Source organism: Geobacillus sp. G4 (assembly GCF_040327975.1).
GTDB lineage: Bacteria > Bacillota > Bacilli > Bacillales > Anoxybacillaceae > Geobacillus > Geobacillus thermoleovorans.
In genome coordinates this window covers 1-230,686 of sequence record NZ_JBEPJY010000001.1, presented here as the reverse complement: position 1 = coordinate 230,686, position 230,686 = coordinate 1, and the positions used below count along the sequence as shown (strand labels likewise).

The window sequence follows — 230,686 nt, the reverse complement described above, 5'->3', positions numbered from 1 at the left end:
CCGTGCCGTCGCTTGCGACGTAGCGGTCAAGCTCGGGTGCGGTTGGTTTGCGCTTTTTTGCTCCTTTCGCCGCGCGCGGGCGCAAATAGCCTTGTTCAATGAGCTCGTCGCGGATTTCCTCGACATCTTTCGGCGAGGCGGTTTCAAGCTGGCTTAAAATCGTGTCGCAATAGGCGATGTCTTCTTTCGTCCGCTCGATTTGTTCTTGAACGACGGCGAACGAGTTTTTCGCTTTTTGGTATTTTTGAAAGTACTGTTGCGCGTTCTCGGACGGCGATTTTTGCGGGTCGAGCGGAATGGTGATGGTGCCTCCGTTTTCGTCGTAGTAGTTTGCGACCTCGATTTCCGTCATGCCGCGCTTTATGGCGTACAAATGGGCGGTGAGCAGTTCGCCGTACAGTCGATAAACGTCGGCTTTCTTTGCTTCTTCGAGCGTCTGTTCGAGCTTTAGGAGCTTTTTCTCGTTTTTCGCCTTTTCGTTCGCCATGAGACGCTCGATGTCATGAGCTTGCTGCTTGACGCGGTCGCGCTCGGCCTTGCCGAAATAAAAGCGGTCCAATAGCTCGCTTGCACTCGCAAACGGTTGGCCTTCGATTTTTAAGTGCTTAAGCGGCAAAACGTAAAACCATTCTTTTTCCCCGTTCGTGTACATCATCGGGGCAAAGCGGCGGTGCCGAACGTCATCGATGAGCGCGAGGAAGCTTTTCGGCAGCGTCGTCCGGTTGGCGAGTCCAGCGCGGAACACCGCCTCATTGGCAAATAGCGGCGAAATGCCGCTGAAGGCGGAAACAAGCTGATGGGCGAGCTTGCCGGCGTGAAAGTCGATTTTTTTCAGCACCATTTCTTCCGTCGCCTCAAGCGGGTTCAGCTTGCCGTGCGTCGGTGGGGCGACGTACGGATGCCCGGGAAGCACCGTCCGGTAGCGGTTGACCGACGGCGGCAAATGTTTCAAGCTGTCGATGATCGTGTCGGTCGATGCATCAACGAGGATGATGTTGCTATGGCGGCCCATCACTTCAATGATGAGCCGCTTTGTCTGCACGTCGCCGAGTTCGTCGCGGCCTTTTGTGTCCATGACGATGATGCGGTCAAAATCGACTTGGCGGACCGCTTCGATGACGCTTCCTTCCAACTGTTTGCGCAGCCGCATGCAAAACATCGGCGGCTCGGATGGGTTGTTGTACGTTTCGTTTGTCAAATGGACGCGGGCGTACGTCGGATGCGCCGACAGCATCACTTTATGGTTATGGCCCCGGGCGCGCACAAGCAGCACGATCTCATACGCCGACGGCTGGTGGATTTTCGTGATCCGCCCGCCCGCAAGCGCCTCTTCGAGTTCACCGACAATGGCGTACGTAAACACTCCGTCAAAGGACATGGAAAACACCTTTCTATTTCGTTTGTTTGCTATTTCGATCTTACCATACGACCCGCCGTTTTGAACATTTCTTTGAATATTACCTGAAGACGGACGAAGATGCCCGACGAACATGTTGCATAAAATGGGGAGGCCCGCTTTTTTGACACGATTTTTTCCCTTATGGGGGAGATGGCGTGGCAAAGGGCCCCACGACTCCTTATGTTTGTGTCGCTAAACATCATGGCGGGGACTATCATTTTTTGGGACATGTATGAATAAGCATAGAGAAGCGGGAACGGCGTGCGAAAAAAATGGAAGGACGGAGGGAGACAGATGCAATGGCATACGCTCGCGGCAAGCGATGTCGCGCACGAGACGAAGACGAATGTCAAGACCGGGCTTACTGCGGCGGAGGCGGAAAAACGGCTGCGGCAGTTCGGGTACAACGAGCTGGCGGAAGGGAAGAAGGAGTCGGCCATCGTTGTCTTTTTTCGCCAGTTTCAAGATTTTATGGTGCTTGTGTTGCTTTTGGCGACGGTGATTTCCGCGTTTTTAGGCGAGTATGTGGATGCGGTGGCGATTGTCGTCATCGTGATCATGAACGCCATCCTGGGGTTTATCCAGGAGCGGCGGGCGGAAAAGTCGCTTGCCGCCTTAAAACGGTTGTCCGCTCCGCAAGCGGTTGTGTTGCGCGGCGGGGAGTGGGTGAAAGTCCCCACGCGCGAGCTTGTTGTCGGCGATGTGGTGAGACTTGCAAGCGGCGACCGGGTCGGGGCCGACATCCGCTTGATTGAGGCGGCCGGCCTGGAAATCGAGGAGTCGGCGCTGACGGGCGAATCAGTGCCGGTGGCCAAATCCGCCGCCCCGCTTCATACAGCACAGGCGTCGTTGGGCGATTTGCACAATATGGCGTTTATGGGGACGCTCGTGACAAGAGGGAATGGGGTCGGGATTGTCATCGCCACTGGGATGAAAACAGCGATGGGACAAATCGCAACGATGCTCGAAGAGGCGGATGCGGGGGCAACCCCGCTCCAGCGCCGGCTCGAGCAGCTTGGGAAAATTTTGCTTGTCGTCGCATTGGCGCTGACGGCAGCGGTCGTGGCCGTAGGTGTCATTCAAGGGCACGACCTGTATGAAATGTTTTTGGCTGGTGTGTCGCTCGCGGTCGCCGCCATTCCGGAGGGGTTGCCGGCCATTGTGACGGTCGTCTTGGCGCTTGGCGTGCAGCGGATGATCAAACGAAACGCCATCGTCCGCAAGCTTCCGGCGGTGGAAACGCTCGGCTGCGCTTCGGTCATTTGTTCCGACAAAACGGGGACGATGACGGAAAACATGATGACCGTCACGCAAGTATGGGCAGGCGGGCGGACATTTGCGGTAAGCGGCGTTGGTCTTGAAACGGATGGCGAGTTTTCTGAACGCGGCCGGACGGTTGATCCGAACCGCGTTCCCCAGCTCGCTCGCCTGTTGACAATGGGGGTGCTTTGCAATAGTTCGGAGTTGAAAGAGGAAAACGGCCGGCGTTACGTCGACGGCGATCCGACGGAAGGAGCGCTGCTGGTCGCGGCGGCCAAAGCTGGATTGGCGAAAGGAATGCTTTTGCGTGAGTACACGATCGAACAGGAGTTTCCGTTTGATTCCGAGCGGAAAATGATGACGGTGATCGTCCGCGACCGAAACGGCCGTCGGTTTGTCGTGACGAAAGGGGCGCCCGATGTGCTGCTTGAGCGGGCGGACCGCCTTGAATGGAACGGGCGCGAGCAGATGCTGACCCCGGCGTGGAAAGAAACGATCGAGAAGGCGATTCGCCAGATGGCGTCTTCCGCCTTGCGCACGATCGCCGTCGCGTATCGGCTGCTTGCGGAAACGGAACGGATCGAGTCGGAGAAGGATGCGGAGACAAAGCTTCGGTTCCTCGGCGTCGCCGGCATGATCGATCCGCCGCGGCCGGAGGTGAAGCAGGCGGTGGCGCGATGCAAAGAGGCGGGGATGAAAACGGTGATGATCACCGGGGATCATGTGTTGACCGCAACGGCCATCGCCAAACAGCTTGGCGTGCTGCCGCCTGGCGGAAAAGTGATGGATGGTGCGGCGTTGTCGAAGCTGTCGGTCGATGAGCTCGAACGCGTAGTTGATGAGATTTACGTGTTTGCCCGCGTCGCTCCGGAGCATAAGTTAAAAATTGTCAACGCCCTCAAGCGTCGCGGCCATATTGTTGCCATGACCGGCGACGGGGTGAACGATGCGCCCGCTCTGAAAGCAGCCGATATTGGCGTCGCCATGGGCCGGTCGGGGACAGAGGTGGCGAAAGAGGCGGCGTCGCTCGTTTTGTTGGATGACAACTTTGCGACGATTGAGGCCGCGATCGAAGAGGGGCGCAACATTTACGAAAACATTCGCAAGTTTATCCGCTACTTGCTTGCCTCGAACGTTGGGGAAATTCTCGTCATGTTGTTTGCGATGCTGCTTGCCTTGCCGCTGCCGCTCGTGCCGATTCAAATTTTATGGGTCAATCTTGTCACCGATGGTTTGCCAGCCATGGCGCTCGGGCTCGACCAACCAGAAGAAAACGTGATGAAGCGGCCGCCGCGCCGTCCCGATGAAGGGGTGTTCGCCCGCGGGCTCGGCTGGAAAATCGTAAGCCGCGGCTTTTTGATCGGCGTTGTTACGCTGGCTGCGTTTCTGACCGCCTATGAACGGAGCGGCGAGGATCTCGTTTACGCCCAGACGGCGGCGTTTGCGACGCTTGTGTTGGCCCAATTGATCCATGTGTTCGACTGCCGTTGCGACCATTCGGTTTTTGACCGCAGTCCGTTCGGGAACATATACCTTGTCGCGGCGGTGATCGTGTCGCTGCTTTTGCTCATTGTCGTCATCTATTACCCACCGCTTGCCGCAGTGTTCCATACGAAGCCGCTCGCAGCGGTCGATTGGCTGCTCGTCACGGGGTTGTCCGCCTTGCCGACATTTTTGTTTGCCGGCTCGCTTTTTTCGAGAAAATAGGATATGGTATAATCAAAAGGTGATAGAGAAGCGCTCTATGACCTTTTCTTTTTTGATCAGAAGACAGCAACGGATGTGATGATATGGTTTACAGCATGACCGGCTTCGGCGCGAGTGTGAAAAAAACGGATCGTTTGATGGTGGCGGTGGAAATGAAATCGGTCAACCACCGGTTTTGCGAAATTTCCATTCGCCTCCCTAGACAATGGCTCGTGTTTGAGGATAAAATAAAAAAAGCAATTTCACCGTACGTGCGGCGCGGAAAAGTGGAAGTGTTCGTCACGATCGCCGGCGGAGGGCTTGTGAAACGGAACGTACATATTGATTGGAATTTGCTCGGCCAATATTGGGCCGGAGTGCAGGAAGCGGCAAAGCGATTTGCCATTGACGGCGGCGTGACGGCGGCCGAGCTTCTTCGGCTTGATGGGGCGGTCGAGGTCGTCGAAGAAGAAGGCGCGAATGAAGAAGTAGAGCCGCTGCTTTTAGATGCCGTCGATGAGGCGGCAAAAGCGCTGGCCGCTATGCGCCGGCGCGAAGGAGAGGCGCTCGCTGAAGATTTGCGCGCCCGCCTTCGGGAGGTGGAGGCCGGCGCTGCCATCATTGAGCAGCGGGCGCCGCTCGTCGTCGAGCAATACCGTGAGCGGCTTGAACGCCGTCTGCGCGAATGGACGCCCGCTCCGGTCGATGAAGCGCGCCTGCTTACGGAAGTGGCGGTGTTTGCCGAAAAGGCGGACATTCACGAGGAATTGAAACGCATTCGCAGCCATTTGGCGCAAATGGCAGACGCCTTAGAAATGGACGAACCGGTTGGGCGGAAGCTCGACTTTTTGGTGCAAGAGTTGAACCGGGAAGTCAACACGATCGGCGCCAAGGCAAACGACAGCCTGATTGCCGCGCAAGTCGTGGAGATGAAAAGCGTGCTTGAGAAAATGCGCGAGCAAGTGCAAAACGTGGAATAAACGTTTAAAACGACTTGTTGGCGGCAACAATATCGAATATGGCAGGTGGGCGTGTCATGGTGAAATTCATCAATATCGGGTACGGAAACATGGTGTCGGCCGCCCGCATCATTACGATTGTCAGCCCCGATTCGGCGCCGATCAAACGAATCATCCAAGACGCGCGCGAAAGCGGCAAGCTCGTTGACGCGACGCACGGGCGGAGGACGCGTGCGGTCATTATCATGGACAGCGATCACGTCATTTTGTCGTCCGTGCAGCCGGAAACGGTGGTGAACCGCTTATATGGAAGCGACGATTTCTCCGAGGAAGGGCAGGGTTTGGGACGTTGAAGAACGAACGTGGGTTATTGATCGTCATGTCGGGTCCGTCTGGGGTTGGCAAAGGGACGGTGCGCAAGGCGCTGTTTTCGCAGCCGGACATCAATCTTCATTATTCGGTGTCGGTCACGACGCGCAAGCCGCGCGAAGGCGAAGTGGAAGGCGTCGACTACTTCTTCCGCACGCGCGAGCAGTTTGAACAAATGATTCGGGAAAACAAGCTGCTCGAGTGGGCGGAATACGTCGGCAACTACTATGGCACGCCGATCGACTACGTGGAGAAGACGCTTGCCGAAGGGAAAGATGTGTTTTTAGAGATCGAAGTGCAAGGAGCGATGAAAGTACGGCGGGCGTTTCCAGAGGCGCTCTTCATTTTCCTTGCTCCGCCAAGCCTCACGGAGCTTGAAAAGCGGATCATGGGACGCGGCACCGAGTCGAAAGAGCTGATTGAAAATCGGCTGCGGGCGGCGAAAGAGGAGCTTGAAATGATGGACGAGTACGACTATGTCGTGGAAAATGATGAAGTGGAGCTCGCCTGCGAGCGGATCAAGGCGATCGTCATCGCCGAACATTGCCGGCGCGAACGCGTCGCCGAGCGATATAAACGGATGTTGGGGGTGGAATGACGATGCTGTATCCTTCCATCGATTTGCTGATGCAAAAAGTCGATTCGAAATACAAGCTCGTCACGGTGGTGGCCAAACGGGCGCGCGAGCTGCAGGACGGTGCGGAGTTGATGGTGAAAAAGCCGGTGTCGAAAAAATTTGTCGGCCAGGCGCTCGAGGAAATCGCTGGTGACAAGGTCGAATTAGTGGAGGAGGAAAAATAACAACCTAGCTTTAGGTTGTTATTTTTTTCAATGTCGGGGGGGTGGCCAACATGATCAAGGGAAAACATATTTTGCTTTGTGTGACCGGGGGGGTGGCGGCGTACAAGGCGGCGGCGCTCACCAGCCAGCTCACCCAACGCGGCGCCGAGGTGAAAGTGATCATGACGGAAGGGGCGTGTCAATTCGTTACGCCGCTCACGTTCCAAGCATTGTCGCGTCAGGAAGTGTATGTCGACACGTTTGCGGAAAACAATCCAGCCGTCATCGCTCACATCGATTTAGCGGACTGGGCCGATCTTGTTCTCGTCGCCCCAGCGACGGCCAATACGATGGCAAAGCTGGCAGCCGGCATCGCTGACAACATGGTGACGACGACGATTTTAGCGACGAAAGCGCCCGTCTGGATTGCTCCGGCGATGAACGTCCATATGTATGAGCATCCGGCCGTCCAGGCGAACATTGAGCGGCTCTGCCAATTCGGCTACCGGTTCATCGAGCCGTCGGAAGGCTATTTGGCGTGCGGCTACATCGGCAAAGGGCGGCTGGAGGAGCCGGAGAACATCATCGCCCATATCGAGCGCTTTTTTGCCGGTGATCCGCCGCTGTTTCGCGGGAAGCGTGTGCTTGTCACCGCTGGGCCGACGCGGGAGAGGCTTGATCCAGTCCGCTATTTCTCCAACTATTCGAGCGGCAAAATGGGCTACGCCATCGCCGAAGCGGCGGCCCGCTTCGGCGCTTCGGTGACGCTTGTCTCCGGACCGACGGCGCTTTCTTCGCCCGATGGCGTCGAGACGGTGGCGGTTGAATCGGCGGAAGAGATGTATGAAGCGGTGATGGCTCGGTTTGCGGAAACGGACATCGTGATCAAGGCGGCGGCGGTCGCCGATTATCGGCCGAAATATGTGGCGGCGTCCAAAATCAAAAAGCAACCGGGTGATTATGTGGTGGAGATGGAGCGGACGGTGGACATCTTGAAAGCGCTTGGTGAGCGGAAAACGGGACAGATTTTAGTTGGATTTGCCGCTGAGACGGACAACCTTGAACAGTATGCGTTAAAAAAGCTTGAAGAAAAGCGGCTTGATATGGTCGTCGCCAACAATGTCACCGAAGAAGGGGCAGGGTTTGCCGGCGATACGAACATCGTCACCATCTTCCGCCGCGACGGCGTCGTTCGGCCGCTGCCGCTCATGACGAAACGCGAGGCGGCCGAGGAAATTTTAAAAGAAATTCACGCGTATATCGAGGCGATTCGATGAAAGTAGCATCCGTGATTGTCGATGTCCCGTCCCGGCAGACGGACCGCCCGTTTGATTATTTGATTCCGGAACGCTGGCAAGGCATCATCCAGCCGGGCATGCGGGTGACGGTGCCGTTTGGGGCGCGGCGTTTGCAAGGGTTTGTCGTTGATGTGAAAGACCATTCCGACATCAAACAACTGAAACCGATTGAGCATGTGCTTGATGTCGTGCCGGTGTTAAACGAAGAGCTGCTTGATCTTGGCCGCTATTTAACGGAAACGACGCTTTGTTTTGCCATTTCGGCGTACCAGGCGATGCTGCCGGCAGCGATGCGGGCGAAATATGAAAAAACGCTCCGTTTGACAGATGAAGAGAAGAGAGAGAGGTTGCCGGATGAGGTAAAGCCGCTGTTTGCCGGGCGGACGGAAGCCGCTTGGAAAGAGGTTGAGGCGGCCGGTTTATGGCGGGCGGCGCAAAAAGCGGTGCAGCAGGGCGTGCTCGAGGCGGTCTACAAGGTGAAAGAAAAAGCGGGCAAGAAAACGGTGAAGCACGCCGCTCTTGCCATTCCATCGGAACAGGCGAAACAGGAGCTCGGGTCGCTGCCGGCAAGACAAAAAGAGGTGCTTTCATTTTTGCTTGAAAAAGGGAAGGCGGCGTCGGTTGCCGAACTGCAAGCGGTGCTTGGCGTCTCCTCAGCGCCGCTGAAAGCGCTCGTCGACAAAGGATTTGTGGTGCTGAACGATGTCGAGGTGTACCGCGACCCGTACGAGCATCGCACGTTTCAGCCGAGCGAGCCGCCGGCGCTCACCCAGGCGCAAGAGGCGGCGTTGGCGAAGATCGCCGCTTCGGTGCGCGCTGGGGAGCATCGCACGTTTTTGCTGTATGGCGTCACCGGCAGCGGGAAGACGGAAGTGTATATGCAGGCGATTGATGAAGCGTTGCGCCAAGGAAAGGAAGCGATCGTTCTCGTGCCGGAAATTTCGCTGACGCCGCAAATGGTCGAGCGCTTCAAAAGCCGGTTCGGCTCGAAAGTAGCGGTGCTTCACAGCGGGCTGTCGGTCGGCGAAAAATATGACGAATGGCGGAAAATTCACCGGAAAGAAGTGCAGCTTGTCGTCGGTGCGCGTTCGGCGGTGTTTGCCCCATTTGAAAACTTAGGGATGATCATCATCGATGAGGAGCATGAGACGAGCTACAAGCAAGAAGAAATGCCGCGCTATCATGCGCGCGATGTCGCCATTTACCGCGCTCGCCGCCACAGCTGCCCGGTCGTGCTTGGCAGCGCCACCCCCTCGCTTGAGACGTTCGCCCGCGCCGCCAAAGGGGTGTACGAGCTGCTCGAGCTGCCGGAGCGCATCAGCGACCGCGGCCTGCCGGACGTTCATGTCGTCGATATGCGCGAGGAGCTGCGAAGCGGCAACCGTTCGATGTTTTCACGCCGGTTGCTTGACGAATTGCGCCGCCGGCTTGAGCGCGGCGAGCAGGCAGTGTTGCTGTTGAATCGACGCGGTTATTCGACGTTTGTCATGTGCCGCAGCTGCGGCTATGTCATCCGCTGTCCGCACTGCGACATTTCGTTGACGTACCATCGCGCCGGCGAGCGGATGAAATGCCATTATTGCGGGCATGAAGAGCCGCTTGTCCCTCGCTGTCCATCGTGCGGAAGCGAACACATCCGCTTTTTCGGGACCGGCACGCAAAAAGTGGAAGAAGAACTGACGAGGTTGCTGCCGAAAGCGCGCGTCATCCGCATGGATGTCGACACGACCGGCCGCAAAGGGGCGCATGAAGAGCTGCTTTCCCGTTTTGCCGCCAAGGAAGCCGATATTTTGCTCGGCACGCAAATGATCGCCAAAGGACTTGATTTTCCGAACGTCACGCTTGTTGGTGTGCTGGCGGCCGACACGATGCTTCATTTGCCCGATTTCCGCGCCGCGGAAAAAACGTTCCAGCTGTTGACGCAAGTGAGCGGGCGCGCCGGGCGGCACGAGCTGCCCGGCGAAGTCATCATTCAGACGTATACGCCTGACCACTACAGCATTGAACTGGCCGCCCGCCACGACTACCGCGCCTTTTACCAGCGGGAGATGGCGCTGCGCAAAGCGCACGGCTATCCGCCGTACTATTATTTGACGCTCATTACCGCCGCCCACGAAGAGGCGCCGGCTGCGGCCAAAGCGGCGGAAAAGATCGCCGCCTATTTGCGCAAGCATCTGTCGCACGAAGCGGTCGTTCTCGGCCCGGTTGCCTCGCCAATCGCCCGTCTTCACGATAGATATCGCTACCAATGCATGATAAAATACAAACGGGAGCCGAATTTGACCGCGGCGCTCAAGGCGGTCATCGACCGCTACCAAGCCGATGCCGCCCATGGCGGAGTGACGATTACGGTCGACACGAATCCGTATATGATGATGTGAAGATGGAGGAATGACATTGGCCGTTTTGTCGATTGTGATGCATCCAAATCCAATTTTGGAACAGCCGTGCGCGCCGGTGACGATATTTGACCGTCGGCTCGGGCGGCTGCTTGACGATATGTATGAAACGATGCTTGCCGCTGACGGGGTGGGCCTAGCTGCCCCGCAAATCGGCGTCGCGGAACAGGTTGCGGTCGTTGATGTCGGAGATGAGCACGGACGCATTGAGCTCATCAACCCGGTCGTGATCGAGGCGCGCGGCGAACAAGTGGATGTTGAAGGCTGTTTGAGCTTTCCTGGTTTGTTTGGCGAAGTGCCGCGCGCGAAATTTGTGAAAGTGCGGGCGCAAAACCGGCGCGGCCGCCCGTTTACGCTTTCCGCGACCGGTTTTTTGGCGCGCGCCCTGCAGCATGAAATCGACCATTTGCACGGCGTGCTGTTTACGTCGAAAGTGATTCGATATTGCGATCTTGAAGAATTGGAAGGATAGATGCCAATGACGAACATTGTGTTTATGGGAACACCTGACTTTGCCGTGCCGATTTTGCGCCAGCTGCTTGATGACGGTTATCATGTTGCAGCGGTCGTCACCCAGCCGGATAAGCCAAAAGGGCGGAAGCGCGAGCCCGTTCCGCCCCCGGTGAAAGTGGAAGCGGAGCGCCGCGGCATCCCGGTGCTGCAGCCGACAAAAATTCGCGAGCCGGAGCAATACGAACAAGTGCTGGCGTTTGCGCCCGATTTGATTGTCACGGCTGCGTTCGGGCAAATTTTGCCGAAAGCGCTGCTTGATGCACCAAAATACGGCTGCATCAACGTCCATGCCTCGCTTCTGCCCGAGCTGCGCGGCGGGGCGCCGATCCATTACGCCATTTGGCAAGGGAAAACGAAAACGGGCGTCACGATCATGTATATGGTGGAGCGGTTGGACGCCGGCGACATGTTAGCGCAAGTCGAAGTGCCGATTGCCGAAACGGATACGGTCGGCACGCTCCATGATAAATTGAGCGCCGCCGGGGCTAAACTACTATCAGAAACGCTTCCACTTTTATTGGAAGGAAACATTGCGCCCGTTCCGCAAGATGAGGAGAAAGCGACGTATGCGCCGAACATTCGCCGCGAGCAGGAGCGGATCGATTGGACGCAGCCCGGCGAAGCCATTTACAACCATATTCGCGCCTTCCATCCGTGGCCGGTCACGTATACAACGCAGGATGGGCACATTTGGAAGGTTTGGTGGGGTGAAAAAGTGCCGGCGCCCCGTTCGGCGCCGCCGGGCACGATTTTGGCGCTCGAGGAAAACGGCATTGTCGTGGCCACCGGCAATGAGACAGCCATTCGCATCACCGAATTGCAGCCGGCCGGAAAAAAACGGATGGCGGCGGGCGAATTTTTGCGCGGCGCCGGCAGCCGGCTGGCGGTCGGCATGAAGCTAGGAGAGGATCATGAACGTACGTGAACTTGCTTTAGATACGCTGTTAGCCATTGAACAAAAAGGAGCGTACAGTCATTTGCAATTAAACGAAGCCATTCAAAAAGGACGCCTTGACGGGCGCGATGCGGCGCTGTTGACCGAGATTGTCTACGGCACGGTGCAACGGCGCGACACGCTCGATTATTATTTGGCGCCGTTTTTGCGCAAGGCGCGCCGGCTTGAGCCGTGGGTGCGCGTGCTTCTTCGGTTGACGCTGTATCAAATGGTGTATTTGGATCGTGTTCCCGACCGCGCCGCCGTCTTTGAAGCGGTTGAAATCGCCAAACGGCGCGGCCATCGCGGCATTGCTTCACTTGTCAACGGCGTATTGCGGGCCATCGGCCGCGAGGGGCTGCCGTCGATCGAGGCGGTTGATGACGCGGGCAAGCGGCTCGCCCTTGCCACCAGCCATCCCGAGTGGCTCGTTCGGCGCTGGATCCAGCAATATGGTTATGAAGAAGCGGCGCGCATGTGCGAGACGAATTTGCGCCCGCCGCAATCAACGGCCCGCGTCAACCGGCTGCGTGCGACTGTCGAAGAAGCGCTTGAGCGGCTGCGCGCTGAAGGGATGCAGGCAATCCCTGGCCATGTCGCTCCGGAGGCCATCCGGGCGGAAAAAGGGAATTTGGCTCATACGGAGACGTTTCGCGCCGGTTGGCTGACGATTCAAGATGAAAGCTCAATGCTTGTCGCTCGAGCGCTCGACCCAGCCCCCGGCGAGCGGGTGCTTGACTGCTGCGCGGCGCCGGGCGGGAAAACGACCCATATCGCCGAGCGGATGGACGGGCGCGGCGAGGTCGTTGCTGTTGATATCCACGAACGTAAGGTAATGATGATCGAACAGCAGGCCAAGCGGCTCGGGCTTGACAACGTTGCGACGCTCGCCCTTGACAGCCGCCGGCTCGGCGAGCGGTTTGCCCCGGAATCGTTTGACCGCGTTTTGGTCGATGCGCCGTGCACTGGATTCGGCGTCATTCGCCGCAAACCGGAGATCAAATATACGAAAGGGAAAGACGCCATCGCCGCGCTTGTCGAGATTCAGCAAGCCATTTTGCGGGCGGCCGCCCCGCTTTTGAAAAAAGGCGGTACGCTTGTCTACAGCACATGCACGGTGGAGCGCGAGGAAAATGAAGAAGCCATCGCCCGCTTTTTAGCGGATCATCCGGACTTTTTCCTCGACGCCAGCCTTGCCGAACGGATGCCGGAACCGGTGCGGCCGCATGTGAAAGGCGGCATGTTGCAGCTTTTGCCGCATCATTTTGACTCTGACGGGTTTTTTATCGCCCGACTGCGAAAGAAGGTGTAAAAGCATGGAAATGGTTCGTCCGGCTGCCCGCCGCTCTGTCGGCGAAACGCAGCCTCCGTTGCCATCGATTTATTCGCTCACGCTAGACGAATTGAAGGAATGGCTTGTCGCTCAAGGCGAAAAGCCGTTTCGGGCCACGCAAATTTACGAGTGGCTGTATCAAAACCGTGTCACCGATTTTGCCGACATGACGAATTTGCCGAAGCGGCTGCGCGAACAGCTAGCGTCATCGTTTTCGATCACGACGTTGAAAACCGTGGTCAAACAAACGTCTAAAGACGGAACGATCAAATTTTTGTTTGAGCTCCATGACGGCTATTCGATCGAGACGGTGCTCATGCGTCATAACTACGGCAATTCGGTGTGCGTCACGACGCAAGTCGGCTGCCGCATCGGCTGCACGTTTTGCGCTTCGACGCTCGGCGGACTGAAGCGTCATTTAGAGGCGGGCGAGATCGTCGCCCAAGTCGTGCAAGTGCAAAAGGCGCTCGATGACACGAATGAACGCGTCAGCAGCATCGTCGTCATGGGCATCGGCGAGCCGTTCGACAACTACGATGCGCTCATCAAGTTTTTGCGCATCGTCAATCACCCAAAAGGGTTGAACATTGGCGCCCGCCATATCACCGTTTCCACCAGCGGCATCATCCCAAAAATTTACCAATTTGCCGATGAAGGAATGCAAGTCAACTTCGCCATTTCGTTGCATGCACCGACGAATGAGCTGCGGACGAAACTCATGCCGATCAATAAAGCGTACCCGCTGCCCAAGTTGATGGAGGCGGTTCGGTATTACATTGAAAAAACCGGCCGGCGCGTGACGTTTGAATACGGATTGTTCGGCGGGGTGAACGACCAGCTTGAGCACGCCGAGCAGTTGGCCGAGCTGATTAAAGGGCTGAAATGCCATGTGAATTTGATTCCGGTTAACTACGTGCCGGAGCGCAACTATGTGCGCACGCCGCGCAGCCAAATTTTCGCCTTTGAACGGGCGTTGAAAAAACATGGAATCAATGTCACCATTCGCCGCGAACATGGACACGACATCGATGCCGCCTGCGGACAGCTTCGCGCGAAGGAGCGAAAAGAGGAGACGAGGTGAATCGGATGCGAGCCGTTTTCCGAACTGACATCGGCCAAATTCGCGAACATAACGAAGACAGCGGCGGCGTATTTGTCAATCAAAGCGGCCAATATTTAGCGGTCGTCGCTGACGGGATGGGCGGCCATCGCGCCGGTGATGTGGCCAGTTCCATGGCGGTGGCGTATTTGCAGGAGCGATGGGAGAAAGAGAGTAGCCTTGCTTCGCCGGCTGAGGCGGAGCAATGGCTCAAGACGCAAATTGCGGCGGCGAACGAACAACTGTTTCGCCATGCCTGTTCCCACCCGGAATGTCAAGGAATGGGGACGACGGTCGTCGCCGCCGTTTGCGCTAATTCGTTTGCGACGGTTGCCCATATCGGCGACAGCCGCTGCTACGTGCTCAACAAAAGCGGAATTCAGCAGCTGACCGACGACCATTCGTTGGTCAATGAGCTCGTCAAAAGCGGGCAACTTTCGAAAGAAGCGGCTGAGCATCATCCGCGCAAAAACGTGCTGTTGCGGGCGCTTGGCACGGAACCGGCGGTGAAAATCGACGTGAAAACAGTGGCGCTCGACGAGGGCGACATGTTGTTGTTATGTTCGGACGGGTTGTCCAATAAAGTGCCGGAAGCGGACATGATACATATTTTGACGGGTGCCGGCACGCTGGAAGAGAAGGCGGAGGCGCTTATCCAGCTCGCCAACGGGCGGGGCGGAGAAGACAACATTTCGCTGGCGGTCATCGATGTTTCAGCGGAACGTGAAGGTGGGTGATCGGCGTGCTCATTGGAAAGCGATTGAATGACCGCTATAAAATCATCAGCCTCATCGGCGGCGGCGGCATGGCCAACGTGTATTTGGCCCGCGATATGATTTTGGAACGCGATGTTGCTGTCAAAGTGCTCCGCCTTGATTTTGCCAATGATGATCAGTTCATCAAACGGTTCCGCCGCGAGGCGCAAGCGGCGACGAGCTTAAACCATGAACATATCGTCTCCATTTATGACGTCGGCGAAGAGGAAGGCGTCTATTACATCGTCATGGAATATGTGCGCGGCGCGACGCTGAAGCAATACATCCAGCAGCACGCTCCGCTTCCGGTCGAACGGGCGCTTGGCATCATGGACCAGCTGACATCAGCGATCGCCCATGCCCATGAGAACGGCATCATCCATCGCGACATTAAACCGCAAAACATTTTGCTTGATGAGCACGGCAATGTGAAAGTGACCGACTTCGGCATCGCTGTGGCGATGAGCGGCACGACGATCACGCAGACCAACTCTGTGCTCGGTTCGGTTCATTATTTGTCGCCGGAGCAGGCGCGCGGGGGCATCGCTACTGAAAAATCGGACATTTATTCACTCGGCATTGTCATGTTTGAACTCGTCACCGGTCGGCTGCCGTTTTCCGGCGAATCAGCCGTTTCGATCGTGTTGAAGCACTTGCAGGCGGAAACGCCGTCGCCGAAGGCGTGGAATCCGGACATCCCGCAAAGTGTGGAAAACATTATTTTAAAAGCGACGGCGAAAGACCCGTTTTACCGCTACCAATCCGCGCGCGAAATGAACGAGGACATTCGGACAGCGCTGGATCCAAGGCGGCGCAATGAGCCGAAATTTACCATACCCGATGACGATGAGGAAGCGACGAAAGCCATTCCGATGATCAAACATGCGGAAAGCGCGGCGTTGGAGCAAGAGACGCTTGTGTACGAGGAAAAAACGAGCGAACCGGTTCATACGACGGGCGAACCGAAACCGAAGCGGAAACGGGTATGGATTGCCTGGCTTGTGGCTGCCTTGCTGTTCATTGGAGCTGCCGGCATCAGCGCGGTCACATGGATTCCGGACCTCATTTTTCCAAAAGAAGTGACGATGCCGAACGTGGTCAACAAAAACTATGATGACGCTGTTGAACAGCTGTCGTCGCTCGGTTTGGAAATCAAAGATACGATCGATGTAGAAGATGATCAAATCGAAGAAGGAAAAGTCGTGCGCACCGATCCAGAAGCCGGCATGACGGTGAAGAAAGGTGCCGGCGTCATTATTTATAAAAGCATTGGAAAAAAGAAAATCGAATTTCCAAGCTTCATTGGCGATGATATTGCTGCGGCGGAGGAGGAGCTGCGCGCCGAAGGATTTACCCGCATCACACGCAGCGGCCGCTACAGCGACAAGCCGGAAGGGACGATTTTGGATCAATACCCGTACGCCGGTGATGAAGTCGTGCCTGATGAAACGGAAGTGATGTTCACCGTCAGCCTCGGGCCGGAGAAGGTCACCGTTAAAGATTTGACTGGCTATACGGAAAAAAGCGTGCGCGACTACGGCGCGGATCAAGGGCTGCGCATTGACGTGAAGTACGAGTATTCGGACGAGGTGCCAGAAGGGCTTGTCATTTCGCAAACTCCAGCGGCGAACGAGCGGGTAAAAAAAGGGGAAACCATCACAGTCGTCATTTCCCGCGGGCCGGAGCCGAAGCCGTCCAAAACGGTAGTGAAAGAGATTATGATCCCATATGAACCGGCGATGCCGGGGCAAATGGTTGAAGCCCAGCTTTACATCCAAGATGCCACCCACAATATGTCAAAGCCATACAAAACATACCGGCTGACGGCGCCAGCGACCGAGATGGTCGAGTTTGAAATTCCATATGGGGAGACCGCTTATTACCGCGTCATTGTCAACAATGTCGTCAAAGAGGAAGGATCGATCCCGTACCCAGAAAATAACGGAAAAAAGGGGTGAGGCTATGGCGGAAGGGCAAATCATTAAGGCGTTAAGCGGATTTTATTACGTCCTGTCCGAAGGCCGCGTGTTCCAATGCCGCGGGCGCGGTGTGTTCCGCAAGAAAAAAGTGACGCCGCTCGTCGGCGACCGCGTCGTTTTTCAGGCGACGAGCGAAACGGAAGGCTATATTTTGGAGATTGGCGAGCGGCAAAATGAGCTTGTGCGGCCGCCGATTGCCAACGTCGAACAGGCGATTTTAGTCTTTTCGGCTGTAAGCCCGGACTTCAGCGCCAAGCTGCTCGACCGCTTTCTTGTCTTGGTTGAATCGAAACGCATCACGCCGATCATTGTCATCAGCAAAATCGATTTGTTGGATGGCGAATCAAAAGAAGAGATTGCCCGCTACGTGCATGATTACCGGCGCATCGGCTACGACGTGATTGAAACGTCAGCAGTGACCAAGGGCGGCCTCGATGAACTGGCGTTGCGCCTTCGCGGCCGCGTCTCAGTCGTCGCCGGGCAGTCCGGCGTCGGCAAATCGTCCCTATTAAACGCGCTCCGTCCGGATTTGCGGTTGAAAACGGGCGACATTTCCACCCATTTAGGGCGCGGCAAGCATACGACCCGCCATGTCGAACTGCTTGAGGTCGCCGGTGGGCTTGTCGCCGACACCCCAGGGTTTAGTGCACTTGAGTTCGACCAGATCGAGCTTGACGAATTGCCGCATTATTTTCCTGAATTCCGAACGTACGGGGAAGGGTGCAAGTTCCGCGGCTGCCTTCATATCGCCGAGCCGAAATGCGCTGTGCGTGAGGCGGTCGAGGCCGGGGAGATTCCGTCGTACCGCTATGACCACTACGTTAGTTTTGTTGCCGAAATGAAAGAACGAAAGCCGAGGTATTGAACATGATTCGAATTGCGCCATCGATTTTATCAGCCGATTTCGCCCGCCTGGCTGAGGAGATTCGTTCGGTCGAGGAAGGCGGGGCGGATTGGATTCACGTCGATATCATGGACGGGCATTTCGTGCCGAATTTAACGTTCGGGCCGCCGGTCGTGGCCGCCATTCGACCGGTGACGAAGCTGCCGCTTGACGTCCATTTGATGATCGCCGACCCGGACCGATACATTCCGGCGTTTGCGAAAGCGGGCGCGGATGTGATTTCCGTCCATGTTGAGGCGTGCGTGCATTTGCATCGGACGATTCATTTTATCAAAGAACAAGGCGTCAAAGCCGGGGTGGTGCTCAATCCGCATACACCGGTCGAGATGATCCGCCATGTGATCGGTGATGTCGATCTCGTCTTGTTGATGACGGTCAATCCAGGGTTTGGCGGACAGGCGTTCATTCCGGCGGTCGTGCCAAAAATCCGTGAGGTCGCCCGGATGGCCAGCGAACAAAATAAAGAGGTCGATATTGAGGTCGACGGCGGCATCAATGCGGAAACGGCGCCGCTTTGCGTGGAAGCCGGGGCGAACGTGCTTGTCGCCGGCTCGGCCATCTACAATGAACGGGATCGAGCCGCCGCCATTCGCACGCTTCGCGAAGTGTGCGCCAACTAGCCAAAAAGGCAGCGCCGCTTTTGCCATCTTATCGAGCCGCAGGGTGATGAGAGCAAAGAAAAGGACGGAAGATGGCCGCCTCGGCCCTTGCTGAAAGGGGGAAACGCATGTGTTGATCCATATTGTCGGCGGCGGTCCGCGCCACCTTCTTCCCGATTTGCGCTCGTATGATGGGAACGATGTGCAGTGGGTCGGCGTCGACCGCGGTACGAAAGCGCTGCTGGATTTCGGACTCCGTCCGGTGCGGGCGTTTGGCGATTTTGATTCGCTGCCGGCAGAGGAGGTCAAGCGGCTAAGGGAGATGCTGCCGGAGCTTGACATTTGGCCGGCGGAAAAAGATAAAACGGATATGGAGATCGCTCTTGACTGGGCGGTTAGGCAGACAGATGGGGCCATCCGTCTGTTTGGGGCGACCGGCGGGCGGCTTGACCATTTGTTTGGCAACGTTGAGCTGCTGTTAAAGTACGCCGGGCGGCCCATTGAACTCATCGACCGGCAAAACGTGCTCACCGTCCATCTGCCCGGCGTGCATACGGTTGCGCGCGACGATCGATACCGCTATGTGTCATACATCCCGATTTCCGAAACGGTGGCGGAGCTTACGCTTACCGGATTTAAATATCCGCTAACAAACTGTCATATTTCCCGCGGTTCGACATTATGTATTAGTAACGAACTTATCCAATCTTCCGGTACTTTTTCGTTTTCAGAAGGCATATTAATGATGATAAGGAGCAGCGATTTTGCCGGCTGCCCGTAGTCGCGCTTGGCTTATGACGGAATATAATGGATAAGGAAATGGCGGGAAGCTCGTTATGATCGGTGTGAGGAGGGAATCGGGATGAAGTTTTATACGATCAAGCTGCCGAGATTTTTAGGCGGAATCGTGCGGGCGGTGTTGAACGCATTTAAAAAAGGATAAGAAAAAAGCACCATTTTTGGTGCTTTTTTGTTGCCGCCGAACAAAAGGAGGGTTGCAACCTTTTGGGCGGCTTCTTTTCGTTAGGACGTTAGACGCGTTTCACTTTTCCAGATTTCAGCGCGCGCGCCGAAACCCAAACGCGTTTCGGTTTGCCGTCAACTAAAATGCGCACTTTCTGCAAGTTGGCTTTCCATGTGCGGCGGCTGGCGTTCATGGCATGCGAACGCGAATTGCCGAACGATTTCTTCTTGCCGGTAATGAAGCACTTCGCCATCGTTTTTCCCTCCTTGCTTTCACATCCCTCTAAAAACACTATTATAATTTACCATACAACTGTAGGGATTGCAATAGACGTGCGGTTTTCTTTCAAGAAACTGTCCTTGACATATATTTCAGTTTTCGGCTAAATAATACTAGTGGGCGGACGGGAAGCGCTTTGAAAACAGAAAGCGTTATAGTACAATAGGGGTAGCTGTGCGAGATACGCAAAGGGGGAACGAGCATGTCGATCGAATGGCAAACGAAATACGGGCGCATCGAAGTCGCCAATGAAGTCATTGCGATGATCGCGGGGGGAGCTGCCGTCGATTGCTACGGCATTGTCGGAATGGCGTCGAAAAACCAAATTCGCGATGGGCTGTCGGAAATTTTGCGCCGGGAGAATTTTTCCAAAGGGGTTATTGTCCGCGAAGAAAACGGCGAGGTACATATCGATATGTACATCATCGTCAGCTACGGAACGAAAATTTCCGAAGTCGCTCATAACGTGCAGTCGAAAGTGAAGTACACGCTCGATCAGACGCTCGGGCTGGCGGTTCAGTCGATCAATATTTACGTTCAAGGGGTTCGGGTGTCAAACCCGTAGTAAGGAGGAGTTAGCCGGTGACAATGAGGACGCTTGACGGAAGACGATTTGCCGATATGGTGCAGCAAGGGGCCGCACATTTGGCGAACAACGCCAAGACGGTCGATGCGCTGAACGTCTTTCCGGTTCCAGATGGCGATACAGGAACAAACATGAACTTGTCGATGACGTCCGGGGCGAAAGAAGTGAAGGCGAATGCCTCCGACCATATCGGCAACGTCGCCGCGGCGCTGGCAAAAGGGCTGTTGATGGGGGCGCGCGGCAATTCCGGCGTCATTTTGTCGCAGCTGTTCCGCGGATTTGCCAAGGCAGTCGAAGGCAAACAAGCGGTGAACAGCTTCGAATTCGCCGCCGCTTTGCAGGCGGGGGTGGACACAGCCTATAAGGCGGTGATGAAGCCGGTTGAGGGGACGATCCTCACCGTTGCCAAAGAAGCGGCGCGCAAGGCGGTGGAGGTGGCAAAAAAAGAACGCGACGTGATCGCCGTGATGGAAGCGGCGCTCGCCGAGGCGAAAGCGGCGCTGCAGCGCACACCCGAATTGCTCCCGATCTTAAAGGAAGTCGGTGTCGTCGACAGCGGCGGTCAAGGGCTCGTATACATCTATGAAGGGTTTCTTGCTGCTTTGAAAGGAGAAATCGTGAGCGCCGCACGCGCTGAGGCGCGGATGGACGATCTAGTGAAAATGGTGCACCATCAAAGCGCGCAAAGCCATATTCATGCCGATGAGATCGAGTTTGGCTACTGTACGGAATTTATGGTCCGTTTTGAGCCGGAAAAGCTGGCCGAGCACCCGTTTTCCGAAGAAACGTTCCGCCGCGAGTTAAGCCAGTTCGGCGACTCCTTGCTCGTTGTCGCGGATGAAGAGCTTGTTAAGGTGCACATCCATTCGGAAACGCCGGGTGAGGTGCTGACATACGGTCAACGCTACGGCAGCTTGATCAATATTAAAATTGAAAACATGCGCGAACAACATGCCAACATCGTCGGCAAGGAGGCAAAAACGCTTCCTGGCGTTGCCAAAGAGGAAGCAAAGCCGTACGGCATCGTCGCCGTCGCTATGGGCGCTGGCGTGGCTGAACTGTTTCGGAGCATCGGTGCACACGCCATCATTGAAGGTGGGCAAACGATGAACCCGAGCACGGAAGAAATCGCTGACGCCATCCGCCTCGCCAACGCGGAAACGGTGTTTGTGCTGCCAAACAACAAAAACATTGTGATGGCGGCAAAACAAGCGGCGGAGCTTTCCGAACAGCGGGTGATCGTCATCCCGTCGAAAACGGTTCCGCAAGGTCTGGCGGCGCTCTTGGCGTTCAATCCGGCGCAATCGGCCGAGCAAAATGAGCGGGCGATGACGGCGGCGCTGTCGCGAGTGAAAACGGGGCAAGTGACATTTTCCGTGCGCGATACGACGATTGACGGCATCGAGATTCAAAAGGGCGATTACATGGGGTTATGGGATGACCGCATTATTGCCGCTGACAAAGACAAACTCGCCGTAACGAAGCGGCTGCTTGATGCGCTCATTGATGAAGAAAGCGAAATCGTGACCATTTTGTACGGCGAAGACGCAACGGAGATCGATGTGGAAACAGTCGTTGCCTATTTGGAAACAAAACATGACGGGGTCGAAGTGGAAGTGCATAACGGAAAGCAGCCGCTGTATCCATTTATCATTTCCGTCGAATAATATGTTAGAATAATAGAAGGGAGCATTCCCTTCTATTTTTCTTATTTTTCTGTTTTGTGGAGGAATAGCGGAGATGAAATACAAAAGCGTCTTTGATATCATTGGCCCGGTGATGGTCGGGCCGTCAAGTTCACATACGGCCGGGGCGGTGCGCATCGGTTTGGTTGCGCGCAAGTTGTTTGGCCGAAAGCCGACGTGGGCGCGCATTTCGTTTTACGGCTCATTTGCCGAAACGTATCGGGGGCATGGCACCGACGTTGCCATTGTCGCCGGGCTGCTTGGGTTTGACACGTTCGATGAACGTCTTCCGAATGCGCTTGAGATCGCCCGAGCGGAAGGTGTAGATGTGTCGTTTTCCGCCGAGGAGGCGATTCCGCATCATCCGAATACGGCGCGCCTGCGGATTGGCGATGATGAAGGCGAGCTTGAGCTCGTCGGCATTTCGATCGGCGGCGGCAAAATCGAAATCGTCGAATTGAATGGGTTTGCCTTGAAGCTGTCTGGCCACCATCCGGCGCTGCTCATTATGCATAATGACCGGTATGGGACGATTGGGGCGGTGGCTTCGGTGTTGGCGAAACAGAAAATCAACATCGGCCATATGGAAGTGTCGCGCAAGGAGAAAGGGAAAGAGGCGCTCATGGCGATCGAAGTTGACCAGCCGTTGACCGATGATCTGATTCAAGAATTGGAGCAGCTGCCGAACATCATTCAAGTGGCGAAGCTTGCGGATTGAAAAGAAATCGGTTTCATGTTGATGTGCATCAAAGAAGATAAGCCATGATGGAGAGAGGACAGGTGGGAATCAAATGTTTCGCAATGTGGCTGAACTTGTGGCGTTGGCCGAAAAGGACAGCATCAAAATCGCTGAAGTGATGATTCGTCAGGAAGTGGAAGTGAGCGGGCGAAGCCGGGAAGAGGTGATCGCGCAAATGGATCACCATCTAGCCGTCATGGAGCGCGCCGTCGAGAGGGGACTCGAAGGGGTTGTGTCCCGCTCCGGATTGACGGGCGGAGATGCGGTGCGGATGCAGCGTTATATTGAGGGCGGCCGTTTTTTGTCCGGAGAGACGATTTTAGACGCCGTCAGCAAAGCCATGGCGACCAACGAAGTGAACGCAGCGATGGGCGTCATTTGCGCCACGCCGACGGCTGGGGCGGCCGGCGTCGTCCCGGGGACGCTGTTTGCCGTGAAAGAGAAGCTGCGGCCGACAAGAATGGAAATGATTGAGTTTTTGTTTACAGCCGGGGCGTTTGGCTACATTGTCGCCAACAACGCCTCGATTTCCGGCGCCGCCGGCGGCTGTCAAGCCGAAGTTGGGTCGGCGGCCGGCATGGCCGCCGCGGCGCTGGTTGAGCTGGCCGGTGGGACGCCTGCTCAAGCGGCCGAAGCGATGGCCATCGCCTTAAAAAATATGTTGGGATTAGTATGCGACCCGGTTGCTGGCCTGGTCGAAGTGCCGTGCGTCAAGCGGAACGCGATGGGGGCGGCGAACGCCATGATCGCTGCGGATATGGCGCTAGCCGGCATTAAAAGCCGCATCCCGTGCGATGAAGTGATTGAAGCGATGTATCGCATCGGTGCAGCCATGCCGGTGGCGCTCAAAGAAACGGCGCAAGGGGGGTTGGCCGCGACGCCGACTGGCCGCGCCATTGCGGCCCGCATTTTCGGCGCTTCTGCGGCATCGAAGTGAACGAAGCGATGCAGCAGCCGGTGACGGCGGTCAAAGGCATCGGTGAAGAGACGGCGGCGGCGCTTGCCGACATCGGCATCGCGACGGTCGGTGAGCTGCTTGCGTACGCCCCGTACCGCTATGATGATTACGAACAAAAAGATTTGGCCGCCGTCCGCCATGAAGAAAAAGTGACAGTGGAAGGAAAAGTATACAGCGCCCCGCTGTTGACGTATTACGGAAAGAAAAAATCGCGCCTTTCCTTCCGCATGCTGGCCGATCGCTACTTGATCACCGTCGTTTGTTTCAACCGTCCCTATTTGAAGGAAAAAATCGCCCTGAACGAGACGGTGACGGTGATCGGCAAATGGGACCGGCATCGGCAAACGATCAACGCCTACGAGCTTCGGTTCGGACCGGCTCCGGAGACCACCGGCATCGAGCCGGTTTACTCCGTGCGCAGCCCACTGACGGTGAAAACGATGCGCCGGTTGATGAAAGCGGCGTTCGAACAGTTTGGCGAGCACATTCCCGACCCGTTGCCGCCCGCTTTGCGCCGCGCTTATCGCCTTGTCGACAAACAAGAAGCGCTCCGCGCCCTTCATTTTCCGCGCACGCGCGAAGAATTGCATCAGGCGCGGCGCCGGCTCATCTATGAGGAGTTTTTGTTGTACCAGCTGAAAATGCAGGCGCTCCGTCGATTGATGCGCGATGAGCGGCGCGGCGTCGTTCATTCGTTTTCTGAAGAGCGGCTTTCGTCCTTTCTTTCCGGATTGCCGTTTGTCTTGACGAACGCCCAGCGCCGTGTCATCGGCGAAATTTTGGCGGACATGCGCTCGCCGCGGCAAATGAACCGGCTTTTGCAAGGCGACGTCGGTTCTGGCAAGACGGTCGTTGCCGCTGTCGCTCTTTACGCCGCCGCTTTGTCCGGATTTCAAGGAGCGCTGATGGTGCCGACGGAAATTCTGGCTGAACAGCACGCCCGCTCGCTCGCCGAGCTGTTTGCCGATACGGATGTGACGATCGCGCTCTTGACAAGCTCAGTGAAGGGAAAGCAGCGCAAAGCGGTGCTTGCCGAACTGGAAGAAGGAACAATTGATATCGTCGTAGGCACGCACGCCTTGATTCAAGAAGGAGTGCAGTTTCGCCGGCTCGGCCTCGTTATTACGGACGAGCAGCACCGGTTTGGCGTCGAACAGCGCCGCGTTTTGCGTGAGAAAGGGCATGCACCGGATGTATTGATGATGACGGCGACGCCGATTCCGCGCACACTCGCCATTACGGCGTTCGGCGACATGGACGTATCGGTGCTCGATGAAATGCCGGCCGGACGAAAAAAAGTCGAGACGTATTGGGTGAAGCATCATCAGTTCTCCCGCGTGCTCGATTTTATCGAAAAGGAATTGCGCCGTGGTCATCAGGCGTATGTCATCTGTCCGCTCATTGAGGAGTCGGACAAATTGGATGTGCAAAACGCCATCGATGTCCATAGCCAGCTTGTCCATTATTATCGCGGGAAATATGAGATCGGCTTGATGCACGGCCGGCTGTCGGCCGACGAAAAAGAACGCGTCATGAGGGCGTTCAGCGAAAACCGCATCCATGTGCTCGTCTCGACGACGGTCGTTGAAGTCGGCGTGAATGTACCGAATGCGACGGTGATGGTCATTTACGACGCCGAACGGTTTGGCCTCGCCCAGCTCCATCAGCTGCGCGGGCGGGTCGGGCGCGGCGACGCCCAGTCGTACTGCATTTTGATCGCCGACCCGAAATCGGAAGTCGGCAAAGAACGAATGCGCATCATGACGGAAACGGCCGATGGGTTTGTGTTGGCCGAAAAAGATTTGGAGCTGCGCGGTCCGGGCGATTTTTTCGGTACAAAACAAAGCGGGCTCCCGGAATTCCGCTACGGCGATCCAGTGCATGATTACCGCATTTTGGAAGTCGCCCGCCGCGATGCCGCCAAGCTCGTTTCCTCGGCCGCGTTTTGGCGCGATGAGGCGTACGCCGGGCTGCGCGCCGAGCTGGAAACGTCCGGCATACTCGATGGGGAAAAGCTAGATTAATAGACAGGGGAGGAGGCGCCGGCGCATTCGCGCCCCGCTGTTTTTTATGGTAATTGATTTTTTGGCCAGTGAAAGCCTATATTTTTATTGTTCGGACGGAGGAGGCAGGAGATGCCTGTCCCACTATTTCGTTTGTGAGCCTCGAGGATGGAGCAGAAAGCCGTTTGGCGAGGGGGGCGTCGGATCCACAGCGGCCGACAGCATGTGGCGCTGTTCATTTTTTGTGCTTGCATTTCGTTTTTTGATATTATATATTACTTTTAGTACCTAGTCATAAAATCGGACGGTGTCACGAATCGATGAGAAAAAGCAAACGCGAACGGCAACGGTTGTTGCAGGAGACGATCCGGGAAAACCCGTTTATCACCGATGAAGAGCTCGCCGAAAAATTTTCGGTCAGCGTGCAGACGATCCGCCTTGATCGGCTTGAGCTGTCGATTCCCGAACTGCGTGAGCGCATCAAGAATGTCGCCCGCCAGTCGTTCGCTGATAAAGTGCGGGCGTTGCCGCTTGAAGAAGTGATCGGCGACATTATTGACATCGAGCCGGATGCGAGCGCCATTTCGATTTTCGATGTGAAAGAGGAGCACGTCTTTCGGCGCACCCGCATCGCCCGCGGCCATCATTTGTTCGCTCAGGCCAACTCGCTTGCCGTCGCTGTCATCCATGATGAACTGGCGCTGACAGCGAAAGCGACCATTCGTTTTGTGCGCCAAGTGAAAGAAGGGGAGCGGGTCGTAGCCAAAGCGAAAGTGACCGGAAAAACGGCGCACGGGCGCACAATCGTCGAGGTGAACAGCTACGTCGGCCAGGAGCTCGTCTTTTCTGGTACGTTTGAAATGTATCGTTCAAACATAGAGAAAAAGGATGGGGACAGCAATGAATATCGCGGTTGATGCCATGGGTGGAGACCATGCCCCGGGCGAAATCGTGCGCGGGGCGCTTATGGCCGCCGCCCATTTCCCTGACATCGAGATTACGCTGATTGGCGATGAAGAGAAAATTCGCCCGCATGTGACGGGTGAAGAGCGCATTTCGATCATCCACACCGACGAAGTGATCGAAGCAGATGATGAGCCGGTGCGGGCAGTGCGGCGCAAAAAGAACTCGTCGATGGTGCGCATGGCGGAAGAAGTGAAAGAAGGGCGCGCCGCTGCCTGCATTTCCGCCGGCAATACCGGGGCGCTCATGGCAGCCGGACTGTTTGTCGTCGGGCGGGCAGCCGGCATCGACCGCCCGGCGCTCGCCCCGACGCTGCCGACGTTGGATGGGCGCGGCTTTGTCTTTCTGGATGTCGGCGCCAACGTCGATGCAAAGCCGGAACATTTGCAGCAATACGCTTTGATGGGACATGTGTACGCAAAGAACGTGCGCGGCGTCGAAAAACCGCGCATCGGCTTGCTGAACGTCGGAACGGAAGACCAAAAAGGAAACGAAACAACGAAACGGGCGTTTGCCTTGCTCAAGGAAACGAACCTTCATTTCATCGGCAATGTCGAAGCGCGCGATCTGCTACAAGGAGTGGCTGATGTTGTCGTCGCCGACGGCTTTGCCGGCAATGTTGCGTTAAAAACGATTGAAGGGACGGCGCTGGCGCTCTTTTCCTTGCTCAAGCAGACGCTGACAAGCGGCGTCGCGGCGAAGCTGGCCGCCGCCGTCCTCAAGCCAAAGCTCGCCGGGCTGAAAAAAATGATGGACTACTCGGAGTATGGCGGCGCGGCGCTGTTTGGCTTAAATGCTCCGGTCATTAAAGCGCACGGGTCGTCCGATGCGAACGCCATCTTCCACGCCATCCGCCAGGCGCGAGAGATGGTGGTTCATGATGTCATCGGCACGATCAGAGCGGAGCTGGAACGGGCATAATCGGTAAAGGAGGAATCAAAAATGGGGAAAATCGCCTTTTTATTTCCTGGCCAAGGATCGCAGACGGTCGGCATGGCGAAAGACGCTGCCGAGCATGACGACCGCGCCCGTGCCGTCATCGCGGAGGCTGACGAGCGGCTTGGATTCGCGCTTTCCAAGCTCATGTTCAACGGACCGCAAGAAGAGCTGACGTTGACATATAACGCCCAGCCGGCGCTCTTGACCGCCAGCATCGCCTTGCTCCAGCTTGTCGACGGCGCTGGGCTGAAAGCGGACTATGTTGCCGGCCACAGCTTAGGCGAATATACGGCGCTTGTCGCCGCCGGCGCCATGTCGTTTGCCGATGCCGTCTACGCGGTGCGCCGCCGCGGTGAGCTGATGGATGAAGCGGTGCCGGCCGGTGAAGGGACGATGGCGGCGGTGCTTGGGATGGACGCTGATGCGCTTGAAGCAGTGACAAATGAAATCGCCGCCCAAGGCGATCCGGTCGAGCCGGCCAACTTCAACTGCCCGGGGCAAATTGTCATCTCCGGCTCGAAAGCCGGAGTGGAAAAAGCGGCTCAGCTTTTGAAAGAACGCGGCGCCAAACGCGTCATTCCGCTTGAGGTGAGCGGTCCGTTCCACTCCGCTCTCATGAAGCCGGCGGCAGAAAAACTGAAAGCGGTTCTTGACAGTTTGGTGATTCGTGACGCCGTCATTCCGGTCGTCGCCAATGTGACTGCTGAGCCGGTGACGAAAAAAGAGGACATCGCCCGCCTTCTCATTGAACAACTGTATTCGCCGGTGCGTTGGGAGCAGTCGGTGCGCACGCTTCTTTCGCTTGGCGTCGACACGTTTGTCGAAATCGGTCCGGGAAAAGTGTTGTCCGGCCTTGTGAAAAAAATCGACCGCAACGCCCGCGTTTATGCGGTGAACGATCTTGCTTCCTTCGAAGCGACCGTTGCGGTGCTGAAAGGGGAATAAAGCGATGCTCGAAGGAAAAATTGCTCTTGTGACCGGGGCGTCGCGCGGCATTGGCCGGGCGGTCGCTCTGGAGCTTGCCCGCCAAGGGGCGAACGTTGCCGTCAATTACGCCGGCAGCGAGGCGAAAGCGAATGAAGTTGTCGAGGCCATCCGCTCGCTCGGCCGCGAAGCGATCGCCGTGCAGGCGGACGTCGCCCGCGCTGAAGATGTTGAGCGCATGGTGAAAACGACGATTGACCATTTTGGCCGCCTCGATATTTTGGTCAACAACGCCGGCATTACACGCGACAATTTATTGATGCGGATGAAAGAAGAAGAATGGGATGCCGTGATTAACACGAACTTAAAAGGAGTATTTCTTTGTACGAAGGCGGCAACGCGCCCGATGATGAAGCAGCGCTATGGGCGGATCGTCAACATTGCTTCGGTCGTCGGCGTGATCGGCAATCCGGGGCAGGCGAACTATGTCGCCGCCAAGGCCGGCGTCATCGGGCTGACGAAGACGGCGGCGCGCGAATTCGCCAGCCGCAACATCACCGTTAACGCCGTCGCACCAGGATTCATTACGACCGATATGACCGAAGCGCTCAGCCCGGAGCTGAAGGCGGAAATGTTAAAGCAAATTCCGCTCGCCCGCTTTGGCGAGCCGGATGATGTCGCCCGCGTCGTCGCTTTCCTCGCTTCCGACGCCGCGAGCTACATGACTGGACAGACGCTTCATGTTGACGGCGGCATGGTGATGCCGTAAGAAAAACAGCGCTAGTATTTTTTCTGCCAATCGACTATAATCATGAAGGGAGGTGAACGCAATGGCCGATGTATTGGAACGTGTAACGAAAATCATCGTTGACCGGCTGGGGGTTGACGAATCGCAAGTGACGCTCGAAGCGTCGTTTAAGGACGACCTGGGCGCTGACTCGCTCGACATCGTCGAACTCGTCATGGAACTTGAAGATGAATTCAACATGGAAATTTCCGATGAAGAGGCGGAAAAAATCGTCACAGTCGGAGACGCTGTGAACTACATAAAAAGTCGTCTGTAATGCTGCTTTTTTGCAAAGTCCCGTTGCTTCGAACGGGGCTTTCTCTGCTTTTTCAGGGATGCTCGGCGGGCCTTGCGGAAAAAAGCGCACGATTCCCGCTCGCGTAGCGGACCGGAGAACGGATATAATAGAAGAAGACACGGCCATTTTGTTCTGGAACGAAGTCGGAGGGCATTTTTATGTCAAAACAAAAAGATAAAGAGCGCATCCATGAAAAGAGGCGGGCGAAGTTTCAAGAGCTGCAAAACAAAATCGGCATCACCTTTCGAAACGAAAAGCTGTTGATTCAAGCGTTCACCCATTCATCGTATGTGAATGAGCATCGGCGGCGGCTTCACGAAGACAATGAACGGCTTGAGTTTTTAGGCGATGCCGTGCTGGAGCTGACCGTTTCTCAATATTTATTTCAAAAGTTCCCGCATATGAGCGAGGGGCAATTGACGAAGCTGAGGGCGGCCATCGTCTGCGAGCCGTCGCTTGTGAAATTTGCCAACGCCCTGTCGTTCGGCGAGCTCGTCTTGCTCGGCAAAGGCGAGGAGCTGACCGGCGGGCGGACGCGTCCGGCGCTCTTGGCAGACGTCTTTGAGGCGTTCATCGGCGCTTTGTATTTGGATCAAGGAATGGACGCGGTCATCCGCTTTTTGGAGAAAACGATGTTTCCGAAAATTGATGAAGGTGCTTTTTCTCATGTGATGGATTTTAAAAGCCAGCTGCAGGAATTGGTGCAGCGGGACGGCAGCGGAACGCTTGAATACGCCATTTTGGAGGAAAAAGGTCCGGCCCACAACAAGGAGTTTGTCGCCCGCGTAGCGTTAAACGGCCAAGAGCTTGGCATCGGCGTCGGCCGCTCGAAAAAGGAAGCCGAACAACATGCGGCGCAAATGGCGCTCGAAACGTTGCGGGCTGCCGATCAGCAGTGAAGGCTGGCGCTGTTACGTCAGTCTTTTTTCTGTGAACGTGCGAAGGGATGGAGAGCAAACGCTGCTCATGGGTGTTTCGATGAACATGCGCGCCTTGAGCGGGGGAAGAAAGGCGTTTTTTTCGATAGCTCATATGGTAGGATGAAAAGATCGAACGTCTCGGTTTCCAAAAAGGGCTCCGGGGTGTTTGTGGTGGATCACAGTGGAAAGATGGTGAGGCGTCATACCATGTTCCTGAAACGATTGGATGTGATCGGCTTTAAATCGTTCGCCGACCGTGTATCGATCGAGTTTGTCCCTGGTGTGACGGCGGTCGTCGGTCCGAACGGGAGCGGCAAAAGCAACATTACCGATGCGATCCGTTGGGTGCTCGGTGAGCAATCAGCAAAATCGTTGCGCGGGGCGAAAATGGAAGACGTCATCTTCGCCGGCAGCGAATCGCGCAAGCCGCTCAATGTGGCTGAAGTGACGATCACACTCGACAATGAAGACGGCTTTTTGCCGCTTGAGTACCAGGAAGTGAGCGTGACCCGGCGCGTCTATCGCTCGGGGGAGAGCGAGTTTTTCATCAACCGCCAGCCGTGCCGTTTGAAAGACATCGTCGATTTGTTTCTCGATTCCGGGCTCGGCAAGGAGGCGTTTTCCATCATCGGCCAAGGCCGGGTCGAAGAGATTTTAAGCAGCAAACCGGAAGAGCGGCGCACGATTTTTGAAGAAGCGGCCGGCGTGTTGAAGTACAAGCTGCGGAAAAAAAAGGCGGAGGCGAAGCTAGCGGAGACGCAAGACAACTTGCACCGCGTCAACGATATTTTGCACGAGCTCGAACAGCAGCTTGAGCCGCTCCGCATGCAGGCGTCGCTCGCCAAAGAGTTTTTGGAAAAACGCGAAGAGCTCGAGCGATTTGAAGTGGCGCTGATGGTTCACGACATCGAGCAGCTGCGCGGGCAATGGAATGAGTTGAAGGAAGCGCTTGATGGGCACCAGCGGGACGAAGTGGCGCTGGCGGCGGCGTTGCAGAAAATGGAAGCCCAAATCGAACAGCTCCGCGATCAAATGACCGCCATTGACGAATCGATCGACGGTTTGCAGCAAGTGCTTCTTTTAGCCAGCGAAGAGCTTGAGAAGCTCGAAGGGCGGAAAGAAGTATTGAAAGAGAGAAAAAAGCATGCCGCGAGGCGAAAAGCGCAGCTGGACGACATAACGGCTGCACTGGCTGCGAAACGGCGTCGCTTGACGGAGCAGCTGCATGCCGAGCGGGAGGAACTCGCCCGGCTTGAGGCGGGCGCCGCAGCGCTCGAGCGGGAGCTGAAAGAAAAACAGGCTTTGTTTTCGGCGCATGAAGCCGACATTGAAGAAGAAATCGAGCGGCGAAAAGGTGATTACATCGACCTTGTTCATGAACAGGCGGCGTTGAAAAACGAACGCGCACATGTGGAGCAGGCGCTTGGCAAGCTGCATGCCAAACGGACGGCGCTCGATGAAGCGAACCGCCGCCATCTCGCCGAACGTGAACAGCTCGAGCAGAAGCGGGCGGCTTTATGGGCCGAGCAGACCCGCCTCGAACAGGCGCTGACGGAAGCGCATAACAGACAAGCCGCTCTCGCCGCGGCGCTCGCAGCGCAAAAAACGGAGCTCGAGCAGCATGAAGCGTTGCTGCATCAGGCGCGCCAATACCGGCAGCAAACCAAAGCGCGCCAGCAATGGTTGGAAGAGATGCAACATGATTATTCCGGTTTTGTCCAAGGAGTAAAAGAAGTATTAAAGGCGCGCGACCTTCTGCCCGGCATTCATGGCGCCATTGTTGAGCTCATTCGCGTGCCGGACCGCTATGAGACGGCGATTGAAACGGCGCTCGGCGGGGCGATGCAGCATATCGTCGTTGACAGCGAACAGGCGGCGCGGCAAGCGATTCACTATTTGAAAACGAACGGCTACGGGCGCGCGACGTTTTTGCCGCTTGACGTCATCCAAGCGCGCGCGCTTTCCGAACGGGAGCGGGCGGCGATTGACCGCCATCCGGCGTTTGTCGGCATCGCAAGCGAGCTCGTCGAATACGACCGCGCCTATAGGGCGGCGATCGCCCATTTGCTCGGCCATGTCATCGTGACAGCCGATTTAAAAGGCGCGAATGAGCTGGCCAAGCTTCTTCACTATCGCTATCGCCTCGTGACATTGGACGGTGATGTCGTCAGCCCTGGCGGGGCGATGACCGGCGGCGGGGCGGCGAAAAAGACCGCGTCGTTGCTAAGTCGAAACCGCGAGCTTGAGACGCTTTCGGCCAAACTGCAGGAAATGGATGAAACGATCGCTCGGCTTGAGCGGGCTGTTGCCGCAAAACGACACGAGCTGGCGGAGCAGGAAGCGCAGGCGGACGCGCTGCAAGAAGAGGTTGCGGCGCTTCGGGAGGCCCTGCAAAGACAAAAGGACGAGCAACGCGAGCTCGAATGGCAGAAAAAACGGATCGACGAGCGGCTTGCACTGTATGATGAAGAAAAGGCGAACGACGAGCGCGAAATGGCAGAGCTCAACCGCCGCCTCGGCGCCATTGACAGGCAGCTTGAGCAGCTTGCCGAGAAACTGCAGGCGATCGATGACGACATCAGCCGGCTGCAGGCGCAAAAACAGACGGAGCAAACGACGAAAGAGGCGCTCCAGGCAGCGATCACGGAGCAAAAAATCGCCTTGGCGGAAACGAAAGAGCGCGTGAAACATGCACGCCGGAAAGTGGAAGAATGGGAAGCGGAGCTTGCCGAAACGATCCGTGGGCTCAAAGAAGCAGAGCGCGAACGAGCCGCTTTGGATGCGGAAATGGAGGCGCCGGAATGGAACGAGGAAGAGATTGAGCAGCTGCGAGAGCAAAAGCTTGAGGACAAGCAAAAGACATTGGAGCTGATCGCGAGCCGTCGCGAACAGCGGCTCGATTTCCAACGCCGTCTTGAACATTTGGAACAGGAATGGAAAGAGACGAAGCGGCAGCATAAACAGCTCGCCGATGTCGTGAAAGACGAAGAAGTAAAGTTGAACCGGCTTGATGTGGAGCTTGAGAATTTGCTTGTCCGTCTGCGCGAAGAGTATGGGCTGTCGTTTGAAGCGGCTCGCTCCGCGTACCCGCTTGAGATCGGCGCCGATGAGGCGCGCAAGCGGGTGAAGCTGATCAAGCGCGCCATGGAGGAGCTCGGCACCGTCAACTTGGGGGCGATCGATGAATACGAACGAGTTTCCGAACGGCACCGCTTTTTAAGCGAGCAAAAAACCGATTTGGAAGAGGCGAAGGCGACGCTCCACCAAGTCATTGATGAAATGGACGATGAAATGAAAAAACGATTTTTCGCGACGTTTGAACAAATCCGCGCCCATTTTGGCGAGGTATTTGGCGAGCTGTTCGGCGGCGGGCGCGCCGATTTGCGGCTGACCGATCCGAACGACTTGCTTGAGACTGGGATCGACATCGTCGCTCAGCCTCCGGGGAAAAAGCTGCAACATTTAAGCTTGCTTTCCGGCGGCGAACGGGCGCTGACGGCGATCGCCCTCTTGTTTTCGATTTTAAAGGTGCGCCCGGTGCCGTTTTGCGTCCTTGATGAAGTCGAAGCGGCGCTTGATGAAGCGAACGTGCAGCGGTATGCCCAATATTTAAAACGGTTCAGCCGCGACACGCAGTTTATCGTCATCACCCATCGAAAAGGGACGATGGAAGAAGCGGACGTGCTGTACGGCGTCACGATGCAAGAATCGGGCGTCTCAAAGCTTGTTTCTGTCCGTTTGGAAGATTCGAAGGAGCTCGTGCGGTCATAATGGAAAGGAGGCGCTTTGGATGGGTTTTTTTCAAAAATGGAAAGAAAAATGGACAAAGCAAGCGGATGCCGTAACCGAAAAGTTTAAAGAAGGGCTGTCAAAAACGCGAAATTCGCTCGCCGGGAAAGTGAACGACCTCATCGCCCGTTATCGGAAAGTGGATGAAGAGTTTTTTGAAGAGCTTGAGGAAATTTTGATCGCCGCGGATGTGGGCGTCACGACCGTCATGGAACTTGTCGATGAGCTGAAAATGGAAGTGAAGCGCCGCAACATTCAAGACCCGGCGCAAATGCGCGACGTCATCGCCGAAAAGCTCGTTGACATTTACCGCGCCGGCGCCGATGACAAAGAACTTTCCGCTTTGAATATACAAGAAGGCGGGCTGACGGTCATTTTGTTCGTCGGTGTCAACGGCGTCGGCAAAACGACAACGATCGGCAAGCTCGCCCATAAGCTGAAATCGGAAGGGAAATCCGTCTTGTTGGCAGCTGGCGACACGTTCCGCGCCGGGGCGATCGAGCAGCTCGAAGCGTGGGGCGAGCGCGTTGGGGTCGACGTCATTAAGCAGGCGGCCGGCTCCGATCCAGCGGCGGTCATGTATGATGCGATTCAAGCGGCGAAAGCGCGCGGCGTTGACGTATTGTTATGCGACACGGCCGGGCGGCTGCAAAACAAAGTGAATTTAATGAAAGAGCTCGAAAAAGTGAAACGCGTCATCAGCCGCGAAATTCCGGGCGCTCCGCATGAAGTACTGCTTGTGTTGGATGCGACGACCGGGCAAAACGCGATGAGCCAAGCCAAGCTGTTTAAAGAAGCGACCGATGTGACCGGCATCGTGTTGACGAAGCTTGACGGCACGGCGAAAGGCGGCATCGTGCTTGCCATTCGCAACGAGATGGCCATCCCGGTGAAACTCGTCGGCCTCGGCGAGAAGATGGACGATTTGCAAGTGTTCGATCCAGAACAGTACGTCTACGGATTGTTTGCTGATTTGCTGGAATCATAAACAAGCCAACAGAGGGTGCTCCCAAAACAATGGAGCGCCCTTTGTTGTTACGTCCACGGGAGTGTAACCGATAAGCCCTTTGTTCGTTCCATCCCTTGACACCTTGCCGAAAAGACGGTACACTACATTTTTGTAAAGGTATTTTACTTAACAATGAGGGAGGGAGAGTCCGGTGCTGGAAAAAACGATGCGCATGAACTATTTATACGATTTTTACCAAGCGCTGTTGACGCCGAAACAGCGCAACTATATGGCGCTTTACTACTTGGACGACTACTCCCTCGGGGAAATTGCCGAACAATATGAGGTGAGCCGCCAGGCGGTGTACGATAACATCCGGCGTACAGAAGCGATGCTGGAGCAGTATGAAGAGAAGCTCGGGCTGCTGCGAAAATATGAACGGCGGCGGCAGATCATCGAGCGGCTGAAAGACTACATCAGCCGGCACTACGGTGCTGACGCCGAATTGGCGGCGCTAGTCCGCGAGCTTGACGAACTTGATTAAAAAAGGGGGTGGCCGCCATGGCGTTTGAAGGACTGTCTGAACGTTTGCAGCAGGTGATGAACCGCATCCGCGGCAAAGGGAAAGTCACCGAAGCGGATGTCAAAGAGATGATGCGCGAAGTGCGCCTTGCGCTTTTGGAAGCTGACGTCAACTTTAAAGTCGTCAAAGATTTCATCAGACAGGTGAGCGAGCGGGCTGTCGGGCAGGAAGTGATGAAAAGCTTAACGCCGGGCCAGCAAGTGATCAAAATCGTCAAGGAAGAGCTGACGGCGTTAATGGGCGGTGAGCAAAGCCAAATCGCTGTCGCGAAGAAACCGCCGACCGTTGTGATGATGGTCGGGTTGCAAGGGGCCGGGAAAACGACGACCACCGGGAAGCTGGCCAACTTGCTGCGCAAACGGCATAACCGGAAGCCGCTTCTGGTGGCTGCCGACGTTTACCGCCCGGCGGCGATCAAACAGCTTGAGACGCTTGGCAAGCAGCTCGACATGCCTGTCTTTTCGTTAGGCGAGCACGCCAATCCGGTTGAAATCGCGAAACAGGCGCTCGAGCGGGCGAAAGAAGAGCATTATGATTACGTGCTCATCGACACAGCCGGCCGCCTCCACATTGATGAAGCGCTCATGGATGAACTGAAGCAAATGAAAGAAGCGGTCAAGCCGGATGAAATTTTCCTCGTCGTTGACGCCATGACCGGGCAAGATGCCGTCAATGTCGCACAAAGCTTCCATGAGCAGCTCGGCATCACCGGGGTGATTTTGACGAAGCTGGACGGCGACACGCGCGGCGGGGCGGCGCTGTCGATTCGCGCCGTCACCGGAGCGCCGATCAAGTTTGCTGGGATGGGCGAAAAACTTGACGCTTTGGAGCCGTTCCATCCGGAGCGAATGGCGTCGCGCATTTTAGGCATGGGCGATGTCCTGACGCTCATCGAAAAAGCGCAGGCGGCCGTCGACGAAGAGAAGGCGAAGGAGCTCGAACAAAAAATGCGCACGGCCACCTTCACGCTTGACGACTTTGTGGAGCAGCTCGGCCAAGTGCGCAAGCTCGGACCGCTTGACGAACTGATTAAAATGCTGCCGGGCGCCAACAAAATCAAAGGGCTCGCCAACATCCAAGTCGATGAAAAGCAAATCGCCCGCGTTGAGGCGATCATCCGCTCGATGACGAAAGAAGAGAAAACGCATCCGGAAATCATCAACGCTAGCCGCAAAAAGCGGATCGCCAAAGGAAGCGGCACGACGGTGCAGGAAGTAAACCGGCTTTTGAAGCAATTTGACGAGATGAAAAAAATGATGAAAATGATGACGAATATGCCAAAAGGGAAAAAGAAAGGATTCCGTTTTCCATTTATGTAAATGAAGATCTGTTAAGCGAAAAACCTTTACAAACGGAAAAAGAATTGTTAATATACTATCTTGTGTGAACTCTATACGGAGGTGCGTACTGACTATGGCAGTAAAAATTCGTTTAAAACGCATGGGGACAAAGAAAAAACCATTCTATCGCATCGTGGTAGCTGATTCGCGCTCGCCGCGCGACGGTCGTTTTATCGAAACGATCGGCACGTACGATCCGGTCGCTGAGCCGGCGCAAGTGAAAATCGATGAGGAATTGGCGCTCAAATGGCTGCAAAACGGCGCCAAACCATCGGATACGGTGCGCAGCTTGCTGTCGAAGCAAGGCATTTTAGAGAAGTTCCATAACTTGAAATACGGCAAATAAGCGAGATGCACATGAAGCCGCTCATTGAAACGATCGTCAAGGCGCTTGTCGATCATCCGGAGGCGGTGGCGGTTGAACGCCGCGAAGAAGAGACGGCCGTCATCTATGAGCTGTCCGTGCATGAAGACGACACTGGCAAAGTGATCGGCAAACAAGGGCGGACGATCCAGGCGATTCGCACGGTCGTTGCCGCCGCCGCGGCCGGATCGCCAAAGCGGGTTGTTGTGCAAGTGAAAGACAAAGGGTGAGGATGTTCCTCTCCCTTTTTTGATATGATGCCAAAGGGCGCAAAAATGGCCCGGGTGCCGTTCATTCCGTGTCAAAAGGGGGAAGAGGATGAAGCTCATTCAAACGGTTGAGGTGCGGCAAATCGTCACCGAACGGAGCAAACAAGAGCTTGCCGCCGCGTTTTTGGCGCGCAAGCAGCAGCTCGAGCGCGAGTGCGACCAGCTTCGTTTTGAACAGAAACGAATGGAGAAAAGCGGAAACTATCCGCCCGCTTTAGTGAAACAATATTTTGCCAAAGAGATCGACGAGCGGATGGAGAAAATGAAACTGCTTGAGTTTCAGCTCGAACAATTACATATGCTACCGTTAGGGAGCGAATTGAAAGAGCGGGAAGTCGAGGCGCTCGTTGAGGTGAACGTCGGCGACCGTTGGGAAGAGGTGACAAAAACGCGCGCCATCATCATTGAAGACGGCGTCGTCAAAGAGATTCGCTAAGAAGGGATGAAAGCGATGGAACGATGGTTTAATGTCGGAAAAATTGTCAATACGCACGGCATTCGCGGCGAAGTGCGCGTCATTTCGCGCACCGACTTTCCTGAAGAACGGTATAAAAAAGGAAACAAGCTGTACATTTTCCGCGAACGGGACACGGAACCGATTGAAGTCACGGTGAAAAGCCACCGCGTCCATAAATCGTTTGACTTGTTGTCGTTTGAAGGCTATGACAGCATCAACGATGTGGAACGGTTTAAGGGAGCGATGCTGAAGGTGCCGGAAAGCCAGCTCGGCGAACTCGCGGAAGGGGAATATTATTTCCATGAGATCATCGGCTGCACTGTCGTGACAGAAGGCGGGGAGACCATTGGCGCGGTAAAGGAAATTTTGACTCCAGGGGCGAACGACGTCTGGGTCGTCCGGCGCGAAGACGGATCGGAAGCGCTCATTCCGTACATTGACGAGGTCGTTTTGCACGTCGATCCGGAGCGGAAAACGATCATCATCCGGCCGATGGAAGGGCTGCTCGAGTGATGCGGATCGATATTTTAACGTTGTTTCCCGGCATGTTTTCCGGGGTGTTGAGCGAGTCGATTTTAAAGAAGGCGCAAGAAAAAGGGGCCGTCGACATCCGCCTTATTGATTTTCGCGAGTTTGCCGACAACAAGCATAAAACGGTCGACGATTATCCGTATGGCGGCGGCGCCGGCATGGTGCTCAAGCCGCAGCCGATTTTTGACGCGGTGGAACACGTGACGGCTGGATCGCCTGGCGCCCGCATCATTTTGCTTTGCCCGCAAGGCGAGCGCTACACGCAAAAAAAGGCGGAAGAGCTGGCGAAAGAAACGCATTTGGTGCTCATTTGCGGCCATTACGAAGGGTATGACGAACGCATTCGCCAATATTTAGCAACCGATGAAATTTCGATCGGCGACTATATTTTAACAGGCGGGGAACTCGGCGCCATGGTCATTGTCGACAGCGTCGTCCGTCTTCTCCCCGGGGTGCTCGGCAATGAGGCGTCGCCGGTCGATGACTCGTTCAGCTCCGGGCTGCTTGAGTATCCGCAATACACAAGACCGGCCGATTTCCGTGGCATGAAAGTGCCGGATATTCTGCTTTCTGGCAACCATCAGCTCATCGCCGAGTGGCGCGAGAAGGAATCGCTCCGGCGCACGTTTTTGCGCCGTCCGGACTTGCTCGATGAATATCCGCTTACAGACAAGCAAAAGCAATGGCTGAAAGAGTGGGAAAAGGAGCGCGAATAGCTATTGCCTGAGTCAACAGTTTATGCTATCATGTCTTTTGTGTGACCTTAAGCGATTGGCTTGAGGATGGAAAACGATGTTCCGCTGCAATGAAGAGATCATTGGCATGAACATCTGTGGAAGGAGTGGATCATGATGCATCATTTAATCCAAGAGATTACGAAAGAACAACTGCGGACGGATTTGCCGGATTTCCGCCCGGGCGACACGGTGCGCGTTCATGTGAAAGTCGTCGAAGGCAACCGCGAACGCATCCAAGTGTTTGAAGGTGTCGTCATTAAACGGCGCGGAGCGGGCATCAGCGAAACGTTCACGGTCCGCAAAGTGTCCTATGGCGTCGGCGTTGAGCGCACATTCCCGGTGCATACGCCGAAAATCGCCAAGCTGGAAGTCATCCGCCGCGGGAAAGTCCGCCGCGCGAAATTGTACTACTTGCGCGAACTTCGCGGCAAAGCGGCGCGCATCAAGGAAAATACGAACGCAGCGCAATAATGGACAACGGTGGATCACAGCGGAAAAGGAGCTTGCTTTCAAGCTCCTTTTTTCACTACCGCCAATGATGATTACGGTAGTGATCCACGACTGCAAACTTTGATTTAGGTGGGTGGACAATGGAACAGAAAAAAAGCGAATGGCGTGAATGGATGAAAGCGATCGTCGTTGCCGTCTTGCTCGCCGGGGGCATCCGCTACTTTATTTTCGCTCCGATCATCGTCGACGGTTATTCGATGATGCCGACATTACATAACCATGAGCGGATGATCGTCAATAAACTGGCGTATAAAATCGGCATGCCGCACCGTTTCGATATCATTGTTTTTCACGCCGAAGAAGGGAGAGACTATATTAAGCGAGTCATCGGCCTGCCGGGCGACCGAATTGAATACAAAAATGATACGCTCTATATCAATGGCAAGCCGTATGAAGAGCCGTATTTGGACGAGTATAAAAAGCAGTTGTCCGACGGCGGTCCACTGACGGAATCGTTCACTTTGGAGGAACTGACCGGGCGAAGCACGGTGCCGCCGGGGCATTTGTTTGTCATGGGCGACAATCGCCGTTTCAGCAAAGACAGCCGCCATATCGGCTTCATTCCGATGTCCAAAGTCGTTGGCAAGGCGAATCTTGTGTATTGGCCGTTGGCTGACGCCCGGATTGTGAAATAAACGAGGCAGGTGATGCCAATGACAGTGATTCAATGGTTCCCCGGCCATATGGCGAAGGCCAAGCGGGAAGTGCAAGAAAAATTAAAGTTGATCGATGTAGCGTTTGAGCTGCTTGACGCCCGTGTGCCGATGTCCTCGCGCAACCCGATGATCGACGAGATTCTCGGACAAAAGCCGCGCCTCATTTTGCTCAATAAGGCTGATATGGCCGATGAGGCGGTGACCGAACAGTGGATCCGCTATTTCCACGATCAAGGGCGGCTGGCTTTGCCCATCGATGCTCAAAGCGGAACAGGAGTCCGGCAAATCGCGGCGGCAGCGAAAGAGATGGTGAAAGACAAATTCGAGAAAATGCGGGCGAAAGGGATTAAAAACCCGCGCCCGGTTCGGGCGCTCATCGTCGGCATCCCGAACGTCGGCAAGTCGACGCTGATCAACCGGCTCGCCGGCCGCCATATCGCGAAAACCGGCGACAAGCCGGGGGTGACAAAAGCGCAGCAATGGATCAAAGTGGGCAAAGAAATGGAGCTGCTTGATACCCCAGGCATCCTATGGCCGAAATTTGAGGATGAGGACGTGGGCTACAAGTTGGCGGTGACCGGCGCCATTAAGGACGAAATTTTAAACTTGCAGGATGTCGCCGTCTATGCGCTCCGCTTTTTGTCGACTCACTATCCCAACCGGCTTGCGGAGCGCTACGGCCTTGATGACATTCCTGATGACATCGTCGCCTTGTTTGACACCATCGGAAGGCGGCGCGGCTGCTTGACGTCAGGCGGCGCTGTTGACTACGATAAAGTGGCTGACATCGTTTTGTATGACATCCGCACGGAAAAATTAGGCCGCTTAAGCTTTGAAACGCCCGCTTCACGGACGTAGCGCGTCCGGCGGGCGTTTTTTGCCGGCGGTGCTTTACGGTCGGCCAAACAGAGCCGATAGTAATAAGTAGAAGAGGGAGAGGAGCATGAAGCGGTATACGGTGAAAGACATTGAAGCGCTGCTTCCGAAGCTTGGCGCGGACGACCCGCGCTGGGAGATGCTGCGGCAGGATGAGCGAAAAAGCGTGCAGGCGCTTCTTGCCCGTTTTGAAAGGCAGAAAGCGCGCCGGCACGCCATCGAGCAGCGGTGGGAAGAACTAATGCGTTATGAGAGGGAACTATACGCCGCTGGCGTTAGACGGATCGCCGGCATTGATGAGGCCGGGCGCGGCCCGCTGGCCGGCCCGGTCGTCGCCGCCGCGGTCATCTTGCCGAAAGACGCCTATTTGCCGGGGCTTGACGACTCGAAGCGGCTGACGCCGGAAAAGCGCGAGGCATTGTTTGCGCAAATTGAAGCGTGCGCCGTCGCCATCGGCATCGGCATCGTCAGCGCGGCGGAGATCGATGAAAGGAATATTTACGAAGCGACAAGGCAAGCGATGGCGAAAGCGGTGAACGCCCTTTCCCCGCCGCCTGAACATTTGCTTGTTGATGCGATGGCGGTGCCGTGCCCACTGCCGCAACAGCGCCTCATAAAAGGAGACGCCAACAGCGCTTCAATCGCCGCTGCGTCGGTCATCGCCAAAGTGACGCGCGACCGGTGGATGAAAGAACTGGATCGCCGCTATCCACAATACGGGTTCGCGCGCCATATGGGCTACGGAACGCCGGAACATTTCGAGGCGATCCGCCGCTACGGCGTTACGCCTGAGCACCGTCGTTCGTTCGCACCGGTGAGGGAGGTGCTGAAGGCGAGCGAGCAGCTCTAGAAGAAGGGATGGGACGAAATGGTCGAGCGCATGGAGCGGACAATGCCAACGACCGCTGTCCGCGACGCGACATCCAGCCGGCGGTTTCAGCCGGGGCAGGCCGTCGTCGGCCGAGTGGAGCGGGTCGAGGAGATGGAAACCGGGGAGCGGGCGGCGCTCGTCCGCGCTGGCGGACAGCTTGTGCGCGCCCGTTTGGAGGCGCCGCTTGCCGTCGGACGTTTGTATTTGTTTGAAATTCACGAACGACAAGGAACAATTTATTGGAAAGCCATTCCCCTTTCCGAACCGGCGTCTGCTCCGTCAGGTGAAGAGGCGGTGCGCCGGTGGCAAAAAGCGTGGAAACTGCCGGATGCGGCGCTGCCGGTGCTCCGCCAAGCGCTGAAAGCTGGCGCGGCTGCAACGAAAGAGGAAATTGCCGCACTGACTGAAGCGGTGAAAGAGACCGGCCAGCCGGACGCGGCCGAAGACGTGCTCGCCCATTTGTTTCGCCGCCGGCTGCCGTTCTCTTCAGCCGTGTTTCGCGCGCTATGGGCAGCCAAAACCGGGGTGCCGCTCGCTGAGGGGTTGGGGAAACTGAAAGCGGCCATTGCCTCCCTTTCCGCCCATCCGGCGGCGCTTAAGCTCAGCCGGGCGATGGAGAAGTTTCTTTCACCGCCGCTGTCCGCTTACGAGGCGGCCGTGCGTTTGTTGCTGTCAGGGGAGGAAGAGGCCGAAACGGCCCGCGCGCTTCTTGCCCGCCTTGGGCTCGCCCCGTTGCCGGAGGACCGCCGCTTGGCGCTTCGGGAGGCGGTGCAATGCCGCCGGTTTGCCGATATCATTCGGCAGCTCGGCTTGACGGACGAGGAGGCGTTTTTGGAACGGTGGGCCGCTCTTGATGCTGCCTATCAAAGCGGAGCGCTGCCCGCCGCGGAAGCGAAGTTGTGGGCGGCCGCTCGAGCGACGAGAGATCCGGCGCTGTCGCTGTTTTGCTGGCTGAGGCGAGCGGCCGTGCGGCTTGGGCTTGAGGACGAGGCGGCGCTCGTCCGTGTTGGGAAAATCGAGGATTTGCCTTCCGCCCCGTCGTTGAAACGGCTGCTTCTTCGCTTTCTTCATGAATCGGGGAGCGAAGGGGCCAAGAGGGCGGCCGAAGCGATTCTCGACCAGCTCGATGGCATGGCCATCGCTGCTGGCGGCGATGGGCTCATTGAGCACGTATGGATTTCGTTTCCATTGCCGCTTGGCGGCCGCAGCAGCGATTTTGCTGTGTGCTGGCAAGGAAGGAGGAAACAAGGCGGGCCGCTTGATGCCGATTACAACCGCATTGTTTGTTGCCTGACGCTTGAAGAGCTGGGAGAGGTGATCGTTGATATGCGCGTGCAACGACGGATCGTCCACATCTCCATTTTTCACGATGATCCGCGGTTGGCGGTTGCTGCCGCTCGGATGGCTCCGCTTGTCAAAGAGCGGTTTCAGGCGCACGGCTATGCGCTTTCAGGCATTGATGTAAAGGCAACGCGTTCCGCCCCTCCTCCGCCTTCCGTTTTTCTGTTTGCCGACAGTTGCAGCGAGGTGGATTGCCAAGCATGAACGAGGAGCGGAAAAAAGCAGTCGCCTTGTCTTACGATGCGGCACTTGACGCAGCTCCGATCGTCAAGGCGAAAGGGGTTGGCAAGGTCGCCGAAGCGATCATCGCCGCCGCCCGGCAGCACGGCGTGCCGATTCGCCAAGATCCGACGCTTGTTGAGCTGCTGGGGAAAGTGGAGATCAACGAAATGATCCCGGAGGAGCTGTACGCCTTAGTGGCTGAATTGTTCGCGTTTTTGTATCAGCTTGATCAGGAAGCGAAAGGAGAAAGAGCGGGGAAGGGGTAATTTTCCTATTCCCCGCTTTCTTAATTTTGCGGCGAAACGGTGGACAAGCGCGAAATGTTAGGTATAAAATGAAAGCGCTAAGACTTTTTTGATTTTATACATAGGAGGTTGGCGCATGAACATTCATGAATACCAAGCAAAAGAAATTTTGCGAAGCTATGGTGTGAGCGTGCCGAACGGCCGCGTCGCGTTCACGGTGGATGAAGCGGTCGAAGCGGCGAAAGAGCTCGGCGCGCCGGTGTGTGTCGTCAAAGCGCAAATTCATGCCGGCGGGCGCGGCAAAGCGGGCGGGGTGAAAGTGGCAAAAAGCCTCGAGGAAGTCCGTACATACGCCAGCGAATTGCTCGGCAAAGTGCTCGTCACCCATCAAACCGGCCCGGAAGGAAAAGAAGTGAAACGGCTGTTGATTGAAGAAGGGTGCGACATCCAAAAAGAATACTACATCGGCCTTGTCGTCGACCGCGCCACCTCGCGCGTCGTGTTAATGGGGTCGGAAGAAGGCGGAACGGAAATCGAAGAAGTGGCGGCGAAAACGCCGGAGAAAATTTTTAAAGAATACATCGATCCAGCCGTCGGGCTCCAAGCGTTCCAAGCGCGCCGATTGGCTTTCAACATCAACATTCCGAAGCATCTCGTCAACCAAGCGGTCAAATTTATGATGGGCTTGTACCAAGTGTTTGTCGATAAAGACTGCTCGATCGCCGAAATCAACCCGCTTGTCGTCACCGGCGACGGCAAAGTGATGGCGCTTGATGCGAAGCTGAATTTCGATTCAAACGCCTTATACCGCCATCCGGACATCCTTGAATACCGCGACTTGGATGAAGAAGACCCGAAAGAAGTCGAAGCGTCGAAATACGACTTGAACTACATCGCTCTTGACGGCAACATCGGCTGCATGGTCAACGGCGCCGGCTTGGCGATGGCGACAATGGACATCATCAAATATTACGGAGGCGAGCCGGCCAACTTCCTCGATGTCGGCGGCGGCGCCAGCGAGGAAAAAGTAAGGGAAGCGTTCAAAATCATTTTGTCCGACCCGAACGTCAAAGGCATTTTCGTCAACATTTTCGGCGGCATTATGAAATGCGATGTCATCGCGAGCGGCATCGTCGCGGCGACGAAGCAAGTCGGTTTGACGCTTCCGCTTGTCGTCCGGCTTGAAGGAACGAACGTTGAGCTTGGGAAAAAGATTTTGCAAGAGTCAGGCTTAAACATTATTGCGGCCGAATCGATGGCGGACGGAGCACAAAAAATCGTCGAGCTAGTACGTTAAGAAAGCGAGGGAGACACGTGAGCGTTTTTGTCAATAAAGACACGAAAGTGATCGTGCAAGGGATTACCGGTTCGCAAGGGCTGTTCCATACAAAGCAGATGATCGAGTACGGGACGAACATCGTCGGCGGCGTCACGCCGGGCAAAGGCGGCACGGAAGTCGAAGGCGTGCCGGTGTTTGACACTGTTTCGGAAGCGGTCGAAAGAACGGGAGCGAACGCCTCGGTCATTTACGTTCCGCCGGCCTTCGCTGCGGATGCCATCATGGAAGCGGTCGACGCGGGACTCGACCTTGTCGTTTGCATCACCGAAGGCATTCCGGTGCTTGATATGGTGAAAGTGAAACGGTACATGGAGGGCAAAAAGACGCGCCTCATCGGCCCGAACTGCCCGGGCGTCATTACGCCGGAAGAGTGCAAAATCGGCATTATGCCGGGCTATATCCATAAAAAAGGACATGTCGGCATTGTTTCCCGTTCCGGCACGCTGACGTACGAAGCCGTTCACCAACTGACGCAAGCCGGCATCGGCCAGTCGACGGCGGTCGGCATCGGCGGCGACCCGGTCAACGGCACAAACTTCATCGATGTGTTGAAGGCGTTTAATGAAGACGAAGAAACGTACGCGGTCATTATGATCGGCGAAATCGGCGGCACGGCGGAAGAAGAAGCGGCCGAATGGGTGAAAGCGAACATGACGAAACCGGTCGTCGGCTTTATCGGCGGGCAAACGGCGCCTCCGGGCAAACGGATGGGCCATGCCGGCGCGATCATTTCCGGCGGCAAAGGCACGGCCGCAGAGAAAATCAAAAAAATGACCGAATGCGGCATTAAAGTGGCGGAAACGCCGGCCGTCATCGGCGAAACGCTCATTTCTGTGCTGAAAGAACGCGGCTTGTACGAAAAATGCAAAACGCACTAATGGTTTGGCCCCGCACGTCCTCGTGCGGGGTGTTGCATATCATGCTATAGATGCAATTTGAAGCTTTACCATTTGCCGCTTTTACAGAGCAATTGGATCGACTGTCGGGCGACCGAACAACGCTGCTTAAAGACCCATGTATGGGTCTGTGAAGCGGGTGGCTGTTCGATCTTCCGTCACGCCAAGGCGTGACGAGGAAGCCTGCGGCTTGCCTCCGACAGTCGAAAAAATAGACAGGCGGCTTTTCCGTCAAGGATATGTTAAACGTTTTCGTTGCACCTATAGATCCATGTTGAAGGTGAAAAAAGAAAGGGGAGCAGTATGTACGATACGGTCCGCGACCGACTTATCCATCTCCATCATTGCCGCGGGGCGGGATGGAAGACGATTCATTCCTTGCTTAAGGCTGATCCGACGCTCACCGCTCCATTTTCTCTGCCTCCTCATGATCTCCGCCCGCTCGTTCCGCTTTCCGACGCTCAATGGACCGCTTTTTTTCATGATTTGCATTCCATCGATGTGCAACGTGTGATAAAAACATATAAGGGCCGGTGCATTCGTGTGATCACTGTATTTGATTCCGACTATCCACCGCTGCTTAAATATATATACGCCCCGCCGTGGGTGCTGTATGCAAAGGGGGACTCCGCTTTGCTTCAGGAGCGGAAACTGATCAGCATCGTTGGCACGAGGCGGCCGACGAAGGAAGGAATCGAAGCGTTGAACAAATTGGTGCCGCCGCTTGTTGCCGCCGGCTTTACGATCGTCAGCGGGCTCGCGTTTGGGATTGACGTGTGCGCCCACCAACTCGCCGTCCAGCATGGCGGGTCGACGATCGCCGTCATCGCCGGTGGGCTGGACCACATTTATCCGAAAGAACATCGACCGTTCGCCACCCGGCTGATGAACGAACAGTTGGTCATCGCTGAGCATCCGCCGGCAACGCGCCCACAGGCATGGCAGTTTCCCGCGCGCAATCGCATCATCAGCGGGCTGTCGCTCGGCACGCTTGTCGTGCAGGCGAAGCGAAAAAGCGGTTCGCTCATTACCGCCGCGTATGCGCTTGAGCAAGGGCGGGAAGTGTTCGCCGTCCCCGGCCCGATCGGTTTGGCGGAATCCGCCGGGCCGAATACGCTCATTCAGCACGGGGCAAAACTAGTGCAAGAAGCGGCGGACATTTTGGATGAATTCCCGTACGTGTAATGCACATGTTTGACAAATGCGGCAATAATCATTAATAATAATGAAGATTTCAATTTACCTCCTAGGGGTGGAAGATGGATGTCAGACTACTTAGTTATCGTCGAATCGCCAACGAAAGCGAAGACGATCGAACGATACTTGGGAAAAAAATATACAGTCAAAGCGTCGATGGGCCACGTCCGCGATTTGCCAAAAAGCCAAATGGGCGTTGATATAGACCACGGCTACGAGCCGAAATACATTACGATCCGCGGCAAAGGCCAGGTGATCAAAGAGTTGAAAACGGCGGCGAAAAAAGCGAAAAAAGTGTTTCTTGCCGCCGACCCCGATCGCGAAGGAGAGGCGATCGCCTGGCATTTGGCCCACATGCTCGATCTGGACATTCACTCTGATTGCCGCGTTGTCTTTCATGAGATCACGAAGGATGCTATTCAGCAATCGTTTCAGCAGCCGCGCGCGATCAATATGAATCTTGTTGACGCCCAGCAGGCGCGGCGCGTGCTCGACCGCCTCGTCGGCTATAACATCAGCCCGCTCTTATGGAAAAAGGTGAAAAAAGGATTAAGCGCCGGCCGCGTCCAATCGGTGGCGCTGCGCCTCATCATCGATCGGGAACGAGAAATTCGCGAGTTTCAGCCGGAAGAATATTGGACGATTCAAGCGACGTTTCAAAAAGAAGGAGAGACGTTTGCCGCCTCGTTTTACAGTATTGACGGACAAAAGCGCGATTTAAAGACGGAGGCGGATGTGAAAGCCGTGCTGGCCCGCTTAAACGGAACGGCATTTGCGGTGAAAACGGTGACAAAACGAGAGCGCAAGCGCAGCCCCGTGCCGCCGTTTACGACGTCGTCGCTTCAGCAGGAAGCGGCGCGCAAACTGAATTTCCGGACGAAAAAGACGATGATGATCGCCCAGCAGCTGTACGAAGGAATCGATCTTGGCAGCGAAGGGACGGTCGGTTTGATCACGTATATGCGCACCGATTCAACGCGCGTCGCCGAGACGGCGCAGCAAGAGGCGGCGGCATATATCGAGGCGACGTTCGGCGCTATGTATGTCAACCAGGAAAAGCGGAAAGAGAAGAAAAGCACGAACGCCCAAGACGCCCACGAAGCGATCCGCCCGACATCGGCATTTCGCGATCCGGACAAAGTGAAACCGTATTTGACGCGCGACCAGTTTCGGTTGTATAAACTCATTTGGGAACGGTTCATCGCCAGTCAAATGGCGGCCGCCGTGCTTGACACCATGAGCGTCGAGTTGGAAAACAACGGTGTCGTGTTCCGCGCCAGCGGCTCGAAGGTGAAATTTCCAGGGTTTATGAAAGTGTATATTGAAGGAACGGACGATCAAACGGAAGAGCAGGACCGTATCCTCCCGAATTTGGAAGAAGAGGAAACGGTTGAGAGCGAAACGATCGAATCGAAGCAGCACTTTACTCAGCCGCCGCCGCGCTACACGGAAGCCCGCCTCGTCAAAACGTTGGAGGAACTCGGCATCGGCCGCCCGTCGACGTATGCCCCGACGCTTGATACGATCCAAAAACGCAACTATGTCGTCCTTGAGAACAAGCGGTTTGTCCCGACCGAGCTCGGCGAAATCGTTGTAGAGCTGATGCTCGAATTTTTCCCGGAAATTATCGATGTCGAGTTTACGGCGAAAATGGAAAAAGAATTGGACGAAATTGAAGAAGGGAAAGTGGAATGGATCAAAGTCGTCGACGAGTTTTACCGCGAATTTGAAAAACGGTTGAAAGTGGCGGAAAAAGAAATGCGCGCAGTTGAGATTAAGGATGAGCCGGCCGGCATTGACTGCGAGGTGTGCGGCAGTCCGATGGTGTACAAAATGGGCCGTTTCGGCAAGTTTATCGCCTGCTCGAATTTTCCGGAATGCCGCCATACGAAGCCGATTGTCAAAGAAATCGGCGTCAAGTGCCCGAAATGCCGCGAGGGCAACATCGTCGAGCGCAGCACGAAAAGAAAGCGGGTGTTTTACGGCTGCGACCGTTTCCCGGATTGCGACTTCGTCTCGTGGGATAAACCGCTCGCCCGCCCGTGTCCGAAATGCGCGGGGCTGCTTGTGGAGAAAGTGCTGAAAAAAGGTGTGCAAGTGCAATGCACGGCGTGCGACTATGAAGAGCGGCTAGAAGCTTGAATAGGCATCGGATACAATTCAGAATTTTATAAAAAAACAGTTGCATTCATGCGGATGAATATGGTACGATGTAGTAGCCGTTGCGGGGTGAGGCGATGGAGAATTCGAAACTTGCGTTACAATTATTCATGGAATATTTACAAATCGAGAAAAATTATTCACAATATACTATTGTGTGTTACCGGCGTGACATTGAGCAGTTTTTCCGGTTTATGGATGAGGAAGGAATCGGCGCGCTCAATGAAGTGTCCTACAGCGACGTTCGTTTATATTTGACGAAACTATACGAGCAACAGTTGGCCAGCCGTTCGGTCGCCCGCAAAATTTCGAGTCTGCGCAGCTTTTACAAGTTTTTGTTGCGCGAAGGGCGGGCGGCCGAAAACCCGTTTGCGCTCGCGACACTGCCGAAAAAAGAGCAAAAAATTCCTAATTTTTTATACCCAAAAGAATTAGAAGCATTGTTTCTTGTCAATGATGAAAATACGGCCCTAGGCCAGCGCAATGCGGCGCTGCTTGAGTTGTTGTACGCGACTGGCGCTCGGGTTAGTGAATGTTGTCACATACAGCTGTCTGATGTCGATTTTGTTGCGGAAACCGTGCTCATTCACGGCAAAGGAAACAAGCAGCGCTACGTTCCGTTCGGCCGTCCGGCCCGCGAAGCGCTTGAACGGTATATCCATAGGGGCCGACGCGAACTGACAAGAAAGCTGCCGGCGGACCACCGCTATTTATTTGTCAACGCCCGAGGCAATCCGCTCACGCCTCGGGGAGTGCGCCATATTTTGGATCGGATTGTCGAAGCCGCTGCGCTGACGCAAAACATCAGCCCGCACGTGCTTCGGCATACGTTTGCGACTCATTTGCTCAACGAAGGGGCCGATCTCCGTTCGGTGCAGGAACTGCTCGGTCATGCGCATTTGTCATCGACGCAAGTGTATACACATGTAACGAAAGACCGGCTGCGGCATATTTATTTGCAGGCGCATCCGCGGGCGTAACCCGCAGGCAAGGAGGGGAAATGATGGGAGCCTTTCATGCGACGACAATTTTTGCCATCCGCCATAACGGCGCATCCGCCATGGCTGGAGACGGCCAAGTGACGTTCGGCAATGCGGTCGTCATGAAGCATACAGCGAAAAAAGTGCGGCGGCTGTTCCAAGGAAACGTGCTCGCCGGTTTTGCCGGCTCCGTCGCTGACGCGTTTACGCTGTTTGAAATGTTTGAAGGCAAGCTCGAACAATGGAATGGCAACTTGCCGCGCGCGGCGGTTGAGCTGGCGAAAGAGTGGCGGAGCGATAAAGTGTTGCGCCGCCTCGAGGCGATGCTCATTGTTATGGACAAACAGCATTTGTTGCTTGTCTCCGGCACGGGCGAAGTGATTGAGCCGGATGATGGCATGCTTGCCATCGGCTCGGGCGGTCAGTATGCGTTGGCTGCTGGGCGTGCGTTGAAGAAGTACGCCGGCGGCTCGATGACCGCGAAAGAGATTGCCAAGGCGGCGCTCGAGATCGCTGCTGACATTTGCGTTTATACGAACGGCCATATTATTGTCGAAGAGCTGTAAAAAGGAGGAGGCCGATGATGGCGGAAACGTTGACTCCACGGCAGATTGTCGAAAAGCTCGATCAGTTCATCGTCGGGCAAAAAGAGGCAAAAAAGGCGGTGGCGATCGCGCTTCGCAACCGGTACCGCCGCAGTTTGCTCGATGAAAAATTGCGCGATGAAGTGATGCCGAAAAACATTTTAATGATCGGCCCGACCGGGGTCGGGAAGACCGAGATCGCCCGCCGGCTCGCCAAACTCGTCGGCGCCCCGTTCATCAAAGTCGAAGCGACGAAATTCACCGAAGTCGGTTATGTCGGGCGCGACGTCGAATCGATGGTGCGCGATTTGGTGGAAACGTCAGTTAGGCTCGTGAAAGAACGAAAAATGAACGAAGTGAAAGACAGGGCTGAACAGCAGGCGAACAAGCGGCTTGTTGAACTGCTTGTTCCGGGCAAGCCAAAGCAGACAATCAAAAATCCGCTTGAGCTGCTGTTTGGCGGCCAAGGAGCCCAAGCGGACAACAGCTACAGCCATGAGGATGAACAGGTGGAACAAAAGCGGCGCCAAGTTGCTTGGCAGTTGGCAAACGGGCAGTTGGAGAACGAGATGGTGACGATTGAAATCGAGGAACAGACGCCGTTATGGTTTGACTTTTTGCAAGGGGCAGGCATTGAGCAGATGGGGATGAACATGCAGGACGCCTTGAGCAGCCTCATGCCGAAGCGGCGCAAAAAGCGGCGTCTCAAAGTGAGTGAAGCGCGCAAAGTGCTCATCAACGAGGAAGCGCAAAAGCTGATCGACATGGATGAAGTGACGCAAGAGGCCGTCCGCCTGGCTGAACAGTCCGGCATCATTTTTATCGATGAAATCGACAAAATCGCCCGCAGCGGAGCGGTGTCCGGCTCGGCCGACGTCTCGCGCGAAGGGGTGCAGCGCGACATTTTGCCAATTGTCGAAGGGTCGACCGTCATGACGAAGTACGGACCGGTGAAAACAGACCATATTTTATTCATCGCCGCCGGCGCGTTCCATATGGCGAAACCGTCGGATTTGATCCCTGAGCTGCAAGGCCGTTTCCCGATCCGCGTCGAACTTGCGAAACTTTCGGTCGACGATTTCGTAAGAATATTAGTCGAGCCGAATAACGCGCTCATTAAACAATATCAAGCTCTTTTGGCAACAGAAGGTATAAGTCTTGAATTTTCTGACGATGCTATTCGTAAGATTGCCGAGGTGGCGTTTGAAGTAAACCAGACGACCGACAACATCGGTGCGCGCCGGTTGCACACGATTTTGGAAAAACTGCTGGAAGACTTGCTGTTTGAGGCGCCGGACATCGGAATCGACAAGGTCGTCATCACACCGCAATATGTCGAGCAAAAACTCGGCAGCATCGTCAAAAACAAAGATTTAAGCGAGTTTATTTTATGAGGAGGAGATGAAATCAATGAACTTGCTAGAGAAAACGCGGAAAATCAACGCCATGCTGCAGAAGGCAGCCGGGCGGCCGGTCAATTTCAAAGAGATGGCGGAAACGCTTTGCGATGTCATTGAAGCGAACGTGTTCGTCGTCAGCCGCCGCGGCAAACTGCTTGGCTTCGCCATTAAACAGTCGATTGAAAACGAACGGATGAAACGGATGCTTGAGGAGCGCCAGTTTCCGGAAGAATACACGAAAAACTTGTTCAACATTACGGAAACGTCCCCTAATATCGATATTAATAGCGAATATACGGCGTTTCCAGTGGAAAATCGTGACTTGTTCAAAACCGGTTTGACGACGATCGTTCCGATCAACGGCGGAGGCGAACGGCTCGGCACGCTTATTTTGTCGCGCCTTGATCGCGAGTTTGATAACGATGACCTGATTTTGGCCGAGTATGGCGCAACGGTCGTCGGCATGGAAATTTTGCGTGAAAAAGCGGAAGAAATCGAAGAGGAAGCGCGCAGCAAGGCGGTCGTGCAAATGGCGATCAGCTCGCTTTCTTACAGCGAACTTGAGGCGATTGAACATATTTTTGAAGAGCTTGACGGAACGGAAGGGCTGCTTGTCGCCAGCAAAATCGCCGACCGCGTCGGCATCACCCGTTCGGTGATCGTCAACGCCCTGCGCAAGCTTGAAAGCGCCGGCGTCATCGAATCGCGCTCGCTCGGCATGAAAGGAACGTACATTAAAGTATTGAATGACAAGTTTTTAAGCGAACTGGAAAAATTGAAATCAAGCTGAACGGCATAGCTGCCTAAGCCCGCTGGGTATTTTGGCCCGGCGGGTTTTTTGTTGTTGACAAACATCTTTGGCATCGTTTTTCTGTCATGGCATCTTCGAAAAATAGTACCAAGTTCCGTCTATACATTAGGTTTTCTTTCCCGTAAAATGAAAATTAGCAGAAATTGTCGAAAAATAGGAGGAAAGAGGGGATTCCATTGGCGCTCTTTTCAGCGACGATCGGTTGGCTTGAACAAGGGCTTCGCTACGCTGCGCTTCGCCAACAGGCGATCGCCGACAACATCGCCAACGCCGATACGCCGGGCTATAAGGCGAAAGATGTGCGCTTTCAGGCTGAATTGGAACGGGCGTTTCGGCTTGAGGCCAAACGGACGAATCCGAAGCATTTTTCGTTTCCAAACGAACAAAATGGAAAAATCATCGTGACGACGGACACAACGGTGAGTTACAATCATAATGGAAACAGTGTCGATATCGATCAAGAAATGTCAAAACTAGCAGAAAACCAAATTTATTACAATGCCTTAATCGAGCGGCTCAACGGCAAATTTACAACGTTGAAAACAGTGATTAAAGGAGGGAAATAACGGGTGTCTTTGTTTCAAAGTCTAAACATTTCGGCTTCGGCGTTGACCGCCCAACGGTTGCGCATGGACGTGATTGCCTCCAACATCGCTAACGTCGATACGACGCGCGCCCGCCTTGTCAACGGCGAATGGGAGCCGTACCGCCGCAAAATGGTCATCATCGAACCGCGCAGCGGGTCGTTTTCGGGCTATTTGCAGGCTGCGCTCGGCCGTGCCGACGCGGTGGACGGCGGAGTGCGGGTGCGCGAAATTGTCGATGATCCGGCGCCGTTTAAACTCGTCTACGACCCGAATCACCCGGATGCGGGCGCCGACGGCTATGTGCGTCTGCCAAACGTCGACCCGCTGAAAGAAATGGTGGACTTGATCGGGGCGACGCGTTCGTATGAGGCGAACGTTACGGTGTTGAATGCTTCAAAAGGAATGCTCATGAAGGCGCTCGAGATCGGGAAATAGCATGCGAGGGGGATAAACGATGATTGATGGAGCAAGCCGCATTGGGCTGACGATGTCTTCCGCCGTTTCGCCCCCAGCGAAGCCGGCTGAGGCGCAAAAGCAATTCGCCGCATTTTTCAAAGAGGCGCTCAACCGCGTGAACGAAGCGCAAATTCAAGCCGATGCGCTGACGGAAAAGCTCGTTCGCGGGGAGAACGTTCAGTTGCATGATGTGATGATCGCCGCGCAAAAAGCGAGCATCACGTTGCAGCTGACGCTGGAGATCCGCAACAAAGCGATCGAGGCGTATCAAGAAATGATGCGCATGCCATTGTAGCAGCAATGAATCGCAATACATACGGAAGCCGCCGCCATTGTTGCGCTATGGCGGCAGGTATTGGATCATCGGGGGAATTGTATGAGAAGGAAATGGAAAGAGTGGTGGAGCCGCGCTCGCGCGTTTTGGCAGGAACGGACAAAAAAACAGAAATGGCTCGTGCTCACTGCGGCAGCGGCCGTGCTTTTGGCCGTTGGCGTCGGCGTCTTTTTCGCCACAAGGACGGAAATGGTGCCCCTCTACAGCAATTTGTCGCCGCAAGAAGCGGGGCAAATTAAAGCAACGCTTGACCAGCGCGGCGTTCCGGCCGAAGTGGCGGACGGCGGGACGACGATTAAAGTGCCGAAAGAGCAAGTGGACGCGCTGAAAGTCGAGCTCGCTGCTGAAGGCATCCCGAACAGTGGAGTCATTGACTATTCATTTTTCGGCCAAAACGCGAGCTTCGGCATGACGGATAACGAGTTCAATATGGTGAAGCTGAAGGCGATGCAAACGGAGCTCGCCAACTTGATCAAGACGATCGACGGCGTCGAGGACGCCAAAGTCATGATCAACCTTCCGCAGCCGAGCGTATTCGTTTCCGATGAGAAAGGGGAAGCCTCGGCTTCGATCGTGCTGAAGACGAAGCCGGGCTATCAATTCAGCGACGAGCAAATCAAAGCGCTCTATCATCTCGTCGCCAAAAGTGTTCCGAATCTCTCTACAGATAATATCGTCATTATGAATCAGTTTTTTGAGTATTACGATTTAAAAAACGACGGCGAAAATTCGACAGGAACGACATTCGCCTCGCAGCAGCAAATCAAAAAGCAGATCGAGCGCGACATTCAACGCCAAGTGCAGCAACTGCTCGGCACGATGATGGGGCAGGATAAAGTCGTCGTTTCCGTGACGGCCGACATTGACTTTACGCAAGAAAAGCGGGAAGAAAACTTAGTCGCCCCGGTTGATGAGAAAAATAATGAGGGCATTGCCGTCAGCGTTCAGCGCATTAAAGAGACGTACTCCGGGAGCGGTGCGCCGCCCGGAGGCGCCGCTGGAACGGGCGCGAACGAAGTGCCGGGCTACCAAAACGCAAACGGCGCAACAAACGGCAACTATGAACGAACCGAAGAGACGATCAACAATGAGGTAAACAAAATCAAAAAGCAAATCGTCGAAAGTCCATATAAAATCCGCGACCTAGGCATCCAAGTGATGGTCGAGCCGCCTGACCCTAATGATCCGAACTCGCTGCCGCCCGAGACGGTCAATGATATTCAAAAACTGCTAGGAACGATCGTTCGGACGTCAATTGACAAAAGCGAGGCGCAAACGCTCACTGATCAAGACATCAACAACCGCATCGTCGTTTCGGTGCAAAAATTCAACGGCAAGCCGACATTCACCGAATCAATGCCGGATCGGCCGGCGTGGTGGTGGTATGCGGCCGGTGCAGGAGCGCTGTTGCTCGTTGCCTTGCTGTTGTTCCTCTGGTTGCGCCGCCGCCGTGAAGACGAGGAAGAGGAAGAAGAACACTTGTTCACTCCGCCGCTTTCGACGGAGCCGGATTTGCCGGAGCCGCCGGAGACGGAGGCAGCGTTGCGCCGTCGACAGCTTGAGCGGCTGGCGAAAGAAAAGCCGGATGAGTTTGCAAAACTATTAAAAACGTGGCTATCGGAAGAGTAGGGGGAACGGCGTATGGCAAAGCGCGAACGAAAAGGCGGGCTGTCGGGCAGGCAAAAAGCAGCCATCCTGCTTATTTCCCTCGGCCCGGATGTGTCGGCCTCTGTCTATAAACATTTATCCGAGGAAGAGATTGAGAAGCTGACGCTAGAAATTTCCAACGTCCGTCAAGTGACGGCCGAACAAAAAGAGGAAGTGCTTGAAGAGTTTCGACAGCTCGCCTTGGCGCAAGATTACATTGCCCAAGGCGGCATCGCCTATGCGAAAGAAGTGCTTGAAAAAGCGCTCGGCCCGGATAAGGCGATGCAGATCATCAACCGCCTGACATCAGCGCTGATGGTGCGGCCGTTTGATTTCGCCCGCAAAGCCGACCCGATGCAGCTGTTAAACTTCATTCAAAATGAACATCCACAAACGATCGCTCTGATTCTTTCGTATTTGGAGCCGGCACAGGCAGGGCAAATTTTATCGGCGCTGCCGCAGGAAATGCAGGCGGATGTCGCCCGGCGCATCGCGCTGATGGACAGCACATCGCCGGAGATTATCAACGAAGTCGAGCAAATTTTGGAGCGGCGGCTGTCCGCGACCGTCGTGCAAGATTACACGCAAGCCGGCGGAATTGAGGCGGTCGTGGAAGTGCTGAACCAAGTCGACCGGAGCACGGAGCGGACGATTTTGGATGCCTTGGAAATTCAAGACCCGGAACTGGCTGAGGAAATTAAAAAACGGATGTTTGTCTTTGAAGATATCGTGACGCTCGATCACCGCGCCATTCAGCGCGTCATCCGCGAGGTGGACAACAACGATCTCATGTTGGCGCTGAAAGTAGCGAGCGACGAAGTGAAAAACATTATTTTCCGCAACATGTCGACAAGAATGGCCGAGACGTTCAAAGAAGAAATGGAATATATGGGGCCGGTTCGGCTGCGTGATGTCGAGGAGGCGCAATCGCGCATCGTCGCCGTGATCCGTCGTCTCGAAGAGGCCGGAGAAATCGTCATCGCGCGCGGGGGAGGAGATGATATTATTGTCTAACGTCATTAAAGCGCCGAAATTGGCGGCGCGCGCTGGGAAAAAGACGATCGTCGTGCAGCGCCATGTTTCCGATCTTCCATCGTCCGTCGACGATCGGCAGAGGGAGATGGAAGCGGTCGCCGCCGCCAAGGAAGAAGCAGCCAAGCTTCGCCGCCAGGCAGAGCAATATTACGAATCGGTGCGCGAGCAGTTGGCCCGCGAAAAAGAGGAATGGCAGCGGGAGAAAGAGCGTCTCATGCAGGAAGCGCGCGCCCGCGGGTATGAAGACGGCTATGCGGCTGGGCGCGAGGAGGCTTTGAGCGAGCACCGCGCGTTGATCGAGCAAGCCCGCCGCTTGGCGGAGCGAGCGAACACCGAATTTTACGCTCGCATCGAATCGACGGCTGAGGCGATGCTGGAGGTGGCGTTAAAAGCGGCCGAACGCATTATCGGCGCCGCGCTTGAGGGCGATCGAAACGCTTTTTTGCCGCTCGTGCACCAAGCGTTGCAGGAAGTGCGCCGGCAAACGGAAGTGGCCGTTTATGTGCATCCGCACGGCTACGAAATCGTGGCAGAGCAAAAGGAGCTGTTGAAATCTCTGTTTCCGCATCGCGTTGATCTATTCATCTACCCGGACGATGCGCTTCCTGAATATGGATGTGTCGTGGAGACGCCGTTTGGGCGCATCGAGGCGAGCGTCGATGTACAGCTTGAGCGGCTGCGCGAGGCGCTCTACCGGCGATTGAAGGAGGGAGCGTTTTCTGAACTGGCAGGCGCTTCTTGATGAAATAGACGCTGTCGACTTGTATAAACGGTTTGGCAAAGTGTCGCGCGTCATCGGCTTGATGATGGAATCGAAAGGACCGAAAAGCTCGATTGGCGATCTTTGTTACATCCATGAACAGAGCGGATGCCGGAAAATTCCCGCCGAAGTCGTCGGCTTTCATGAACAGCACGTCTTGCTTATGCCGTTTTCCGCCATGTCTCATATCGCTCCCGGCTGCCTTGTCGAAGCGACCGGCCGGCCGCTTGAAGTGCACGTCGGCGATGCGCTCATTGGCATGGTTCTTGATCCGCTCGGCCAACCGCTTGACGGGAGCCCGTTGCCGCCCGGGCTGAAGCCGGTGTCGGTCGAACGCGATCCGCCCAATCCGCTCGTTCGGCCGCCGATTGTCGAACCGCTTGAAGTTGGCATCCGCGTCATCGACAGCCTGCTTGCCGTCGGCAAGGGGCAACGCGTCGGCATTTTTGCCGGCTCGGGCGTCGGCAAAAGCACGCTCATGGGAATGATCGCCCGCCATACGTCGGCTGATGTGAACGTCATCGCCTTAATCGGCGAGCGTGGCCGCGAAGTGCGCGAGTTTTTAGAGCGCGACCTTGGCCCGGACGGCTTGGCCCGCTCGGTCGTCGTCGTCGCCACGTCCGACCAGCCGGCGCTGATGCGCGTCAAAGGCGCCTATACGGCAACGGCGATCGCCGAATATTTCCGCGACCAAGGGGCGGATGTTATGCTCATGATGGACTCGGTCACCCGCGTCGCTATGGCGCAACGGGAGATTGGCCTTGCCGTCGGTGAGCCGCCGACGACGAAAGGCTATACGCCATCGGTCTTCGCCCTCCTGCCAAAGCTGCTTGAACGGGCTGGAACGAACGCTTCCGGCACGATCACCGCGTTTTATACGGTGCTTGTTGACGGCGATGACATGAATGAGCCGATCGCTGATGCGGTGCGCGGCATTTTGGATGGCCATTTTGTGTTGGAACGCCAGCTGGCGAACAAAGGGCATTACCCGGCGATTAACGTGCTCAAAAGCGTCAGCCGCGTCATGCCCCACATGATCAGCGCAGAGCACCGCGAAGCGGCAAACCGGTTCCGCCGCCTTCTGTCCACTTATATAGATTCGGAGGATTTGATTCAAATCGGGGCGTACAAACGGGGGTCGTCCCAAGAAATTGATGAGGCGATCGAATTTTATCCGCAAATGATGGCGTTTTGCCGCCAAAACATCGATGAAAAAACGACGCGCGCCGAAAGCATTGATGCCCTGTTGCGCTTGTTGTCGGTTCGGTGAGAAATCGCGCGCCATTTTCAGACGATGAAAGGGTGAACAAATGTGACGCCGACGTTTCGGCTGCAAAAAGTGCTGGCGATGAAAGAAAAAGAAAAAGAAAAGGCGTTTGGCGAATACGAGGAGGCGGTCCGCCGGTTTGAGCAGGCAGCCGAAACGCTTTACCGCCTGCTCAAGGAAAAAGAAGAATGCGCGGCGGCTCGGGATGAACAGCTTCAAGCCGGCCTGTCCGTTGGAGACATTCGCCTTAGGCTGCAATATATGGCGAATTTAGAGCGGATGATCGACCATTATCAGCTCGTCGTCATGCAGGCGCGCGAGCAGATGCAGCGCCGGCAGCAGCGTTTGATGGAATTGAATATCGAAGTGAAAAAATACGAAAAAATGCGTGAGCGCATTAAGCGGTGGGCCGAGCAGCTTGAGAGGGAAGCGGAACGCCGCCTGCTCGATGAAATGGCGGTTCAACGTTTTGCAAGGCAAGGAGAGGTATAGATGGCGGAGAGCAAAGTTGAACAGGAAATGCAGGCGAGTTGGTGGCAATGGCTGTTGTTTGTCATTGTCATTCCGAGTGCGTTTGCTGCCTCCTTTCTGTTGTTGATTTTAAACATTGCCGGCGTTGATGTGGCCAAGGCGGCAAAGCAGTGGACAATAAAGGCGCCGTTTGTCTCCGAGTGGATCAACTGGAGCAAAAGGGAGAAAGCTTTGCAAAAAACGATTGAAGCTCAGCAGCAGACAATCAACCAGCAAAAACGAACGATCGCCGACCAACAAAAGCAAATCAAGCAGTTGAAAAACGAATTGGCGGCAAAGGAAAAGGAAATCGCCCAGCTGTCTGCGCCAAGCGGGAAAACGGACGCTCAGGCTGAGCCTGTTGACGAGCCGGCCTTGACGGAAGAAGATGTCGTCGGCATGTATGACGCCATGTCGGAAAAACAGGCGGCGGCTATTTTAGCGGAACTGCCTGAGAGCGAAGCGCTCCGTGTACTGAGCCAGATTGACGGCGACAAAGCGGCAGCCATTTTGGAACAAATGCCGGCTGGGCAGGCGGCGAAACTGTTGGCATCGTTAAGCAAAAGGGCGATGGGGAAGGAGGCGGCCGAATGAAAGTAACGATCACAGCAAACGCGCCGCTATCGGCAGGCGCTATGGCGGTGAAAAAAGAGGCGGAAAACGCAAACGTGTTTGCGGCGTTGCTTGCGCACAAGCAACAAGAGTTATTGCCCGCTGGGGCAGAGACTAGCTTGTTTCAAGAGGAGTCGAACAAAAACAAAGAGCCAGATTGGCAAAATGGCGGAATGGAAACGGGCGCAGCCGGACAACCATCTTCAGCGGAAAAGAAGCCGGCGCAAATCGAATCATTGTGGCTTGCCCCTTCCATCGTGGCTGCTTGGGCTGTTGCTCCAATTTCGGCAGCTGCAGGCGCGCCGCTTTTGGCGGCGGATCAGCAGGCGGAAGGGAAAACGAGTGATCATTGGGCATTTCCGTTTGTCGGTGCGATGAATGGTGAAGAAACGATTGCCGCTCAGCCGGCGGCTGATGAAGCGGGATTTGAACGTGCGTTCATAACCGACGGACGGAAAAGTGGTCATATCGATGCTGAATCTTTTTCGCCTTCCAGCGGAAAAACAGGGATGTTTCCACCGCTCCTGAGCGACGGCGACCAGCGTCCATTCCATGAGCAGGGGGGCAACAGGCCGGTTGTCGCGCTGCCTAACGGAGCTTCTTCCGTCCGTCCGGCTGGCGAAAAAGACATTTCGCTGCCAAAAAGGGGGGACAAGGGGCATGGCGGCGAGGCCGCTCCTTCATTCACCACTCCCCCTGCGCTTTTATCACCCTCCTCTTCATCTGTCGGGCTGATCGGCGAGATGCCGGCGTCAGCTGGCGGAAGCGTCGCTGATCAAGTCGCCCACGCGCTAAGGTCGGCGCGGTGGATGAAGTTGCCAAACGGTGTCATGCAGCTTGTCATCCGTCTGCATCCGGAACATCTCGGGACGGTGACGGTGAAAATGACAGAGGAAGGTGGAAAGCTCGCCGCCAAGCTGCTCGTGGCGAACGACGCGGTGAAAGAGTTGCTCTACGCTCATTTGCCGCAGCTTGCTCAGCAGCTTGATGCGAGTTCCATCACGGTCGAAAAATGGACCGTTTGGTCGGATTATGACCGCTCCGCTATGCCGCCGTATTCCGGGAACCGCCAAGGAGGACAGCAGCAGGGCGAATCGCGGCAAAAACAAAAGCGGGAGCCATCATCTTCCTTCCCGTTTGCGCTAGACGGGATCGAAGCTGACGCATAAGGGGGAAAAGAACGAGGATGACAACGAATGCGATTGATGGAAGCTTATGGCTGGCAAACGCGGTTCAGCCGGAACGGAAAACGGGCAATCAAATTTTAGGAAAAGACGACTTTCTCAAAATTTTGCTCGCTCAGCTAGAAAACCAAGACCCGCTCAATCCGATGGAAGATAAAGACTTTATCGCGCAAATGGCGAGCTTCTCCTCGCTTGAGCAAATGATGAGCATCGCCAATTTGATGCAGCAATGGATGCAAGCGTCAAGCCGCGATGCGCTTTTGCGCTACAGCGAATGGATCGGCAAAACGGTGCACTGGCAAGACGGCGAGACGATAATGAGCGCCGTCGTTCAATCGGTCATGCAAAAAGACGGCCAAGTGACTCTTGGGCTTGATAACGGGACAACGATTGCCGCGGATGCGGTCGTGAAAGTCGAACAAAAAGGATAAAAGGGGAGAGGGAACCGATGCTTCGTTCCATGTATTCCGGAATCGGCGCCATGCGCAACTTTCAAACGAAGTTGGATGTCATCGGCAACAACATTGCCAATGTCAATACGTACGGGTTTAAAAAAGGACGAACGATTTTCAAAGATTTGATGAGCCAGACGATTTCTGGAGCAAGCGGGCCCAATGCCGGCCGCGGCGGGACGAATCCAAAGCAGGTCGGGCTCGGTTCGCAGCTGGCGGCGATCGACACCGTCCATACGCAAGGCAGCTTGCAAACGACCGGCCGTGTGCTCGATTTGGCCATTTCCGGCGACGGGTTTTTCATCGTCGGCGATGCGTCCGGCAACAATCGCATGTATACGAGAGCGGGGAATTTTTATCTCGATTCGCAAGGCTCTATTGTCAATGCCGATGGTCAATATTTACTTGGAACTGATTCGACTGGGAAAATCACGAGTTTGAAAATTCCTTCTAATGCGAAAAGTTTAAGCATCGGAGCCGATGGCACGGTCAACATCATCGATGCTTCTGGGAATTTACAGCTGATAGGCACGATTCAGCTGGTCAAATTTGCAAACAATGACGGATTAGAAAAAGCCGGCAACAACTTGTTCCGCGAAACGACCAACTCTGGAACGCCAACGACAGGGGCGCCGGGAGCGAACGGAACAGGAACGATCGTCTCCGGCGCGCTTGAGATGTCCAACGTCGACCTTGCCGAGGAATTCACGGAGATGATCGTCGCCCAGCGCGGCTTCCAGGCGAATACGCGCATCATTACGACATCGGATGAAATTTTGCAAGAGCTTGTCAACTTGAAAAAATAGAATAGGAGGTAGGGCGTGAGCGGCGTCTTGCGCCTGCTGGCCGATGATTTCGTTAACGAAGCTCAACGGGAAACGGTTTGTGCTCAATGCGTTGTACATCGAACAAATTGAAGCGTTTCCTGATACGACCGTGACGCTGACGAACGGAAAAAAATTCGTCGTGCGCGAAACGGTCGAGCAAGTGGCTGCACGAGCGAGCGAATTTTACCGGCAGCTTGGTGTGTTTCGCTTACCGAAAGCAGGAGGATTGGACAGTGAAAGGGAATAAAGCAATCAAAACGATGATCATTGTGCTGGCGGTCATCGCCTTGGCCGGAACGGCGGCGCTTGTCGCGGTGATGAAGATGGGGCATGCGGAAAAACAAGGGGCGCCAAGCGCCGATGAACTGGCGGAACGATCGATCGACATTCCGGAAATGACCACCAATTTAGCGGACGGGCGTTATATTAAAATCTCATTTAAAATTGAAACAGACAGCGATCAAGGAAAAGAAGAGGCGGAGAAACGCGATTTTCAGATGAAAGACGTGATCATCGAGCAACTTTCGCAGATGAAAGCGGCCGACTTTAAAGGAAAAGAAGGGCTGACGGCGCTGAAAGAGCGGCTGAAGCGCGAGATCAACGGATTGATGCAAGAAGGGAGAGTGGAGAACGTCTACATTACCTCTTTTATCCTCCAGTAGCCCTGTCATTGGAAGGGGGGAAGATGAAATGACGGCCGGGGAAGTATTGTCGCAAAGCGAAATTGACGCGTTGCTCGCTGCGCTTTCTGCAGGGGAGATGAGCGCGGAGGAGCTGAAAAAAGAGGAGGAAGGCCGACGCGTCAAAACGTATGATTTCCGGCGGGCGCTCCGGTTTTCCAAAGATCAAATCCGCAGCCTGACGCGCATTCATGAGAATTTCGCCCGTCTGCTGACAACGTTTTTTTCCGCCCAGTTGCGCACATATGTGCAAATTTCGGTCGCATCGGCCGACCAAATTCCATACGAAGAATTTGTCCGCTCCATCCCAAAAATGACGATCATCAATGTCTTTGAGGTGCCGCCGCTTGGCGGGCATGTCCTTTTGGAAGTCAACCCGAACATCGCTTACGCCATGCTTGACCGGGTGATGGGCGGGCGCGGCGTCGGCATGGATAAAGTGGAGCATTTGACTGAGATTGAAACACGCATCATGTCCAATTTGTTTGACAAGGCGTTTGTCCATTGGCGCGACGCTTGGGAATCGGTGGCGGAAGTCGACCCGCTCTTTGTCGATTTTGAAGTCAATCCGCAGTTTTTGCGCATGATTGCGCCGAACGACACCGTCGTCGTCATTTCGCTCAACACGCAAATCGGCGAAGCGCGCGGCATGATGAATGTGTGCATTCCGCATGTCGTCTTGGAGCCGATTATGCCGCGGCTGTCGGTGCATTACTGGATGCAGGCGCAAAAAAAGGAGCGTTCCCCCGAGGAAGCGAAACGGATCGAACAGCGCATCCGCGCGGCAAAATTGCCGATTATCGCTGAACTGGGAACGGCGGTCATCACGGTCAATGAATTTCTTCAACTCGAGGCCGGCGATGTCATTCAGCTCGAGCAGTCGATTCATGAGCCGCTCGTGGTCAAAATCGGCCATATTCCAAAGTTTATCGGCCAGCCGGGGAAGCGGAACAAAAAGCTGGCGGTGCAAATTTTAGCGATGATCGAGGGGGACGAAGACGACCATGATGAATGATGGAATGTTGTCGCAGGATGAAATTGATGCTTTGTTGCGCGGAATGGACAATAGCGATCACGTTCCGGCGCTCCACGATATTTTCACCCCGCTCGAGCAAGATGCCCTTGGGGAAATTGGCAATATTTCATTCGGCAGTTCGGCCACTGCACTGTCGATGTTATTGAACCAAAAGGTGGAAATTACGACGCCAAGCGTGTCCATGATCGAGCGCACAAGCGTCGCTGATGAATTTCCGCAGCCATATGTCGCCATCCAAGTCAACTATACGGAAGGGCTGCTCGGGACAAATTTGTTGGTCATTAAACAGAAAGACGCGGCGATTATCGCTGATTTAATGCTTGGCGGCGACGGAACGGCGGCCGATGGTCCGCTCGGAGAGATTCAGCTGAGCGCTGTTCAAGAAGCGATGAACCAAATGATGGGCTCAGCGGCGACGTCGATGTCGACCGTCTTTGGCAAGCGGGTTGATATTTCCCCGCCGACGCTCCACCTGCTTGATTTGGCGGAAGGAAAAGGGATGGAATATTTGCCGGACGAAGATTTTCTCATTAAAGTGTCATTTCGGCTGAAAATCGGCGAGTTGATCGACTCAAGCATTATGCAGCTGCTGCCGGTCGATTTCGCGAAAGAATTGGTTGCCCAATTGCTCGGCTCGCCGCTTGAGGAGCCGGGGGCTGCGGAAGTTAACCTCAAGTCGTCGGCGGACGCGCGGCCGTTTAGCGAGCCGCAGCCTGTTCCGACTTACGCTCAGGCGAACGGCGGTGCGGCCGTTTCAGAAGCGGCGAGCCGCTCGACGGATGAACCGTCGGCTGGGCGCGCGGACAAGGATAGGGATGGTGCAACCGCTCGGCATATTCAAACCGCCGATTTCGTCGAGTTCGATGCCCCGCCGCTTGCGGCAACGGAGGCGCGCAATTTGGAGCTGCTGTTTGATGTGCCGCTGCAGGTGACGGTTGAACTCGGACGGACGAAGCGATCGGTGCAGGAAATTTTGCAGCTGTCGACTGGATCGATCATTGAGCTCGATAAGCTGGCCGGCGAACCGGTCGACGTGTTTGTCAACAACAAGCTGATCGCGAAAGGAGAGGTTGTCGTCATCGATGAAAATTTCGGCGTCCGCATCACGGACATCATCAGCCAAAGCGATCGGCTAACACGGCTAAAATAAACAGGCGTTTGGGAGGTAAGGGGACATGGCAAGAGTGCTTGTCGTTGATGATGCAGCATTTATGCGCATGATGATTAAAGACATTTTGACGAAAAACGGACATGAAGTCGTCGCCGAAGCGGCCGATGGGCGGCAGGCGATCGAGAAATACAAGGAAACGCGGCCCGATGTAGTGACAATGGATATTACGATGCCGGAGATGGATGGGATTACGGCGCTCAAGGAAATTAAAAAAATCGACAGCAACGCCAAAGTCATTATGTGCTCCGCGATGGGGCAGCAGGCAATGGTGATTGATGCCATTCAAGCCGGGGCGAAAGATTTTGTGGTCAAGCCGTTCCAAGCGGACCGCGTCATCGAAGCGATCAACAAAACGATCGGGTGAGCGATCAGAGGTGGAAACTATGGCAATTTGGCGCTGGGCGGCCGTTTTGCTGGCAGCAGCCATCGCTTTGGGGCCGGTGCCGGCATTGGCCGCCCAAAGCCCGACGGTCGCCGACTGCCTGCAGCATCCCGATTCATGCGGGAAGTCAGCTCCTTCCGGGCAACAGACAAAACAGACAGCGAATCAAGCCGCTGATGCGGTTTCCGCTTTCGATGTGCTTCGGCTCATCGGCGCGACCGCCTTTGTTCTCTTCCTTCTTTATGCGCTGTTTCAATGGCTTTCCCGCCGTCAGTTGTTCGTTTCCGGCCAAAAAGGCGCCATTGAGCACCTTGGGGGAACAAGCGTCGGGGCGAACCGCTCTGTGCAGCTGATTAAAGTCGGCCGCCGGCTGCTCGTCATCGGCGTCGGCGATTCGATTCAGCTGCTTAAGGAAATTGAAGACGAAGATGAAATCCATGAGCTGTTAGCGCAGCATCGCGAACGGTTGGAACGGATGGCGGAGTTCGGCCGGCTTGGCTCCCTCCTTCGCGGTGAGTGGACGGCGAAATCAAAGCGGAAAAGCGGTTCGCTGTCATCGTTTTCGGCGCTGTTGGCTGAGGAGATGAAGCAAATGGCCGAAAAGCGAAACGAGTGGCTCAATCGGTTGAAGAAGAAAGGGACGGCGGGCGATGAGTGAATTTGTCCATATGTTTGATTCGATGGCTCCCGAGCACGTGTCGACAGCGGTGAAGCTTCTTCTGCTGCTCACCGTTTTGTCGATCGCTCCCGGCATTCTCATTATGATGACATGTTTTACGCGCATCGTCATCGTTTTGTCGTTTGTGCGCACGGCGCTCGGCACGCAGCAGATGCCGCCGAACCAAGTGCTCGTCGGGCTCGCCTTGTTTTTAACGTTTTTCATTATGGCGCCGACTTGGAAAGACATCAACGATCAGGCATTGCAGCCGCTGTTTGCCGACAAAATTGATTTGGAGGAGGCGTATGAACGGGCGGCTGTTCCGCTGAAGCAGTTTATGAGCCAATACACAAGGCAGGAAGATTTGGCGCTGTTTTTATCATACAGCGGCGCCAAACAGCCGAAAACGATCAACGACATCCCGATGACCGCGCTCGTGCCGGCGTTTGCCATCAGTGAGTTGAAAACGGCGTTTCAAATGGGCTTTATGATTTTTATTCCGTTTTTAGTCATCGACATGATCGTCGCCAGCGTCTTAATGTCGATGGGGATGATGATGCTGCCGCCTGTGATGATTTCGCTGCCGTTTAAAATTTTATTGTTTGTCCTTGTTGATGGCTGGCATTTGGTCGTCAAATCATTGTTGCAAAGTTTTCAATAAAGATAGGTGGCGTTTATGAGTGCCGATTTCATCATCCGCCTTGCTGAACAAGGCGTGTATATCGTGCTTGTCGTCTGCGGGCCGCTCTTGTTGTTGTCCCTTGCCGTCGGGCTTGTCGTCAGCATTTTTCAGGCGGCGACGCAAATTCAAGAGCAGACGCTCGCGTTTGTGCCGAAAATCGTCGCCGTCTTGCTTGGACTTGTGTTCTTTGGGCCGTGGATGCTCTCGAAAATGGTGTCGTACGCGCACGATATTTTCAACAATCTTGCTTCGTTTATAGGCTGATCGGCGATGGAACAAGTATGGACTTATTTTCCGGCGTTTTTGCTCGTCTTTGTCCGCGCTGCTTCGTTTTTCGCGGCGATGCCGTTGTTTTCCTACCGGACCGTGCCGGCTTCGTATAAAGCCGGATTGGCGTTTTTGTTCAGCTGGCTGTTGTTTTGGGCGATGCCCAAACCGGTGTTGGCGCTTGACGGCGTGTATGTATTGCTTGTCGTAAAAGAAGCGCTCGTCGGACTGGCGCTTGGGTTGCTGGCAGCGATCCTCATGGCGGCGGTGCAAGTCGCCGGCGGCTTGATCGATTTTCAAATCGGGTTTGCCATCGCCAACGTCATCGACCCGCAAACTGGAGCGCAAAGCCCGCTGCTTGGCGAATATCTTCATTTGCTGGCGCTTTTGCTTTTGCTTATGCTTGACGGGCACCATTTGCTGCTTGACGGCATGTTTTACAGCTATCATTGGCTGCCGCTTGACCGCTTGCCGCACATTGCCGATGGGCCGGCGGTGGAGTACGTCGTGCGGGTGTTCGCTGCCATGTTTGCCGCCGCTGTGCAAATGGCCGCCCCGCTTGTCGGATCGCTCTTTTTAGTCGACGTGGCGCTTGGCATCATCGCCCGCGCGGTGCCGCAAATGAACATTTTCGCGGTCGGCTTTTCCGCCAAAACGGCGGCGGCGTTTTTGCTCCTGTTGGCGGCAGTCGGGGGAATATTGCTCGCGGCGCGCGGCGTATTTCACTTCATGTTTGCCTCGTTGCGCGAGTTGATGCGGCTGTTGGGGGGCGGATAAGATGGGCGAGTGGCGGCTCGATTTGCAATTTTTCGCTGGGGAAAAAACGGAAAAGGCGACGCCTCGCAAACGGCAAGAAGTGCGGGCAAAAGGACAGGTGGCCAAAAGCGGTGATGTCGTCTCCGCTTCCGTGCTGCTTGCTTCATTTCTTGCTTTGTCCTTGGCCGGGGCGTACGAGCGGGACGGTCTGCTGCGGTTGTTCGCCCGCGCCTTGTCCGATTATGCGTCCGCTTCGTTGACGGTTGACTCGCTTCACCGGCTGTTTCTTGACTGGCTTTCCCATGCATCCTTGCTTTTGGCGCCGCTGTTCGCCGCCGCAGTGCTGGCGGCTGGGTTGGCCAACTTTTTGCAAATCGGCGCCTTGTTCACCGTTGAACCGTTAAAAATGGATTGGAACCGCCTCAATCCCGTGCAAGGAATGAAACGGCTGTTTTCGTTGCGCGCCTTGGTCGAGCTGTTGAAATCCGTGTTAAAAGCTGGAATCATCGGTGCGGTCGTGTTCGCGGCGCTGTTGGCCGAACGAAGCGAGCTTGCGGCGCTCGTTTCCAAGACGCCGGGTGAGGCTTTGACTGTCGTCGGCGGCTTGACGGTGAAAATGGGGCTGTACGCCGCGGGGGCGCTCTTGTTTTTAGCGCTGTTTGATTACTTGTATCAGCGGTTTGAATTTGAAAAAAGCATCCGCATGTCCAAACAGGACATTAAAGATGAATACAAAAAGACGGAAGGCGATCCGCTCATCAAATCGCGCATCAAGCAAAAACAGCGCGAGATGGCGATGAGGCGGATGATGCAGGAAGTGCCGAACGCGGATGTCGTCATTACCAACCCAACGCATTACGCCGTTGCCCTCAAGTATGAAGACGGCAAGATGGAAGCGCCGGTCGTCGTCGCGAAAGGGGCGGATTATATGGCGATGAAAATCAAGGAAGTGGCGAAAACCCATGGCGTCGTGACTGTCGAAAATCGCCCGCTTGCGCAGGCGCTCTACCGCCAGACGGAAGTCGGCGATATGATTCCAGAGGCGTTTTTTAAGGCAGTGGCGGAAATTTTGGCGTACGTCTATCGGCTCAAAGGAAACGTGTAGCAACAAGGAGAGAAAACAATGCAAGCGCAAATCAAAGATTTATCCGTATTGTTTCTTGTCGTGCTCATCGTCGCCATGCTCGTCATCCCGCTGCCGACATGGCTGTTGAGCGTATTGATCATCATCAATATTTCCCTTGCCTTGCTTGTATTGCTGACGGCGATGAACACGAAAGAGCCGCTTGAGTTTTCCATTTTTCCGTCATTGCTTTTAGTGCTGACGCTGTTTCGGCTCGGGCTGAATGTGTCAACCACCCGCTCGATTTTAAGCAAAGGGGAGGCGGGCGGCGTCGTTGAAACGTTCGGAACGTTCGTCGTTGGCGGCGATGTCGTCGTTGGGTTTGTCGTGTTTTTGATTTTGGTCATCATCCAGTTTGTTGTCATCACCAAAGGGGCGGAGCGCGTCTCTGAAGTGGCGGCCCGCTTTACGCTCGATGCGATGCCCGGCAAACAGATGAGCATTGACGCCGATTTAAATGCCGGCATGATTTCGGAGCAAGAAGCCCGAAAGCGGCGGGAAAAAGTGGCGCAAGAAGCCGACTTTTACGGAGCAATGGACGGGGCGAGCAAGTTCGTGAAAGGCGACGCCATCGCCGGCATCATTATCGTCGTCATCAACATGTTGTTTGGCATGGTGATCGGCGTCGTTGAGCAAGGGATGGAGATGGCGGAGGCGGCGAAGCGCTACACGCTTTTGACGGTCGGCGACGGAATCGTCAGCCAAATTCCGGCGCTGTTGATTTCCACGGCGACCGGCATCATCGTCACCCGGGCGGCGTCGGACAGCAACTTGAGCGGCGATATTATGCGCCAGCTGTTCGCGTTTCCGAAAATGTTGTACGTCACGGCAGGAACGATTTTCCTGCTCGGCTTGTTTACGCCGATCAACGACTTGTTGACGATGCCGATTGCCGGGTTGCTGGCGCTTGGCGGCTACCGATTTATCGAGCGGCAAAAGCAAGAAGAAGCGGCATTGGCCGCTCCGGAAGAGGAGGCGGCGGCCGCCGACGAATTGAAAAGCCCGGAAAGCGTCATCCAACTGTTGCATATCGATCCTATTGAATTTGAGTTCGGCTATGCGCTCATTCCGCTCGCTGATGCCAATCAAGGCGGGGATTTGCTTGACCGGATCGTCATGATCCGTCGGCAGCTCGCGCTCGAGCTTGGCATTGTCATCCCGGTTGTGCGCATTCGCGACAACATCCAGTTGCAGCCGAATGAATACCGGATCAAAGTCAAAGGCGAGGAAGTGGCGCGCGGCGAGTTGCTGCTTGACCATTATTTGGCGATGAGCCCCGGGGTTGACGACGATTCGATTGATGGCATTGACACCATCGAGCCGGCGTTTGGTCTGCCGGCGAAATGGATTTCCGAGACCGTAAAAGACCGGGCGGAAATGCTTGGCTATACGGTCGTCGACCCGCCATCGGTCGTCTCGACACACTTAACGGAGGTGCTGAAAGCCCATGCCCACGAACTGCTGGGGCGCCAGGAAACAAAACAGCTGATCGATCATTTAAAAGAATCGTATCCGGTGCTTGTCGACGATGTGACGCCGAATCCGTTGTCTGTCGGCGACGTGCAAAAAGTGCTCGCCAAGCTATTGAAAGAGAAAGTGTCGATCCGCAACTTGCCGCTCATTTTTGAGGCGCTTGCCGATTTTGCCCGCCTGACCAGCGACACCGATTTGTTGACGGAATACGTCCGCCAAGCGTTGGCGCGGCAAATCACCTCGCAGTACGCCGTGCCGGGCGAGCCGCTGCGCGTCATTACGCTGTCGGGCAGAGCGGAAAAAACGATCGCCGACGCCGTGCAGCAAACAGAGCATGGCCGCTATTTGGCGCTCGAGCCGGCGCGGGCGCAGGCGTTTGTGGAAGCGGTCGCCGCGGCGCTTGAACGCTATCCGTTCGCCGGCCAGACGCCGATTTTGCTCTGCTCCCCGGCGGTGCGCATGTACGTCCGCCAGCTGACCGAGCGCCATTTTCCGACTGTTCCGGTGCTGTCGTACAACGAGCTTGAAGCGGATGTCGAAGTTCAAAGCGTGGGGATGGTGGAAATCGAATGAAAGTGAAAAAATTTGTCGCCCCGTCCATGAACGAAGCGATGAAAATGGTTCGCGCCGAACTTGGCCGCGACGCCGTCATTTTGCACTCGAAAGTCGTGCAGACCGGCGGATTTTTCGGTCTGTTTGCGAAAAAAAAGATCGAAGTGTTGGCCGGCGTTGATCCGGATCCACTGCCGCCGCGTCAGCCGGATGCCGCCGCGTCTTTGACGCGTCAGCCGAGTGCCGCCGCGTCTTTGACGCGTCAGCCGAGTGCCGCCGCGTCTTTGACGCGTCAGCCGAGTGCTGCGTCCTTTGCCCCTTTGCCGGCGGCCGAGCGGGAGGAAGACGGCTCGCTTGCCCGTGAGATCGAGGAAGTCAAGGCGCTCATCCGTCAGTTCAACGCCCGCTCGTCTTCGCTTTTGTATCCTCCGCCGCTTGCGGAAGCGGAACGGCGTCTCGTTCGGCAAGGGATGGCGGATGTGTACGTCCGCCAAGTGATGGATCGCCTGCTTGAACGGTGGTATGCCGACAAAGACAGCCGGTCGCCCGCTGCGGTCTCCGCCTGGACGAAAGAAGCGGTGCGCGATCTATTGTCGACGCTTCCGTTTGTCAAAACGGCGGAGCAAAAAAAGTATATGATTTTGCTTGGTCCGACCGGGGTTGGAAAAACGACGACGCTCGCCAAAATGGCAGGGCGCGCCGTCCTCGAGCAAGGGAAAAAAGTCGGGTTCATCACGGCCGACACGTACCGGATCGCCGCCATCGACCAACTGAAGACGTATGCCGACATTTTGCACGCTCCGTTGGAAGTATGCTACAATGCCGACGATTTTCGGACGGCGAAGCGGAAATTGGCCGGTTGCGATCTCGTGTTCGTCGATACGGCTGGCCGCAACTTCCGCAACCCGCAATACGTGGATGAACTGCAGCAAACGCTCGAGTTTGACAGCGAAACGGAAACGTTTCTTGTATTCGCCGCCACGGGAAAGTATGACGATATGAAAATGATTTACAACCACTTTTCCCGCCTGCCGATCGATCGGCTGATCGTGACGAAGCTCGATGAGACGGACTCGTTTGGAACGATCGTCAATGTGTTGCTTGACAGCCGGCTTGCCGCCGCCTATTTCACGAACGGGCAAAATGTGCCGGACGACATGGTGGAAGCGTCCGCAGACCGGCTCGTTCATCTGCTGTTTGGGGCGGAGCGATGGTGAGCGATCAAGCAGAACGGCTGCGCTATGAGCTGGGCCGCCGGCGCCAGCCGGCGGCGGGGCCGCGGACCATCGCGGTGACGAGCGGGAAAGGCGGAGTCGGCAAGTCAAACCTTTCGCTCAATTTTTCGCTGTCGCTCTCGAAGCTCGGGTTTCGCGTCTTGCTGCTTGATATGGACATCGGCATGGGCAACATCGACATTTTGCTCGGTCAGTCGTCGCCATTGACGCTTTCGGATTGGTTTTCCGCGCGGTTGCCGCTTTCCGAGCTGGTAAAAAGCGGACCGGAGCATCTATCGTATATTGCTGGGGGGACGGGCGCCGCGCAATGGTTGAGTGTCGATCGATCCGCTATCGACTATTTGTTGGCCGAGCTGCAGACGGTGGCGTCGCGATATGATTATCTCATTTTCGATATGGGGGCGGGTGCCTCAGAAGAACGATTGTATTTTTTAAAGTCCGTCGACGATGTGTTTATTGTCACGACGCCGGAGCCGACCGCGATGACGGATGCGTACGCCATGATGAAATATATGCACACCGCCGGCAGCGAGGCTCCGTTTTCCGTCATCGTCAACCGCGCCGGCAGCGAGCGGGAAGGATATGGCGTCTTTTCGCGCCTGCAGCATGCCGCCAGTCGGTTTTTCCATAAAGACATCGCCTTGCTTGGCGTCGTTCCTGAAGACCGGATGGTCGCGCGCTGTGTCGTCCGGCAAACGCCGTTTGTTCTCTTTGATCCAGCGGCGAAGGCGAGCCGGGCAGTGCGTCAAATGGCATGCCGCTATGCGGCGGGAGGAGAAAAAGAGCCGGAGCGGGCTCCCCGCTTTTTTGCGAAGCTGCGTCAACTTTTGCTAGAAAGGTAGAGACGGAACATGAAGACGATCAAGGTGCTTGTCGTCGATGACTCGGCGTTTATGCGCAAATGGATCAGTGATTTTTTGTCCGAACATCCGCGCCTCGAAGTCATCGGAACAGCTCGCAACGGCCGGGAGGCGCTCGAGAAAATCGCCGCCCTAAGGCCGGATGTCGTGACGCTTGATGTGGAAATGCCGGTCATGAACGGACTCGAAACGTTGCAGCGCATCATGCGGGACCATCCCGTGCCGGTCGTCATGGTGTCAAGCACGACGACCGAAGGGGCGGAAAACACGATCGCCGCCATGCAGTACGGGGCGGTCGACTTTGTCGCTAAGCCGTCCGGACCGATTTCGCTCGATTTGTACAAAGTGAAAGACGAGCTGATTGGCAAAGTGCTGCACGCGAGCGAAGCGAACGTGGCTGCCTTGACTGCCCCGCGCCGCCAACGTCCGTCTTGGCGCCCATCGTTCAAAGCGGCGGCGCGGCCGCAACAGGCCATCGTCGCGATCGGCACTTCCACCGGCGGCCCGCGCGCGCTCGAGACGGTGCTGACGCAGCTTCCGCCCGATCTAGCCGCTCCGGTCGTCGCTGTCCAGCATATGCCCAAAGGATTTACGACATCGCTCGCCAACCGGCTTGATGCGCTTGCCGCAATCACGGTCAAGGAGGCGGAAGACGGGGAAGTGCTGCAAAATGGCACCGCCTATATCGCGCCAGGCGGCGTCCATCTCATCGTTCGCGAAGAAGGCGGCGCGCTTAAAGCCCGTTTCGACGAATCGCCGCCGCGCGCCGGCCATCGTCCGGCTGTTGACGTGTTGTTCGAGTCGCTCGCTGCCATTCGCCTCTGTCGGAAAATCGCGGTGATCATGACCGGGATGGGAAGCGACGGAACAGCGGGGTTGAAAAAGCTGAAGGAAAGCGGGAACACAAAAGCGATCGCGGAAGCGCGCGAGACAGCCGTTGTCTTTGGGATGCCAAGAGCGGCGATCGAGGCTGGCGTCGTTGATGTCATCGTTCCGCTTGACAGCATCGCCGCTGCCATCGTCCAATTGATCGGGGAGTGAGGGGGAAACGGCATGGACATGAGCCAATATTTGGATTTATTTATTGATGAAAGCAAAGAGCATTTGCAGGCGATCAACGAGCGGCTGTTGGAACTTGAAAAAACTCCGGAGGACATGTCTGTGGTGAATGATATTTTCCGTTCGGCCCATACGTTGAAAGGCATGTCCGCCACGATGGGGTTTGAAGATTTGGCCAATTTGACGCACCAAATGGAAAACGTGCTCGATGGCATCCGCAATCGGCGGCTTTCCGTTACCCCGGAATTGCTTGACGTCATTTTTGAGGCCGTCGACCATTTGGAGGCGATGATCAGTTCCATCGCTGCAGGCGGCGACGGAACGCGCGATGTAAGGAGAACAGTCGAACAGCTGAAACGAATCGAGCAAGGGGAGATGCCGAACAAGCAGGCAGCAAGAGAAGAACCGCCCCTTGAACATGCGTATGGGGAATTTGAATACCATGTGCTCGAGCAGGCGAAGGAGCAGGGATTTTCCGTCTACGAAATCCGCGTTCGGCTTCGCGATGATTGCTTGTTGAAAGCAGCGCGCGTCTATATGGTGTTTGAACAGCTGAATGAAGTCGGAGAAATTGTGAAAGCAACGCCGCCGGTCGAGATGCTGGAGGAAGAACAGTTTGACCGGGAGTTTCTCGTTACGGTTGTATCCAAAGCGCCAGCCGATGAGTTGCAAAAGCGGCTGATGGGCATTTCGGAAATTGATGACGTCAAGGTGTCTATGCTATCGAGCAATGAACCGTCGGCAGAAAGCGAGAAAGCGGCTGCGCCCCAACAACCGGCCGCTATGGAGCAGGCGGCGGCCGTTCAGGCCGAAGCGGAGGCGCCGGAAAAACAAACAGCGAAACAGGCGACGAAAACGATCCGCGTCAACATTGAACGGCTCGATCGGTTGATGAACTTATTTGAAGAATTGGTTGTCGACCGCGGTCGGCTTGAGCAAATTTCCCGCGAACTGAACCATGCCGAATTGACGGAAACGGTCGAGCGGATGTCTCGCATCTCGAGCGATTTGCAGACGATCATTTTAAATATGCGCATGGTGCCGGTCGAAACGGTGTTCAACCGCTTCCCGCGCATGGTGCGCCAGCTCGCCCGCGAGCTCGGCAAAAAGGTGCGCCTTGACATCATCGGCGCGGATACCGAGCTTGACCGGACGGTGATCGATGAAATCGGCGACCCGCTTGTCCATTTGATCCGCAATGCGCTCGACCACGGCATCGAAGCGCCGGACGTCCGGGTGGCGCGCGGAAAGCCGGAAGAAGGGACCGTTCAATTGCGAGCGTACCATAGCGGCAACCATGTCTTTATTGAAATCGAGGATGACGGCGCCGGCATTTCCCGGGAGAAGGTGCTGCAAAAGGCGAAAAGCCGCGGCATTGTCTCGCCGCAGGCGGCGGAGCATTTGAACGATCAGCAAATTTACGAGCTTATTTTCGCTCCCGGCTTTTCGACCGCTGAGCAAGTTTCTGACATTTCCGGCCGCGGCGTCGGTTTGGATGTCGTCAAAAGCACGATTGAGTCGCTCGGCGGCACCGTTTCGGTCGATTCGCAGCCTGGAAAAGGGTCGCTCTTTTCGATTCAGCTGCCGCTCACATTGTCGATCATTTCTGTGTTGCTCGTTCAAATCGCCGAGGAAACGTACGCGATTCCGCTGTCATCGATCATTGAGACGGCGCTGGTGAAAAAGGAAGAGATTTTTTCCGCCCACAACCAGCCGGTCATCGATTTTCGCGGCAAAATCGTGCCGCTCGTCCGCCTGAAAGACGTCTTCGCTGTTCCTGGAGCAGCCGATGACGGAGATGCGGTGGCGGTCGTGATCGTCCGGAAAGGGGAAAAACTGGCGGCGCTGGCGGTCGACTCGTTTATCGGGCAGCAAGAAGTCGTGTTGAAATCGCTAGGAAACTATTTATCTTCGGTTTTCGCCATCTCGGGGGCGACGATTTTGGGAGACGGCCGAGTGGCGCTGATTATCGACTGCAACGCGCTCGTGAAGTAGGAGATGGCCGTGTCGGTGCGGGGGCGCCTATGGCGTTGATCTGCCGTTTTCAGTGGCATGTCGAAAAAAAGGGGGAGGATTGGATGACGGCCAGCGTGCAAGCAGACTGGAAAGTGATTGCGTTTCGCCTGAAAGAAGAAGAATATGCTCTGCCGGTGCAGCATGTCCGTTCCATCGAGAAAATGCAGCCGATCACGCGCGTGCCGGGGACGGCCCATTATGTAAAAGGGGTCATCAACTTGCGCGGTGTTGTGACGCCGATCATCGATTTGCGCGAGCGGTTCGGGTTTGCCCCCGAACCATATGGGGAACAGACGCGGATCATTATCGTTGCTCTTGAGGATATGGAAGTTGGGCTCATCGTCGATGCCGCGAATGATGTCCTTGATCTGCCGGCGGAAAGCATCGAACCGCCGCCAGAGGCAATTGGCTCCGTTGAGGCAAGTTACATCGACGGCGTGGCGAAAGTGGAGAATCGGCTCCTCATTTTGCTCGATTTGGCGAAAGTGCTCGACCGATAATCCGTGGAGAGGAGCGTTGACATTGGACGATATTCGCAACTTGACGGGGATGCATATTGACATTTTGCGCGAAATCGGCAACATTGGCGCCGGCAACGCGGCGACGGCTTTGTCGACGTTGCTAAACAAAAAAATTGAAATGGCGGTGCCGCGCGTTCAAATTGCGACGTTTGCCGAAATGATGGAATCAATCGGTGGACCGGAACAAGTAGTGGCGTGCGTCTATTTGCGCATCGAAGGAGAAGCGCCGGGAAACATGTTTTTCGTGTTGCCGCCGGAACAGGCTGAGCGGTTTGTCCGTCGGATGATTGGCGATGACTCGTTTTCGTTTCAAGGAGAAGCCCATGAGCTTGGCTGCTCGGCGCTTCAGGAGCTCGGCAATATTTTAGCCGGCTCGTATTTGTCGGCATTGGCTGACTTTACGCGGCTCAACTTGCACCCGTCCGTGCCGGCATTGGCCATCGACATGATTGGAGCTGTGCTGTCGTTCGGATTGCTTGAGCTGTCGCGTGTTGGCGATTACGCCATTTTGATTGACACAGCCATTTACGATGAACGGCGCCCGGACGAAAGCATCAACGGCCATTTCTTTCTTCTACCTGACCCCGAGTCGTTTTCCACCATCTTTCGAGCACTAGGTGTGGATGGTCTATGAGCACAGCGCAGGCTGTCAAAATCGGCATTGCGGAAATGGAGGTCGTCATAGCGCCGAATGTCATCCGCACGTGCGGGCTTGGGTCGTGCGTCGGTGTCGTCATTTACGATGCAGGCAAGGCGGTTGCTGGCATGGCGCATGTCATGCTTCCGCATTCCTCGATGGCGCGCGGCGGAGTCATCAATGCGGCCAAATACGCTGATACGGCGGTCGAGGCGCTCGTTCAGCTTGTCATTGCCGCTGGCGGGCGGAAAGGGATGCTGAAAGCGAAGCTGGCCGGCGGGGCGCAAATGTTTTCGTTTTCGACAGTTGGCGGCGATATGATGCGCATTGGCGCGCGCAATGTGGAGGAAGTGAAAAAGCAGCTCGAGCGGCTTCACATTCCGGTCGTCGCCGAAGATGTCGGGGGCCATAGCGGCCGCACGATCGAATTTAATCCGCAGACGGGTGTGCTCTCCATCCGCACCGCCGCTCAAGAAATAAAGGAAATATGACCGGGATGCGCCGTTTCCGCAAGGCAAGGGGGAGAATAATGGGAAGCGCGCTAAAAGGAGAAGAACGGAAATACTGGGATGAATGGATCCATGGCCGCGACCGTCACGCGGCCGAGGAGCTGGTGCAGCGCTATATGCCGCTTGTTTTCTACCACGTGCAGCGGCTTTCGGCGACGCTGCCGAGCTCCGTGCCGAAGGATGAGCTCGTCAGCCTTGGACTCGTCGGCTTATACGATGCGTTGGAGAAATTTGATCCATCGCGTGATTTGAAGTTCGACACGTACGCCTCGTTCCGCATCCGCGGCGCCATCTTAGACGGTTTGCGCAAAGAAGACTGGCTGCCGCGCAGCATGCGCGATAAGGCAAAAAAAATTGAGGAAGCGATCGAGCGGCTTGAACAGCGGCACATGCGATCGGTGACGGCGAAAGAGATCGCCGCTGAGCTCGGGATGACGGAAGAGGAAGTGCAGGCGGCGGCGAGTGAAACGTTTTTTTCCCATTGGCTGCCGCTCGGGCAGACGACCGTCGACGAAGATGAAGGACTGTTGGCGGTTCGCGACGACCGCGCTCCGCTTCCCGAGGAGCAAATCGTTAAGCAGGAAATGATCGAAAAGCTGGCTGAAGCCATCGGACAGCTGAATGAAAAAGAGCAGCTCGTCATCAGTTTGTTTTACAAAGAGGAGCTGACGTTTACAGAAATCGGGAGCCTTTTGCATTTGTCGACATCAAGAATTTCGCAAATTCATGCGAAAGCGCTTTGGAAACTGCGCCGCTTTTTTGAAAAAGAGCCATGAGGGGAGAGAAAACGCGATGGACATCCAGCTTCCAGCGTTGCAAAGCGTCATGCCGAAAGCGCCCGACGCGGAAAGACTTCAAGCTTCGACGCAACAACACTCCTATGCAGTGCAGGCGCAAATGGCAACTGCCGGCCAAAAGCGGGCGGAGCGTGCGCGCCGTCGGGTGACGGATAAACGAACGAGCGCCCGTCTTGAGCAGGAGGCGTCCCGTTTTGGAGGACACCCTTATAAAGGAAAAACGATCGACATTCAAGGATAGTGAACATCATGATGGCATTTTGGCTAACGATCAGTTTGCTGCTGCACGCCTTGTCGTTTTGGTTGATCATTGTGCTTTTCCTTCGCCTGTCGCGGCTTGGCGAGGCGGAGAGGCGGGCCGAGGAGCTCGAGGAAGCCATGACCGCTTATCTCGCTGCCTGGAAGGAAGAAAACGAGCGATTTTTGGCTGAACTTGACTCGTTGCTTGGCAGCGGCGCGGCTCCATTCGTTTCTGCACCGGAAACGAACGGTGCGCCCAGTGTGCAACGGGGCGCGAGCGGGAAAGAGACGGCGTCCATGCCCGGGGCAGGAGGCGGTGAAATCGGAGCGGGGTTCGAAAAGCGAACAGCGGAAGCAAAAAAGGGGGAAAACGAGCCGGCGGAGCGGGGAGAAACCGAAAAACGCACAGAAACAAGCCGCCCAAGCGCCGCTCCGGGCTATTTCCCAGACATCGGAACGGTCAAGGATGTGCTCGAACTTTCACTCACCCGACCAGCGGACGCGAGTGAGCTTGCTCGCCGCCTATATGCGGAAGGGGCGACGGTCGAGGAAATTGCCAAACAGCTCGGCAAAGGGAAAACGGAAGTCGAGCTATGGCTCAAATTTGCGCAAAAAACGAATCAATAGGCGAATAACAGCTTGATTTGCCGCTTGCAGTTGTGATATATTTTTTCATGGTGTGAATACACACGCCTGGTGATTTCAGCAACGGTGCTGGCAACGCCAGTCTTGCTGAAAGATGAGGCAGGCGGAGGACCAAAAACCACTGAGGAAACAGGAGGAGCATACATGTCGGTTATTTCGATGAAACAACTGCTTGAAGCTGGCGTCCACTTTGGACATCAGACGCGCCGTTGGAATCCGAAGATGAAAAAATACATTTTCACGGAGCGCAACGGCATCTATATCATCGACTTGCAAAAAACGGTGAAAAAAGTCGAGGAAGCATACAACTTCGTCCGCGAATTGGCGGCGAATGGCGGCAAAATTTTGTTCGTCGGCACGAAAAAACAAGCGCAAGAGTCGGTGAAGGAAGAAGCGGAACGCTGCGACATGTTTTATGTCAACCAACGCTGGCTCGGCGGCACGCTGACGAACTTCGCTACGATCCAAAAGCGGATCAAACGGCTGCGTGAAATTGAAAAAATGGAAGAAGATGGAATATTTGACGTTCTGCCGAAAAAAGAAGTCATTCGCTTGAAAAAAGAAAAAGAGCGTCTTGAGAAGTTTTTGGGCGGCATCAAAGACATGAAAGAGCTGCCAGATGCGTTGTTTGTCATTGACCCGCGCAAAGAGCGGATCGCGGTGGCGGAAGCGCGCAAGCTGAACATCCCGATCATCGGCATCGTCGACACGAACTGCGATCCGGATGAAATTGACTATGTCATTCCGGCCAACGACGACGCCATCCGCGCTGTTAAGCTGTTGACTTCGAAAATCGCCGACGCCGTGCTTGAGGCGAAACAAGGCGAAGAAGCGGCCGTCGCAGCAGAGTAACGATGCACAAGAAAGGTGATAAGAGGGGAAAGCCTTTTATCACCTTTTTTTGAGACAGAAATGAGCAACTTTTGGCTATACTAACGAATAAGAGCAAAACGGGAAGCCGCTGCCGGCACCGATACATATACGGGACAATGAGAAGGAGGATTTTTTTATGGCGATTACAGCACAAATGGTGAAAGAACTGCGCGAAAAAACAGGCGCAGGCATGATGGACTGCAAAAAGGCGCTCACCGAAACAAACGGTGACATGGAGAAAGCGATCGACTGGCTGCGCGAAAAAGGAATTGCCAAAGCGGCGAAAAAAGCGGACCGCATCGCGGCCGAAGGGATGGCGTACATCGCGGTGGAAGGCAATACCGCCGTCATTTTGGAAGTGAACTCGGAAACGGACTTCGTTGCGAAAAACGAAGCATTCCAAACGCTTGTCAAAGAGCTGGCCGCCCACTTGCTGAAACAAAAGCCGGCTTCGCTTGATGAAGCGCTCGGTCAAACGATGGACAACGGCTCGACCGTCCAAGACTACATCAACGAAGCGATCGCCAAAATTGGTGAAAAAATTACGCTTCGCCGCTTTGCCGTCGTCAATAAAGCGGACGGCGAAACGTTCGGTGCGTACTTGCACATGGGCGGGCGCATCGGCGTATTAACGTTATTAGCCGGCAATGCGAGCGAAGACGTCGCCAAAGATGTCGCCATGCACATTGCCGCACTTCATCCGAAATACGTCTCGCGCGACGACGTGCCGCAGGAAGAGATTGCGCATGAGCGTGAAGTGTTGAAGCAGCAAGCCTTAAACGAAGGCAAGCCGGAGAAAATCGTTGAAAAAATGGTCGAAGGCCGGCTGAACAAGTTTTACGAAGACGTCTGCCTGCTCGAGCAAGCGTTCGTGAAAAACCCGGATGTGACGGTGCGCCAATACGTCGAATCGAACGGAGCAACAGTCAAGCAGTTCATCCGTTACGAAGTCGGCGAAGGGCTCGAAAAACGCCAAGACAATTTTGCAGAAGAAGTCATGAGCCAAGTCAGAAAACAATGACGGACCGCAACAGGGAACACGCGCGTGTTCCCTGTTTTTCAAAGTGATTCGCATCATGGAGGTTGGACATGGAACAGCCAAAATACAAACGCGTCGTGTTAAAGTTGAGCGGGGAAGCGCTCGCCGGAAAGCAAGGGTTTGGCATTCAACCGGCGGTCATTCAGTCGATCGCCAAACAAGTGAAAGAAGTTGTTGAACTGGGCGTCGAGGTCGCCATCGTCGTCGGCGGCGGCAACATTTGGCGTGGAAAAACGGGAAGCGAAATGGGCATGGACCGGGCGACGGCTGATTACATGGGCATGTTGGCGACGGTGATGAATGCCCTCGCCTTGCAGGACAGCCTTGAGCAGCTCGGTGTGGAAACGCGGGTGCAAACATCGATTGAAATGCGGCAAGTGGCCGAACCGTACATTCGCCGCCGGGCGATTCGCCATCTTGAGAAAAAACGAGTTGTCATTTTCGCCGCCGGCACAGGCAACCCGTACTTTTCGACCGATACGACCGCGGCGCTCAGGGCGGCGGAAATCGAGGCGGACGTCATTTTAATGGCGAAAAACAACGTCGATGGCGTCTACAGCGCCGACCCGAACGTCGACGCCAATGCGGTCAAATACGATGAGCTGTCGTACTTGGACGTCATCAAGCAAGGGCTCGGCGTCATGGATTCGACTGCTTCCTCGCTTTGCATGGACAACAACATTCCGCTCATCGTCTTCTCGATTATGGAAGAAGGCAATATTAAACGCGCTGTGTTAGGTGAAAACATCGGAACGATCGTAAGGGGGAAATAACGATGGCAAAGCAAGTGATCCAACAGGCGAAAGAAAAGATGGATAAAGCGGTGCAAGCGTTCACCCGCGAGCTGGCAAGCATTCGCGCCGGGCGGGCGAACGCAGGGCTGCTTGAGAAAGTAACCGTTGACTATTACGGCGTGCCGACGCCAATCAACCAACTGGCCTCCATCAGCGTGCCGGAAGCGCGGCTGCTTGTCATTCAGCCGTACGACAAATCGGCCATTAAAGAAATGGAAAAAGCGATTTTAGCATCGGATTTAGGGCTGACGCCATCGGATGATGGATCAGTCATTCGTCTTGTCATTCCGCCGCTCACCGAGGAACGGCGCCGCGAGCTCGCGAAGCTTGTCAAAAAGTATTCAGAAGACGCGAAAGTCGCGGTGCGCAACATCCGCCGCGATGCGAACGATGAATTGAAAAAGCTCGAGAAAAACGGCGAAATTACGGAAGATGAGCTCCGCAGCTACACGGACGAAGTGCAAAAGCTGACCGATGACCACATCGCCAAAATTGACGCCATCACAAAAGAAAAAGAAAAAGAAGTGATGGAAGTATAGGCAAAACCATGCAAACCCTCTATGTTGATGGAGGGTTTTTTTGCTATAATGGAAAGGCAAAACACGATCCCGGAGGACTCGTATGTTCAATAAAATGCGAAAAACAAAAGAGAAAGACGTCCCGGTGACGAAAGAAGAGGTGCTCAGGCATCCGATGCCGAACCACGTCGCCATCATTATGGACGGAAACGGGAGATGGGCGAAAAAGCGGGCGCTGCCAAGGGCGGCCGGCCATTACGAAGGCATGCAAGTTGTGCGCAAAATCACTCGTTTTGCGAATGAGCTGGGGATTCAGATTTTGTCGCTTTACGCGTTTTCGACAGAAAACTGGAAACGTCCGAAAAGTGAAGTCGATTATTTGATGAAGCTGCCGGAACAGTTTTTGACGACGTTTCTTCCCGAGCTCGTCGCCGAAAATGTCAAAGTCCAAGTGATCGGTCATGCGGAGGCGCTGCCTGATCATACGCGCCGGGCGGTCGAGAAAGCCGTGAAGGAAACAAGCGGCAACACCGGCCTTGTGTTAAACTTTGCCCTTAATTATGGAAGCCGGGCGGAAATCACTGCCGCCGTAAAGCAGATCGCCAAAGACGTTGAACGCGGGATGCTCGCGCCGGAAGACATCACCGAGCCGCTCATTTCCTCGTACTTGATGACGAGCGGGCTCGCTGACCCTGACTTGCTCATCCGTACGAGCGGGGAGATTCGCTTGAGCAATTTCATGCTTTGGCAGTTGGCGTATACGGAACTTTGGTTTACGGATGTCTTATGGCCGGATTTTACGGAGCAACATTTCTTAGAGGCGATTGCCGCTTACCAGCGGCGCGACCGCCGATTTGGAGGAGTGTCAGCGCGATGAAGCAGCGAATCATCACCGGAGTCATAGCGGCGGCGCTCTTTTTGCCGATTGTTATTTTTGGCGGATTTCCGTTTATAATAGTAACATATATATTGGCCACGATTGGGCTGTTTGAATTGTTGCGGATGAAAGGGATGCACCCGTTGTCGTTTGTCGGGGCGGCTGGATTGATCGCCCTTTGGCTGTTGCTCGTTCCCGCCCGTTACGGCGGCGAGTGGTTGGCGTCTGGGACCGCCAAATTTGGCGTGCTCGCCGCTTTGGCTTTTTTGCTGCTTGTCGGCACAGTCGTGACGAAAAATGCGCTCTCGTTCGATGAGGCGGCGTTTGTCGTTTTGGCGGTCGTCTATGTCGGCGTAGGGTTTTTCTGTTTCGGCGCTGTTCGTTTGGTTGGGTTCGTGTACTTCGTTTATGCCTTGTTTGTCATTTGGGCGACTGACATTGGGGCGTATTTCTTTGGCCGCGCGTTTGGCCGGCGCAAGCTATGGCCGGAGATCAGCCCAAAAAAAACGGTGGAAGGCGCCATCGGCGGCATCGCTTCAGCGGCTGTTGTCGCCGCGATTTACGAGTGGGCGGCGGCGCCGTTTGGCAGTTTGGCGGCCGCGCTTGGCGTCGCGTTGCTGCTGTCGGCGTTCGGTCAGCTCGGCGATTTGATCGAATCGGCATTTAAGCGCCATTACGGCGTCAAAGATTCCGGGGCGATTTTGCCGGGACATGGCGGCATTTTAGATCGGTTTGACAGCTTGCTGTTCGTGCTGCCGATATTGTACATATTGCTTGAAATCGCACGATAAGCGGGTGAGGAGTGAAACGATTGAAATATATTAGTATATTAGGGGCGAGCGGATCGATCGGCACACAGACGCTCGATGTCATCCGCGCCCATCCGGACGAATTCCGCTTGGCCGCCGCATCGGTCGGGAAAAATATCGAGGCGGCGAGGCGGCTGATCGCTGAATTTTCCCCAAGTCTTGTCGCCGTCGCTGACCGTGATGCGTATGAAGTTCTTTATCGCGAGTACCGCGGGCGGACGACGATCGTGTACGGAGAGGAAGGATTGATTGAAGCAGCCGTTTGCCCACAAGCCGATGTTGTCGTCACCGCTGTCGTCGGCAGCGTCGGCCTTGTGCCGACGCTGAAGGCGATTGAAGCGGGAAAAGCGATCGCCCTCGCCAACAAAGAGACTCTCGTTGTCGCCGGACATCTCGTCATGGCTGCAGCCAAGCGGCGCGGCGTGCCGCTGTTGCCAGTTGACAGTGAACATTCCGCCATTTTTCAATGTCTGCAAGGGGAAAGGATGGAGCAAGTCGACAAACTCATTCTGACCGCATCCGGCGGCAGCTTCCGCGACAAGACGCGCCGAGAGCTCGCTCATGTGACGGTTGAGGAGGCGCTTCGCCATCCGAACTGGTCGATGGGGGCAAAAATTACGATTGATTCAGCGACCATGATGAATAAAGGATTTGAGGTCATTGAGGCTCATTGGCTGTTCGGGCTGCCGTATGAGCGGATTGAGGTTGTTTTGCATCGAGAAAGCATCATCCATTCGCTCGTTCAGTTCCGTGACACAAGTGTATTGGCGCAGCTTGGAACGCCGGATATGCGCGTTCCGATCCAATATGCGCTTGCGTATCCAAAGCGGTTGCCGCTCCCATCCGCCAAGCCGCTTGATTTAATCTCGCTTGGGGCGCTCCATTTCGCCCCGGTTGATTTCGACCGCTATCGCTGTTTGCGTCTCGCCTATGAGGCTGGCAAGCGCGGCGGCTCGCTGCCGACGGTGTTGAATGCGGCCAATGAGGAGGCGGTGGCGGCGTTTTTAGCCGGGCGCATTCCGTTTTTGGCCATCGAGGAGTGGATTGAACGCGCGCTCGAGCGTCATCGGCCAGTGAGCGATCCGCAGCTTGAGGACATTCGTGAAATCGATGCGGACGCGCGCGCCTACGTCCGCTCACTACTATCATAAAGGTGGTTGAAACGTTGGAATCGATCATTTCATTTATCGTCGTCTTTGGTGCCCTCGTCTTTTTTCACGAGCTCGGCCACTTGCTGCTAGCAAAACGGGCCGGCATTTTGTGCCGCGAATTTGCCATCGGCTTCGGACCGAAAGTGTTTTCGTTCAAGAAAAACGAAACGGTGTACACGATCCGCCTGCTCCCGCTTGGCGGCTTCGTCCGCATGGCCGGTGAAGACCCGGAGACGATTGAATTGAAGCGTGGGCAAGTCGTCGGTCTTTTGCTTGATGAGAGCGGCCAAGTGGAAAAAATCGTCCTCAACCATAAGGACGATTATCCGAATATCCGCGTAGTGGAAGTGGAAGAGGCCGATTTAGAGCATGGCATGTATGTGACCGGCTATACGGACGGCGAGCGGTTCGAGCGGTTTACGGTCAAGGAGCCGGCGTTTTTCGTCGTCGACCGCCAAGAGATTCAAATTGCTCCGTACCATCGCCAATTTGCGGCAAAAACGCTCGGGCAGCGAACGATGACGATTTTGGCCGGACCGCTCGCCAACTTTCTCTTGTCGCTCGTTGTCTTTATCATCATCGGTCTTTTGCAAGGCTATCCGGTCGACAAGCCGGTGATCGGCGAGCTGACGCCGGAGGGAGCGGCGCGCGCCGCCGGCTTGAAGCAAGGGGATGAAGTGATCGCCATTAACGGCGAACGGATGGAAACATGGACGGAAATCGTCAACACGATTCGCGCCCATCCGGGAGAACCGCTTCAGTTTCAAATTGAGCGGAATGGGAAAAAACGGAGTGTGACGGTCACTCCGGAGGCGAAAACGGTGCAAGGGGAGACGATCGGCTTGATCGGCGTCTATCAGCCGATGGAAAAATCGGTGTTGGGCTCGATCAAGCAAGGGCTGGTTGAGACGTATTACTGGACGCGGGAAATTGTAACGGGGCTCGGCCAATTGATCACCGGCCAGTTTCAGCTTGACATGCTGTCCGGACCGGTCGGCATCGCCGTATCGACCGGCAAAGTGGCTGAGTCTGGGATCTACTACTTGATGAAATGGGGCGCGATTTTAAGCATCAACCTGGGGATTGTCAACTTGTTGCCATTGCCGGCGTTAGACGGCGGGCGGCTCCTCTTTTTCGCCATTGAAGCGGTGCGCGGCAAGCCGGTCGACCGGCAAAAAGAAGGAATGGTTCATTTTATCGGCTTTGCCTTGCTTATGTTGCTTATGCTTGTGGTGACATGGAATGACATTCAAAAATTTTTCCTATAGAGAGAAAACGAGGTGGCTAATGGATGAGACAAAGTCAAGCGTTTATTCCGACGTTGCGTGAAGTGCCGGCGGATGCGGAAGTGAAAAGCCATCAGCTCCTGCTCCGGGCCGGCTTCATTCGTCAAAGCGCAAGCGGCGTCTATACGTTTTTGCCGCTCGGGCAGCGTGTTTTGCAAAAAGTGGAAGCGATCATCCGTGAGGAGATGAATCGTATCGGGGCGATGGAGCTTCTCATGCCGGCCTTGCAGCCAGCTGAGCTTTGGCAGCAGTCCGGCCGCTGGTACTCGTACGGGCCGGAGCTGATGCGCTTAAAAGACCGGCACGAGCGCGATTTCGCCCTCGGGCCGACGCATGAGGAAATGATCACGGCGATCGTCCGCGACGAGGTGAAAACGTACAAGCGGCTGCCGCTTGTCTTGTATCAAATCCAAACGAAATTCCGCGATGAAAAGCGTCCGCGTTTTGGGCTGTTGCGCGGCCGCGAGTTCATGATGAAAGACGCCTACTCGTTCCATACGTCGAAAGAAAGCTTGGATGAAACGTACAACAACATGTATGAGGCGTATGCGAACATTTTCCGCCGCTGCGGATTGAACTTCCGCGCCGTCATCGCCGACTCGGGGGCGATTGGCGGCAAAGATACGCATGAGTTTATGGTGCTCTCGGACATCGGCGAAGATACGATCGCCTACTCCGATGCGTCTGACTATGCCGCCAACATCGAGATGGCGCCGGTCGTGGCGACGTACGAAAAAAGCGATGAGCCGCCAGCCGAATTGAAAAAAGTGGCGACGCCGGGGCAAAAAACGATCGCTGAAGTCGCTTCGCACTTACAAATATCGCCGGAGCGCTGTATCAAATCGCTTTTGTTCAATGTGGACGGCCGCTATGCGCTCGTTCTCGTCCGCGGCGATCATGAAGCGAACGAGGTGAAGGTGAAAAACGTGCTCGACGCGACGGTCGTCGAATTGGCGACGCCGGAAGAAACGGAGCGGGTGATGAACGCTCCAATTGGTTCGCTCGGCCCGATCGGCGTCAGCGAAGACGTCACTGTGATCGCGGACCATGCTGTTGCTGCCATCGTCAACGGTGTTTGCGGCGCGAATGAGGAAGGCTACCATTACATCGGCGTCAACCCGGACCGCGATTTTGCCGTCAGTCAATACGCCGACTTGCGCTTTGTCCAAGAGGGCGACCCGTCTCCGGATGGCAAAGGGACGATCCGCTTCGCTCGCGGCATTGAAGTCGGGCACGTGTTCAAGCTTGGCACGAAATACAGCGAGGCAATGAACGCCGTGTACTTGGATGAAAACGGCCAAACGAAGACGATGATCATGGGTTGCTACGGCATCGGCGTATCAAGATTGGTGGCCGCAATCGCCGAACAGTTTGCTGACGAACACGGGCTTGTGTGGCCGGCTTCGGTCGCACCGTTTCACATCCATTTGCTTACAGCGAACGCAAAAAGCGATGAACAGCGCGCGTTGGCGGAAGAGTGGTATGAAAAGCTCGGACAGGCTGGGTTTGAAGTGTTGTATGACGACCGCCCCGAACGGGCCGGAGTGAAGTTTGCCGACAGCGATTTGATCGGCATTCCGCTCCGCGTCACCGTCGGCAAGCGAGCGGGCGAAGGCGTTGTGGAAGTAAAAGTGCGGAAAACAGGCGAGACGTTCGATGTGCCGGTCAGCGAGCTTGTCGACACTGCGCGCCGTCTCCTTCAATCATGAGTGCCGGCGCTGGCGAAAAAGAATTCTGTCTTTTTCGCCGGCGCTTTTGTTATGGTATGATATAGAAAGAGAATGATGTTGAGAGGGGAACAAACGGACGTCATGGTGACAAAAGAGCAAAAAGAGCGGTTTCTCATCCTGCTTGAGCAGTTGAAGATGACGTCGGACGAATGGATGCCGCATTTTCGTGAGGCAGCCATTCGCAAAGTCGTGATCGATAAAGAGGAGAAAAGCTGGCATTTTTATTTTCAGTTCGACAACGTGCTGCCGGTTCATGTATACAAAACGTTTGCCGATCGACTGCAGACGGCGTTCCGCCATATCGCCGCCGTCCGCCATACGATGGAGGTCGAAGCGCCGCGCGTAACTGAGGCGGATGTGCAGGCGTATTGGCCGCTTTGCCTTGCCGAGCTGCAAGAAGGCATGTCGCCGCTTGTCGATTGGCTCAGCCGGCAGACGCCCGAGCTGAAAGGAAACAAGCTGCTTGTCGTTGCCCGCCATGAAGCGGAAGCGCTGGCGATCAAACGGCGGTTCGCCAAAAAAATCGCTGATGTGTACGCTTCGTTTGGGTTCCCCCCCCTTCAGCTTGACGTCAGCGTCGAGCCGTCCAAGCAAGAAATGGAACAGTTTTTGGCGCAAAAACAGCAAGAGGACGAAGAGCGAGCGCTTGCTGTACTGACCGATTTAGCGAGGGAAGAAGAAAAGGCCGCGTCTGCGCCGCCGTCCGGTCCGCTTGTCATCGGCTATCCGATCCGCGACGAGGAGCCGGTGCGGCGGCTTGAAACGATCGTCGAAGAAGAGCGGCGCGTCGTTGTGCAAGGCTATGTATTTGACGCCGAAGTGAGCGAATTAAAAAGCGGCCGCACGCTGTTGACCATGAAAATCACAGATTACACGAACTCGATTTTAGTCAAAATGTTCTCGCGCGACAAAGAGGACGCCGAGCTCATGAGCGGCGTCAAAAAAGGCATGTGGGTGAAAGTGCGCGGCAGCGTGCAAAACGATACGTTCGTCCGTGATTTGGTCATCATCGCCAACGATTTGAACGAAATCGCCGCAAACGAACGGCAAGATACGGCGCCGGAAGGGGAAAAGAGGGTCGAGCTCCATTTGCATACCCCGATGAGCCAAATGGACGCGGTCACCTCGGTGACAAAACTCATTGAGCAAGCGAAAAAATGGGGGCATCCGGCGATCGCCGTCACCGACCATGCCGTTGTTCAGTCGTTTCCGGAGGCCTACAGCGCGGCGAAAAAACACGGCATGAAGGTCATTTACGGCCTTGAGGCGAACATCGTCGACGATGGCGTGCCGATCGCCTACAATGAAACGCACCGCCGTCTTTCGGAGGAAACGTACGTCGTCTTTGACGTCGAGACGACGGGCCTGTCGGCTGTGTACAATACGATCATTGAGCTGGCGGCGGTGAAAGTGAAAGACGGCGAGATCATCGACCGGTTCATGTCGTTTGCCAACCCTGGACATCCGTTGTCAGTGACAACGATGGAGCTGACTGGGATCACCGATGAGATGGTGAAAGACGCCCCGAAGCCGGACGAGGTGCTAGCCCGTTTTGTTGACTGGGCCGGCGATGCGACGCTTGTTGCCCACAACGCCAGCTTTGACATCGGTTTTTTAAACGCGGGCCTCGCTCGCATGGGGCGCGGCAAAATCGCGAATCCAGTCATCGATACGCTCGAGCTGGCCCGTTTTTTATACCCGGATTTGAAAAACCATCGGCTCAATACATTGTGCAAAAAATTTGACATTGAATTGACGCAGCATCACCGCGCCATCTACGACGCGGAGGCGACCGGGCATTTGCTTATGCGGCTGTTGAAGGAAGCGGAAGAGCGCGGCATACTGTTTCATGACGAATTAAACAGCCGCACGCACAGCGAAGCGTCCTATCGGCTTGCGCGCCCGTTCCATGTGACGCTGTTGGCGCAAAACGAGACTGGATTGAAAAATTTGTTCAAGCTTGTGTCATTGTCGCACATTCAATATTTTCACCGTGTGCCGCGCATCCCGCGCTCCGTGCTCGTCAAGCACCGCGACGGCCTGCTTGTCGGCTCGGGCTGCGACAAAGGAGAGCTGTTTGACAACTTGATCCAAAAGGCGCCGGAAGAAGTCGAAGACATCGCCCGTTTTTACGATTTTCTTGAAGTGCATCCGCCGGACGTGTACAAGCCGCTCATCGAGATGGATTATGTGAAAGACGAAGAGATGATCAAAAACATCATCCGCAGCATCGTCGCCCTTGGTGAGAAGCTTGACATCCCGGTTGTCGCCACTGGCAACGTCCATTACTTGAACCCAGAAGATAAAATTTACCGGAAAATCTTAATCCATTCGCAAGGCGGGGCGAATCCGCTCAACCGCCATGAACTGCCGGATGTATATTTCCGTACGACGAATGAAATGCTTGACTGCTTCTCGTTTTTAGGGCCGGAAAAAGCGAAGGAAATCGTCGTTGACAACACGCAAAAAATCGCTTCGTTAATCGGCGATGTCAAGCCGATCAAAGATGAGCTGTATACGCCGCGCATCGAAGGGGCGGACGAGGAAATCAGGGAAATGAGCTACCGGCGGGCGAAGGAAATTTACGGCGACCCGTTGCCGAAACTTGTTGAAGAGCGGCTTGAGAAGGAGCTAAAAAGCATCATCGGCCATGGCTTTGCCGTCATTTATTTGATCTCGCACAAGCTTGTGAAAAAATCGCTCGATGACGGCTACCTTGTCGGGTCGCGCGGATCGGTCGGCTCGTCGTTTGTCGCGACGATGACGGAAATCACCGAGGTCAATCCGCTGCCGCCGCATTACGTTTGCCCAAACTGCAAGCATTCGGAGTTCTTTAACGACGGTTCAGTCGGCTCAGGGTTTGATTTGCCGGATAAAAACTGCCCGCGATGTGGAACGAAATACAAGAAAGACGGGCACGACATCCCGTTTGAGACGTTTCTCGGCTTTAAAGGCGACAAAGTGCCGGATATCGACTTGAACTTTTCCGGCGAATACCAGCCGCGCGCCCACAACTATACGAAAGTGCTGTTTGGCGAAGACAACGTCTACCGCGCCGGGACGATTGGCACGGTCGCTGACAAAACGGCGTACGGATTTGTCAAAGCGTATGCGAGCGACCATAACTTAGAGCTGCGCGGCGCGGAAATCGACCGGCTCGCGGCTGGCTGCACCGGGGTGAAGCGGACGACCGGACAGCATCCGGGCGGCATCATCGTCGTCCCTGATTATATGGAAATTTACGATTTTACGCCGATTCAATATCCGGCCGATGACACGTCCTCTGAATGGCGGACGACCCATTTCGACTTCCATTCGATCCACGACAATTTGTTGAAGCTCGATATTCTCGGGCACGACGATCCGACGGTCATTCGCATGCTGCAAGATTTAAGCGGCATCGATCCGAAAACGATCCCGACCGACGACCCGGATGTGATGGGCATTTTCAGCAGTACCGAGCCGCTTGGCGTTACGCCGGAGCAAATCATGTGCAATGTCGGCACGATCGGCATTCCGGAGTTTGGCACGCGCTTCGTTCGACAAATGTTGGAAGAGACAAGGCCAAAAACGTTTTCCGAACTCGTGCAAATTTCCGGCTTGTCGCACGGCACCGATGTGTGGCTCGGCAACGCGCAAGAGCTCATTCAAAACGGCACGTGTACGTTATCGGAAGTCATCGGCTGCCGCGACGACATTATGGTCTATTTGATTTACCGCGGGCTCGAGCCGTCGCTCGCTTTTAAAATCATGGAATCCGTGCGCAAAGGAAAAGGCTTAACGCCGGAGTTTGAAGCAGAAATGCGCAAACATGACGTGCCGGAGTGGTACATCGATTCATGCAAAAAAATCAAGTACATGTTCCCGAAAGCGCACGCCGCCGCCTACGTGTTAATGGCGGTGCGCATCGCCTACTTTAAGGTGCACCATCCGCTTTTGTATTACGCGTCGTACTTTACGGTGCGGGCGGAGGACTTTGACCTTGACGCCATGATCAAAGGATCAGCCGCCATTCGCAAGCGGATTGAGGAAATCAACGCCAAAGGCATTCAGGCGACGGCGAAAGAAAAAAGCTTGCTCACGGTTCTTGAGGTGGCCTTAGAGATGTGCGAGCGCGGCTTTTCCTTTAAAAATATCGATTTGTACCGCTCGCAGGCGACGGAATTCGTCATTGACGGCAATTCTCTCATTCCGCCGTTCAACGCCATTCCGGGGCTTGGGACGAACGTGGCGCAGGCGATCGTGCGCGCTCGCGAGGAAGGTGAGTTTTTGTCGAAGGAGGATTTGCAACAGCGCGGCAAATTGTCGAAAACGCTGCTCGAGTATCTAGAAAGCCGCGGCTGCCTTGACTCGCTTCCAGACCATAACCAGCTGTCGCTGTTTTAGTGGAAACGCCGCCGCTGAAGGAAGCGGACAGCGCTCTTTCGCCCGAGCGGCAGTTTCCCGTTGCAATATATTTCCCAATGTGTTATAGTTTTAGTGGAATTGGCAAAGATAATGGCAAGCAGAGAGTGGGGAAACCCACTCTTTCGTCTTGAATGGGCACCCGTCTCTCGTTCATTCCCCGCCTTGTGCAGGGGATTTTCTCATTATGCCACGCATGCACGTTTGCTCGGTAAGGAGGAACACAATGAGCAAAAAGGTGACAGAAACGGTCGAACAACTCGTCACACCGATTTTGGACGAAATGGGGCTTGAACTCGTCGATATTGAATATGTGAAGGAAGGGAAAAATTGGTTTTTGCGCGTCTTCATTGACTCTGACGATGGCGTCGATATTGAACAATGCGGTGCTGTCAGCGAAAAATTGAGCGAAAAGCTGGATGAAGTCGATCCGATTCCGCATAACTATTTTTTGGAAGTATCATCGCCCGGAGCAGAGCGGCCGCTGAAAAAGGCAAAAGATTTTGCCAAGGCCATTGGGAAAAATGTATATATCAAAACGTATGAGCCCATTGAAGGAGAAAAGCAGTTTGAAGGCGAACTAACCGCTTTTGACGGAACGACCGTGACGCTGTTGGTCAAAGACCGCGGACGGCAAAAAACGGTCGCCATTCCGTATGAAAAAGTGGCAAGCGCCCGATTAGCCGTCATTTTCTTCTAATCGCAAAAGGGGGATTTTTGTTGCATGAACACGCAATTGCTTGAGGCGTTAGCCGATCTGATGCGGGAAAAAGGCATCAGCAAAGAAGTCGTGATGGAAGCGATCGAAGCGGCGATCGTTTCAGCGTATAAACGCAATTTCGGCCAGGCGCAAAACGTGCGCGTCGATCTCAATATGGACACCGGCACGATCCGCGTGTTCGCGCGCAAAGATGTCGTCGAAGAGGTGGCCGATCCGCGCCTTGAAATTTCACTTGAGGACGCGCAGCGGATCAATCCGAATTATCAAATCGGCGACGTCGTCGAGCTCGAAGTGACGCCGCGCGATTTCGGGCGCATCGCCGCACAGACGGCGAAGCAAGTCGTCACCCAGCGCGTGCGCGAGGCAGAGCGGAGCATCATCTACGCCGAATTTGTCGACCGTGAAGAGGACATTATGACCGGCATCGTTCAGCGCGTCGACCCGCGCTTTGTCTACGTCAGCCTCGGTAAGGCGGAGGCGCTCCTGCCGGCAAACGAACAAATGCCGAATGAAACCTATAAGCCGCACGACCGGTTGAAAGTATACATTACGAAAGTGGAAAAAACGACAAAAGGGCCGCAAATTTTCGTCTCCCGCACCCACCCGGGACTGTTGAAACGGCTGTTTGAGCTCGAAGTGCCGGAAATTTACGACGGAACGGTCGAGATTAAATCGATCGCCCGCGAAGCCGGCGACCGTTCGAAAATTTCCGTCCACTCCGACAACCCGGAAGTCGATCCGGTCGGCGCATGCGTCGGACCGAGAGGGCAACGCGTGCAGGCCATTGTTGATGAGCTGAACGGAGAAAAAATCGATATCGTCCGCTGGTCGGCCGATCCGGTGGAGTTTGTCGCCAACGCGTTAAGCCCGGCGAAAGTGTTGCGCGTCATTGTCAACGAGGAGCAAAAGGCGACGACGGTCATCGTTCCGGACTATCAGCTGTCGCTCGCCATCGGCAAACGCGGGCAAAACGCGCGGCTGGCGGCGAAATTGACCGGCTGGAAAATTGATATTAAAAGCGAATCGGAAGCGCGGGAGATGGGCATTGATCCGCATGCGCCATCCACTTCGCTTGATTTCAGCGATGCGGCGGCCGATAATGAAAATAGCGAAGAAAACGGCCCATCGTTTGATCAATCGGCGGAAATCGAGTGAGGGGGAATGAAAAATGGCAGCGCAAAAGAAAATTCCGTTGCGCAAATGCGTCGTCACTGGAGAGATGAAGCCGAAACGGGAGATGGTGCGCATCGTCCGCTCGAAAGAGGGGGAAGTGTCGATCGACCCAACCGGCAAAAAGGCGGGGCGCGGCGCGTATATTACCCTTGATCCGGAGTGCATTTTGCAGGCGAAAAAGAAAAACATTTTGGCCCGCCATTTAAAAGCAGACATCGATGATGCGATTTATGACGAATTGCTCGCCTTGGCGGAAAAGGAGAAACAGGCCGGACATGAAGCATAACCGTTGGGCATCGCTGCTTGGATTGGCGCAGCGGGCGGGCAAAGTCGTCTCCGGCGAGGAGCTTGTCGTCAAAGAAGTGCAGCGGGGCCGGGCGCGGCTCGTCTTGCTTTCGCAAGACGCATCGGTCAACACCGAAAAAAAAGTGACGGACAAATGCACGTTTTATGGCGTCCCGCTTTGCAAAGTGCCGGACCGGTATGTGCTTGGCGGCGCGATCGGCAAGGACGCCCGTGTCGTTGTCGCTGTCATCGACGAAGGGTTTGCGCGCCAATTGCAAACGATGCTCGACCGATCTTAATGGGGGTGAATGTATGTCGAAAATGCGTGTGTATGAATACGCGAAAAAACAGAACGTTCCAAGCAAGGACGTCATTCATAAATTGAAAGAAATGAACATTGAAGTGAACAACCATATGGCGATGCTGGAGGCTGATGTCGTCGAAAAACTCGACCATCAATATCGCCCGAACACCGGGAAAAAAGAAGAGAAAAAAGCGGAAAAGAAAACGGAGAAGCCGAAACGGCCGACGCCGGCGAAAGCGGCCGATTTTGCTGATGAGGAAATTTTTGACGACAGCAAAGAAGCGGCGAAAATGAAACCGGCGAAGAAAAAGGGAGCGCCAAAAGGGAAGGAAACGAAAAAAACCGAGGCGCAACAGCAAGAAAAGAAACTGCTCCAAGCGGCGAAAAAGAAAGGAAAAGGGCCGGCGAAAGGGAAAAAGCAGGCAGCACCAGCCGCAAAACAAGCGCCGCAGCCGGCGAAAAAAGAAAAAGAGCTGCCGAAAAAAATTACGTTTGAAGGCTCGCTTACCGTGGCCGAACTGGCGAAAAAGCTTGGCCGCGAACCGTCGGAAATTATTAAGAAGCTGTTTATGCTCGGCGTGATGGCGACAATCAACCAAGATTTAGACAAAGACGCCATCGAGCTCATCTGCTCAGATTACGGCGTTGAAGTCGAAGAAAAAGTGACGATCGATGAGACGAACTTTGAAGCGATCGAAATTGTCGATGCGCCGGAAGATTTGGTTGAACGGCCGCCGGTCGTGACGATCATGGGGCACGTCGACCACGGGAAAACGACGTTGCTTGATGCGATCCGCCACTCCAAAGTGACGGAGCAAGAAGCCGGCGGTATTACGCAACACATCGGTGCGTATCAAGTGACGGTCAATGACAAAAAAATTACGTTCCTCGATACGCCGGGGCATGAAGCGTTTACAACGATGCGGGCGCGCGGCGCGCAAGTGACCGATATCGTCATTCTTGTCGTTGCCGCGGATGACGGGGTGATGCCGCAGACGGTGGAAGCGATCAACCACGCCAAGGCGGCAAACGTGCCGATTATTGTCGCCATCAACAAAATCGATAAGCCGGAAGCGAACCCGGACCGTGTCATGCAAGAATTGATGGAATACAACCTCGTTCCGGAAGAATGGGGCGGCGATACGATTTTCTGCAAGTTGTCGGCGAAAACGAAAGAGGGCCTTGATCATCTTTTGGAAATGATTTTGCTTGTCAGTGAGATGGAAGAATTAAAAGCCAACCCGAACCGGCGTGCGGTCGGTACGGTGATCGAAGCGAAGCTTGATAAAGGGCGTGGCCCGGTGGCAACGCTTTTGATTCAAGCGGGAACGTTGCGTGTCGGCGATCCGATCGTCGTCGGCACAACATACGGGCGCGTGCGCGCGATGGTGAACGACAGCGGCCGGCGCGTCAAAGAGGCGACTCCGTCGATGCCAGTCGAAATTACTGGGCTGCATGAAGTGCCGCAAGCCGGCGACCGCTTCATGGTGTTTGAGGATGAGAAAAAGGCGCGGCAAATCGCGGAGGCGCGGGCGCAGCGGCAGCTGCAGGAGCAGCGAAGCGTCAAAACGCGCGTCAGCTTGGATGATTTGTTTGAACAAATTAAGCAAGGCGAAATGAAAGAGCTGAATTTGATCGTCAAAGCCGATGTTCAAGGATCGGTTGAGGCGCTTGTCGCCGCCTTGCAAAAAATCGATGTGGAAGGCGTGCGGGTGAAAATCATCCACGCGGCTGTCGGCGCCATCACCGAATCGGATATTTCGCTGGCGACGGCATCGAACGCCATCGTCATTGGATTTAACGTCCGTCCGGATGCAAACGCAAAGCGCGCCGCTGAATCGGAAAAAGTCGACATCCGCCTCCATCGCATCATTTACAATGTCATCGAGGAAATTGAAGCGGCGATGAAAGGGATGCTCGATCCGGAGTACGAAGAGAAAGTGATCGGTCAGGCGGAAGTGCGGCAAACGTTCAAAGTATCGAAAGTCGGCACGATCGCCGGTTGCTATGTCACGGACGGCAAAATCACCCGCGACAGCAAGGTGCGCCTCATTCGCCAAGGCATCGTCGTCTACGAAGGGGAAATCGATTCGCTCAAGCGGTATAAAGACGATGTGCGCGAAGTGGCGCAAGGGTATGAATGCGGGCTGACGATCAAAAACTTCAATGATATCAAAGAAGGAGATGTCATCGAAGCATACATCATGCAGGAAGTGGCCCGGGCATGATCGGCTTCGCTGCGTGCGAATGCATCATCTACAACGCCCGCTCGCTCAAGGATAAACGGGCCGTCCTGCAGCGGGTCATGACAAGAATCCGGCAAAAATATAACGTCTCTGTGGCCGAAATCGATCATCAAGACGCATGGCAACGAGCGACCATCGGCCTTGTTGCCATTACGTCCAGCCGCCGGGCGACCGAACGGGAGCTCGAGCGTGCGCTTGCTTTGATCGACTCGTTCCCTGAGCTGGAGCGGGCGGCCACATCATTCGAGTGGTTGTAACCGAGGTGATGGGTGATGAATATACGGGCAACTCGCGTTGGCGAGCAAATGAAAAAAGAGTTGAGCGACATCATCAGCCGCAGGCTGAAAGACCCGCGCATCGGCTTTGTCACGGTGACCGATGTGCGGGTCACCGGTGATTTGCAACAGGCGAAAGTGTACATCAGCGTCCTTGGCGATGACAAGCAGCAGGAAGAGACGTTGAAGGCGCTCGAGAAAGCGAAAGGGTTTATCCGTTCGGAAATCGGGCAGCGCATCCGCCTTCGCAAGACGCCGGAAATTTTCTTTGAAATCGATGAAACGATTGAATACGGCAGCCGCATCGAACAGCTGATTCGGCAAATTTCAAGCGATGACCACCCGGCGAAAGAGGCGGATGGGGAGCCGAACAATGGATAGACGAACCGTCTATCCATTTCCATTCATGATCATGGAAACGGAAAGGGTGCGTCGATGGACGGGGTATTGCTGCTGAATAAACCGAAAGGGATGACGTCTCACGACTGCGTGGCCAAAGTGCGCCGTCTGCTTGGCGTAAAAAAAGCGGGACACACCGGCACGCTTGACCCAAACGTGTCCGGTGTGCTGCCCATTTGCCTTGGCAAGGCGACGCGCATCGCCGAGTTTTTGACCGGGACGACGAAAACGTATGAAGGAAAAGTGACGCTTGGCGCCGCGACGACAACCGAAGATGCGGACGGCGACATCATCGCCGCCCGTCCGGTTGACCGGCCGATTGCGCGCGCGGAAATCGAAGCGGTGTTTGACAGCTTGACCGGAGAAATTGAGCAAACGCCGCCGATGTACTCCGCGGTGAAAGTGGGCGGCAAAAAACTGTATGAATACGCGCGCGCCGGCATCGAAGTCGAACGTCCGACGCGGCGCGTGACCATTTATGAGCTCGAACTGCTTGATGAACGTGAACAATTCTTTGGGGAAACGGTGTCATTTCGCTTTCGCGTCACGTGCAGCAAAGGCACGTACGTGCGTACGCTGGCGGTGATGATCGGCGAGCGGCTCGGCTATCCGGCGCATATGTCCGACCTCATCCGTACGGCGTCCGGGCCGTTTCGGCTTGAAGATTGCGTAACGTTTGAAGACGTTGAGCGCCGGGCGGCCGACGGGACGGCTGATGCCTTGCTCATCCCGATCGAGCGGGCGCTTTTTCATTTGCCGAAATATGAAATCAATGATAAAGTAGCAGAGAAGGTAAAAAACGGGGCGCTGCTCCGGCTTCCCGCTTTTTTAGAGAAGCTTGACGGGCCGGTCGTGCTTGTTTCGCCCGAGCGGGAAGCGCTGGCCCTGTACGTGAAGCATCCGGCGCGCCCCGGCTTGATGAAACCGCTCAAAGTGTTTCGTTAACGCCGCGGGTGCAGCGCGGAAATAAAGAAGGTAGGTCATGGACATGGAAACGCTGTTTCTTTCGCATCCCCACCGTCTCGAACGCCAGGCGCTCCCTCCGACGGTGATGGCGCTGGGCTATTTCGACGGCATCCACCTCGGCCATCAAAAAGTGATCCGCACCGCGGTCGAGATCGCCAACGAGCGTGGGTACGAAAGCGCGGTGATGACGTTTCATCCTCATCCGTCCGTTGTGCTTGGCAAACAGTCCGAGCTGCGCTCGATCACGCCGCTTGGCAAAAAGGAGCAGCTGATTGCATCACTTGGCGTCAACCGGCTGTACATCGTTGAATTTACGCCGACGTTTGCTGCGCTGTCGCCAGAAGCGTTCGTTGACCAATATTTGGACGGGTTGCACGTGAAACATGTCGTCGCCGGCTTCGATTTCACTTATGGGCGGTTCGGAAAAGGAACGATGGAGACGATGCCGATTCATGCGCGCGGCCGCTTTGGACAGACGGTCATTCCGAAGCTCGCGGTCGACGGGGAAAAAGTGAGCTCGTCCCGGGTGCGGAAACTGCTCGAAGACGGGGCGGTCGAACAGCTTCCCCGCCTGCTCGGCCGCTTTTATGAGCTTGAAGGAACGGTCGTTGCCGGGGAACGGCGCGGGCGGATGATCGGCTTTCCAACGGCGAACATCGCTTTAAACAGCGATTATGCCTTGCCGGCAGTCGGCGTCTATGCAGTCAAGGCGGTGATCGGCGGGCAAGTATATGAAGGGGTGGCGAACGTCGGCTACAAACCGACGTTCCATAAAACGCGCGAAGGATTGCCGAATATTGAGGTGCACTTATTCGAGTTTTCCGGCGATATTTATGGACAAACGATGACAATTGAGTGGCACCGCCGTCTGCGGAGCGAGCAGAAGTTTACCAGTGTCGATGAACTGACGGCGCAAATCGCCCGCGACAAGAAAGAGGCGGAGCAGTATTTCCGCTGTTTCAGCGAAAAGACTTGCATTTTGCCGGAAAAAGAGGTATTCTAATCAATGTATGCGAACCATTGCTTGGCTAGGCGAGTCACCGACGCCCGCTCGGCAATCGGGGATCTAGGACTAGGGAGGTGAACAAGGATGGCATTGACGCAGGAGCGCAAACGCGAAATCATCGAGCAATTTAAAATCCATGAGAACGACACTGGTTCTCCGGAAGTGCAAGTTGCGATCCTGACGGAGCAAATCAACAACTTGAACGAGCATTTGCGCATTCATAAAAAAGATCATCATTCACGGCGCGGCTTGCTGAAAATGGTCGGGAAGCGCCGCAACTTATTGGCCTACTTGCGCAAGAAAGATGTGGCGCGCTACCGTGAATTGATTGAGAAACTTGGATTACGTCGATAAAAAAGCGGGAGCATTCCCGCTTTTTTGCTAGTTTATAGGCGTGACTGACACGGCGATGATAACAATGGTGCCAATTCGTCTATACTAATCATCAGCGGATCTATAATTTCATCTGTACATAGAGAGGAGTACTCGTCTGTATGGAACAAGAGAAACGCGTGTTTTCCATCGATGTGGCCGGGCGGCCGCTCATCGTCGAAACCGGCGAGCTGGCGAAACAGGCGAATGGCGCGGCGCTCGTCCGCTACGGCGATACGGTCGTGTTGAGCACAGCCACCGCGTCGCGAGAGGCGAAAAACGTTGACTTTTTCCCGCTTACCGTCAACTACGAGGAACGGTTGTATGCGGTTGGAAAAATTCCTGGCGGGTTTATTAAGCGCGAAGGTCGCCCGAGCGAGAAAGCCATTTTGGTGAGCCGTCTCATCGACCGACCGATTCGCCCGCTGTTTGCCGAAGGATTCCGCAACGAAGTGCAAGTCGTCTCGATGGTCATGAGCGTTGATCAAGACTGCGCGCCGGAAGTAGCGGCCTTAATCGGTTCGTCGGTGGCGCTGACGATTTCCGACATTCCGTTTGAAGGGCCGATCGCCGGTGTCATCGTCGGCCGCGTTGACGGCCAGTTTGTCATCAATCCGACGGTCGAGCAAATGGAAAAAAGCGATCTGCATCTTGTCGTCGCCGGCACAAAAGATGCGATCAACATGGTGGAAGCCGGGGCGGATGAGGTGCCGGAAGAAGTGATTTTGGAAGCGATCATGTTCGGCCATGAGGAAGTGAAGCGGCTCATCGCCTTCCAAGAGGAAATCGCCGCCCAAGTCGGCAAAGAAAAAATGGAAGTCGTCCTTTACGAGCCGGATCCAGCGCTGGAGGCGGAAATCCGCCAGCTTGCCGAAGCGGACATTAAGCGAGCGGTGCAAGTGCCGGAGAAACTGGCGCGCGATGCTGCCATTGAAGATGTGAAAGCTGGCGTCATCGCCAAATATGAGGCGGAAGAAGCGGATGAGGAGAAGCTCAAGCAAGTACAGGAAATTTTGCATAAACTCGTAAAAGAGGAAGTGCGCCGTTTGATCACGGTCGAGAAAATCCGTCCGGACGGGCGCAAAGTCGATGAAATCCGTCCGCTTTCATCGGCGGTCGGCGTCCTGCCGCGCACGCACGGCTCCGGTTTGTTTACGCGCGGGCAGACGCAAGTGTTGAGCGTTTGTACGCTTGGGGCGCTTGGTGATGTGCAAATTTTGGACGGGCTTGACCTTGAAGAATCGAAGCGGTTTATGCACCATTACAACTTCCCGCCGTTTTCCGTCGGGGAAACCGGGCCGATGCGCGGGCCGGGGCGTCGTGAAATCGGACACGGGGCGCTTGGCGAACGGGCGCTCGAGCCGGTCGTGCCGTCGGAGCGCGAATTCCCGTATACGATCCGCCTCGTTTCCGAAGTGCTGGAGTCGAACGGTTCGACATCGCAGGCCAGCATTTGCGCCAGCACGCTGGCGATGATGGATGCTGGGGTGCCGATTAAAGCACCGGTCGCCGGCATTGCCATGGGGCTTGTGAAAAACGACGACCATTACACGATTTTGACAGACATTCAAGGCATCGAAGACCATCTTGGCGATATGGACTTTAAAGTCGCCGGCACGAGAAAAGGCGTGACGGCATTGCAAATGGACATTAAAATCAAAGGATTGACGCGCGAGATTTTGGAAGAGGCGCTCATGCAAGCGCGCAAAGGGCGGCTCGAGATTTTGGATCATATGATGCAAACGCTCAGCGAACCGCGCAAAGAGCTGTCCAAATATGCACCGAAAATTTTGATCATGCACATCAACCCGGACAAAATCCGGGAGGTGATCGGACCAAGCGGCAAGCAGATCAACAAAATCATCGACGAAACCGGCGTCAAAATCGACATCGAACAAGACGGCACGATTTTCATCTCGTCTGTGGATGAAGCGGCCAACCAAAAAGCGAAGCAAATCATCGAAGACATCGTCCGCGAAGTCGAAGTCGGCCAAGTGTACTTAGGCAAAGTGAAACGGATTGAAAAATTCGGCGCCTTCGTTGAGTTGTTCAACGGCAAAGACGGGCTTGTCCATATTTCCGAGCTCGCTGAAGGGCGGGTCGGCAAAGTCGAAGACGTCGTTTCGATTGGCGATGAAATTTTAGTGAAAGTAACGGAAATCGATAAGCAAGGGCGCGTCAACCTGTCGCGCAAAGCGGTGTTGCGCGATGCCCGCAACATTGGAGGGGAACTGCCGCGGGAATCTAGGGAAAAACGAGGAAGACGGCCGGAGCGCCATCGCATGAAGCCTTAGGAATTTGTTTCTTAAGGCTCTTTTGTTATGTTCTATCCTGTCCCCCTAAGACATATGTTGTAGTAGTAAAAAAGGAGGGGGACAAGGGTGAACAACGGAATTGCCCGCTATATGGCGCTAGCGGTCATGTTTCTTGCCGCCTGGGCGGCGGTTCATTGGCCTCCGGTTGGCGATTACATCGCGAGCTGGCGCCCGATGGAAACAACCGCGATGAAAGAGCGCGACAAGCTGTACGACACGATCGTCAAACAAGCGAAGCAATATGAAATTCCCGCCCAAGATGCGGTCATCGATAAAGTATGGAAGGCGACGCCCGGCTACAACGGGCTCGCCGTCGACATTGACGCCTCCTATCAAAACATGAAGAAAACGGGGATGTTTGATGAGCGAAAACTCGTGTTCCGTCAAGTGCCCCCGCGCGTCCATTTGGACGATTTGCCGCCGGCGCCGATTTACCGCGGCCATCCTGACAAGCCGATGGTGGCGTTTGCGGTCAATGTCGCTTGGGGGGAAGAATACCTCCCCGACATGCTTGAGACGATGAAAAAATACAATGTCAAGGCGACGTTCTTTTTGGAAGGACGATGGGTAAAAAAACACCCGGAGATGGCAAAAATGATAGCAGACGCCGGCCATGAAATCGGCAACCATTCCTACAGCCATCCCGATATGAAAACGCTCGCTGTCGACAACATCCGCCGCGAGCTCGAAAAAACAAACGAAGTGATTGAGGCGGCGACATCGGTTAAATGCAAATGGTTTGCCCCGCCAAGCGGCAGCTACCGCGACGAGGTCGTCGAGGTCGCCGCGGAACTCGGCATGAAAACGATTCTATGGAGCGTCGATACAATTGATTGGCAAAAACCGTCGCCATCTGTTATAGTGAAACGGGTGACATCGAAAGTTCATCCTGGCGCCATCATTTTGATGCACCCAACGATGCCGACGGCGGCTGCACTTGACGAGCTGATCATCTCGATTAAGCAAAAAGGCTACGCCCTAGGCAGCTTGACGGCCTTATTCGATGAGAAAAGACTGGCAAACAAACAGGAGGAACATGGAGTTGATTAACAAATATACGTGCAAAAACGGTGTGCGAATCGTGCTCGAGCAAATTCCGACTGTAAGGTCGGTGGCCATCGGCATATGGATCGGGACCGGCTCGCGCAATGAAACGGAGCAAACCAATGGCATTTCCCATTTTTTAGAGCATATGTTTTTCAAGGGGACAACGACGCGCACGGCCCGGGACATTGCGGAAGCATTCGACAGCATCGGCGGGCAAGTAAACGCCTTTACATCGAAGGAGTATACGTGTTACTACGCCAAAGTGTTGGATGAACACGCGCCGCTGGCGCTTGAAATGCTCGCCGATATGTTTTTCCACTCGACATTTGTGGAGGATGAGCTGCAAAAGGAGCGCAACGTCGTGCTCGAGGAAATCAAAATGTATGAAGATACACCGGATGACATCGTCCACGATTTGCTCGGCAAAGCGTGCTATGCGGGTCATCCGCTCGGCTATCCGATTTTGGGCACGGAAGAGACGCTGCGCACGTTTACTGGCGACACGCTGCGCCAATATATGGCGGACTACTATACACCGGATCGCGTCGTCATTTCGGTCGCCGGCAACGTCGACGAACGGTTTATTGATGAGGTCGAGCGCTATTTCGGCTCGTTTGCCGCAGAGAGCAAGCCGCCTTCTTCAGGGACGCCGGCGTTTGTGCCGCAAAAGATCGCGCGCAAAAAGGACACTGAGCAGGCGCACGTATGCATCGGATTCAACGGGTTGCCGATCGGCCATCCGGACGCGTACCCGCTCCTCATCTTGAACAATATTTTAGGCGGCAGCATGAGCAGCCGGCTGTTTCAGGAAGTGCGCGAACAGCGCGGATTGGCGTATTCGGTGTTCTCGTACCATTCCGCCTACCAAGACAGCGGCCTGCTCGCCATTTACGCCGGCACAGGAAGCAGCCAGCTTGATGTGCTGTTCGAAACGATCCAGCACACCATTCGCCAGCTGAAGGAGGACGGAGTGACCGAAAAAGAGTTGCATAACAGCAAAGAGCAGATGAAAGGAAGCCTGATGCTTGGGCTCGAGAGCACGAACAGCCGGATGAGCCGCAACGGCAAAAATGAACTCCTTCTCGGCCGCCACCGCTCGCTTGATGAGATCATTGAAGAGATTGAAAGTGTCACGGTGGAAAAAGTAAACGAACTGGCGCGCACGGTTTTCACGGACGATTACGCGCTCGCCTTAATCAGCCCGGACGGCGTGCTGCCGCGCCCGCTCCATTCATAGACCAAGCTCAAAAAAGCTAACGACCTTTCGCTAGGTTGTTAGCTTTTTCGTTTCCGCCTCTTTCACCCTTCCTCGGGGACGTCGATCATCACCATATCGGCGCCGATTTTGCGAATATATTTCCACGGCACGCGAATTTCCTGTCCGTCTTTGCGAAACCCGAACCATTTTCCCGTTGGGATGAGCAGCGCCTCGATCTGCCCCGTTTGCTCGTTGATTTCCAAATCGGTCTGCCCGAGCACCCCGAGCCGCTCGGCTCGGCTTACATCGACAATTTCTTTTCCGCTTAATTCGCTCAGCCTCATGCTGGTTTCCTCCTTTTTCGCTTCTTTACTTTATATGTAAGGAACAAAAACAGAAAAAATGACTGCCTCTTGTCAGCTTTGGGCGCATATCGCCCATTTTTTCCCGCAAGGATATTCACCTATATTTTCCTTCCAACATAAGATGGGAAAGGAAACGGAGCAGTTTGCCAGAAAAGAAGGTGAGCGTACAACATGATGCTGACAGGAATGCATATCGCCATCATCGGCGGCGATGCTAGGCAGCTTGAAGTCATCCGCAAACTCGTTGAACTCGACGCGAAGTTGTCGCTTGTCGGCTTCGACCAGCTCGCCCATCATTTCACCGGGGCGATGAAGCTGCCGATTGGCGAAGTCGATTTTGCCGATTTGGATGCGATCATTTTGCCGGTTCACGGCACGACGCTGGACGGAAACGTCAACAGCGTGTTTGCCCACGAACCGATTCCGTTTACAGAAGAGATGGTGCAAAAAACGGCGCGGCAATGCACGATTTATTCCGGCATCAGCAACGCGTATTTGGACGAATTGGTGAAAAAAACAGGGCGCAAGCACGTGCAGTTGTTTGAGCGCGACGATGTCGCCATTTACAACTCCATTCCGACCGCGGAAGGCACGGTGATGATGGTCATTCAGCATACGGATTTTACGATCCACGGCTCATGCGTTGCCGTCTTGGGGCTTGGACGCGTTGGCATGACCGTCGCCCGGACGTTCGCCGCGTTGGGGGCGAAAGTGAAAGTCGGGGCGCGCCGGTCGGAGCATCTCGCCCGCATTACAGAAATGGGGCTCGTGCCGTTTCACTTAAACGATTTGGAAAAAGAAGTGCGTGACATTGACGTCTGCATCAACACCGTGCCTCATCTCATCGTGACGGCGAGCGTCATCGCCAAAATGCCGCCCCATACGCTGATTATCGATTTGGCGTCAAAACCGGGCGGCACTGACTTCCGCTATGCCGAAAAACGGGGAGTGAAAGCCATTTTGGCGCCCGGGCTGCCGGGGATTGTCGCGCCGAAGACAGCTGGGCAAATCATCGCCAACGTCTTGGCGCAACTATTATATGCAGATTTACAAAAACGGGAGGAGAATCATGCATGAGCGGAAACAGCTTGAAAGGAAAGCGGATCGGCTTTGGCCTCACCGGGTCGCATTGCACATATGATGCGGTGTTCCCGGAGATCGAGAAGCTTGTCAACGAAGGAGCGGAGGTGCTGCCGATCGTCACCTATACGGTGAAAACGACGAACACCCGCTTTGGCGAAGGGGAAGAATGGGTGAAAAAACTCGAACAACTGACCGGACATGAAGTGATCGATACGATCGTCAAAGCGGAGCCTCTCGGGCCGAAAATTCCGCTCGACTGCATGGTGATCGCTCCGCTCACCGGCAACTCGATGAGCAAGCTGGCCAATGCCATGACGGATTCCCCCGTGCTGATGGCGGCGAAAGCGACGATGCGCAACCACCGCCCGGTCGTGCTTGGCATTTCGACGAACGATGCGCTCGGCTTAAACGGCGTCAATCTAATGCGGCTTATGGCAGCAAAAAACATTTATTTCATCCCGTTCGGCCAAGACGCCCCGCAGGCGAAGCCGAACTCCATGGTCGCCTACATGCCGCTTTTGCGCGATACGATTCTTGCCGCGCTTGAAGGGAAGCAGCTGCAGCCGGTCATTATCGAGCGGTTCCGCTACAACTGAATCGAAAATCCATGTTCCGCATAAAAATGTTCTCTCGTCCACAGCGGAATGTGATAAAATAAAGACTATGAATTCACTTCTTAGAGTGACGATGTGGAAGGAGAATGGTGGATGGCTCAAAAACAATATCATGTCGCTGTCGTCGGAGCAACGGGGGCCGTCGGGCAGCAAATGGTGCGGACGCTTGAAGACCGGAACTTCCCGGTTGGAAAATTGACTTTGTTGTCATCGGAGCGGTCAGCCGGCAAAAAAATGCGCTTTCGCAGCGAGGAGATCGAAGTGCAGGCGGCATCGCCCGAGCGCTTTGACGGGGTCGACATCGCCTTGTTCAGCGCCGGCGGCGCCGTATCGAAAGCGCTGGCGCCGGAAGCGGTGCGGCGCGGAGCGATCGTGATCGACAATACGAGCGCGTTTCGGATGGAGGAAAACGTGCCGCTTGTCGTTCCGGAAGTGAACGAAAGCGACTTGACGTGGCATAACGGCATTATCGCCAATCCGAACTGCTCGACGATTCAAATGGTTGTGGCGTTGGAGCCGATTCGGAAGGCGTTTGGCCTAGAGCGCGTCATTGTCTCGACGTACCAAGCCGTCTCCGGGGCGGGAGCGCAGGCCATTGAAGAGCTCAACGAGCAGACGAAAGCGGTGCTCGAAGGGAAGCCGGTGGAGGCGAACATTTTGCCAGTGAAATCGGACCGAAAGCATTACCCAATTGCGTTCAACGCCATTCCGCAAATCGATAAGTTTCAAGACAATGGATTTACGTTTGAAGAGATGAAAATGATCAATGAAACAAAAAAAATTATGCATATGCCTGAGCTGAAAGTGGCGGCGACGTGCGTGCGCATTCCGGTGGCGAGCGGCCATTCGGAATCGGTGTACATCGAAATTGAACAAGACGGCGTCACCGCCTCTGACTTGCAGGCGGTGCTCCGCGAAGCGCCGGGCGTCGTGCTTCAAGATGATCCGAGCGAACAGTTGTATCCGATGCCGGCCCATTGCGTCGGTAAGTACGACGTGTTTGTCGGCCGCATCCGCCGCGATTTGGACAACCGCCGCGGCTTCCATCTATGGATTGTCGCTGACAACTTGCTAAAAGGTGCAGCCTCGAACTCGGTGCAAATCGCAGAAAGTTTGTTGAAGCTCGGGCTCATTTGAAAAAGCATCGAGGTGTTAGCATGAAACTCATTGTTCAAAAGTTCGGCGGCACGTCCGTCCGCGACGAGCGCGGGCGGAACTTGGCGCGCCGCCATATTGAACGGGCGTTGGAAGATGGCTATAAAGTCGTGGCCGTCGTATCGGCTATGGGACGTTGCGGCGATCCATATGCGACCGATACGCTGCTTAGTTTGATCGGCGGCGTTCATCACCATGTCACAAAACGAGAGCAAGATATGCTTATGGCGTGCGGAGAAATCATCTCAAGCGTTGTGTTCAGCAACTTGTTGAACGAACACGGCATCAAAGCGACGGCGTTCACCGGCGCCCAGGCAGGATTTTGCACGAACAGCGATCATACGAACGCGAAAATTCTCGAAATGCGCTGCGACCGCCTCCTTGAGGCGCTTCGGCAATACGACGTCGTCGTTGTCGCCGGCTTTCAAGGCATGGCGGAAAACGGCGACATAACAACGCTCGGCCGCGGCGGGAGCGACACGTCGGCGGCAGCGCTCGGCGCGGCGTTAAACGCGGAGTGGGTTGATATTTTCACCGATGTCGACGGCGTCATGACCGCCGACCCGCGCATCGTTGAGAGCGCCCGGCCGCTTGACGTCGTTACGTATACGGAAATTTGCAACATGGCGTACCAAGGGGCGAAAGTGATCCATCCGCGCGCGGTGGAGATCGCCATGCAGGCGAAAGTGCCGCTGCGCATTCGCTCGACGTACTCCGATGCCCCCGGGACGCTCGTCACTTCATCGGTGCGCGGCCGAAAAGGAAGCGATGTGAAAGAGCGGCTTGTCACCGGCATTACGTACGTCGCCGACGTCACACAAATCAAAGTGCTGGCGAAAGAAGGCCACTATGAGCTGCAGTCTGACGTGTTTCAAGCGATGGCCCATGAAGGGATCAGCGTGGACTTTATCAACATTTCCCCGTACGGTGTTGTGTACACCGTGAGCGGCGACATGACGGAAAAAGCGGTGGCCGCCCTGCGCCGCATCGGCTACGAACCGGCCGTGACGCCCCGATGCGCCAAAGTGTCGGTCGTCGGCGCCGGCATTGCCGGCGTACCGGGGGTGACGGCGAAAATCGTCACTGCCTTGTCGGAGCAAGGCATTCAAATTTTGCAGTCCGCCGACAGCCATACGACGATTTGGGTGCTAGTGAAGCAAGACGATATGGAAAAGGCGGTCAACGCTCTGCATGACGCCTTCTGTTTATCCGAGGCGGATGCGGGCGAAGATGAAGCGATTTGGAGCGAGGAGTGAAAACCGTGGTTCAGTTCGGGAACATCATAACGGCGATGGTTACGCCATTTGACCGAAAAGGGAATCTCGACTTGGCAAAAACAACGGAGCTTGTCAACTATTTGCTTGACAATGGCACAGATGCGCTCGTTGTCGCCGGCACGACCGGCGAGTCGCCGACGTTGACGACCGAGGAAAAAATCGCGCTTTTTCGCCATGTCGTCTCCGTCGTCAACGGCCGGGCGCCGGTCATTGCTGGAACGGGCACGAACGATACGCGCGCGTCGATCGAGCTGACGAAAAAGGCGGAAGAGGCGGGCGTCGATGCTGTCATGCTTGTGGCGCCGTATTACAACAAGCCGAACCAAGAAGGGCTGTATCAACATTTCAAAGCGATTGCCGAAAGCACATCGCTGCCGGTGATGCTGTATAACGTTCCAGGGCGCACGTCGGTGAGTCTTGCTCCGGAGACGGTCATCCGGCTGTCCGAAGTTCCGAACATTGTCGCTGTCAAGGAAGCGGGCGGCAATTTGGACGCCATGGCGGAAATCATTGAGCGTACGCCGGACGACTTTTTGCTCTACAGCGGCGACGACAGCTTGACGCTTCCAGTGCTAGCGATCGGCGGCAATGGCGTCGTCTCGGTCGCTTCGCACATCATTGGCAATGAAATGCAGGAAATGATTCGTTCCTTTTTAGCGGGCGATCATCAGAAGGCGGCGGCGCTGCATCGAAAATGGCTGCCGCTCATGAAAGGCTTGTTTGCCGCCCCAAGCCCGGTGCCGGTGAAAACGGCGCTGCAGCTGCGCGGGCTGGACGTTGGTTCGGTGCGCCTTCCGCTTGTGCCGCTCACCGAACAAGAGCGGAAGGAGCTAAGCCGCCTGCTCGATGCGCTGTCGTAACGAAACGATTCCCCAACGCTTTGCTTGCGCGTTGGGGCCTTTTTTTGCCTTGGCTGTGAAATCCATTGGCTGGTGAATGAACCATCTTGTGTTTTTCAGCATCGATTCGTTATAATAAAAGCAAGTGACTTTGAGCGGGTTAGCATCACAATTGGGAGGACGCAGCCTTGAAATCGAAAATAAAGCCGGTAGAGAAAATACGCATTTTTGCCCTTGGGGGAGTCGGAGAAATCGGCAAAAACATGTATGTTGTCGAATTGGACGAGGACATTTTTGTCATCGACGCCGGGGTGATGTTTCCGGAAGACGAAATGCTCGGCATCGACAAAGTGATCCCGGACATCACATATTTGATTGAACGGCAGCATCGCATTCAGGCAATTTTTCTCACCCACGGGCACGAGGAGCATATGGGGGCGATCGCCTACGTGCTCAAGCAGCTGTCTGTGCCGGTATACGGAACGAAGCTGACGCTCGGGTTGGCGGAGGCGCTGTTAAAAGAACAAGGGGTGTCGGGCGCGAAGCTCAATGAAGTTCATCCGGATGCGGAGCTCGTGTTTGACAAGGCGAAAGTGACGTTTTTCCGCACGATCCACAGCATCCCCGATTCGATCGGCATCAGTCTGCATACATCGCAAGGTGCGATCGTGTACACGAGCGATTTTAAATTCGACCAAACCCCGTACGGCAACAACCGCACCGACTTAGGGAAAATGGCGCAAATCGGCGAAGAAGGGGTGCTGTGTCTTTTGTCGGACAGCACAAACGCCGAACGCCCCGGCTACAGCGGCTCCGATACGGTAGTCGCCTATGAGATCGCTGACGTGATCGGCCATGCGAAAGGACGAGTGTTTGTTGCCTGCTACGCTTCCAACATCACCCGCATCCAGCAGGTGCTGTACGCCGCCCACCAATCCGGGCGTAAAGTGGCAGTCATTGGCAAAACGCTGCATAAAGTAATGGACATCGCCGTGCGCCTTGGCTATTTGCATGTTCCAGACAAGGTGACGATTTCTGCGCACGATATCGATCGCTACAATGACCGCGAGCTCGTCATTTTGACAACCGGCGGGCATGGCGAGCCGATGAGCGCGCTTTGGCGCATGGCGCGTCAAGCGAACAAACAAGTGAACATCAAAGAAGGGGATACCGTCATCGTCGCCGCATCCGTCATGCCGGGCTATGAGCTTGGGTTCGCGAAAACGATCGACGCCTTGTATCGGGCCGGCGCCAACGTGATTTACCGCGACCGGCAAGTGCACGTATCTGGGCACGGTTGCCAAGAAGAATTAAAGTTGATGCTCAATTTAATGAAGCCAAAATACTTTATTCCGGTGCATGGGGAATATCGGATGCAAAAAGCGCACGCCCGGTTGGCGAAGGCGGTCGGCATCTCGGAGGAGCGGACGTTTTTAATCGACAAAGGCGAAGTGATCGAGTTCCGCGGCGGTGCCGCCCGCCCTGGCGGCAAAGTGCCGTACGGCAATATTTTAATTGATGGCCTCGGCATTGGCGATGTCGGCAACATTGTGTTGCGTGACCGCCGCTTATTGTCCCAGGACGGCATTTTGATCGCCGTCGTCACGCTGAATAAAGAAGCGAAAACGATCGCCGCCGGCCCGGAAATCATTTCGCGGGGGTTCGTCTACATGCGCGAGTCTGAGACACTGCTGGAGGAAGCAGAGAAAATGGTGGCGGCAATCATCGAGCGCTGCCTTGAATCGTACATGCTTGAATGGTCGTCGTTGAAAGCGAACATCCGTGAAGCGTTAAGTCAGTTTTTATTTGAAAAAACGAAGCGCAGACCAATGATTTTGCCTATTATTATGGAAGTATAATGCAATCATGCTCAAAGTCAACTGGAAAATGCCGGGAACGGTCAGCCGTTGCCGGCATTTTTCTTTTTTCTTTCGGCCATACTAAGCGTATGATCGACAAGAAAGGAGACGAGAAATGGATGGAGAAGGAACGTTATTTTCAAGCGGAAACCGAGGGCGAACAGCCGGAAACAAAGGCCGAGGAAGCGACTGCGGCCATCACCCAGCTTGGGCAGACGAACGTCCCGCAAATGGATCCCGATACGAACATTCATTGTTTGACGATTGTCGGACAGATTGAAGGGCATATTCAGCTGCCTCCGCAAAATAAGGCGACGAAATACGAGCACGTCATTCCACAGATTGTGGCCATCGAGCAAAACCCGAAAATTGAAGGGCTGCTCGTCATTTTAAATACGGTCGGCGGCGATGTGGAAGCAGGGCTCGCCATTGCCGAAATGCTCGCCTCGCTCTCGAAACCGACTGTTTCCGTTGTGCTTGGCGGCGGCCATTCGATCGGCGTGCCGATCGCTGTGTCGTGCAACTATTCGTTCATCACCGAGACGGCGACGATGACGATTCATCCGATCCGTTTGACGGGGCTTGTCATCGGCGTGCCGCAGACGTTTGAGTACTTGGATAAAATGCAGGAGCGCGTCGTCCGCTTCGTGACGAAACATTCGAAGATCAGCGAGGAAAAGTTTAAAGAGCTCATGTTTTCCAAAGGCAATTTGACGCGCGACATCGGCACGAACGTCGTTGGGCCTGACGCCGTCCGGTACGGGCTCATCGATGAAGTCGGGGGCGTGTCCCAAGCGATGGCGAAGCTGCGCGAGCTGATCGCGATGAGGAAAAACGGGGAAGGGAAGATGATCCAATGATTTTGTATACGATCATGCCCGAACATTTGATTTTTCCGGTCGATGCCGCTGTTTATGAGAAGCGGAAAATGGTGTATTACGATGGCATTCCGTTTCTCGTCCAATCTGTAGAAACGGGAGAATATGAAATCGTGCAAAACTTAAGCACGAATCCGTTCCATTTTTTAAACGCCAAATATGCGCCTGGGGCGAGATTTCCGGCTTCTGCGGCAACATCGTAATGAATTGTTCAGCCGTTCATGATATAATAGTAAACAAACGGAAAAAAGCAGCCATTGTTGGCTGCTTTTTTCCGGCTTGCCAATTCATTCATGCTGGAGTGAACGATCATGGCGAAACGAAAGCGAAGAAGAAAAGGGAAGCCGTCAAAAACACAGCCATGGACGGAAACAATCCGCTTTGAATTGATCGGACTTGGCTTGCTCGCGGTCGCTGTCGTTGCGATGGCCCGCCTCGGGCTTGTCGGGGAGACGCTCGTGCTTGTGGGTCGCTTTTTTTTCGGCGAATGGTACATGCTATTAGTAGGCGGACTTTTCCTATTATCGCTCATCGTCATGTGGCGGCGGGAGTGGCCGTCATGGACGGGCCGCCCGTTTGTCGGCGCTTCGTCCATCGCCGCGGCGCTTCTGCTTTTGAGCCATGACAAGCTGTTTGAACTCATGTCGCGGCGCGGCGAGCTTGATCCGAGCATCATTCGGACGACGTGGGGGCTGTTTTGGAACGAAGCAAGCGGCAAGGCGGCCGATGTGGATTTAGGGGGCGGAATGGTCGGCGCCCTGTTATTTGCCGCCAGCTACCAGCTGTTCGATTCGCCCGGGACGAAATGGATTTGTTTCCTTCTGTTCATCGTCGGCTTTGTCGTGCTGACCGGGAAATCGCTGCGCGAGACGGCCGGCAAATGGGTTGCTTTTGCCGCAGCGTTTGTGCGAAAAGAATGGTTGGCGTTTGTCGAAGATATAAAGCAATGGCGGGCGGGGAGGAAGCGCAAGGAAAGCGGCGGCCGAAGCCGACGCTCGCGGCGGGCGGCCGCAAAGCGGGAAGACGAGCCGGCTGAAGCAAGCAGCGTCGAGCCGGATGAGGAACTGCTTTCCCCGCCGCCGATCATTTCCGATTTTGCCGCGGTCCGGTCGGCCGCTGAGCCGGAAGAAGAGAAGAATCCACTGGTGGAAGGCGACAGTGGGGGGGAGGAGGACAAACCGGCGCCGCCGCTTGCGTTTTCCGAGCATGAAAACACCAATTACGACCTGCCGCCGCTTGATTTGCTTCGCCTGCCGAAGCCGGCCGGGCAATCGGCCGATCATGCGAACATTTACGCCAACGCGCGAAAACTGGAGAAAACGTTCCAAAGCTTCGGCGTCAAGGCGAAAGTGACGCAAGTGCACCTCGGTCCGGCGGTGACGAAATATGAAGTGTATCCGGACGTCGGGGTGAAAGTGAGCAAAATTGTCAGCTTAAGCGACGATTTGGCGCTCGCTTTGGCGGCGAAAGACATCCGCATTGAAGCACCGATCCCCGGCAAGTCTGCGATCGGCATCGAAGTGCCAAATGAAGAGATCGCCACTGTTTCGCTGCGCGAAGTGCTGGAAGCCATTGAGCATACACGGGACAAGGCGAAGCTTTTGATTCCGCTTGGGCGCGACATCTCCGGTGAAGTCGTCGCTGCGGAACTAAACAAAATGCCGCATTTGTTGATCGCCGGCGCGACCGGCAGCGGCAAAAGCGTCTGCATCAACGGCATTATCGTCAGCCTGCTCATGCGCACGAAGCCGCATGAGGTGAAGCTGATGATGATCGATCCGAAAATGGTGGAGTTAAGTGTGTACAACGGTGTTCCTCATTTGTTGACACCGGTCGTCACCGACGCGAAAAAAGCGGCCCAGGCGCTGAAAAAAGTCGTCCAAGAAATGGAGCGGCGCTACGAGCTGTTCTCGCATACCGGCACGCGCAACATTGAAGGATATAACGAGCATATCCGCCACCATAACGAAACGGCGTCGGAACAGCAGCCGCTTTTGCCATACATCGTCGTGATCATCGACGAATTGGCCGACTTGATGATGGTGGCTTCCTCGGATGTGGAAGAGGCGATCACCCGTTTGGCGCAAATGGCGCGCGCCGCTGGCATCCATTTGATCATCGCCACCCAGCGCCCGTCGGTGGACGTCATCACCGGCGTCATCAAAGCGAACATTCCGTCGCGCATCGCCTTCAGTGTATCATCGCAAATCGACTCGCGCACCATTTTGGATATGGGCGGGGCGGAAAAACTGCTCGGCCGCGGCGATATGCTGTTTTTGCCGATGGGGGCCTCAAAACCAGTGCGCGTCCAAGGGGCGTTTGTCTCCGACCAAGAGGTGGAAGAAGTCGTTCGGTTTGTCATCGGACAGCAGCAGGCGCAATATTATGAGGAGATGTTCGTCGAAGACAGCGAACCCTCTTCCTCAGCCCTTGAAGACGAGTTGTACGATGAGGCGGTCCGTCTTGTCGTTGAAATGCAAAGCGCCTCCGTCTCGATGCTGCAACGCCGCTTCCGCATCGGTTACAATCGCGCCGCTCGGCTCATTGATGCCATGGAGGAGCGCGGCGTCGTCGGCCCGTATGAAGGAAGCAAGCCGCGCGCCGTTCTTTGGTCGAAGGAAGATTTAAAAAAGACATCATAAATGGGAAAAAAGGGCGGGCGAAAAAAGCCTGCCCGCTCAATCATACATCTTATTGGAAGCGTTGCCAATCCTATTTCTTTTTCTTCGACAAAATTTGATATCACCTATTTATTTGCCCAGTAAAAAATGATATAGTAATCTCAAAAAGGTTATATGTCTAATGTCAGAGGTCTGATCTCAACGGAAATGCGTAACACGGAGGACGTTGTCATGTCAATCAAATCAGACAGCCGCCACCTTTACTTGCAAGTGATTGATCGCATCAAGCGCGATATTGAAACGGGAGTGTACAAAGAAAAGCAAAAACTGCCGTCCGAGTTTGAACTCGCCAAACAGCTTGGCGTCAGCCGGGCGACATTGAGGGAAGCGCTGCGGGTGCTGGAAGAAGAAAACATTATCATCCGCCGCCACGGCGTCGGAACGTTTGTCAACGCCCGTCCGCTGTTTACGTCCGGCATCGAGCAGCTCTCAAGCGTCACGGATATGATTCGTCAAGCGGGGCGCAAGCCAGGAACGATTTTTTTGTCTTCCTCCATCCAACAGCCGACGGAAGACGATATGCGCCGCTTCCAATGCCGGCCGGACGAGAATTTGTTGCTCATCGAGCGGGTGCGCACCGCCGATGGGGAGCCGGTCGTTTATTGCTTGGATAAAATTTTATGCAAATATTTGCCAAAGGGCATCTCCTATGAACAGGAGTCGCTGTTTGAAAACTTGCACAACCAAACGCATCGTGATATCGCCTATGCGGTCGCGCGCATCGTGCCGCTCGGCTATCATGAAAAAGTGTCGCCGATTTTGCAATGCGACCCGGAAACGGCGCTGCTTGTGCTCAAGCAAATGCATTTCGATAAAAACGATGAGCCGATTTTTTATTCCGTCAACTACTTCCGCTCCGACAAGTTCAGCTTCCATGTCATGCGGAAGCGGTTCAGCTTTTAAGGGGGGTGAAAATGGGTACATAGAAAGAGAGCGGAAGCTTTATACTAATTAAAGAACAAATTTTCAAGCCAGGGGGTAGTGAATGTGAAAAAGCGAATCGGATTGGTGTTGTCCGTCCTGTTTGCCGCCGGCACGCTGCTTAGCGCCTGCGGACAAGCCGGCAACAATGCGGGAGGCGGCAATCAGAAAGATACGTTCAGTGTCGCCATGGTCACCGACGTCGGCGGCATTGACGACAAATCGTTCAACCAGTCGGCTTGGGAAGGGCTGCAAAAGTTCGGCAAAGACAACGGGCTTGAAAAAGGCCGCGGCGGCTACGACTACTTGCAGTCATCGAGCGACGCTGACTATGCCACGAACTTAAACAAGCTTGTGCGCAGCGACTTTGACTTGATTTTCGGCATCGGGTATTTGATGGGCGACGCGGTGAAAGAAGTCGCTAAGCAAAACCCGAAAAAACATTTCGCCATCGTCGACACTGTTGTTGACGAGCCAAATGTCGCCAGCATCACGTTCAAGGAGCATGAAGGCTCGTTCCTTGTCGGTGTTGTCGCCGGGCTAATGACGAAAACGAATAAAATCGGCTTTGTCGGTGGGATGGAGATTCCGTTGATCGAAAAATTCGAAAGCGGATTCCGCGCCGGCGTGAAAGCGGTCAATCCGAAGGCGACTGTGGAAGTGCAATACGCCGGGGCGTTCGACCAAGCGGATAAAGGGAAAGCGATCGCCTCGAGCATGTACGCATCTGGCATCGACATCATCTACCATGCAGCGGGCGCGACTGGGAACGGCGTCTTCTCGGAAGCGAAAGATTTGAAGAAGAAAGATCCGAACCGCGAAATTTGGGTCATCGGTGTTGACAAAGACCAAGCGCCGGAGGGAGAAGTGAAAGTCGGCGGCAAAACGTACAACGTAACGCTCACTTCGATGGTGAAACGCGTCGATGTCGCTGTCTATGACACGGCGAAACGGGCGAAAGAGGGCGACTTCCCGGGCGGCAAAACGATTGAGTACGGGTTGCCGGAAAATGGGGTTGGCATTGCCCCGACGCAAGACAACATTCCGGAGAACGTGTTAAAAACAGTTGACGAATGGAAGCAAAAAATCATCAAAGGCGAAGTGAAAGTTCCGACAAACCGGAAAGAGTACGAGCAATTCGCTGCGACGATCAAGTGACGAACAACGGCGAAGAAGGCTAGTGCGCGCCGCTAGCCTTCTTCAAAATCATAAAATGAAGGGCGGCTGTTTCGCTGTCGCCTTTCATTTTGTGATTTTGACCTTGCTTGAGTAAGGAGTGAATCGCTTGGAATACGTGATTGAAATGCTCAATATCCGCAAGGTGTTTGGCACGTTTGTCGCCAATGACAACATTACGCTGCAAGTGAAAAAGGGGGAGATACACGCTCTGCTTGGCGAAAACGGGGCCGGCAAATCGACGCTCATGAACGTGCTGTTCGGTTTATACCAGCCGGACGGCGGCGAAATCCGCGTGAAAGGAAAGCCGGTGCGCATCACCGACCCGAACGTCGCCAATGATCTTGGCATCGGCATGGTGCATCAGCACTTTATGCTCGTCGATACGTTCACCGTGACGGAAAACATCATCTTAGGCAGCGAGCCGACGCGGGCCGGAACGATCGATATGAAGCGGGCGGAGCGGGAAGTGCGCGAATTGTCGGAACGATATGGACTCGCGGTCGATCCGACAGCGAAGATCGCCGACATTTCCGTCGGCATGCAGCAGCGCGTGGAAATTTTAAAGACGCTTTACCGCGGCGCCGATATTTTGATTTTTGACGAACCGACAGCGGTGTTGACGCCGCAGGAAATTCGCGAGCTCATGCAAATTATGCGCACGCTCGTCCGCGAAGGAAAATCCATCATTTTAATTACGCACAAACTCAAAGAAATTATGGAAGTGTGCGACCGCGTCACCGTCATCCGCCGCGGCAAAGGAATTGCGACGCTCAATGTGGCGGAGACGAATCCGAACGAACTGGCGGCGCTCATGGTCGGCCGCGAGGTGCAGTTTACGACCGCTAAGAAACCGGCTGAGCCGGGAAAACCGGTGTTGGAAATTAAAGACTTAGTCGTCAAGGACGCGCGCGGGATCAAAGCGGTCAACGGTTTGAACTTGACGGTGCACGCCGGCGAGATCGTCGGCATTGCTGGAGTCGACGGCAACGGCCAGACCGAGCTCATTGAAGCCATAACCGGCTTGATCAAAGCTGAATCAGGGACAATCCGCCTCAACGGCCGAGACATTACGAATTTGCCGCCGCGCAAAATCATCGAAGCCGGCGTCGGCCATATTCCGCAAGATCGGCATAAGCACGGGCTTGTCCTTGACTTTCCGATCGGCGAAAACATGGTGCTGCAAACGTACTATCAGCCGCCGTACTCGAAACGGGGTCTGTTGAATTTTCAAGCCATTTACGAAAAAGCGCGCCAGCTCATCCGCGAATTTGACGTGCGCACGCCGGATGAATATACGAAGGCGCGGGCGCTATCGGGCGGAAACCAGCAAAAAGCGATCATCGGCCGTGAAGTCGACCGCGACCCGGACTTGTTGATCGCCGCCCAGCCGACGAGGGGGCTTGATGTTGGAGCGATCGAATTTATTCATAAGCGGCTCATTGAACAGCGAGACCGCGGGAAAGCGGTGCTGCTCGTCTCGTTTGAGCTTGACGAAGTGATGAACGTCAGCGACCGGATCGCTGTCATTTATGAAGGAAACATCGTCGCCATCGTTGATCCGAAAGAAACAACCGAACAGGAGCTCGGGCTGTTGATGGCTGGAAGCAAACGGAAGGAAGCAGGTGTGTCGTGATGAAGTCGAATCGTCTCCAGCAATTTTTGATACCATTGTTGGCCGTTCTTCTTGGCATGATCGCCGGTTCGATCGTGATGCTTGCAAGCGGCTACAACCCGATCGCCGGCTTTGGCGCTCTCGTGTACGGGGCGTTTGGCGATACGTACTATATCGGCGAAACGATCCGCCAGACGACGCCATACATTTTAACGGGCTTGGCGGTGGCGTTTGCCTTTCGCACCGGCTTGTTTAACATCGGGGTTGAAGGGCAGCTGATCGTCGGCTGGCTCGCTGCCGTCTGGGTCGGGGTGTCCTTTGATTTGCCCAAAATCATCCATTTGCCGCTTGCCTTGTTGGCCGCCGCGTTGGCCGGGGCGCTATGGGGCTTGATTCCGGGTGTGCTGAAGGCGTATTTAAAAGTGCACGAAGTCATTATTACGATCATGATGAACTATATTGCTTTGCATGTAACGAACGCCATCATCCGTTCCGTTTTGTCTGATGAGGGATTTAAATCAAAGCCGGTGAAAGAAAGCGCATCGCTTCACTCCGACTTTTTTGATGCCATTACGCATCATTCCACCATGCATTACGGCATTTTCATCGCTGTCGCCGCCGCATTTGTCATGTGGTTTTTGCTTGAGCGGACGACGAAAGGGTTTGAGCTGCGGGCGGTCGGTTTCAATCAGCATGCGTCACAGTACGCGGGCATGAATGTGCGCGCCAACATCATTTTAGCGATGGTCATCTCCGGCGCTTTTGCCGGCGTCGCCGGGGCGATGGAGGGGCTTGGCACATTTGGAAACATCTCGACGAAAGCCGGCTTTACCGGCCTTGGATTTGATGGCATCGCGGTTGCCTTGATCGGAGGAAACAACGCGTTTGGCATTTTGCTCTCCGCCTTGTTGTTTGGCGCCTTAAAAGTCGGGGCGTTGGAAATGCCGTCAAGCGCCGGCGTGCCGACCGAACTCGTCGATATTATTATCGCGCTCATCATTTTCTTTGTTGCATCCAGCTACATGATCCGCTGGCTGTTATCTCGTTGGCAAAAGGGGGCGGAGTAAGTGAGCGTGTATGACGTCTTGCAAACGATTGTCCCGACAACGATTTTCTTTGCGGCTCCTCTCATTTTCACCGCCCTTGGCGGCGTGTTTAGTGAACGGTCCGGCGTCGTCAACATCGGGCTTGAAGGATTGATGACCATCGGCGCGTTTGTCGGCATCGTCTTTAATTTGACGTTTGCCGATCGGTTTGGCGAATGGACGCCGTGGCTTGCCTTATTGGCTGCCATGGTGGTCGGCGCTGTATTTTCCCTGCTGCACGCTGTCGCGTCGGTCACATTTCGCGCCGACCAAGTCGTAAGCGGGGTGGCGATCAACTTTTTGGCGCTTGGTCTGTCGCTGTTTTTAGTGAAGAAAATGTACGGCAAGGGGCAGACGGACCAAATTCAAGTTGGGTTTGACAAAATTGACGTGCCAGTGTTAAGCGACATTCCCGTCATCGGGCCGCTGTTGTTTTCTAACGCGTACGCGCCGTCATATATCGCCATTGCGCTGGCGTTTGTATCATGGTATGTCATTTACAAAACGCCGTTTGGCCTGCGGCTGCGTGCGGTCGGCGAACATCCGATGGCGGCGGATACGATGGGGATTCATGTCGCCAAAATGCGCTACATCGCTGTCATGATCAGCGGCGCGCTCGGCGGCTTGGGCGGTGCGGTATACGCGACGATCATTTCCCGCGATTTCAGCCATGCGACGATTTCCGGGCACGGATTTATGGCGCTTGCGGCGATGATTTTCGGCAAGTGGCATCCGATCGGCGCGATGGGGGCGGCGCTCTTTTTCGGGTTGGCGCAAAGCTTAAGCATCGTCGGGCAAACGATTCCGTTCTTGAAAAACGTCCCGACCGTTTACTTGCTCATCGCCCCGTATGCACTCACGATTTTGGCGCTGGCGGGCTTCATCGGCCGCGCTGAGGCGCCGAAAGCGGCTGGCACGCCATACATCAAAGGAAAACGGTGATGAAAGCGGCTGTCCGAAAAACGGACGGCCGTTTTTTGCTGAATGGAATGATTTGCATTTTTCTATTGGCAAAAGGTATATTGTTGATAAGACGCTTTACAATAAATTAAAGATAGTGCATATCTGCAAAGAGAAAAAGTAAGGAGGAGTTGGATTGGTCGACGAAAAAGTCACAGCGGTCGGACCGGTTCGCGTCCATACGATTTCGACCGATAAGTACAAAACGAACACGATCGTTTGGAAAATGAAGGCCCCTCTTGCTAAAGAAACGGTCACGCTGCGCGCGCTTTTGCCATACGTCTTGCAAAGCGGCACGGCCGACTATCCGAGCGTTAAGGCGCTGCGCACCTATTTGGATGAACTGTATGGGGCGACGCTGAACGTCGATTTAACGAAAAAAGGCGAACATCATATCATGACGATTCGCATCGATGTCGCCAATGAACGATTTTTGCCGGAGCAAACGCCGTTGCTTTCGAAAGCGCTTCAGCTCTTGGCCGATCTTCTTTTCCGCCCGGCTCTTGATGGCGGGCGGTTTGTCACCGACATTGTCGAGCAGGAAAAGCGGGCGCTCCGTCAACGCATTCAGGCGGTGTATGATGACAAAATGCGCTATGCGAACATGCGCCTTGTAGAAGAAATGTGCAAAGGCGAACCGTACGCCCTCTCGCCAAACGGCGAGCTTGAAGACGTGGACGGCATCACGGCGGAAGGGCTGTATCGCTATTATGAACGAGCGCTGGCCGAGGATGAGCTGGATCTATATGTCATTGGCGACGTGGCTGAAGAGGCGGTGCTCACAGCGGTGAAGCAGCGCTTCTCTTTGCCGGATCGTCCAAAGCGGGAGCGCGCATCGTCGGTTTCTGTCAAGCCGCAAGGGGAAGTTCGCGAAGTCATCGAGCGGCAAGACGTGAAGCAAGGAAAGCTCAACATCGGCTATCGGACAAATGTGACGTATGAGGATGACGATTATTACGCCTTGCAAATGTTTAACGGCATTTTTGGCGGTTTTTCCCATTCGAAGCTGTTCATCAACGTCCGCGAGAAGGCAAGCCTTGCCTATTATGCCGCCTCAAGGCTTGAGAGCCATAAAGGGCTGCTTATGGTCATGTCCGGCATTGAACCGGCCAACTATGAGAAGGCGCGCCGCATCATCGATGAGCAAATGCAGGCGATGAAAAACGGCGATTTCACAGATGAAGAAATGGCGCAGACGAAAGCGGTCATCCGCAACCAGCTGCTTGAGACGCTCGATACGCCGCGCGGGCTTGTGGAGGTGTTGTACCATAACGTCGTCTCAACGCGAAAGCGCCCGATCGATGAATGGATTGCCGGCACCGATCAAGTGACGCGCGAGGATGTGGTGCGCGCCGCTGACAAGGTGGAGCTTGATACGGTGTACTTTTTGACCGGAATGGAGGCGACGGAAGATGGAAAAACGGGTGTATGAGACGTTGCACGAAGAGCTGTTTTATGAAAAAATGGACAACGGCCTTGACGTATACATTTTGCCGAAAAAAGGATTCAACAAAACGTATGCGACATTCACCACGAACTACGGTTCGGTCGACAACCAGTTCGTCCCGCTCGGTAAAACGGAGATGAAGCGCGTTCCGGACGGCATCGCCCATTTTTTGGAGCATAAGCTGTTTGAAAAAGAAGACGGCGACGTGTTTCAGCAGTTCAGCAAACAAGGCGCCTCGGCGAACGCCTTTACGACGTTCACCCGCACCGCCTATTTGTTCTCAAGCACCGACAACGTCGAGAAAAACTTGGAAACGTTGATCGATTTTGTGCAAAGCCCGTACTTTTCCGACAAGACAGTGGAAAAAGAAAAAGGGATCATCGGCCAGGAAATCCGGATGTACGACGACAACCCAGACTGGCGCGTCTATTTCGGCGCCATCGAAAGCATGTATCACAACCATCCGGTCAAAATCGACATCGCCGGCACAGTTGAATCGATCGCCCAAATTACGAAAGAGTTGCTGTATGAGTGCTACGAAACGTTTTACCACCCGAGCAACATGCTTTTGTTTGTCGTCGGCCCGGTCGATGAACAAAAAATCATGCAGCAAATCCGCGACAACCAGGCGAAAAAGTCGTTCCCGCAAGCCCCGGAAGTGAAGCGGTTTGCGTATGAAGAACCGAGCGCAGTAGCGGAAAAGAAAAAAGTGATTCCGATGCATGTGCAGACGAACAAATGCTTTGTCGGCATCAAAGCGCCGTCCGTTCCTGAAGCCGGCGAACAAAAACTTCGGCATGAGCTTGCCTTCCACGTCGCATTGGACTATTTGTTTGGAAAAAGCTCGCCGCATTATGAACGGCTGTACCGCGAAGGATTGATCGATGATACATTTATGTACGATTATACAGAAGAGCGCGGGTTCGGCTTCGCGTTGATCGGCGGCGATACAAGGGACGCTGAACGGCTCGCTTCGGAAATTCAAACGGTGCTGCTGTCGTTTGCCGCGGAGACTATAAAAAAGGAAGAATTTGAACGGGTGAAAAAGAAAAAAATCGGCGCCTTTTTGCGCGCGCTCAACTCGCCGGAATACATCGCCAACCAGTTTACGCGCTACGCGTTTTACGGATCCAACTTGTTTGACATTTTGCCGGCGCTTTCATCCCTTGCCATGGACGATATCGCGGCGGTTGCCTCTTCTTGCTTCCGCGATTCGCAAATCGCGGTTTGCGAAGTCGTTCCAAAAGGGCAATAAGGCATCCTTCCTGAGAAGGATGCTTTTTTGCGGCAAAAAGGAGAGGATGGTTTCATGCGCTACGCCTTGATCACTGGAGCCTCTGGAGGCATCGGACAAAGCATCGCTCGTGTGCTCGCTCGGGAGGGGTACGGACTTTTTCTCCATTACTATCGGCGACGGGCGCCTGTTGAAGCGCTGAAAGAAGAGCTTAACGATGTGCATATTGTGCCGATTGAGGCCGATTTGTCGGCACTGGATGGGGTGGAAAAGCTCGTTTCGCAAATCGATCGCCCGGTTGATGCCATCGTTTACAACAGCGGTGCAAGCTATTACGGATTGTTGACCGACATGAACGATGAATTAATCGAGCGGATGGTGCGGCTTCACATGACAAGCCCGGCGTTGCTCATCAAAAGGCTGACCCCATCAATGGTGGCGAGAAAGCGCGGTCATATTGTGTTCATTTCCTCGATTTGGGGATTGTGCGGCGCTTCATGCGAGGCGGTGTACTCGATGACAAAGGGAGGGCAGAACGCGTTTGCCAAGGCGCTGGCCAAGGAGCTTGCCCCAAGCGGCATTCGCGTCAACGCTGTTGCACCGGGGGCGATTGATACCGATATGCTGCGGGTGTTTCGTCCTGAGGAGCTGGAAGCGCTCACTGACGAAATTCCAGCCGGCCGGCTCGGCACCCCGGATGAGGTGGCGGAAACGGTGGCGTTTTTGCTGTCTGATGCCGCTTCGTATATCACCGGCCAAGTCATTTCCGTCAACGGCGGCTGGTATTGTTGAACGTATATTTTCCGGTTCGGCAGGCAAACTATCCTTGAAACATTCAACAAGGAGGGATTGACATGTCGGTACTGGATAACTTTGAACAATGGAAAGACTTTTTGGCGGAACGTTTAGAACAAGCGCAACAGCAAGGATTGACTCAGCAAGTGATCACAGATGTCGCTTACCAAATCGGGGATTATTTGGCGAAACACGTCGACCCGAAAAACCCAGAAGAACGGGTGCTCGCTGATCTTTGGAGCGTTGCGGATGAAAAAGAGCAGCACGCCCTTGCCAACATGATGGTCAAGCTGGTCCAACAAAAATAATCACCCGGTAAAAGAGAGGGGCCTCCCTCTCTTTTTTCTTCCTCCTTTTCGGTTGCTTTTCCATTTATAATTATAGTAGTATGAACTTAGCATAAGGCGTTCGTGCGGACACCGGCAAGGGAGGAGACGGGATGGGCAAGCAGGAATGGTATTTGGAATATGAAATTCATGTCAACCGCCCGGGGTTGCTCGGCGACGTTGCTTCGCTGCTCGGTATGTTGTCCATTAACATCGTGACGATCAACGGTGTCCGGGATTCGCGCCGCGGCATGTTGCTTTTGTGCGACAATAACGAGCAAATTGAACGGTTGGCGACGATCTTGCGGACGATGGACAACATTACGGTGACGAAGCTGCGCCAGCCGAAGCTGCTCGACCGCCTCGCCGTCCGCCACGGCCGTTATATCCAGCGCGATGCCGATGACAAAAAAACGTTCCGCTTCGTCCGTGATGAACTTGGACTGCTTGTCGATTTTATGGCGGAACTTTTTAAAGAAAAAGGGCATAAGCTCATCGGCATCCGCGGGATGCCGCGCGTCGGCAAGACAGAGTCGATCGTCGCCGCCAGCGTGTGCGCCAACAAACGATGGCTGTTTGTTTCATCGACGCTGATTAAACAGACGGTTCGCACGCAGTTGATGGAAGATGAGTATAGCGAGGACAACATTTTCATTATCGACGGCATCGTCTCAACGCGCCGCGGGAACGAGCAGCACTGGCAGCTCATCCGTGAGCTCATGCGCCTTGAGGCGACGAAAGTCGTCGAGCATCCGGACATGTTTGTTCGCCATACGGAATACACGCTCGATGATTTTGATTATATTATTGAGCTGCGCCATGAACCGGACGAAGATATTTCCTACGAAGCGATTGACCGCCCGTCATTGTTGGGCGATGACGGATTTTCCGAATTTGGGTTTTAATTTAAAAAAGTGGAAGGTGTTGGCCGTTGACGGAACTAGGAAAACGTTTGCGGGAAGCACGGGAAGAAAAAAATATGAGTTTGGACGAGTTGCAGGAGATGACGAAAATTCAAAAGCGGTATTTGATCGGCATCGAAGAAGGCAACTATGCCATCATGCCTGGAAATTTTTATGTGCGTGCCTTCATCCGGCAATATGCTGAAGCGGTCGGACTTGATCCGGATGAGCTGTTTGAACAGTATAAACAGGACATTCCCCAGTCTTATCAAGATGACATTCCGCAGACGCTGTCGCGCGTGAAGACGCGCCAGCAACTGTCTGCCGAGGGGGCGAAATGGCTCGATTGGCTGCCGAAAGTGATTGTCGCGGCGGTCGTCATCGGGGCGGCTGTCCTCGTTTGGGTGCTGCTCCAGCACGGCGCCGCAAATGAGCCGCCGACAAAGACAAGCCCAAAAACAGCGGAGGTCGAAAAGCCGAAACATTCGCCGCTTGAGCAGGCGAAACAAAAGCAGTCGGCGAAGGAAACGGACGAGAAGGCAACGAATGAAAACGGACAGCAAAATGAACAGCCAGCGCCGACTGGCGAAGAAGAACAGCCGGCTGCGGCGATGAATGTGACGGAAAAGCGCGGCAACACGGCGACGATTGAAGTCGCCAGCTCCGGCGCGTTTTCCATCGAGCTTTCATCCAAAGGAACGTCATGGGTCGAAGTATACAATACGAAAGGCCATACGTTTTACCGCGGCAACTTGACAAGCGGGCAGACGAAAACGTTCGATCTGTCGGCCGAAAGCGAAGTATGGGTGAAAATCGGGCGTACGCTGGACGTCGACATGAAGGTAAACGGCCAGCCGTTTGCCTATCCGTTTGCCCCGAAAGAGGAAGTATACCAAAAGCTGCATTTCGTGTTGAAGAAATGATGGAACAGGGCGCTTTTCCGCAGGAAGGCGCCTGCTTTTCGCACGGACTGAACTATGTTGAATGAGCGGAGGTATTTGTGGTGAACTTGCCGAATAAAATTACGGTAGCGCGCATTATGCTCATCCCGTTTTTCTTGATCGTGATGCTCGTTCCGTTCGGGTGGGGAAGCATCCAAATCGGCGGGACAGAGCTTCCGGTTGCCCATCTTGCCGGCGCGCTCATTTTCATCATCGCCTCAGCGACGGACTGGATCGATGGCTACTATGCCCGCAAATACGGGTTGGTGACGAATTTAGGAAAATTTTTAGATCCGCTTGCCGATAAATTGCTTGTGTCGGCGGCGCTTATCGTGCTTGTCGAGCTCGGGGCCGTTCCGGCGTGGATGGTGATTGTCATCATCAGCCGCGAGTTTGCCGTCACCGGCTTGCGGCTCGTGCTTGCCGGCGAGGGGGAAGTCGTCGCTGCCAACATGCTTGGCAAAATCAAGACATGGACGCAAATTGTCGCCATTTCCGCTTTATTGTTACATAACTTCCCATTCTCGCTCATTTCGTTTCCGTTCGCTGAATTGGCGCTGTGGGTGGCGGTCATTTTCACGATTTGGTCTGGCTGGGATTATTTTGCGAAAAACAGACATGCGTTTTCCCATTCGAAATAGCCGGCCACAAAGGGGGAGAAAAGTCTGTTGAACGCGGAGATCATTGCCGTTGGCTCTGAGCTGTTGCTTGGGCAAATCGCCAATACGAACGCCCAGTTTTTGTCGCAGCAGCTGGCGATGCTTGGCATTAACGTCTATTTCCATACCGTCGTCGGCGACAACGCCGGCCGCCTTGAGCAGGCGGTGAAAACGGCGCAAACGAGAGCGAACCTCATCATTTTCACCGGCGGCCTCGGCCCGACGAAAGACGATTTGACGAAGGAGACGATCGCCCGTTTGCTTGGCCGCCGGCTCGTGATCGACGAGGAAGCGCTCCGAGCGATTGAGGTGTATTTTGCCCGCACAAACCGGCCGATGACAGAAAACAATAAAAAGCAGGCGCTCGTCTTGGAAGGATCGACGGTGCTGAAAAACGAGCACGGCATGGCGCCAGGGATGGCGCTTGTGGCAGACGGCATTACGTACATGCTGCTGCCCGGGCCGCCGAAAGAAATGCGGCCGATGTTCAAAAAATACGGAAACGCCTTTTTGCGCCGTACGTTTTCGCTTTCCGAGCGCATCGAGTCGCGCGTGCTCCGCTTTTTTGGCATCGGTGAATCAGCGCTCGAGACGGCGATTGCGGATTTGATCGACGCCCAGTCGAATCCGACGATCGCGCCGCTGGCCGGCGACGGTGAAGTGACGCTTCGTCTGACAGCGAAGCATCAGGATGAGGCGGAGGCGAAGCGGCTTCTTGACGAAGTGGAATCGGCCATTTTGGCGCGTGTCGGCCGCCACTGCTACGGATATAACGATGAAACGTTGTTTACAAAGACGCTCGAGCGGTTAAAAGAAAGAGGATGGACGATCGCGTCGGCCGAAAGTTTGACCGGCGGCCTTTTCCTCGAACAGCTCACCGCCCTCCCCGGCGCGTCGCAAGTCGTGCAGGGCGGTGTCGTCTGCTACACAAACGGCGTCAAAGAACAGGTGCTTGGCATACCGCGCCCGCTGCTTGAGGCAGAAGGGGCGGTGAGCGAGCCGTGCGCCCGTTTGCTTGCTGAAAACGTCCGCGCGATGTGCGATGCGGATATCGGCATCAGCTTCACCGGCGTCGCCGGACCCGATCCGCTTGAGGGCCACCCGCCCGGCACCGTGTATATCGGCATCGCCGTCCGCGGGCGCGATGCGACTGTCCACCGTCTGATGCTGTCCGGCACGCGTGATGCCATTCGCATCCGCACCGCCAAATACGGCTGTTTTTTTCTGCTTGAGATGCTCGCGGCCGACTGCTGATCGGCCGCCCCCTTCCTTGAACATTCTCCACCGCACATCGTTTTTTCCACCGCATGAGTATGGCGATTGTTGCTAGTTTCTCCACCGAAAAAACGAATGGACGTTCGTTTTTTGCTTGGCAATGGCCGCAAAACGCGGTATAGTATAAGTAGTCCTAGAATAAGGAGGAGTAGGTTAGTGAACCAAGATCGTCAAGCTGCATTGGAGCAGGCATTAAAACAAATTGAACGACAGTTTGGCAAGGGGGCCATCATGAAGCTCGGCGAGCAAGTCGACCGCAAAGTGTCGGTCGTGCCGAGCGGTTCGCTGGCGCTCGACATCGCGTTAGGAGTCGGCGGCTATCCGCGCGGGCGGATTGTGGAAATTTACGGCCCGGAATCGTCCGGGAAAACGACCGTTGCCCTTCACGCGATCGCTGAAGTGCAAAAGCGGGGCGGGCAAGCAGCTTTCATCGACGCAGAGCATGCGCTCGATCCGATTTACGCACAAAAATTAGGGGTCAATATCGATGAATTGCTGCTTTCCCAGCCTGACACGGGCGAGCAAGGTGCGTCACGTTTCCGTATAAGTGCGTAGGCACGAAAGCGGAGTCCGATGGGAACATCGGGACAACTCTACAGCCGAGTTGGAAGGTGAAATTCCTTCCCGTGGTGATAGTCCTATATCCACGAGCCTGAGACTCCTGCATGCATTCCGGTGCACCCTCACCGGGATGTATGAAGCCAGGTGAAGTCGTAACCCAAGTAGCCTAAGGCCGCAAAATGTGGCTATGGCGAAAGTGGTGCGGGGCTCCTTAAAAGACGCCTATGGTGACGAAAGGAACCTATGCGTGAAGCTCGGTTACCGGTGCTCCCTGAAAAGGGACCATACAGGACGAACCACCGTGTCTTGTTTGCGGTGTTTCCTTTAACCGGCTGGCTTAGTTCGGTTACTGCTCTGATGGGTAGCGGACGTTCCAATCAGAGGTCCTGCCGAGTAGAGTAGGCACCTAAGGGCGTTCAAAAGAAGGGATAGGCTGTAGGGAACGTGAGAGGCCCCCTAAGGAGGAGACAGGGCTGGTCGATGATATCTTAGGGGGAGTCAGCGGTTCCATAGTAATGATGAAGGAGCGCCGTTTGAACCCCAAAGGCAACGATGGGGGAGGAAAAAACGCTCTGGAGTGAAGGGAACCAGCCGGGGCGGCAAAGTATCTACATGTTACGGCAAGCAGGCTAATTCATGGCACTTCCACCCAGTATTATAAAAAGGGAGAAAGGAGCATGAAGGTAAACAAACTTGTCGTAAAAAGCGAACAGGACTTGAGAAACTGCTTGGATCTTCTTTATCAAGAAGCTAAAAAGGGAAAACATTTTTACGGCATGCTTGAGTTGCTTCAAAATGATGTTGTCATTTTAGAAGCTATTCGCAATATTAAAAGCAATAAAGGTAGCAAAACGGCGGGGATTGATCTATCCAACCGCTAAGGGCCTATACAGTATGCAACAGTATTCAAACAAGAAATGACCCCATACACTGCAGACGGCAGAAAAATGTATGAAGAAAAGCATAGAAAAATACGATTGCCGGATAAAATGAGTCTGTTCGATCACGATTCGATATTCATCTACATTTTATCTGAGCATAATGATGGGAAATATAATCTTGAATATTTCTTAAATAGGGTGAATGTATTTCACAGAGATAAAGGAAAATGCAAAATATGTGCCGTATACTTAAGTCCCGGTAACTTCCACTGCCATCATATTGACCCGAGTAAACCTTTAAGTGAGATCAATAAGACCGTTAATCTAATTAGCTTATGCAACCAATGCCATAGGCTTGTCCATAGCAACCAAGAACTGCCGTTTACAGAACGAAAAATGTTTGACAAACTAACGAAATATAGGAACAAGCTGAAAATATAAAAGTCCTGTTCGCTGGAAGAATTGTAGGTGCTGCTGCCATGTCATCGCGAGGTGATATGGTGGAGAGATAGCCCAAAGGGGCTATCGAAGCTGTCCCGGTGGAACGCCGTGTGCGGGGAAACTCGCACGCACGGTGTGGGGTGGGGGAAAAGCCGGAGATTGCATCAAAGGCTTACCTATCACTATCGCTCGAAATCGCGGAAGCGCTCGTGCGAAGCGGCGCGGTCGATATTATCGTCATCGACTCGGTGGCGGCGCTTGTGCCGAAAGCGGAAATTGAAGGGGAGATGGGCGACGCCCATGTCGGCTTGCAAGCGCGGCTTATGTCCCAGGCGCTTCGCAAGCTGTCTGGCGCCATTAACAAATCGAAAACGATCGCCATCTTCATCAACCAAATTCGCGAAAAAGTCGGCGTCATGTTTGGCAATCCGGAAACGACGCCGGGCGGGCGGGCGCTCAAGTTTTACGCTTCCGTCCGCCTAGAGGTGCGCCGCGCCGAGCAAATTAAGCAAGGCAATGATATGGTCGGCAACAAGACGAAAATTAAAGTCGTCAAAAACAAAGTTGCGCCGCCATTTAAAACGGCTGACGTCGACATTATGTACGGCGAAGGCATTTCCCGCGAAGGGGAAATTCTCGACATGGCGTCCGAATTGGACATCGTGCAAAAAAGCGGTTCGTGGTATTCGTACAAAGACGAGCGGCTTGGCCAAGGGCGGGAAAACGCGAAGCAATTTTTGAAGGAAAACCCGCACATCGCCGATGAGATCGCCCGCGCCATCCGCCAGCATTACGGCATCGACGTTGAAGAGGGAACGAGCGAACCGCAGCAAGACGGGTTCGGATTGCTTGAAGAATAACGGGACAAGGCGTCCTGGCAAGCTGCCGGGGCGCCTTTTTCCATCCGTTCGGCCTGCCAAGGAGAGCGATAAGCCTAAAAAAGGACGGCGTGCGGAACGGTCTTGTTCCGTTGTCATCCTCTAGGCGCGTCGGTGTAATATCTTGACAATTCCTATTGCCGCCTTTACAATGAACATGTATATTTGTCCATACGCGCGGCAGGGCCATACGCCCGCCCGCTGCGGCGGACCGCCTTCGTGCGGAAGGCTGCGCGGGTCGATTGTGATGCCAAGCGACTGAGCTAATGGATTGAAAACGGGAATGTCCATCTGCGCCGGTCATGGCGGTGAGAAGAGAGAGCGAAAGGAAACCGAACAGCAAGAGGAGGTGAAACGATGGGTTCGATCATCATCTCCGCTTTGCTTGCCTTAGTCATTGGTGCCGTTGTTGGCTTTTTTGTTCGCAAATCGATTGCCGAAGCGAAAATCGGCGGGGCGAAAGCCGCTGCCGAACAGCTGATTGAGGAGGCGAAACGCGAGGCGGACGCCTTGAAAAAAGAGGCGCTTCTCGAAGCGAAAGACGAGATTCATAAACTGCGTACGGAGGCGGAGCGTGATATCCGCGACCGGAGAAGCGAGCTCCAAAAACAAGAAAACCGCCTGATGCAAAAGGAGGAAAATCTCGACCGCAAAGATGAAGCGCTCAACAAACGTGAGGCGTTGCTTGAGGCAAAGGAAGAAGCGTTGAACGAAAGACAACAGCATATTGAACAAATGGAAAGCAAAGTGGAAGCGCTCGTCAAACAACAACAAGCCGAACTTGAACGCATTTCCGGCCTGACGCGCGACGATGCCCGCCAGCTCATTTTAGAGCGCGTCGAGAAAGAGCTGTCGCATGAGATTGCGATGATGATCAAAGAGGCGGAAACGCGGGCGAAAGAGGAGGCAGACAAACGGGCAAAGGCGATTTTGTCGCTTGCCATCCAACGTTGCGCCGCCGACCATGTCGCCGAAACGACTGTTTCCGTCGTCAATTTGCCAAACGACGAAATGAAAGGGCGGATCATCGGGCGCGAAGGGCGGAACATCCGCACGCTCGAGACGTTGACCGGCATCGATTTGATCATCGACGATACGCCGGAAGCGGTCATTTTGTCCGGATTTGACCCGATTCGCCGCGAGACGGCGCGCATCGCGCTCGATAAGCTTGTGCAAGATGGCCGCATCCATCCAGCGCGCATTGAGGAAATGGTCGAAAAGGCGCGCCGCGAAGTGGATGAGCATATCCGCGAAGTCGGCGAACAGACGACGTTTGAAGTCGGTGTTCACGGCTTGCATCCGGATTTGATCAAAATTTTAGGGCGGCTCAAGTTCCGAACGAGCTACGGACAAAACGTCTTAAAACACTCGGTGGAAGTGGCGTTTTTAGCCGGACTGATGGCGGCCGAGCTTGGGGAGGACGAAATGCTGGCGCGCCGGGCCGGCTTGCTTCATGACATTGGCAAAGCGATCGACCACGAAGTCGAAGGAAGCCATGTGGAAATCGGCGTTGAGCTGGCGACGAAGTATAAAGAACATCCGGTCGTCATCAACAGCATCGCTTCCCACCATGGCGATACGGAACCGACGTCGGTCATCGCTGTGCTCGTCGCGGCGGCCGATGCGCTGTCGGCGGCGCGGCCGGGAGCGCGCAGCGAAACGCTGGAAAACTATATCCGTCGTCTAGAGAAGCTTGAAGAAATCGCCGAATCGTACGAAGGCGTTGAAAAATCGTACGCCATTCAAGCTGGGCGTGAAGTGCGCATTATGGTCAAACCAGATATGATCGACGATTTGGAAGCGCACCGGCTGGCGCGTGACATCCGCAAACGAATCGAAGAAGAGCTCGATTACCCGGGCCATATTAAAGTGACGGTCATCCGCGAAACGCGGGCGGTCGAATACGCGAAATAAAGTGGCTATTGCCACTTTCTTTTTTTGTGCGTAAAATAGGAGGGTATAACGATGCGGAGATGGGCGCAAGGCGATATTTTTCGTTTAGAAAGGGATCAGGGATGAGAATTTTATTTATCGGCGACGTCGTCGGTTTGCCGGGGCAAAAAATGGTGGAGCACTATTTGCCAAGGCTGAAGGAAAAACATCGGCCGGACGTTGTTGTGATCAACGGCGAAAACGCCGCCGGCGGGAAAGGAATCACCGAACCGATTTACCGGGCGCTTCTCGCTTGGGGGGCTCATGTGATCACGTTGGGCAATCACGCATGGGACAAACGCGATATTTTTGAGTTTATCGATCAGGCGAAGGCGTTGATTCGCCCGGCGAATTACCCGCCCGGCACGCCGGGAAAAGGCATCGTCTTTGTGCCGACCGAGCATGGCGAAGCGGCGGTCATCAATTTGCAAGGGCGGGCGTTTTTGCCGGCGATTGACTGCCCATTTCAAAAGGCGGACGAGCTGATCGCCGCCGCCTCCGCGCGCACGCCGGTCATCATCGTCGATTTCCATGCCGAGGCGACGAGTGAAAAACAGGCGATGGGCTGGTACTTAGACGGCCGCGTATCCGCGGTCATCGGCACGCATACACACGTCCAGACGGCCGATAACCGCATTTTGCCAAGAGGGACGGCGTACATTACCGACGTTGGCATGACCGGTCCATACGACGGCATTTTAGGCGTCGATCGAGAGGCGGTGCTGCGCAAATTTTTAACCGGGCTGCCAGTTCGTTTCGACGTCAAGGAAGGACGAAGCCAATTGAATGCCGTCTTTGTTGATGTAGACGAAAAAAGCGGACGGGCGTTTCGCATTGAACGGTTGATCATTAACGATGACCACCCTTATTTTGAATAGTCCATCTTTTAAAAATTTTTTAAAATGTCCTCCTCCCATGCAGGAATAGTTGTCGAAACAGTGAATATAGTTACAATGAAGACCTTTTACCGAAATCATTTTCCAAGGAAACGAGGGAGGAGCTAGGAATGGAAATATTAAAAGTTTCAGCAAAATCGAATCCGAACTCTGTAGCTGGTGCACTTGCCGGGGTGTTGCGCGAGCGCGGCGCAGCGGAAATTCAAGCGATCGGCGCAGGTGCATTGAACCAAGCCGTTAAAGCAGTAGCGATCGCACGAGGGTTTGTGGCACCGAGCGGCATGGACTTGATTTGCATTCCGGCGTTTACGGATATTATCATCGACGGAGAAGAGCGGACAGCGATCAAATTGATTGTCGAACCTCGTTAACTGGATGATCAGACAATGGCGGCTATAACCTGTTGGCGCCTTCGGCTGCGAAGGCAGGCAGGTTATTTTTGCTTTTTCAAGGGGGGAACGGAATGATCTTCGATGCACATTGCGATGTGTTGATGAAGTTATGGCAAGATCGGTCTCTGTCGTTTTACGACGGAGCTTCGCTTCACGTCACTCTTTCCGGGATGGCGGAAGCAGGGGTGAAAGTGCAATGCTTTGCCATCTACATACCGGAAACGGTGCCGGAGGAAGCCCGGTTCACTGTTGCGCTGGAGATGGTGGACATCTTCTTTGCCCGCATTATCGATGCGTTTCCGTCTGTGAAGTTCGTGCGGACGAGACGGGACATCGCCGCCCTTAAAAAAGAGGAAGTCGGCGCCATGTTGACGCTGGAAGGGTGCGACGCCATCGGCGTCAACCTTGTCAAGCTAAAGACGCTCCTCCGCCTCGGCGTCGCTTCCGTAGGGTTGACATGGAACTTCCCGAACGCTGTCGCTGACGGAGCGTGGGAGAAGCGCGGCGCCGGGCTGACGGCGTTTGGCCGGCAAGTCGTTGCACTTCTTAATGAAGCAAAACGATGGGTCGATGTGTCCCACTTATCGGAGAAAGCGTTTTGGGATGTCATCGAGATGGCTCGGTTCCCCATCGCTTCCCATTCCAACGTGCATCGTCTATGCCCACATCCACGCAACTTAACCGACGAGCAGATCAAAGCGTTGATCGAAAAAGACGGCATGATCGGCATTAATTTCGTTCCGTATTTTTTGACGGCGAAGAAAAACAAGGCGATGATCGCTGATGTGCTTCGCCATCTCGACCATATATGCGCGCTCGGGGGGGAAAACAACGTCGGGTTTGGCTCCGACTTTGATGGCATCACGGAGACGGTCGCCGGCCTTGGAACGGTAAGGGAATATGCGCGGCTTGTCAACGAGTTGTACAAGCATTACTCCACCGAGCAAGTATCCCGCTTTTTATTCGGCAACTTCTACGCCCATTTGCCGGAGTGACGAATATCACTGAGTATCGGCTCTGCGTATCCTAGAATAGAAGACAGGGCATCCGCGGCGCCGGCTGAAAAAGGCGTTCAAAATGGTAGTTTCCTTGTCAGAAAAGTGGTACAATAGTAGCGAAAGGCTGGAGTGAATATAAAGGGGTGTAATTCATGATCGAACAGCTGTCATGGAAGGTAGGCGGCCAGCAAGGGGAAGGAATTGAAAGTACAGGGGAAATTTTTTCCACAGCGCTGAACCGCCTCGGATATTACTTATATGGATACCGCCATTTTTCTTCACGCATCAAAGGGGGTCATACGAACAACAAAATTCGCGTCAGCACGAAACCGGTGCGGGCGGTCGCTGATGATTTGGACATCTTGGTGGCGTTCGACCAAGAGACAATCGACTTCAACTTCCACGAGCTGCGTGACGGCGGCATCGTCATTGCGGACGCCAAATTCAATCCAGTGATTCCGGAAGGAAAAGGAGTGGCGCTTTACGCCGTTCCGTTCACCGATATCGCTACACAGCTTGGCAATCCGCTGATGAAAAACATGGTTGCCATCGGCGCGACAAGTGCGGTGCTCGATTTGGACGCCGCCGTGTTCGAAAGTGTTGTTGTGGATACATTTGGGCGCAAAGGGGCGCAAGTCGTTGAGAAAAACATGGAAGCGATTCGCGCTGGAGCGCAATATATGAAAGAGCAGCTCGATGGTTCGACGAAAACGATGAAACTAGCCAAAGCCGACGGCAAACGGCGAATGTTCATGATTGGCAACGATGCCATCGCCTTGGGCGCCATTGCCGGCGGGGCGCGCTTTATGGCCGCCTATCCGATCACCCCAGCTTCGGAGATTATGGAGTATTTGATTAAAAAGCTGCCGGATTTTGGGGGCGCGGTCATCCAGACAGAAGATGAAATCGCAGCCTGTACGATGGCGATCGGCGCCAACTATGCGGGCGTGCGGGCGTTCACCGCTTCCGCCGGACCCGGGTTGTCGCTTATGGCCGAAGCGATCGGACTAGCTGGGATGACGGAAACACCGCTTGTTGTGGTTGACACGCAACGAGGCGGTCCAAGCACCGGCTTGCCGACAAAGCAAGAGCAGTCGGATTTGCTCGCGATGATCTATGGCACGCACGGGGAAATTCCCAAAATTGTCATGGCGCCAAGCACGGTCGAAGAAGCGTTTTACGATATGGCGGAAGCGTTCAACTTAGCTGAGGAATACCAATGCCCGGTCATTTTCCTGTCGGATTTGCAGCTGTCGCTCGGCAAGCAGACGGTTGAGCCGCTTGATTACGATCGGATCGAGATCCGCCGCGGCAAGCTGATGAATGGTGAGCTGCCGCCGCTTCCGGACAAAGACAACTTCAAACGGTATGAAATCACGCCGGACGGTGTTTCGCCGCGGGTGCTGCCGGGAACAAAATACGGCATCCACCATGTCACCGGGGTCGAACACGCCGAAACAGGCCGCCCGTCAGAGACGGCGGCAAACCGCCGGGCGCAAATGGAAAAACGGATGCGCAAACTCGAGCACATCCACTTCCCGACGCCGGTGCACAAACAACTCCGCCACGAAGAACCGGATTTGCTCCTTGTTGGCTTTTTATCGACGCGCGGAGCCATTGAAGAAGCGATGGAGCGGCTCGAGCAAGATGGCGTCAAAGTCAACCATGCGCACATCCGTCTGCTTCATCCGTTCCCGGTTGACGACGTGCGGCCGCTTGTCGAGAAAGCGAAACGAGTCGTCGTCGTCGAGCAAAACGCCACCGGGCAGCTGGCGAACTTGTTGAAAATGAACGTCGGGCACGCTGATAAAATCGCCAGCGTCTTAAAATTCGACGGCAATCCGTTCTTGCCGGGCGACGTCTATACTAAATGCAAGGAGTTGTTAGCGCAATGGCCACTTTTAAAGATTTCCGCAATGATGTGAAACCGAACTGGTGTCCGGGGTGCGGCGACTTTTCCGTGCAGGCCGCCATCCAGCGCGCGGCCGCCAATCTCGGGTTGGAGCCGCACGAACTCGCGGTCATTTCCGGGATCGGCTGCTCGGGCCGCATTTCCGGCTACATTCACTCTTACGGCTTTCACGGCACGCACGGCCGCGTTTTGCCGCTGGCGCAAGGAGTGAAAATGGCGAACCGCGATTTGACGGTCATCGCCGCCGGCGGGGATGGCGACGGATTCGCGATCGGCATGGGGCACACGGTTCATGCCATTCGCCGCAACATCGACATCACATACATCGTCATGGACAACCAAATTTACGGGTTGACGAAAGGACAAACATCGCCGCGCAGCGCTGCCGGCTTCCAAACAAAAAGCACGCCGCACGGGTCGATCGAGCCGGCTTTGTCGCCGCTTGAGATCGCGTTAAGCGCCGGAGCGACGTTTGTCGCGCAAGGTTTCTCAAGCGATTTAAAAGAATTGACGAGCTTGATTGAGGAAGGCGTCAAGCATAAAGGCTTTGCGCTCATCAACGTCTTCAGCCCGTGCGTGACGTACAACAAAGTGAATACGTACGAGTGGTTCAAAGAGCGGCTCATCAAGGTGAGCGACATCGAAGGATACGACCCGTCCGACCGGGAGATGGCGATGCAGACGGTCATGAAATACGATGGGCTCGTCACCGGGATCATTTATCAAAACAAAGAACAAAAGTCGTACCAAGAGCTTGTGCCAGGCTACAGCGAGGCGCCGCTTGCCGAGGCGGAGCTGAAAATGAGCAAAGAAAAGTTCGCCGAACTCGTAGCAGAGTTTATGTAAAAATGGAAACAATTTGCACCCGATGGAGGCTTGCCTCATTGGGTGTTTTTTGTTATCATGACATGTTCCGGTCCTCCGGAACAAACCCCATTGTGTTTCCTTGCCGCTCGCGATATACTATGGTAGTGTGTGGTTGGAAGAAATTTGCCGAGGCGAGGCCGGCTGCACAGGAAACGGCGGCCGCTCGTCCCGGATGATCGAATGATTTTGTGAAGAAAGGAGATTGCTATGAACGAAAAACAACGTTTGGAGCAAACGGGACAAATCAAAACCGAAAGCCATCCAGCGGACAGAAAATCCGCCTTGGACCGGCTGAAAGAAAAAACGACGAAAGACTATGAGAAATATTTCACGAGCGTGTTTCTCCCGCCGAATTTAAAAGAGGCGAAGAAACGCGGCAAAGAGGAAGTCAAGTACGTCAAAGACTTTTCGATTCCTGAAGAGTTTCGCGGCATGGGGCGCGGACGGAAGTTTTACATCCGCACGTATGGCTGTCAAATGAACGAGCACGATACGGAAGTGATGGCCGGCATTTTCATGGCGCTCGGCTATGAGCCGACCGACCGTCCGGAAGAGGCAAACGTCATTTTGCTCAACACGTGCGCGATCCGTGAAAACGCGGAAAACAAAGTGTTTGGCGAGCTCGGCTACTTAAAGCCGCTCAAAACGACGAACCCGGACTTATTGCTCGGCGTGTGCGGCTGTATGTCGCAAGAAGAATCGGTTGTCAAGAAAATTTTAAAGCAATACCAATACGTCGACCTTATTTTCGGCACGCACAACATCCATCGCCTGCCGTACATTTTGCATGAGGCGTACATGTCGAAAGAAATGGTCGTCGAAGTATGGTCGAAAGAGGGCGACGTTGTTGAAAACTTGCCGAAAGTGCGCAAAGGGAAGATTAAAGCATGGGTCAACATTATGTACGGCTGTGACAAGTTTTGCACGTACTGCATCGTTCCGTACACGCGCGGCAAAGAGCGAAGCCGCCGTCCGGAAGACATCATCCAAGAAGTGCGCCAGCTCGCCGCCCAAGGCTATAAAGAAATTACGCTCCTTGGGCAAAACGTCAACGCTTACGGAAAAGATTTCACCGACATCCAGTACGGCCTTGGCGATTTAATGGATGAGCTGCGCAAAATTGACATTGCGCGCATCCGCTTCACAACGAGCCATCCGCGCGACTTTGACGACCGGCTCATCGAAGTGCTCGCCAAACGCGGCAACTTGGTTGAGCATATCCATTTGCCGGTGCAATCGGGCAGCACGGAAATTTTAAAAATGATGGGCCGCAAATATACGCGCGAGGAGTACTTGGAGCTCGTTCGCAAAATCAAAGCCGCCATTCCGGATGTCGCGTTGACGACGGATATTATCGTCGGCTTCCCGAACGAGACGGACGAGCAGTTTGAAGAAACGCTGTCGCTTTACCGTGAAGTCGAATTTGACTCGGCCTACACGTTCATCTATTCACCGCGCGAAGGCACGCCGGCGGCGAACATGAAGGACAACGTGCCGATGGAAGTGAAAAAAGAGCGGCTCAAGCGTCTCAACGACCTTGTTCAGGAAATCGCGGCCAAGAAAATGAAGCAATACGAAGGGCAAGTCGTCGAAGTGCTTGTGGAAGGCGAAAGCAAAACGAATCCGGACGTATTGGCGGGTTATACGCGCAAAAACAAGCTCGTCCACTTCGTCGGCCCCAAATCGCTCATTGGCCAATTGGTCAACGTGCGCATTACGCAGGCAAAGACGTGGACGCTGACGGGCGAGCTAGTCAATGAAGCGATCGAGGTGAACGAACATGGCAAAATATACGCGGGATGATATCTTGGCCCAGGCGAAGCAGCTGGCGAAAATGATCGCCGAAACGGAAGAAGTCGACTTTTTCAAACGAGCGGAAGAAAAAATCCACCAAAACGAAAAAGTGCGCACGTTGATCAACGAGCTGAAATCGTTGCAAAAGCAAGCGGTCAACCTTCAGCATTACGGAAAACATGAAGCGCTGAAACAGGTTGAGGCCAAAATTGACGCCATTTACGAAGAGTTGTCGCAAATTCCGATCGTCAGCGAATTCCAGCAGTCCCAATCCGATGTGAACGACCTGCTTCAGCTCGTCGCCTCGACGATTTCGAATACGGTGACTGATGAAATTCTCGCTTCGACGGGCGGCGACGTGCTGCGCGGCGAAACCGGCGCCGCGCTTCGCTACAACAAACACGGCGGCTGCCATTAATGGCATGCGGCTCAAAAGCGTCCTTCGGGGCGCTTTTTTTCTTATGGGCGCGCTCTCCCTTCCCCCAAACCGCGGGCGGCTGCCTGGCGGCAAAAAAGAAGGCACATCGAACGGAGCAGGCGCATACAATGAACTATACGGAATAATGATTCATTTGCTGTGCACATTAGCGGAGATGGCGCATAGGATGAAATGAAGATTCATTTGAGGAGGGTTCCGTTCGATGTCTGAATACAGAGAAATTATTACGAAAGCCGTTGTCGGCAAAGGCCGCAAGTTTACACAATCGACCCATACGGTGACGGCGCCGAACCGCCCGTCAAGCATTCTTGGCTGCTGGATCATCAACCACCGTTATGAAGCGAAAAAATGCGATAAAACGGTCGAAATTCACGGCCATTATGACATCAACGTCTGGTATTCGTACAACCACAATACAAAAACCGAAGTCGTCACCGAAACGGTGTCGTATACGGACGTCGTCAAATTAAAATATCGCGACAAAGATAATTTAATCAGCGATGACACCGATGTCATCGTCCGCGTCATCCAGCAGCCGAACTGCCTCGAATGCACGATTTCGCCAAACGGCAATAAAATCGTTGTCGATGTTGAGCGGGAGTTTGTCGCCGAAGTGATCGGCGAAACGAAGGTGTGCGTTGCCATCAATCCGGAAGGATGCGGCAAGGACGACGATTTTTGCGACGAGGATGACCTTGATGAAGAATTAGAAGATTTAAGCCCAGATTTGCTGCTTGGCGAAGAAGAATAAAACTAGGAAATTTCTTTCCTAGTTTTTTCTTTTGCCGCTTGTTATAATAGTAGCGCAATCAACGAGCCTTCGGGCCGAAAAGGTTGGGGAGAAGCGATGCCATCGTACACACCGATGATCCAGCAATATTTGCACATTAAAGCGCAATATCCGGACGCGTTTTTATTTTTCCGGCTTGGCGATTTTTACGAACTGTTTTTTGACGACGCCATCAAGGCGGCGCAAGAGCTGGAAATTACATTAACAAGCCGCGACGGCGGCGATGAACGGGTGCCGATGTGCGGGGTGCCGTACCATTCGGCGCAAGGATATATTGAGCAGTTAATCGAAAAGGGATATAAAGTCGCCATTTGCGAACAAGTCGAAGACCCGAAAACGGCCAAAGGCGTCGTTCGCCGCGAAGTTGTGCAGCTCATCACCCCAGGGACGCTCATGGAAGGCAAAGGGCTCACCGAGAAGGAAAACCACTACTTGGCGGCGCTCACGCCGTTTGCTGATGGTACATACGGATTGGCTTACGCCGATTTGTCGACCGGCGAGGTCCGGTTGACGCTTCTTTCTTCGTGGGAGGAAGCGGCAAACGAATTGCACGCCGTTGGAGCGCGGGAGATCATCGTTGCCACAGACAGCGGCGAAGAGTGGGTGCGCGAGCTGAAAGAGCGGTACGGGGCGGCGGTCTCTTATGAGGACGACACATCTCTATGCGACGAATGGAACGGCGTCATCGGCCATGTGGCGCAAGAAAAGCTGCGGCAGGCCGCAGCCCGCTTGCTTCATTACCTCGTCCGCACGCAAAAGCGGCGGCTCGATCATTTGCAGCCGGCTGAGTTGTATCAAGTTGACCACTATATGAAAATGGACCGACATTCCAAGCTGCATTTGGAATTGGTCGAAACGGTGCGGTCAAAAGGAAGGAAAGGCTCGTTGTTATGGCTTTTGGATGAAACGGTGACAGCGATGGGTGGGCGGCTCTTAAAACAATGGCTGGACCGGCCGCTCATTGATCGGCGCGAAATCGAACGGCGCCTCGATTTTGTGGAAACGTTGAAAACGAGCTATTTTGAACGGCAGGAGCTGCGCGACAGGCTGCGCGGCGTTTACGACATTGAGCGCCTTGTCGGCCGTGTCTCCTACGGCAACGCCAATGCCCGCGATCTCGTGCAGCTGAAAAAGTCGCTTCTTCAAGTGCCGGCGCTCCGCCAGACGGTCGGCGCACTGCCGCTCGCTGAAGCGGACAAGCTGTGCGAGCGCCTTGACCCGTGCGAAGAGCTCGTCGATTTGCTCGAGCGCTCGATTCAAGAACAGCCGCCGCTTTCCGTCAAAGAAGGGAACCTCATCAAAGACGGATATGACAAGCAGCTCGACCGCTACCGCGATGCGAGCCGCAACGGCAAGGCGTGGATCGCTGAACTTGAGGCGAAGGAGCGGGAAGCGACCGGCATCAAATCGCTCAAAGTCGGCTACAACCGAGTGTTTGGCTACTATATTGAAGTGACAAAGCCCAATCTCCCCCTTGTTCCGGAAGGACGTTACGAGCGGAAGCAGACGCTCGCCAACGCCGAGCGGTTTATCACCCCGGAGTTGAAGGAAAAAGAGGCGCTCATTTTGGAGGCGGAAGAAAAAAGCATCGAACTCGAATATGAACTGTTTGTCGCCATTCGCGAGCAGGTGAAGCAATACATCCCGCGCCTGCAGACGTTGGCGAAAGCCATTGCCGAGCTTGATGTGCTTCAATCATTCGCAACGATCAGCGACGAGTATCGCTACGTGCGTCCGCAGTTTTCCACGGAGCGCGTCTTGGTGATTCAAGGCGGCCGCCACCCGGTTGTCGAAAAAGTGCTCGGCGCGCAAATGTACGTGCCGAATGACTGCTACATGAACCGCGAGCGGGAAATGCTGCTCATCACTGGACCGAACATGGCTGGAAAAAGCACGTACATGCGGCAAGTGGCGCTCACCGCCGTCATGGCGCAAATCGGCTGTTTCGTTCCCGCCGAGCGGGCGGTGCTGCCCATTTTTGACCAAGTGTTCACCCGCATCGGCGCTGCTGACGACCTGTCGGCAGGACAAAGCACGTTTATGGTCGAAATGTTGGAGGCGCGCCACGCCATCGCTCATGCGACACAAAACAGCCTCATTTTGTTTGATGAAATCGGGCGCGGCACATCGACGTACGACGGCATGGCGCTCGCCCAGGCGATCATTGAGTACATTCACGACCATATCGGCGCGAAAACACTATTTAGCACCCACTACCATGAACTCACCGCCTTGGAGCGTTCGCTCCCGCGGCTTTCGAACGTCCATGCCCGCGCCATCGAGGAAAACGGCAAAGTCGTCTTTTTGCATCAAATCGCCGACGGGCCGGCCGACAAGAGCTACGGCATTCACGTCGCCGAGCTGGCCGGGCTGCCGGCTTCGCTCATTGAACGCGCGCGGGCCATTTTAGCGGAACTGGAGAAAGCGGCGGGAAAACAGGAAGCCGCCGCAGGCAGGATGGACGATGGCGCTTTGGCGGAAGCGGGTTTGGCTTTTCAGGGGAACGAAGCGTTAGACGTCGGCAGCAAGGTTGAGCGCGAGAAGGCCTCCCGTCCGTCAGCCGGCGCGGCGCGGGAGGGCGTTTTGGCGGAAGCGGCGTTTGAGCAGCTGAGTATGTTTCCTGACCTTGCCCCGGCGCCTGTGGAGCCGCCTCTTTCAAACAAAGAGAAAAAGGCGCTCGCGGCGCTGAAAGAGATCAATTTGCTCGAGATGACGCCGCTTGAGGCGCTCAACAAACTGTATGAACTGCAAAAGCTCCTCAAGTAAAGGAGGGAGGCCCGATGGGACGCATCCGCAAGCTCGATGACCTGCTGGCAAACAAAATCGCCGCCGGCGAGGTCGTCGAGCGGCCGGCTTCGGTCGTCAAGGAGTTGGTGGAAAACGCCATTGATGCCCATAGTACGGTCATCAACATCGAGCTTGAAGAGGCGGGAATGGCGAAAATCCGCGTCATCGACAACGGCGACGGCATGGAGGAAGACGACTGCTTGCTCGCTTTTGAACGCCATGCGACAAGCAAAATTCATGACGAGCACGATTTGTTCCGCATCCGCACGCTCGGGTTCCGCGGTGAGGCGCTGCCGAGCATCGCTTCTGTATCCGAAGTGGAGCTGACGACCGGCACGGGCAGCGGACCGGGAACGAAGCTTGTGCTTCAAGGCGGCGCACTCGTCTCCCGCGAGCGGGCGGCGGGGCGCAAAGGAACGGATATTACCGTATCGAACTTGTTTTTCAACACCCCAGCGCGCTTGAAATATATGAAAACGATCCACACCGAGCTCGGCCATGCGGCCGACGTCGTCAACCGGCTAGCGCTCGCCCATCCGGACGTATCATTTCGCCTCCGCCACCAGGGCAAAACATTGCTTGCCACCAATGGCAGCGGCGATGTTCGGCACGTGCTCGCCGCTATTTACGGCGCCGAGACGGCGAGGCAAATGATCCCCATTGAAGCGGAATCGCTCGATTTTACTATTCGCGGTTACATTTCGCCGCCGGACGTGACGCGCGCCTCGCGCAACTACATCTCGCTTGTTGTCAACGGCCGCTATGTGCGCAGCGTGCCGCTCATGAAAGCGATTGAAGCCGGCTACCATACGCTCTTGCCGATCGGCCGCTATCCGATTGTGTTTTTATCCATTGAAATGGATCCGGTGCTTGTCGATGTCAACGTCCATCCGGCAAAGCTCGAAGTCCGCTTTAGCAAGGAAGCAGAGCTGAATGAGCTCGTCACAGACGCCATCCGCCAGGCATTTCGCAAGCGGACGCTCATTCCGTCCGTATCTGCCGACAGCAAGATGGCAAAACCAAAGGCGGAGCAGGCGGCTTGGACGTTCACTCATCGCGTCCGCGAGCCGTCTGTCTTATCGAGCGACATCGGCGGCGGGGAAGATGCGACCGCCCCTCTTGCGCCGCTAACCGGTGACGCACCGGCTGAGCGGCCATCCGCGGCTGTGCAGACGGATGAATGTGGAATACTGGACGAACATGGGCCCGCTTTTGAGCGAAAGCAGGAGGAAGAGGTGGGAGAAGAGCGGTGCTCTCCCCGCTTGCCGACAGATGGGCAAGCGGAGGATAAAGCGGCGGCCGATCGCCTGCCGCCGCTTTATCCGATCGGACAATTGCATGGGACGTACATTTTGGCGGAGAACGAACATGGGCTGTATATGATCGATCAGCATGCGGCTCAAGAGCGGATCAACTATGAATATTTCCGGGAAAAACTCGGCGAAGCCACGAAGGAAGTGCAGGAGCTGCTCGTTCCGTTGATGTTTGAATATCCAGCCGACGAGTACGAGCGGATCGCCGCCTGCCGCGATGAGCTGGCGCGCTGCGGCGTGTTTCTTGAGCCGTTTGGGCCGCGGGCGTTTCTCGTTCGCTCCCATCCGACGTGGTTTCCGAAAGGGAGAGAAAGGGAAATCATCGAGGAAATGATCGAACAAGTGTTGGCGGCCAAAACGGTCGACATCAAGCAATTGCGCGAACAAGCGGCGATCTTAATGAGTTGCAAGCGCGCCATTAAAGCAAACCAACATTTGCGCCAGGATGAACTGTTCGCTTTGCTTGAGGCGCTGCGGCAGACAACGGACCCATTTACTTGTCCCCACGGCCGGCCGATCATCGTTCATTTTTCGACATATGAAATTGAAAAACTATTTAAACGGGTGATGTAGCCTGCGCCCCCTTTGCGCGACAAAGGGGGCGCTTTTTGTAATCGTTTTGTAATCTACTTTTATTCTTTCTGTTACAGACGGATTGCTTTGATTTTACTATAATGGCTCATGTGTAGGAATACGTGGTGAATTTTGTAGAGTGATAGCGAATTTTGTATAAACATGGATACATAAAGATGGATACATCGACGTCATAGGGGGATGCAGCATGAAAAAGACGGTTGTATTGACAAGCACGTTGATCGGCTCGCTGTTGGCCGGCCACGCGGCATCGGCGGCGAGCTATACGGTGCAAAAAGGCGATACGCTTTGGAAGATTGCCCGGCAATCCGGCACGACGGTCGCCGCGTTAAAGCAAGAAAACGGTTTGTCTTCGGATTTGATTTTTCCCGGACAAGTATTGCGCGTCAATGAACCAAATAAATCGAACGAAACTTCTTCGAATACATATACGGTCGAGCCTGGTGATACGCTAAGCGGAATCGCCCGCAAGTTTAGCACGACTGTGGATGCGTTGCTCAAGCTTAATCCAAGCATTACGAACCCAGACTTCATTCGCGCCGGGCAGAAGCTGCAAGTAGCAGGGGAACAGGAACGTTCCAATACATACAATGTGCAGCCGGCAGCCGTGCCGACAAGCGGCCGGTATATCGTGCAGGCGGGGGATACGCTGCTTGAGATTGCGAACAAGTTTCAAACGACGGTCGACCGTCTATTGGCACTGAATCCGCAAATTACAAACCCGAACACCATCCGCATTGGCCAAGCCATTAAAGTGGCGGGCGGAACGACTGATGTCCGGGAGGCCAAGCAGCAAGTATCGGCCGCCAACTCGGCTGCCACTGAGTCGTCCGCATCGCTTGCCGACCGAATCATCGATATTGCGGAAAAATATTTAGGGGCGCGTTATTTGTACGGAGCAAGCCCGTCGCGCACCGATGTGTTTGACTGCTCATCGTTTACGATGCGCGTCTTCAGCGAAGCCGGCATTTCGCTGCCGCGCACATCCACCGCTCAAGCGCAAGCCGGAAGAACGGTGTCGTTTAACCAATTGCAAAAAGGCGATCTCGTCTTTTTTGACACCGATTCAAATGGGACGATCAACCATGTCGGCATTTACGCTGGCAACGGGCAAATGATCAACGCGACCGTTTCGTTGGGTGTTGCGTATTCGTCGCTGACGTCATCCTATTGGAAAACGCGGTATGTAAAAGCGGTTCGGGTCATCAACTAAATGAAAGACGATTAACGCAGCTGTTCGTGCGAAGCCTTAGGCGCTTCGGTGAACAGCTTTTTTGTTGTTCGTGCGAGTGAAAGCCGAATCCAACAAAGATGCAGGATGATGCCGCGGAAAAACGGGTTAGCGGTTTTGAGGCTTTCTGCTTTTAAGGCAACAAAAAACAGCAACAAGTACAAATAGTCCGGCTTTCTGGCGCGTATCATTTGGTGCCATGATGATTCATCATGTAAAATAAGATATTCATAGATGATCAAAAAGGAGGGCATTGGTATGAACAGCCGTCTGTCCGTGATGGTGAGCATTGTGCTGGTCATGCTCGTCGCCTCGATGGATACGACGATCATGAACACGACGATGCCGATCATCGCCAAAGAACTTGGGGGATTCTCCCTTTATGCATGGGCGTTTGCGTCATACATGATTACGACAACCGTCCTGTCACCGATTGCCGGCCGTCTGTCCGACCTGTTTGGCCGCAAAAACGTATTCAGCTTTGGCATCATTTTATTTTTGATTGGCTCGCTTCTTTGCGGTTTGTCGCAAAATATGGTGCAACTCGTCCTGTTCCGCGCCGTACAAGGGGTCGGCGCCGGGTTTATGATGCCGTTTCCGGCCATTATCGCCGGCGATTTGTTTCCGGTGGAAAAGCGCGGAAAGATCCAGGCGTTTTTTACCGCCATGTGGGGGATTTCCGCCGTCTTGGCGCCGCTTTTAGGCTCGCTGTTTGTCGAATACGCGACATGGCGCTGGATTTTTTATGTCAACATTCCCATTTGCCTGCTCTCGCTTGTGACGTTGTTTCCATATAAAGAAGTATATGAACCGAAGCGGGCGGCGGTTGACTATATGGGGGCGGTGTTATTTGCCGCCGCAGTCAGCCTGCTTTTGCTCGTCACTGTTGCGAAGCGCGGACAATGGTGGTACGGGGCGGCCGGTGCGCTCTTGCTTGTTGCGTTTTACTTTTTCGAAAAACGGCAGCCGTCTCCGCTCGTGCCGCTTTCACTTGTTCATCACCGCACGCTCAAATGGATGAACATTAACGGCTTTGTCAGCTGCGTCGCGCTGTTTGGCACGTCAAGCTACATTCCGCTCTTTTTGCAAAATGTTGCTCATTTATCGGTATTTATCAGCGGCGTCGCTTTGCTCGGCTCGTCCGTTGGTTGGATGATCGCCGCCGTGCCGGCCGGGAAATGGATTTTGCGCTATGGCTACCGTCCGCTTCTCATCATCGGCAATGTGCTGCTGGTTGCGTCCGGCTTGCTTCTGGCGCTGCTGAACGAAAGTCACGGGTTTTGGTATGTGTTTTTCGTCATGTTTGTCCAAGGGCTGTCGTTTGGGTTGACCTCGACCGTCGGCGTCATCGGCTCGCAGCAGCTTGCGGACGTCCATGAAAAAGGAATCGCGACGTCCTTTTTTATGTTTTGCCGCAATATCGGCACGGCGATCGGCGTGACCGTCATGGGAGCGTTTTTGACGAAGGCGCCGACGTTTATGACCGGCATCCATCATTTGTTTTTATTCGGCCTCATTGGCAGCATCGCCGCGCTTGTCACCTCGCTTTTCATTCATGATGAAGCCGAAACCGGCCGAAACACGTGGCAGCCGGAAGGAACGGCGTAAGGCGGGGAAGCGGCATGGGGGCGGCCGGTTTGCTCTCCTTGCGAGTTTACGGTGAAAGAGGAGGCTCATTGAGAAAATCCAGTTGATTTTCTCAATGAAGCAGGCCTTTTCATCAAAGATGGCGAAAGAGCTAAAAAAAATACTAAACATTGGCTGTTATCATCCGATAATGTAGATGGAACAACATACTGATTCACAGACGGAGGACTTGCCAATGAACATGAAAATGACCGTGCGCAAAAAACTGCTGGCTGGCTTCGGCCTCGTCTACGTGTTGATCGCGCTGCTAGTCGGGTTTTCTTATTACGAAATTTCGACTCTTGACCGTACATACACCGATGTGATCGACAAACGGGTGACGAAGCTTGTCAATGCCAAAGAGCTTGAAGTATTGATCCGCCGCGAGGTCGGCAGCATGCGCGGCTATTTGTTGACCGGCGATGAGACGTCAAGGAAAAATTTTGAAAAAGCGCATGGGGAGTACAAGAAAATAAGCGAAAAGCTTGCGGCGGAGCTGACGCGGGAAGAAACGAAACAGCTGCTTGCCGAGCTCGATTTGCTTGAACAGCAGTTTTACGAACTTGGGCAAAAAACGTTCGACCTAAAAGCGCAAAACAAACCGGAGCAGTACATCGCCCTTGTGACCACAACAGGGCGCGACTTAACAACCCAATTTGATGAAAAGGTGAATCAATTGGTCGCTCTCCAGCAGCGGGAAATGAAGGAAGCTAATGATGATGCGAGCGCATCGGCGGCTGCGGTCCAGCGGCTGATCATCATCGTCGGCTTGTTGACGGCGGCGGCTGGAGCGACCGTCAGCTATTACATCAGCCGCTCGCTTTCCCGCCCGCTATTGGCGCTGTCGGAAGCGGCGAAGCGGATCGCCGCCGGCGATTTGACGGACGGGCGGCTCTCGGTTCGCAACCGCGATGAAATTGGCGCACTCGCCGCTTCGTTTGAGCAAATGGCGAAAAACTTGCGCGAAGTGCTCCAAGAAGTGGCGCAAAACGCCGAGCAAGTCGCCGCTTCGTCGGAGGAGCTGGCAGCGAGCGCCGAACAGACGAGCAAGGCGACCGAGCAAATCGCCATGACGATTCAGGGCGTTGCTTCCGGCATGGACAAGCAAATGCAAAGCGTGGAAGAAACGTCCGCCGCCGTCGATTCGATGTCTGAGAGAATCGAGCAAATTTCCGGACGGGCGCAAAGCGTGTCCGCCATCGCTGCTGAGGCGTCAAGACAAGCGGCTGAGGGAGGGCAAACGATCGAGGCGGGCGTTGCGCAAATGAACAAAGTCAATGATACGGTCGAGCGGCTGGCTGACCTCATTAAAGGGCTTGGCCACCGTTCCGAGCAAATCGGCTCGATCATCGAAGCAATCCGCAGCATCGCGGCGCAGACGAACTTGCTCGCCTTAAACGCCGCCATTGAGGCGGCGCGCGCCGGCGAGCACGGGCGCGGCTTTGCCGTCGTTGCTGACGAAGTGCGGAAGCTCGCCGAGCAATCGGCCCAATCGGCCCAGCAAATCGCGGAATTGATCGCTGCCATTCAAGAAGAAACGGTCCATGCCGTCCAATCAATGGAGTCGGTCGTCAACGAAGTGACGGCCGGAACGAACGTCATTCGCGCCTCGGGAGAAATGTTCGCCCGCATTCGCGCCGCCGTGGACGAAGTTGCGGCGCAAATCCGCGACGTATCCACCGCGGTCAGCGACATAGTCTCTTCTTCGGAGCAAATGGTGCGCTCCGTCCGGCTTGTCGCCGACGTGGCCGAGTCGACATCGGCCGGTGCGCAGGAGGTGTCGGCGGCGACCGAGGAACAGCTGGCCTCGATGGAGGAAATTTCAGCTTCGGCCGCGTCGCTCTCGAAAATGGCGGACGATTTGCAGGCGATTGTCAACAAGTTTTCATTATGATGAGCGCCTTTTATGGCGTTCATTTTTTTCCATATGGTTATGGCGAAAGGGAAGAAAGGCGATTTTTCGCGCTGCCATGTATAAAACGATTTGTGGATGGCGAAAACGTATGAAAGAAATGGTTCCATGCACAGCTGTTTTTATGTATAATGATGGTTGACACAAGTCCCACAACAGAAAGCAGTGACGCGCTATGGCTGAAAAAGTCGCCGTCATCGTCGGGCCGACGGCGGTCGGCAAAACGAAGCTCGGCATCGCGTTGGCGAAAAAGCTGGGCGGAGAGGTCATCAGCGGCGATTCGATGCAAATTTATAAAGGGATGGACATTGGCACGGCGAAAGTGAAGCCCGATGAGATGGAAGGAATCCCGCATCATTTGCTGGACATCAAAGAGCCGTGCGAACCGTTTTCCGTCGTCGAATTTCAGCGGCTTTGCCGTGCGCTCATCACCGAGATTTCGGCGCGCGGCCGGCTGCCGATCATCGTCGGCGGCACCGGGCTGTACATTCAGGCAGCCCTTTACGATTACCAATTTTCCGCCGCCCCTTCCGACGAAGCGTACCGCCGGGCGCTCAAACAGCTGGCGGCCGAGCAAGGAGCCGAAGCGCTTCACCGGCGGCTTGAGGCGGTTGATCCAATAAGTGCGGCCCGCATTCATCCGCACAACATCCGCCGCGTCATCCGCGCCTTAGAAGTGTATCATTGCACCGGAAAGCCGTTCAGCGAGTGGCAGCAAGGGCAGTCAAAGCGGCTTTTGTATGAGGCGGCCATCGTTGGCTTGACGGCGGAGCGGGAGGCGCTTTACCGCCGCATCAACGAGCGGGTCGATGAGATGATCGCCGCAGGGTTGATCGAAGAGGCGAGGGCGCTTTATGACCGCGGCCTGCGCGACTGCCAGGCGGTGCAAGCCATCGGCTACAAGGAGCTGTACGACTATTTTGACGGCCGCGTTTCCCTTGATGAAGCGATTGAGCAGCTGAAACAAAATTCGCGCCGCTATGCGAAACGGCAGCTCACTTGGTTTCGCAACCAAATGCCGGTGAAATGGTTTGACATGACCGACGCTGGGCAGTTCGTCGCCAAGGTGGAGGAAATTTCTCGCTATGTAGCAGGAAAGCTTCAACTTGAAGCGAATATATAATTATATCCTTAGAGAGAAAAGAGGAGGACGTTTGATGAAAAATACGATCAATATTCAAGACCAGTTTTTAAACCAGCTGCGCAAAGAGGGCATTCAAGTGACCGTCTTCTTATTGAACGGCTTCCAACTGCGCGGATACATTAAAGGGTTTGACAACTTCACCGTACTTTTGGAAGTGCAAGGAAAACAACAGCTCATTTACAAGCACGCCATTTCGACGTTTGCGCCGGAGCGGAACATCCATTTTGAAACCGAACAGTAAGACCGACGGTACATACGCCGCCGAAAAAAGGCGCCTTCCTTCGCGGAGGGCGCCTTTTGCCATTTCCCGTTTTCCTTCCGCGCCCGCTATTTGATCGACAAGCTCCTGCGTCACCCGAAGGGAAGTGAGGGACGAGGTGAATTCAGATGCGTAAACCGCCGCTTTTGTGAATAAACATATACAAACTTTTTCCGCTATAGCCGACCCGCTGTTCGTTTGGGCGATTGTCACGGATCGGCGGTGGCGTACGTATACTAGTAACGAAAAGGCAAGGCGTCAAAAGCCAAGTCGGAACGGGTGCGGATGGCAGAAAACGGGAAGCGAGGTGACGCCCCTTGTCAGAATTGACGATGAACAAGGCGAAAGGGCAAATCAACATCGTGTTGAACTCCAAAACGGTAAACCATTTAGTGAAAGAAGAGAGAAACGACTGGCTCGATGGCGAAGAGCATCAGGCGCTCCGCAATATTCAAAAGGAGCTTGATCAGCTGATCGGCCTTGATCATGTCAAAAAAATCATCAAGGAAATTTACGCCTGGCTGTACATCAACCGGCTGCGCAAGGAGAACGGCTTAAAGGCCAACCGCCAGGCGCTCCATATGATTTTCAAAGGCAATCCCGGCACCGGCAAAACGACGGTGGCGCGCTTGCTCGGCAAGCTGTTTTTTGAGATGAACGTGCTGTCCAAAGGGCATTTCATCGAGGCGGAGCGGGCCGATTTGGTCGGAGAGTACATCGGGCATACGGCGAGCAAAACGCGCGATTTGATCAAAAAAGCGCGCGGCGGAATTTTGTTCATCGATGAAGCGTATTCGCTCGCCCGCGGCGGGGAAAAAGATTTCGGTAAAGAAGCGATTGATACGCTTGTCAAAGGAATGGAAGACTATTGCGACGACCTAGTCGTGATTTTGGCCGGCTATCCGAAAGAAATGGACTATTTTTTGTCGTTAAATCCTGGCTTGCCGTCGCGATTTCCTCTCACGATCGAGTTTCCCGATTACACGGTCGAGGAGCTTGTGCAAATCGCCAAGCAAATGCTGCGCGAACGCGAGTATGAAATGACGCCGGAAGCGGAGCGGAAACTGTACATTCATCTCGAAGGGACGCTGGAAGCGACCGGCCGCCTCAAGTTCAGCAACGGCCGCTATGTGCGCAACTTAATCGAAAAAGCGATCCGCAAGCAGGCGGTCCGCCTTCTTCATGAAGGGCGCTACGACAAAAAAGAGCTGATGACGATCCGTGACCGCGATTTAGTGATTCATGCTTGAACGCTCTCCCACCTACGCTCACGCGTGGAAGTGGGGGTCTTCTCGGCGCGAGATGATAAAAAAGCCAAGGAGGCTCCTCTTTCTTTTTCTTGTCGAAAGAAAGAGGTCTTCCTTTCTTTTTTGTGCCGCAAAAAAGAGGAATGCGATCAAAAAGAGCGAATACATAAACAGCGGGGGCATCATACACCTATTTATCTGAATTATCTGTCTAGTGGATCTGCACGCCCTGCGTCCATTCGGAGAAAAGGGGGAAAGGCGCTTGTACATGACGATTGGGGAGATGTTTTCCCAGACAGTGCGAAAGTTTCCAAACCGGGAGGCGGTCGTCGACGCGGCGACCGGACGCCGCTATACGTACGCCGAATGGGAGAGGGAAGTGAACCGGTGGGCGAACGCGTTTTTGGAAGCGGGCGTCCGCAAAGGAGATCGCGTTTCGACGGTGCTGTACAATACGCTTGAGCTCGCGACCGCCTTGTTTGCCTGCGCCAAAATCGGCGCGGTGTTCAATCCGATCAACTTTCGGCTGAGGGCGGAAGAAATCGCCTATATTTTGACGGACGCCGAGCCGAAAATCGTGCTGTTTGAACGGGCGGTGGAACCGGAACTTGCCGCGATTCACAGCCGTTTCCCGCACGTGTCATTTTGGTCGATCGACCGCGATCCGCCGCCGTTTGCCAAAAACGCTCACGAGCAGGCCGCGCGGGCCCTAGGGGAAGCGCCGCGTGTTCATGTGGATGAGAGCGATCTTTATGCCATTATGTATACAAGCGGCACAACTGGGCGTCCAAAAGGAGTGATGCACCGTCACCGCGACATGATCGAGCAAAGCGTCATTTGCCATGGCGTCATGCGCATCCGCGAGACGGATCGCGGGCTGGCGGCAGCGCCGCTGTTCCATTGCGCCGAGCTGCATTGCTGCTTGCTGCCGCGCGTGCATGCCGGAGCGGCGAGCGTCATTTTGCACCATTTTGACGCCAAGCTCGTGCTTGAAACGATCGAACGGGAGCGGATTACGATCATGTTTGGAGCCCCGACGATGTGGAACATGATCTCGCAGGAGAATGTAAGCGGTTACGATTTATCTTCGCTTCGCCTCGGCCTATACGGCGCCGCTCCGATGGCTCCAGCGCTTGTCAGGCAATGCCAAGAGCAACTCGGCATCGAGCTGATTCAAGCGTACGGCATGACGGAAATGGGGCCGGCGGTGACGTTTTTGTTGGAAGACGAGCAGCTGAAAAAAGCCGGTTCCGCTGGACGCGCCTGCCTGAACCATGAGATCCGCGTCGTCCGTGCGCGTGAAGACGGGCCGTCCGACCCAGACGATGTGCTGCCGCCATATGAAGTCGGTGAAATTGTGATGCGCGGGCCGTGCATGATGGCTGGCTACTACAAGCGCGAGGAAGCGACGGAAAAAGCGTTGTACAAAGGTTGGTATCATTCCGGCGACCTCGGTTACCTTGATGAAGACGGCTACTTGTATGTCGCCGACCGGGTCGATGACATGGTGATCAGCGGCGGGGAAAACGTCTATCCGCGCGAAGTCGAGGACGTGTTGTACGAGCATCCGAAAGTGCTCGATGTCGCTGTGCTCGGTGAGCCGGATGAGTTGTGGGGCGAAAAAGTCGTCGCCTTCGTGGTCAAAAAAGATGACCTCCTGACCGCCGATGAGCTCGAGCAGTTTTGCAAAACGAGCGACCGCCTCGCTCCGTACAAACGTCCGCGCGCCTACTATTTCATCGATGCCCTGCCGCGCAACGCGAGCGGGAAAATCCAAAAGTTTTTGCTGCGCGAACAGCTGAAAAAACAGGCGACGGGCGGAACAGAGAAAAAGTGACCGAACAGAAGAGAGGGATGAACGGGTGACGGCTCGCTATTTGCGTGAGGAGCACCATATGTTCCGCGCGGCGTTTCGCAAGTTTTTGGAAAAAGAAGCGTACCCGCATTATAACGATTGGGAGAAGCGCGGCATCATTCCGCGTTCGTTTTGGGCGAAGATGGGCGAGAACGGCTTTCTTTGCCCGTGGGTCGATGAGAAGTATGGGGGTCTAAACGCCGATTTTGCCTACTCAGTCGTCATCAATGAAGAACTGGAAAAAGTCGGATCGAGCCTCGTCGGCATCGGCCTGCACAACGACATCGTCACGCCGTATATCGCATCGTACGGAACCGAGGAGCAAAAACAAAAATGGCTGCCAAAATGCGTCACCGGCGAGCTCATCACGGCGATCGCCATGACCGAGCCGGGGGCGGGTTCGGATTTGGCCAACATTTCGACAACGGCAGTAAAAGACGGTGACTACTACATCGTCAACGGACAAAAAACGTTTATCACGAACGGCATTCATGCCGACTTGATCGTCGTCGCCTGCAAAACCGACCCGCAGGCAAAGCCGCCGCACCGCGGCATCAGCCTGCTCGTCGTGGAGCGGGATACGCCGGGGTTTACGCGCGGTCGGAAGCTCGAGAAAGTCGGGCTGCACGCCCAAGATACCGCCGAACTGTTTTTCCAAGATGCGAAAGTGCCGGCATATAATTTGCTCGGCGAGGAAGGAAAAGGTTTTTACTATTTGATGGAAAAGCTCCAGCAGGAGCGGCTCGTTGTCGCCATTGCCGCACAAACGGCGGCGGAAGTGATGTTTTCCTTGACGAAGCAATATGTCAAACAGCGCACGGCGTTCGGCAAACGGGTGAGCGAGTTTCAGACCGTCCAGTTCCGCCTTGCCGAGATGGCGACGGAAATCGCCCTTGGCCGCACGTTTGTCGACCGCGTCATTGAAGAGCATATGGCGGGAAAACAGATCGTCACGGAAGTGTCGATGGCGAAATGGTGGATTACCGAGATGGCAAAACGTGTCGCGGCCGAGGCGATGCAGCTGCACGGCGGTTATGGTTATATGGAAGAATATGAGATCGCCCGGCGCTATCGCGACATTCCCGTAAGCGCCATTTACGCTGGGACGAACGAGATGATGAAAACAATCATCGCCCGGCAGCTAGATTTGTAGAGAGAGGGAAAGATATGCTTCGTGGCATTGTAGTCGTTGATTTTTCCCATTACTTGCCGGGCCCATTTGCCAGCTGGCGGCTCGCCCAGCTCGGAGCAGAAGTCATCAAAATTGAGCCCCCATCCGGCGATCGGCTGCGCCCGTTCGCCGAGGGCCGGTTGTTTGCCGCCTATAACGCCGGCAAAAAAAGCATCGGGTTGGATTTAAAAACGGACGCGGGTCGCGAGCAAGCCCGGCGGCTCGCCGCCCGCGCCGATGTAGTGATCGAAAGCTTCCGCCCCGGGGTGATGGCGCGGCTTGGGCTCGGTTATGACGATATGTGCCGCATGAACGAACAAATCATCTATTGCTCGATCAGCGGCTTCGGTCAACAGAGCAGCCGCTCATTGCTTGGCAGCCATGATTTAAACTATATGGCGCTCTCCGGCTTGCTTGCGCAGCTGGCCGATGAACGCGGCCGCCCGGTTCATCCGAAGATCACGCTTGCCGATTTTATCGGCGGCATGGCGGCGGCCGAGCGCATTTTGGCTGCCCTCTTTGCACGCGAGCGAACCGGCAAAGGCGCCCATCTTGATGTTTCGCTTGTCGATGGCTTGGCAGCGATGATGGCTGGCCATTTTGCCATTGAACACGGCGGTGGGCCGAAGACCGGTCTTTCCGAGTTGTCTGGGGAGGTGGTGTGCTACCAGCTGTATGAGACAAAAGACGGCCGTTATATGAGTTTAGCGGCGCTCGAGCCGCACTTTTGGCAGCGGTTTTGCGAGGCGGTCGGCCATCCGGAATGGACGGAGGCGCAATGGGCGCCGGCGCGATCGGGGGAAGCCGTATATGACGAGCTCGCCGCCTTGTTCCGTGAAAAGACATTGGATGAGTGGAGCGCGTTCGCCGAAGCGGTCGACGTCTGCCTTGCCCCGGTGCTGGAGACGGGTGAGGCGAAGGCGCTGTTTGCTGACAGCCGGCTCCGCCATCTCGTTCGGCTGCAGCCGGGCGGCGCATGGACGGCCGCACATGGGCCGGACGGCCAATGGGGCGGCGGGGAGCCGCCTAAAGTCAATGAACATGCGCATTTGGTAAAGGGGGAGGAATGACCGATGATGAAAACACCGTTAAACATTTCCATGATGCTTGAGCGGGCGGAGTTGTTTTTCCCAAAAAAGCAAGTCGTTTCGCGCATGAAAGAAGGCGTCGTCCGCCATACATACAAGGAGATCGGCGAGCGGACGCGCAGGCTGTCAAGCGTGTTGAAGCGGCTCGGGGTGGAAGTCGGCGACCGCGTTGGCACGTTCGCTTGGAACCATCACCGCCATTTGGAAGCGTATTTTGCCATTCCCGGCATCGGGGCTGTGCTCCATACGATCAACATCCGCCTCTCGCCGCAGCATATCTCTTACATCATCAACCACGCCGATGACCGTGTGCTGCTGATCGATGATGATTTGCTGCCGGCAATTGAAGCGATCAAGGACGAGATCCCGAACGTACGCGCTTTCATCGTCATGACCGATGCCGACGAGCTGCCGGAAACAACGTTGTCACCAGTGTACCATTACGAGAAACTGCTTGCCGAGGGCGATCCAACATTTCCGTTCTTGAAAGACCTCGATGAATACCAACCGGCTGGTATGTGTTATACGTCGGCGACAACGGGAAATCCAAAAGGAGTTGTGTATACCCACCGCAGCACCGTTTTGCACGCGATGGCGTTAGGGCTGGCTGATACGCAAGGGCTGTGCGAGCGCGATGTCGTCATGCCGGTCGTACCGATGTTCCATGTCAACGCGTGGGGGCTGCCGTTTGCCGCCACTTGGTTCGGTTCGACGATCGTTATGCCGGGACCGGCGTTTACGCCGAAAGTGCTTGCCGAGCTGATTGACTCCGAACGGGTGACGATCACCGCCGGCGTGCCGACGATTTGGCTCGGGCTGTTGCAAGAGTTGGAGAAAGGAAACTATGACGTCAGCAGCCTGACGCGTGTCATTTGCGGCGGTTCAGCCGCGCCGAAAGGGATCATCCATGCGTTTGAAGAAAAATACGGCATTCCGTTCATTCACGCGTACGGCATGACGGAAACGAGCCCGCTTGTGCTTGTCTCACGCCCGAAAAGCTATCAAGACGGGCTGTCGTACGAGGAGAAACTGGACATTCGCGCCAAGCAAGGGCTGCTTGCTCCAGGGCTTGAGATGAAAGTGATCGGCCAAAACGGGCCGGTTCGTTGGGACGGGCAGGAAATGGGCGAGCTTTGCTTGCGCGGGCCGTGGATTGCTGCCGAATACTACAACGATGAGAGAACGAACGAAGCATTTCGCGATGGCTGGCTGCATACCGGCGATGTCGTCACCGTGGACGAAGAAGGGTTTGTGAAAATTGTCGACCGGACGAAGGATGTCATTAAAAGCGGCGGCGAATGGATTTCATCGGTTGATTTGGAGAATGCGCTCATGGCCCATGAGGCGGTGTTCGAAGCGGCGGTCGTCGCTGTGCCGCATCCGAAATGGCAAGAGCGCCCGATTGCCTGCGTCGTGCTGAAAGAAGGCAAAAGCGTGACAAAAGAAGAGCTGTACGACTTTTTGCGCCCGCAATTTACAAAATGGTGGCTGCCGGATGACATTGTGTTTCTCGATGAAATTCCGAAAACGAGCGTCGGCAAGTTTTTGAAGCGGAAACTGCGCGATGAGATGGCAGCGCGCTATGCCGATGCGGCGAAGGAGTAAAGGAGGCGGACACCGTGGCAGAAACGATTGCGGTCATCGGCGCCGGGGTGATGGGAAGCGGCATCGCGCAAACGGCGGCGATGGCGGGAAAAACGGTGTATTTATATGACGTGTCCGAAGCGGCCTTGCAAAATGGGCTCGCTTCGGCGGAAAAAAGCTTGCGCCGCTTTGTCAAAACCGGCGGGCTGTCCGAGCCGGAAGCGCGAGCGGCGCTCGGGCGCATCCGCTCGACCGTCGATTTGGCCGAAGCGGTGCGCGGGGCGGATGTCGTCATCGAAGCCGTGCCGGAAAACTTGGCGCTGAAAAAAGACGTGTTTCAGCAGCTCGATCAATTGGCGAAGCCGGACGCCATTTTAGCGACCAACACATCCGAGCTGAGCGTCACGGCGCTTGCCGCCGCGACCAACCGGCCGGAGAACGTCATCGGCATGCATTGGTTCAATCCGGCGCCAGTGATGAAGTTGATCGAAATTGTGAAAGGTGAGACGACTTCCGACGACACAGTCGACGCCATCCGTCGGCTGTCTGTGGAGCTTGGCAAAGAAACGGTCGTCGTGAAAGACCGGCAAGGGTTTGTGACGACACGGGCGCTTGCCGCCCATATGATTGAATGCATCCGCATGTACGAAGAAGGAGTTGCTTCCGCTGAGGATATCGACAAAGCGGTGCGGCTTGGCCTCAATTATCCGATGGGGCCGCTGGAGCTGGCCGACATGGTCGGGCTTGATACGCTCTTGTTTGTGAGTGAAAACATGACGGAAGCATACGGCGACCGGTTCCGGGCGCCGCAGCTTTTGCGCAAGCTCGTTGAAGCCGGGCATTTAGGGCGGAAGACGGGGAAAGGGTTTTACACGTATTGAGCAGCGCTCGCCGTCCATCTGATGCCGCGCGCCAACAAGCGCTTAAAGAGCGCCCGCTTTCGCCCGTGCGGAAGCGCCCGAATAGGCAAGGCAACGAAGAAATCACGAAAGTAGAGCAAAAGGAGGAAGTTGCATGGTGCGTGAAGCGGTCATTGTCGAAGCGGTCAGGACGCCGGTCGGCAAGCGGAACGGCGTCTTCCGGGACGTTCATCCGGTCCATTTGGCCGCGGTGGTGCTCGATGAAGTCGTGCGCCGGGCCGGCATGGACAAAGGGGCGGTGGAAGACATCGTCATGGGCTGCGTGACGCCGGTCGCCGAACAAGGGTACAACATCGGCCGGCTGGCGGCGCTTGAGGCCGGATTCCCGATCGAAGTGCCGGCAGTGCAAATCAACCGAATGTGCGGCTCGGGGCAGCAGGCGATTCATTTCGCCGCCCAGGAAATCCGCTCCGGCGATATGGATGTCACGATCGCCGCCGGGGTCGAAAGCATGACGAAAGTGCCGATTTTAAGCGATGGCAACGAGCGGACGATTCCGCCGTCGCTGCATGAAAAATACGAATTCATCCACCAAGGCGTCTCGGCTGAGCGGATCGCCAAAAAATACGGCCTAACGCGCGAGGAGCTTGACGCCTACGCGTACGAAAGCCATCAACGCGCCTTGGCGGCCTTGCGCGAAGGGAAGTTTCGCGCGGAAATCGTCCCGGTGAAAGGGCTTGACCGCGATGGCCGCGAAATCCTTGTCACCGATGATGAAGGGCCGCGGGCCGATACATCGCCGGAAGCGCTCGCCGCGCTCAAGCCGGTGTTTCAAGAAGACGGTCTCATCACCGCTGGCAATGCGAGCCAAATGAGCGACGGGGCGGCCGCTGTGCTTTTGATGGAACGGGAGGCGGCGAGGCGGTTCGGACTGAAGCCGAAAGCGCGCATTGTCGCGCAAACGGTCGTCGGCTCCGACCCGACGTATATGCTCGATGGCGTCATTCCGGCGACGAGGCAAGTGCTGAAAAAAGCCGGCCTCTCGATCGATGACATCGACCTCATTGAAATCAACGAAGCGTTCGCCCCGGTCGTGCTCGCCTGGCAAAAAGAAATCGGCGCTCCGCTTGAGAAGGTGAATGTCAACGGCGGTGCCATTGCGCTTGGCCATCCGCTCGGCGCCACCGGTGCGAAGCTCATGACGTCGCTTGTTCATGAACTTGAACGGCGCGGCGGCCGCTATGGGCTATTGACGATTTGCATCGGCCACGGGATGGCGACGGCCACGATCATCGAGCGGGAGTAAGAGCAACGCGTGGAAAAAACATTTGTTTGACACACACTCGACAGCGGTGGCGGCCGCTGTTTTATCTGTCATGACGAGAAAATAAAAATATGAGACGGAACTGGAGCGATGTGATAAGATGAAAGAAAAGCAAGTGAAAGGGGAAGCGCAGTGCAGAAGGAGAAGCCGTTTTACACGTATCGCGACATTGAAAATTGGGAAGGAAATTGGGAACTGATCGATGGTGTTCCCTATTTATTGGCGTCTCCGTCGTTTGAGCACCAGTATGTGGTCGGACAACTGCACCTTGCATTGGCTTCGTATTTTCAGGCGCGTGGCTGTCATGTCATTCTTGCCCCGTTTGATGTTCAGCTTGATCCTGAGGAGCCAGAACGGATGGCGAAAACGGTTGTTCAGCCGGATTTATCAGTTGTTTGTCGGGTTGAGCAAATCGGGAATCGGCGAATGAAAGGGGCTCCCGATCTCGTTGTGGAAGTGCTGTCACCAAGCACCGCCTTGCGTGATCGAAACCAGAAATACTATTTATACGAAAAATATGGTGTGCATGAATATTGGATTGTAGACCCCAGCAATCGAACGATCGAAGTGCTCAGCTGGCAAGATGGACGATTTCAACAGCGAGCGGTTTTCGGGCCAAGCGATGAGTTGGTTTCTTTTTGGCAACCGGATTTGACGGTTTCGCTCGCCCCCGTGTTTCCTCCGGAAGAAAGCGATGTGTAGCTGATGGAGAACAACCTTGTTTGGCTGCCATCTCTGGAAATAACGGCTTCGCTTTTGGTGTCAGCAGCAGAAAGAAGAAAGCAAAGGGGATCGATGTCATGAAGCAAGCCTTTCTCGCTTCCTTCTATTTATCCCTTGCCGCTGGCATTTGGGGCGGGATGTATGTGGTGAGCAAATACGTGTTGGACTACATTCCGCCGTTTACGCTCGTCTGGCTGCGCTACGCCGTCGCCTTGATCGTGCTGGGCGCCGTCGCCGTGGCGAAACGCGAGCGCCCCCCAAAGAACGGGCGTGACTGGGGAATGATTATCACGGTCGGGATCATCGGCTACGTCGTTTCCATTTCCTTGCAGTTTGTCGGCACGAAATGGTCGAACGCCCATACCGCTTCGCTCATCACCGCCTCGACGCCGGCGTTTGTCGTTTTGTTTGCCCGCTGGCTGATTGGTGAGGCGCTCACATGGCGGAAGCTTGGCGCGCTCCTATTGGCGACATTCGGCGTCATCGTCATCGTCGGCTTAGGAGGCGGAGAAGAATCAACGTTTCTTGGCAACGTTTGCTTAGTCGGCGCGGCGGTCACTTGGGCGCTGTTGTCGGTGCTCGTGAAAATCGCTTCGGCCCGCTTGTCCGTGTTTTCGATCACCACGTATGCCATTTTTGTGGCACTCATTGGCATGACGCCGATGATGCTCGCCGAAGGGCCGGGGCTTGCTGCGAGCCATTGGAGTGTTCCCGTCGCCCTTGGGGTGTTGTATCTTGGCGTTGTATCGACAGCGGGAGCATTTTTTCTTTGGAACAAAGGGATGGAAATGATCGATGCCGGCGTCGGCTCGCTCTTTTTCTTTTTCCAGCCGCTCGTCGGCTCGCTCTTTGGCCGGCTGTTTTTACAAGAGCAACTCGATGTCTCGTTTTGGCTCGGCGGGGCGCTCATTGCTGCCGGCGTGGCCGTGGCGGTGCGAAGCGAGCAAAGCGCGTAAGGAAGGCGTCAGCAAACCAAAAGCGAGGAGTCCGCGTTGGGCGCCTTCGCTTCCGTGCTTACGGTTTTGCTTCTTTTCGCTTCCTTCGTACCAAGAGGCAGGGGCAGAGAGGAGCCATACAACGGCTGTCAAACGGAATGGGACGATTTATACAAAAGTCTATCTTTTCGTATAAATCAATGAGTAGTTGTTGCTTTTGCCGTTTGATCATTGCTCGCCCGCTTTTTCTCCGACCGCCCGCCGCGGCAGCTTCCAGCCGTACGTGTATGACAAAACGCGCAAAGCGGCGACGACAATCAACAGCACATACAGCTCCATGGGCGATTCGGCCCATTTCAGCCCAACGGCGAGGCCGGCGAGAATGGCCCAGGCGGCATAAATTTCTGCGCGCAACACGAGCGGCTTTCTTCCCGCCAACACGTCACGGATAATGCCGCCGCCGCTTCCGGTCAACACCGCGGCGACGATGACCGCGCTTAACGGATGATCCATGTTGACGGCATACAGCGCTCCTTGGATGGCGAACGCGGACAGCCCAAGGGCGTCAAAAAAGTTGCCCCACCGCTTCCACGGCGGCAGCATTTGCTTTGGGAACAAATACACAACTGTCATGGCCGCCAAAGCGACAAGAAAGAGCGGCTGCTGTTCCCATAACGCCGACACGGGAACCCCGATCAGCAAATTGCGCACCGCCCCGCCGCCAAAAGCGGTGACAATCCCTAAAATGTACACCCCAAGCAAATCGTACTCCTCTTCCATCGCGACAATCGCCCCGCTAATGGCAAAGGCGATCGTGCCGATGATGCTCAATACTTCCCACGTCATTCGTGCTGTTCCTTTCCGTGCGGTGTTCTTGTATCATTGTAGGGGCAAAAGCGGCGGAAAATCAATCGTTTTTTTGGAACGAACTAGCAGACCGACGGTGGGATTTGGTATCATGAACGTAGAGAACATGTTCGCCGCGAGGGAAAGGAAGGGGGATGCCATGAGCCGTGAACAAGCGATCCTTGTCGGCTGCCAGCTCGCTGGTGTCGATGATGAACGGTTTCGCTATTCGATGGAGGAGCTCGCTTCGCTCGTTGCGACGGCGAACGGCGAGGTTGTGGCAGAGTTGACGCAAAAACGTGAAGCGCCGCACCCGGCGACGTATATCGGCAAAGGAAAAACGGAAGAGCTCGCCGCCATAGTCAAGCAGCTGGAACCGGACGTGGTTATTTTCAACAGCGAGCTCTCTCCAAGCCAAGCGCGCAATTTGACGAAAATGCTTGGCGAGGTGAAAGTGATTGACCGGACGCAGCTCATTTTAGACATTTTTGCAAGACGCGCCCGCTCAAAAGAAGGAAAGCTGCAAGTCGAGCTCGCCCAGCTGGAGTATATGTTGCCGCGCCTTAGCGGTCAAGGAGAGGCGCTATCCCGCTTGGGCGGCGGCATCGGCACGCGCGGCCCGGGGGAGACGAAGCTCGAGACCGACCGCCGCCATATTCGCCGCCGCATTGACGACATTAAAGCTGAGCTTGTGCGCATTGCTGAGCATCGAGGGCGCTACCGCGAGCGCCGGCAAAAAAACCAAGCGTTTCAAGTGGCGCTCGTCGGCTATACAAACGCCGGCAAATCAACGATTTTCAATCGGCTGACCGCCGCCGATTCGTTGGAAGAAAACTTGTTGTTTGCCACGCTCGACCCGTTGACGCGCAAATGTGTCTTGCCATGCGGCTACACGGTGCTTGTCACCGATACGGTCGGGTTCATTCAAGACTTGCCGACGACGCTTGTCGCCGCGTTCCGCTCGACGCTCGAGGAAGTGACGGAAGCCGATCTATTGCTTCACGTCGTCGATTCGTCTCATCCGGATTACGTTGCGCACGAGCGAACGGTGTCGCGGCTGCTTGCTGAATTAGGGGCTTCTTCCATTCCGATGGTCACGGTGTACAATAAAAGCGATCAAAAAGCGTCGGAATTCATTCCGACAACGACTGCTTCCATCATGATCAGCGCGCTTTCCGCCGCCGACATTGACCGGCTCCGCTATTTTCTTGAAGAGGCGGTGAAACAGCAAATGGCCCGTTACGACGTGTCGATCCCAAGCGGTGAAGGAAAATTGCTCGCTCGGTTAAAATCGGACACCATTTTGCACGAATGGCATTATAATGAACAGGGAGGCACGTACGACTGCCAAGGGTACGTGCTGCCGACGCACCCCTTGTATGGGGAGCTGCAATCATTCCAACGGTAGAAAGGGTTCATCTATGTTTTGGACACAATGGAGACACGGAGAAACCATCGCTCTTCTCATCGAGGAAATCGAAGCACAAATCGCGCCGATTCACCGCCGCATCGATGAACTGGTCGACGTCAACCAATACCGCGTGCTTGAGAGCTTCCGTCGCCATCAAGTGAGCGACGCCCACTTCATTCCGTCAACCGGTTATGGGTATGACGATGCGGGCCGCGATACGCTCGATCGCATTTTCGCTGATGTGTTTGGAGCGGAAGCGGGGCTTGTGCGCCCGCAAATCATTTCCGGCACGCACGCGATTGCGATCGCGCTGTTTGGCGTGTTGCGCCCGGGCGATGAGTTGCTTTACATCACGGGCGCTCCGTACGATACGCTTGAGGAAATCGTCGGCGTCCGCGGCCGCGGCGTCGGCTCGCTGAAAGAGTTTGGCATTCGTTATCGCAGTGTGCCGCTCACAGCAGAAGGGATGGTCGATTTTCCGGCCGTTCGCGAAGCGATCCATGAGCGGACGAAAATGATCGGCATTCAACGTTCGCGCGGCTATGCGGACCGGCCGTCGTTTACTGTCGAAGAGATCGGCGACATGATTGCATTCGTCAAGTCGATCAAACCGGATGTCGTCGTGTTTGTCGACAATTGCTACGGAGAATTCGTCGAGGAGAAAGAGCCATGCCATGTCGGCGCCGATTTGATGGCCGGCTCGCTCATTAAAAACCCGGGAGGGGGCTTGGCGAAAACGGGCGGCTACATTGTCGGCAAGCGGGAATATGTGGAGGCGTGCGCCTATCGGATGACCTCGCCGGGCATTGGAGCGGAAGTCGGTCCGTCGCTTTACAGCTTGCCGGATATGTATCAAGGCTTTTTCCTTGCGCCGCACACCGTGGGTCAGGCGCTCAAGGGGGCGGTTTTTACGGCGGCGATGCTCGAGCGGATCGGACTAAAAACCTCGCCATCGTGGAAGGCGAAGCGCACGGATTTGGTTCAGTCCGTCCGTTTTGACGATCCGGAACAAATGGTGGCGTTTTGCCAAGCGATTCAGGCTTCCTCCCCGGTCAACGCTCATTTCACTCCGTATCCGAGCGACATGCCCGGCTATGAAGACAAAGTGATCATGGCCGCCGGCACGTTCGTCCAAGGGGCAAGCATTGAGTTGACGGCCGACGGGCCGTTGCGCCCCCCATATGTCGCGTATGTGCAAGGCGGATTGACGTATTCGCATGTGAAAATCGCCGTCTGTTCCGCCATTCAGCGTTTGCTTGAACAGCGGTTGATTTGTTTGTGAGGAAACATCACGTTTCATTGACTCATTTCCTAACATTATGGTAAAATAAAGGTATCAAAAGCGAGGAGGAATTGGCATGAGCAGCCAAATTCGTCGTTCCATGCCATTGTTTCCGATTGGGATTGTGATGCAGCTGACCGACTTGTCGGCTCGGCAAATCCGCTATTATGAAGAGCACGGCCTCGTTTCGCCAGCGCGCACTGAAGGCAACCGGAGGCTGTTTTCGCTCAATGACATTGACCGCTTGCTGGAAATTAAAGATTTGATCGACCAAGGCGTCAACTTGGCGGGCATTAAGCAAATTTTTGCCGCGCGGGAGGAAGGACGCCACCAGCAGGCGGAGAAAGTCGAAAAAGTAGGAAAACCGAAGCTGTCGGACGAAGAACTGCGCGAAATTTTGCGGAATGAATTGCTGCAGGCCGGGCGGTTCCAGCGCGCATCGCTTCGCCAAGGAGATCTCGCTCGCTTCTTTCATTAATGACGGAAAATGATTTCCGAGCCGGGGAGGAGTTTGGACATGGCAAAATATACGCGTGACGACATTCTACACATCGTCAAAGAGGAAAATGTCAAGTACATCCGCCTGCAATTCACCGATATTTTGGGCACGATCAAAAACGTCGAAATTCCGATCAGCCAGCTGGAGAAAGCGCTTAACAACAAAATTATGTTTGACGGGTCGTCGATCGAAGGATTTGTCCGCATCGAAGAGTCGGATATGTATTTGTATCCGGACTTGGATACGTTCGTCATTTTCCCGTGGACTTCAGAAAAAGGAAAAGTCGCCCGCTTTATCTGCGACATTTACAACCCGGACGGCACGCCGTTTGAAGGCTGTCCGCGCTATAACTTGAAGCGGATGCTGAAAGAGATGGAGGCGCTTGGCTTCAACGCCTTTAACTTAGGAGCTGAGCCGGAATTCTTCCTCTTCAAGCTTGACGAAAAAGGACACCCGACGATGGAGCTGAACGATCGCGGCGGCTATTTCGATTTGGCGCCGACCGATCTTGGGGAAAACTGCCGGCGCGACATTGTGCTCGAGCTTGAGGAAATGGGGTTTGAAATCGAAGCGTCCCATCATGAAGTCGCTCCGGGCCAGCATGAGATCGATTTTAAATACGCTGATGCCGTAAAAGCGTGCGACGACATTCAAACGTTTAAGCTCGTCGTCAAAACGATCGCCCGCAAACACGGATTGCATGCGACCTTTATGCCGAAGCCGATTTTTGGGATCAACGGTTCAGGAATGCATTGCAACCTGTCGCTGTTCCGCAACGGTGAAAACGCCTTTTTCGATCCGAACGGCGACTTGCAGTTGAGCGATACGGCGCGGCAGTTTATCGCCGGTGTGCTGAAGCATGCGCCGAACTTTACGGCGGTGACGAACCCGACCGTCAACTCGTACAAACGGCTTGTTCCGGGCTATGAAGCGCCGTGCTACGTCGCTTGGTCGGCGCGCAACCGCAGCCCGCTCATCCGCATTCCAGCTTCGCGCGGCATGAGCACGCGCATTGAGGTGCGCAGCGTCGACCCGTCGGCCAACCCATACTTGGCCATGGCGGTGCTTTTAGCCGCTGGGCTTGACGGCATTCGCAACAAGCTCACTCCTCCGGCGCCAGTGGATCGAAACATTTACGTCATGACGAAAGAAGAACGGCTCGAAGAAGGCATTGTCGATTTGCCGGCAACGCTGCATGAAGCGTTGGAAAACTTGAAGTCCGATGAAGTGATGATTCACGCGCTCGGCAAACATTTATTCGAGCATTTCGTCGAAGCGAAAGAAATTGAGTGGGATATGTATCGGACAACGGTTCATCAATGGGAATTGGACCAATATATGGAACTCTACTGATTCATAAAAAAGCTGCCCTGAAAAAAACGGGGCAGCTTTTTTATGGGCGCAGGCCGGCACGAGTCAGTCGAACAGGCGATAGACGCCGATCACTTTGCCGAGAATCGTGCAGTCGCGGACGATGATCGGCTCAAGATGGGCGTTTTCCGGCTGCAGGCGGATGTGGTCTTTTTCCTTGAAAAACCGCTTCACCGTCGCCTCGTTGTCTTCCGTCATGGCGACGACGATGTCGCCGTTGTTGGCCGATGACTGCTGGCGGACGATGACGTAGTCGCCGTCGAGAATGCCGGCTTCGATCATGCTGTCGCCCATCACCTCAAGCATAAACAGCTGCTCTTCACCGGCGGCGAGCCGCTTCGGCAGCGGAAAGTAGCCTTCGATGTTTTCCACCGCTGTAATCGGTTGGCCGGCCGTCACCTTGCCGATGATCGGCACCGAGATGATCTCCTCTTTTTCTCTCTCCTTGGCCATATCGTTGTCCAAAATTTCAATGGCGCGCGGCTTTGTCGGGTCGCGGCGGATGTACCCTTTGCTTTCTAGGCGCGCGAGATGCCCGTGGACCGTCGAACTTGACGCCAGTCCAACCGCTTCCCCAATTTCCCGCACCGATGGAGGATAGCCTTTTGTTTTTACTTCCTGTTTAATAAACTCTAAAATTTGCTGTTGTCGTTTTGACAGTTTCGTCATTGTTTCACACCTCTCGCCACATCATTTGCCTTCATTATACCATGCGGAAGACGAAAAAACAAACATAGGTTCGAGTTTTTTATTGACACAAACAAATGTTCCTGGCTATAATGAAGGAAAGCGAACAAACATTCTAGAAAGGGTGGGAGGGAATGAGGAAAACGTTGCTGCACTATGTTTTGTTTTCATTTTTGTTTGCGCTCGTGTTGGCAGGGTTCGTTTACGCCAGCAGCCCGGTCGATAAAAAAGAATACGTGACGATCACGGTCGCTCCCGGCGATACGCTTTGGGGGCTGGCAAAACAGTACGAACAGGAACACCATATGCCGCCTGATGAGTTCATCCGCTGGGTCGTCGATGTCAACCATTTGCCGAGCCCGCGTCTTGCCGCCGGTGAACAAATTGTCATTCCTGTGTTAAAATCAAAGCAGGGCGGCTCGGTGGCCGTCAATCAGTGATGGAAAGAAGGGATTGGCCATGAGGGCGGTCATTTACTGCCGCGTCAGCACGGACAAAGCTGAACAGGAAACGTCGCTCGCGAGGCAACGAGATGAGCTCGAGCAGCTGGCGGCCGAGTGTGGATTTGAAGTCGTGAAAGTGATCGCCGAGCAGGCGAGCGGTTATGAAGCCGACCGCGACGGCGTGTTGGAGCTGCTTTCGCTTTGCGAGGAAGGCGAGGTCGATGTGCTGCTCATTCAAGATGAAACGCGGCTTGGGCGCGGCCATGCGCGCATGGCGGTGCTGCATTGCTTGAAAAAGCAAGGGGTGAAAATATACAGCGCCAGCCACCGCGGGGAGATGCCGCTGTCGGAGGCCGATGAGATGGTGTTATCCATCATCGCTATTGTCGAGGAGTACCAAAGAAAAATACATAACGCCAAAATTAAGCGTGGCATGCAGCGAGCCATCGCCAGCGGCTACCGACCGGAGCGGAACCTAAGGCGCCGGGGCGAAAACGCCGGGCGCGATCGAATCGATCTGCCGGTTGAGGAGATCGTCCGCTTGCGCGAGCGCGGACTGACGTTTGCCGATATCGCCGCGACGATGCGAAGCTTCGGCTACGAGGTGTCCAAGGCGACCGTCCATCGGCGTTACCAGGAATATATGGACGAGCAACAAAGGCGGCGTTGATCGTGTACTGCGCCTGGCCCTAAAGCGGCGAGCGGGCAAAGGAAACCAAGATGCCATCGTTGCCATCTTCCCGGTTGATCAGATAAGATAAAACAGAGTGAGAATATGGCAGATAGGAGAAGATGATCAATGCTTGCCAAACATAAATTAGCCCGCATCAATGAACTGGCGAAAAAAGCGAAAACGGCCGGCTTGTCGGCCGAAGAGGCTTTCGAGCAAGCGAAGCTGCGCCGTGAGTACATTCAAGCGTTCCGCAAGGCGATGACCGATATGCTCCATACAGTGACCGTCATTGACCCGAACGGCAACGACGTGACGCCGAAAAAATTAAAGGAAAGCCAGCGGCGGCGCTTCCATTAAGCCGCGAAAAAACAGACGGCGTCTCGTTTGTCCCGAAGGAGGAAATAAACGTTGTACAAGGAATCTGATTTTCTATATGATAGTAAATGACACCATGTTGATGAAAGGGAGGAAGACGATGGCGCATTCAATCGAGGAGTTGGCGATTACGACGATTCGAACGCTGTCGATTGACGCGATCGAAAAAGCGAAATCCGGGCACCCGGGCATGCCGATGGGCGCGGCGCCGATGGCGTACACGCTTTGGACGAAATTTATGAATCATAACCCGGCGAATCCAAACTGGTTCAACCGCGACCGGTTTGTCTTGTCAGCCGGGCACGGGTCGATGTTATTGTACAGCTTGCTTCATTTAAGCGGCTACGACGTATCGATGGATGATTTGAAACAATTCCGTCAATGGGGAAGCAAAACGCCGGGCCATCCGGAATACGGCCATACGCCGGGCGTGGAAGCGACGACCGGCCCGCTCGGCCAAGGGATTGCGATGGCGGTCGGCATGGCCATGGCGGAACGGCATTTGGCTGCTACATACAACCGCGACGGGTTTGAGATCATCAATCATTATACGTACGCCATTTGCGGCGACGGCGATTTGATGGAAGGAGTGGCGAGCGAAGCTGCGTCACTCGCCGGCCACTTGAAGCTCGGCCGTCTGATCGTCCTGTATGACTCGAACGACATTTCGCTGGACGGGGAGCTCAACCTGTCGTTCTCGGAAAACGTCGCCCAACGTTTCCAAGCGTACGGCTGGCAATATTTGCGCGTTGAGGACGGCAACAATATTGAAGAAATCGCCAAAGCGCTCGAGGAGGCGCGGGCGGACCTCAGCCGGCCGACGCTCATTGAAGTAAAAACGACGATTGGCTACGGCGCGCCAAATAAAGCGGGCACGTCCGGCGTCCACGGCGCTCCGCTCGGCGCCCAAGAGGCGAAGCTGACGAAGGAAGCGTACCGCTGGACGTTTGCTGAAGATTTTTATGTACCGGAAGAAGTATATGCCCATTTCCGAGAAACGGTGCAAGAGGCCGGTGCGAAAAAAGAAGCGGAATGGAACGAACAGTTCGCCGCGTACGAACGGGCGCATCCGGAGCTGGCCGCCGAGCTGAAGCGGGCGATTGAAGGGAAGCTTCCGGATGGCTGGGAGGCGGCGCTGCCGGTGTATGAAGCGGGCAAAAGCCTGGCGACCCGCTCATCGTCCGGGGAAGTGATCAACGCCATCGCCAAAGCGGTGCCGCAATTGTTTGGCGGTTCGGCGGACTTGGCAAGCTCGAATAAAACGCTCATCAAAGGCGGCGGCAACTTCTTGCCGGACAGCTACGAAGGGCGCAACATTTGGTTTGGCGTGCGCGAGTTTGCCATGGGGGCGGCGCTGAACGGCATGGCGCTTCACGGCGGGTTGAAAGTGTTCGGCGGCACGTTCTTCGTGTTCTCTGACTATTTGCGTCCGGCGATCCGCTTGGCGGCGCTGATGGGCTTGCCGGTCATCTACGTCTTGACGCACGACAGCATCGCCGTCGGCGAAGACGGGCCGACGCACGAGCCGATCGAACATCTCGCTTCGCTTCGGGCGATGCCGAACTTGTCGGTCATCCGTCCGGCTGACGCAAACGAAACGGCGGCAGCATGGCGGCTGGCGCTCGAATCGACGGACAAGCCGACTGCGCTCGTCTTGACGCGTCAAGATGTGCCGACGTTGGCGGCAACAGCTGAGTTGGCGTATGAAGGCGTGAAAAAAGGTGCGTACGTCGTTTCACCGGCGAAAAACGGCGCTCCGGAGGCGCTGTTGTTGGCGACTGGCTCGGAAGTCGGTCTGGCCGTCAAAGCGCAAGAAGCGCTCGCCGCTGAGGGCATCCATGTCTCCGTCATCAGCATGCCATCGTGGGACCGCTTCGAAGCGCAGCCAAAATCGTACCGCGATGAAGTGCTTCCGCCGGCCGTGACGAAGCGGCTCGCCATTGAAATGGGCGCGTCGCTCGGTTGGGAGCGCTACGTCGGCGCCGAGGGCGACATTTTGGCCATCGACCGATTCGGTGCTTCCGCTCCGGGAGAGAAAATCATGGCCGAGTATGGCTTTACGGTTGACAACGTCGTCCGCCGCACAAAAGCGCTGCTCGGCAAGTAACCGGGAAAGCTGCCCTTGCGTTGTTGCAGGGGCAGCTTGTTTTTGTGAAAGATGGCTGCGCCTTGGTCAAGTATTTTCGGGGTTGAATCGAGGGCAAAAGCTTGTTCATGACGTGTTGGCCTGTTTGCGGCCGCATGGCCACCGCAAACAAAAATCGACAATGTTAGTGAAAAAACTTGCCGTTAATAGACATATTTTTCCCCTTTCCTTTTCTATAATAGAAAATAGATGAACAGAAATGAGGGATGGGGCATGGTCCGCTATTGGATTTATTTGTTGAATGACGATGTGGCGTCGCATTACCGCCATCGGGCAGAAAAAATTGTCGAACTGCTTCGTGAGCATCAATACGCGAAAGCGCCGCTGAAGGCGATTTGCCGCAAGCAAGTCGAATTTATCACCGAACGGCTGTCATTTTCGCGCCTGGAACTTGGCTTAAAGCAATATTTTGCCGGCCGCGTCGGCAAAAATTTGGAGCGCAATATGTTTGTTTTGCAAAACGACGCCGGCGAGGAAGCGTTGCTTGTCGTGCAAAAGCGCCGCTTGCTTCTTGTCGCTGACAGCGCGCCGCTTGCCGCGGACATCGGCCGGGCGCTCGCTCGGCTTTCGCCGACGTTTTTGGCGGTCGACGCCGATTTTGTCGATTACTACTGGCTGTCTGCGCCTCGGCAAGGAAGAAAATTTGCGTAATGAAAAGATTTTTGTCGCGAAATATTGTCTAATGACGCATCGTTTAGTACACTGTTAGGGAGACAACAAGAAGGAGGAAAATCGCTGTTATGTGGGGTACGATTCTCGTTGGCGTGCTGGCGCTCATCGCCGGGGTGGCGATCGGATTTTTCGTCGCCCGCAAAACGATGATCAATTATTTGAAGAAAAACCCGCCGATCAATGAACAAATGATTCGCATGATGATGATGCAAATGGGCATGACTCCGTCGCAGAAGAAAATCAATCAGATGATGAAAATGATGAACAATCAGCTGAAATAAGCGCAACGGACACTCGATCGAGAGTGTCTTTTTATTTTGCCAAAATGTTCTTTCAAAATTTTTCTAGTTTTGTTACAATAATATGGCGATTGTTCGTCAGCCAAACGAAAGGAGGGCGGGATGCGTGAGCGTGTTTCGCGATTTGTTTTGGTTTTTCCGTCAAGAAAAGAAGGCGTATATCACCGGCATTTTCGTGCTTGTCATCGTGGCGTTTTTGGAGACAGTCCCGCCGAAAGTGATCGGCTTGTTGGTCGATCATATGAAAAACGGCACGATGACAAAAGAAGTGCTCATCCGCTGGATCGCCGTCCTCGCCGCCGTTGCGGCGGCGCTTTACGGGCTCCGCTACGCTTGGCGCATTTTCATTTTCGGTTCGGCGGTCAAGCTTGCCCGCCAGCTGCGCAACGAGCTGTATCAGCATTTTACGAACATGTCGCCGTCGTTTTACCAGCGGAAGCGGATCGGCGATTTAATGGCCCATGCGACCAACGATTTGCAAGCGATTCAGCAGACGGCCGGAAGCGGCATTTTGACGCTTGTTGACTCGGTGACGCTTGGCGGGTTTGTGTTGGCAACGATGGCGTTTTCGATCAGCTGGAAGCTGACGCTCATCAGCTTATTGCCGATGCCCGTGATGGCGGCGGCGACGAGCCGCTATGGGACGATGCTCCATCGTCGGTTTTTAACGGCGCAAGCGGCGTTTTCGTCGCTGAACGACAAGGTGCAGGAAAGCGTCAACGGCATCCGCGTCATCAAGGCGTTCGGCTATGAGGAACACGATGTCGAGGCGTTTCGCCGTCAATCGGAAGACGTCGTGGCGAAAAACGTTGCCGTCGCCAAAATTGACGCCTTGTTTGATCCGACGATCGGGCTGCTTGTTGGGCTGTCATTTTTTCTCGCTGTGGCGTTTGGCAGCCAAATGGTTTTGGCGGGCGAATTGACGATCGGCGAGCTTGTGTCGTTTACGACCTACCTTGGCCTGCTTATTTGGCCGATGTTGGCGTTCGGCTGGCTGTTTAACATTGTTGAGCGAGGGCGTGCTTCGTACGACCGGGTGCGGGCGCTGTTGGCTGAACAAGATGAAATCAACGAACGTCCGGATGCCCTTCACATCGCTCCGCAAGGCGACATTGAGTATGATGTTCGTCAATTTGCCTATCCGGGCGAGGCGAAGCCGGCGCTTCGGGGCATTCGTTTTCAGCTCAAGCGTGGGGCGACGCTTGGCGTCGTCGGCAAAACGGGGGCGGGAAAAACGACGTTGCTTCGCCTGCTGCTGCGCGAGTTTGACGGCTATGACGGCGAGATTCGCTTCGGCGGCCGCGACATCCGCGATTATACGCTTTTCGCGCTCCGTTCGGCGATCGGCTACGTGCCGCAAGACCATTTCTTGTTTTCTGCCTCCATCCGCGACAACATCGCCTTTGCCAAGCCGGAAGCCGGAGAGGACGAGGTCGTACGGGCGGCGCGGCTGGCCGATATCCATGATGACATTTTGCAGTTTCCCGATGGGTATGAGACGGTCATCGGCGAGCGCGGCGTTTCCCTATCCGGTGGGCAAAAACAGCGGCTGTCAATCGCCCGGGCGCTTCTCATTGACCCGGAAGTGCTCATTTTTGATGACGCGTTGTCGGCCGTGGACGCGAAGACCGAGTCGCGGATTTTAGCAGCGCTCAAACAGGAGCGGCGCGGAAAAACGACGATCATCGCCGCCCATCGTTTAAGTGCGGTTGAGCATGCCGATTGGATTCTCGTCCTTGACGGGGGGCGAATCGTGCAGGCGGGAACGCACGAGCAGCTGATGGCAGAAGACGGCTGGTATCGCGACATGCACCGGCGCCAGCAGCTTGAGGCGCTTGCGGAGTGACAACAGCTTTGAACGTTCGCGCTCTCTTCAAAAACGAGCGGAGCGAAAAGCTTGAAAATACAAGTTGTTTGTGAGATAGGGGGAAGTGGATGAACGACCGATGGTTGACAACAAAAGAGCAGCGGCGCGTCTTATGGCGGCTGCTCGCTTATATGGGAAGATACAAAAAAGAAACTGCGCTTGCGTTTGCGCTTCTTCTGTTGGCAACGGCCGGGGAGCTTTCCGGCCCGTATTTGGTGAAAGTGTTCATTGATGACTATTTGGTGCCGGGCCGCCTCGCTTTTGGACCGGTGGCGGCGCTGGCCGCCGCCTATCTCGGCGTGCTCGTCTTGAAAACGATCATTTCCTACTTCCAGCTTGTCGAGTTTCAGCGGCTCGCTTTGTACGTCATTCAAGCGCTGCGGATGGATGTGTTTGCGAAAGTGCACCGGCTCGGGATGAGCTATTTTGACCGGACGCCGGGCGGAAGCATCGTTTCGCGGGTGACGAACGATACAGAAGCGATCAAGGACATGTTCATCAGCGTCCTAGCGGCCTTTGTGCAAAACGGCTTGTTTGTCATCGGCGTGTTTGTCGCCATGTTTTCGCTTGATGCTAAGCTTGCGTTGTTTTGCCTGTTCATCCTCCCGGCGATCGCGTTCATCATGCACACATACCGCCGCTACAGCTCAGTGTTTTATCAAGAGATGCGCGAACGGCTGAGCGAACTGAACGCCAAATTGAACGAATCGCTGCAAGGAATGGCCGTCATTCAAGCGTTCCGCCAGCAGCGCCGTTTATATCAAGAGTTTGCCGCCGTCAATGAAGCGCATTACAAGGCGGGGATGAAAAACATCCACCTTGATGGACTGCTGCTTCGACCGGCGATCGATGTGGTGTATATGTTGTCGATCATGGTTGTGCTCAGCTTTTTTGGCATCACGGCGCTTGATGGCCCAGTTGAGATCGGCGTGCTGTATGCGTTTGTCAACTATTTGGAGCGCTTTTTCGAACCGGTGACGCAAATGATGATGCGCCTGTCTCTTTACCAGCAGGCGATCGTTTCCGCCTCTCGCGTGTTTGCCCTTCTTGATCATCAAGAAGAGGCGCCGGCCAATCCAAATTGGTCGCCGCATGTGATCGAGCGCGGGGAAATCGAATTTCGGGATGTCAGCTTTTCCTACGACGGCAAACGGGATGTGCTGAAACGGCTGTCGTTTGTCATCCGTCCAGGTCAGACGGTCGCGTTTGTCGGCCATACCGGCAGCGGCAAAAGTTCGATCATCAACTTGCTCATGCGCTTTTATGAGTTTGACCGCGGCGATATTTTGCTTGACGGCCGGTCGATCCGCGATTACTCGCGCGCCGAGCTGCGCCGCCGCCTCGGCCTTGTCTTGCAAGATCCGTTTTTGTTTTACGGGACGGTCAAAGAGAACATTCGCATGTATAATCAGGAACTGGACGACGAAGCCATTAAGGAGGCCGCTCGGCTCGTGCAGGCCGATGCGTTTATTGAGCAATTGCCCGGCGGCTACGACCATGTGCTCGCCGAGCGCGGGGCGACGTTATCAAGCGGTCAGCGCCAGCTTCTTTCCTTTGCTCGCACGATCGCTGCTGATCCGAAAATTTTGGTGCTCGATGAGGCGACCGCCCATATTGACACCGAAACAGAGGAAGCGATTCAAGATGCGCTCATGCGCATGCGGAAAGGGCGGACGACGATCGCCATCGCCCACCGTCTATCAACGATTCAAGACGCTGATCAAATTTTCGTCCTCCACCGCGGCGAAATCATCGAGCGCGGTACGCATCAGCAACTGCTGGCGCAAAAAGGGCTTTACTACCAAATGTACTTGCTGCAAAACGGCCTCGTCGACGTCCATGCGTAAATGGCGGCGTTTTGCCGCCCCTGCTTGGAACAAAAAGAAGAAAGCGCCATGTCCCGCCTAGCGGGAGGCGCTTTGCTTTCGCCGCTTGGTTTGTTCGCGTTGATAGGCATTGAGCAACGTGTCAAGTTCTTTGCTGATTTTCATGGCCGCCGCCGAGTTTAACCCCGTTTTGGCCACCGTGTCGACAAGCTCCATCCGCTTTTGTTCAATCAAGGTCAACAATTTGCATTTCGGCACGAATCGACCGTCCTTTGCTTGAAGTATTGTGTATGGTGCTTTATACTATTTTATCAGTGAACGCAAAAATGGAAAATAGAAAAATTGACCAGGAACAATGAGAAACGTGTTACGGGAAGAAGGAATTCTGCTAAAATAAAAAGTAAAAAAGCAGGGGCTGGTTCACCAATGAATGATCTCAATCTATTTTTAGCGTTCGGCGCCGGGTTTTTGTCGTTTATTTCCCCGTGCTGCTTGCCGCTTTATCCGGCGTTTTTATCGTATATCACCGGCGTGTCGGTCAGCGAGTTGAAAGAGGAAAACGCGATGCTGAACCGCCGCAGCTTATGGCATACGCTTTGCTTTTTGCTCGGCTTCTCGCTCATTTTTATCTCGCTTGGCTTTGGCACCTCGCTTCTTGGAAGGCTGTTTGTTGATTATCAAGATGCGATCCGGCAAATCGGCGCGGTCGTGATCGTCGCTCTTGGCCTCGTCGTCGCCGGGCTGTGGAAGCCGGCGTTTTTGCTGAAAGATCGGCGCATTTCGTTTCGTGAACGGCCATCGGGATATGTCGGCTCCGTGCTGATCGGCATGGCGTTTGCCGCCGGTTGGACGCCGTGCATGGGGCCGATTTTGGTGGCGGTTGTCGCTCTAGCCGCCACCAACCCGGGCTCAGGAATGATGTATATGCTTGCTTATACGCTTGGATTTGCCGTTCCGTTTTTCATGTTGTCGTTTTTTATCGGCAAGCTGCAATGGATCCGCCGCCATAGCGCATCCATCATGAAGGCGGGCGGCTATGTCATGGTGGCGATGGGCGTCGTTTTGTACTTTGACTGGATGACAAAGCTGATTGCTTATACGACAAGCTTGTTTGGCGGATTTACTGGTTTTTAGCGGCGATGGAGCCGCCCTTTGTGCGGCTGTTGTTGGAGGAATATCGTTGAGGAGAGGGCGATGGAAAGATGGCTGCCATTTTAATTGCTGACGATGCGAAGTTTATGCGGGTAACGCTGGCGCGCATACTGGAAAAAACGGATCACACCGTAGCCGGTGAGGCGGAAAACGGCAAAGAGGCGGTCGAGCTGTATCGCCGGCTGCGCCCCGATCTTGTCATCATGGACATTACGATGCCGGTCATGAATGGGATTGAAGCGGTGCGGGCGATTAAGGAGATCGATCCCGGGGCGAAAATCATCATCTGCTCGGCGCTCGGGCAGCAGCGTATGGTCGTTGAGGCCATTGAAGCCGGAGCGGCTGACTTCATCGTCAAGCCGTTTGAAGAAACCCGCGTGCTCGAGGCGATTGCCCGTCTTTTGTAAGCGGGCTTTGGCTTCGTACGGCATAGGAAGGCGCCGGCTTATGACCGCTGGAAAACAGCTGACTGCGTTCCTCTTGGCAAGCGAGAGGGATGAAGCGAGCGCGATGTTTGGCGAAGGCGGGGGCGGCTTTAGAGGACGGTAGGCAAGCGGAGCGGTTTTTGCTATAATAGCGTTGTCCGTGAATTTTGTCGGAAGAAGGTGATGGCTTTGGCGTTCATTACATCGCTCATCGCCGTTGTGATGGCGTTTTTCATCTTTTTTGTGCGCATGAAGGCGTCGGAAAAGCCGACGAATGCCAAAAAAATTATTTTGCCGCCGCTGTTTATGAGCACCGGGGCGCTGATGTTCATCGATCCGGTCTTTCGCGTTACGCGCGGGGAGCTCATCGAAGCGGTCATTCTCGGCCTGTTTTTCTCGCTGTTTCTCATTAAAACGTCAAAATTTGAAATCCGCGGCAGCGATATTTATTTGAAACGCTCAAAATCCTTTATTTGGATTTTGCTCGGGTTGATTGTCATTCGTCTTGGCTTGAAAACGTATTTAGGACGAACGATCGACTACCGCCAGTTAAGCGGCATGTTTTATTTGCTCGCGTTTTCGATGATCGTCCCATGGCGGATTGCGATGTACGTTTCGTATAGAAAGCTGGCGGCGCAGCTGAAACCGCCAGTGCTGACATAAAGAGCTGTCCCGCTGATGGACAGCTCCCTTTTTTGTTGCACCAAGCCGCTTCACTTCGCTTCCCTGGAATTGTCCCGCAGACGGAGCTGAAGTCGTCGGTCCCGGCCTAAAAAGCTGCTTGTTTGGGCCGCTTTTTCCATGCTGAAACAGACGAAAGCCGCCGGTCAGCCTTAGACGAAAGGCGGAACGTCAGCGGCTTTCCAATAAATGTTTATAAGGGGCGAGATCGATGTTCTTCGCCTGCAATGTCCGGATCAAAAACTTATGGTCGCGCTTGGGGGTTGCGATGATATAGCCGCGGATCAGCAAGTCGCGTGTGATGCGCGGCGCCTGTTCCTTGAGCGCAAGCTCGCCGATTTTGCCGGCGATCTTTTGCCGCGCGACGTCGCGGAACAATTCCGGCACAGGGCGAACCAATTCCTCAAGCAGCGCTTTTTCTTCTTCCCCCCATAGATGACGCGTCTGTTCAATGTAATATTCCTGCCAGTCGAGCTCCGATTTCCCATCTTCTTTCGGCAGCCGCTTCAAAAACTTGCGGAACATGAAAAAGCCGCCGATCGACATCATGACAAGCAAAAAGACGACCCAAAGCAAAATAAACCAAAGAAACCATCCGGTCAGCACGATCCCCACCCCAACATGATGATCAACTGTTTTTGCCATAGGCAAGATTCGTCTACTATTATGTCGAAAAGCTTGCTGTTTGGCAAGTTTCAAACAGCGGCTTGTTACGAAGCGTAACGCAACTGTAATGCAACTGTAAAAAAGCTTGTCCCACCTTACAGCGCCAATGGATTGAAAGCCGCCGGCCGCTTTGTATGGAAAAGATATACAGTGACGTTCCCTTCTTTGCCTGCTAATCTAGTAAACAAAGAAAAAAAGCCAAAAGGCAACGATGAGGGGGATGCGCAGAGTGAAAGTGAAAAAGACGATTGCAGCGCTCACGATCATTTGCTGTATGGCGTTAAGCTCTCATGGGCTGTCGGCGGAAGCGGCTGGCTCGTATACATACTATCAAGTGAAAAAAGGGGATACGTTGTCGAAGATCGCCAAACAATATCATACTACGGTTGCTTCGTTAAAGTTGTTAAATCACTTAAAAAGCGATGCCATTTATGCCGGAGAAAGGCTGAAAGTGCCGGCTGCGGCGAAACGATCGGCTTCGGCGCCGGCAAAGAAGAAATCGATCTCATTAAGCGCCGCTGACCGGAAGCTGCTCGCCCAGCTTGTGCAAGCGGAGACCGGTTCGAGCGAGCCGTTTGCCGGCAAGGTGGAAGTGGCGCTTGTGATTTTAAACCGCACAAAGCATCCGGAGTTTCCAAAGACGGTGCGCGGCGTCATTTATCAAAAAACGAAATCCGGCTATGCGTTTGTGCCAGCCAAAACGGGGAAATTGACCCGCATTCAGCCGACCAAGCAGGATTACGAGGCGGTCGACAAGGCGCTAGCCTTATTCCCAAACGATCGCCGCGGCTCGCTTTATTTCTACAATCCGAAAATCACAAAAGACAAATGGATGTTGTCGCGTCCGGTGACGATTCGCATCGGGCACCATGTCTTCACGAGATGAACGGGGTCGAATAAGGCCTCGTTCTTTTGTTTTGTGCATAGCGGCGGGCCGGCGTTGTTTCATCACGATTCGGCAGGAATTTCGACCGGCGGCTGCGAATGTGTGTAACGAGGAGGGGAGCGATCGTGAAAAGAATCGATCTCATCTATAACACGCTGTGTCAGTGGAAGAAGAGCGGAGAGTCGTGGGCGAGCGCAGAGGAGCTAGCTGACGCTCTCGGATTGGATCGAGCTAACGTCAGCCGCGATTTGAATCGGTTGTGGAGGGAAGGAAAAGTGCAAAAACGGCCGGGAAGGCCGGTGCGGTTTGCGGTCGCCGGCAATAGAGCGACAGCGCCGCGGTTGGACCGGCTTGCCGCCGAACAGCCGAGTTTGGCCATGGCCATCGAGCAGGGCAAAGCTGCCCTCTTGTATCCGCCGAAAGGACTGCCGATGCTGATTGTCGGGGAAACTGGGACGGGAAAATCGATGTTTGCCGAGTTGCTCCATGAATTTGCCGTCGCAACTGGCCGTTTTCCGCCGGGGGCGCCGTTTGTGACTTTTAACTGTGCTGACTACGCCAACAACCCGCAACTGTTGCTTGGGCAACTGTTTGGAATCCGGAAAGGAGCGTACACGGGAGCGCATGAACAAAAAGGGCTGCTTGAGAAGGCGGATGGAGGCATTTTATTTTTAGATGAAGTGCACCGCCTGCCGGCGGAAGGTCAGGAGATGCTGTTTACATTCATTGACCGCGGCGTCTACCGCCGGCTAGGGGAAACGGACACGGAACGAAAGGCTGATGTGCTGTTGATTTGCGCAACGACTGAAAACCCGGAATCCAACTTGCTGAAAACGTTTCGTCGCCGCATTCCGATGCATATTTGGCTGCCGCCGCTTGAGAAGCGGACGCTTGAGGAACGGTACTGTCTCGTCATGCAATTTTTTCAACAGGAAGCGGTGCGCCTCGGGAAAGACATTCATGTCTCTGCCAATGCGTTGCGCGCCTTTTTGTTTTACCCCTGTCCAAACAACGTCGGACAGCTGAAAGCCGACATTCAGCTCGTTTGCGCCAAGGCGTATGCCGACTATGTCACCGGAAAAAAAGAAAACGTCCGCATCCAGCGCGCTGACTTGTCGTTTGAGGTGCAAAGCGGGCTGCTACTCGAGAAAAAGCATCCGCAGGCCGCCTCCTTTCCGCTGCCGCACGGTCGGTGCGTGTTTTCAGCGCATGGAGGCGAATGCCGACCAGAACTGGTGAATGATGACCAGCAATCGATTTATGACAATATTGAGCGCAAATACAGTGAGTTGAAAAAGCAGGGCGTCACCGGCGATGAACTGGATTTGCTGCTTGAGATGGACATTGAACGTTATGTTTCGCAGTATATGAAAGGTCTTCATCGCCGCATTCGCGATCGCTGCGATCTGGAGAAAATGATCGCACCTGACGTCCTGTCATTAACCGAGGCGCTAATCGCCTACGCGGAGAACAGACTGGAACGCCGTTTCCCGGAAAAGGTGATGTATGCGCTCGCTTTGCATATTCAAACGGCGCTTAATCGCCTTCGGACCGGGAACGCCGTGACCCACCCACAGCTCAATCAGGTGCGCACCGCTTATAAAAAAGAGTTTGCCGTTGCCTTGGACTGCTTGCAGCTTATGGAAGAACAGATGCGCATTGATTTTCCCATCGATGAAGCGGGGTTTTTGACCATGTTTTTCGCGCACCGTGACGAAGAACAGGAGGAACAGGAAGAGCGGGTGGCGGTGGTTGTCATCATGCATGGCAACGGCGTTGCGTCGGCTATGGCGGATGTCGTCAACAAATTGTTGGCAGCCGCATGCGTGCAAGCGGTCGATATGCCGCTCGATGCGGACCCGAAACAAGTTTACAAGCAAGTAAAAGCGGTCTTGCAGCCGGTTGCATCGACGAAAGGGGCATTGCTGCTTGTTGATATGGGATCGCTCGTGTCTTTTGCCCATTTTTTAGAAAAAGAGCTTGCCATTCCAGTGAAAGTCATTTCTGCAGCGAGTACGCCGCATGTATTGGAAGCCGCCCGCAAAGCGATGCTCGGCTATTCGCTTGTCGACATTTATAACGAAGTGAAAACCGCTGCGCCATATTATATGAGCCAACCGTTTTGGGAAGAGGACGGGGCGGAGCAAGATAGGCTGGCGATTGTTACGGCTTGTTTGACGGGAAAAGGAAGTGCGCTTGCATTAAAGCATATATTGGAAACTTACTTGCAGCTTGATGAACAATTGTGGGAAATTATCCCTATTCATATCGTTGATGAAAAAGAAGCGCAAAATAGGTTGTCAAACATAGCCAAACATGTTCGAATCGTCGCCATCGTCAGCCATTTCCGCCTCGATGAACGGGTTCCGCACTTTGCTTTGGACGAAGTGCTCAGTCTGAAAGCCATGAAAGAAATACAAGCGCTTGTCGATGATGAAGAAATGTATATGCATATGGCCCGAGAACTGGACGGCCATCTTCGCCATCTGTCCTCAGGACGGGCGATTCCGGTGATCCGTGCGGTGCTCGCGTCGATCAGCCAAGAGATTGGGTTTCCGTCGCAGTCCAGCGATATGGCCGGACTTGTCCTTCATTTATGCTGCCTGCTTGATCGGTTGTTGGCCGGTGAACTATCAAGCGATGCTGGGACGGACGGTGGTTGCCGTGAACACGAACCGCTGTATACGATCGTGAAGGAGGGGTTGTTTCCGCTCGAACAGCGGTACGGCGTTCGCATCGGTGAGAATGAATTGTGTCACATTATTCGCTTTTTCCGCTCGCTGCAGCAAAAACGGGACACATAAGGCGTCTGCTTCTTTGTTTTGCGCTGTTTGATTGAAAACGGTTTCAATACACAGTTGCCGCTGACTGACACACAATGAGCCGATCTCGCTTTTCACTTCTTTTTTATTGTTGGCATGGAATTTGCTTGTTAAGATGGCGATCACAAAACAAAGGAGGAGAAAAGCGATGAACATTTTACTCATTTGCGCCGCCGGCATGTCGACGAGTTTGCTCGTGACGAAGATGCAGGAGGCGGCAAAGCAAAAAGGGATCGAGGCGAACATTTGGGCTGTGTCAGCTGATGAAGCGAAAAGTCATCTCGACCAGGCGGATGTTGTGCTGATTGGCCCACAAATCCGCTATAAGCTCGCCGCCTTCAAAAAAGAGGGTGAGGCGCGCGGCATTCCGGTTGATGTCATCAATCCAGCTGACTACGGGCGTGTCAACGGCTCTGGGGTGCTGGACTTTGCGCTGCGGTTAAAAAAATAAACAGGGGGTAGGGGCGGATGGATCGGTTTATTCGTGTGTTGGAAGAGCGTGTGATGCCTATCGCCGGCAGGATTGCCGAACAGCGCCATTTGCAAGCCATTCGTGATGGAATCATTTTGTCGATGCCGCTCTTGATTATCGGGTCTTTATTTTTAATCATTGGTTTTTTGCCGATCCCCGGCTATAACGAATGGATGGCGAAATGGTTTGGCGAACATTGGCTCGATAAGCTGTTGTATCCGGTCGGGGCGACATTCGACATTATGGCGCTTGTCGTCAGCTTCGGCGTCGCTTACCGGTTGGCGGAAAAGTACAAAGTTGATGCGCTTTCGGCCGGGGCGATTTCACTTGCCGCTTTTTTGCTCGCAACTCCGTATAAAGTGCCGTTCACGCCGGAAGGAGCGAAAGAAGCCATTATGGTCAGCGGCGGCATTCCGGTGCAATGGGTCGGCAGCAAAGGTTTGTTTGTCGCCATGATTTTGGCGATCGTATCGACGGAAATTTACCGAAAAATCATCCAAAAAAATATTGTCATTCGACTTCCGGATGGGGTGCCGCCTGCAGTGGCCCGCTCTTTTGTTGCTTTGATTCCGGGGGCCGCTGTTCTCGTCGTTGTCTGGGTGGCCCGCCTTATTTTGGAAATGACACCGTTTGAAAGTTTCCATAATATTGTATCTGTGCTTCTAAACAAACCGCTCAGTGTGCTCGGCGGCAGTTTATTTGGCGCCATTGTCGCTGTACTGCTTGTGCAGCTGCTATGGTCGACCGGTTTGCACGGGGCGGCGATCGTAGGAGGAGTAATGGGGCCGATTTGGTTGTCGCTGATGGACGAAAACCGGATGGTGTTCCAGCAAAATCCGAATGCCGAACTGCCCAACGTCATTACGCAGCAGTTTTTTGATCTTTGGATTTACATCGGCGGTTCAGGAGCGACATTGGCGTTGGCGTTGACCATGATGCTTCGGGCGCGCAGCCGGCAGCTGAAAAGCTTAGGGCGGCTCGCGATCGCACCTGGCATTTTCAATATTAATGAGCCGATCACGTTCGGTATGCCGATCGTCATGAATCCATTGCTTATCATTCCATTCATTCTCGTGCCTGTCGTGCTTGTTGTTGTCTCCTACGCGGCGATGGCGACTGGGCTTGTCGCCAAACCAAGCGGGGTGGCCGTGCCATGGACGACACCGATCGTGATCAGTGGCTATTTAGCGACGGGGGGCAAAATTTCCGGGAGCATTTTGCAAATCGTCAACTTCTTCATCGCGTTTGCCATCTACTATCCATTTTTCTCGATTTGGGACAAACAAAAAGCGGCCGAAGAGCAGACCGATCCAACGATCTCAAGCGGAGCGGGAACAACGCAATCGCTGTAAATAAGGAGAGGAACGAAATGCCGCGCTATTGCATAGTCAACGCCGATGATTTCGGTTACTCGAAAGGGGTCAACTACGGAATTTTGGAAGCGTTTCAACACGGTGTCGTCACGTCGGCGACGCTGATGGCCAACATGCCAGCGGCAGAACACGCCGCCCGATTGGCGAAGGAACATCCGGAACTCGGCGTCGGCATTCATTTTGTGCTGACGTGCGGCCGGCCGCTGGCCGATGTTCCGTCGCTTGTGAACGAGAACGGGGAGTTTCCTAGGCGTGGAGAGGCGCTTGCTGGCGCTAGGCGCAGCGATATCGAGCGGGAGCTTGCTGCCCAACTCGAGCGGTTTTTCTCGCTTGGGCTCTCTCCAACGCATATCGACAGCCATCATCACGTCCATGAGCACCCGAATGTGTTTCCGGTTGTGGAACAATTGGCTGAACGCTATCGGCTGCCGATCCGTCCGGTGCGGACGACACGGCCGCACCGGCTGGCAACCGTCGATGTCTTTTTTCCCGACTTTTACGGGGATGGATTGACAAAGGACCATTTTTTGACGCTCATCGACCGGATTGGCGACGGGCAGACGGCAGAAGTGATGTGCCATCCGGCCTATATGGACGCCCCTCTTGCTGCGGGAAGCTCTTATTGCCGGCAGCGGATCGAGGAGTTGGCTGTACTGACCGATCCAGCGCTCTCTAAGGAGATCGCAGAGCGTGGTGTCCAGTTAATTACGTACCGTGAATTCTATCAACTATAGGAGATGGCGTTATGCAAACGTATGAACAAACTGTATTCCAACTGATTCTTCATGGCGGAAACGGCCGCAGTTATGCAATGGAGGCGATTACGGCGGCGAAAAAAGGGGAATTTGCCGAGGCGCGCAGGCTGCTTGAACAGGCGGGAGCAGAACTGCAGGCGGCCCATGGGCTACAGACCGCGTTGCTGCAACAAGAAGCGAGCGGCGGGCAGCCGGTGGTGACGCTTCTGATGGTGCATGCCCAAGATCATTTAATGACGGCGATCACGGTCAAGGATTTAGCCGCTGAATTCGTGGAGCTGTATGAAGCGCTCAAGCGGCAAACAACCGAATCATAATTGTCGTCGGCCGGCTTGTTGACCGGGTGAGGATGATTCGCTTCAACGGGAATGAACCCAAGGCGGGCGGCAACGGGCTGTTCTAGCGACCGCCCGCTTTGTTGATTTTACAATAATTTTATTATGTGAACATAAGGGCGCCAGCCGTTCAGCCCTCCCGGCTGCCGCCGGTCTCGGCTGAACGGAGAAGGAAAACTCCGCTTGTTTGCGTCACATATCGTGGCTTGTGTTGTGCTTTTGCCGCGTGTGATTGCGGTTCTTCACTTTTTTCGAACCGTCAAGCGGCTCCGGCTGCCCAGGATTGTCGCCTTTTGGGGCGTTTTTGCGCATATCTTTGCCGTCGTTTTTGTTCGTCATTTGTTGTCCCTCCTTTGTCCGTTAGCATGCGGCGTTGTGCTTTTGCTTATTCGGCGCATAATTTGCGCCCGGTTTGAAACGATAAGTAGTGAACGACCGCGATGACTGCGAAGGAGGGACGAGCCATGGTTTACCATAAAACGAAGCAAGAGGCGTTTCAAGCAGCGCAAAAGGCGACGATGGAAGCGAAAGAATGGCACGATCACTTGGTGCGTGATCAAGCCGACTACGGCCACCAGCTGGCCCATCTTCGGCAAGAAGTAAACGAGGCGTTCGCCCAAATTGAAAACGCGCTCGAAGTTGCCTCGGAAACGCAGCGCGTGCAGCTCGAAAAATTCCGCAGCGATTTGCAGGCGATCGTTGACGAAGTCAATGAAAACGAGTAAGGGAATGCCGGCGGCGGACATTCCCTTTTTTCATGCTATGGCAGTCCGGGATGGCGGAATGGCCGCCACGCTATTGGTTCTTTTTTCGTTTTTTGTTGTTTTGGCGCTGTGCTTCTGTCAGTGGTTCATTGGAAAACTCTTCGTTGTAGCCGGCCCCCATTCCTTGCGCTTTGGCGGCGTTCATGCCAGGGATCACGTGGTTTGCTTTTCGCTTTGCCATTCGTTTCACCTCCGCTTCTAGTTTGCGACGAAACGGGCGCCTTATTCCTCTTTTGCCGCGGTAAGGAAGTAATATGGCGAGACATTGGAAATCATTATTTACACTTGCCCTGTTCTATAATAAGATAAAGTCGTGCCAAACTTTATGGGGATTGGGAGAATTCATGCTATTTTTTCGACTTTTGCGCAAAAAAATAGTATAGTATTATTGTGAAGTGAAGGGGGTTGTACATATGGCGAAACAGGATGTATTCAACGCCCGCTCTTCATTCGAAGTCAACGGTAAAAAATACAATTATTACCGTTTGCAAGCGCTTGAAGAAGCGGGCATCGGCCAGGTGAGCCGCCTGCCGTACTCGATCAAAGTATTGCTTGAATCGGTGCTCCGCCAAGTCGACGGCCGCGTCATCACGAAAGAGCACGTCGAAAACTTGGCGAAATGGGGAACGCCGGAAATGAAAGACATCGACGTGCCGTTTAAGCCGTCGCGCGTCATTTTGCAAGACTTCACCGGCGTGCCGGCTGTCGTCGATTTGGCTTCGATGCGCAAAGCGATGGCCGATTTGGGCGGCGATCCGTACGAAATCAACCCGGAAATTCCGGTCGATCTCGTCATCGACCACTCGGTGCAAGTCGACCGCTACGGGTCAGACGATGCGCTGGAGTACAACATGGATTTAGAATTCAAACGGAACGCCGAACGGTACAAGTTTTTGAAATGGGCGCAAAAAGCGTTTAACAACTATCGTGCCGTTCCGCCGGCAACGGGGATCGTCCACCAAGTGAACTTGGAATATTTGGCAAGCGTCGTTCACGCGGTCGAAGGGGAGAACGGCGAGTACGAAGCGTTCCCGGATACGCTTGTCGGCACGGACTCGCATACGACGATGATCAACGGCCTCGGCGTCCTCGGTTGGGGAGTCGGCGGCATTGAAGCGGAAGCCGGCATGCTCGGCCAACCGTCGTACTTCCCGGTGCCGGAAGTCATCGGCGTCCGCCTGACAGGCAAGCTGCCGGACGGAGCGACGGCCACCGACTTGGCGCTTAAGGTGACGCAAGTGCTCCGGAAAAAAGGCGTCGTCGGCAAATTCGTTGAATTTTTCGGACCAGGAGTGGCGACTTTGCCGCTTGCCGACCGGGCGACGATTGCCAACATGGCGCCGGAATACGGGGCAACGTGCGGCTTCTTCCCGGTCGACGCTGAAGCGCTTGACTATTTGCGCTTGACCGGCCGCGACGAACATCACGTTCAAGTCGTCGAAGCGTATTGCAAAGCGAACGGTTTGTTCTACACGCCGGATGCACCGGAGCCGGTGTTTACGGATGTTGTGGAAATCAACTTGTCGGAAATTGAAACGAACTTGTCTGGCCCGAAACGGCCGCAAGACTTGATCCCGCTCTCGAAAATGAAACAGTCGTTCCGCGACGCGGTGAAAGCGCCGCAAGGCAACCAAGGCTTTGGCTTGACGGAAGCGGACTTGGAGCGGGAAATTACGGTCGAGCTGAACGGCGAACAAGTGAAATTAAAAACGGGCGCTGTCGTCATCGCGGCGATCACAAGCTGTACGAACACGTCGAACCCGTACGTGCTTGTCGCCGCTGGTTTAGTGGCGAAAAAAGCGGTCGAAAAAGGCTTGCAAGTGCCGAAATACGTGAAAACGTCGCTCGCGCCGGGCTCGAAAGTCGTCACCGGCTACTTGCGTGACTCGGGGCTGCTTCCGTATCTTGAACAGCTCGGTTTCAACATTGTCGGCTACGGCTGCACGACATGCATCGGCAACTCAGGTCCGCTTGCGCCGGAGCTCGAAAAAGCGCTCGCGGAAAGCGATCTGCTCGTGACAAGCGTCCTGTCCGGCAACCGGAACTTTGAAGGCCGCATCCACCCGCTTGTCAAAGGCAACTATTTGGCATCGCCGCCGCTTGTTGTCGCCTATGCGCTCGCCGGCACGGTCGACATTGACTTGTTGAACGAGCCGATTGGCAAAGACAAAGACGGCAACGACGTCTATTTCCGCGACATTTGGCCGTCGATGGAAGAAGTGAAGAATGTCGTCAAGCAAGCGGTCGATCCGGAACTGTTCCGCAAAGAATATGAGCGCGTGTTCGACGGCAATCCGCGCTGGAACGCCATCGAAACAACGGATGAGCCGCTGTACCAATGGGATGAAAACTCGACGTACATTCAAAATCCGCCGTTCTTTGAAGGCTTGTCGCCGGAAGTGCGCAAAGTTGAACCTCTCACCGGCTTGCGCGTTGTCGGCAAGTTCGGTGATTCGGTCACGACTGACCATATTTCGCCAGCTGGGTCGATCGGCAAAAACACGCCGGCAGGCCAATATTTGATCTCGAAAGGCGTCGAGCCGAAAGATTTCAACTCGTACGGTTCGCGGCGCGGCAACCATGAAGTGATGATGCGCGGCACGTTCGCCAACATCCGCATCCGCAACCAAATCGCGCCGGGCACGGAAGGCGGCTATACGACGTACTGGCCGACCGGCGAAGTGATGTCGATGTACGATGCGTGCATGAGATACAAACAAGACGGCACTGGGCTTGTCGTCATCGCCGGCAAAGACTACGGCATGGGCAGCTCGCGCGACTGGGCGGCGAAAGGGACGTTCTTGCTCGGCATTAAAACGGTCATCGCCGAAAGCTTTGAGCGCATCCACCGCTCGAACCTCGTTTTGATGGGCGTCCTGCCGCTGCAATTCAAAGAAGGCGAAAATGCGGAGACGCTCGGCTTGACGGGTAAAGAAGTGTTCGACATTCACATCGATGAAAACGTCAAACCGCGTGATCTCGTCAAAGTGACGGCGACGAACCCGGATACGGGTGAGAAGAAAGAATTTGAGGTCATCGTCCGCTTTGACAGCGAAGTCGAAATCGACTACTATCGCCACGGCGGCATTTTGCAAATGGTGTTGCGCGAAAAATTGGCGAAAGTGAAACAATAACGACAAAAAGCAGGCTCCCATATCGGGAAGCCTGCTTTTATTTTGTGTTGAGCTTTTTCGCTGCGTTCTCAAGCTTGCTTTTTGGATCCGGGGTGAACGTTCCGTCTTGGCCAAAGCCTTGCGGGTTGACGCCCGGCGCCTTCGTGCCGCGGTTTCGGCCGCCGTTTTTGGTCATTGCTCTCACCTCCGCTCTTTACGGATAGTATGGCCACCCTTGGTCAAAATATAAGCAAAGGAGGAAAGCGTGATGAACAAGGGGCTGAAGACGGCGCTCGCGACAATCGCGCTCGCCCAGTTTCTGAAAATCCCGATCAAGCAGTTGGAGACTGGCCGATGGGACTGGCGGCTCTTTTTCGAAACCGGCGGAATGCCAAGCTCCCACTCTGCCGGTGTTTCCGCCTTAGCGACATTTATCGCCCTCGAGCGAGGCGTGCGCACGATCGATTTTGCCTTGGCCGCGTTGTTTGGACTGATCGTCATGTACGATGCGCAAGGGGTGCGGCGCCAAGCGGGCGAACTCGCCCTTCGCCTGAACGAGCTTGCCGAGGAAGTAAAAAAGTTGGAAGGAGACCCAAAACAAACCGTTTATCACAAACGACAGCGGCAGCTGCGCGCCCGGCTCGGACACGAGCCGATCGAAGTCGTCGGCGGGGCGCTCTTAGGCATGGCCGCGGGCGCTTTATCGCATTGGGGTTGTCGGCACCGCGCCTGACGGCCTCAGGCAGCGAAGCGCGTCAGGCGTCGGCGGCATGGGATGATGACCAACGGAGCGCCTCTAGCCTCCCAAAAACTTCACTGTTTTTCGCTAAGAGCAATCGTTGCGGCTACGATGGGATGTTCCGCTTTTCCCGCCACCGTCTGCCCCAGAGGCGCATGCTTGGCAGTTCGGCGAAAATCATGCCGGCCAAAATCGCAGCGCCGCCAAGCCAGGCCGATGGCGACAGCCGCTCTCCAGCCCAAAGGTAGGCGGTCAAAGCGGCGAACACCGGCTCCATGGCGAAAATCAGCGCGACATGGGCGGGAGTCGTATATTTTTGCACCGCCGTTTGGATGAGAAACGCCGCGGTCGTCGCCAACAACGATGTCACAGCGAGCGCCCCCCATACTTCCGGACGGCGGAGCACCGCCATATTCCACATTTGCGCGGCGTCTTCAAACCAAAAGGCAAAGAAGAAACAGAGGATGCCGACGGTAAAAATTTGCACCATTGTCAACAGCATCGTCGAATACTGAGAGGAATAGCGGCCGGTGACGATAATGTGCATGGCAAAGGAAACAGCACAAAGAAAGACAAAGAAATCGCCCTGATTGAACGACAGCTCCGCTCCCCCTGTCAGCCAATACAGGCCGAACGCGGCAAGTGCCGCTCCAACGACCGCATTCACAGACGGTTTTTGCTTTAAAATCAAAAAGGAAAACAATGGAACGAGCACAACGCTCAGTCCGGTAATAAAGCCGGCTTTCGAGGAAGTGGTATACAACAGTCCGATCGTTTGGAATGCGTAGCCGCAAAACAGCCATAGCCCCATCCACGCCCCAGCGCCGATGACTCGCCATGACAACTGGCCGAAGAGTGGGCGGGAAGCGGCAGCGATCCAAGCGAGAAGCAACAAGCCGGCCAAACTGAAGCGAACGGCGTTAAACGACAACGGCTCCAAAAACGAAATGGCATTTTGGACGACGACGAACGTCGCCCCCCAGACGAACGTCACCATTAGCAGACTCAGATCGGCTATGGTTTGACGCTTCAATTCGAATCCTCCCTCTTCATATGCTTGCGCCCCATCTCATTTTGGGTGCTAGCCGCTAGTGTACCACAAGTAGGCCGAAAAAGATAGATATTTTGGAAAAAAGATGGGCGCCTGCGGCAAAATGGTTGATACAAGAAGAAATTGCGCATAATATTAGGTAATGAACAAGGGCGCAAGTGTGGTAAAATAAAAACCAGCTCCGATCATCGCCACGCGGAAGGGTGACAATGCGTTGGACGTACAAATCCACTGGACGTATATCACGCCGAAAAAACAAGAGGCGTTTCTTGTCTCCGATTGGGTCGATGCCAAAAAGGCGCTCGCTTTGGCGGATGATTTTGAAAAAACCGGGCGGACGAAAACAGTGGAGTTCGTCGATCGAAACGGCACGGTGTGGTCAAAAAAAGAGCTGCAAAAGCTGCTTGAGGAGATCGCCGGCGAGCCGCATGAGATCGTTGTGTATTTCGACGGCGGCTTTGACCATGAGACGTCCCAAGGCGGCGCCGGCGCGGTCGTATACTATAAGCAAAACGATCATCGCTACCGGTTGCGCGCCAACCGCCGGCTCGGCGAAATCAAATCCAATAATGAGGCAGAGTATGCGGCGTTTTGGTTTGTCATGCAGCTGCTCGAGGAACTTGGCGTCCATCATTTGCCGGTGACGTTCCGCGGCGACTCCCACGTCGTGTTAAAGCAGCTGTCCGGCGATTGGCCGTGTTTTGAGGACGATTTCAACATCTGGCTTGACCGCATTGAAGCGAAAATGCGCGAGCTTCACATCGAACCGGCGTACGAGCCGATTTCGCGCAAACAAAATAAAGAGGCGGATTCGCTCGCCCGCCAGGCGCTTGAAGGGCAGATCATCACAAGCCGAACGGAATTGACAGGGAAAGGGTAAGGTCGTATGGGAAAGAAGCGGAACCGACGCAAAGAAATATTGGACCAAATCGCTTGGCTGGAGGAAACGTACTGCGATGGCTGCTTTTTAAAAAGCACGTTCCGGAAAGAGTACGGCAAAACGTACGCCCAATCGTTTTGCATCCAGCAATGCACGGTCGGGGAACAAATGCGGCAGTACGGGGAGATGCTTCTATCAGCGCCGCCGCGTTCGCGTCGGTAATGAAGGAATTTTTTTCAAGAGGCGGTTGGTGCGGGCGATAGGAGCCCCAATCTGCGCTTTCGCGGGCCTGGGGCGGTGCCGGCTGCGACCAGGCAAGCTTTGGCGTTTGAACGGAGGAAGCGGATGCGCTGCGAAGGCCGGTGATTGACAGAACATACGTTTTAACATGGAGAAACCTCAAAAGCAGTTCTTCTTTTCACTCCAAAAGGAAATCGCTGTTTGTCCTCCGCCTTAATAGATGCAATTTTTACTGAGCATTGGATTGACCGTCGAACGACCGAACAAACACCGCTTTCAGCCCCATGTATGGGTCTGAGAAGCGGGTGGTTGTTCGATCGTCCGTCACGCCAAGGCGTGACGGAGGCAAGCAAAGGCTTGCCCTCGACAGTCGAAAAATTGATAAGTGGCTTTTCTGTCAAAGAAAAGATATGATAAGTGTCTTTTCTGTCAAAGAAAAGATATGTTAAACGTTTTGGTTGCATCTATATAGATGCAATTTAAAGCTTTAACATTTTTCGTTTTTACCGATCATTTCATCCGACTGTCGAGTGACCGAACAACACCGCTTCCAGACCCATGAATGGGTCTGGAAGCGAGTCGTTGTTCGGTCTTCCGTCACGCTAAAGCGTGACGGAGGCAAGCCATAGGCTTGCCTTCGACAGTCAAAAATGGATGAGCCACTTTTCCGTCAAGGATATGTTAAACGATTTCGTTGCATCTATATATATCGTTTTGCTGTTATTGCCGCGCCTCGCGAAGCTGATGCTCGGCGCGGGCCAATGTTTGTTCGCAGCGGTCGAGAAAATCCCCGTCGACGCCCGTGGCTTCTTGGCGGGCGCGCGCCAGTTGGTCGCGGGCGTTTTTCACCGCCTGTTCGGCATGGTCAAGCATTTCCGGATCCAGTTGCATCGTCGCCTGGCCGACCATTTTCTCCGCCGCCTCGACGAACATTTCCACTTGCTTCAAGTCGTTGTATCCCGTATGTACGTCCGCATCGCGCCTCGTCATATGAACACCTCCCTTTCCTTATTGTTCGCCGTTTGGTGAAATTTATGCCAATCAAATGAAAAAGACATCCTGCGATGCTGCAGGATGTCTTTCGTTCCGCTCCCGTTCTCTCGTCTATGTCAACGAAGCCTTATAATTTGACAACGTTCGCTGCTTGCGGTCCGCGGTTTCCTTGGACGATTTCAAACGAAACTTCTTGGCCTTCTTCTAACGTTTTGAACCCTTCACCTTGGATCGCCGTGAAGTGGACGAATACGTCGGAACCGCCTTCCACTTCGATGAAACCGTAGCCTTTTTCGTTGTTAAACCATTTTACTTTACCACGTTGCATAATACTGAATTCCTCCTAATACCTTTAGCCTGTTTGGCTAACCTCAAGATTTTTATCAAATAACAAAATATACTTCACAGCCATCCAAGATGCGCCTTCGTGTTGAATGCCTGAAATATATTCTGTTATGTGATGATTTTACTATACACTACCGAGGGTGGCTGCGTCAAGCAAAAGAAAGGAAATTTCCGAAAAAGTTGTTTGCCGGCCTGAAAAACAATGGTTGAAAAGGAAAACGGGCCGCTTGGGGAGAAAAAAGTCATGAGCGGGCAACAACGGCCATACATTGGAATAGGAACGACAAAAAGGGGGAGAAGCGGATGTACCGCGGGAAAATCGCGGGAAAAGAAGTGATCGTCCGGTTAGGGAGCCGGGTCAGCCGCCGGTATTTCAGCGACAATAAAATTTATCATATGGTTCTTTCGTACGGGGAGTCGGCGTTCCGCAAAGGGCAGGAAACGTTTTGCATCTACAACGATCGGGTCGGCCTGATTGTCGCCGAGGTCGAGCATCAAGATGTCCCAGTCATCCGGATTGATTACATTATCGAAAACGAAAATGTGTACGAATAACCAATTGACAAACGAAGGCGAATGCGGTACTCTCAATGTAAGCGGTAACAAAATGCCGCGTCCGTCTGTTTTCGCTTTGGGACAGACGCCTAGTCAGCCGTCTGTTTATTTTTTTTTGCGCTGAAGCTGAAACGGGCGGCGGCATTTTTTCGTATACTTTCATGACGAGAAAGATAGACAAAAGAGGTGACAACGGTGTTGCTGCGCAAAATGATGTCAAAAGTCGGAGTCGGGTCGGCGCACGTCGACTTGATCTTAAATACATCGTTATGGCACCAAGGAGAAACGATTGAAGGGATCGTACACATTTATGGCGGAACGGTGGAACAGATGATCGAGAGGCTTGATGTGGAGCTGGTGCAAAAAATCATTGAAAACGGCAAGGAACACGATCATGTCATCGCCGTCATTCCAGCGGCGGGAATGTTTGTGATCAAGCCAGGCGAGAAAAAGGAAATCCCGTTTGCCTACACGATCCCAGAGACGCTCCTGCCATCGCGCCCCGGCCGGTCGTACCGGTTCATCACCCGCCTTCATATCGAAGACGCGGTCGATACGCTTGACTTCGATTATGTGCAAATTTTGCCGAAAAAATAGGTTGACAGCGTTTTCAATAGATGATATGCTAAAAGCAAGTTAATAACGTTGTGGTGGAGAAGCGGAGACCCACACATGTTCCTCGTTGATGGACGAGGGAGTGTGTGGGTTTTTGCTTTTTTGCCCAACTTGGAACCCTCCGGAGGGGTGCTCTAGCAGGAAGTGACAAGAAAAATCTCGAATGAAAAGGGGAAGAGGCCAAATGGCGCCATTTTTAGGAGAACTCATCGGCACCGCATTGCTCATCCTTTTTGGAGCCGGGGTGTGCGCCGGCGTGAATTTAAAAAGATCGTATGCAGCCAATTCTGGTTGGATCGTCATTACGATGGGATGGGGGTTGGCGGTGGCCGTGGCCGTATACGCTGTCGGCCGGTATAGCGGCGCCCATCTCAACCCGGCGCTGACGGTGGCGTTGGCCATAAGCGGCGATTTTCCATGGAAAGATGTCCCTGGCTATGTGGTGGCGCAAGTGCTCGGTGCTATGATAGGGGCTGCTGTTGTCTATCTCCACTATTGGCCGCATTGGAAAGAAACGGACGATCCGGGCGTCAAGCTTGGCGTGTTCGCCACCGGGCCGGCCGTGCCGAATACGGCGGCCAACTTGCTTAGCGAGATCATTGGAACGTTTGTGTTGGTTTTAGCCATCTTGGCTATTGGCGCCAACAAATTCGCCGATGGGCTCAATCCGTTTGTCGTTGGTTTTTTGATCGTGGCGATTGGGCTGTCGCTCGGCGGCACGACGGGATATGCCATCAATCCGGCCCGAGACTTTGGGCCTCGCTTAGCCCACTTTTTGTTGCCAATCCCAGGGAAAGGGTCATCGAATTGGTCGTATGCGTGGGTGCCGATCGTCGGACCGCTGCTCGGCGGCGCGTTAGGCAGTTTAGTGTATAAAGCCGTTTTCTTAGGAAAACCGACAGGCGCCCTATGGGTAGTGCTGGCGGCAACCGCAATCGTTTTGGCGGCGGCGAAGATCGCAAAAGGAAAAACAGTGAGCGCCGCAAGCCGTCAATCTCTTTAAACGGCGCATAAGTAATACGCCAAATGAGCCAAAGAAGGGGGAAAGGGGAAAGCCATGAATCAATACATTTTATCCATTGACCAAGGCACAACGAGCTCACGTGCCATTTTGTTCAATCAAAAAGGCGAGGTCGTTCATATGGCGCAAAAAGAGTTTACGCAATATTTCCCGCAGCCCGGCTGGGTTGAGCACAATGCCAATGAAATTTGGGGCTCGGTGCTTGCCGTCATTGCCAGCGTGTTGTCTGAAGCCGAGGTGAAGCCGGAACAGGTGGCCGCAATCGGCATTACCAACCAACGGGAGACGACGGTTGTGTGGGAGAAAGACACCGGCAACCCGATTTATAACGCCATCGTCTGGCAGTCTCGCCAGACAGCTGGCATTTGCGACGAGCTGAAAGCGAACGGGTATGACCCGCTGTTCCGCGAAAAAACCGGTTTGCTCATTGACGCCTATTTTTCCGGGACGAAAGTGAAATGGATTTTGGACCATGTTGAGGGAGCGCGCGAGCGGGCGGAGCGCGGCGAATTGCTTTTCGGTACGATCGATACGTGGCTCATTTGGAAACTCTCAGGCGGCCGCGCTCATGTGACCGACTATTCGAACGCGTCGCGCACGTTGATGTTTAACATCCATACGCTTGAGTGGGACGACGAATTGCTTGCGATTTTAAACGTGCCTAAGGCGATGCTTCCTGAGGTGCATCCATCATCGGAAGTATACGCGAAAACCGTTCCCTATCATTTCTTCGGCGTCGAGGTGCCGATCGCTGGGGCCGCGGGCGACCAGCAGGCGGCTTTGTTCGGTCAGGCGTGCTTTACGGAAGGAATGGCGAAAAATACGTACGGCACCGGCTGCTTTATGCTCATGAATACGGGGGAAAAAGCGGTCGAGTCGAAACACGGGCTGCTGACAACGATTGCCTGGGGCATTGACGGCAAGGTTGAATACGCCCTTGAAGGCAGCATTTTCGTCGCCGGTTCGGCCATTCAATGGCTGCGCGACGGCTTGCGGATGATCAAAACGGCGGCTGACAGCGAAGCGTACGCTGAAAAAGTCGAGTCGACCGACGGGGTGTATGTCGTACCGGCGTTCGTCGGTCTTGGCACGCCGTATTGGGACAGCGAGGTGCGCGGGGCGGTGTTTGGCCTGACGCGCGGCACAACGAAAGAGCATTTCATCCGAGCGACATTGGAATCGCTCGCCTACCAGACAAAAGATGTGCTCGCCGCCATGGAAGCCGATTCCGGCATCTCGCTGACGACGCTGCGCGTTGACGGCGGGGCGGTGAAAAACAATTTCCTCATGCAGTTCCAGAGCGATTTGCTTGCCGTTCCGGTCGAACGCCCGATTGTGAATGAAACGACGGCCTTGGGTGCGGCGTATTTGGCCGGGCTGGCGGTCAGCTACTGGAACAGCCAGGATGACATCGCCGCCCAATGGCAGCTTGAGCGCCGGTTTGAGCCGAAGATGGATGATGACAAGCGAACGATGCTTTACGAGGGCTGGAAAAAAGCGGTGCGGGCGGCGATGGCGTTTAAATGATGGAAAAACGCGGATGCCTTGATGACAGGCATCCGCGTTTTTACGTCCTTCGCTCGATGCTGCGTGCTATATAGATGCAACGAAAGCGTTTAACATATCCTTGACGGAAAAGCGGCTTGTCCATTTTTGACTGACGAAGGCAAGCCACAGGCTTGCCTTCGTCACGCCTTAGCGTGACGGAAGACCGAACAACGCCCCGCTTCACAGACCCATACATGGGTCTGGAAGCGGCGTTGTTCGGTCACCCGACAGTCGATCCAATGACCAGTAAAAGCTATAAATGTTAAAGCTTTAAATTGCATCTATATAGCACGCACGCTGCTTCATCTGCCGGCATAGGGGGCCGGAACAAGTAGCCTTGCGCCTCGTGGTAGCCTTTTCCCGTAAGTACTCGAGCTGCTCCTCGCGCTCTACTCCTTCGGCGACAACGTTCATGCCAAGATGGCGAGCGAGGGAGATGATCGTGTTTGTGATGATGCTGCCATAGTGCGAATGGAGGCAATCGGTATTGAGTGGGAGAGGGTGACTAACCATTCGCATTAAGTTTAGACCTGAATCCGTGATAAAGACGCGTTCAAAACTGCCAAGAAAACCTTGCTAAATCAACAAATATTGCCCTTGGGGTTCTTCACCTAATAGGTGAACATTCGAAATTGAGTTAAAACCTCGTCATGATTGGATTTTCAAGCATTTTTGATACACTTCTATCACGGATTCAGGTTTAGAGATAAAAGTTATTCTTGACAGATTTGTTCACCAGAAACGATGCACCAGCTCCTACACCTGTCGAACAAAGTCGATTTTTTTTGTTCGACGAACATAAAGAGAAAAAGCTGAAAAATCTTTTATATGTCCTTATTATTTTATAAAATATTGTGCCAACTAAACATATAGTAGAAGGATAAAATTACAAAAAATGTTGAACTAACAAAAAAATATGATAAAATATTATCATAAAATTATATATAGTCTAAAATTTCGTTACTCTAAATCAAAGGGGAAAGGTGCATTGGGAAAACAACTTCTTTTGGAAATTGATCGATTGCGAGTTTCGTTTCAGATCGACGGCCACTATTATGCGGCAGTCGATGATGTTTCCTTGACGATCGGGGAAAACGAAGTCGTCGCCCTTGTCGGCGAGTCGGGGTGCGGAAAAAGTGCGCTTGCCCTTTCGATCATGGGGCTGCACCCGCCGGAGAAGACAAAAGTGGAAGGACGTCTGCAGTTTAACGGGACGAACTTGCTGTCGTTGTCCGTTTCCGAATTGAACCGAATCCGCGGCAAAGAGATTGGGATGATTTTCCAAGATCCGTTGACGGCGCTCAACCCACTCATGACCGTCGGACGACAAATCGAGGAAAGCATGGATTATCATTTACGGCTGTCGGCAGCGGAAAAAAAGAAACGAACGATCCATTTGCTTGAGCGGGTCGGCATCCCTGAACCGGAAAAAGTGTACCATCGCTATCCGCACGAGCTCTCTGGGGGAATGCGGCAACGGGTTGTCATTGCCATCTCCATCGCTTGCGAGCCAGCGCTGCTCATTGCTGATGAGCCAACGACGGCGCTTGATGTGACGATTCAAGCGCAAATTATGGAACTTTTGAAAGAACTGCAACAGCAAATGAAAACGAGCATTATTTTGATCACGCATGATTTAGGGGTCGTGGCGGAAATGGCCGATCGGGTGGCCGTCATGTACGCGGGGGAAATCGTTGAGCTCGCGGATGTCGACGCCATTTTTCACCGCCCGCTTCATCCATACACTCGCTCGTTATTGCAGTCGATCCCGTCCGCGCAGACGAAAAAGGAACGGCTTCACGTCATTCAAGGAATCGTTCCCCCGTTGCATAAGCTGCCGCGGCGAGGCTGCCGCTTCCAGCCGCGCATCAGCTGGATTGGGGCCGATCAGCACGAACCGGATCCGAAGCTGCGGGAAGTGGAGCCGGGGCATTGGGTGCGCTGCACATGCTACCAATACTTTTACTTTCCCGATGATCAAATATAGGAGAGGTCGATTATGGTGCTTCTTAACGTGCGACATTTAAAAGTGCATTATCCGGTGCGCGGCGGCTTTTTCCGACGGATCGTTGACTATGTCAAGGCGGTCGACGATGTCAGCCTTTCTTTGAATCAAGGGGAAACGTACGGACTTGTCGGTGAATCAGGCTGCGGCAAAACGACGACGGGACGTACAATCATCGGCCTCATTCGGGCAACGGCCGGCGAAGTGCTGTTTGAAGGGACGGACTTGACAAAGCTGAATCGGCGTCAGTTTCATGCGTACCGAAAAGACATCCAAATGATTTTTCAAGATCCATACTCGTCTCTCAATCCGCGCAAACGTGTGCTCGATATTGTCGCTGAGCCGTTGCGCAACTTTGAAAAATTGTCGCCACAAGAAGAGCGGCGCAAAGTGCAGTACGTGCTCGAGCGGGTCGGGCTAAGCGCCGAGTCGATCTATAAGTACCCGCATGAGTTTTCGGGTGGACAGCGCCAACGCATCGGCATCGCCCGTGCGCTCACGCTCAACCCGAAGCTGATCATCGCCGACGAGCCGGTTTCAGCGCTCGATGTCTCGGTGCAGGCGCAAGTGTTGAACTTTATGAAAGACATTCAACAAGAATATGGACTCACGTATTTGTTCATCAGCCATGATTTAGGCATCATCCGCCATATGTGCGACCGGATCGGCATTATGTACCGCGGCCGGCTTGTCGAGGAAGGGACGAGTGAAGATATTTTCATGAATCCACAGCACATTTATACGAAGCGGCTTTTGTCCGCGATTCCGAACGCTGACCCGCGTGAGCGCGATCGACAGACAGCGCTGCGCCGTGAGGTGGAGATGGAATATGCGCAAGCGTATTCGCGCTATTTTGATGAAAGCGGCCGGGCGTATCCGCTTAAATCCATTTCGCCGACTCATTCCGTAGCCATTCCGTAAAGAAGGGGGCGAAACGATGCTGAAGTTTATTTTGCGCCGAATCTTGATCATGATTCCGCAGCTATTTTTGTTAAGCGTCCTCATTTTTTTGCTGGCAAAGGCGATGCCGGGCGATGCGTTGACCGGTCAACTGGCAGCCAATCCGAAAATGGATCCGCAAACGTTGGAAGAGATGAAAGAAAAGCTTGGGTTAAACGACCCGGTACATATTCAATACATCCGCTGGGTGAAAAACATGCTTCACGGTGATCTCGGCCTGTCTTACACCCATCAGCAGCCGGTCACGGACTTGCTGGCCGGAAGAATAGGAAATACCGTATTGTTATCGGCGGCTATTTTAGTTTTGACCTATCTCATCGCCATTCCGCTTGGCATCGTGTCCGGGCGGTGGACCGACACGTGGGCTGACAAGCTCATTGTCGGCTACAGCTATATTGGTTATGCGACTCCGCTCTTTATTTTTGCGTTGATTATGTTGTTTATTTTCGGCTTTCATCTCGGTTGGTTTCCGACCGGCGGGAGTGTGGACATTCAAATTGAGGAAGGGACGCTTGCCTACTATTTAAGCAAACTGAACCATCTTATGCTTCCGGCCTTGTCTGGAGCGCTTCTTAACACGGTTGTGACCATTCAATATTTGCGCAGCGAAATCATCGATACGAAAGTGAAAGATTTCGTGAAAACGGCACGCGCCAAAGGAGTGCCGGAGCGGCACATTTACTGGCGGCACATTTTCCGCAATTCGTTTTTGCCAATCGCGGCTTTTTTGGGCTATGAAATTACTGGGCTTATTGGCGGGTCGGTCTTTTTAGAGTCGATTTACAGCTATCCTGGGCTTGGGCAGTTGTTTTTGCAGTCGATTATGCAGCGCGACTACAGCGTCGTGACGGCGCTCGTCATGATTTCCGGTGTGGCGACGCTAGTGGGGACATTGTTGTCCGACATCATTTTAAGTGCGGTCGACCCGCGCATTCGCATTGAGTAGGAAGGGAGGAAGGCATTGAACATGAAAATCGAGGCCAACGGCCCTGCACCAGTCGAAATAACTGTTGAAAAAAGCCCTTCCGCCCTCTCGATTATGTGGCGGGAGCTCGTCCGTGATCGGCTCGCTCTTGTCTCTCTCGTTATATTGACCATCATTTTACTGATCGTCTATGGAGCTTCGATTTTTTTAGATCAAGAGGAAATTGTAAAAGTGGACTTTTTAGCCATCCACTCGCCGCCATCGGTGGAACATTGGCTCGGTACTGACTACGGCGGCCGCGATGTGTTCGGTCAACTGATTATCGGCGCCCGCAATTCATTTACGATTGGGCTGGCCATTACGTTGATCACTGGGGCGATCGGCCTTGTTGTCGGGTTGGTGGCCGGCTATTTCGGCGGTTGGGTTGACAATGTCATCATGCGCATCATCGATTTTATTCTTGTATTGCCATTTTTGATGCTTGTCATCGTATTTGTAGCGATTGTACCGAAATACAACGTCATGACGTTTATTTTGATTATGAGTGCATTTTTATGGACCGGCAAAGCTCGGCTCATCCGTGCGAAAACGCTCGCTGAGCGCGAGTTGGATTACGTAAGCGCTTCAAAGACGCTTGGAACGCCGGATTGGAAAATCATTTTGTTTCAAATTTTGCCGAATTTAAGCTCCATTATCATCGTCAATTTGACGTTGAATTTGGCCGGCAACATCGGCATTGAATCCGGGCTCACTTACCTTGGATTTGGCCTGCCGGAAAGCACGCCGAGTTTAGGGACGTTGGTCAGCTATGCGACCAACCCAGACGTGCTGCAAAACAAATGGTGGGTATGGCTGCCTGCATCATTGCTCATTTTAGTGATGATGCTGTGCATAAATTTCATTGGCCAAGCGCTGAAACGCGCGGCTGATGCAAGACAACGATTAGGATAAAGGGGGAAGAAAACAGTGAAGAAAAAGTGGCTGGCGGCGCTAGCCGCGCTCTTGCTCGTGCTCGCCGGATGCACGAGCAACTCGTCGACGACTGCAGAAGGAGGCAAAAGCAAACCGGCTGCTCAAAAAGAAGACATCAGCAAATTCCCGATGACCGTGAAAAACGACGGGAAAATCATCGATGGCGGTGTGTTGAAATACGGACTTGTGTCCGACACGCCGTTTGAAGGGACGCTCAGCTACGCGTTCTACACAGGTGTTCCAGACGCTGAAATTTTGCAATTTTTCGATGAATCACTCTTCCGAACAAATGGAGACTATGAAATTACGAACGATGGCGCCGCCACATATGAGCTGTCCGACGACAAAAAAACGATGACGATCCGCATCAAAGATAATGTCAACTGGCATGACGGCCAGCCGGTGACGGCGGAAGACTTGGAGTATGCGTATTTGGTCATCGGCCATAAAGATTATACCGGCGTCCGCTACGGCGACGCGCTCATCCAAGACATCGTCGGCATGGACGAATACCATAGCGGCAAAGCCGATAAAATCGCCGGCATTAAAGTGATCGACAAAAAGACGTTGACGATCACATGGAAGCATGCGAACCCGTCTGTGTTGACCGGCATTTGGGCGTACCCGCTACCGAAGCATTATTTGAAAGATGTGCCAATCAAACAATTGGCGCAATCAGATAAAATTCGGAAAAACCCGATCGGCTTTGGCCCGTTTAAAGTAAAGAAAATCGTGCCAGGCGAATCGGTGGAGTTCGTCCGCAATGATGACTACTGGGCAGGCAAGCCGAATTTGGCAGGGGTCATTCTGAAAGTCGTCAGCCCGCAAGTGGTGCTGCAAGCGTTGAAAAAAGGCGATATTGACGTTGCGGAATTCCCGACGGATCAATATTTGAATGCGAAGGGAACGAAAAACATTCAGTTTATTGGCAAAATTGACCTGGCCTACAATTACATCGGTTTTAAACTCGGCCATTGGGATGCGAAAAAGCAAGAAAATGTGATGGACAACCCGAAATTCCAAAACAAAAAGCTGCGCCAAGCGATGGCGTATGCCATCAACAACCAAGAGGTAGCTGACCGCTTGTACCATGGCTTGCGCTTCCCGGCGACAACACTCATTCCTCCGTCGTTCCCGGGTTATCATGACAAAACAATCAAAGGATACACATATAACCCGGAAAAAGCGAAACAGCTGCTCGATGAGGCTGGCTATAAAGATGTGAATGGCGATGGCCTGCGCGAAGACCCGAACGGCAAAAAGTTCACGATCAACTTCTTGTCAATGAGCGGCGGCGACATTGCCGAGCCGTTGGCAAAGTTTTATATGCAATGCTGGAAAGATGTGGGCTTGGATGTCCAATTAGTGGACGGCCGTTTGGCGGAATTTAACTCGTTCTATGACATGGTTGAAAAAGACGATCCGAAAGTCGATGTGTACGCCGCCGCATGGGGGACGGGAACAGATGTCGATCCGTACGGATTGTACGGCCGCAACGTCATGTTCAACTACTCGCGCTGGGTGAATGAGAAAAACGATGAGCTGCTTGAAAAAGGACATTCCGAGCAGGCGTTTGATAAAGAATACCGCCGGAAAATTTATAGTGAATGGCAAAAGTTGATGAATGAAGAGGTGCCGGTTATTCCAACGTTGTATCGTTCGGCTATCTACGCGGTCAACAACCGCGTTGCCAACTTCACGGTCGATCCAAGCTCGAAGCTAACGTGGAAAGACGTCGGAGTCACATCAGAACAGCCGGAGGTGTCGGAATAAATGATTGCTGTCGCGGATTATGTATGATAGCATAAAAAATAAAAAAACAAATTGCATACGTCTTATCAAGAGTGGGCGAGAGAACGGGCTTGATGACCCCACAGCAACCTGCCGCTGGCAAGGTGCTAACACCCGCAAAGCGGTTTCGCTTTGGATGATAAGAATGGCTCATGACCCCCTTCGCATCATTCCGAGGCGAAGGGGGTTTTTGATTGATGGGAGGTGAGAAAAACGGTGGCAGAACTTTATTCTCTCCGCGCCTGCATGGTGTCGCACTTGCCGGCCGCGGCGTTCGCTGTTCATGTGATGCGCTGTGTGCAGGCGGAGCTCATTCAGTTGGACCCGCAAGCGGTGGTGCATGTCGACCGCGGGGATGGATATAGCCATCTATATGGGGAGATGCAAGCAACGACATTTTCTATTTTGCTGATGAATGCCTAGGCGGATGAGCGGAAGTTAGAAGGGACGTACGCCCTTGATCGCTGCATATGGGCGGAGCTCGGGAAAAAAAGATTTTCCCTGCACGCATGACGCCGTATTTACGGGCGGTGTTTTCAAGTCCATAATGGAAAGGGAGAGCAAGCAATGGCAGTTAAAAAGTTCGAGCATGTCGGCATTCAAGTGAAAGACATCGAGGCATCGAAGGAGTTTTACCAAAACGTCGTCGGCCTTGAGCTGTTAAGCGAGATGATCCATACGAACGGAACGATGAAACTGGCGTTTTTAGGAATTGACGGCTCGATCATCGTCGAGCTGATCGAAGGATACAACCCGAATTTGCCGACGGAAGGAAAAGTGCACCATGTGGCGTTTACGGTGGAAGGCATCGAGCAAGAGAAAGAACGGCTTCAATCGCTAGGCGTCCCGCTTGTTTGGAACGACATTACGACGCTTCCGAACGGGGCGAAATATTTGTTTTTCCTCGGTCCGGACGGCGAATGGATCGAGTTTTATGAGCCGGGGCAATAATTGAACAAACGGCAGGCGGCCCGCTGTTTCGGCCGCCTATGAATTTGCCGTCTGGCTGCCTCGTTCGGCAAGGCCTGTGGCTTATTGCCATGTTCGGGCTCGCCGTCTTCCTGATGCAATGATATACTAGAAAAAGAGAGGGGGGAGGATCAAGTGGAAGAAACGATCGTTCACGCCATTCAAGACGACTATCCGGATGAATTCGCCTGGTGCTACGGATGCGGGCGATTGAACGAGCAAGGCCATCACTTCCGCACCGGTTGGCAAGGGGACAAAACGGTGACCGTCTATACACCGCGCCCGGAACATACGGCGATCCCCGGGTTTGTGTACGGCGGGCTGATCGCCTCGCTCATCGACTGCCACGGCACCGGGTCGGCGGCGCTGGCGTTGCATCGGAAAAATGGCCATGAACCAGGGAGCGGGGAAACGCCGCCGCGCTTTGTCACGGCGTCGCTTCACGTTGATTTCGTCAAGCCGACGCCGCACGGTGTGCCGCTTGTCGCCGTCGGCACCGTGACGGAGATTCATCCGAAAAAATGGCAAGTTGATACGGAAGTGTTCGCTAACGGCGAACTGTGCGCCCGCGGCCAAGTCGTGGCCGTTGTTATGCCGAAAACGTTTGTCCGTGCGTAACAAGCGACGAAAAGCGCCGGAGAGAGGTTTTTTGACAGCGCTTTCTCCGGCGCTTGGCCACTGATTGAAAACGGCTGTGCCTGCCTCGTTTCGCCATGCGCTTGCCTCTCATGATCACCTCTACCGCTGCTGTTTCTCCCCGTCGAGTTCAAGGAAGACGATGTGCAAAAACGCTCTTTCCTTCGAAGATCCATCATCTTCACGGTTTGTCCATGATCAGCACTGACGATGTGGCGCTCGCCACGTCTTTGCCGTTTTGCCGCACGATGGCGGTCACATAAGCGACGGTTTTCCCGAACTTTTCCACCCTAGCCTCGATTTCGGCTTCCCCAGCCGCTGCCGGGCGGTGAAATGTCGTCTGCAAGTTGATGGAGGCGTGCATTTGGTCATCGCGAAGCAAGGTCGTCACCGCATAAGCCATGAGAATGTCCGCCGCCGCTCCGACAAATCCGCCCATAATCACCCCGTTGCCGTTGAGAAGCGATTCGCTGATCGCCCATACGCCTTTCGCATAGCCGTCTTGGGCTTCCGTCAAGCGGACGCCAAGCGACTTGTCGCATGGCGGCGGCGCGCTTTGACCGGCGATGACATCGTGCAAGTTGGTCATTGGCTTCATCTGGAACACCCTTTCTGTTGTCAATCATGTTTTTTTATTCGCCAAACGGCGGCGATTTCCTCTTTTCACGTCCGTGAGGAGGAGAACGGCAAAGCGGCAGCGAAAGAAACAAGAAGCTGATGATGGAAAGGAGATGGTCTCATGTATCAACCGCCAGACGCCTTCCGTTGGACGGGGCGGATTGACAGCGTGAGCGATGAGCGGGCGTTTCGTCTTCATCAGCGCATTCGCTTGCTCGATTTGTCGCAGCCATTGGAGCCGGTGGAACGAGCGGCGGCATTCATTGGGTTTGCATGCGACGAAGGAGTGCGCCGCAACCAAGGACGCCAAGGGGCGAAAGAGGCTCCGGCCGCCATTAAAGCGGCGCTGGCCCGGCTGCCTTGGCATTTTCCAGAGGGGATAACCGTCTATGACGCAGGCGATGTCGTTTGCATCGACGAACGGCTTGAACAAAGCCAGATGGAGCTTGGACAAACAGTCGCCAGCCTGTTGAGGAACGGAATTACGCCTGTGGTGATCGGCGGCGGCCATGAGACGGCGTACGGCCATTACTTAGGCGTCCGCGAAGCGCTCGGGCCCAAGGCAAGCATTGGCATCATCAACATTGACGCCCATTTCGATTTGCGTCCGTACGACGATGGCCCGACATCGGGGACGATGTTTCGGCAAATATTGGATCAAGACGAGCGAGCTAGCTACTTCTGCCTTGGCATTCAACGGCTCAGCAACACAGTAGCGCTGTTTGCGGCGGCCGAGAAGTACGGCTGCCGGTACATGATGGAAGACGAGTTGACCGCAGGGCCGATTGAGGCCGCCTATGAACAAATCGAGGAATTTGCCGCTCATCACGATGCCGTGATGTTGACCATTTGCATGGACGCCATCAGCGCGGCTGCCGCGCCGGGGGTGAGCGCGCCGTCGCCGTTTGGGCTCGCCCCGTCTCTGGCGCGCGCGCTCATCCGCCGAATCGTTTCCCATCCGAAAACGATCAGCGTCGACCTTTGCGAAGTCAATCCACTCTTGGATGAAGGCGGAAAAACGGTGGCGTTGGCGGCCGCCTTTTGCATGGAGGCGCTCCTTCATTTTCAACGCTTGCAGCCAAGGCGGTGAGAACGTGAAATTGGTCATTGCCGAACGGGACGACAAGGAACGAGAAGCGATCCGCTGGCTCGTTTCCGCGTATTCCTTGCCGATTGAGCAAGTATATACGGCGGCTACGGTCGAGGAGATGATGGCGTTTCTTGAGCGGGAGGCGCCGGAGCTATTGTACGTCGAACTGGATATGATTCCGTATGAACGATGGTCGAAGGCGACATCCCACGTCCGCTTGTTTTGCCAACGCGTGATTGCCGCAACGGCCGAGGCGACGTTTGCGCGGGCGAAACAAGCCATCGACTGGCAATGCGTCGATTTGCTTGTGAAGCCGCTTGAGCCCGCCAAGCTGAAACAAGCGTTGAGGACGGCGGTTTCGCTTTCCTCCAACAGCCGCTCGAGCCTGACAGCGGGTTTTGACGGCCATGACGACTACCGCGCATTATTTTACGATGACCCCGCCGCAGCTTCCACCCATGTATGGCTTGTGCAGGCGGAACAGCCTGCCTTGTCTCGGGAAGTGATCCGCTTTTTAACGAGCTATCCGTTTCGCGGACGGGCGCGCGTATTGCCGCTCACCCATATGGCGGTTTGCCTGCTTCCCGATTTGCCGGGCGACGGGAAAGAAGAGGCGTGGAAGCTGTTGCGCGATTGGGAAGAGGAGCATCATGAGCCGCTCGCGGTTGTCGTGATGCCGCCTGATGGTCGGAAAACGGTGCGCGGGCAATACCAAGCGGCCCGCCGGTTGCTGGAGACGACGTTTTTCATTGGCTATCGCCAAGTGATCGCTCCCGCTTCGGAATACGAACAGTGGCGTGAGCTCGATCCCTTTTTGACGCCGGAGGAGCAGCGGCAATGGATCGAGATGCTCGAGCGGTTCGACCATGAAGGGGTGAAGCGATGGCTGCGGCGCGAATTCTCCCATTGGAAGCCGCCGTTTCCGAGCCCGGAGATGGTGCGGACGCGGCTGACGAGCATCTTGGCGCAAATCCGCCGGTTTATGAAAACATACGGCCTTGACCGCGGCGGAACCGAGCGGGAGTATATGCGCATTTTTCAAGACATTTTGTACAATCCCGTCTTGTATCGCATCGTTCAAGAATTGATTTTATTTTTATATCGATTGTTCCATGAGGCCAAGCAGGCCGAGGAAGACGCGCGCGTCGACGCCGTGGAGCGCGGCCTCCGCTATATGGAGGCGCATTTTCGCGATCCGTCGCTCACGCTTGAGCGGGTCGCGGCCGCCGCCGGGCGCAGCCCCGCGTATTTCAGCCATTTGTTGTCGAAAAAGCGCGGCGTGACGTTTCGCCAGTGGCTGACCAACCGGCGGCTTGAGGAAGCGAAACGGCTGCTTCGGCAGACGGATTTGTCGATTAAAGAAATCGCCGAACAAACCGGGTTTCGCACCGCCCATTATTTGATGCGCGTCTTTAAAGCCGAACTGAACCAGACGCCGACCGCCTACCGCGATGAACAACGGCTGAAACCGTCATCACCGCGGTAGGCGGTTTTTTCAAAAGAAATGAACATATATCAAAAGAAATGGATAGATGAAGCGAAAAGAAAAAAGAAATTTCAAAAAAAATGGATCATCTTGAAAAGACGAGAATCTATCTCCATCCTCTTGGCTTCCTTACAATAAAAAGCAAAGAGGAAAAAGGAGAGGATGACGATGGCAGAAAAACGGACCGTACGCCCGTTTGCGGGAACAGAGCGGCGGGCGAAAGGATGGATTCAAGAAGCGGCGTTGCGTATGTTAAACAACAATTTGCATCCCGATGTCGCCGAGCGGCCGGATGAGTTGATCGTCTACGGCGGCATCGGCAAGGCGGCGCGCAACTGGGAATGTTACGAGGCGATTGTGGACACCCTTCTTCGTTTAGAAAACGATGAAACGTTGCTCATTCAATCCGGCAAGCCGGTGGCGGTGTTTCGCACGCATCCGGACGCCCCTCGCGTGCTGATCGCCAACTCCAACCTCGTGCCCGCATGGGCGACGTGGGACCATTTCCACGAACTTGACAAAAAAGGGTTGATCATGTACGGACAAATGACGGCCGGGAGCTGGATTTACATCGGCAGCCAAGGGATCGTCCAAGGGACGTATGAAACGTTTGCCGAAGTGGCGCGCCAGCACTTTGGCGGCACGCTGGCTGGGACGATCACGCTAACCGCCGGCCTTGGCGGCATGGGCGGGGCGCAGCCGCTCGCCGTGACGATGAACGGCGGCGTCTGCCTCGCCATCGAAGTCGATCCGGCCCGCATCCAGCGCCGCATTGACACGAATTACTTGGATACGATGACCGACAGCCTAGACGCGGCGCTCGAGATGGCGAAACAAGCGAAGGAAGAGAAAAAAGCGCTGTCGATCGGCCTTGTCGGCAATGCGGCTGAAGTGTTGCCGCGTCTCGTCGAAATGGGCTTTGTTCCGGACGTCTTGACCGATCAAACGTCCGCCCACGATCCGTTAAACGGCTACATCCCGGCTGGCCTTACGCTTGATGAGGCCGCCGAACTCAGGGCGCGCGATCCGAAGCAGTACATCGCCCGTGCAAAACAGTCGATCGCCGCGCATGTTCGAGCGATGCTGGCGATGCAAAAGCAAGGGGCGGTGACGTTTGATTACGGCAACAACATCCGCCAAGTGGCAAAAGACGAAGGGGTGGACGACGCCTTTTCCTTCCCGGGTTTTGTGCCGGCCTACATCCGTCCGCTCTTTTGCGAAGGAAAAGGGCCGTTCCGCTGGGTGGCATTATCCGGCGACCCGGAAGACATTTATAAAACCGATGAAGTCATTTTGCGTGAATTCAGCGACAATGAGCGTCTTTGCCATTGGATTCGCATGGCGCAAAAACGCATTCAATTCCAAGGGCTGCCGGCGCGCATTTGTTGGCTCGGCTACGGCGAGCGGGCGAAGTTCGGGAAAATCATCAACGACATGGTGGCCAAAGGCGAGCTGAAAGCGCCGATCGTCATCGGTCGCGATCATTTGGATTCGGGCTCCGTTGCTTCGCCGAACCGGGAGACGGAAGGAATGAAAGACGGAAGCGACGCCATCGCCGACTGGCCGATTTTAAACGCGCTGTTGAATGCGGTCGGCGGCGCAAGCTGGGTGTCGGTTCACCACGGCGGCGGCGTCGGCATGGGCTACTCCATTCACGCCGGCATGGTCATTGTCGCCGACGGCACGAAAGAGGCGGAAAAACGGCTGGAGCGCGTGTTGACGACCGACCCGGGGCTTGGTGTGGTCCGCCACGCCGACGCTGGGTATGAGCTCGCCATTCGGACAGCGAAAGAAAAAGGCATCGATATGCCGATGCTGAAATAGAAAGGGGAACCGCCTATGCGACCGCTCTTTGTCCGCCGCGCCCGCCAGCTCGTCACGCTGGCGGGAAGCTCCGCGGCTCCGCTCGTCAAGGAGAAGATGAGCGATCTTCACATCATCGAAAACGGCAGCGTCTGGATCGAAAACGGCACGATCGTGGCGGTTGGGGCGGACGATGAACTGACCCGCCAATTTGCCGATCGGCTCGCCGAAGCGGAAGTCATTGACGCTAAGGGCAAAACGGTGACGCCTGGGCTTGTCGATCCTCATACTCATCTCGTTTACGCCGGCAGCCGCGAACACGAATGGACGATGCGGCTCGGCGGGGCGACGTACATGGAAATCATGAACGCAGGCGGCGGCATTCATGCGACGACAAAAGCGACGCGCGAGGCGTCGGAAGAGATGTTGTATGAAGAAAGCAAGCGGCGGCTCGATCAGTTTTTGCTTCATGGGGTCACGACCGTCGAAGCAAAAAGCGGCTATGGTTTAAGCCTTGAGCACGAAATCAAGCAGCTTGAAGTCGCCAAGCGTCTCGATGACACCCACCCGGTCGATATCGTCTCCACGTTTCTTGGCGCTCATGCCGTTCCGCCGGAGTGGAAGCACGATCCGGATGAATACGTCCGCCTTGTCATCGACGAGATGATTCCCGAAGTGAGCCGGCGGGGGCTCGCCGAGTTCAACGACGTCTTTTGCGAGCGCGGCGTCTTTACCCCCGACCAGGCGCGCCTCATCCTCGAAGCAGGCAAAGAGCACGGCTTGACGCCGAAAATCCACGCCGATGAAATCGAGCCGTATGGCGGGGCGGAACTGGCAGCCGAAGTCGGCGCGATATCCGCCGACCACCTGCTTCGTGCGTCGGACGAAGGGCTTCGGCGCATGGCGGAGCGCGGCGTGATCGGCGTTCTCTTGCCGGGCACGGCATTTTTCTTAATGACAAAAGCCGCTGATGCCCGCCGTTTGATCGACGCCGGCGTTCCCGTCGCTTTGGCGACCGACTGCAACCCCGGTTCGTCGCCGACCGTCTCGCTGCCGCTTGTCATGAGCCTTGCCTGCCTGCATATGGGCATGACTCCCGCTGAAGCGATGGCCGCCGCCACGATCAATGCCGCCCACGCCATCGGCCGCGCGCATCTCGTCGGCAGCCTCGAGCCGGGGAAGAAGGCGGATTTGGTCATTTTCAATGTCCCGAATTATGTGCAGATCATGTACCATTACGGAGTCAACCATGTTGAGACGGTGATCAAAGGCGGGGAGGTGGTGGTGAAAGAAGGCAAGGTGTGCATCTGAAGGGAGGAATCGTCTTTCGCCAAAGCGTTTGGCGACCGGAAGCGGCTATGCTTCCGGCCGCGCAAGTTGGGGTAAAAAGAACAATGGGGGTGGAGGAGAATGAAAACGGATACAAATATAGCGCCATCCGTGCCGACGCCAACGCCGGCCAGCGGGGCATGGAAGTTTTTCGTCTTTAGTGCCATCGGCATTTTCGTATTTTTCGTCCCGGTGTCCATCGGCGGCACATCATCGATTTTGCTCGATCATATTGTGACATGGATCCGCACCCAGTTTTCAGCACTTGTTCCTTATTATGCTCTGATCGTGATCGCTCTCGGTGCAATTTATCCATTTTATAAAAAAACGTGGAACAAAGATGCCGTAACAGTCGTTTTTTCGCTGCTGAAAGTTGTTGGGCTGATTACGGCGGTCATGTTGGTGTTTCGCATCGGTCCGTCATGGTTGTTTCAGCCGAATATGGGACCGTTCTTATATGACAAGCTCGTCATTTCCGTCGGACTTCTTGTGCCGATTGGCTCCGTCTTTCTCGCCATGCTCGTTGGCTACGGGCTTTTAGAATTTGTCGGCGTATGGATGCAGCCGATCATGCGTCCGATTTGGAAAACGCCGGGCCGTTCGGCGATCGACGCCGTCGCCTCCTTTGTCGGCAGCTACTCGATCGGTCTATTGATCACCAATAAAGTGTTCAAAGAAGGCAAATACACCGTGAAAGAAGCAGCGATCATCGCTACCGGCTTTTCCACCGTATCGGTGACATTTATGGTCGTTGTCGCGAAAACATTGGGGCTCATGCCAATCTGGAACACGTATTTTTGGGTGACATTTCTCGTGACGTTTGCCGTTACAGCGCTTACCGCCCGGCTTTGGCCGCTGAGCCGCATGAGCGACGAGTATTACGACGGCAAAGGAGATCCCGAACAAAAAGTGACGGGAAGCTATATGAAGCAAGCTTGGTCCGAGGCGATGAAAGCGGTAGGACAGTCAAAAGGGATTGGGACAAACATATGGGAGAACTTGCGCGATGGCTTCATCATGACGATGGGCATTTTGCCTTCCATTATGTCAGTCGGACTGATCGGGCTGCTGCTCGCTGAATATACGCCGTTGTTTGACTGGTTGGGCTACCTGTTCTACCCATTCACCCTTCTGTTGCAAATCCCTGAACCGTTGTTGGCTGCGAAAGCTTCGGCCATTGAAATCGCGGAAATGTTTTTGCCCGCTTTGCTTGTCACCGAAGCTCCGCTTGTCACAAAATTCATTATTGCGGTCGTATCCGTCTCGGCGATCCTATTCTTTTCCGCTGTCATTCCATGCATTTTATCTACAGAAATTCCGCTCAGCTTGCCGAGGCTGCTGGTCATCTGGTTCGAACGCACCGTCTTGACGCTCATCCTCACCGCGCCGCTCGCATATTGGCTGCTTTGACGGGAGCGCGGCGCTTCGATGAAAACGGACATCGATGGGGTGGCTGCGATTTTCAGGTTCGCCGCCATTCCATCAACCCGATTGAGAAGTTTCAGCGCCATGAAAGCCTGTCCACCTCCGAGACAGGCTTTCACAGCGTTTCCCGCTGCTGCTTTAACAAATCGCGAATCTCTGTCAATAGCTCCTCCTCTTTCGTCAGCGTCGGCGCGGTTTCCTTCACCTCTTCCTGCTTTTTCACCCGTTCATACAGCGTGTTGATCAATTTCACAAACAGGAAAATCGAAAACGCGATGATCAAAAAGTCGACGACCGTTTGGATAAACGCCCCATATTTCACTTCCGCTTTGCCGACTTTCCACGACAGGCCGCTGAAATTGATGCCTCCCAACAATAAGCCGACGAGCGGCATGATGATGTCATTGACGAGCGAAGAAACGATTTTGCCAAATGCCCCGCCGATAATGACCCCGACGGCCAAGTCGATGACATTGCCGCGGACGGCGAATTTTTTAAACTCGTTCCACATGGTCATCTCCTTCCGAAGAAAATGTTCGTCTGCTATTATACCCGACCGGCCGCAACATTGAAACTTTTTAGTTTAAATCGTAGCAAATCAATTGGTTTTATAGTATTATAGAATACGTTCATCAACCAAAACAAAAGGGGGAACGCATCGTGGAAGTGACCGCACAACAACGAGACGTTCGCGCGAAACAAGCAGCGAACGCCCCGAAACATCCGACTGCGTGGATTATTGCGGTCTCCATCCTCATATTGATCGGTGGCACGTTGTTCTTATATAGCCGTGTTTCCTGGCAACAGGCGCTTTTGTATGTGCTGGGAGCGTTTGGTGGATTTGTATTGTACCAGGCGCATTTTGGCTTTACATCCGCCTGGCGAAAGTTTATTCTATACCGCCAAGGGGAAGGCATTCGGGCACAGATGATCATGATGGCGGCAGCCAGCGCGTTGTTTTTGCCGCTGCTCGTGAAAGGCTCAGCGCTCGGGCACCCGGTGTCAGGGTATGTATTTGGCGTGGGGGTATCAGTCATCGTCGGCGCCTTCCTGTTTGGCATCGGCATGCAGCTTGGCGACGGCTGCGCGTCCGGGACGTTGTACCATATCGGCGGAGGCGATGCGAACGGCATCGTGACGCTCATCGGGTTCATCGCTGGCTCAGTCATTGCGACGACCCACTTTGACGTGTGGGCGAAGATGCCGCAATGGAAGCCGTTCTCGTTCATTGGCGAGTTCGGCGCCTTGGGAGGGTTTTTGCTTCAGTTGGTTTTGTTGGCAGCGGTCTACTATGTGGTGACCGTGGCGGAAAAACGGCGCTATGGCCAACTCGTTGCTACATCGCTTGAGAACCGTCATGGCTGGAAAGCGATTTACAAAGGGCCATGGTCGCTTCTGGTCGGGGCGTTGCTCTTGGCTGTAACGAACGCGCTTGTGCTGATGATTAGCGGCAAGCCGTGGGGCATTACGTCCGCCTTCGCCCTTTGGGGGGCGAAGTTCGTGCAGCTGTTTGGCGTCGATCCGACTGCTTGGGCGTACTGGCAAGATGAAGCGAAACGGCAGGCGCTCGCGAATCCACTCTACTACGATACAACGACCGTGATGGACATCAGCTTGATGGTCGGCGCCTTATTGGCGGCAGCGCTTGCGGGCCGCTATACAAAACCGATTCAGTGGAAGCGTCCGACGCGCATGACGATCGGTGCGCTGATCGGCGGCCTGATGATGGGATACGGCGCCCGGCTGGCGTTCGGCTGCAATATCGGCGCGTATTTCGGCGGCATTGCGTCATTCAGCGCCCACGGCTGGGCGTGGTTTGTCTTTGCTTTCCTCGGCAGCCTGATCGGCGTCAAACTGCGTCCGTATTGTGCGTACAAAAACTAAACGTTCGAACTTCGGCATCCCGTCATGTTGGCGGGATGCTTTCGTTATGCCGGACGGAATATGATACAATGGCCGTAGTGCTTTGACATACCCCGCGTCCGCTTTTTCGAAACCGTTTTCTTTTTGATGGCAGAGGAAAGGGCGCAGCGGTGCTTATTGGAAGGAGGGAAAAGGCATGCGGCAAGCGGCCTCGATCGTCTGCATCGGCGGGGCGAACGTCGACCGGAAAGCGCGGCTGCTTGCGCCGTTTCAGCTTGGCACGTCCCATCCCGTCACCACGACGCAAACGGCGGGCGGAGTGGCGAGAAACGTGGCGGAAAACTTAGGGCGGCTTGGCCATACTGTTTCGCTCGTCAGCGCCGTTGGCGATGATCGCGATGGACGGTGGCTTATTGACGTGACGAGCCGATATGTCAATACGAGCTTCATCATGCGAACGCCAAAAGCGAACACCGGGACGTATACAGCAGTGCTCGATGAATGCGGCGAGATGGTTCTCGCCTTGGCGGATATGGCCATTTATGATACAGTGGGGGAAGAATGGCTAAAGCAGCAATGGACTCGGCTCGGTCCGATTTCTGCGGTCGTGCTTGACACGAATTTCCCGGAGGATGTCATTCGTGCGGCGCTCGCACAATGTCGCCAAGAGGACATCCCGCTTTGTGTTGTGACGGTGTCGGTTCCAAAAGTGAAGCGATTGCCTAGCGATTTGTCTGGTGTAACGTGGCTTATCACGAATGAAGCGGAGGCGAAGGCATTTGTGGAAAGCGACGGGCATACGGACGACATCATGGAAGCGATCCTTCACGCCGGCGCCAAGAACGTTGTCGTCACGCGCGGCGCAAACGGCGTCGCGTACGCCACCAAGCAAGGGGAAACAGAAGCGATTGCGGCGCCGAAGGTTGAGGTCACCGACGCCACCGGAGCGGGCGACGCCTTTGCGGCTGGATTTTTGTACGGCGTCTTAGGCGGACATACGGTGGAAGACGCCTGCCGCTTTGGGATGAGCAGCGCGGCGCTTACGCTGCAAACGGCCGAAACGGTGCATCCCGCTTTGAATGAACACCTGTTGCAAGCCGCCTATGCGCGGTATTTTTGCGAAGGGGGAACGAAGTGATATGAATGATTTTCTCGTCTTTTCCGAAGAAGTCGCTCAAGCGAAGGCCGAAAAAAAGCCGATTGTCGCTTTAGAATCAACGATCATCTCGCATGGCATGCCGTATCCGGAAAACGTGCAGACGGCGAAAGACGTCGAGCGGATCATCCGCGACCGCGGCGCCGTGCCGGCGACGATCGCGATTTTTAATGGAAAAATTAAAATTGGATTGACAGAAGGGGAACTTGAACAGCTCGGGACAAGCCACGATGTAGAAAAAGTGAGCCGCCGCGACTTGCCGTATGTCGTCGCCATGAAAAAACACGGGGCGACGACCGTGGCGGGGACGATGATTTGCGCCCAGATGGCGGGCATCCGCGTGTTTGCGACCGGCGGCATCGGCGGCGTGCACCGCGGCGCCGAACAGACGATGGACATCTCGGCTGACTTGCAGGAACTGGCGCGCACCAACGTCGCGGTCGTCTGCGCCGGGGCGAAATCAATTTTGGATTTAGGCTTGACGCTTGAATACCTCGAGACGCACGGCGTTCCGGTCATCGGCTATCAGACGGACGTCCTGCCGGCGTTCTATTCGCGGACGAGCCCGTTTCGCGTCGACTATCGCCTCGACAGCGTGGAAGAAATCGCTCAGTTCATCGAAACGAAATGGAAGCTTGGGTTGAACGGCGGTGTTGTGATCGCCAATCCCGTCCCAAAAGAAGAGGAGCTCGAGGAGTCGTATATCACCGCCATCATCGAACAAGCGCTCAAGGAAGCAGAAGAAAAGCACATCACCGGCAAAGCGGTCACCCCGTTTTTGCTTGACCGTGTGAAAACGTTAACCGAAGGGAAAAGCTTAAAAGCAAACATCGCCTTAGTGAAAAACAACGCCGCCTTGGCGGCCGATCTGGCCCGTGAGCTTTCTTGATGCGAACGCTCCCGCCTTGATGGGAGGGCGGGGGCGTGATGGCGGTGGAGGATTTATCGAGCGTGAAGCAAATGGCGGATTTTTCGATCGTGCTGGGCGATTTTGACGGAGTGGAAGTCGACTGTTTCTTGTGTTTCAACTGGTTCGACGCGGATGTGGCCGAGTTTCGCTTCGAGCCGTTCGAACCGTTCGTTCACGGTGCGCTCCAACTGGGCGATCTGCCGCTCAAACCGTCCGTCCATCTCCTCAATGCGCTTGTCCATTTCATCCGTTTTTTCATTCAACGCTTGGACTTGGCGTTGGAGCGAGTCGAATTTCTCATGGAGCGCTTCGAACTGCTTGCGCATATCGGACGCGTACAAATCCAGCACTTGCAAAATTTGCGCCAATATCGTTTTTTCTTCCACCCTCTTCACCTCCTTCCACTCTAGTATATCAAACAAGCGAGTTTGCGAGAAGGAAAAACGGTTTCAAATCAAGCGGATTTTGTCTATGATAGAGGAGGAGATGCTGTGATGTTTGAAATGACCAAGAGCTCCTTTGGCTGCCCATTTCCATCGCATCGGCCGCTGCTTGTGTTCCATGTATGAAGGAAGAACCCGCAAGCCCGTCGCGAGGAGGTTGAATGTCGATATTCTGTCAGCGACGGGGGTGAAATTTCAGAAAAAAGAAGGTGTGATCATGTCCTTTATTCAAACAATCGAGCCGCATTTGTTTAGCGACCATCCTGTCCTCCGCCAGTTTGCGTTTGACGCAATCGAAGAGTATCCGGATATTCCAGCCGCGCTTGTGGAGCGTTTGGTGGATGAGGCTGTAACGGCGGACAACGAAGAAACACGGAGGATGATTTTGCACGGCATCTCCAAACAGCCGTTGACCGACCGAGCGCTTGAGCAGTTGTTGAGCATGAAAGATGCAGCGAAGTACATCCGTTGGTTTTTCCCGTTTCCAGCCGCCCAGCTCGAAAAATACGGAGAACAGCTGCTCCCTCACTTCCCGCGGTCTTGGCAGCGAGCTGTCCGCCTTGCTTTAGAAGGAACGGAAGATGACGTATGGGAACACTATTTTTCAGTGCTTTCGCATTTGCACGAGGAAGAGTTTCACAATCACGATTGGTTTTTAGTAGCCAAGCAAGCCGTGCGCATTCTCGTTGAACGCGGATGGATGACGAAGGAAGATATCGGTCTGACATGGATGAAAAACGAGCAACAGCCTTGGTTTTCGTATGACGGCATTTTGGCGGTGTATGCGGTCTCGCTCGTCGGCGCCGCTGAATATATTCCCCGCCTCGCCCGACTGTTGGAACAACAAGACGGTGATGTGCTTGTTGATCAAGCCGTTTCCACCTTATCGATGTTCCAACGTGAAGAAACGATCGAAGCGGTGCGCCCATATGCGTTTCAGGAAGACACGGCGCTGTCCGCTATTCATGTGCTCGCCAACATCAAATCTAAACAGGCCGTGCGTGTATTGCGAGAAGTCTTTTCCAAGCAGCGCGATGATGACCTCCAAGCATTTTGCTTTGAGGCGCTTTGCCATCAGCTGGATAAAGAGGCGCTCCCAGAAGTAGAGCAGTATGTAAAAAGAGCGGAAAAACGAGGGCGTTCTTGGATGATTGATGTCGAACAGAACGCGTACGCCTATTATACGATTCTAGAGATCGATCACCCGAAGCTGGAAACGTGGAGAGCCATTGCCGAGCAGCGGTATCGCCATTTTCAAGCCGTGCTGCAAACACCTCCGCGGCCGACCAACATCCCATACCGCCGAAAAGAGCAAAAAATCGGCCGCAACGACCCATGTCCGTGCGGCAGCGGGAAAAAGTATAAAAAGTGCTGTGGCAAATGAGAACGCTGCTTTGTCTCAAAGAAATGGCCCGTCCCCACGCGGTGGCGTCGGAGGCGGGCCTTTTAAAAAGACACAGCCATGAGGCTTAAGCTTCCATATTGATATTCTCGGAACAACACGCGCGGCGCTTGGTCGCGATCGCCTGCGCCGTAAGCGATCCAATACGGCGCGAGGTGTTCGGGGGTCGGTACGGCCTGCTTGGCGTAAGGTGCTTTTTCTTCATAATGGAATACATCCTCACTGCGGGCGGCTGACTCGCGCAACAGCCAGTCATCAAAAGCGGCCGCCCAGCTTTCTGCCTCCGCATGCCCTTCCCAACGGAGCGCCATCAAATTGTGCACCGTCCCGCCGCTGCCGATGATCATCACGCCCTCATCCCGCAACGGGCGCAGCGCTTCCCCGAGCTGAAACAATTGCTTCGGCGTCGACCACGGCACGACCGACGCTTGCACAACGGGAATATCCGCTTTTGGAAATAAGCGGCAAAGCAGCACCCATGAGCCGTGATCCAGCCCGCGCGTTTGATCGATGGCTACGTCCGTCACACTAGAGAGGTGCTCCCGCACGCGCTCCGCCCACTCGACCGACCCGCGCGCCGGATACACCACTTCATACAACTCGCGCGGAAATCCGGAAAAATCATAAATCATGTCATACGTCCCCTCAACCGCCGAAACCGTCGGTTGGCGCGTCATCCAATGGGCGGTAAAGAGGACGACCGCCTGCGGGCGAATTCCTTCCCCGAGTTTGCCCAAAAACGCCGTGTACGCATTGTCTTCGATTGCCAACATCGGCGAACCGTGAGCGAGAAATAGGGCGGGGGATCTCATCGTTCCATTCCTCCCTTGAACTATATTGACAAATCCGCTTGCGGCCTAATGCCGCCTCCAAACGATTCGCCGAAAAACGGCGCCGGAATTTCTCATCCCTAGTGTAGCATAAACATCTTTCGCTCTTCTATGCACACGCTTTCTTGAACCGTGCTGAATCCTCTCGGGGGCGTTTCTGTCTCCCTTGCGGTGAGGAGCTTTTCTTTGTCTCCCGCCATATTCATCGCCGCCCAAACCGATCGGGCGTTTGGGGAGAATGAAAGAGAGATATCACCAAGACGAATGTGCTCCTTCAACGCGCTTCTCCTCCGTGAATGCTCGAAAAAGCGGCTCTCTTACTAGTTAAGAGAGCTGATTTTTTAGTAGAATAGAAGAAAAATAGAAACAAAGAAAACATTTCGGCACGAAGGAGCTATTCTTATGTCATTGCACGATCTGTTCCGTGAAGTAATGGCCATCTACGAGCAAGACAAGCAGGAAAAACTGTCAAAAGAGCGACGGTCGTTTCAGCTGGTGACACGAGCGATTCCAGAGGCGTTGAAAACATTGCCTTTCTTACCGCCTGACCGGTATGTGGTGAAAGGTTCTGTCGGTCAAGGGGTGTGGACCGACGTGCCGTGGGTGGCGGTGATGGATCAAGAGGTGACGGATTCGACGCAACGCGGGTATTATATCGTCTACTTATTCAGTGAAGATATGCGCCGCCTCTATTTGACGCTCGCCCAAGGAGTGACGGAGACGCCGAGAGACGAAATGGAGCGGGTGAAGCGGGACATCCGCCAACTCATTCCCGCTGAAGAACGCGTGCGGACGAATGATGACATCCGTCTTGGCGAAAGCAAACGGGCGAAAGACTACGAACGGTCGGTGGCGGCGTATATCGCCTATTCGTTTGACGATTTGCCGTCCGATGAACAACTTGCGCGCGACCTCGAAACGATGATCGATTATTACCGACAGTATGTAGAGCGAACAGAACCGATGGCACCGCCCGAGCAGGCCCTTTCCTATCGGGAGGCGGTTGAGCATATTCATTCATACATATCCGCCAAAGGTTTTTATTACACAAAAGAGGAAGTGGCCAACCTCTTTCTTTCATTAAAAACGAAACCGTTCGTCATCTTATCCGGCATTTCTGGAACGGGGAAAACGAAAATCGTTCAATGGCTCGCCGAGAGCGTCGGCGCCACGGAAGACAACGGGCGGTTCACCTTGATCCCCGTCCGCCCGGACTGGAACGACGGTTCGGACTTGCTTGGCTATGTCGACATTAAAGGCGAGTTCAAGCCCGGGCCGCTTACGAACGTCATCATCGAAGCCGAGAACCATCCGGACAAACCGTATTTCGTCGTGTTGGATGAGATGAACCTCGCCCGCGTCGAGCATTACTTCAGCGATGTGCTGAGCGTCATGGAAAGCCGCCGCTGGGAAAATGGGCGCATTGTATCGTCGCGGCTGCTGCCGCGAGAAACGGCGGGGCGCGACCTTTTTCTCCCACCGAACGTCTACATCGTTGGCACGGTCAACATGGACGAGACGACCCACCCCTTCAGCAAAAAAGTGCTCGACCGCGCCAACACGATCGAGTTCAACCGCGTCCGTCTCGACCATCTCGACTTTTTGCGCGATGTGCCGACCGCCGCGCCCCAACCGATTGGGCAGGAGCTGTTCGCGGCGCGGTACTTGCATTTGAAAGATGTATATGCCGACGATCCAAAGCTGGTAGAAGACGCAACGAAACAGCTCGTGGACATTAACCGCATTCTTGAGCCGCTCGGGGCGCACATCGGCTACCGCGTCCGCGACGAAATTTGCTTCTACCTGGCCTACAATGAAGAAGGAAAGCTGATGGAATTTGCCAAGGCGTTCGACTATTGCTTGATGCAAAAAATTTTGCCGCGTCTTTCAGGAAGCGACGCGCGGCTGGAAACAGCGCTCAAGCAGCTGTTTGTCCTTTGCGCCGGCTTTGAACCGGACGGCGAATACGGCGGCATGCTTGATGTTTCGTATGCCAACTATCCAAAAAGTGCGGAGAAAATTTGGCAGATGCTGCGGAGGTTGGAAGACGATGGCTTCACTTCGTTCTGGCTCGGGGCGTGACGACCGCGAGCTTGTTCATATCGAAACGAAACAGCTCACGCTGGTGATCAAAGGAAAGCCGTACCACGAACAATACGAAGGGCTTCAGCAGTACCGCCGCCTTAATTTCCATGAGACGATGGAGTTTTTCGTCAGCGGCGAAGACATCTTGGACGTCAAACTGTTTGACGTTGACGCCGGTGCATTGGTCGACTGGTCGGGCGGCCACCGCCCGATTTTCTTTGAAAACGGCATCTATCAGCTGCTTGTCGTTCCGAAAACCGACCGGGTGCTCTCCTTTTACCATGAGTCGCCAGCGCTGAGAAACGCCATCAGCCGTGTTGACATCGGCGGACAGGCGGTGTTGATGGGCAACCTCTATTTCCCGAATGAAGTCGGGCTGTCCACGTTCGAAATCCGCGACGGCAGCCATTCCATTTTGGATGTGACGATCGAAATTTTTCCGACGAAGCTGACATATAAACAAGACTACCAAATCCTTCTTGACGAAGTAAGCGAAGAAATCTACAACTTGGCGTTTCACTTTATCAAGCGCACGTACCAGCGGGCGAAGGCGAAGCGCAGCGGCGCGCCGTCCCGAAGCGAATTTTTCCGGCTTATGGAGGCGCATATCGGCGATTTTTTGCAGGCCATTCGCCATATCGAGCGGCAGCCGCACCATCAACTGTCGACCGTCCATGTGAGGGTGCGCGGCGACCAGCTCGGCCGTTTGGATGCGGCAGGACGGAATGATTTGCGCAAGCGGCCGCATGTGTTCCGCGATGTCAAACGCGGCATCGACATTGGAAGTCGAACCGTCATGCCGCAATCGGGGCTCAAAGCGAAACAAGAACTGACGTACGACACGCTCGAAAACCGGTTCGTCAAATGGATGATGACGCGCCTTGTCGAGAAGCTGCGCGATTTGTTCGAACACGTGCAAGGGAAACAAAAGCGGTACGAAACAGAACCGGATCCGGATTTGCTGGAGCGCATCCAATCGATGATCCGCGCGCTCGAAACCCGTCTCCGCCACTCCTTTTGGCGGCCGATCGGGCGGCTTGACCGCTCTGTTGCGAGCCTCGTCCTGCAAATGGCGCCTGGATACCGCGACGCTTATCAGCTGTTTCTACTCATCACCCGCGGCCTCGCCTTGCAAGGGAAGCTGTACCGAATGTCCGTAAAAGACGTCGCCACGTTGTACGAGTATTGGACGTTTCTGAAGCTCGGACAGCTCCTTGGGAAAAAATACAAACTCATCAGCCAAAATGTCATCCAAGTGAACCGCTTGGGGCTGTTCGTCAATCTCGAAAAAAACCGCTCCGCCAAGCGGGTGTACGAACACCCATACACCGGCGAGCGAATCACACTGACGTATCAGCCGTACGAAGGAAGGCTGCCGACCGTCCCGCAAATGCCCGACACGGTTCTGGCGATTGAAAAGAAAGGAAAAGACTATACGTTCAACTATATTTTCGACGCCAAGTACCGCCTTGATTTCGCCGTTTCCGGCAGCGCGTATGAAAAACGGTACGGAATGCCGGGCCCGATGGAAGACGACATCAACACGATGCACCGCTACCGCGATTCCCTTGTCGCCCGCCGCGGCGGCCCGTACGAGCGCACCGCCTTTGGCGCCTACGTGCTCTTCCCGTGGCATGACGAGGACAGCTACCAAGCGCACCCGCTGTACAAAAGCATCAACGACGTCAACATCGGCGGCCTGCCGTTTTTGCCGAACGCCACCCGCCTGGTCGAGCAGTTCATCGAGCGGCTGATTGAAAAAAATCCCGAAGAACTGCAAAACGAAGGCATCCTGCCGCAAGGGATCATCGAAGAATGGCGGTCGGCGTTCGATGAGCATGTGCTCGTCGGCATGGTGCCAAGCGCGCGGCATTACGAAGCCTACCGGAAACACCGCTTCTACCATATCCCGGTCAAGCAGCTGAAAAAAGGCTGGCAAGACGCGCGCTACATCGCCCTTTACCCGAAGCGGGGAGCCGCCCCGCAAAACGGGGTCACGTGCTTCGGCAAAATCGCCGCTGTGAACATCGTCAAACGATCGGCCATCACCGAGCTGCCGAAACGAAGCGATGACGAATACGTTCGCTTCGAAGTCGAAAGCTGGAACTTTCTCCAAAACGTCATCCGTCCCGTCGGCTACGGCATCGCCGTTTATGCGATGACGACGCTCAACACGCTCAAACAAGCGAAAGAACTGCCCGAGCTGTTCATGAAATCGAAGGACGAAATCGCCCTTTGGCGCATCCTGCGGCGGCTGTCCGACCGCATCCGCTTCGACCTTGACGCCCGCTACTTGGATCAGGCGTCCAAGATCACCGCGTACCGCATCAAAAACGTGTCCATCCGCCTAGGAGACGGCCTGCTCATGATCACGAACGGCACGAAGCACAAAACGATCCCCGCCGAACTGCTCCGCAAGCAGCCATCGGCCGTGTTTCGCGAAGTGGTGGGGATGATGGGGGAGTGAATGATGGATGACCATGCAGGTATGACCGAAAAACAAGGTCGCACCTCCATGAACAAGTGGTGTGCATGATGATCAATTTTTGTTTCGACAAATTTCGATATTGTTTTCCGGAATGTTTTAGTAAAATAGATCTGAGCCCATGGTCAAACATGCTTGGATTGTTTCAACTGCGTTGAAAAGAACGGTTCTTTCTATATTTTGAAACTAACAGGGGTGAACAGAATATGACTGTAAAAGCAGACATTGATTTTCAGAAGGATTTGTTTGAGGCAGCCAATAAAATGCGCGGGAGTGTGGCTCCTGCTGATTATAAACACTATGTTCTTCCATTAATCTTTTTGCGCTACCTTTCTAACAAGTATGAAAAGCGCCGAAAAGAATTAGAGCAAATTGTAAAAGATCCAAGCAGCGATTGGTATACGGAAGATGATGAAATGCGGCAAATCATCATTACCGACCCGGACCAATATAAGGCGGAAAACGTCTTTGTAGTGCCTGAAGAAGCAAGTTGGTCTTATATTATGAAAAACGCCAAGCAGCCGAATATTAAAGAGATTCTTGATAACGCGATGAAGCGTCTTGAAGAGGAAAACCCAGAACTGGAAGGCATGCTGCCGCGAATTTACCAAGGTTCGAACTTGCCGCCTGAAAATGTGGCAGGATTAATCGAAATTTTTTCTCGCGATGTATTTAGCGCCAATACGGATGACAGTGTAGATATATTGGGTCGTACATATGAGTATTTTATTAGTTCTTTTGCCGCTTCCGAAGGTAACAGAGGCGGAGAATTCTTTACACCATCCAGTATTGTTAAACTGCTTGTTGCCATGCTGGAGCCGAAAAGCGGGATTGTTTTTGATCCGGCGTGCGGCAGCGGCGGGATGTTTATACAAAGTGAAGAATATGCGCCAAACAAACACGCTCTTTCGTTTTACGGGCAAGAAAATGTAGTAACGACCGTACGTCTTGGAAAAATGAACGTTTTATTGCATGGCATCAATGCGGAAATTCGTTTAGGAGACTCGCTGTTAAACGATCAGTTCCCTGATTTAAAGGCCGATTACGTGATTGCCAATCCGCCGTTTAACCAAAGAGACTGGGGAGCAGACCGTTTATCGAAAAAAGACCCGCGCTTAATCGGACCTGTTACAAACAGCAATGCAAACTATATGTGGATGCAGCACTTTCTGTACCATTTAAACGATGCGGGTACCGCAGGATTTGTCATGGCAAACGGAGCGATGACAACGAATGTCAAAGAGGAGAAAGAAGTTCGTCAAAAATTAGTAGATGAGGGGTATATTGACTGCATTGTTCAATTGCCTGAAAAATTGTTCTTTACCACAGGCATTCCATGCTGCTTATTCTTTTTAAGCAAAAACCGTGACGGCAAAAACGGCTACCGGGCAAGAAAAAATGAAATTTTGTTTATCGATGCCCGCAAAATGGGGACGCTCGTCAGCCGTAAGCAAAAAGCGTTGTCTCAAGAGGAAATTGATAAAATCGCAGCCGTTTATCGTGCCTACAAATACGAAGGGGCAGAAGGATACGAAGATATTGTCGGGTTCTGTAAAGTTGCAACAATTGAAGAAGTACGAGCCAATGACTACAAATTAACACCGGGGATTTATGTTGGGACGGAAGTATCTAATGAAGACGATGTACCGTTTGAAGAAAAAATGGCTGAATTAACTCAGCGTCTTTTAGAACAGTTTGAAGAATCCAATCGCCTTCAAGAGAAGATTAAGAAGAATTTGGAGGGATTGTTATGAGTGAGTGGATAAATTGTACTCTTGGTGATATAGCAGAAGTAATAGGTGGAGGAACTCCATCGAAATCAAAACCTGAGTATTATGAAGGTGGAACAATTCCTTGGATAACACCAAAGGATTTATCAGGATATCCTTACCGATATATCGAACGAGGGGAAAACAATATTACTGAGTTAGGTTTGGCAAAAAGTTCAGCAAGGATGTTACCTAAAGGGGCCGTATTATTTTCTTCTAGGGCTCCTATTGGATATGTTGCTATTGCTAAAAATCCGTTGTGCACTAATCAAGGATTTAAAAGTTTTATATGTGATGAGAAAAAAGTTAACAACTTATTTCTATACTATTTTTTAAAGAGCAATTTACCAATGATTGAAAATATGGCTAACGGAAGTACTTTTAAAGAGATTTCAGGTTCTGTGGCCAAAACCATCCCGATTTCTCTTCCTCCACTAAATATTCAAGAAAAAATTGTGTCTATTATAGGTTCATTGGACGATAAAATTGAACTTAATTTAAAAATGAACGAAACCCTCGAAGAAATGGCTATGACGCTTTACAAGCATTGGTTTATTGATTTTGGACCGTTTCAAGATGGGGAGTTTGTGGAGTCGGAATTAGGGATGATTCCAAAGGGATGGGAAATTAAAAAATTATCTGATATCGTGGAAATTAGAACAATTTCAATAAATCCAAGTAAAACACCGGGTGAGTTTTATTACCATTATAGTATCCCAGCTTATGATGAAGGAAAACTCCCTTCATTGAATTCCGCTGAGTCGATCAAAAGTAATAAATATCTTATTGAAACTGATACAGTTTTAGTATCTAAACTCAACCCTGCGACTCCAAGAATATGGACTGTTTATTTTAAAAAAGAGTCAAAGAACAAACAAATCACTTCAACAGAATTTATACATTATGTTCCAAAGCAGAATATTAATTTTGCTTGGCTAAATTGCTATTTAAGATCAGATGATTTCCAAAATGAATTTAAATCAAATGCAACTGGAACAACACATAGTAGACAAAGAGTTTCTCCAAAAGTAACAAAGAATTTTTTAGTTGTAATTCCTCCTTTCGATGTTATGGCTAGTTTTAATAATAAAGTATCGAGTTACTTTAAATTGATAGATCAAAATTTAAAGTCAACCCGTGGTGCTAGTTGAGCGTCAGCGCTCAACCAGCCCTAGTGTGACCAAGGAATAAGCCAACAAGATGCCATCG

Annotated in this window: 222 protein-coding genes, 3 pseudogenes and 1 riboswitch (1 of these 226 cut by a window edge); of the genes and pseudogenes, 208 read left to right on the top strand and 17 right to left on the bottom strand. The window is 54.4% G+C overall.

Features of this window, described 5'->3' with window-relative positions; all coding sequences use genetic code 11:
- Positions 1–1,378 carry the 5' portion of an Rqc2 family fibronectin-binding protein gene (locus ABS784_RS01125; protein WP_021321690.1) on the bottom strand. Its footprint begins 362 nt before the window's first position, so 1,378 of the gene's 1,740 nt are visible here — the first part of the coding sequence; it begins with the start codon at positions 1,376–1,378; its stop codon lies off the left edge, out of view.
- Between the two features lie 315 nt (positions 1,379–1,693).
- On the opposite strand from ABS784_RS01125, the gene ABS784_RS01120 reads away from it, so the two are divergent.
- The 17 genes from ABS784_RS01120 (at position 1,694) to spoVM (ending at position 19,209) form a co-directional block, all read left to right on the top strand.
- A complete protein-coding gene (locus tag ABS784_RS01120; RefSeq protein ID WP_352511156.1) occupies positions 1,694–4,366 on the top strand; it encodes a cation-translocating P-type ATPase in 2,673 nt (890 codons plus the stop codon).
- Positions 4,367–4,449: 83 nt separating this feature from the next.
- Complete coding sequence (locus ABS784_RS01115) at positions 4,450–5,325, top strand: YicC/YloC family endoribonuclease (RefSeq protein WP_352511154.1); 876 nt, start codon at positions 4,450–4,452, stop codon at positions 5,323–5,325.
- Between the two features lie 38 nt (positions 5,326–5,363).
- Positions 5,364–5,657: an extracellular matrix/biofilm regulator RemA gene (gene remA / locus ABS784_RS01110; RefSeq protein WP_352511152.1), complete on the top strand. Its 294-nt coding sequence runs from the start codon at positions 5,364–5,366 to the stop codon at positions 5,655–5,657.
- Positions 5,654–6,271, top strand: coding sequence for a guanylate kinase (gene gmk / locus ABS784_RS01105; protein WP_011230667.1), 618 nt, complete (start codon positions 5,654–5,656; stop codon positions 6,269–6,271). The genes remA and gmk overlap by 4 nt, the downstream gene beginning before the upstream one ends.
- Positions 6,272–6,273: 2 nt before the next feature.
- On the top strand, positions 6,274–6,474 hold the full coding sequence (gene rpoZ / locus ABS784_RS01100) for a DNA-directed RNA polymerase subunit omega (RefSeq protein WP_011230668.1): 201 nt from the start codon (positions 6,274–6,276) through the stop codon (positions 6,472–6,474).
- 50 nt (positions 6,475–6,524) lie between these two features.
- Positions 6,525–7,730: a bifunctional phosphopantothenoylcysteine decarboxylase/phosphopantothenate--cysteine ligase CoaBC gene (coaBC, locus tag ABS784_RS01095; RefSeq protein WP_352511149.1), complete on the top strand. Its 1,206-nt coding sequence runs from the start codon at positions 6,525–6,527 to the stop codon at positions 7,728–7,730.
- Positions 7,727–10,132 (top strand): primosomal protein N', encoded by a 2,406-nt coding sequence (priA, locus tag ABS784_RS01090; RefSeq protein ID WP_011230670.1) that lies wholly within the window; start codon positions 7,727–7,729, stop codon positions 10,130–10,132. Before coaBC ends, priA begins: the two co-directional genes overlap by 4 nt.
- A gap of 16 nt (positions 10,133–10,148) precedes the next feature.
- Positions 10,149–10,622, top strand: coding sequence for a peptide deformylase (gene def, locus ABS784_RS01085; protein WP_011230671.1), 474 nt, complete (start codon positions 10,149–10,151; stop codon positions 10,620–10,622).
- 6 nt (positions 10,623–10,628) lie between these two features.
- The gene (gene fmt / locus ABS784_RS01080) at positions 10,629–11,588 is read left to right on the top strand and encodes a methionyl-tRNA formyltransferase (protein ID WP_014195414.1); all 960 of its coding nucleotides are present in this window, start codon (positions 10,629–10,631) and stop codon (positions 11,586–11,588) included.
- Positions 11,575–12,909, top strand: a complete 1,335-nt coding sequence (rsmB, locus tag ABS784_RS01075) for a 16S rRNA (cytosine(967)-C(5))-methyltransferase RsmB (protein WP_011230673.1) — start codon at positions 11,575–11,577, stop codon at positions 12,907–12,909. Before fmt ends, rsmB begins: the two co-directional genes overlap by 14 nt.
- 4 nt (positions 12,910–12,913) lie before the next feature.
- On the top strand, positions 12,914–14,011 hold the full coding sequence (gene rlmN / locus ABS784_RS01070; protein WP_020278167.1) for a dual-specificity RNA methyltransferase RlmN: 1,098 nt from the start codon (positions 12,914–12,916) through the stop codon (positions 14,009–14,011).
- 5 nt (positions 14,012–14,016) lie between these two features.
- Positions 14,017–14,766 carry a Stp1/IreP family PP2C-type Ser/Thr phosphatase gene (locus ABS784_RS01065; protein ID WP_011230675.1) on the top strand — a complete coding sequence of 250 codons (750 nt, stop codon included), beginning with the start codon at positions 14,017–14,019 and terminating at the stop codon, positions 14,764–14,766.
- A 5-nt stretch (positions 14,767–14,771) separates the two neighbouring features.
- On the top strand, positions 14,772–16,742 hold the full coding sequence (gene pknB / locus ABS784_RS01060) for a Stk1 family PASTA domain-containing Ser/Thr kinase (RefSeq protein WP_352511146.1): 1,971 nt from the start codon (positions 14,772–14,774) through the stop codon (positions 16,740–16,742).
- Between the two features lie 4 nt (positions 16,743–16,746).
- The gene (gene rsgA, locus ABS784_RS01055) at positions 16,747–17,628 is read left to right on the top strand and encodes a ribosome small subunit-dependent GTPase A (protein WP_014195416.1); all 882 of its coding nucleotides are present in this window, start codon (positions 16,747–16,749) and stop codon (positions 17,626–17,628) included.
- Positions 17,629–17,630: 2 nt separating this feature from the next.
- Positions 17,631–18,287 carry a ribulose-phosphate 3-epimerase gene (gene rpe / locus ABS784_RS01050; protein ID WP_014195417.1) on the top strand — a complete coding sequence of 219 codons (657 nt, stop codon included), beginning with the start codon at positions 17,631–17,633 and terminating at the stop codon, positions 18,285–18,287.
- Between the two features lie 109 nt (positions 18,288–18,396).
- The gene (locus ABS784_RS01045) at positions 18,397–19,047 is read left to right on the top strand and encodes a thiamine diphosphokinase (RefSeq protein ID WP_011230679.1); all 651 of its coding nucleotides are present in this window, start codon (positions 18,397–18,399) and stop codon (positions 19,045–19,047) included.
- A gap of 81 nt (positions 19,048–19,128) precedes the next feature.
- The gene (spoVM, locus tag ABS784_RS01040) at positions 19,129–19,209 is read left to right on the top strand and encodes a stage V sporulation protein SpoVM (RefSeq protein WP_011230680.1); all 81 of its coding nucleotides are present in this window, start codon (positions 19,129–19,131) and stop codon (positions 19,207–19,209) included.
- Positions 19,210–19,297: 88 nt separating this feature from the next.
- On the opposite strand, the gene rpmB is transcribed toward spoVM, so the two are convergent.
- Positions 19,298–19,483: a 50S ribosomal protein L28 gene (gene rpmB / locus ABS784_RS01035; RefSeq protein ID WP_011230681.1), complete on the bottom strand. Its 186-nt coding sequence runs from the start codon at positions 19,481–19,483 to the stop codon at positions 19,298–19,300.
- A 228-nt stretch (positions 19,484–19,711) separates the two neighbouring features.
- Here rpmB and ABS784_RS01030 point away from each other — a divergent pair, with 228 nt between their 5' ends.
- From ABS784_RS01030 to ABS784_RS00585, 90 genes are all read left to right on the top strand, one after another.
- A complete protein-coding gene (locus ABS784_RS01030) occupies positions 19,712–20,074 on the top strand; it encodes an Asp23/Gls24 family envelope stress response protein (protein ID WP_011230682.1) in 363 nt (120 codons plus the stop codon).
- A 17-nt stretch (positions 20,075–20,091) separates the two neighbouring features.
- The gene (locus ABS784_RS01025) at positions 20,092–21,762 is read left to right on the top strand and encodes a DAK2 domain-containing protein (RefSeq protein ID WP_014195419.1); all 1,671 of its coding nucleotides are present in this window, start codon (positions 20,092–20,094) and stop codon (positions 21,760–21,762) included.
- Between the two features lie 73 nt (positions 21,763–21,835).
- Positions 21,836–22,498 (top strand): L-serine ammonia-lyase, iron-sulfur-dependent subunit beta, encoded by a 663-nt coding sequence (gene sdaAB / locus ABS784_RS01020; RefSeq protein WP_011230684.1) that lies wholly within the window; start codon positions 21,836–21,838, stop codon positions 22,496–22,498.
- Positions 22,499–22,571: 73 nt separating this feature from the next.
- Positions 22,572–23,456, top strand: coding sequence for an L-serine ammonia-lyase, iron-sulfur-dependent, subunit alpha (gene sdaAA, locus ABS784_RS01015; RefSeq protein ID WP_011230685.1), 885 nt, complete (start codon positions 22,572–22,574; stop codon positions 23,454–23,456).
- Positions 23,453–25,501 carry an ATP-dependent DNA helicase RecG gene (recG, locus tag ABS784_RS01010; protein ID WP_023634006.1) on the top strand — a complete coding sequence of 683 codons (2,049 nt, stop codon included), beginning with the start codon at positions 23,453–23,455 and terminating at the stop codon, positions 25,499–25,501. Before sdaAA ends, recG begins: the two co-directional genes overlap by 4 nt.
- Before the next feature lie 299 nt (positions 25,502–25,800).
- On the top strand, positions 25,801–26,397 hold the full coding sequence (gene fapR / locus ABS784_RS01005) for a transcription factor FapR (protein ID WP_011230687.1): 597 nt from the start codon (positions 25,801–25,803) through the stop codon (positions 26,395–26,397).
- Entirely contained in the window at positions 26,381–27,364 is a 984-nt protein-coding gene (plsX, locus tag ABS784_RS01000) for a phosphate acyltransferase PlsX (RefSeq protein ID WP_033012324.1), read from the top strand. The genes fapR and plsX overlap by 17 nt, the downstream gene beginning before the upstream one ends.
- 21 nt (positions 27,365–27,385) lie before the next feature.
- A complete protein-coding gene (gene fabD / locus ABS784_RS00995) occupies positions 27,386–28,327 on the top strand; it encodes an ACP S-malonyltransferase (RefSeq protein ID WP_021321695.1) in 942 nt (313 codons plus the stop codon).
- A 4-nt stretch (positions 28,328–28,331) separates the two neighbouring features.
- Positions 28,332–29,075, top strand: a complete 744-nt coding sequence (fabG, locus tag ABS784_RS00990; protein WP_011230690.1) for a 3-oxoacyl-[acyl-carrier-protein] reductase — start codon at positions 28,332–28,334, stop codon at positions 29,073–29,075.
- A gap of 61 nt (positions 29,076–29,136) precedes the next feature.
- The gene (locus tag ABS784_RS00985) at positions 29,137–29,370 is read left to right on the top strand and encodes an acyl carrier protein (RefSeq protein ID WP_011230691.1); all 234 of its coding nucleotides are present in this window, start codon (positions 29,137–29,139) and stop codon (positions 29,368–29,370) included.
- 179 nt (positions 29,371–29,549) lie between these two features.
- Positions 29,550–30,290: a ribonuclease III gene (gene rnc / locus ABS784_RS00980; RefSeq protein WP_011230692.1), complete on the top strand. Its 741-nt coding sequence runs from the start codon at positions 29,550–29,552 to the stop codon at positions 30,288–30,290.
- A gap of 228 nt (positions 30,291–30,518) precedes the next feature.
- The gene (smc, locus tag ABS784_RS00975; protein WP_352511139.1) at positions 30,519–34,082 is read left to right on the top strand and encodes a chromosome segregation protein SMC; all 3,564 of its coding nucleotides are present in this window, start codon (positions 30,519–30,521) and stop codon (positions 34,080–34,082) included.
- A gap of 19 nt (positions 34,083–34,101) precedes the next feature.
- On the top strand, positions 34,102–35,088 hold the full coding sequence (ftsY, locus tag ABS784_RS00970) for a signal recognition particle-docking protein FtsY (protein WP_013523383.1): 987 nt from the start codon (positions 34,102–34,104) through the stop codon (positions 35,086–35,088).
- Between the two features lie 172 nt (positions 35,089–35,260).
- The gene (locus tag ABS784_RS00965; RefSeq protein WP_013523384.1) at positions 35,261–35,593 is read left to right on the top strand and encodes a putative DNA-binding protein; all 333 of its coding nucleotides are present in this window, start codon (positions 35,261–35,263) and stop codon (positions 35,591–35,593) included.
- A 17-nt stretch (positions 35,594–35,610) separates the two neighbouring features.
- Positions 35,611–36,951: a signal recognition particle protein gene (gene ffh, locus ABS784_RS00960; protein WP_352511138.1), complete on the top strand. Its 1,341-nt coding sequence runs from the start codon at positions 35,611–35,613 to the stop codon at positions 36,949–36,951.
- Positions 36,952–37,045: 94 nt separating this feature from the next.
- Positions 37,046–37,318, top strand: coding sequence for a 30S ribosomal protein S16 (gene rpsP, locus ABS784_RS00955; RefSeq protein ID WP_011230697.1), 273 nt, complete (start codon positions 37,046–37,048; stop codon positions 37,316–37,318).
- A gap of 11 nt (positions 37,319–37,329) precedes the next feature.
- Complete coding sequence (locus tag ABS784_RS00950; RefSeq protein ID WP_011230698.1) at positions 37,330–37,566, top strand: KH domain-containing protein; 237 nt, start codon at positions 37,330–37,332, stop codon at positions 37,564–37,566.
- Between the two features lie 88 nt (positions 37,567–37,654).
- Positions 37,655–38,041 carry a YlqD family protein gene (locus tag ABS784_RS00945; RefSeq protein ID WP_011230699.1) on the top strand — a complete coding sequence of 129 codons (387 nt, stop codon included), beginning with the start codon at positions 37,655–37,657 and terminating at the stop codon, positions 38,039–38,041.
- A 15-nt stretch (positions 38,042–38,056) separates the two neighbouring features.
- A complete protein-coding gene (gene rimM / locus ABS784_RS00940) occupies positions 38,057–38,575 on the top strand; it encodes a ribosome maturation factor RimM (RefSeq protein ID WP_013145773.1) in 519 nt (172 codons plus the stop codon).
- Positions 38,575–39,309 (top strand): tRNA (guanosine(37)-N1)-methyltransferase TrmD, encoded by a 735-nt coding sequence (trmD, locus tag ABS784_RS00935; RefSeq protein ID WP_011230701.1) that lies wholly within the window; start codon positions 38,575–38,577, stop codon positions 39,307–39,309. The genes rimM and trmD overlap by 1 nt, the downstream gene beginning before the upstream one ends.
- A 135-nt stretch (positions 39,310–39,444) precedes the next feature.
- Positions 39,445–39,801, top strand: coding sequence for a 50S ribosomal protein L19 (gene rplS, locus ABS784_RS00930; protein ID WP_013145772.1), 357 nt, complete (start codon positions 39,445–39,447; stop codon positions 39,799–39,801).
- A gap of 119 nt (positions 39,802–39,920) precedes the next feature.
- On the top strand, positions 39,921–40,475 hold the full coding sequence (gene lepB, locus ABS784_RS00925; RefSeq protein ID WP_011230703.1) for a signal peptidase I: 555 nt from the start codon (positions 39,921–39,923) through the stop codon (positions 40,473–40,475).
- A 12-nt stretch (positions 40,476–40,487) separates the two neighbouring features.
- Entirely contained in the window at positions 40,488–41,354 is an 867-nt protein-coding gene (ylqF, locus tag ABS784_RS00920; protein WP_021321697.1) for a ribosome biogenesis GTPase YlqF, read from the top strand.
- An 85-nt stretch (positions 41,355–41,439) separates the two neighbouring features.
- Positions 41,440–42,222 carry a ribonuclease HII gene (locus ABS784_RS00915; RefSeq protein WP_011230705.1) on the top strand — a complete coding sequence of 261 codons (783 nt, stop codon included), beginning with the start codon at positions 41,440–41,442 and terminating at the stop codon, positions 42,220–42,222.
- Between the two features lie 18 nt (positions 42,223–42,240).
- On the top strand, positions 42,241–43,788 hold the full coding sequence (locus tag ABS784_RS00910; RefSeq protein WP_352511133.1) for a flagellar hook-length control protein FliK: 1,548 nt from the start codon (positions 42,241–42,243) through the stop codon (positions 43,786–43,788).
- The gene (locus ABS784_RS00905) at positions 43,785–44,072 is read left to right on the top strand and encodes an EscU/YscU/HrcU family type III secretion system export apparatus switch protein (protein ID WP_011230707.1); all 288 of its coding nucleotides are present in this window, start codon (positions 43,785–43,787) and stop codon (positions 44,070–44,072) included. The genes ABS784_RS00910 and ABS784_RS00905 overlap by 4 nt, the downstream gene beginning before the upstream one ends.
- Positions 44,073–44,187: 115 nt before the next feature.
- Positions 44,188–45,348 carry an ADP-forming succinate--CoA ligase subunit beta gene (sucC, locus tag ABS784_RS00900; protein WP_011230708.1) on the top strand — a complete coding sequence of 387 codons (1,161 nt, stop codon included), beginning with the start codon at positions 44,188–44,190 and terminating at the stop codon, positions 45,346–45,348.
- A gap of 17 nt (positions 45,349–45,365) precedes the next feature.
- On the top strand, positions 45,366–46,268 hold the full coding sequence (sucD, locus tag ABS784_RS00895) for a succinate--CoA ligase subunit alpha (protein WP_011230709.1): 903 nt from the start codon (positions 45,366–45,368) through the stop codon (positions 46,266–46,268).
- A gap of 321 nt (positions 46,269–46,589) precedes the next feature.
- Positions 46,590–47,471 (top strand): DNA-processing protein DprA, encoded by an 882-nt coding sequence (dprA, locus tag ABS784_RS00890; RefSeq protein WP_014195444.1) that lies wholly within the window; start codon positions 46,590–46,592, stop codon positions 47,469–47,471.
- A gap of 78 nt (positions 47,472–47,549) precedes the next feature.
- Entirely contained in the window at positions 47,550–49,625 is a 2,076-nt protein-coding gene (gene topA / locus ABS784_RS00885; protein ID WP_352511130.1) for a type I DNA topoisomerase, read from the top strand.
- Between the two features lie 95 nt (positions 49,626–49,720).
- A complete protein-coding gene (xerC, locus tag ABS784_RS00880) occupies positions 49,721–50,623 on the top strand; it encodes a tyrosine recombinase XerC (RefSeq protein ID WP_021321701.1) in 903 nt (300 codons plus the stop codon).
- Positions 50,624–50,646: 23 nt separating this feature from the next.
- Positions 50,647–51,189, top strand: a complete 543-nt coding sequence (hslV, locus tag ABS784_RS00875) for an ATP-dependent protease subunit HslV (protein ID WP_011230713.1) — start codon at positions 50,647–50,649, stop codon at positions 51,187–51,189.
- A gap of 17 nt (positions 51,190–51,206) precedes the next feature.
- Positions 51,207–52,601, top strand: coding sequence for an ATP-dependent protease ATPase subunit HslU (hslU, locus tag ABS784_RS00870; RefSeq protein ID WP_013523393.1), 1,395 nt, complete (start codon positions 51,207–51,209; stop codon positions 52,599–52,601).
- Between the two features lie 16 nt (positions 52,602–52,617).
- Positions 52,618–53,397, top strand: coding sequence for a GTP-sensing pleiotropic transcriptional regulator CodY (gene codY, locus ABS784_RS00865; RefSeq protein WP_033008156.1), 780 nt, complete (start codon positions 52,618–52,620; stop codon positions 53,395–53,397).
- A gap of 197 nt (positions 53,398–53,594) precedes the next feature.
- Positions 53,595–53,984: a flagellar basal body rod protein FlgB gene (flgB, locus tag ABS784_RS00860; RefSeq protein WP_011230716.1), complete on the top strand. Its 390-nt coding sequence runs from the start codon at positions 53,595–53,597 to the stop codon at positions 53,982–53,984.
- Between the two features lie 3 nt (positions 53,985–53,987).
- Positions 53,988–54,440, top strand: coding sequence for a flagellar basal body rod protein FlgC (gene flgC / locus ABS784_RS00855; RefSeq protein WP_011230717.1), 453 nt, complete (start codon positions 53,988–53,990; stop codon positions 54,438–54,440).
- Between the two features lie 19 nt (positions 54,441–54,459).
- The gene (gene fliE, locus ABS784_RS00850) at positions 54,460–54,756 is read left to right on the top strand and encodes a flagellar hook-basal body complex protein FliE (protein ID WP_011230718.1); all 297 of its coding nucleotides are present in this window, start codon (positions 54,460–54,462) and stop codon (positions 54,754–54,756) included.
- An 81-nt stretch (positions 54,757–54,837) separates the two neighbouring features.
- A complete protein-coding gene (gene fliF, locus ABS784_RS00845; protein ID WP_238980518.1) occupies positions 54,838–56,424 on the top strand; it encodes a flagellar basal-body MS-ring/collar protein FliF in 1,587 nt (528 codons plus the stop codon).
- Between the two features lie 12 nt (positions 56,425–56,436).
- Complete coding sequence (fliG, locus tag ABS784_RS00840) at positions 56,437–57,456, top strand: flagellar motor switch protein FliG (RefSeq protein ID WP_011230720.1); 1,020 nt, start codon at positions 56,437–56,439, stop codon at positions 57,454–57,456.
- Positions 57,440–58,219: a flagellar assembly protein FliH gene (gene fliH / locus ABS784_RS00835; protein ID WP_020278189.1), complete on the top strand. Its 780-nt coding sequence runs from the start codon at positions 57,440–57,442 to the stop codon at positions 58,217–58,219. The genes fliG and fliH overlap by 17 nt, the downstream gene beginning before the upstream one ends.
- Positions 58,197–59,507: a flagellar protein export ATPase FliI gene (gene fliI / locus ABS784_RS00830; RefSeq protein ID WP_081712628.1), complete on the top strand. Its 1,311-nt coding sequence runs from the start codon at positions 58,197–58,199 to the stop codon at positions 59,505–59,507. The genes fliH and fliI overlap by 23 nt, the downstream gene beginning before the upstream one ends.
- A 42-nt stretch (positions 59,508–59,549) precedes the next feature.
- Positions 59,550–59,996, top strand: coding sequence for a flagellar export protein FliJ (gene fliJ, locus ABS784_RS00825; protein ID WP_352511125.1), 447 nt, complete (start codon positions 59,550–59,552; stop codon positions 59,994–59,996).
- Complete coding sequence (locus ABS784_RS00820) at positions 59,997–60,608, top strand: MotE family protein (protein ID WP_015374410.1); 612 nt, start codon at positions 59,997–59,999, stop codon at positions 60,606–60,608.
- Positions 60,605–61,795: a flagellar hook-length control protein FliK gene (locus ABS784_RS00815; RefSeq protein ID WP_068895315.1), complete on the top strand. Its 1,191-nt coding sequence runs from the start codon at positions 60,605–60,607 to the stop codon at positions 61,793–61,795. Before ABS784_RS00820 ends, ABS784_RS00815 begins: the two co-directional genes overlap by 4 nt.
- Before the next feature lie 17 nt (positions 61,796–61,812).
- A complete protein-coding gene (gene flgD / locus ABS784_RS00810; RefSeq protein WP_352511122.1) occupies positions 61,813–62,241 on the top strand; it encodes a flagellar hook assembly protein FlgD in 429 nt (142 codons plus the stop codon).
- 17 nt (positions 62,242–62,258) lie between these two features.
- Positions 62,259–63,068, top strand: coding sequence for a flagellar basal body rod protein FlgG (flgG, locus tag ABS784_RS00805; RefSeq protein ID WP_352511120.1), 810 nt, complete (start codon positions 62,259–62,261; stop codon positions 63,066–63,068).
- 43 nt (positions 63,069–63,111) lie between these two features.
- On the top strand, positions 63,112–63,336 hold the full coding sequence (locus ABS784_RS00800; protein ID WP_011230728.1) for a flagellar FlbD family protein: 225 nt from the start codon (positions 63,112–63,114) through the stop codon (positions 63,334–63,336).
- Positions 63,323–63,751, top strand: coding sequence for a flagellar basal body-associated protein FliL (gene fliL, locus ABS784_RS00795; protein ID WP_011230729.1), 429 nt, complete (start codon positions 63,323–63,325; stop codon positions 63,749–63,751). The genes ABS784_RS00800 and fliL overlap by 14 nt, the downstream gene beginning before the upstream one ends.
- A 28-nt stretch (positions 63,752–63,779) precedes the next feature.
- Entirely contained in the window at positions 63,780–64,784 is a 1,005-nt protein-coding gene (gene fliM, locus ABS784_RS00790; protein ID WP_011230730.1) for a flagellar motor switch protein FliM, read from the top strand.
- Positions 64,774–65,955, top strand: coding sequence for a flagellar motor switch phosphatase FliY (gene fliY, locus ABS784_RS00785; protein WP_023634335.1), 1,182 nt, complete (start codon positions 64,774–64,776; stop codon positions 65,953–65,955). The genes fliM and fliY overlap by 11 nt, the downstream gene beginning before the upstream one ends.
- Positions 65,956–65,980: 25 nt before the next feature.
- Positions 65,981–66,340, top strand: a complete 360-nt coding sequence (locus ABS784_RS00780) for a response regulator (protein WP_033025091.1) — start codon at positions 65,981–65,983, stop codon at positions 66,338–66,340.
- A 19-nt stretch (positions 66,341–66,359) separates the two neighbouring features.
- The gene (gene fliZ, locus ABS784_RS00775; protein ID WP_011230733.1) at positions 66,360–67,016 is read left to right on the top strand and encodes a flagella biosynthesis regulatory protein FliZ; all 657 of its coding nucleotides are present in this window, start codon (positions 66,360–66,362) and stop codon (positions 67,014–67,016) included.
- Positions 67,009–67,677, top strand: a complete 669-nt coding sequence (gene fliP / locus ABS784_RS00770) for a flagellar type III secretion system pore protein FliP (RefSeq protein ID WP_013145748.1) — start codon at positions 67,009–67,011, stop codon at positions 67,675–67,677. The genes fliZ and fliP overlap by 8 nt, the downstream gene beginning before the upstream one ends.
- 15 nt (positions 67,678–67,692) lie before the next feature.
- Entirely contained in the window at positions 67,693–67,962 is a 270-nt protein-coding gene (gene fliQ / locus ABS784_RS00765; protein WP_011230735.1) for a flagellar biosynthesis protein FliQ, read from the top strand.
- A gap of 6 nt (positions 67,963–67,968) precedes the next feature.
- Positions 67,969–68,742: a flagellar biosynthetic protein FliR gene (fliR, locus tag ABS784_RS00760; protein ID WP_023634337.1), complete on the top strand. Its 774-nt coding sequence runs from the start codon at positions 67,969–67,971 to the stop codon at positions 68,740–68,742.
- Between the two features lies 1 nt (position 68,743).
- A complete protein-coding gene (flhB, locus tag ABS784_RS00755; RefSeq protein WP_352511115.1) occupies positions 68,744–69,826 on the top strand; it encodes a flagellar biosynthesis protein FlhB in 1,083 nt (360 codons plus the stop codon).
- Between the two features lie 18 nt (positions 69,827–69,844).
- Positions 69,845–71,890: a flagellar biosynthesis protein FlhA gene (gene flhA / locus ABS784_RS00750; RefSeq protein WP_011230738.1), complete on the top strand. Its 2,046-nt coding sequence runs from the start codon at positions 69,845–69,847 to the stop codon at positions 71,888–71,890.
- Entirely contained in the window at positions 71,887–73,086 is a 1,200-nt protein-coding gene (gene flhF, locus ABS784_RS00745) for a flagellar biosynthesis GTPase FlhF (RefSeq protein ID WP_042380514.1), read from the top strand. The genes flhA and flhF overlap by 4 nt, the downstream gene beginning before the upstream one ends.
- A complete protein-coding gene (locus tag ABS784_RS00740) occupies positions 73,080–73,946 on the top strand; it encodes a MinD/ParA family protein (protein WP_021322273.1) in 867 nt (288 codons plus the stop codon). The genes flhF and ABS784_RS00740 overlap by 7 nt, the downstream gene beginning before the upstream one ends.
- Before the next feature lie 9 nt (positions 73,947–73,955).
- Positions 73,956–75,005 carry a protein-glutamate methylesterase/protein-glutamine glutaminase gene (locus ABS784_RS00735; protein WP_081130467.1) on the top strand — a complete coding sequence of 350 codons (1,050 nt, stop codon included), beginning with the start codon at positions 73,956–73,958 and terminating at the stop codon, positions 75,003–75,005.
- 12 nt (positions 75,006–75,017) lie between these two features.
- Positions 75,018–77,018 (top strand): chemotaxis protein CheA, encoded by a 2,001-nt coding sequence (locus ABS784_RS00730; RefSeq protein ID WP_021322275.1) that lies wholly within the window; start codon positions 75,018–75,020, stop codon positions 77,016–77,018.
- Between the two features lie 83 nt (positions 77,019–77,101).
- Complete coding sequence (locus tag ABS784_RS00725) at positions 77,102–77,539, top strand: chemotaxis protein CheW (protein ID WP_011230743.1); 438 nt, start codon at positions 77,102–77,104, stop codon at positions 77,537–77,539.
- A gap of 22 nt (positions 77,540–77,561) precedes the next feature.
- Positions 77,562–78,194 (top strand): chemotaxis protein CheC, encoded by a 633-nt coding sequence (locus ABS784_RS00720; RefSeq protein WP_011230744.1) that lies wholly within the window; start codon positions 77,562–77,564, stop codon positions 78,192–78,194.
- Entirely contained in the window at positions 78,191–78,688 is a 498-nt protein-coding gene (locus ABS784_RS00715) for a chemotaxis protein CheD (RefSeq protein WP_011230745.1), read from the top strand. Before ABS784_RS00720 ends, ABS784_RS00715 begins: the two co-directional genes overlap by 4 nt.
- Before the next feature lie 38 nt (positions 78,689–78,726).
- Positions 78,727–79,482 (top strand): FliA/WhiG family RNA polymerase sigma factor, encoded by a 756-nt coding sequence (locus ABS784_RS00710; RefSeq protein ID WP_011230746.1) that lies wholly within the window; start codon positions 78,727–78,729, stop codon positions 79,480–79,482.
- Between the two features lie 16 nt (positions 79,483–79,498).
- Positions 79,499–79,744: a hypothetical protein gene (locus tag ABS784_RS00705; RefSeq protein ID WP_011230747.1), complete on the top strand. Its 246-nt coding sequence runs from the start codon at positions 79,499–79,501 to the stop codon at positions 79,742–79,744.
- A gap of 8 nt (positions 79,745–79,752) precedes the next feature.
- A complete protein-coding gene (locus ABS784_RS00700) occupies positions 79,753–80,370 on the top strand; it encodes a hypothetical protein (protein ID WP_011230748.1) in 618 nt (205 codons plus the stop codon).
- A gap of 162 nt (positions 80,371–80,532) precedes the next feature.
- Positions 80,533–81,240: a 30S ribosomal protein S2 gene (gene rpsB / locus ABS784_RS00695; protein ID WP_011230749.1), complete on the top strand. Its 708-nt coding sequence runs from the start codon at positions 80,533–80,535 to the stop codon at positions 81,238–81,240.
- Between the two features lie 157 nt (positions 81,241–81,397).
- Positions 81,398–82,282: a translation elongation factor Ts gene (gene tsf, locus ABS784_RS00690; RefSeq protein ID WP_011230750.1), complete on the top strand. Its 885-nt coding sequence runs from the start codon at positions 81,398–81,400 to the stop codon at positions 82,280–82,282.
- A gap of 68 nt (positions 82,283–82,350) precedes the next feature.
- The gene (gene pyrH / locus ABS784_RS00685) at positions 82,351–83,073 is read left to right on the top strand and encodes a UMP kinase (protein ID WP_011230751.1); all 723 of its coding nucleotides are present in this window, start codon (positions 82,351–82,353) and stop codon (positions 83,071–83,073) included.
- A 2-nt stretch (positions 83,074–83,075) separates the two neighbouring features.
- Positions 83,076–83,633, top strand: coding sequence for a ribosome recycling factor (frr, locus tag ABS784_RS00680; RefSeq protein ID WP_352511109.1), 558 nt, complete (start codon positions 83,076–83,078; stop codon positions 83,631–83,633).
- A gap of 82 nt (positions 83,634–83,715) precedes the next feature.
- Entirely contained in the window at positions 83,716–84,489 is a 774-nt protein-coding gene (locus ABS784_RS00675; protein ID WP_014195472.1) for an undecaprenyl pyrophosphate synthase, read from the top strand.
- On the top strand, positions 84,486–85,280 hold the full coding sequence (locus tag ABS784_RS00670) for a phosphatidate cytidylyltransferase (protein ID WP_014195473.1): 795 nt from the start codon (positions 84,486–84,488) through the stop codon (positions 85,278–85,280). The genes ABS784_RS00675 and ABS784_RS00670 overlap by 4 nt, the downstream gene beginning before the upstream one ends.
- A gap of 20 nt (positions 85,281–85,300) precedes the next feature.
- The gene (dxr, locus tag ABS784_RS00665; protein ID WP_023634149.1) at positions 85,301–86,449 is read left to right on the top strand and encodes a 1-deoxy-D-xylulose-5-phosphate reductoisomerase; all 1,149 of its coding nucleotides are present in this window, start codon (positions 85,301–85,303) and stop codon (positions 86,447–86,449) included.
- Positions 86,450–86,451: 2 nt separating this feature from the next.
- Entirely contained in the window at positions 86,452–87,717 is a 1,266-nt protein-coding gene (gene rseP / locus ABS784_RS00660; RefSeq protein ID WP_023634150.1) for an RIP metalloprotease RseP, read from the top strand.
- Between the two features lie 23 nt (positions 87,718–87,740).
- Complete coding sequence (locus ABS784_RS00655; protein WP_352511107.1) at positions 87,741–89,444, top strand: proline--tRNA ligase; 1,704 nt, start codon at positions 87,741–87,743, stop codon at positions 89,442–89,444.
- A gap of 102 nt (positions 89,445–89,546) precedes the next feature.
- Positions 89,547–93,851: a PolC-type DNA polymerase III gene (locus ABS784_RS00650; RefSeq protein ID WP_060787845.1), complete on the top strand. Its 4,305-nt coding sequence runs from the start codon at positions 89,547–89,549 to the stop codon at positions 93,849–93,851.
- A gap of 244 nt (positions 93,852–94,095) precedes the next feature.
- Entirely contained in the window at positions 94,096–94,569 is a 474-nt protein-coding gene (rimP, locus tag ABS784_RS00645; protein WP_011230759.1) for a ribosome maturation factor RimP, read from the top strand.
- A gap of 24 nt (positions 94,570–94,593) precedes the next feature.
- Positions 94,594–95,745 carry a transcription termination factor NusA gene (nusA, locus tag ABS784_RS00640; protein ID WP_011230760.1) on the top strand — a complete coding sequence of 384 codons (1,152 nt, stop codon included), beginning with the start codon at positions 94,594–94,596 and terminating at the stop codon, positions 95,743–95,745.
- 13 nt (positions 95,746–95,758) lie between these two features.
- Positions 95,759–96,049 carry an RNase P modulator RnpM gene (gene rnpM / locus ABS784_RS00635; RefSeq protein ID WP_011230761.1) on the top strand — a complete coding sequence of 97 codons (291 nt, stop codon included), beginning with the start codon at positions 95,759–95,761 and terminating at the stop codon, positions 96,047–96,049.
- Positions 96,039–96,347, top strand: a complete 309-nt coding sequence (locus tag ABS784_RS00630) for a YlxQ family RNA-binding protein (RefSeq protein WP_011230762.1) — start codon at positions 96,039–96,041, stop codon at positions 96,345–96,347. The genes rnpM and ABS784_RS00630 overlap by 11 nt, the downstream gene beginning before the upstream one ends.
- A 13-nt stretch (positions 96,348–96,360) precedes the next feature.
- Positions 96,361–98,580, top strand: coding sequence for a translation initiation factor IF-2 (infB, locus tag ABS784_RS00625; protein ID WP_013523417.1), 2,220 nt, complete (start codon positions 96,361–96,363; stop codon positions 98,578–98,580).
- The gene (locus tag ABS784_RS00620; protein WP_011230764.1) at positions 98,577–98,855 is read left to right on the top strand and encodes a DUF503 domain-containing protein; all 279 of its coding nucleotides are present in this window, start codon (positions 98,577–98,579) and stop codon (positions 98,853–98,855) included. The genes infB and ABS784_RS00620 overlap by 4 nt, the downstream gene beginning before the upstream one ends.
- Before the next feature lie 15 nt (positions 98,856–98,870).
- Positions 98,871–99,254, top strand: a complete 384-nt coding sequence (gene rbfA / locus ABS784_RS00615) for a 30S ribosome-binding factor RbfA (RefSeq protein ID WP_014195477.1) — start codon at positions 98,871–98,873, stop codon at positions 99,252–99,254.
- 54 nt (positions 99,255–99,308) lie between these two features.
- Positions 99,309–100,217 carry a tRNA pseudouridine(55) synthase TruB gene (gene truB / locus ABS784_RS00610; RefSeq protein WP_013523418.1) on the top strand — a complete coding sequence of 303 codons (909 nt, stop codon included), beginning with the start codon at positions 99,309–99,311 and terminating at the stop codon, positions 100,215–100,217.
- A 43-nt stretch (positions 100,218–100,260) separates the two neighbouring features.
- Entirely contained in the window at positions 100,261–101,241 is a 981-nt protein-coding gene (gene ribF, locus ABS784_RS00605; protein WP_031206507.1) for a bifunctional riboflavin kinase/FAD synthetase, read from the top strand.
- Between the two features lie 87 nt (positions 101,242–101,328).
- Positions 101,329–101,598, top strand: coding sequence for a 30S ribosomal protein S15 (gene rpsO / locus ABS784_RS00600; protein WP_011230768.1), 270 nt, complete (start codon positions 101,329–101,331; stop codon positions 101,596–101,598).
- Between the two features lie 140 nt (positions 101,599–101,738).
- Positions 101,739–103,910: a polyribonucleotide nucleotidyltransferase gene (gene pnp / locus ABS784_RS00595; protein ID WP_013523420.1), complete on the top strand. Its 2,172-nt coding sequence runs from the start codon at positions 101,739–101,741 to the stop codon at positions 103,908–103,910.
- 87 nt (positions 103,911–103,997) lie between these two features.
- Positions 103,998–104,981 (top strand): polysaccharide deacetylase family protein, encoded by a 984-nt coding sequence (locus ABS784_RS00590; protein ID WP_011230770.1) that lies wholly within the window; start codon positions 103,998–104,000, stop codon positions 104,979–104,981.
- Positions 104,968–106,215, top strand: coding sequence for a M16 family metallopeptidase (locus ABS784_RS00585; RefSeq protein WP_062898534.1), 1,248 nt, complete (start codon positions 104,968–104,970; stop codon positions 106,213–106,215). The genes ABS784_RS00590 and ABS784_RS00585 overlap by 14 nt, the downstream gene beginning before the upstream one ends.
- A gap of 62 nt (positions 106,216–106,277) precedes the next feature.
- Here ABS784_RS00585 and ABS784_RS00580 read toward each other — a convergent pair whose 3' ends face one another.
- Entirely contained in the window at positions 106,278–106,520 is a 243-nt protein-coding gene (locus ABS784_RS00580) for a YlmC/YmxH family sporulation protein (RefSeq protein ID WP_011230772.1), read from the bottom strand.
- A 192-nt stretch (positions 106,521–106,712) separates the two neighbouring features.
- Here ABS784_RS00580 and dpaA point away from each other — a divergent pair, with 192 nt between their 5' ends.
- The 50 genes and pseudogenes from dpaA (at position 106,713) to ABS784_RS00330 (ending at position 164,718) form a co-directional block, all read left to right on the top strand.
- Positions 106,713–107,618 carry a dipicolinic acid synthetase subunit A gene (gene dpaA, locus ABS784_RS00575; RefSeq protein WP_013145722.1) on the top strand — a complete coding sequence of 302 codons (906 nt, stop codon included), beginning with the start codon at positions 106,713–106,715 and terminating at the stop codon, positions 107,616–107,618.
- Positions 107,615–108,220 (top strand): dipicolinate synthase subunit B, encoded by a 606-nt coding sequence (locus ABS784_RS00570; RefSeq protein ID WP_011230774.1) that lies wholly within the window; start codon positions 107,615–107,617, stop codon positions 108,218–108,220. The genes dpaA and ABS784_RS00570 overlap by 4 nt, the downstream gene beginning before the upstream one ends.
- A 111-nt stretch (positions 108,221–108,331) precedes the next feature.
- Positions 108,332–109,375 carry an aspartate-semialdehyde dehydrogenase gene (gene asd, locus ABS784_RS00565; RefSeq protein ID WP_014195482.1) on the top strand — a complete coding sequence of 348 codons (1,044 nt, stop codon included), beginning with the start codon at positions 108,332–108,334 and terminating at the stop codon, positions 109,373–109,375.
- A 20-nt stretch (positions 109,376–109,395) separates the two neighbouring features.
- Positions 109,396–110,649, top strand: coding sequence for an aspartate kinase (gene dapG, locus ABS784_RS00560; RefSeq protein WP_011230776.1), 1,254 nt, complete (start codon positions 109,396–109,398; stop codon positions 110,647–110,649).
- A 5-nt stretch (positions 110,650–110,654) separates the two neighbouring features.
- Positions 110,655–111,530 carry a 4-hydroxy-tetrahydrodipicolinate synthase gene (gene dapA / locus ABS784_RS00555; protein WP_011230777.1) on the top strand — a complete coding sequence of 292 codons (876 nt, stop codon included), beginning with the start codon at positions 110,655–110,657 and terminating at the stop codon, positions 111,528–111,530.
- Between the two features lie 167 nt (positions 111,531–111,697).
- Positions 111,698–113,368 (top strand): ribonuclease J, encoded by a 1,671-nt coding sequence (locus tag ABS784_RS00550; RefSeq protein ID WP_011230778.1) that lies wholly within the window; start codon positions 111,698–111,700, stop codon positions 113,366–113,368.
- A gap of 119 nt (positions 113,369–113,487) precedes the next feature.
- Entirely contained in the window at positions 113,488–114,228 is a 741-nt protein-coding gene (locus ABS784_RS00545) for a ClpP family protease (RefSeq protein WP_015374439.1), read from the top strand.
- Positions 114,225–114,449 carry a YlzJ-like family protein gene (locus ABS784_RS00540; RefSeq protein ID WP_011230780.1) on the top strand — a complete coding sequence of 75 codons (225 nt, stop codon included), beginning with the start codon at positions 114,225–114,227 and terminating at the stop codon, positions 114,447–114,449. Before ABS784_RS00545 ends, ABS784_RS00540 begins: the two co-directional genes overlap by 4 nt.
- 108 nt (positions 114,450–114,557) lie before the next feature.
- Positions 114,558–116,888: an FtsK/SpoIIIE family DNA translocase gene (locus tag ABS784_RS00535; protein WP_011230781.1), complete on the top strand. Its 2,331-nt coding sequence runs from the start codon at positions 114,558–114,560 to the stop codon at positions 116,886–116,888.
- A gap of 210 nt (positions 116,889–117,098) precedes the next feature.
- Positions 117,099–117,830, top strand: a complete 732-nt coding sequence (locus tag ABS784_RS00530) for a GntR family transcriptional regulator (protein ID WP_011230782.1) — start codon at positions 117,099–117,101, stop codon at positions 117,828–117,830.
- 84 nt (positions 117,831–117,914) lie between these two features.
- Positions 117,915–119,006, top strand: coding sequence for a BMP family lipoprotein (locus ABS784_RS00525; RefSeq protein ID WP_014195487.1), 1,092 nt, complete (start codon positions 117,915–117,917; stop codon positions 119,004–119,006).
- Positions 119,007–119,133: 127 nt separating this feature from the next.
- A complete protein-coding gene (locus tag ABS784_RS00520; protein ID WP_011230784.1) occupies positions 119,134–120,660 on the top strand; it encodes an ABC transporter ATP-binding protein in 1,527 nt (508 codons plus the stop codon).
- Entirely contained in the window at positions 120,660–121,706 is a 1,047-nt protein-coding gene (locus tag ABS784_RS00515) for an ABC transporter permease (protein WP_013145711.1), read from the top strand. The genes ABS784_RS00520 and ABS784_RS00515 overlap by 1 nt, the downstream gene beginning before the upstream one ends.
- Positions 121,707–122,666, top strand: coding sequence for an ABC transporter permease (locus ABS784_RS00510; RefSeq protein WP_011230786.1), 960 nt, complete (start codon positions 121,707–121,709; stop codon positions 122,664–122,666).
- 154 nt (positions 122,667–122,820) lie between these two features.
- The gene (gene yfmF, locus ABS784_RS00505) at positions 122,821–124,116 is read left to right on the top strand and encodes an EF-P 5-aminopentanol modification-associated protein YfmF (protein WP_138187446.1); all 1,296 of its coding nucleotides are present in this window, start codon (positions 122,821–122,823) and stop codon (positions 124,114–124,116) included.
- Positions 124,097–125,386 carry an EF-P 5-aminopentanol modification-associated protein YfmH gene (gene yfmH, locus ABS784_RS00500; protein ID WP_011230788.1) on the top strand — a complete coding sequence of 430 codons (1,290 nt, stop codon included), beginning with the start codon at positions 124,097–124,099 and terminating at the stop codon, positions 125,384–125,386. Before yfmF ends, yfmH begins: the two co-directional genes overlap by 20 nt.
- Positions 125,387–125,440: 54 nt before the next feature.
- Positions 125,441–126,157 (top strand): elongation factor P 5-aminopentanone reductase, encoded by a 717-nt coding sequence (gene ymfI, locus ABS784_RS00495; RefSeq protein WP_021322287.1) that lies wholly within the window; start codon positions 125,441–125,443, stop codon positions 126,155–126,157.
- A 62-nt stretch (positions 126,158–126,219) separates the two neighbouring features.
- Complete coding sequence (locus tag ABS784_RS00490; protein WP_011230790.1) at positions 126,220–126,468, top strand: DUF3243 domain-containing protein; 249 nt, start codon at positions 126,220–126,222, stop codon at positions 126,466–126,468.
- Between the two features lie 131 nt (positions 126,469–126,599).
- Complete coding sequence (locus tag ABS784_RS00485; protein WP_011230791.1) at positions 126,600–127,391, top strand: DUF3388 domain-containing protein; 792 nt, start codon at positions 126,600–126,602, stop codon at positions 127,389–127,391.
- A 26-nt stretch (positions 127,392–127,417) separates the two neighbouring features.
- Positions 127,418–128,311 carry a helix-turn-helix domain-containing protein gene (locus ABS784_RS00480; protein WP_011230792.1) on the top strand — a complete coding sequence of 298 codons (894 nt, stop codon included), beginning with the start codon at positions 127,418–127,420 and terminating at the stop codon, positions 128,309–128,311.
- Between the two features lie 80 nt (positions 128,312–128,391).
- A complete protein-coding gene (gene pgsA, locus ABS784_RS00475; RefSeq protein WP_011230793.1) occupies positions 128,392–128,970 on the top strand; it encodes a CDP-diacylglycerol--glycerol-3-phosphate 3-phosphatidyltransferase in 579 nt (192 codons plus the stop codon).
- A gap of 27 nt (positions 128,971–128,997) precedes the next feature.
- Positions 128,998–130,242, top strand: a complete 1,245-nt coding sequence (locus tag ABS784_RS00470; RefSeq protein ID WP_011230794.1) for a competence/damage-inducible protein A — start codon at positions 128,998–129,000, stop codon at positions 130,240–130,242.
- 177 nt (positions 130,243–130,419) lie between these two features.
- Positions 130,420–130,788: pseudogene (locus ABS784_RS00465) on the top strand (ATPase domain-containing protein); the annotation flags it as partial.
- 713 nt (positions 130,789–131,501) lie between these two features.
- Positions 131,502–131,705 (top strand): hypothetical protein, encoded by a 204-nt coding sequence (locus ABS784_RS00460; protein WP_119877507.1) that lies wholly within the window; start codon positions 131,502–131,504, stop codon positions 131,703–131,705.
- A gap of 626 nt (positions 131,706–132,331) precedes the next feature.
- Positions 132,332–133,006 (top strand): annotated as a pseudogene (recA, locus tag ABS784_RS00455) (recombinase RecA); the annotation flags it as partial.
- A gap of 375 nt (positions 133,007–133,381) precedes the next feature.
- On the top strand, positions 133,382–134,938 hold the full coding sequence (gene rny / locus ABS784_RS00450) for a ribonuclease Y (RefSeq protein ID WP_011230797.1): 1,557 nt from the start codon (positions 133,382–133,384) through the stop codon (positions 134,936–134,938).
- 101 nt (positions 134,939–135,039) lie between these two features.
- Positions 135,040–135,834, top strand: coding sequence for a TIGR00282 family metallophosphoesterase (locus ABS784_RS00445; RefSeq protein ID WP_011230798.1), 795 nt, complete (start codon positions 135,040–135,042; stop codon positions 135,832–135,834).
- Positions 135,835–135,962: 128 nt separating this feature from the next.
- Entirely contained in the window at positions 135,963–136,223 is a 261-nt protein-coding gene (spoVS, locus tag ABS784_RS00440; protein ID WP_003251598.1) for a stage V sporulation protein SpoVS, read from the top strand.
- 92 nt (positions 136,224–136,315) lie between these two features.
- Entirely contained in the window at positions 136,316–137,239 is a 924-nt protein-coding gene (locus ABS784_RS00435) for a dipeptidase (RefSeq protein WP_352511092.1), read from the top strand.
- Between the two features lie 155 nt (positions 137,240–137,394).
- Positions 137,395–139,167, top strand: coding sequence for a 2-oxoacid:acceptor oxidoreductase subunit alpha (locus tag ABS784_RS00430; protein WP_062898537.1), 1,773 nt, complete (start codon positions 137,395–137,397; stop codon positions 139,165–139,167).
- Positions 139,134–140,000 carry a 2-oxoacid:ferredoxin oxidoreductase subunit beta gene (locus ABS784_RS00425; RefSeq protein ID WP_011230801.1) on the top strand — a complete coding sequence of 289 codons (867 nt, stop codon included), beginning with the start codon at positions 139,134–139,136 and terminating at the stop codon, positions 139,998–140,000. The genes ABS784_RS00430 and ABS784_RS00425 overlap by 34 nt, the downstream gene beginning before the upstream one ends.
- Before the next feature lie 228 nt (positions 140,001–140,228).
- Complete coding sequence (miaB, locus tag ABS784_RS00420) at positions 140,229–141,824, top strand: tRNA (N6-isopentenyl adenosine(37)-C2)-methylthiotransferase MiaB (protein WP_011230802.1); 1,596 nt, start codon at positions 140,229–140,231, stop codon at positions 141,822–141,824.
- Complete coding sequence (locus ABS784_RS00415; protein WP_011230803.1) at positions 141,802–142,233, top strand: YlbF/YmcA family competence regulator; 432 nt, start codon at positions 141,802–141,804, stop codon at positions 142,231–142,233. Before miaB ends, ABS784_RS00415 begins: the two co-directional genes overlap by 23 nt.
- A 223-nt stretch (positions 142,234–142,456) precedes the next feature.
- Complete coding sequence (locus ABS784_RS00410; protein ID WP_011230804.1) at positions 142,457–143,005, top strand: outer spore coat protein CotE; 549 nt, start codon at positions 142,457–142,459, stop codon at positions 143,003–143,005.
- 96 nt (positions 143,006–143,101) lie between these two features.
- Positions 143,102–145,810, top strand: a complete 2,709-nt coding sequence (gene mutS / locus ABS784_RS00405; RefSeq protein WP_047757753.1) for a DNA mismatch repair protein MutS — start codon at positions 143,102–143,104, stop codon at positions 145,808–145,810.
- A gap of 14 nt (positions 145,811–145,824) precedes the next feature.
- Positions 145,825–147,717, top strand: a complete 1,893-nt coding sequence (mutL, locus tag ABS784_RS00400) for a DNA mismatch repair endonuclease MutL (RefSeq protein ID WP_011230806.1) — start codon at positions 145,825–145,827, stop codon at positions 147,715–147,717.
- A 208-nt stretch (positions 147,718–147,925) separates the two neighbouring features.
- Positions 147,926–148,951 (top strand): C40 family peptidase, encoded by a 1,026-nt coding sequence (locus ABS784_RS00395; protein ID WP_011230807.1) that lies wholly within the window; start codon positions 147,926–147,928, stop codon positions 148,949–148,951.
- Between the two features lie 276 nt (positions 148,952–149,227).
- Positions 149,228–150,577 carry an MDR family MFS transporter gene (locus ABS784_RS00390; protein ID WP_352511087.1) on the top strand — a complete coding sequence of 450 codons (1,350 nt, stop codon included), beginning with the start codon at positions 149,228–149,230 and terminating at the stop codon, positions 150,575–150,577.
- Between the two features lie 214 nt (positions 150,578–150,791).
- Positions 150,792–152,489 (top strand): methyl-accepting chemotaxis protein, encoded by a 1,698-nt coding sequence (locus tag ABS784_RS00385; RefSeq protein WP_033025126.1) that lies wholly within the window; start codon positions 150,792–150,794, stop codon positions 152,487–152,489.
- Between the two features lie 193 nt (positions 152,490–152,682).
- Positions 152,683–153,630: a tRNA (adenosine(37)-N6)-dimethylallyltransferase MiaA gene (miaA, locus tag ABS784_RS00380; RefSeq protein WP_352511085.1), complete on the top strand. Its 948-nt coding sequence runs from the start codon at positions 152,683–152,685 to the stop codon at positions 153,628–153,630.
- Positions 153,631–153,664: 34 nt separating this feature from the next.
- Positions 153,665–153,892 carry an RNA chaperone Hfq gene (gene hfq / locus ABS784_RS00375; RefSeq protein ID WP_011230812.1) on the top strand — a complete coding sequence of 76 codons (228 nt, stop codon included), beginning with the start codon at positions 153,665–153,667 and terminating at the stop codon, positions 153,890–153,892.
- A gap of 335 nt (positions 153,893–154,227) precedes the next feature.
- Positions 154,228–155,160 (top strand): stage V sporulation protein K, encoded by a 933-nt coding sequence (gene spoVK, locus ABS784_RS00370; RefSeq protein ID WP_011230813.1) that lies wholly within the window; start codon positions 154,228–154,230, stop codon positions 155,158–155,160.
- A 259-nt stretch (positions 155,161–155,419) separates the two neighbouring features.
- Positions 155,420–156,994, top strand: coding sequence for a fatty acid--CoA ligase (locus ABS784_RS00365; RefSeq protein ID WP_352511082.1), 1,575 nt, complete (start codon positions 155,420–155,422; stop codon positions 156,992–156,994).
- Positions 156,995–157,019: 25 nt separating this feature from the next.
- Positions 157,020–158,165, top strand: coding sequence for an acyl-CoA dehydrogenase family protein (locus ABS784_RS00360; protein ID WP_011230815.1), 1,146 nt, complete (start codon positions 157,020–157,022; stop codon positions 158,163–158,165).
- A gap of 14 nt (positions 158,166–158,179) precedes the next feature.
- Positions 158,180–159,253 (top strand): CaiB/BaiF CoA transferase family protein, encoded by a 1,074-nt coding sequence (locus tag ABS784_RS00355; RefSeq protein ID WP_011230816.1) that lies wholly within the window; start codon positions 158,180–158,182, stop codon positions 159,251–159,253.
- Positions 159,254–159,256: 3 nt separating this feature from the next.
- Positions 159,257–160,876 carry a long-chain fatty acid--CoA ligase gene (locus ABS784_RS00350; protein WP_062898540.1) on the top strand — a complete coding sequence of 540 codons (1,620 nt, stop codon included), beginning with the start codon at positions 159,257–159,259 and terminating at the stop codon, positions 160,874–160,876.
- A 14-nt stretch (positions 160,877–160,890) separates the two neighbouring features.
- Positions 160,891–161,736: a 3-hydroxyacyl-CoA dehydrogenase family protein gene (locus ABS784_RS00345; protein ID WP_014195501.1), complete on the top strand. Its 846-nt coding sequence runs from the start codon at positions 160,891–160,893 to the stop codon at positions 161,734–161,736.
- 133 nt (positions 161,737–161,869) lie between these two features.
- Positions 161,870–163,021 (top strand): thiolase family protein, encoded by a 1,152-nt coding sequence (locus tag ABS784_RS00340; protein ID WP_173426828.1) that lies wholly within the window; start codon positions 161,870–161,872, stop codon positions 163,019–163,021.
- A 150-nt stretch (positions 163,022–163,171) separates the two neighbouring features.
- Complete coding sequence (locus tag ABS784_RS00335) at positions 163,172–163,741, top strand: Uma2 family endonuclease (protein WP_011230820.1); 570 nt, start codon at positions 163,172–163,174, stop codon at positions 163,739–163,741.
- 98 nt (positions 163,742–163,839) lie between these two features.
- Positions 163,840–164,718 (top strand): DMT family transporter, encoded by an 879-nt coding sequence (locus ABS784_RS00330; protein ID WP_011230821.1) that lies wholly within the window; start codon positions 163,840–163,842, stop codon positions 164,716–164,718.
- Between the two features lie 207 nt (positions 164,719–164,925).
- On the opposite strand, the gene ABS784_RS00325 is transcribed toward ABS784_RS00330, so the two are convergent.
- On the bottom strand, positions 164,926–165,543 hold the full coding sequence (locus tag ABS784_RS00325; RefSeq protein ID WP_011230822.1) for a trimeric intracellular cation channel family protein: 618 nt from the start codon (positions 165,541–165,543) through the stop codon (positions 164,926–164,928).
- Positions 165,544–165,703: 160 nt separating this feature from the next.
- On the opposite strand from ABS784_RS00325, the gene hflX reads away from it, so the two are divergent.
- The 4 genes from hflX to glnA all read left to right on the top strand — a co-directional run bounded on the left by hflX (position 165,704) and on the right by glnA (position 170,088).
- Complete coding sequence (gene hflX, locus ABS784_RS00320) at positions 165,704–166,951, top strand: GTPase HflX (RefSeq protein ID WP_014195508.1); 1,248 nt, start codon at positions 165,704–165,706, stop codon at positions 166,949–166,951.
- A gap of 13 nt (positions 166,952–166,964) precedes the next feature.
- Positions 166,965–168,236 (top strand): methionine gamma-lyase family protein, encoded by a 1,272-nt coding sequence (locus ABS784_RS00315; protein WP_011230824.1) that lies wholly within the window; start codon positions 166,965–166,967, stop codon positions 168,234–168,236.
- Positions 168,237–168,312: 76 nt separating this feature from the next.
- Positions 168,313–168,714, top strand: a complete 402-nt coding sequence (locus ABS784_RS00310) for a MerR family transcriptional regulator (RefSeq protein ID WP_011230825.1) — start codon at positions 168,313–168,315, stop codon at positions 168,712–168,714.
- Between the two features lie 39 nt (positions 168,715–168,753).
- Positions 168,754–170,088: a type I glutamate--ammonia ligase gene (glnA, locus tag ABS784_RS00305; protein ID WP_011230826.1), complete on the top strand. Its 1,335-nt coding sequence runs from the start codon at positions 168,754–168,756 to the stop codon at positions 170,086–170,088.
- Between the two features lie 63 nt (positions 170,089–170,151).
- On the opposite strand, the gene lexA is transcribed toward glnA, so the two are convergent.
- Entirely contained in the window at positions 170,152–170,775 is a 624-nt protein-coding gene (gene lexA / locus ABS784_RS00300; RefSeq protein ID WP_011230827.1) for a transcriptional repressor LexA, read from the bottom strand.
- Between the two features lie 152 nt (positions 170,776–170,927).
- On the opposite strand from lexA, the gene yneA reads away from it, so the two are divergent.
- The 8 genes from yneA (at position 170,928) to ABS784_RS00260 (ending at position 179,115) form a co-directional block, all read left to right on the top strand.
- The gene (gene yneA / locus ABS784_RS00295) at positions 170,928–171,233 is read left to right on the top strand and encodes a cell division suppressor protein YneA (protein ID WP_011230828.1); all 306 of its coding nucleotides are present in this window, start codon (positions 170,928–170,930) and stop codon (positions 171,231–171,233) included.
- 19 nt (positions 171,234–171,252) lie between these two features.
- Positions 171,253–171,906 carry a YneB family resolvase-like protein gene (locus ABS784_RS00290; RefSeq protein ID WP_011230829.1) on the top strand — a complete coding sequence of 218 codons (654 nt, stop codon included), beginning with the start codon at positions 171,253–171,255 and terminating at the stop codon, positions 171,904–171,906.
- 129 nt (positions 171,907–172,035) lie between these two features.
- Entirely contained in the window at positions 172,036–172,266 is a 231-nt protein-coding gene (locus ABS784_RS00285) for a DUF896 domain-containing protein (protein WP_013145682.1), read from the top strand.
- A 118-nt stretch (positions 172,267–172,384) separates the two neighbouring features.
- The gene (gene tkt / locus ABS784_RS00280; RefSeq protein ID WP_023634179.1) at positions 172,385–174,391 is read left to right on the top strand and encodes a transketolase; all 2,007 of its coding nucleotides are present in this window, start codon (positions 172,385–172,387) and stop codon (positions 174,389–174,391) included.
- Positions 174,392–174,643: 252 nt separating this feature from the next.
- Positions 174,644–175,081: a sporulation inhibitor of replication protein SirA gene (gene sirA, locus ABS784_RS00275; protein ID WP_011230832.1), complete on the top strand. Its 438-nt coding sequence runs from the start codon at positions 174,644–174,646 to the stop codon at positions 175,079–175,081.
- Positions 175,082–175,170: 89 nt separating this feature from the next.
- Positions 175,171–175,383, top strand: a complete 213-nt coding sequence (locus ABS784_RS00270) for a YneF family protein (RefSeq protein ID WP_011230833.1) — start codon at positions 175,171–175,173, stop codon at positions 175,381–175,383.
- Positions 175,384–175,507: 124 nt separating this feature from the next.
- Entirely contained in the window at positions 175,508–177,247 is a 1,740-nt protein-coding gene (locus ABS784_RS00265; RefSeq protein ID WP_352511074.1) for an ABC transporter transmembrane domain-containing protein, read from the top strand.
- An 89-nt stretch (positions 177,248–177,336) separates the two neighbouring features.
- A complete protein-coding gene (locus tag ABS784_RS00260; protein ID WP_023634181.1) occupies positions 177,337–179,115 on the top strand; it encodes an ABC transporter ATP-binding protein in 1,779 nt (592 codons plus the stop codon).
- A 57-nt stretch (positions 179,116–179,172) separates the two neighbouring features.
- Here the strand turns inward: ABS784_RS00260 and ABS784_RS00255 are convergent, their stop codons facing one another.
- On the bottom strand, positions 179,173–179,352 hold the full coding sequence (locus ABS784_RS00255) for an aspartyl-phosphate phosphatase Spo0E family protein (RefSeq protein ID WP_011230836.1): 180 nt from the start codon (positions 179,350–179,352) through the stop codon (positions 179,173–179,175).
- Between the two features lie 168 nt (positions 179,353–179,520).
- Here ABS784_RS00255 and ABS784_RS00250 point away from each other — a divergent pair, with 168 nt between their 5' ends.
- The 3 genes from ABS784_RS00250 (at position 179,521) to ABS784_RS00240 (ending at position 181,334) form a co-directional block, all read left to right on the top strand.
- Positions 179,521–180,228 carry a cytochrome c biogenesis protein CcdA gene (locus ABS784_RS00250; RefSeq protein ID WP_011230838.1) on the top strand — a complete coding sequence of 236 codons (708 nt, stop codon included), beginning with the start codon at positions 179,521–179,523 and terminating at the stop codon, positions 180,226–180,228.
- A 68-nt stretch (positions 180,229–180,296) separates the two neighbouring features.
- A complete protein-coding gene (locus tag ABS784_RS00245) occupies positions 180,297–180,653 on the top strand; it encodes a response regulator (RefSeq protein ID WP_011230839.1) in 357 nt (118 codons plus the stop codon).
- A 201-nt stretch (positions 180,654–180,854) separates the two neighbouring features.
- Positions 180,855–181,334, top strand: coding sequence for a CcdC family protein (locus tag ABS784_RS00240; protein WP_020278238.1), 480 nt, complete (start codon positions 180,855–180,857; stop codon positions 181,332–181,334).
- 189 nt (positions 181,335–181,523) lie between these two features.
- Here the strand turns inward: ABS784_RS00240 and ABS784_RS00235 are convergent, their stop codons facing one another.
- Positions 181,524–181,958, bottom strand: coding sequence for a DUF2621 domain-containing protein (locus ABS784_RS00235; RefSeq protein ID WP_011230841.1), 435 nt, complete (start codon positions 181,956–181,958; stop codon positions 181,524–181,526).
- A 271-nt stretch (positions 181,959–182,229) separates the two neighbouring features.
- Between ABS784_RS00235 and ABS784_RS00230 the strand changes: the two genes are divergently transcribed.
- From ABS784_RS00230 to ABS784_RS00205, 6 genes are all read left to right on the top strand, one after another.
- The gene (locus ABS784_RS00230) at positions 182,230–182,904 is read left to right on the top strand and encodes a cell wall hydrolase (RefSeq protein WP_031212903.1); all 675 of its coding nucleotides are present in this window, start codon (positions 182,230–182,232) and stop codon (positions 182,902–182,904) included.
- A 125-nt stretch (positions 182,905–183,029) separates the two neighbouring features.
- Positions 183,030–185,708, top strand: a complete 2,679-nt coding sequence (locus ABS784_RS00225) for a sigma 54-interacting transcriptional regulator (RefSeq protein WP_352511070.1) — start codon at positions 183,030–183,032, stop codon at positions 185,706–185,708.
- 166 nt (positions 185,709–185,874) lie between these two features.
- On the top strand, positions 185,875–186,177 hold the full coding sequence (locus tag ABS784_RS00220; protein ID WP_013145675.1) for a PTS sugar transporter subunit IIB: 303 nt from the start codon (positions 185,875–185,877) through the stop codon (positions 186,175–186,177).
- A gap of 17 nt (positions 186,178–186,194) precedes the next feature.
- Positions 186,195–187,550: a PTS cellobiose transporter subunit IIC gene (gene celB / locus ABS784_RS00215; RefSeq protein WP_062898543.1), complete on the top strand. Its 1,356-nt coding sequence runs from the start codon at positions 186,195–186,197 to the stop codon at positions 187,548–187,550.
- Between the two features lie 17 nt (positions 187,551–187,567).
- Entirely contained in the window at positions 187,568–188,305 is a 738-nt protein-coding gene (gene chbG, locus ABS784_RS00210; RefSeq protein ID WP_062898544.1) for a chitin disaccharide deacetylase, read from the top strand.
- Positions 188,306–188,316: 11 nt separating this feature from the next.
- Positions 188,317–188,643, top strand: a complete 327-nt coding sequence (locus ABS784_RS00205; protein ID WP_062898545.1) for a PTS lactose/cellobiose transporter subunit IIA — start codon at positions 188,317–188,319, stop codon at positions 188,641–188,643.
- Positions 188,644–188,853: 210 nt separating this feature from the next.
- On the opposite strand, the gene ABS784_RS00200 is transcribed toward ABS784_RS00205, so the two are convergent.
- On the bottom strand, positions 188,854–189,000 hold the full coding sequence (locus ABS784_RS00200; protein ID WP_011230843.1) for a small acid-soluble spore protein P: 147 nt from the start codon (positions 188,998–189,000) through the stop codon (positions 188,854–188,856).
- A 125-nt stretch (positions 189,001–189,125) separates the two neighbouring features.
- Here ABS784_RS00200 and ABS784_RS00195 point away from each other — a divergent pair, with 125 nt between their 5' ends.
- The gene (locus ABS784_RS00195) at positions 189,126–189,386 is read left to right on the top strand and encodes a hypothetical protein (RefSeq protein ID WP_011230844.1); all 261 of its coding nucleotides are present in this window, start codon (positions 189,126–189,128) and stop codon (positions 189,384–189,386) included.
- Between the two features lie 70 nt (positions 189,387–189,456).
- Here the strand turns inward: ABS784_RS00195 and sspO are convergent, their stop codons facing one another.
- Positions 189,457–189,606, bottom strand: a complete 150-nt coding sequence (gene sspO, locus ABS784_RS00190; protein ID WP_008879509.1) for a small acid-soluble spore protein O — start codon at positions 189,604–189,606, stop codon at positions 189,457–189,459.
- Positions 189,607–189,838: 232 nt separating this feature from the next.
- On the opposite strand from sspO, the gene acnA reads away from it, so the two are divergent.
- Positions 189,839–192,559, top strand: coding sequence for an aconitate hydratase AcnA (acnA, locus tag ABS784_RS00185; protein ID WP_023634183.1), 2,721 nt, complete (start codon positions 189,839–189,841; stop codon positions 192,557–192,559).
- 37 nt (positions 192,560–192,596) lie between these two features.
- Here the strand turns inward: acnA and sspL are convergent, their stop codons facing one another.
- On the bottom strand, positions 192,597–192,734 hold the full coding sequence (sspL, locus tag ABS784_RS00180) for a small, acid-soluble spore protein L (RefSeq protein WP_011230846.1): 138 nt from the start codon (positions 192,732–192,734) through the stop codon (positions 192,597–192,599).
- Positions 192,735–192,806: 72 nt separating this feature from the next.
- On the opposite strand from sspL, the gene ABS784_RS00175 reads away from it, so the two are divergent.
- Positions 192,807–193,271, top strand: coding sequence for a divergent PAP2 family protein (locus tag ABS784_RS00175; RefSeq protein ID WP_050368552.1), 465 nt, complete (start codon positions 192,807–192,809; stop codon positions 193,269–193,271).
- A gap of 112 nt (positions 193,272–193,383) precedes the next feature.
- Here ABS784_RS00175 and ABS784_RS00170 read toward each other — a convergent pair whose 3' ends face one another.
- Positions 193,384–194,310 carry a DMT family transporter gene (locus ABS784_RS00170; protein WP_011230848.1) on the bottom strand — a complete coding sequence of 309 codons (927 nt, stop codon included), beginning with the start codon at positions 194,308–194,310 and terminating at the stop codon, positions 193,384–193,386.
- Between the two features lie 232 nt (positions 194,311–194,542).
- On the opposite strand from ABS784_RS00170, the gene ABS784_RS00165 reads away from it, so the two are divergent.
- Together ABS784_RS00165 and ABS784_RS00160 are read left to right on the top strand one after the other, a co-directional pair.
- The gene (locus ABS784_RS00165; protein ID WP_011230849.1) at positions 194,543–195,208 is read left to right on the top strand and encodes a ribonuclease H family protein; all 666 of its coding nucleotides are present in this window, start codon (positions 194,543–194,545) and stop codon (positions 195,206–195,208) included.
- A 6-nt stretch (positions 195,209–195,214) separates the two neighbouring features.
- A complete protein-coding gene (locus ABS784_RS00160) occupies positions 195,215–195,430 on the top strand; it encodes a zinc-finger domain-containing protein (RefSeq protein ID WP_011230850.1) in 216 nt (71 codons plus the stop codon).
- Between the two features lie 738 nt (positions 195,431–196,168).
- Here the strand turns inward: ABS784_RS00160 and ABS784_RS00155 are convergent.
- Both ABS784_RS00155 and cspD read right to left on the bottom strand, forming a co-directional pair.
- Positions 196,169–196,438, bottom strand: coding sequence for a DUF2564 family protein (locus ABS784_RS00155; RefSeq protein WP_352511062.1), 270 nt, complete (start codon positions 196,436–196,438; stop codon positions 196,169–196,171).
- Between the two features lie 130 nt (positions 196,439–196,568).
- Positions 196,569–196,769: a cold-shock protein CspD gene (cspD, locus tag ABS784_RS00150; protein WP_003251474.1), complete on the bottom strand. Its 201-nt coding sequence runs from the start codon at positions 196,767–196,769 to the stop codon at positions 196,569–196,571.
- Positions 196,770–197,089: 320 nt separating this feature from the next.
- Here cspD and ABS784_RS00145 point away from each other — a divergent pair, with 320 nt between their 5' ends.
- The 12 genes and pseudogenes from ABS784_RS00145 (at position 197,090) to ABS784_RS00090 (ending at position 208,765) form a co-directional block, all read left to right on the top strand.
- Positions 197,090–197,341, top strand: coding sequence for a hypothetical protein (locus tag ABS784_RS00145; RefSeq protein ID WP_352511058.1), 252 nt, complete (start codon positions 197,090–197,092; stop codon positions 197,339–197,341).
- A gap of 195 nt (positions 197,342–197,536) precedes the next feature.
- Positions 197,537–197,938 carry a sporulation protein gene (locus ABS784_RS00140; protein ID WP_066234442.1) on the top strand — a complete coding sequence of 134 codons (402 nt, stop codon included), beginning with the start codon at positions 197,537–197,539 and terminating at the stop codon, positions 197,936–197,938.
- 202 nt (positions 197,939–198,140) lie between these two features.
- Positions 198,141–198,959 carry an MIP/aquaporin family protein gene (locus tag ABS784_RS00135; protein WP_352511055.1) on the top strand — a complete coding sequence of 273 codons (819 nt, stop codon included), beginning with the start codon at positions 198,141–198,143 and terminating at the stop codon, positions 198,957–198,959.
- 54 nt (positions 198,960–199,013) lie between these two features.
- Positions 199,014–200,504 carry a glycerol kinase GlpK gene (gene glpK / locus ABS784_RS00130; protein WP_352511053.1) on the top strand — a complete coding sequence of 497 codons (1,491 nt, stop codon included), beginning with the start codon at positions 199,014–199,016 and terminating at the stop codon, positions 200,502–200,504.
- A gap of 1,009 nt (positions 200,505–201,513) precedes the next feature.
- Positions 201,514–202,538, top strand: a pseudogene (locus ABS784_RS00125) (ABC transporter ATP-binding protein).
- Positions 202,525–203,451 (top strand): ABC transporter ATP-binding protein, encoded by a 927-nt coding sequence (locus tag ABS784_RS00120; protein ID WP_352511051.1) that lies wholly within the window; start codon positions 202,525–202,527, stop codon positions 203,449–203,451. Before ABS784_RS00125 ends, ABS784_RS00120 begins: the two are co-directional and overlap by 14 nt.
- A gap of 16 nt (positions 203,452–203,467) precedes the next feature.
- Entirely contained in the window at positions 203,468–204,436 is a 969-nt protein-coding gene (opp4B, locus tag ABS784_RS00115; RefSeq protein WP_352511050.1) for an oligopeptide ABC transporter permease, read from the top strand.
- Between the two features lie 21 nt (positions 204,437–204,457).
- Positions 204,458–205,366 carry an ABC transporter permease gene (locus ABS784_RS00110; protein WP_352511321.1) on the top strand — a complete coding sequence of 303 codons (909 nt, stop codon included), beginning with the start codon at positions 204,458–204,460 and terminating at the stop codon, positions 205,364–205,366.
- Between the two features lie 15 nt (positions 205,367–205,381).
- Entirely contained in the window at positions 205,382–207,160 is a 1,779-nt protein-coding gene (gene opp4A, locus ABS784_RS00105; protein ID WP_352511048.1) for an oligopeptide ABC transporter substrate-binding protein, read from the top strand.
- A gap of 59 nt (positions 207,161–207,219) precedes the next feature.
- Positions 207,220–207,324: riboswitch (SAM riboswitch) on the top strand.
- Between the two features lie 70 nt (positions 207,325–207,394).
- Entirely contained in the window at positions 207,395–207,601 is a 207-nt protein-coding gene (locus ABS784_RS00100; RefSeq protein WP_352511046.1) for a hypothetical protein, read from the top strand.
- Positions 207,602–207,745: 144 nt separating this feature from the next.
- The gene (locus tag ABS784_RS00095; RefSeq protein ID WP_352511044.1) at positions 207,746–208,129 is read left to right on the top strand and encodes a VOC family protein; all 384 of its coding nucleotides are present in this window, start codon (positions 207,746–207,748) and stop codon (positions 208,127–208,129) included.
- 153 nt (positions 208,130–208,282) lie between these two features.
- Positions 208,283–208,765 (top strand): PaaI family thioesterase, encoded by a 483-nt coding sequence (locus tag ABS784_RS00090; protein WP_074043891.1) that lies wholly within the window; start codon positions 208,283–208,285, stop codon positions 208,763–208,765.
- Positions 208,766–208,964: 199 nt separating this feature from the next.
- Here the strand turns inward: ABS784_RS00090 and ABS784_RS00085 are convergent, their stop codons facing one another.
- A complete protein-coding gene (locus ABS784_RS00085) occupies positions 208,965–209,381 on the bottom strand; it encodes a PaaI family thioesterase (protein ID WP_352511042.1) in 417 nt (138 codons plus the stop codon).
- 141 nt (positions 209,382–209,522) lie between these two features.
- Between ABS784_RS00085 and hutG the strand changes: the two genes are divergently transcribed.
- The 5 genes from hutG to ABS784_RS00060 all read left to right on the top strand — a co-directional run bounded on the left by hutG (position 209,523) and on the right by ABS784_RS00060 (position 216,519).
- Positions 209,523–210,491 carry a formimidoylglutamase gene (gene hutG / locus ABS784_RS00080; protein WP_352511040.1) on the top strand — a complete coding sequence of 323 codons (969 nt, stop codon included), beginning with the start codon at positions 209,523–209,525 and terminating at the stop codon, positions 210,489–210,491.
- Between the two features lie 4 nt (positions 210,492–210,495).
- Positions 210,496–211,977, top strand: a complete 1,482-nt coding sequence (locus tag ABS784_RS00075; RefSeq protein WP_014195534.1) for a helix-turn-helix domain-containing protein — start codon at positions 210,496–210,498, stop codon at positions 211,975–211,977.
- A 168-nt stretch (positions 211,978–212,145) separates the two neighbouring features.
- The gene (gene hutU, locus ABS784_RS00070; RefSeq protein WP_352511037.1) at positions 212,146–213,801 is read left to right on the top strand and encodes a urocanate hydratase; all 1,656 of its coding nucleotides are present in this window, start codon (positions 212,146–212,148) and stop codon (positions 213,799–213,801) included.
- A 15-nt stretch (positions 213,802–213,816) separates the two neighbouring features.
- Positions 213,817–215,091, top strand: a complete 1,275-nt coding sequence (gene hutI / locus ABS784_RS00065; protein WP_352511035.1) for an imidazolonepropionase — start codon at positions 213,817–213,819, stop codon at positions 215,089–215,091.
- A gap of 99 nt (positions 215,092–215,190) precedes the next feature.
- A complete protein-coding gene (locus ABS784_RS00060; RefSeq protein WP_352511033.1) occupies positions 215,191–216,519 on the top strand; it encodes a YjiH family protein in 1,329 nt (442 codons plus the stop codon).
- 130 nt (positions 216,520–216,649) lie between these two features.
- Here ABS784_RS00060 and mscL read toward each other — a convergent pair whose 3' ends face one another.
- Positions 216,650–217,045 (bottom strand): large conductance mechanosensitive channel protein MscL, encoded by a 396-nt coding sequence (mscL, locus tag ABS784_RS00055; protein ID WP_015374498.1) that lies wholly within the window; start codon positions 217,043–217,045, stop codon positions 216,650–216,652.
- Positions 217,046–217,194: 149 nt separating this feature from the next.
- Here mscL and ABS784_RS00050 point away from each other — a divergent pair, with 149 nt between their 5' ends.
- From ABS784_RS00050 to ABS784_RS00040, 3 genes are all read left to right on the top strand, one after another.
- A complete protein-coding gene (locus ABS784_RS00050; RefSeq protein WP_352511030.1) occupies positions 217,195–218,418 on the top strand; it encodes a YeeE/YedE family protein in 1,224 nt (407 codons plus the stop codon).
- Positions 218,419–218,593: 175 nt separating this feature from the next.
- Entirely contained in the window at positions 218,594–219,535 is a 942-nt protein-coding gene (locus ABS784_RS00045) for a carbohydrate kinase family protein (protein WP_352511028.1), read from the top strand.
- Between the two features lies 1 nt (position 219,536).
- Entirely contained in the window at positions 219,537–220,442 is a 906-nt protein-coding gene (locus ABS784_RS00040; RefSeq protein WP_352511026.1) for a pseudouridine-5'-phosphate glycosidase, read from the top strand.
- 53 nt (positions 220,443–220,495) lie between these two features.
- On the opposite strand, the gene ABS784_RS00035 is transcribed toward ABS784_RS00040, so the two are convergent.
- Positions 220,496–220,849 (bottom strand): coiled-coil domain-containing protein, encoded by a 354-nt coding sequence (locus ABS784_RS00035; RefSeq protein ID WP_047818198.1) that lies wholly within the window; start codon positions 220,847–220,849, stop codon positions 220,496–220,498.
- 274 nt (positions 220,850–221,123) lie between these two features.
- On the opposite strand from ABS784_RS00035, the gene ABS784_RS00030 reads away from it, so the two are divergent.
- On the top strand, positions 221,124–222,290 hold the full coding sequence (locus ABS784_RS00030) for an SEC-C metal-binding domain-containing protein (RefSeq protein ID WP_352511319.1): 1,167 nt from the start codon (positions 221,124–221,126) through the stop codon (positions 222,288–222,290).
- Between the two features lie 62 nt (positions 222,291–222,352).
- Here ABS784_RS00030 and ABS784_RS00025 read toward each other — a convergent pair whose 3' ends face one another.
- Complete coding sequence (locus ABS784_RS00025; RefSeq protein WP_352511023.1) at positions 222,353–223,120, bottom strand: DODA-type extradiol aromatic ring-opening family dioxygenase; 768 nt, start codon at positions 223,118–223,120, stop codon at positions 222,353–222,355.
- Positions 223,121–223,540: 420 nt separating this feature from the next.
- Here ABS784_RS00025 and ABS784_RS00020 point away from each other — a divergent pair, with 420 nt between their 5' ends.
- The 4 genes from ABS784_RS00020 (at position 223,541) to ABS784_RS00005 (ending at position 230,628) form a co-directional block, all read left to right on the top strand.
- Positions 223,541–225,220, top strand: coding sequence for an MrcB family domain-containing protein (locus ABS784_RS00020; RefSeq protein ID WP_352511021.1), 1,680 nt, complete (start codon positions 223,541–223,543; stop codon positions 225,218–225,220).
- Positions 225,189–227,690 carry a DUF2357 domain-containing protein gene (locus ABS784_RS00015; protein WP_352511019.1) on the top strand — a complete coding sequence of 834 codons (2,502 nt, stop codon included), beginning with the start codon at positions 225,189–225,191 and terminating at the stop codon, positions 227,688–227,690. The genes ABS784_RS00020 and ABS784_RS00015 overlap by 32 nt, the downstream gene beginning before the upstream one ends.
- Before the next feature lie 224 nt (positions 227,691–227,914).
- Entirely contained in the window at positions 227,915–229,462 is a 1,548-nt protein-coding gene (locus tag ABS784_RS00010) for a type I restriction-modification system subunit M (protein WP_352511017.1), read from the top strand.
- The gene (locus ABS784_RS00005; protein ID WP_352511015.1) at positions 229,459–230,628 is read left to right on the top strand and encodes a restriction endonuclease subunit S; all 1,170 of its coding nucleotides are present in this window, start codon (positions 229,459–229,461) and stop codon (positions 230,626–230,628) included. The genes ABS784_RS00010 and ABS784_RS00005 overlap by 4 nt, the downstream gene beginning before the upstream one ends.
- Positions 230,629–230,686 lie beyond the last annotated feature (58 nt).

Excerpts from the sequence above, each read along its gene's own strand:
- ABS784_RS01120 (WP_352511156.1), top strand. The coding sequence starts at position 1,694 with ATGCAATGGCATACGCTCGCGGCAAGCGATGTCGCGCACGAGACGAAG.
- ABS784_RS01115 (WP_352511154.1), top strand. The coding sequence starts at position 4,450 with ATGGTTTACAGCATGACCGGCTTCGGCGCGAGTGTGAAAAAAACGGAT.
- remA (WP_352511152.1), top strand. The coding sequence starts at position 5,364 with ATGGCAGGTGGGCGTGTCATGGTGAAATTCATCAATATCGGGTACGGA.
- rpoZ (WP_011230668.1), top strand. The coding sequence starts at position 6,274 with ATGCTGTATCCTTCCATCGATTTGCTGATGCAAAAAGTCGATTCGAAA.
- coaBC (WP_352511149.1), top strand. The coding sequence starts at position 6,525 with ATGATCAAGGGAAAACATATTTTGCTTTGTGTGACCGGGGGGGTGGCG.
- priA (WP_011230670.1), top strand. The coding sequence starts at position 7,727 with ATGAAAGTAGCATCCGTGATTGTCGATGTCCCGTCCCGGCAGACGGAC.
- fmt (WP_014195414.1), top strand. The coding sequence starts at position 10,629 with ATGACGAACATTGTGTTTATGGGAACACCTGACTTTGCCGTGCCGATT.
- rsmB (WP_011230673.1), top strand. The coding sequence starts at position 11,575 with ATGAACGTACGTGAACTTGCTTTAGATACGCTGTTAGCCATTGAACAA.
- rlmN (WP_020278167.1), top strand. The coding sequence starts at position 12,914 with ATGGAAATGGTTCGTCCGGCTGCCCGCCGCTCTGTCGGCGAAACGCAG.
- ABS784_RS01065 (WP_011230675.1), top strand. The coding sequence starts at position 14,017 with ATGCGAGCCGTTTTCCGAACTGACATCGGCCAAATTCGCGAACATAAC.
- rsgA (WP_014195416.1), top strand. The coding sequence starts at position 16,747 with ATGGCGGAAGGGCAAATCATTAAGGCGTTAAGCGGATTTTATTACGTC.
- rpe (WP_014195417.1), top strand. The coding sequence starts at position 17,631 with ATGATTCGAATTGCGCCATCGATTTTATCAGCCGATTTCGCCCGCCTG.
- spoVM (WP_011230680.1), top strand. The coding sequence starts at position 19,129 with ATGAAGTTTTATACGATCAAGCTGCCGAGATTTTTAGGCGGAATCGTG.
- rpmB (WP_011230681.1), bottom strand. The coding sequence starts at position 19,483 with ATGGCGAAGTGCTTCATTACCGGCAAGAAGAAATCGTTCGGCAATTCG.
- ABS784_RS01030 (WP_011230682.1), top strand. The coding sequence starts at position 19,712 with ATGTCGATCGAATGGCAAACGAAATACGGGCGCATCGAAGTCGCCAAT.
- sdaAB (WP_011230684.1), top strand. The coding sequence starts at position 21,836 with ATGAAATACAAAAGCGTCTTTGATATCATTGGCCCGGTGATGGTCGGG.
- sdaAA (WP_011230685.1), top strand. The coding sequence starts at position 22,572 with ATGTTTCGCAATGTGGCTGAACTTGTGGCGTTGGCCGAAAAGGACAGC.
- fapR (WP_011230687.1), top strand. The coding sequence starts at position 25,801 with ATGAGAAAAAGCAAACGCGAACGGCAACGGTTGTTGCAGGAGACGATC.
- plsX (WP_033012324.1), top strand. The coding sequence starts at position 26,381 with ATGAATATCGCGGTTGATGCCATGGGTGGAGACCATGCCCCGGGCGAA.
- fabD (WP_021321695.1), top strand. The coding sequence starts at position 27,386 with ATGGGGAAAATCGCCTTTTTATTTCCTGGCCAAGGATCGCAGACGGTC.
- fabG (WP_011230690.1), top strand. The coding sequence starts at position 28,332 with ATGCTCGAAGGAAAAATTGCTCTTGTGACCGGGGCGTCGCGCGGCATT.
- ABS784_RS00985 (WP_011230691.1), top strand. The coding sequence starts at position 29,137 with ATGGCCGATGTATTGGAACGTGTAACGAAAATCATCGTTGACCGGCTG.
- rnc (WP_011230692.1), top strand. The coding sequence starts at position 29,550 with ATGTCAAAACAAAAAGATAAAGAGCGCATCCATGAAAAGAGGCGGGCG.
- smc (WP_352511139.1), top strand. The coding sequence starts at position 30,519 with ATGTTCCTGAAACGATTGGATGTGATCGGCTTTAAATCGTTCGCCGAC.
- ftsY (WP_013523383.1), top strand. The coding sequence starts at position 34,102 with ATGGGTTTTTTTCAAAAATGGAAAGAAAAATGGACAAAGCAAGCGGAT.
- ffh (WP_352511138.1), top strand. The coding sequence starts at position 35,611 with ATGGCGTTTGAAGGACTGTCTGAACGTTTGCAGCAGGTGATGAACCGC.
- rpsP (WP_011230697.1), top strand. The coding sequence starts at position 37,046 with ATGGCAGTAAAAATTCGTTTAAAACGCATGGGGACAAAGAAAAAACCA.
- ABS784_RS00950 (WP_011230698.1), top strand. The coding sequence starts at position 37,330 with ATGAAGCCGCTCATTGAAACGATCGTCAAGGCGCTTGTCGATCATCCG.
- ABS784_RS00945 (WP_011230699.1), top strand. The coding sequence starts at position 37,655 with ATGAAGCTCATTCAAACGGTTGAGGTGCGGCAAATCGTCACCGAACGG.
- rimM (WP_013145773.1), top strand. The coding sequence starts at position 38,057 with ATGGAACGATGGTTTAATGTCGGAAAAATTGTCAATACGCACGGCATT.
- trmD (WP_011230701.1), top strand. The coding sequence starts at position 38,575 with ATGCGGATCGATATTTTAACGTTGTTTCCCGGCATGTTTTCCGGGGTG.
- rplS (WP_013145772.1), top strand. The coding sequence starts at position 39,445 with ATGCATCATTTAATCCAAGAGATTACGAAAGAACAACTGCGGACGGAT.
- lepB (WP_011230703.1), top strand. The coding sequence starts at position 39,921 with ATGGAACAGAAAAAAAGCGAATGGCGTGAATGGATGAAAGCGATCGTC.
- ylqF (WP_021321697.1), top strand. The coding sequence starts at position 40,488 with ATGCCAATGACAGTGATTCAATGGTTCCCCGGCCATATGGCGAAGGCC.
- ABS784_RS00915 (WP_011230705.1), top strand. The coding sequence starts at position 41,440 with ATGAAGCGGTATACGGTGAAAGACATTGAAGCGCTGCTTCCGAAGCTT.
- ABS784_RS00910 (WP_352511133.1), top strand. The coding sequence starts at position 42,241 with ATGGTCGAGCGCATGGAGCGGACAATGCCAACGACCGCTGTCCGCGAC.
- ABS784_RS00905 (WP_011230707.1), top strand. The coding sequence starts at position 43,785 with ATGAACGAGGAGCGGAAAAAAGCAGTCGCCTTGTCTTACGATGCGGCA.
- sucC (WP_011230708.1), top strand. The coding sequence starts at position 44,188 with ATGAACATTCATGAATACCAAGCAAAAGAAATTTTGCGAAGCTATGGT.
- dprA (WP_014195444.1), top strand. The coding sequence starts at position 46,590 with ATGTACGATACGGTCCGCGACCGACTTATCCATCTCCATCATTGCCGC.
- topA (WP_352511130.1), top strand. The coding sequence starts at position 47,550 with ATGTCAGACTACTTAGTTATCGTCGAATCGCCAACGAAAGCGAAGACG.
- xerC (WP_021321701.1), top strand. The coding sequence starts at position 49,721 with ATGGAGAATTCGAAACTTGCGTTACAATTATTCATGGAATATTTACAA.
- hslV (WP_011230713.1), top strand. The coding sequence starts at position 50,647 with ATGGGAGCCTTTCATGCGACGACAATTTTTGCCATCCGCCATAACGGC.
- hslU (WP_013523393.1), top strand. The coding sequence starts at position 51,207 with ATGGCGGAAACGTTGACTCCACGGCAGATTGTCGAAAAGCTCGATCAG.
- codY (WP_033008156.1), top strand. The coding sequence starts at position 52,618 with ATGAACTTGCTAGAGAAAACGCGGAAAATCAACGCCATGCTGCAGAAG.
- fliE (WP_011230718.1), top strand. The coding sequence starts at position 54,460 with ATGATTGATGGAGCAAGCCGCATTGGGCTGACGATGTCTTCCGCCGTT.
- fliF (WP_238980518.1), top strand. The coding sequence starts at position 54,838 with ATGAGAAGGAAATGGAAAGAGTGGTGGAGCCGCGCTCGCGCGTTTTGG.
- fliG (WP_011230720.1), top strand. The coding sequence starts at position 56,437 with ATGGCAAAGCGCGAACGAAAAGGCGGGCTGTCGGGCAGGCAAAAAGCA.
- fliH (WP_020278189.1), top strand. The coding sequence starts at position 57,440 with ATGATATTATTGTCTAACGTCATTAAAGCGCCGAAATTGGCGGCGCGC.
- ABS784_RS00820 (WP_015374410.1), top strand. The coding sequence starts at position 59,997 with ATGGCGGAGAGCAAAGTTGAACAGGAAATGCAGGCGAGTTGGTGGCAA.
- ABS784_RS00815 (WP_068895315.1), top strand. The coding sequence starts at position 60,605 with ATGAAAGTAACGATCACAGCAAACGCGCCGCTATCGGCAGGCGCTATG.
- flgD (WP_352511122.1), top strand. The coding sequence starts at position 61,813 with ATGACAACGAATGCGATTGATGGAAGCTTATGGCTGGCAAACGCGGTT.
- flgG (WP_352511120.1), top strand. The coding sequence starts at position 62,259 with ATGCTTCGTTCCATGTATTCCGGAATCGGCGCCATGCGCAACTTTCAA.
- ABS784_RS00800 (WP_011230728.1), top strand. The coding sequence starts at position 63,112 with ATGATTTCGTTAACGAAGCTCAACGGGAAACGGTTTGTGCTCAATGCG.
- fliM (WP_011230730.1), top strand. The coding sequence starts at position 63,780 with ATGACGGCCGGGGAAGTATTGTCGCAAAGCGAAATTGACGCGTTGCTC.
- fliY (WP_023634335.1), top strand. The coding sequence starts at position 64,774 with ATGATGAATGATGGAATGTTGTCGCAGGATGAAATTGATGCTTTGTTG.
- ABS784_RS00780 (WP_033025091.1), top strand. The coding sequence starts at position 65,981 with ATGGCAAGAGTGCTTGTCGTTGATGATGCAGCATTTATGCGCATGATG.
- fliZ (WP_011230733.1), top strand. The coding sequence starts at position 66,360 with ATGGCAATTTGGCGCTGGGCGGCCGTTTTGCTGGCAGCAGCCATCGCT.
- fliP (WP_013145748.1), top strand. The coding sequence starts at position 67,009 with ATGAGTGAATTTGTCCATATGTTTGATTCGATGGCTCCCGAGCACGTG.
- fliQ (WP_011230735.1), top strand. The coding sequence starts at position 67,693 with ATGAGTGCCGATTTCATCATCCGCCTTGCTGAACAAGGCGTGTATATC.
- fliR (WP_023634337.1), top strand. The coding sequence starts at position 67,969 with ATGGAACAAGTATGGACTTATTTTCCGGCGTTTTTGCTCGTCTTTGTC.
- flhB (WP_352511115.1), top strand. The coding sequence starts at position 68,744 with ATGGGCGAGTGGCGGCTCGATTTGCAATTTTTCGCTGGGGAAAAAACG.
- flhA (WP_011230738.1), top strand. The coding sequence starts at position 69,845 with ATGCAAGCGCAAATCAAAGATTTATCCGTATTGTTTCTTGTCGTGCTC.
- flhF (WP_042380514.1), top strand. The coding sequence starts at position 71,887 with ATGAAAGTGAAAAAATTTGTCGCCCCGTCCATGAACGAAGCGATGAAA.
- ABS784_RS00740 (WP_021322273.1), top strand. The coding sequence starts at position 73,080 with ATGGTGAGCGATCAAGCAGAACGGCTGCGCTATGAGCTGGGCCGCCGG.
- ABS784_RS00735 (WP_081130467.1), top strand. The coding sequence starts at position 73,956 with ATGAAGACGATCAAGGTGCTTGTCGTCGATGACTCGGCGTTTATGCGC.
- ABS784_RS00730 (WP_021322275.1), top strand. The coding sequence starts at position 75,018 with ATGGACATGAGCCAATATTTGGATTTATTTATTGATGAAAGCAAAGAG.
- ABS784_RS00725 (WP_011230743.1), top strand. The coding sequence starts at position 77,102 with ATGACGGCCAGCGTGCAAGCAGACTGGAAAGTGATTGCGTTTCGCCTG.
- ABS784_RS00715 (WP_011230745.1), top strand. The coding sequence starts at position 78,191 with ATGAGCACAGCGCAGGCTGTCAAAATCGGCATTGCGGAAATGGAGGTC.
- ABS784_RS00710 (WP_011230746.1), top strand. The coding sequence starts at position 78,727 with ATGGGAAGCGCGCTAAAAGGAGAAGAACGGAAATACTGGGATGAATGG.
- ABS784_RS00705 (WP_011230747.1), top strand. The coding sequence starts at position 79,499 with ATGGACATCCAGCTTCCAGCGTTGCAAAGCGTCATGCCGAAAGCGCCC.
- ABS784_RS00700 (WP_011230748.1), top strand. The coding sequence starts at position 79,753 with ATGATGGCATTTTGGCTAACGATCAGTTTGCTGCTGCACGCCTTGTCG.
- rpsB (WP_011230749.1), top strand. The coding sequence starts at position 80,533 with ATGTCGGTTATTTCGATGAAACAACTGCTTGAAGCTGGCGTCCACTTT.
- tsf (WP_011230750.1), top strand. The coding sequence starts at position 81,398 with ATGGCGATTACAGCACAAATGGTGAAAGAACTGCGCGAAAAAACAGGC.
- pyrH (WP_011230751.1), top strand. The coding sequence starts at position 82,351 with ATGGAACAGCCAAAATACAAACGCGTCGTGTTAAAGTTGAGCGGGGAA.
- frr (WP_352511109.1), top strand. The coding sequence starts at position 83,076 with ATGGCAAAGCAAGTGATCCAACAGGCGAAAGAAAAGATGGATAAAGCG.
- ABS784_RS00675 (WP_014195472.1), top strand. The coding sequence starts at position 83,716 with ATGTTCAATAAAATGCGAAAAACAAAAGAGAAAGACGTCCCGGTGACG.
- ABS784_RS00670 (WP_014195473.1), top strand. The coding sequence starts at position 84,486 with ATGAAGCAGCGAATCATCACCGGAGTCATAGCGGCGGCGCTCTTTTTG.
- ABS784_RS00655 (WP_352511107.1), top strand. The coding sequence starts at position 87,741 with ATGAGACAAAGTCAAGCGTTTATTCCGACGTTGCGTGAAGTGCCGGCG.
- ABS784_RS00650 (WP_060787845.1), top strand. The coding sequence starts at position 89,547 with ATGGTGACAAAAGAGCAAAAAGAGCGGTTTCTCATCCTGCTTGAGCAG.
- rimP (WP_011230759.1), top strand. The coding sequence starts at position 94,096 with ATGAGCAAAAAGGTGACAGAAACGGTCGAACAACTCGTCACACCGATT.
- nusA (WP_011230760.1), top strand. The coding sequence starts at position 94,594 with ATGAACACGCAATTGCTTGAGGCGTTAGCCGATCTGATGCGGGAAAAA.
- rnpM (WP_011230761.1), top strand. The coding sequence starts at position 95,759 with ATGGCAGCGCAAAAGAAAATTCCGTTGCGCAAATGCGTCGTCACTGGA.
- ABS784_RS00630 (WP_011230762.1), top strand. The coding sequence starts at position 96,039 with ATGAAGCATAACCGTTGGGCATCGCTGCTTGGATTGGCGCAGCGGGCG.
- infB (WP_013523417.1), top strand. The coding sequence starts at position 96,361 with ATGTCGAAAATGCGTGTGTATGAATACGCGAAAAAACAGAACGTTCCA.
- ABS784_RS00620 (WP_011230764.1), top strand. The coding sequence starts at position 98,577 with ATGATCGGCTTCGCTGCGTGCGAATGCATCATCTACAACGCCCGCTCG.
- rbfA (WP_014195477.1), top strand. The coding sequence starts at position 98,871 with ATGAATATACGGGCAACTCGCGTTGGCGAGCAAATGAAAAAAGAGTTG.
- truB (WP_013523418.1), top strand. The coding sequence starts at position 99,309 with ATGGACGGGGTATTGCTGCTGAATAAACCGAAAGGGATGACGTCTCAC.
- ribF (WP_031206507.1), top strand. The coding sequence starts at position 100,261 with ATGGAAACGCTGTTTCTTTCGCATCCCCACCGTCTCGAACGCCAGGCG.
- rpsO (WP_011230768.1), top strand. The coding sequence starts at position 101,329 with ATGGCATTGACGCAGGAGCGCAAACGCGAAATCATCGAGCAATTTAAA.
- pnp (WP_013523420.1), top strand. The coding sequence starts at position 101,739 with ATGGAACAAGAGAAACGCGTGTTTTCCATCGATGTGGCCGGGCGGCCG.
- ABS784_RS00585 (WP_062898534.1), top strand. The coding sequence starts at position 104,968 with ATGGAGTTGATTAACAAATATACGTGCAAAAACGGTGTGCGAATCGTG.
- ABS784_RS00580 (WP_011230772.1), bottom strand. The coding sequence starts at position 106,520 with ATGAGGCTGAGCGAATTAAGCGGAAAAGAAATTGTCGATGTAAGCCGA.
- dpaA (WP_013145722.1), top strand. The coding sequence starts at position 106,713 with ATGATGCTGACAGGAATGCATATCGCCATCATCGGCGGCGATGCTAGG.
- ABS784_RS00570 (WP_011230774.1), top strand. The coding sequence starts at position 107,615 with ATGAGCGGAAACAGCTTGAAAGGAAAGCGGATCGGCTTTGGCCTCACC.
- asd (WP_014195482.1), top strand. The coding sequence starts at position 108,332 with ATGGCTCAAAAACAATATCATGTCGCTGTCGTCGGAGCAACGGGGGCC.
- dapG (WP_011230776.1), top strand. The coding sequence starts at position 109,396 with ATGAAACTCATTGTTCAAAAGTTCGGCGGCACGTCCGTCCGCGACGAG.
- ABS784_RS00545 (WP_015374439.1), top strand. The coding sequence starts at position 113,488 with ATGGAGAAGGAACGTTATTTTCAAGCGGAAACCGAGGGCGAACAGCCG.
- ABS784_RS00540 (WP_011230780.1), top strand. The coding sequence starts at position 114,225 with ATGATTTTGTATACGATCATGCCCGAACATTTGATTTTTCCGGTCGAT.
- ABS784_RS00535 (WP_011230781.1), top strand. The coding sequence starts at position 114,558 with ATGGCGAAACGAAAGCGAAGAAGAAAAGGGAAGCCGTCAAAAACACAG.
- ABS784_RS00530 (WP_011230782.1), top strand. The coding sequence starts at position 117,099 with ATGTCAATCAAATCAGACAGCCGCCACCTTTACTTGCAAGTGATTGAT.
- ABS784_RS00515 (WP_013145711.1), top strand. The coding sequence starts at position 120,660 with ATGAAGTCGAATCGTCTCCAGCAATTTTTGATACCATTGTTGGCCGTT.
- yfmH (WP_011230788.1), top strand. The coding sequence starts at position 124,097 with ATGGAAAAACGGGTGTATGAGACGTTGCACGAAGAGCTGTTTTATGAA.
- ymfI (WP_021322287.1), top strand. The coding sequence starts at position 125,441 with ATGCGCTACGCCTTGATCACTGGAGCCTCTGGAGGCATCGGACAAAGC.
- ABS784_RS00490 (WP_011230790.1), top strand. The coding sequence starts at position 126,220 with ATGTCGGTACTGGATAACTTTGAACAATGGAAAGACTTTTTGGCGGAA.
- ABS784_RS00485 (WP_011230791.1), top strand. The coding sequence starts at position 126,600 with ATGGGCAAGCAGGAATGGTATTTGGAATATGAAATTCATGTCAACCGC.
- ABS784_RS00460 (WP_119877507.1), top strand. The coding sequence starts at position 131,502 with ATGAAGGTAAACAAACTTGTCGTAAAAAGCGAACAGGACTTGAGAAAC.
- rny (WP_011230797.1), top strand. The coding sequence starts at position 133,382 with ATGGGTTCGATCATCATCTCCGCTTTGCTTGCCTTAGTCATTGGTGCC.
- ABS784_RS00445 (WP_011230798.1), top strand. The coding sequence starts at position 135,040 with ATGAGAATTTTATTTATCGGCGACGTCGTCGGTTTGCCGGGGCAAAAA.
- spoVS (WP_003251598.1), top strand. The coding sequence starts at position 135,963 with ATGGAAATATTAAAAGTTTCAGCAAAATCGAATCCGAACTCTGTAGCT.
- ABS784_RS00435 (WP_352511092.1), top strand. The coding sequence starts at position 136,316 with ATGATCTTCGATGCACATTGCGATGTGTTGATGAAGTTATGGCAAGAT.
- ABS784_RS00430 (WP_062898537.1), top strand. The coding sequence starts at position 137,395 with ATGATCGAACAGCTGTCATGGAAGGTAGGCGGCCAGCAAGGGGAAGGA.
- ABS784_RS00425 (WP_011230801.1), top strand. The coding sequence starts at position 139,134 with ATGGCCACTTTTAAAGATTTCCGCAATGATGTGAAACCGAACTGGTGT.
- miaB (WP_011230802.1), top strand. The coding sequence starts at position 140,229 with ATGAACGAAAAACAACGTTTGGAGCAAACGGGACAAATCAAAACCGAA.
- ABS784_RS00415 (WP_011230803.1), top strand. The coding sequence starts at position 141,802 with ATGGCAAAATATACGCGGGATGATATCTTGGCCCAGGCGAAGCAGCTG.
- ABS784_RS00410 (WP_011230804.1), top strand. The coding sequence starts at position 142,457 with ATGTCTGAATACAGAGAAATTATTACGAAAGCCGTTGTCGGCAAAGGC.
- mutS (WP_047757753.1), top strand. The coding sequence starts at position 143,102 with ATGCCATCGTACACACCGATGATCCAGCAATATTTGCACATTAAAGCG.
- mutL (WP_011230806.1), top strand. The coding sequence starts at position 145,825 with ATGGGACGCATCCGCAAGCTCGATGACCTGCTGGCAAACAAAATCGCC.
- ABS784_RS00395 (WP_011230807.1), top strand. The coding sequence starts at position 147,926 with ATGAAAAAGACGGTTGTATTGACAAGCACGTTGATCGGCTCGCTGTTG.
- ABS784_RS00390 (WP_352511087.1), top strand. The coding sequence starts at position 149,228 with ATGAACAGCCGTCTGTCCGTGATGGTGAGCATTGTGCTGGTCATGCTC.
- ABS784_RS00385 (WP_033025126.1), top strand. The coding sequence starts at position 150,792 with ATGAACATGAAAATGACCGTGCGCAAAAAACTGCTGGCTGGCTTCGGC.
- miaA (WP_352511085.1), top strand. The coding sequence starts at position 152,683 with ATGGCTGAAAAAGTCGCCGTCATCGTCGGGCCGACGGCGGTCGGCAAA.
- hfq (WP_011230812.1), top strand. The coding sequence starts at position 153,665 with ATGAAAAATACGATCAATATTCAAGACCAGTTTTTAAACCAGCTGCGC.
- ABS784_RS00355 (WP_011230816.1), top strand. The coding sequence starts at position 158,180 with ATGCTTCGTGGCATTGTAGTCGTTGATTTTTCCCATTACTTGCCGGGC.
- ABS784_RS00350 (WP_062898540.1), top strand. The coding sequence starts at position 159,257 with ATGATGAAAACACCGTTAAACATTTCCATGATGCTTGAGCGGGCGGAG.
- ABS784_RS00340 (WP_173426828.1), top strand. The coding sequence starts at position 161,870 with ATGGTGCGTGAAGCGGTCATTGTCGAAGCGGTCAGGACGCCGGTCGGC.
- ABS784_RS00330 (WP_011230821.1), top strand. The coding sequence starts at position 163,840 with ATGAAGCAAGCCTTTCTCGCTTCCTTCTATTTATCCCTTGCCGCTGGC.
- ABS784_RS00325 (WP_011230822.1), bottom strand. The coding sequence starts at position 165,543 with ATGACGTGGGAAGTATTGAGCATCATCGGCACGATCGCCTTTGCCATT.
- hflX (WP_014195508.1), top strand. The coding sequence starts at position 165,704 with ATGAGCCGTGAACAAGCGATCCTTGTCGGCTGCCAGCTCGCTGGTGTC.
- ABS784_RS00315 (WP_011230824.1), top strand. The coding sequence starts at position 166,965 with ATGTTTTGGACACAATGGAGACACGGAGAAACCATCGCTCTTCTCATC.
- ABS784_RS00310 (WP_011230825.1), top strand. The coding sequence starts at position 168,313 with ATGAGCAGCCAAATTCGTCGTTCCATGCCATTGTTTCCGATTGGGATT.
- glnA (WP_011230826.1), top strand. The coding sequence starts at position 168,754 with ATGGCAAAATATACGCGTGACGACATTCTACACATCGTCAAAGAGGAA.
- lexA (WP_011230827.1), bottom strand. The coding sequence starts at position 170,775 with ATGACGAAACTGTCAAAACGACAACAGCAAATTTTAGAGTTTATTAAA.
- yneA (WP_011230828.1), top strand. The coding sequence starts at position 170,928 with ATGAGGAAAACGTTGCTGCACTATGTTTTGTTTTCATTTTTGTTTGCG.
- ABS784_RS00290 (WP_011230829.1), top strand. The coding sequence starts at position 171,253 with ATGAGGGCGGTCATTTACTGCCGCGTCAGCACGGACAAAGCTGAACAG.
- ABS784_RS00285 (WP_013145682.1), top strand. The coding sequence starts at position 172,036 with ATGCTTGCCAAACATAAATTAGCCCGCATCAATGAACTGGCGAAAAAA.
- tkt (WP_023634179.1), top strand. The coding sequence starts at position 172,385 with ATGGCGCATTCAATCGAGGAGTTGGCGATTACGACGATTCGAACGCTG.
- sirA (WP_011230832.1), top strand. The coding sequence starts at position 174,644 with ATGGTCCGCTATTGGATTTATTTGTTGAATGACGATGTGGCGTCGCAT.
- ABS784_RS00270 (WP_011230833.1), top strand. The coding sequence starts at position 175,171 with ATGTGGGGTACGATTCTCGTTGGCGTGCTGGCGCTCATCGCCGGGGTG.
- ABS784_RS00260 (WP_023634181.1), top strand. The coding sequence starts at position 177,337 with ATGAACGACCGATGGTTGACAACAAAAGAGCAGCGGCGCGTCTTATGG.
- ABS784_RS00250 (WP_011230838.1), top strand. The coding sequence starts at position 179,521 with ATGAATGATCTCAATCTATTTTTAGCGTTCGGCGCCGGGTTTTTGTCG.
- ABS784_RS00245 (WP_011230839.1), top strand. The coding sequence starts at position 180,297 with ATGGCTGCCATTTTAATTGCTGACGATGCGAAGTTTATGCGGGTAACG.
- ABS784_RS00240 (WP_020278238.1), top strand. The coding sequence starts at position 180,855 with ATGGCTTTGGCGTTCATTACATCGCTCATCGCCGTTGTGATGGCGTTT.
- ABS784_RS00230 (WP_031212903.1), top strand. The coding sequence starts at position 182,230 with ATGAGGGGGATGCGCAGAGTGAAAGTGAAAAAGACGATTGCAGCGCTC.
- ABS784_RS00220 (WP_013145675.1), top strand. The coding sequence starts at position 185,875 with ATGAACATTTTACTCATTTGCGCCGCCGGCATGTCGACGAGTTTGCTC.
- celB (WP_062898543.1), top strand. The coding sequence starts at position 186,195 with ATGGATCGGTTTATTCGTGTGTTGGAAGAGCGTGTGATGCCTATCGCC.
- chbG (WP_062898544.1), top strand. The coding sequence starts at position 187,568 with ATGCCGCGCTATTGCATAGTCAACGCCGATGATTTCGGTTACTCGAAA.
- ABS784_RS00205 (WP_062898545.1), top strand. The coding sequence starts at position 188,317 with ATGCAAACGTATGAACAAACTGTATTCCAACTGATTCTTCATGGCGGA.
- ABS784_RS00200 (WP_011230843.1), bottom strand. The coding sequence starts at position 189,000 with ATGACGAACAAAAACGACGGCAAAGATATGCGCAAAAACGCCCCAAAA.
- ABS784_RS00195 (WP_011230844.1), top strand. The coding sequence starts at position 189,126 with ATGGTTTACCATAAAACGAAGCAAGAGGCGTTTCAAGCAGCGCAAAAG.
- sspO (WP_008879509.1), bottom strand. The coding sequence starts at position 189,606 with ATGGCAAAGCGAAAAGCAAACCACGTGATCCCTGGCATGAACGCCGCC.
- acnA (WP_023634183.1), top strand. The coding sequence starts at position 189,839 with ATGGCGAAACAGGATGTATTCAACGCCCGCTCTTCATTCGAAGTCAAC.
- sspL (WP_011230846.1), bottom strand. The coding sequence starts at position 192,734 with ATGACCAAAAACGGCGGCCGAAACCGCGGCACGAAGGCGCCGGGCGTC.
- ABS784_RS00175 (WP_050368552.1), top strand. The coding sequence starts at position 192,807 with ATGAACAAGGGGCTGAAGACGGCGCTCGCGACAATCGCGCTCGCCCAG.
- ABS784_RS00160 (WP_011230850.1), top strand. The coding sequence starts at position 195,215 with ATGGGAAAGAAGCGGAACCGACGCAAAGAAATATTGGACCAAATCGCT.
- ABS784_RS00155 (WP_352511062.1), bottom strand. The coding sequence starts at position 196,438 with ATGACGAGGCGCGATGCGGACGTACATACGGGATACAACGACTTGAAG.
- cspD (WP_003251474.1), bottom strand. The coding sequence starts at position 196,769 with ATGCAACGTGGTAAAGTAAAATGGTTTAACAACGAAAAAGGCTACGGT.
- ABS784_RS00145 (WP_352511058.1), top strand. The coding sequence starts at position 197,090 with ATGTACCGCGGGAAAATCGCGGGAAAAGAAGTGATCGTCCGGTTAGGG.
- ABS784_RS00135 (WP_352511055.1), top strand. The coding sequence starts at position 198,141 with ATGGCGCCATTTTTAGGAGAACTCATCGGCACCGCATTGCTCATCCTT.
- glpK (WP_352511053.1), top strand. The coding sequence starts at position 199,014 with ATGAATCAATACATTTTATCCATTGACCAAGGCACAACGAGCTCACGT.
- ABS784_RS00120 (WP_352511051.1), top strand. The coding sequence starts at position 202,525 with ATGGTGCTTCTTAACGTGCGACATTTAAAAGTGCATTATCCGGTGCGC.
- opp4B (WP_352511050.1), top strand. The coding sequence starts at position 203,468 with ATGCTGAAGTTTATTTTGCGCCGAATCTTGATCATGATTCCGCAGCTA.
- ABS784_RS00110 (WP_352511321.1), top strand. The coding sequence starts at position 204,458 with ATGAAAATCGAGGCCAACGGCCCTGCACCAGTCGAAATAACTGTTGAA.
- ABS784_RS00095 (WP_352511044.1), top strand. The coding sequence starts at position 207,746 with ATGGCAGTTAAAAAGTTCGAGCATGTCGGCATTCAAGTGAAAGACATC.
- ABS784_RS00085 (WP_352511042.1), bottom strand. The coding sequence starts at position 209,381 with ATGAAGCCAATGACCAACTTGCACGATGTCATCGCCGGTCAAAGCGCG.
- hutG (WP_352511040.1), top strand. The coding sequence starts at position 209,523 with ATGTATCAACCGCCAGACGCCTTCCGTTGGACGGGGCGGATTGACAGC.
- hutU (WP_352511037.1), top strand. The coding sequence starts at position 212,146 with ATGGCAGAAAAACGGACCGTACGCCCGTTTGCGGGAACAGAGCGGCGG.
- hutI (WP_352511035.1), top strand. The coding sequence starts at position 213,817 with ATGCGACCGCTCTTTGTCCGCCGCGCCCGCCAGCTCGTCACGCTGGCG.
- ABS784_RS00060 (WP_352511033.1), top strand. The coding sequence starts at position 215,191 with ATGAAAACGGATACAAATATAGCGCCATCCGTGCCGACGCCAACGCCG.
- mscL (WP_015374498.1), bottom strand. The coding sequence starts at position 217,045 with ATGTGGAACGAGTTTAAAAAATTCGCCGTCCGCGGCAATGTCATCGAC.
- ABS784_RS00045 (WP_352511028.1), top strand. The coding sequence starts at position 218,594 with ATGCGGCAAGCGGCCTCGATCGTCTGCATCGGCGGGGCGAACGTCGAC.
- ABS784_RS00040 (WP_352511026.1), top strand. The coding sequence starts at position 219,537 with ATGAATGATTTTCTCGTCTTTTCCGAAGAAGTCGCTCAAGCGAAGGCC.
- ABS784_RS00030 (WP_352511319.1), top strand. The coding sequence starts at position 221,124 with ATGTCCTTTATTCAAACAATCGAGCCGCATTTGTTTAGCGACCATCCT.
- ABS784_RS00025 (WP_352511023.1), bottom strand. The coding sequence starts at position 223,120 with ATGAGATCCCCCGCCCTATTTCTCGCTCACGGTTCGCCGATGTTGGCA.
- ABS784_RS00020 (WP_352511021.1), top strand. The coding sequence starts at position 223,541 with ATGTCATTGCACGATCTGTTCCGTGAAGTAATGGCCATCTACGAGCAA.
- ABS784_RS00015 (WP_352511019.1), top strand. The coding sequence starts at position 225,189 with ATGGCTTCACTTCGTTCTGGCTCGGGGCGTGACGACCGCGAGCTTGTT.
- ABS784_RS00010 (WP_352511017.1), top strand. The coding sequence starts at position 227,915 with ATGACTGTAAAAGCAGACATTGATTTTCAGAAGGATTTGTTTGAGGCA.
- ABS784_RS00005 (WP_352511015.1), top strand. The coding sequence starts at position 229,459 with ATGAGTGAGTGGATAAATTGTACTCTTGGTGATATAGCAGAAGTAATA.